At 46.9% G+C, this 217,862-nt stretch carries 187 protein-coding genes, 2 tRNA genes and 1 pseudogene; 58 read left to right on the plus strand and 132 right to left on the minus strand.

The window, feature by feature from the left end; all coding sequences use genetic code 11:
- Positions 1-309 precede the first annotated feature (309 nt).
- The 19 genes from MHN31_RS03460 to MHN31_RS03550 form a co-directional block, all read right to left on the minus strand.
- Positions 310-1,167: a tetratricopeptide repeat protein gene (locus MHN31_RS03460; protein WP_125562478.1), complete on the minus strand. Its 858-nt coding sequence runs from the start codon at positions 1,165-1,167 to the stop codon at positions 310-312.
- Positions 1,168-1,242: 75 nt separating this feature from the next.
- Entirely contained in the window at positions 1,243-3,183 is a 1,941-nt protein-coding gene (locus tag MHN31_RS03465) for a DNA topoisomerase III (RefSeq protein WP_239443455.1), read from the minus strand.
- A gap of 96 nt (positions 3,184-3,279) precedes the next feature.
- Positions 3,280-5,394 (minus strand): methyl-accepting chemotaxis protein, encoded by a 2,115-nt coding sequence (locus tag MHN31_RS03470; protein WP_194867702.1) that lies wholly within the window; start codon positions 5,392-5,394, stop codon positions 3,280-3,282.
- A gap of 272 nt (positions 5,395-5,666) precedes the next feature.
- The gene (locus MHN31_RS03475) at positions 5,667-5,996 is read right to left on the minus strand and encodes a Na+/H+ antiporter subunit G (RefSeq protein ID WP_125562472.1); all 330 of its coding nucleotides are present in this window, start codon (positions 5,994-5,996) and stop codon (positions 5,667-5,669) included.
- 9 nt (positions 5,997-6,005) lie between these two features.
- Positions 6,006-6,275 (minus strand): K+/H+ antiporter subunit F, encoded by a 270-nt coding sequence (locus MHN31_RS03480; RefSeq protein ID WP_010385043.1) that lies wholly within the window; start codon positions 6,273-6,275, stop codon positions 6,006-6,008.
- A complete protein-coding gene (locus tag MHN31_RS03485; RefSeq protein ID WP_049866593.1) occupies positions 6,269-6,805 on the minus strand; it encodes a Na+/H+ antiporter subunit E in 537 nt (178 codons plus the stop codon). The genes MHN31_RS03480 and MHN31_RS03485 overlap by 7 nt, the downstream gene beginning before the upstream one ends.
- Positions 6,806-8,317, minus strand: a complete 1,512-nt coding sequence (locus tag MHN31_RS03490; protein WP_125562470.1) for a monovalent cation/H+ antiporter subunit D — start codon at positions 8,315-8,317, stop codon at positions 6,806-6,808.
- On the minus strand, positions 8,314-8,688 hold the full coding sequence (locus MHN31_RS03495) for a Na+/H+ antiporter subunit C (protein WP_010385046.1): 375 nt from the start codon (positions 8,686-8,688) through the stop codon (positions 8,314-8,316). The genes MHN31_RS03490 and MHN31_RS03495 overlap by 4 nt, the downstream gene beginning before the upstream one ends.
- Positions 8,688-11,480, minus strand: a complete 2,793-nt coding sequence (locus tag MHN31_RS03500; RefSeq protein ID WP_125562468.1) for a monovalent cation/H+ antiporter subunit A — start codon at positions 11,478-11,480, stop codon at positions 8,688-8,690. The genes MHN31_RS03495 and MHN31_RS03500 overlap by 1 nt, the downstream gene beginning before the upstream one ends.
- 232 nt (positions 11,481-11,712) lie before the next feature.
- Positions 11,713-12,885 carry a hypothetical protein gene (locus tag MHN31_RS03505; protein WP_239443456.1) on the minus strand — a complete coding sequence of 391 codons (1,173 nt, stop codon included), beginning with the start codon at positions 12,883-12,885 and terminating at the stop codon, positions 11,713-11,715.
- Positions 12,886-12,889: 4 nt separating this feature from the next.
- A complete protein-coding gene (gene nlpI, locus MHN31_RS03510) occupies positions 12,890-13,792 on the minus strand; it encodes a lipoprotein NlpI (RefSeq protein ID WP_125562464.1) in 903 nt (300 codons plus the stop codon).
- A gap of 111 nt (positions 13,793-13,903) precedes the next feature.
- Positions 13,904-16,018, minus strand: coding sequence for a polyribonucleotide nucleotidyltransferase (gene pnp, locus MHN31_RS03515; RefSeq protein WP_194867700.1), 2,115 nt, complete (start codon positions 16,016-16,018; stop codon positions 13,904-13,906).
- A 272-nt stretch (positions 16,019-16,290) separates the two neighbouring features.
- Entirely contained in the window at positions 16,291-16,560 is a 270-nt protein-coding gene (gene rpsO, locus MHN31_RS03520) for a 30S ribosomal protein S15 (RefSeq protein ID WP_010385052.1), read from the minus strand.
- Between the two features lie 105 nt (positions 16,561-16,665).
- Positions 16,666-17,601: a tRNA pseudouridine(55) synthase TruB gene (truB, locus tag MHN31_RS03525; protein WP_239443457.1), complete on the minus strand. Its 936-nt coding sequence runs from the start codon at positions 17,599-17,601 to the stop codon at positions 16,666-16,668.
- The gene (gene rbfA / locus MHN31_RS03530) at positions 17,601-18,011 is read right to left on the minus strand and encodes a 30S ribosome-binding factor RbfA (protein ID WP_138539348.1); all 411 of its coding nucleotides are present in this window, start codon (positions 18,009-18,011) and stop codon (positions 17,601-17,603) included. Before rbfA ends, truB begins: the two co-directional genes overlap by 1 nt.
- Positions 18,012-18,126: 115 nt before the next feature.
- The gene (infB, locus tag MHN31_RS03535; protein WP_049865303.1) at positions 18,127-20,805 is read right to left on the minus strand and encodes a translation initiation factor IF-2; all 2,679 of its coding nucleotides are present in this window, start codon (positions 20,803-20,805) and stop codon (positions 18,127-18,129) included.
- Between the two features lie 29 nt (positions 20,806-20,834).
- Complete coding sequence (gene nusA, locus MHN31_RS03540; RefSeq protein ID WP_010385056.1) at positions 20,835-22,334, minus strand: transcription termination factor NusA; 1,500 nt, start codon at positions 22,332-22,334, stop codon at positions 20,835-20,837.
- Positions 22,335-22,376: 42 nt separating this feature from the next.
- A complete protein-coding gene (gene rimP, locus MHN31_RS03545) occupies positions 22,377-22,832 on the minus strand; it encodes a ribosome maturation factor RimP (RefSeq protein ID WP_010385057.1) in 456 nt (151 codons plus the stop codon).
- Positions 22,833-23,092: 260 nt separating this feature from the next.
- Positions 23,093-23,169 (minus strand) — tRNA-Met (locus MHN31_RS03550).
- Between the two features lie 336 nt (positions 23,170-23,505).
- Between MHN31_RS03550 and MHN31_RS03555 the strand changes: the two genes are divergently transcribed.
- From MHN31_RS03555 to MHN31_RS03565, 3 genes are all read left to right on the plus strand, one after another.
- Positions 23,506-24,285, plus strand: coding sequence for a delta-class carbonic anhydrase (locus MHN31_RS03555; RefSeq protein WP_194867698.1), 780 nt, complete (start codon positions 23,506-23,508; stop codon positions 24,283-24,285).
- A 273-nt stretch (positions 24,286-24,558) separates the two neighbouring features.
- The gene (locus MHN31_RS03560) at positions 24,559-25,035 is read left to right on the plus strand and encodes a globin (RefSeq protein WP_125562454.1); all 477 of its coding nucleotides are present in this window, start codon (positions 24,559-24,561) and stop codon (positions 25,033-25,035) included.
- A gap of 80 nt (positions 25,036-25,115) precedes the next feature.
- A complete protein-coding gene (locus MHN31_RS03565; RefSeq protein ID WP_125562452.1) occupies positions 25,116-25,619 on the plus strand; it encodes a hypothetical protein in 504 nt (167 codons plus the stop codon).
- A gap of 48 nt (positions 25,620-25,667) precedes the next feature.
- Here the strand turns inward: MHN31_RS03565 and MHN31_RS03570 are convergent, their stop codons facing one another.
- The gene (locus tag MHN31_RS03570) at positions 25,668-26,069 is read right to left on the minus strand and encodes a DUF3019 domain-containing protein (protein ID WP_125562450.1); all 402 of its coding nucleotides are present in this window, start codon (positions 26,067-26,069) and stop codon (positions 25,668-25,670) included.
- A complete protein-coding gene (locus MHN31_RS03575; RefSeq protein ID WP_125562448.1) occupies positions 26,059-26,901 on the minus strand; it encodes a MipA/OmpV family protein in 843 nt (280 codons plus the stop codon). Before MHN31_RS03575 ends, MHN31_RS03570 begins: the two co-directional genes overlap by 11 nt.
- Before the next feature lie 182 nt (positions 26,902-27,083).
- Between MHN31_RS03575 and MHN31_RS03580 the strand changes: the two genes are divergently transcribed.
- Genes MHN31_RS03580 through MHN31_RS03590 form a run of 3 tightly spaced genes read left to right on the plus strand, consistent with a single transcriptional unit; the run spans position 27,084 to position 29,820 of the window.
- Positions 27,084-28,094 carry a phospholipase gene (locus MHN31_RS03580; protein WP_194867697.1) on the plus strand — a complete coding sequence of 337 codons (1,011 nt, stop codon included), beginning with the start codon at positions 27,084-27,086 and terminating at the stop codon, positions 28,092-28,094.
- Entirely contained in the window at positions 28,094-29,284 is a 1,191-nt protein-coding gene (locus MHN31_RS03585; protein ID WP_239443458.1) for a peptidylprolyl isomerase, read from the plus strand. The genes MHN31_RS03580 and MHN31_RS03585 overlap by 1 nt, the downstream gene beginning before the upstream one ends.
- Positions 29,284-29,820: a hypothetical protein gene (locus tag MHN31_RS03590; protein WP_239443459.1), complete on the plus strand. Its 537-nt coding sequence runs from the start codon at positions 29,284-29,286 to the stop codon at positions 29,818-29,820. The genes MHN31_RS03585 and MHN31_RS03590 overlap by 1 nt, the downstream gene beginning before the upstream one ends.
- A gap of 19 nt (positions 29,821-29,839) precedes the next feature.
- On the opposite strand, the gene dapE is transcribed toward MHN31_RS03590, so the two are convergent.
- On the minus strand, positions 29,840-31,012 hold the full coding sequence (gene dapE, locus MHN31_RS03595; protein WP_239443460.1) for a succinyl-diaminopimelate desuccinylase: 1,173 nt from the start codon (positions 31,010-31,012) through the stop codon (positions 29,840-29,842).
- A 340-nt stretch (positions 31,013-31,352) separates the two neighbouring features.
- On the opposite strand from dapE, the gene MHN31_RS03600 reads away from it, so the two are divergent.
- From MHN31_RS03600 to MHN31_RS03610, 3 genes are all read left to right on the plus strand, one after another.
- Positions 31,353-32,117: a response regulator gene (locus tag MHN31_RS03600; protein ID WP_125562439.1), complete on the plus strand. Its 765-nt coding sequence runs from the start codon at positions 31,353-31,355 to the stop codon at positions 32,115-32,117.
- An 89-nt stretch (positions 32,118-32,206) separates the two neighbouring features.
- A complete protein-coding gene (locus MHN31_RS03605; protein WP_125562437.1) occupies positions 32,207-32,515 on the plus strand; it encodes a hypothetical protein in 309 nt (102 codons plus the stop codon).
- A 405-nt stretch (positions 32,516-32,920) separates the two neighbouring features.
- The gene (locus MHN31_RS03610) at positions 32,921-33,595 is read left to right on the plus strand and encodes an OmpW family outer membrane protein (protein ID WP_010385072.1); all 675 of its coding nucleotides are present in this window, start codon (positions 32,921-32,923) and stop codon (positions 33,593-33,595) included.
- 77 nt (positions 33,596-33,672) lie between these two features.
- Here MHN31_RS03610 and MHN31_RS03615 read toward each other — a convergent pair whose 3' ends face one another.
- On the minus strand, positions 33,673-34,212 hold the full coding sequence (locus tag MHN31_RS03615; RefSeq protein ID WP_138539356.1) for a thioesterase family protein: 540 nt from the start codon (positions 34,210-34,212) through the stop codon (positions 33,673-33,675).
- Between the two features lie 150 nt (positions 34,213-34,362).
- Between MHN31_RS03615 and MHN31_RS03620 the strand changes: the two genes are divergently transcribed.
- Positions 34,363-34,854, plus strand: coding sequence for a hypothetical protein (locus MHN31_RS03620; protein WP_194867693.1), 492 nt, complete (start codon positions 34,363-34,365; stop codon positions 34,852-34,854).
- Between the two features lie 63 nt (positions 34,855-34,917).
- Here the strand turns inward: MHN31_RS03620 and tyrR are convergent, their stop codons facing one another.
- Complete coding sequence (tyrR, locus tag MHN31_RS03625; RefSeq protein WP_010385077.1) at positions 34,918-36,474, minus strand: transcriptional regulator TyrR; 1,557 nt, start codon at positions 36,472-36,474, stop codon at positions 34,918-34,920.
- A gap of 262 nt (positions 36,475-36,736) precedes the next feature.
- On the opposite strand from tyrR, the gene MHN31_RS03630 reads away from it, so the two are divergent.
- The 14 genes from MHN31_RS03630 to MHN31_RS03695 all read left to right on the plus strand — a co-directional run bounded on the left by MHN31_RS03630 (position 36,737) and on the right by MHN31_RS03695 (position 64,134).
- Positions 36,737-38,950: a CapA family protein gene (locus tag MHN31_RS03630; protein WP_239443461.1), complete on the plus strand. Its 2,214-nt coding sequence runs from the start codon at positions 36,737-36,739 to the stop codon at positions 38,948-38,950.
- Positions 38,951-38,999: 49 nt separating this feature from the next.
- Entirely contained in the window at positions 39,000-40,946 is a 1,947-nt protein-coding gene (locus MHN31_RS03635) for a hypothetical protein (protein ID WP_239443462.1), read from the plus strand.
- Positions 40,946-44,059: a poly-gamma-glutamate biosynthesis protein PgsC/CapC gene (locus MHN31_RS03640; protein ID WP_239443463.1), complete on the plus strand. Its 3,114-nt coding sequence runs from the start codon at positions 40,946-40,948 to the stop codon at positions 44,057-44,059. The genes MHN31_RS03635 and MHN31_RS03640 overlap by 1 nt, the downstream gene beginning before the upstream one ends.
- Positions 44,046-46,343 (plus strand): hypothetical protein, encoded by a 2,298-nt coding sequence (locus MHN31_RS03645; RefSeq protein WP_194867689.1) that lies wholly within the window; start codon positions 44,046-44,048, stop codon positions 46,341-46,343. The genes MHN31_RS03640 and MHN31_RS03645 overlap by 14 nt, the downstream gene beginning before the upstream one ends.
- Entirely contained in the window at positions 46,333-47,091 is a 759-nt protein-coding gene (locus tag MHN31_RS03650; protein WP_125562423.1) for a hypothetical protein, read from the plus strand. The genes MHN31_RS03645 and MHN31_RS03650 overlap by 11 nt, the downstream gene beginning before the upstream one ends.
- Positions 47,079-51,407, plus strand: coding sequence for a hypothetical protein (locus tag MHN31_RS03655; RefSeq protein WP_239443464.1), 4,329 nt, complete (start codon positions 47,079-47,081; stop codon positions 51,405-51,407). The genes MHN31_RS03650 and MHN31_RS03655 overlap by 13 nt, the downstream gene beginning before the upstream one ends.
- Positions 51,397-55,506 (plus strand): poly-gamma-glutamate synthase PgsB, encoded by a 4,110-nt coding sequence (locus MHN31_RS03660; protein ID WP_239443465.1) that lies wholly within the window; start codon positions 51,397-51,399, stop codon positions 55,504-55,506. The genes MHN31_RS03655 and MHN31_RS03660 overlap by 11 nt, the downstream gene beginning before the upstream one ends.
- Before the next feature lie 388 nt (positions 55,507-55,894).
- Positions 55,895-57,103 (plus strand): DUF642 domain-containing protein, encoded by a 1,209-nt coding sequence (locus tag MHN31_RS03665; RefSeq protein WP_239443466.1) that lies wholly within the window; start codon positions 55,895-55,897, stop codon positions 57,101-57,103.
- 279 nt (positions 57,104-57,382) lie between these two features.
- The gene (locus MHN31_RS03670; RefSeq protein WP_138539366.1) at positions 57,383-58,819 is read left to right on the plus strand and encodes a peptide MFS transporter; all 1,437 of its coding nucleotides are present in this window, start codon (positions 57,383-57,385) and stop codon (positions 58,817-58,819) included.
- Positions 58,820-59,249: 430 nt separating this feature from the next.
- The gene (gene hppD / locus MHN31_RS03675; RefSeq protein ID WP_010385091.1) at positions 59,250-60,296 is read left to right on the plus strand and encodes a 4-hydroxyphenylpyruvate dioxygenase; all 1,047 of its coding nucleotides are present in this window, start codon (positions 59,250-59,252) and stop codon (positions 60,294-60,296) included.
- Between the two features lie 156 nt (positions 60,297-60,452).
- The gene (gene fahA / locus MHN31_RS03680) at positions 60,453-61,766 is read left to right on the plus strand and encodes a fumarylacetoacetase (protein WP_194867685.1); all 1,314 of its coding nucleotides are present in this window, start codon (positions 60,453-60,455) and stop codon (positions 61,764-61,766) included.
- 128 nt (positions 61,767-61,894) lie between these two features.
- Positions 61,895-63,001, plus strand: coding sequence for a M23 family metallopeptidase (locus MHN31_RS03685; protein ID WP_138539368.1), 1,107 nt, complete (start codon positions 61,895-61,897; stop codon positions 62,999-63,001).
- Positions 62,991-63,365, plus strand: a complete 375-nt coding sequence (locus MHN31_RS03690; RefSeq protein ID WP_138539369.1) for a polymer-forming cytoskeletal protein — start codon at positions 62,991-62,993, stop codon at positions 63,363-63,365. Before MHN31_RS03685 ends, MHN31_RS03690 begins: the two co-directional genes overlap by 11 nt.
- 160 nt (positions 63,366-63,525) lie before the next feature.
- Positions 63,526-64,134 (plus strand): outer membrane beta-barrel protein, encoded by a 609-nt coding sequence (locus MHN31_RS03695; RefSeq protein WP_239443467.1) that lies wholly within the window; start codon positions 63,526-63,528, stop codon positions 64,132-64,134.
- Between the two features lie 33 nt (positions 64,135-64,167).
- On the opposite strand, the gene MHN31_RS03700 is transcribed toward MHN31_RS03695, so the two are convergent.
- Complete coding sequence (locus tag MHN31_RS03700) at positions 64,168-64,635, minus strand: hotdog fold domain-containing protein (protein WP_138539371.1); 468 nt, start codon at positions 64,633-64,635, stop codon at positions 64,168-64,170.
- 179 nt (positions 64,636-64,814) lie between these two features.
- On the opposite strand from MHN31_RS03700, the gene MHN31_RS03705 reads away from it, so the two are divergent.
- From MHN31_RS03705 to MHN31_RS03715, 3 genes are read left to right on the plus strand one after another with little or no spacing between them, the layout of a single operon-like run.
- Positions 64,815-65,558 carry a hypothetical protein gene (locus MHN31_RS03705; RefSeq protein WP_239443468.1) on the plus strand — a complete coding sequence of 248 codons (744 nt, stop codon included), beginning with the start codon at positions 64,815-64,817 and terminating at the stop codon, positions 65,556-65,558.
- Between the two features lie 26 nt (positions 65,559-65,584).
- Positions 65,585-65,911, plus strand: a complete 327-nt coding sequence (locus MHN31_RS03710; RefSeq protein ID WP_239443469.1) for a hypothetical protein — start codon at positions 65,585-65,587, stop codon at positions 65,909-65,911.
- A 1-nt stretch (position 65,912) separates the two neighbouring features.
- Positions 65,913-68,450, plus strand: coding sequence for a hypothetical protein (locus MHN31_RS03715; protein WP_239443470.1), 2,538 nt, complete (start codon positions 65,913-65,915; stop codon positions 68,448-68,450).
- Positions 68,451-68,568: 118 nt separating this feature from the next.
- Here MHN31_RS03715 and MHN31_RS03720 read toward each other — a convergent pair whose 3' ends face one another.
- Together MHN31_RS03720 and MHN31_RS03725 are read right to left on the minus strand one after the other, a co-directional pair.
- A complete protein-coding gene (locus tag MHN31_RS03720) occupies positions 68,569-70,128 on the minus strand; it encodes a fibronectin type III domain-containing protein (RefSeq protein WP_125562396.1) in 1,560 nt (519 codons plus the stop codon).
- Between the two features lie 14 nt (positions 70,129-70,142).
- The gene (locus MHN31_RS03725; RefSeq protein ID WP_138539376.1) at positions 70,143-70,547 is read right to left on the minus strand and encodes a hypothetical protein; all 405 of its coding nucleotides are present in this window, start codon (positions 70,545-70,547) and stop codon (positions 70,143-70,145) included.
- A gap of 130 nt (positions 70,548-70,677) precedes the next feature.
- On the opposite strand from MHN31_RS03725, the gene MHN31_RS03730 reads away from it, so the two are divergent.
- Entirely contained in the window at positions 70,678-71,004 is a 327-nt protein-coding gene (locus MHN31_RS03730) for a hypothetical protein (RefSeq protein ID WP_239443471.1), read from the plus strand.
- A 12-nt stretch (positions 71,005-71,016) separates the two neighbouring features.
- Here MHN31_RS03730 and MHN31_RS03735 read toward each other — a convergent pair whose 3' ends face one another.
- The 7 genes from MHN31_RS03735 to MHN31_RS03765 all read right to left on the minus strand — a co-directional run bounded on the left by MHN31_RS03735 (position 71,017) and on the right by MHN31_RS03765 (position 81,890).
- Positions 71,017-71,814, minus strand: a complete 798-nt coding sequence (locus MHN31_RS03735; protein WP_239443472.1) for a hypothetical protein — start codon at positions 71,812-71,814, stop codon at positions 71,017-71,019.
- Between the two features lie 55 nt (positions 71,815-71,869).
- A complete protein-coding gene (locus tag MHN31_RS03740; protein ID WP_239443473.1) occupies positions 71,870-75,223 on the minus strand; it encodes a tandem-95 repeat protein in 3,354 nt (1,117 codons plus the stop codon).
- Between the two features lie 29 nt (positions 75,224-75,252).
- Positions 75,253-76,029, minus strand: coding sequence for a hypothetical protein (locus MHN31_RS03745; protein WP_239443474.1), 777 nt, complete (start codon positions 76,027-76,029; stop codon positions 75,253-75,255).
- A 55-nt stretch (positions 76,030-76,084) separates the two neighbouring features.
- Positions 76,085-76,852, minus strand: a complete 768-nt coding sequence (locus tag MHN31_RS03750) for a hypothetical protein (RefSeq protein WP_239443475.1) — start codon at positions 76,850-76,852, stop codon at positions 76,085-76,087.
- Between the two features lie 822 nt (positions 76,853-77,674).
- Entirely contained in the window at positions 77,675-78,541 is an 867-nt protein-coding gene (locus tag MHN31_RS03755) for a hypothetical protein (RefSeq protein WP_239443476.1), read from the minus strand.
- 144 nt (positions 78,542-78,685) lie between these two features.
- Positions 78,686-81,505, minus strand: a complete 2,820-nt coding sequence (locus MHN31_RS03760) for a hypothetical protein (protein ID WP_239443477.1) — start codon at positions 81,503-81,505, stop codon at positions 78,686-78,688.
- Between the two features lie 82 nt (positions 81,506-81,587).
- Positions 81,588-81,890, minus strand: coding sequence for a hypothetical protein (locus tag MHN31_RS03765; protein WP_239443478.1), 303 nt, complete (start codon positions 81,888-81,890; stop codon positions 81,588-81,590).
- Between the two features lie 156 nt (positions 81,891-82,046).
- Between MHN31_RS03765 and MHN31_RS03770 the strand changes: the two genes are divergently transcribed.
- The 3 genes from MHN31_RS03770 to MHN31_RS03780 all read left to right on the plus strand — a co-directional run bounded on the left by MHN31_RS03770 (position 82,047) and on the right by MHN31_RS03780 (position 87,104).
- Positions 82,047-82,838, plus strand: a complete 792-nt coding sequence (locus MHN31_RS03770) for a hypothetical protein (RefSeq protein WP_194867670.1) — start codon at positions 82,047-82,049, stop codon at positions 82,836-82,838.
- A gap of 707 nt (positions 82,839-83,545) precedes the next feature.
- Positions 83,546-85,558 (plus strand): methyl-accepting chemotaxis protein, encoded by a 2,013-nt coding sequence (locus MHN31_RS03775; protein ID WP_194867669.1) that lies wholly within the window; start codon positions 83,546-83,548, stop codon positions 85,556-85,558.
- A 208-nt stretch (positions 85,559-85,766) separates the two neighbouring features.
- Positions 85,767-87,104: a glycosyl hydrolase family 28-related protein gene (locus MHN31_RS03780; protein ID WP_171045137.1), complete on the plus strand. Its 1,338-nt coding sequence runs from the start codon at positions 85,767-85,769 to the stop codon at positions 87,102-87,104.
- 102 nt (positions 87,105-87,206) lie between these two features.
- Here the strand turns inward: MHN31_RS03780 and MHN31_RS03785 are convergent, their stop codons facing one another.
- From MHN31_RS03785 to imuA, 3 genes are read right to left on the minus strand one after another with little or no spacing between them, the layout of a single operon-like run.
- On the minus strand, positions 87,207-90,383 hold the full coding sequence (locus MHN31_RS03785) for an error-prone DNA polymerase (protein WP_275446732.1): 3,177 nt from the start codon (positions 90,381-90,383) through the stop codon (positions 87,207-87,209).
- Positions 90,383-91,855 (minus strand): DNA polymerase Y family protein, encoded by a 1,473-nt coding sequence (locus MHN31_RS03790; RefSeq protein ID WP_239443479.1) that lies wholly within the window; start codon positions 91,853-91,855, stop codon positions 90,383-90,385. Before MHN31_RS03790 ends, MHN31_RS03785 begins: the two co-directional genes overlap by 1 nt.
- 5 nt (positions 91,856-91,860) lie before the next feature.
- Entirely contained in the window at positions 91,861-92,556 is a 696-nt protein-coding gene (imuA, locus tag MHN31_RS03795; protein WP_239443480.1) for a translesion DNA synthesis-associated protein ImuA, read from the minus strand.
- 180 nt (positions 92,557-92,736) lie between these two features.
- On the opposite strand from imuA, the gene MHN31_RS03800 reads away from it, so the two are divergent.
- A complete protein-coding gene (locus MHN31_RS03800; RefSeq protein WP_239443481.1) occupies positions 92,737-93,450 on the plus strand; it encodes an SOS response-associated peptidase family protein in 714 nt (237 codons plus the stop codon).
- 52 nt (positions 93,451-93,502) lie between these two features.
- Here MHN31_RS03800 and MHN31_RS24345 read toward each other — a convergent pair whose 3' ends face one another.
- Positions 93,503-95,809: a methyl-accepting chemotaxis protein gene (locus tag MHN31_RS24345; protein ID WP_239443482.1), complete on the minus strand. Its 2,307-nt coding sequence runs from the start codon at positions 95,807-95,809 to the stop codon at positions 93,503-93,505.
- 1,425 nt (positions 95,810-97,234) lie between these two features.
- On the opposite strand from MHN31_RS24345, the gene MHN31_RS03810 reads away from it, so the two are divergent.
- Positions 97,235-98,947 carry an alkaline phosphatase D family protein gene (locus MHN31_RS03810; RefSeq protein ID WP_239443483.1) on the plus strand — a complete coding sequence of 571 codons (1,713 nt, stop codon included), beginning with the start codon at positions 97,235-97,237 and terminating at the stop codon, positions 98,945-98,947.
- Positions 98,948-98,999: 52 nt separating this feature from the next.
- Here the strand turns inward: MHN31_RS03810 and MHN31_RS03815 are convergent, their stop codons facing one another.
- The 5 genes from MHN31_RS03815 to hrpB all read right to left on the minus strand — a co-directional run bounded on the left by MHN31_RS03815 (position 99,000) and on the right by hrpB (position 104,654).
- On the minus strand, positions 99,000-99,341 hold the full coding sequence (locus MHN31_RS03815) for a hypothetical protein (RefSeq protein WP_125562357.1): 342 nt from the start codon (positions 99,339-99,341) through the stop codon (positions 99,000-99,002).
- Positions 99,342-99,343: 2 nt separating this feature from the next.
- Entirely contained in the window at positions 99,344-99,895 is a 552-nt protein-coding gene (locus MHN31_RS03820) for a hypothetical protein (RefSeq protein ID WP_125562355.1), read from the minus strand.
- A 26-nt stretch (positions 99,896-99,921) separates the two neighbouring features.
- Entirely contained in the window at positions 99,922-100,098 is a 177-nt protein-coding gene (locus tag MHN31_RS03825; protein WP_164517584.1) for a hypothetical protein, read from the minus strand.
- Positions 100,099-100,389: 291 nt separating this feature from the next.
- Positions 100,390-102,048, minus strand: coding sequence for a diguanylate cyclase (locus MHN31_RS24350; protein WP_239443484.1), 1,659 nt, complete (start codon positions 102,046-102,048; stop codon positions 100,390-100,392).
- Positions 102,049-102,209: 161 nt separating this feature from the next.
- Positions 102,210-104,654: an ATP-dependent helicase HrpB gene (gene hrpB / locus MHN31_RS03835; RefSeq protein ID WP_239443485.1), complete on the minus strand. Its 2,445-nt coding sequence runs from the start codon at positions 104,652-104,654 to the stop codon at positions 102,210-102,212.
- 291 nt (positions 104,655-104,945) lie between these two features.
- On the opposite strand from hrpB, the gene MHN31_RS03840 reads away from it, so the two are divergent.
- A complete protein-coding gene (locus tag MHN31_RS03840) occupies positions 104,946-105,506 on the plus strand; it encodes a metal-dependent hydrolase (RefSeq protein ID WP_194867661.1) in 561 nt (186 codons plus the stop codon).
- 182 nt (positions 105,507-105,688) lie between these two features.
- Here MHN31_RS03840 and MHN31_RS03845 read toward each other — a convergent pair whose 3' ends face one another.
- The 14 genes from MHN31_RS03845 to MHN31_RS03910 all read right to left on the minus strand — a co-directional run bounded on the left by MHN31_RS03845 (position 105,689) and on the right by MHN31_RS03910 (position 130,471).
- Positions 105,689-106,621 (minus strand): diguanylate cyclase, encoded by a 933-nt coding sequence (locus tag MHN31_RS03845; RefSeq protein WP_125562348.1) that lies wholly within the window; start codon positions 106,619-106,621, stop codon positions 105,689-105,691.
- 102 nt (positions 106,622-106,723) lie between these two features.
- Entirely contained in the window at positions 106,724-109,462 is a 2,739-nt protein-coding gene (locus tag MHN31_RS03850; protein WP_239443486.1) for a CHASE domain-containing protein, read from the minus strand.
- A gap of 67 nt (positions 109,463-109,529) precedes the next feature.
- Positions 109,530-113,012 (minus strand): hybrid sensor histidine kinase/response regulator, encoded by a 3,483-nt coding sequence (locus tag MHN31_RS03855; RefSeq protein WP_239443487.1) that lies wholly within the window; start codon positions 113,010-113,012, stop codon positions 109,530-109,532.
- A 210-nt stretch (positions 113,013-113,222) separates the two neighbouring features.
- The gene (locus tag MHN31_RS03860) at positions 113,223-115,346 is read right to left on the minus strand and encodes an EAL domain-containing protein (protein ID WP_239443488.1); all 2,124 of its coding nucleotides are present in this window, start codon (positions 115,344-115,346) and stop codon (positions 113,223-113,225) included.
- 118 nt (positions 115,347-115,464) lie between these two features.
- A complete protein-coding gene (locus MHN31_RS03865) occupies positions 115,465-117,303 on the minus strand; it encodes a GGDEF domain-containing protein (protein ID WP_239443489.1) in 1,839 nt (612 codons plus the stop codon).
- Positions 117,300-118,187, minus strand: coding sequence for a hypothetical protein (locus MHN31_RS03870; protein ID WP_049866203.1), 888 nt, complete (start codon positions 118,185-118,187; stop codon positions 117,300-117,302). The genes MHN31_RS03865 and MHN31_RS03870 overlap by 4 nt, the downstream gene beginning before the upstream one ends.
- 507 nt (positions 118,188-118,694) lie before the next feature.
- A complete protein-coding gene (locus MHN31_RS03875; RefSeq protein WP_239443490.1) occupies positions 118,695-119,711 on the minus strand; it encodes a M48 family metallopeptidase in 1,017 nt (338 codons plus the stop codon).
- Positions 119,711-120,784, minus strand: a complete 1,074-nt coding sequence (locus MHN31_RS03880) for a YjgN family protein (RefSeq protein WP_239443491.1) — start codon at positions 120,782-120,784, stop codon at positions 119,711-119,713. Before MHN31_RS03880 ends, MHN31_RS03875 begins: the two co-directional genes overlap by 1 nt.
- A 183-nt stretch (positions 120,785-120,967) precedes the next feature.
- Positions 120,968-121,138, minus strand: a complete 171-nt coding sequence (locus MHN31_RS03885; protein ID WP_164487836.1) for a hypothetical protein — start codon at positions 121,136-121,138, stop codon at positions 120,968-120,970.
- Between the two features lie 421 nt (positions 121,139-121,559).
- Entirely contained in the window at positions 121,560-124,190 is a 2,631-nt protein-coding gene (metH, locus tag MHN31_RS03890) for a methionine synthase (protein WP_239443492.1), read from the minus strand.
- Between the two features lie 11 nt (positions 124,191-124,201).
- The gene (locus MHN31_RS03895; protein WP_230090649.1) at positions 124,202-125,224 is read right to left on the minus strand and encodes a homocysteine S-methyltransferase family protein; all 1,023 of its coding nucleotides are present in this window, start codon (positions 125,222-125,224) and stop codon (positions 124,202-124,204) included.
- Positions 125,225-125,279: 55 nt separating this feature from the next.
- Positions 125,280-126,227: a homoserine O-succinyltransferase gene (gene metA / locus MHN31_RS03900; protein WP_239443493.1), complete on the minus strand. Its 948-nt coding sequence runs from the start codon at positions 126,225-126,227 to the stop codon at positions 125,280-125,282.
- Between the two features lie 111 nt (positions 126,228-126,338).
- The gene (locus tag MHN31_RS03905; RefSeq protein WP_239443494.1) at positions 126,339-129,530 is read right to left on the minus strand and encodes a PAS domain S-box protein; all 3,192 of its coding nucleotides are present in this window, start codon (positions 129,528-129,530) and stop codon (positions 126,339-126,341) included.
- On the minus strand, positions 129,527-130,471 hold the full coding sequence (locus MHN31_RS03910; RefSeq protein WP_239443495.1) for an ABC transporter substrate-binding protein: 945 nt from the start codon (positions 130,469-130,471) through the stop codon (positions 129,527-129,529). Before MHN31_RS03910 ends, MHN31_RS03905 begins: the two co-directional genes overlap by 4 nt.
- A gap of 140 nt (positions 130,472-130,611) precedes the next feature.
- Here MHN31_RS03910 and MHN31_RS03915 point away from each other — a divergent pair, with 140 nt between their 5' ends.
- Both MHN31_RS03915 and MHN31_RS03920 read left to right on the plus strand, forming a co-directional pair.
- Positions 130,612-131,703: a response regulator gene (locus MHN31_RS03915; RefSeq protein ID WP_239443496.1), complete on the plus strand. Its 1,092-nt coding sequence runs from the start codon at positions 130,612-130,614 to the stop codon at positions 131,701-131,703.
- Positions 131,704-131,826: 123 nt separating this feature from the next.
- Positions 131,827-132,177, plus strand: coding sequence for a hypothetical protein (locus MHN31_RS03920; RefSeq protein WP_125562324.1), 351 nt, complete (start codon positions 131,827-131,829; stop codon positions 132,175-132,177).
- Positions 132,178-132,328: 151 nt separating this feature from the next.
- Here the strand turns inward: MHN31_RS03920 and MHN31_RS03925 are convergent, their stop codons facing one another.
- The 41 genes from MHN31_RS03925 to MHN31_RS04120 form a co-directional block, all read right to left on the minus strand.
- A complete protein-coding gene (locus MHN31_RS03925; protein ID WP_239443497.1) occupies positions 132,329-133,339 on the minus strand; it encodes a contractile injection system protein, VgrG/Pvc8 family in 1,011 nt (336 codons plus the stop codon).
- Between the two features lie 2 nt (positions 133,340-133,341).
- Positions 133,342-133,554, minus strand: a complete 213-nt coding sequence (locus MHN31_RS03930; protein ID WP_010385140.1) for a tail protein X — start codon at positions 133,552-133,554, stop codon at positions 133,342-133,344.
- A 9-nt stretch (positions 133,555-133,563) separates the two neighbouring features.
- The gene (locus MHN31_RS03935; RefSeq protein WP_125562320.1) at positions 133,564-134,019 is read right to left on the minus strand and encodes a phage tail protein; all 456 of its coding nucleotides are present in this window, start codon (positions 134,017-134,019) and stop codon (positions 133,564-133,566) included.
- Positions 134,020-134,046: 27 nt separating this feature from the next.
- The gene (locus MHN31_RS03940; protein ID WP_239443498.1) at positions 134,047-137,718 is read right to left on the minus strand and encodes a hypothetical protein; all 3,672 of its coding nucleotides are present in this window, start codon (positions 137,716-137,718) and stop codon (positions 134,047-134,049) included.
- 158 nt (positions 137,719-137,876) lie between these two features.
- Positions 137,877-138,002 (minus strand): hypothetical protein, encoded by a 126-nt coding sequence (locus MHN31_RS24175; RefSeq protein WP_268253660.1) that lies wholly within the window; start codon positions 138,000-138,002, stop codon positions 137,877-137,879.
- A gap of 5 nt (positions 138,003-138,007) precedes the next feature.
- Entirely contained in the window at positions 138,008-138,265 is a 258-nt protein-coding gene (locus MHN31_RS03945) for a phage tail assembly protein (protein ID WP_010385143.1), read from the minus strand.
- A gap of 102 nt (positions 138,266-138,367) precedes the next feature.
- Positions 138,368-138,877: a phage major tail tube protein gene (locus tag MHN31_RS03950; RefSeq protein WP_010385144.1), complete on the minus strand. Its 510-nt coding sequence runs from the start codon at positions 138,875-138,877 to the stop codon at positions 138,368-138,370.
- On the minus strand, positions 138,877-140,037 hold the full coding sequence (locus MHN31_RS03955) for a phage tail sheath C-terminal domain-containing protein (RefSeq protein WP_125562316.1): 1,161 nt from the start codon (positions 140,035-140,037) through the stop codon (positions 138,877-138,879). The genes MHN31_RS03950 and MHN31_RS03955 overlap by 1 nt, the downstream gene beginning before the upstream one ends.
- A gap of 114 nt (positions 140,038-140,151) precedes the next feature.
- Positions 140,152-140,487 (minus strand): GPW/gp25 family protein, encoded by a 336-nt coding sequence (locus MHN31_RS03960; protein WP_125562314.1) that lies wholly within the window; start codon positions 140,485-140,487, stop codon positions 140,152-140,154.
- Positions 140,484-140,801, minus strand: a complete 318-nt coding sequence (locus MHN31_RS03965; protein WP_125562313.1) for a PAAR domain-containing protein — start codon at positions 140,799-140,801, stop codon at positions 140,484-140,486. Before MHN31_RS03965 ends, MHN31_RS03960 begins: the two co-directional genes overlap by 4 nt.
- Before the next feature lie 2 nt (positions 140,802-140,803).
- Positions 140,804-141,547: a phage baseplate assembly protein V gene (locus tag MHN31_RS03970; RefSeq protein WP_239443499.1), complete on the minus strand. Its 744-nt coding sequence runs from the start codon at positions 141,545-141,547 to the stop codon at positions 140,804-140,806.
- Positions 141,544-142,125, minus strand: coding sequence for a hypothetical protein (locus tag MHN31_RS03975; protein ID WP_239443500.1), 582 nt, complete (start codon positions 142,123-142,125; stop codon positions 141,544-141,546). The genes MHN31_RS03970 and MHN31_RS03975 overlap by 4 nt, the downstream gene beginning before the upstream one ends.
- Before the next feature lie 77 nt (positions 142,126-142,202).
- Positions 142,203-142,448, minus strand: coding sequence for a phage tail assembly chaperone (locus MHN31_RS03980; protein WP_010385151.1), 246 nt, complete (start codon positions 142,446-142,448; stop codon positions 142,203-142,205).
- Positions 142,449-142,450: 2 nt separating this feature from the next.
- Positions 142,451-143,284 (minus strand): hypothetical protein, encoded by an 834-nt coding sequence (locus MHN31_RS03985; RefSeq protein WP_239443501.1) that lies wholly within the window; start codon positions 143,282-143,284, stop codon positions 142,451-142,453.
- A gap of 33 nt (positions 143,285-143,317) precedes the next feature.
- A complete protein-coding gene (locus MHN31_RS03990; protein WP_138539418.1) occupies positions 143,318-143,875 on the minus strand; it encodes a phage tail protein in 558 nt (185 codons plus the stop codon).
- Positions 143,875-145,002 (minus strand): phage tail protein I, encoded by a 1,128-nt coding sequence (locus MHN31_RS03995; RefSeq protein WP_239443502.1) that lies wholly within the window; start codon positions 145,000-145,002, stop codon positions 143,875-143,877. Before MHN31_RS03995 ends, MHN31_RS03990 begins: the two co-directional genes overlap by 1 nt.
- Positions 144,995-145,876, minus strand: a complete 882-nt coding sequence (locus MHN31_RS04000; RefSeq protein ID WP_239443503.1) for a baseplate J/gp47 family protein — start codon at positions 145,874-145,876, stop codon at positions 144,995-144,997. Before MHN31_RS04000 ends, MHN31_RS03995 begins: the two co-directional genes overlap by 8 nt.
- A 597-nt stretch (positions 145,877-146,473) precedes the next feature.
- Positions 146,474-146,899: a hypothetical protein gene (locus MHN31_RS04005; RefSeq protein ID WP_239443504.1), complete on the minus strand. Its 426-nt coding sequence runs from the start codon at positions 146,897-146,899 to the stop codon at positions 146,474-146,476.
- A 9-nt stretch (positions 146,900-146,908) separates the two neighbouring features.
- Positions 146,909-148,378, minus strand: coding sequence for a hypothetical protein (locus tag MHN31_RS04010; RefSeq protein WP_239443505.1), 1,470 nt, complete (start codon positions 148,376-148,378; stop codon positions 146,909-146,911).
- A gap of 45 nt (positions 148,379-148,423) precedes the next feature.
- Entirely contained in the window at positions 148,424-148,642 is a 219-nt protein-coding gene (locus MHN31_RS04015; protein WP_010385159.1) for a hypothetical protein, read from the minus strand.
- A 9-nt stretch (positions 148,643-148,651) separates the two neighbouring features.
- Positions 148,652-149,839 (minus strand): hypothetical protein, encoded by a 1,188-nt coding sequence (locus MHN31_RS04020; protein WP_239443506.1) that lies wholly within the window; start codon positions 149,837-149,839, stop codon positions 148,652-148,654.
- Positions 149,839-151,815, minus strand: a complete 1,977-nt coding sequence (locus MHN31_RS04025; RefSeq protein ID WP_239443507.1) for a DUF4815 domain-containing protein — start codon at positions 151,813-151,815, stop codon at positions 149,839-149,841. The genes MHN31_RS04020 and MHN31_RS04025 overlap by 1 nt, the downstream gene beginning before the upstream one ends.
- A gap of 8 nt (positions 151,816-151,823) precedes the next feature.
- Positions 151,824-152,303: a hypothetical protein gene (locus tag MHN31_RS04030; protein WP_194867639.1), complete on the minus strand. Its 480-nt coding sequence runs from the start codon at positions 152,301-152,303 to the stop codon at positions 151,824-151,826.
- 20 nt (positions 152,304-152,323) lie between these two features.
- Positions 152,324-153,175, minus strand: a complete 852-nt coding sequence (locus tag MHN31_RS04035; protein WP_239443508.1) for a phage tail protein — start codon at positions 153,173-153,175, stop codon at positions 152,324-152,326.
- Positions 153,160-153,996, minus strand: a complete 837-nt coding sequence (locus tag MHN31_RS04040; RefSeq protein WP_125562284.1) for a baseplate J/gp47 family protein — start codon at positions 153,994-153,996, stop codon at positions 153,160-153,162. The genes MHN31_RS04035 and MHN31_RS04040 overlap by 16 nt, the downstream gene beginning before the upstream one ends.
- A 174-nt stretch (positions 153,997-154,170) precedes the next feature.
- Positions 154,171-154,464: a tail fiber assembly protein gene (locus tag MHN31_RS04045; protein ID WP_239443509.1), complete on the minus strand. Its 294-nt coding sequence runs from the start codon at positions 154,462-154,464 to the stop codon at positions 154,171-154,173.
- Positions 154,464-155,432 (minus strand): hypothetical protein, encoded by a 969-nt coding sequence (locus MHN31_RS04050; protein ID WP_239443510.1) that lies wholly within the window; start codon positions 155,430-155,432, stop codon positions 154,464-154,466. The genes MHN31_RS04045 and MHN31_RS04050 overlap by 1 nt, the downstream gene beginning before the upstream one ends.
- Positions 155,433-155,471: 39 nt before the next feature.
- Positions 155,472-156,386 carry a hypothetical protein gene (locus MHN31_RS04055; protein WP_239443511.1) on the minus strand — a complete coding sequence of 305 codons (915 nt, stop codon included), beginning with the start codon at positions 156,384-156,386 and terminating at the stop codon, positions 155,472-155,474.
- Positions 156,383-156,931, minus strand: a complete 549-nt coding sequence (locus MHN31_RS04060) for a phage tail protein (protein WP_125562276.1) — start codon at positions 156,929-156,931, stop codon at positions 156,383-156,385. The genes MHN31_RS04055 and MHN31_RS04060 overlap by 4 nt, the downstream gene beginning before the upstream one ends.
- 11 nt (positions 156,932-156,942) lie before the next feature.
- Complete coding sequence (locus tag MHN31_RS04065; protein ID WP_239443512.1) at positions 156,943-157,752, minus strand: phage tail protein I; 810 nt, start codon at positions 157,750-157,752, stop codon at positions 156,943-156,945.
- A complete protein-coding gene (locus MHN31_RS04070) occupies positions 157,745-158,734 on the minus strand; it encodes a baseplate J/gp47 family protein (RefSeq protein ID WP_194867634.1) in 990 nt (329 codons plus the stop codon). Before MHN31_RS04070 ends, MHN31_RS04065 begins: the two co-directional genes overlap by 8 nt.
- Positions 158,735-158,803: 69 nt before the next feature.
- On the minus strand, positions 158,804-159,256 hold the full coding sequence (locus tag MHN31_RS04075) for a hypothetical protein (protein ID WP_239443513.1): 453 nt from the start codon (positions 159,254-159,256) through the stop codon (positions 158,804-158,806).
- A gap of 9 nt (positions 159,257-159,265) precedes the next feature.
- Positions 159,266-160,078, minus strand: a complete 813-nt coding sequence (locus MHN31_RS04080; protein WP_239443514.1) for a hypothetical protein — start codon at positions 160,076-160,078, stop codon at positions 159,266-159,268.
- A 34-nt stretch (positions 160,079-160,112) separates the two neighbouring features.
- Positions 160,113-160,385 carry a hypothetical protein gene (locus MHN31_RS04085; RefSeq protein WP_125562266.1) on the minus strand — a complete coding sequence of 91 codons (273 nt, stop codon included), beginning with the start codon at positions 160,383-160,385 and terminating at the stop codon, positions 160,113-160,115.
- A gap of 33 nt (positions 160,386-160,418) precedes the next feature.
- On the minus strand, positions 160,419-160,976 hold the full coding sequence (locus MHN31_RS04090) for a phage tail protein (RefSeq protein WP_125562264.1): 558 nt from the start codon (positions 160,974-160,976) through the stop codon (positions 160,419-160,421).
- A gap of 14 nt (positions 160,977-160,990) precedes the next feature.
- On the minus strand, positions 160,991-161,905 hold the full coding sequence (locus MHN31_RS04095; RefSeq protein WP_239443515.1) for a phage tail protein I: 915 nt from the start codon (positions 161,903-161,905) through the stop codon (positions 160,991-160,993).
- A gap of 9 nt (positions 161,906-161,914) precedes the next feature.
- Entirely contained in the window at positions 161,915-162,736 is an 822-nt protein-coding gene (locus tag MHN31_RS04100) for a baseplate J/gp47 family protein (RefSeq protein WP_239443516.1), read from the minus strand.
- A gap of 129 nt (positions 162,737-162,865) precedes the next feature.
- The gene (locus MHN31_RS04105; protein WP_010385180.1) at positions 162,866-163,111 is read right to left on the minus strand and encodes a hypothetical protein; all 246 of its coding nucleotides are present in this window, start codon (positions 163,109-163,111) and stop codon (positions 162,866-162,868) included.
- A gap of 36 nt (positions 163,112-163,147) precedes the next feature.
- Positions 163,148-163,567 carry a glycoside hydrolase family protein gene (locus tag MHN31_RS04110; protein ID WP_239443517.1) on the minus strand — a complete coding sequence of 140 codons (420 nt, stop codon included), beginning with the start codon at positions 163,565-163,567 and terminating at the stop codon, positions 163,148-163,150.
- Positions 163,568-163,578: 11 nt separating this feature from the next.
- Positions 163,579-163,941: a hypothetical protein gene (locus MHN31_RS04115; protein ID WP_125562258.1), complete on the minus strand. Its 363-nt coding sequence runs from the start codon at positions 163,939-163,941 to the stop codon at positions 163,579-163,581.
- Positions 163,916-164,191, minus strand: a complete 276-nt coding sequence (locus MHN31_RS04120) for a helix-turn-helix transcriptional regulator (RefSeq protein ID WP_125562256.1) — start codon at positions 164,189-164,191, stop codon at positions 163,916-163,918. Before MHN31_RS04120 ends, MHN31_RS04115 begins: the two co-directional genes overlap by 26 nt.
- Before the next feature lie 546 nt (positions 164,192-164,737).
- Here MHN31_RS04120 and ettA point away from each other — a divergent pair.
- Entirely contained in the window at positions 164,738-166,402 is a 1,665-nt protein-coding gene (ettA, locus tag MHN31_RS04125; RefSeq protein WP_010385184.1) for an energy-dependent translational throttle protein EttA, read from the plus strand.
- 287 nt (positions 166,403-166,689) lie between these two features.
- Complete coding sequence (locus MHN31_RS04130; RefSeq protein WP_125562254.1) at positions 166,690-167,052, plus strand: PilZ domain-containing protein; 363 nt, start codon at positions 166,690-166,692, stop codon at positions 167,050-167,052.
- Between the two features lie 202 nt (positions 167,053-167,254).
- Here the strand turns inward: MHN31_RS04130 and MHN31_RS04135 are convergent, their stop codons facing one another.
- Complete coding sequence (locus MHN31_RS04135) at positions 167,255-167,446, minus strand: hypothetical protein (protein ID WP_125562252.1); 192 nt, start codon at positions 167,444-167,446, stop codon at positions 167,255-167,257.
- Positions 167,447-168,054: 608 nt separating this feature from the next.
- Between MHN31_RS04135 and MHN31_RS04140 the strand changes: the two genes are divergently transcribed.
- The 4 genes from MHN31_RS04140 to MHN31_RS04155 all read left to right on the plus strand — a co-directional run bounded on the left by MHN31_RS04140 (position 168,055) and on the right by MHN31_RS04155 (position 171,841).
- Positions 168,055-168,756, plus strand: coding sequence for a spondin domain-containing protein (locus MHN31_RS04140; protein WP_239443518.1), 702 nt, complete (start codon positions 168,055-168,057; stop codon positions 168,754-168,756).
- A 10-nt stretch (positions 168,757-168,766) separates the two neighbouring features.
- Complete coding sequence (locus MHN31_RS04145; protein WP_125562248.1) at positions 168,767-169,573, plus strand: spondin domain-containing protein; 807 nt, start codon at positions 168,767-168,769, stop codon at positions 169,571-169,573.
- A gap of 76 nt (positions 169,574-169,649) precedes the next feature.
- Entirely contained in the window at positions 169,650-170,378 is a 729-nt protein-coding gene (locus tag MHN31_RS04150) for a response regulator transcription factor (protein ID WP_125562246.1), read from the plus strand.
- Positions 170,375-171,841, plus strand: coding sequence for a HAMP domain-containing sensor histidine kinase (locus tag MHN31_RS04155; protein ID WP_194867632.1), 1,467 nt, complete (start codon positions 170,375-170,377; stop codon positions 171,839-171,841). The genes MHN31_RS04150 and MHN31_RS04155 overlap by 4 nt, the downstream gene beginning before the upstream one ends.
- On the opposite strand, the gene MHN31_RS04160 is transcribed toward MHN31_RS04155, so the two are convergent.
- Positions 171,842-172,387: a hypothetical protein gene (locus MHN31_RS04160; RefSeq protein WP_239443519.1), complete on the minus strand. Its 546-nt coding sequence runs from the start codon at positions 172,385-172,387 to the stop codon at positions 171,842-171,844.
- Positions 172,387-172,890 carry a sigma-70 family RNA polymerase sigma factor gene (locus MHN31_RS04165; protein ID WP_194867630.1) on the minus strand — a complete coding sequence of 168 codons (504 nt, stop codon included), beginning with the start codon at positions 172,888-172,890 and terminating at the stop codon, positions 172,387-172,389. The genes MHN31_RS04160 and MHN31_RS04165 overlap by 1 nt, the downstream gene beginning before the upstream one ends.
- Positions 172,891-173,121: 231 nt before the next feature.
- Here MHN31_RS04165 and MHN31_RS04170 point away from each other — a divergent pair, with 231 nt between their 5' ends.
- Positions 173,122-173,340, plus strand: a complete 219-nt coding sequence (locus MHN31_RS04170; RefSeq protein WP_125562238.1) for a hypothetical protein — start codon at positions 173,122-173,124, stop codon at positions 173,338-173,340.
- 179 nt (positions 173,341-173,519) lie between these two features.
- On the opposite strand, the gene MHN31_RS04175 is transcribed toward MHN31_RS04170, so the two are convergent.
- Positions 173,520-174,359, minus strand: coding sequence for an alpha/beta hydrolase-fold protein (locus tag MHN31_RS04175; protein WP_239443520.1), 840 nt, complete (start codon positions 174,357-174,359; stop codon positions 173,520-173,522).
- A gap of 485 nt (positions 174,360-174,844) precedes the next feature.
- Positions 174,845-175,786, minus strand: coding sequence for a hypothetical protein (locus MHN31_RS04180; protein ID WP_138539439.1), 942 nt, complete (start codon positions 175,784-175,786; stop codon positions 174,845-174,847).
- Between the two features lie 393 nt (positions 175,787-176,179).
- Between MHN31_RS04180 and MHN31_RS04185 the strand changes: the two genes are divergently transcribed.
- From MHN31_RS04185 to MHN31_RS04195, 3 genes are all read left to right on the plus strand, one after another.
- Positions 176,180-176,980, plus strand: a complete 801-nt coding sequence (locus tag MHN31_RS04185; RefSeq protein WP_239443521.1) for an ion transporter — start codon at positions 176,180-176,182, stop codon at positions 176,978-176,980.
- A 224-nt stretch (positions 176,981-177,204) separates the two neighbouring features.
- Positions 177,205-178,107, plus strand: coding sequence for a hypothetical protein (locus MHN31_RS04190; protein WP_239443522.1), 903 nt, complete (start codon positions 177,205-177,207; stop codon positions 178,105-178,107).
- 251 nt (positions 178,108-178,358) lie between these two features.
- Entirely contained in the window at positions 178,359-178,667 is a 309-nt protein-coding gene (locus tag MHN31_RS04195) for a hypothetical protein (protein WP_010385201.1), read from the plus strand.
- A gap of 165 nt (positions 178,668-178,832) precedes the next feature.
- On the opposite strand, the gene MHN31_RS04200 is transcribed toward MHN31_RS04195, so the two are convergent.
- A complete protein-coding gene (locus MHN31_RS04200) occupies positions 178,833-179,039 on the minus strand; it encodes a hypothetical protein (protein WP_239443523.1) in 207 nt (68 codons plus the stop codon).
- 125 nt (positions 179,040-179,164) lie between these two features.
- Between MHN31_RS04200 and MHN31_RS04205 the strand changes: the two genes are divergently transcribed.
- The 4 genes from MHN31_RS04205 (at position 179,165) to MHN31_RS04220 (ending at position 183,875) form a co-directional block, all read left to right on the plus strand.
- Positions 179,165-179,926 (plus strand): transporter substrate-binding domain-containing protein, encoded by a 762-nt coding sequence (locus MHN31_RS04205; protein ID WP_239443524.1) that lies wholly within the window; start codon positions 179,165-179,167, stop codon positions 179,924-179,926.
- A 240-nt stretch (positions 179,927-180,166) separates the two neighbouring features.
- Positions 180,167-182,461 (plus strand): amidohydrolase family protein, encoded by a 2,295-nt coding sequence (locus MHN31_RS04210; RefSeq protein WP_239443525.1) that lies wholly within the window; start codon positions 180,167-180,169, stop codon positions 182,459-182,461.
- A gap of 320 nt (positions 182,462-182,781) precedes the next feature.
- A complete protein-coding gene (locus MHN31_RS04215; protein WP_125562220.1) occupies positions 182,782-183,285 on the plus strand; it encodes an RNA methyltransferase in 504 nt (167 codons plus the stop codon).
- A gap of 275 nt (positions 183,286-183,560) precedes the next feature.
- The gene (locus MHN31_RS04220; protein WP_239443526.1) at positions 183,561-183,875 is read left to right on the plus strand and encodes a DUF6172 family protein; all 315 of its coding nucleotides are present in this window, start codon (positions 183,561-183,563) and stop codon (positions 183,873-183,875) included.
- Between the two features lie 185 nt (positions 183,876-184,060).
- Here the strand turns inward: MHN31_RS04220 and MHN31_RS04225 are convergent, their stop codons facing one another.
- Both MHN31_RS04225 and MHN31_RS04230 read right to left on the minus strand, forming a co-directional pair.
- Positions 184,061-185,608, minus strand: a complete 1,548-nt coding sequence (locus MHN31_RS04225) for a serine hydrolase domain-containing protein (RefSeq protein ID WP_239443527.1) — start codon at positions 185,606-185,608, stop codon at positions 184,061-184,063.
- A 302-nt stretch (positions 185,609-185,910) separates the two neighbouring features.
- Positions 185,911-186,213, minus strand: a complete 303-nt coding sequence (locus tag MHN31_RS04230; RefSeq protein ID WP_239443528.1) for a hypothetical protein — start codon at positions 186,211-186,213, stop codon at positions 185,911-185,913.
- Between the two features lie 215 nt (positions 186,214-186,428).
- On the opposite strand from MHN31_RS04230, the gene MHN31_RS04235 reads away from it, so the two are divergent.
- The 3 genes from MHN31_RS04235 to MHN31_RS04245 all read left to right on the plus strand — a co-directional run bounded on the left by MHN31_RS04235 (position 186,429) and on the right by MHN31_RS04245 (position 188,373).
- Positions 186,429-186,764: a DUF3703 domain-containing protein gene (locus MHN31_RS04235; protein ID WP_125562212.1), complete on the plus strand. Its 336-nt coding sequence runs from the start codon at positions 186,429-186,431 to the stop codon at positions 186,762-186,764.
- Between the two features lie 224 nt (positions 186,765-186,988).
- On the plus strand, positions 186,989-187,732 hold the full coding sequence (locus MHN31_RS24355; protein WP_239443529.1) for a helix-turn-helix domain-containing protein: 744 nt from the start codon (positions 186,989-186,991) through the stop codon (positions 187,730-187,732).
- A gap of 326 nt (positions 187,733-188,058) precedes the next feature.
- On the plus strand, positions 188,059-188,373 hold the full coding sequence (locus MHN31_RS04245) for a hypothetical protein (protein WP_239443549.1): 315 nt from the start codon (positions 188,059-188,061) through the stop codon (positions 188,371-188,373).
- Positions 188,374-188,520: 147 nt separating this feature from the next.
- Here the strand turns inward: MHN31_RS04245 and MHN31_RS04250 are convergent, their stop codons facing one another.
- The 13 genes from MHN31_RS04250 to MHN31_RS04310 form a co-directional block, all read right to left on the minus strand.
- A complete protein-coding gene (locus tag MHN31_RS04250; protein ID WP_138539451.1) occupies positions 188,521-189,222 on the minus strand; it encodes a hypothetical protein in 702 nt (233 codons plus the stop codon).
- Between the two features lie 51 nt (positions 189,223-189,273).
- Positions 189,274-189,888 carry a type II secretion system protein GspG gene (locus MHN31_RS04255; RefSeq protein ID WP_239443530.1) on the minus strand — a complete coding sequence of 205 codons (615 nt, stop codon included), beginning with the start codon at positions 189,886-189,888 and terminating at the stop codon, positions 189,274-189,276.
- Positions 189,889-190,085: 197 nt separating this feature from the next.
- Positions 190,086-190,161: transfer RNA gene (locus MHN31_RS04260), tRNA-OTHER, on the minus strand.
- A 10-nt stretch (positions 190,162-190,171) separates the two neighbouring features.
- Positions 190,172-191,497 (minus strand): hypothetical protein, encoded by a 1,326-nt coding sequence (locus MHN31_RS04265; protein WP_239443531.1) that lies wholly within the window; start codon positions 191,495-191,497, stop codon positions 190,172-190,174.
- A gap of 372 nt (positions 191,498-191,869) precedes the next feature.
- On the minus strand, positions 191,870-192,304 hold the full coding sequence (locus tag MHN31_RS04270) for a thioesterase family protein (RefSeq protein ID WP_125561929.1): 435 nt from the start codon (positions 192,302-192,304) through the stop codon (positions 191,870-191,872).
- A 205-nt stretch (positions 192,305-192,509) separates the two neighbouring features.
- Complete coding sequence (locus MHN31_RS04275) at positions 192,510-192,869, minus strand: hypothetical protein (RefSeq protein ID WP_138539454.1); 360 nt, start codon at positions 192,867-192,869, stop codon at positions 192,510-192,512.
- A 594-nt stretch (positions 192,870-193,463) separates the two neighbouring features.
- The gene (locus tag MHN31_RS04280) at positions 193,464-193,892 is read right to left on the minus strand and encodes a hydrogenase (protein ID WP_230090624.1); all 429 of its coding nucleotides are present in this window, start codon (positions 193,890-193,892) and stop codon (positions 193,464-193,466) included.
- A 168-nt stretch (positions 193,893-194,060) separates the two neighbouring features.
- Positions 194,061-194,654, minus strand: a complete 594-nt coding sequence (locus MHN31_RS04285; protein ID WP_239443532.1) for a Crp/Fnr family transcriptional regulator — start codon at positions 194,652-194,654, stop codon at positions 194,061-194,063.
- Positions 194,655-195,036: 382 nt separating this feature from the next.
- On the minus strand, positions 195,037-196,677 hold the full coding sequence (locus MHN31_RS04290; RefSeq protein WP_125561937.1) for a methyl-accepting chemotaxis protein: 1,641 nt from the start codon (positions 196,675-196,677) through the stop codon (positions 195,037-195,039).
- A gap of 552 nt (positions 196,678-197,229) precedes the next feature.
- Positions 197,230-197,736, minus strand: a complete 507-nt coding sequence (locus MHN31_RS04295) for a hypothetical protein (protein WP_239443533.1) — start codon at positions 197,734-197,736, stop codon at positions 197,230-197,232.
- 262 nt (positions 197,737-197,998) lie between these two features.
- Positions 197,999-198,487, minus strand: coding sequence for a hypothetical protein (locus MHN31_RS04300; protein WP_239443534.1), 489 nt, complete (start codon positions 198,485-198,487; stop codon positions 197,999-198,001).
- A gap of 105 nt (positions 198,488-198,592) precedes the next feature.
- Complete coding sequence (locus tag MHN31_RS04305; RefSeq protein ID WP_239443535.1) at positions 198,593-199,057, minus strand: VanZ family protein; 465 nt, start codon at positions 199,055-199,057, stop codon at positions 198,593-198,595.
- A gap of 200 nt (positions 199,058-199,257) precedes the next feature.
- Positions 199,258-200,229 carry a transposase gene (locus tag MHN31_RS04310; protein ID WP_239443536.1) on the minus strand — a complete coding sequence of 324 codons (972 nt, stop codon included), beginning with the start codon at positions 200,227-200,229 and terminating at the stop codon, positions 199,258-199,260.
- A gap of 432 nt (positions 200,230-200,661) precedes the next feature.
- Between MHN31_RS04310 and MHN31_RS04315 the strand changes: the two genes are divergently transcribed.
- The gene (locus tag MHN31_RS04315) at positions 200,662-202,293 is read left to right on the plus strand and encodes a hypothetical protein (RefSeq protein WP_239443537.1); all 1,632 of its coding nucleotides are present in this window, start codon (positions 200,662-200,664) and stop codon (positions 202,291-202,293) included.
- 392 nt (positions 202,294-202,685) lie between these two features.
- On the opposite strand, the gene MHN31_RS04320 is transcribed toward MHN31_RS04315, so the two are convergent.
- From MHN31_RS04320 to MHN31_RS04340, 5 genes are all read right to left on the minus strand, one after another.
- A complete protein-coding gene (locus MHN31_RS04320; protein WP_239443538.1) occupies positions 202,686-203,015 on the minus strand; it encodes a hypothetical protein in 330 nt (109 codons plus the stop codon).
- A 989-nt stretch (positions 203,016-204,004) separates the two neighbouring features.
- Positions 204,005-204,250 carry a hypothetical protein gene (locus tag MHN31_RS04325; RefSeq protein ID WP_125561950.1) on the minus strand — a complete coding sequence of 82 codons (246 nt, stop codon included), beginning with the start codon at positions 204,248-204,250 and terminating at the stop codon, positions 204,005-204,007.
- Positions 204,251-204,389: 139 nt separating this feature from the next.
- Positions 204,390-204,869 (minus strand): DUF1203 domain-containing protein, encoded by a 480-nt coding sequence (locus tag MHN31_RS04330; RefSeq protein ID WP_194867609.1) that lies wholly within the window; start codon positions 204,867-204,869, stop codon positions 204,390-204,392.
- Between the two features lie 136 nt (positions 204,870-205,005).
- Complete coding sequence (locus MHN31_RS04335) at positions 205,006-205,341, minus strand: hypothetical protein (protein WP_239443539.1); 336 nt, start codon at positions 205,339-205,341, stop codon at positions 205,006-205,008.
- Positions 205,342-205,453: 112 nt separating this feature from the next.
- Positions 205,454-205,813: a hypothetical protein gene (locus tag MHN31_RS04340; protein ID WP_239443540.1), complete on the minus strand. Its 360-nt coding sequence runs from the start codon at positions 205,811-205,813 to the stop codon at positions 205,454-205,456.
- A 295-nt stretch (positions 205,814-206,108) separates the two neighbouring features.
- Here MHN31_RS04340 and MHN31_RS04345 point away from each other — a divergent pair.
- Positions 206,109-206,474: pseudogene (locus MHN31_RS04345) on the plus strand (transposase); the annotation flags it as partial.
- 350 nt (positions 206,475-206,824) lie between these two features.
- On the opposite strand, the gene MHN31_RS04350 reads toward MHN31_RS04345, so the two are convergent.
- Complete coding sequence (locus MHN31_RS04350; protein ID WP_239443541.1) at positions 206,825-208,630, minus strand: RICIN domain-containing protein; 1,806 nt, start codon at positions 208,628-208,630, stop codon at positions 206,825-206,827.
- A gap of 493 nt (positions 208,631-209,123) precedes the next feature.
- On the opposite strand from MHN31_RS04350, the gene MHN31_RS04355 reads away from it, so the two are divergent.
- Positions 209,124-209,477 carry a transposase gene (locus MHN31_RS04355; protein ID WP_239443542.1) on the plus strand — a complete coding sequence of 118 codons (354 nt, stop codon included), beginning with the start codon at positions 209,124-209,126 and terminating at the stop codon, positions 209,475-209,477.
- Positions 209,478-209,509: 32 nt separating this feature from the next.
- Here the strand turns inward: MHN31_RS04355 and MHN31_RS04360 are convergent, their stop codons facing one another.
- The 3 genes from MHN31_RS04360 to MHN31_RS04370 all read right to left on the minus strand — a co-directional run bounded on the left by MHN31_RS04360 (position 209,510) and on the right by MHN31_RS04370 (position 212,678).
- Complete coding sequence (locus MHN31_RS04360; RefSeq protein ID WP_239443543.1) at positions 209,510-210,019, minus strand: hypothetical protein; 510 nt, start codon at positions 210,017-210,019, stop codon at positions 209,510-209,512.
- A gap of 352 nt (positions 210,020-210,371) precedes the next feature.
- Complete coding sequence (locus MHN31_RS24360) at positions 210,372-211,643, minus strand: tetratricopeptide repeat protein (RefSeq protein WP_239443544.1); 1,272 nt, start codon at positions 211,641-211,643, stop codon at positions 210,372-210,374.
- Between the two features lie 486 nt (positions 211,644-212,129).
- The gene (locus MHN31_RS04370; protein WP_239443545.1) at positions 212,130-212,678 is read right to left on the minus strand and encodes a hypothetical protein; all 549 of its coding nucleotides are present in this window, start codon (positions 212,676-212,678) and stop codon (positions 212,130-212,132) included.
- Positions 212,679-212,943: 265 nt separating this feature from the next.
- On the opposite strand from MHN31_RS04370, the gene MHN31_RS04375 reads away from it, so the two are divergent.
- The gene (locus MHN31_RS04375) at positions 212,944-213,192 is read left to right on the plus strand and encodes a phage integrase N-terminal SAM-like domain-containing protein (RefSeq protein WP_343224661.1); all 249 of its coding nucleotides are present in this window, start codon (positions 212,944-212,946) and stop codon (positions 213,190-213,192) included.
- 3 nt (positions 213,193-213,195) lie between these two features.
- Here MHN31_RS04375 and MHN31_RS24190 read toward each other — a convergent pair whose 3' ends face one another.
- The 4 genes from MHN31_RS24190 to gcvP form a co-directional block, all read right to left on the minus strand.
- Positions 213,196-213,318 (minus strand): hypothetical protein, encoded by a 123-nt coding sequence (locus tag MHN31_RS24190; protein ID WP_275446733.1) that lies wholly within the window; start codon positions 213,316-213,318, stop codon positions 213,196-213,198.
- Complete coding sequence (locus tag MHN31_RS04380) at positions 213,281-213,838, minus strand: hypothetical protein (protein ID WP_125561966.1); 558 nt, start codon at positions 213,836-213,838, stop codon at positions 213,281-213,283. The genes MHN31_RS24190 and MHN31_RS04380 overlap by 38 nt, the downstream gene beginning before the upstream one ends.
- Complete coding sequence (locus MHN31_RS04385) at positions 213,831-214,133, minus strand: helix-turn-helix transcriptional regulator (RefSeq protein ID WP_058797546.1); 303 nt, start codon at positions 214,131-214,133, stop codon at positions 213,831-213,833. Before MHN31_RS04385 ends, MHN31_RS04380 begins: the two co-directional genes overlap by 8 nt.
- Before the next feature lie 545 nt (positions 214,134-214,678).
- Positions 214,679-217,576, minus strand: coding sequence for an aminomethyl-transferring glycine dehydrogenase (gene gcvP, locus MHN31_RS04390; protein ID WP_239443547.1), 2,898 nt, complete (start codon positions 217,574-217,576; stop codon positions 214,679-214,681).
- A 14-nt stretch (positions 217,577-217,590) separates the two neighbouring features.
- Between gcvP and MHN31_RS24195 the strand changes: the two genes are divergently transcribed.
- Positions 217,591-217,725, plus strand: a complete 135-nt coding sequence (locus MHN31_RS24195) for a hypothetical protein (RefSeq protein WP_275446734.1) — start codon at positions 217,591-217,593, stop codon at positions 217,723-217,725.
- Positions 217,726-217,862 lie beyond the last annotated feature (137 nt).

Below are 217,862 nucleotides of genomic sequence, written 5' to 3' on the forward strand. Positions count from 1 at the left end.
TCTTAATTAAGCTTTCCGTTTGGCTTTCCCTTCACTTAACTCGTTGCTTTTCAGCGTTGTGCTCCGTGTCGGTGGATGCGCATTATAGGGAAATCGAAACCCGACGCAACCTTTTTTCGAAGGAAAGTGATAAAAACAACACTTTTGGTTAAATTACGTACTAAACACATCAAAACAGCTGGTTTTGTCATCAAATATTCACCCATTTGACACAAACCAATTGCTAGGGGATCTAAGTATTGTACATTTCAGATGAGACGCAAGAAAATATGGCGCTTTTTTTAGCGCCATTTTTAAAAGTAAGAATTATTAGTATAAAAGACTGTAAAGTTTACGTCGGTAGCGCATTGCTACCTCATCACCTTCTGGCAATGATGCAATAATGTCCAGGTAACCTTTTTTGGCTTCTCCAAAGTTCATGTCTTTTCTTAACACAGCAAACAAGCTTTCAAGCGCATCTGCACTCTTACCCGCATCGACCTGAGCCTGAGCTAACTGGCACAATAGAGACAGATCGCCCGGCGCAGATTCGACTTCAGCCAACAGTCGCCTAAGCTCAGGCGATTCCTGAGCTTCTTTTGCTTGCTCAAGTTTAGAACTTAAATTGGTAAAATACGCATCCCGAGCCTCCTCTGGTACAGATCCTAGTAGCGCCTCAGCCTCATCTACTTTCTTTATCTGAATACAGATGTCTGCAAATACCAACAAAACCCTTGGGTTTTCTTTTGCTACGCCATAAGCTTGCTTAGCCAAAGCAAATGCCTCGTTCAACTCGCCACTAGCCAGAGCTTGCTTAGCTTGATCAAGTAAAATCAATTCCGGAGAAGGCAAATGCTCAGAGAGAGCCTTAGAAATCTCTTCCTGTGTTTTAGCGCCGGGAAGAACATCGACAGGAGCTCCCCCTTTTAGAATTACCAATGTCGGCAACGCCTGAAGGCCGACTTGTTGCGCAAGTTGAGAAGCGAGCATTTGCTGCTGATCACAATCGACAGTCGCTACCACTAAGTTATTCGGATATTGCTGAGCAAGCGCATCAAGAATATCAGCTTGTGCAAGACAGTTGGGTTCTTGTGCACTGAAGAACGTCATTAATACGAGTTTTTCTGGGTCCCCGGATGCTAACACCTGTTGGATATTTTCCGGAGTAAGTGAAATTTTATTTTCCATGTTCAAACCAGCTATGATATTTGCTTATCTATATGGTGACATCCTCACAAATTGCAAGGCAAGCTTAAAACCTGATTACGCTGCCGATTTACGACGACTACTTTTCGTTGAGGTGCGTTTCTTCGATCTTTTTTTAGAAAATGAAGATTTCGACCCAGTTCTGCTACTTTTTAATCCAGTGAACAATGTGCTGTCGCTTACCCAAGCGCGCTCAATAAAACCTGTAATTTCTTTTTCAAGAGGGCTCATAAAAGTTTGGTAAGGCTGCTCTTTCATCGCAATTTTTGCCAATTGTGATTCCCACAGAGCCGTTCTGTCAGGCAAAGAAACATCTTCTGGTAACGTCTTTATCAGAGCCACTCCTAACTCTGTCGAACGGATACTCTTACCATTGCGTTGCAAAAAGCCTCTTTTGAACAATAAGTCGATGATCCCAGCTCGGGTTGCTTCCGTGCCCAGTCCATCGGTTTCTTTTAGCACTTTTTTGATCTCAGCATTGGCGACAAACCGGGCGATACCTGTCATCGCACTTAGCAAAGTTGCTTCTGTAAAATGACTGGGTGGTTGGGTGTGCTTCTCAACCACTTCTCCTTTAAAACAGTGTAATAACTCACCCAATTCTAATTGGGGTAAAACAACTGGTTTCTTTTCTTCTGCTTTGAATAACCGCTTAAAGCCTAGCTCTAAGATTTGTTCTGCTTTTGCTACAAATACACCGCCGGCAATTTCTAACTCTACTCTAGTCTCAGTATATCGGTAGGCTGGATAAAACTGCGCCAGATACTGGGTACTTATCAGCTGATAAACTTGCAGCTCATATTGACCTAACTGAGCCGTTTTTAATTTCTTTGCTGTTGGAATGATAGCGTGATGTGCCTCAACTTTAGCGTCGTTCCAACACTTACTTTTCAGGCTGAGATTGGCGTCGGCTACTTTCTCTTCTGTTAACCCCTGATTATTTAACGCAGCACCCAACACCTGTTGCGCTTCAGCAAAATGACCTGTCGGTAAATATCGATTATCAGAGCGAGGGTAAGTGATCAGTTTGTGCTTTTCATAAAGCGCCTGACAAACATCCAATACCTGTTTTGCTGACATACCAAATCGTTTATTCGCATCTATTTGTAATGCCGACAAGTTATAGGGCAAAGGAGGATTATGCTTTTTTGGCTTAGCTTCGATTTTCTTGACTTGCGCATCTTGAGCATGGATCCTCGCCGCCACATTCTCAGCCAAACCTTTCACCAGCACGCGGCCCTCTTCATCCATATATGGCTGGCAAGCTTCACTGGGTTTCCACTTCGCACTGAACTCACTTCCATCATCTTTTCGAACATGCGCCAGCACCTCAAAAAAAGGTTTAGAAACAAAGTTGTCGATTTCCATGTCGCGCCTGACAACCAACCCAAGGACAGGCGTTTGTACCCTACCGACCGAGAGCACGCCTTGAAATCCCGCTTTTTGTCCAACCAATGTATAAGCTCTTGTCAGGTTCATACCATACAGCCAATCTGCCCGGGCTCTTGCCAAAGCAGACACACTTAAAGGAACGAATTCGTGATTGGCACGCATCTGATTTAGCGCTTTTTTTACCGCCGAAGGGTTTAAGTCGCTGATTAGTAGCCGTTGAGTCGACTGTTTTTTACGCCCGGATAACTTCGCCTCCTGAAGTACCTCATCAACGAGTAACTGACCTTCTCTGTCTGGATCGCCCGCATGGACCAGGTTGTCGGCTTGTTTGACAAGCTTCTTCACAATACTCAGTTGTTTTTTGGTTTTGGGCTTTGCTTTGAACTGCCAAAGTTCCGGTATAATGGGTAAGTGCGCCATTTGCCATTTCTTATATTTCGGATCATAGTCTTCCGGCGCAGCTTGTTCTAACAAATGTCCAATACACCAAGTAACACAGTCTCCATTGGCTAACTCAATATAGCCTTCATGTTTCTTGTGTGGTTTAGGTAAAACATCTGCGATAGCTCTGCCCAGAGAGGGCTTTTCGGCAATATAAAGTTTCATTCTTCAAAACAACTGTATGTATTTACAGTCATGATAGTCAACTCTGGCAGCAATTGCCAGAGTTGACTCAAACGGACAAAGAGATTGAGGATGGGCCTAGGTTTTAAGTAAGTTCAACTGCTTGTGTTTTTGCTCCACGATGTAAGTCATTGCACTCGCAGCTTGCTCTACCTCATCCGCGAAACCAGATAACTCAGCCGCCGCATCAGATATACCCGTCGTGTTAGTGCTGATTTCCTCAGTCACCATGCTTTGCTCTTCTGCTGCCGTGGCGATTTGTGTTACTTCATTTGATATGCTGCTTAACTCACCTACTAAGCTACTCATAAGCTCAGCAGATTCTTGGCAGTATGAAACCGCTTGCTCACCCTGGCTAACCGTTTTTTCAATGATCTGCTCTGAACCAGTCACTTCACTTTGAAGATTGTCGATCAGCTTGCTGATGTCATCTGTTGACGCTTGTGTTTTCGAGGCCAGCGCCCTGACTTCATCAGCAACCACAGCAAAACCACGGCCTTGTTCTCCAGCTCTGGCCGCTTCTATCGCAGCATTCAGTGCCAATAAATTTGTTTGCTCTGCAATCGCTCGGATCACATCCAAAATTTTAGAGATGTCACCGCTGCGCTCGGACACTTTACCGAATGCATTTTTGGCATCTAAAACCTGCTCAGCAATTTCCTGCACAGTCTCAGTCGTTCTGACGATACTGCGCTCGCTACTCTGGACCGTTTCAACAGCATGATTTGTACTCAAAGCTGCTTTTTCTGATGCTCTGGCCACTTCTGTTGCCGTCGCACTTAACTCGTTGATGGCAGTAACGACACTGTCTATTTCAAGATGCTGATTCGATACCTTATTTTTAATATTAATCGCGGCTTCTGTGGTTTTATGTGATTGAGTATATGATTCCTCGGCTAACTCTTTGAGGTCAATAATCATGCTTCTTAGTTTTTCGGTGAAGCGATTAAAACCATGTGCAAGGGATATCAGTTCAGCATGGTGGCTTACCTCAAGCTTATGAGTTAAGTCACCCTCACTGGAAGCCAAACTTTCAACCCGTTCCTCAATATAAGTTAATGGTCCAACAATGGTATTAATCAAGACAAGCGCCAGACCCAAAGCAACTGCAGCAACCAATGTTCCTAACAACAACATCCAACGCCCTAATGAATTAGTCGACGCTTCAATCTGCTGTTCTATTTGGGTTACTGAGGCCAATGCAACATCCTTGGGCAATTCAATCACCAAAGACCAGGTTGTATTGGCAAGCTCAATTTCAATAGGGACTGCAATGGCAAGCATATCATCCATCTCACTAAACCCGCCGGTCTGATGTAATTTCAGCAGTTTATCTGCCACACCTGAGTTAATGGATTCTTTCAGGGGTCTGGCTAGTTTATCGTAATGACTAGCCCCCACTACCAAGCCTAAGTTACTGAGTAAAGTAACTTTCGCCTGGCCTTGGTAAAGAGATTCAGATAACTCGTCAACTAACTGCTGGAAAACAGGTAAATTCACATCCACGCCAACCAATCCCTGAAAACGCCCATTGATGTCTACCGGCACCGTTAATGACGTCATCAGCATTTTGTTACCAGGGGAAATTTCGTACAGGTAGGGTTCCATAATACAGGGGGCAACATTGTCACGTGCGCACAGATACCATTCGGCTTCCCTCAAACCAAACTCGTTACGTTTATCTAAGTACTTGTCGGCTGCTGACTCGATTTGGTGTTGAGTAATGCCACTTGAATCTCGCGTGAAGTATAACTCCAGGGTGCCGTCCCCCGGGGCTGAGTGGCTTGCGCCGGACGTGTGGGCCTGATCTTGTTGGTCATAGCCATTTGGCTCAAACTGAGCATACATAGAAGATACAAATTGATTTTGTTTTAATGCACCTGCTACCAGATGCTGAACTTGGGTGCGTTCAAGCGGGTCGCGGACAGAAGTTTCTTTCAATGCTCCAGCCAGAGTATATGGCACCCGATATGCCGAGTTTATAAATGCGGCAACCTGCTGAGCATAATATTGCCCCTGTGCAGTTAAGCCCGTTCTGATCTCTTGGTATGCCAGCTCTCGAAGCTGTGCGCTTTGTACTTTATTTTCTTTTTGCAGGTTCATCCACATGGTTGACACCAGCAAGGCAACAAGGGCTGTAACCAAAGTAATCACAAACAGGATGAGCTTTTTCTTGATGGACATATGCTGCATATAAAACACTCACAAACGGTTGTTTATTCGGGTAACTTTAGCAAAAGTTACGCTTTCTTGCGTATTCTAAAATGACAGCTTTAAGTAATTATGACTACACTATTCCGATATTTTTTTTACGTAGAATATGAATAGCGCATTCATTGCACACGCAACAGACACTATAACGATGTGACGGGAAAGGAACGATAGCTCAGAGATTTCAATTGAATGGATACTCGACGAGATGAGCCGCTGCTTGTGTACAACAGCGGCTCATATTAAAAGGAGGTTCAGTCTTCCTCGATATTGTCTTTACCACGAGTCGACTCAATACTGTCTAATCTATGGTGAATAGCTGATTTAATCAACATATAGCCACTGATAGGGGCGGTAATAAGCAAGAACATCGAGATCAGTATCTCTTTCACACTGACACCTTCGCCATAAAACCCATAGTAGGCCATGGCAGCAAATAGCAGACACGCCATACCTAGAGTGGTTGCTTTTGTTGGGCCATGCAAACGCATAAAGAAATCGGGCATTTTTACTAAACCGATCGATCCCACCAAAATCAGGCTGCCGCCTAACAATAATAGTATTGAAATAACCCATTCCATCATTCGGTGCTCCTATTCAATGATATCGCCGCGCAGCAAATATTTACAGACGGCCACAGTGCTAACAAAGCCAAGCAAGGCTATCAACAAAGCCGCCTCAAAATACAGCGACGTGCCCATATTCATTCCATAAAGCACTATCAAGGCAATGGTATTAATGTACATGGTATCCAAGGCAAGTATGCGATCTGGAATGGAAGGCCCAACAACCAGTCGCCACAAATTAAGTAACAAAGACACACCGATCATCGCAAAGACAATCAAAATCACCGTCTCTAACATGCAAAGATCTCCTTAATAGGTTTTTCATAACGCGTTTTAATCGTGTCGATCAACTCCGCCTCATCGTCCAGGTCAAGCACATGGATCAACAAATAACGTTGTTGTGGTTCAGCGTCTTCCGCCATATCTTCAGGCCAAGGATAGACCTCAGCACTCACAGTGCCTGGTGTAAGAGACACGGTGCTGGCTAAAATAGTAATCGGCATCGACTGTGCTAAGTCAATTGGCACTTTGACAAACCCGGGCTTCAGCTTTCGGGTTGGTCCCAGGATTTTAATGGCCACCTCGATATTTGCCATTAAGATGTCATACAAAACCAGCAACAAATATTGCAGTGCCTTGCCCGGTTTCAGTACCAAAGGCTGTTTGGTACGAAATGGAAAAGTAGCAAGCGGAATTGCGACAGCAAGAATAGCGCCTAAGATCAAATGTCCCGGTGCAACCGTATTATTGAGCAATAACCACACGATAAATAACATTAGGCTGCGGAACGGCGTTGGCAACCATCTATATTTTGCTTCCAAACGCATTTAGCGTACTCCTCCCAACACGTCTTGCAGTAGTCCTGTGAAATCATGTAACTCCTGAGCTGCCAGCAGTGCATATTCACTCAATGGGCCTGCAAAAATCACCATTAATGGTGTACACAATACCAGCAGCATCACAGCACAAACTTGTGCCGGATGTGCTCGCTCCTGTTCGCTATCACCTTTGCCTGTCTGATGCCAAAATACGGTGCTACCCGCTTTTGAAACCGATACCAAAATCGCGAGGCTTGCCACCAAATAAACTAACCAAAACCAGTTGCCATAAGGTGTGTCCAAGGTTGACCTCAGGATCCAGACCTTACCTACAAACCCGGATAAAGGCGGCATGCCGATCACGGCAACTGCAGCGACCAAAAATGCACCACCAAGCAATAGCGGCTGTGAAACCGGGCGACCAGCGGTGATCCTATCCGCTACCTTACCTCTTTGTCGGGCAATTAAGTCTGCTAACAGGAACAGTGCGGCACTGACCAAGGTCGAATGCACCAGATAATAAATCGCTGCCGCGCTACTTTGCACAGTTTGCACTGCGACCAATGCTACCAAAGTACCAACAGACACAACTACCAGGTTGGCGACCATTTTTCTTAAATCTTGGCTTGCCAATACCCCTATTGCCCCCATCACAATAGTGGCAATCGCCAGCCACCAAAGCCAGTTTTGCGCCATGTGGCTCAGTTCACCAGCTTCTTCGCCAAAAATCAGGGTGTACACACGCATCATAGAGTACACACCCACTTTGGTCATAATGGCAAACAATGCTGCCACCACAGGCATTGCCGTAGAATAGGTGTTAGGTAGCCACAAGTGAAGAGGAAGTAATGCACCTTTAAGCGCAAATACGACCAACAACAACAGTCCACCGATCTTGGCCAGATAGACATCATCACCTTGCAGCAACGTCACTTTTTGGGCCATATCCGCCATATTTAATGTGCCCAGAGTGCCGTACAAGATCCCAAGCGCGATCAGGAAAACCGAAGAGCCGACCAGGTTCAGGATCACATACTGTAAAGCGGCACGTGTATTGCGCTTATCACCACCGTGCATCAGCAAAGAGTATGACGCAATCAACAGGACTTCAAAGAAGACAAACAAGTTAAACGCATCTCCGGTCAAAAACGCACCATTGACGCCCAAAATCAGGAAATGCAGAAGCGGGTGGAAAAAACTGCCACGTTCATCGTCACCAGCGCAGCTATATAAGCCACACACCAGACCAAGGAAAGAGGTCAAAGTAACCAGTAATGCTGACAGCGGATCGGCAATCAGCACAATACCAAACGGCGCAGACCAGTTACCAATCGCATAGACTGAAGTGCCATGCTCGCGGGTCATCAGCAATAAAATTACCGAGGCCACAGTTGTGAGCGCCCCCATACCGACAGACACAATGCGCCGTGCTCGTAGGTTCTTGCCACAAGGCGGCATCAACATAAAGATAGCTGCCAGCATAGGTAATAGTACTGGCAAGGAAGTTAAATGCTGTATCATGCTTTACCCTGCTCCTTACGCTGGGAACCACTGTTGCGCGTAGCCGTATTCACTTCGATACCATTGACATGGTCATTGCCTAAGTCCGCACGACCCCTGATAGCCAGAATGACCACGAATGCAGTCATCGCAAATCCGATTACAATCGCAGTTAACACCAGTGCCTGAGGGAGAGGATCAGCATAACCGTCGCTATAACCCAACACTGCGGCTTTATTCATGGTCAATCGACCTGAGGCAAACAAAAACAAGTTTACCGCGTAAGACAACATAGTGAGACCCAGCACTACGGGAAAAGTCCGGGCACGTAAAATCAGGAACACTCCGCAGGCCACTAACAGGCCCACGCAAGATGAATACAATAGCTCCATTAAATATTTACCTCTTCTTTAGGTGCATTGGCTGTCAACTTACCCAGACTCGCCAGGATCATCAATGTCGCGCCAACAACCGTAATATATACACCCAAGTCAAATACCAATGCGCTGGCAAGCTCTATCTCTCCAATCACCGGTATATCAAAGTAATCAAACCAACTGGTCAGGAATGGACGGTCAAATGCCCAGCTGCCCAAGCCTGAAATCATCGCAATAGCAATACCTGACGCGATGATCTTCCGATAATTGAGCGTAAAGCGCTCCGAGATCCAATTAGACCCATGCGCGATGTACTGCAATATAAAGGCTATGGCAGTAACCAAGCCTGCAATGAAGCCACCACCAGGTAAATTATGACCGCGCAGGAAGATATAAACCGACACCATTAACGCCAGAGGTAGCAAACTCTGAGAAATAGATGCCAGCAAAATTGGGTAACGTTCGCGTGCCCATGGACGGCCTTCTGAATCACTGCCCGGCATAAACAGTGGCAGATTTATTAGCAACTTATAAATGCCCAACGCAGCAATACCCAATACGATAATCTCGCCTAAGGTATCAAAACCACGGAAGTCGACCAGGATAACATTGACCACGTTGGTACCACCACCACCGGTCTTCGCATTCGCGAGGAAGAAATCGGAAATCGAATTCAATGGCCGTGTAATCAAGGCATAACAAATACTGCCCACAATCACGCCAATCGCAGAGGCGATACCCAAATCGCGTAACACACGCACAGAGCTGCTTTCTTTGGGCGTTTTTTGCGGCAGGAAGAACAGCGCAAGCATCAGCAGAATGATAGTGACGACTTCGACCGTCAGCTGAGTCAGCGCCAGATCTGGTGCAGAGAAGCGTGTAAACGCAACGGCGACCATCAGGCCCACCACCGAAATCATCAACAAGGCAACCATACGAGTGCGATGCCAGATCACAGTACCTATTGCACCTATCATCAACAAACCAGCACCAATAGCATTGTGAACATCAATGGGGGTTGGTTTGTTTTCGCCAACCAACTGGCTCATTTCAAACAGCGGCCAACCGGCACTCAACAGCACCACCATTAACATCAACATCAAATAGCGCTGCAAGGAACCATTTTCTATTGCATCAATGCGGGCGCGGCTCCAGCCAACTACCTTGGACATGGTATGCTCAAAACCCTTTTTGGCATTAATAGGCGGTAACGATGCCTGGAATGCAAACAAGTAACGGCGCTGCGTATAAATTAGCAAGCCACCGCACACGGCTATTCCGCTCATCAACAGAGGTAGATTGAAACCATGCCAGATCGCAATCTTAAATTGCGGTGGCTCGCCACCTAATACCGCCGCAGACGCGACATTTAGGATATCGCTGACGATAAAGCCTGGGAACATGCCCACAATCAGACACAGCGCAACCAAAACCTCGATCGGCACACGCATGTAACGTGGCGCTTCATGAGGCTCTTTTGGTAAGTCAACGGGTTCGCCATTGAAGAACACGTCATGAATAAAACGAGCCGAGTATGCCACTGAAAAGGCACCCGCAATCGTTGCCAGGATTGGGATCAACCAAGACATTGAGCCAAGCAACTGCTGATGTAAAGTTTCAGCGAAGAACATTTCTTTTGACAAGAAGCCGTTCAATAAAGGAACCCCTGCCATTGCTGCCGCGGCAACCATTGCCAGGGTTGCTGTGTACGGCATAAATCGCCACATGCCATTGAGCTTACGCATATCTCGCGTGCCGGTTTCATGATCTATGATACCGGTTGCCATAAACAGTGAGGCTTTAAAGGTTGCATGGTTAATGATATGGAATATGGCGGCAACGGTGGCCAATTCAGTATCTAGGCCCAATAACAGCGTGATCAAACCTAAATGACTGATAGTCGAGAATGCCAGTAATCCCTTCAGATCATGCTTAAACAGCGCGATATAAGCACCGACCAGTAAAGTTGCAAGACCCGTGAGGCCAACCAGAATAAACCAGATTTCCGTACCTGCCAGCGCAGGGTAGAAACGAGCCAGCAGGAAAATACCTGCTTTCACCATAGTGGCCGAGTGTAAGTAAGAACTGACTGGCGTAGGTGCGGCCATCGCATGAGGCAACCAGAAGTGAAATGGGAACTGCGCAGATTTAGTGAATGCACCGAGTAATACCAAGATGAGCGCCAGTTCATATAAATCGTGCGCCTGGATAAGCTCGCGACTGGCTAAGATGATATCCAAGTCGTAGCTACCTACAATGTCACCCAGGAGTAATAAACCAGCCAACAGCGCCAATCCGCCACCACCAGTTATCGCGAGGGCCATTTTAGCCCCTTTTCGGGCTTCAGACTTGTGCCACCAATAACTTATCAACAAAAACGAGCTGATACTGGTCAATTCCCAAAACAGCCATAATTGCAGAACATTATTCGACATCACGATGCCCAGCATCGCCGTCATAAACAGCATTAAGTAAGCATAGAGCTTTGGCATAGAGTCGTTACTACTTAAATAGTAACGCGCATAGAAGATCACCAAAATGCCGATTCCCAGGATCAGGAATACGAACAATAAAGACAAACCATCCAAGCGGAATGAGAGTTCTAAGCCCAACAACGGGATCCACTCTATGGTGGTCCGCAGCTGTTCATTGGCAAACACGCCGGGTGCCATGTAGCAAGCCAGCGCAAGTGCCAATCCAGGCGCAAGTAAAGTTACCGCAGTCGATTGATTGCGGGATAGTTTACCTGTTAATGATGAGAGTAAACTGCCTAATAAGGATAGCAAGGGTATCCAAAGCAATGTCATAAAGAAAACCTTTTATCTTCAATAACCGTAAATAAACGGAACAGCGCGCAGTGTGTAGCTAGTGTTATGCATAGACTATCTGATTTATTTTGCGCACGTTTTTATCACACATAACGCTTACCAGTTATACTTGATTAGTATTTGAGTTGTCTAGACTTTCGCGCTCTATACGCTGCCATTTTAGCCAACATTTACAAACAATTCAGATTAAATTCATAAATAAACTGGGCTTTTAACCCTTGGCAGCTAATTTAACCTGAATAAACCGCTGAAAATCTGTGGGTTTATCGCGCTGTTGCTGAAATGCCAATAGCCAGAGCTCCTTGTATCGTTTGGACAACGCCAGACTCTGATATTGCATGTTAGACATAGCCTGCTGGGGCTTATAAGCAGATAGTAACCCGGCCTCACAACTCTGACTGGGATACCACCCCTTAGGTGGTGTATTACCAACGTATAAGTTAGGTGCTTTAAACCCAGGAGTTGCGCATAACCATTGTGCTTTTGCCTCATCAATCGCGTATTCATCCTCAAAGCCACTGAAGTGCATCAGTTCATGGACAAACACAGCATAATCGCTGTTCAAGTTTAATGTCATTACGCCACGGCTGACATTCGCATCGCCACGTTTTGTCATCAGGACAAGATGATCGGCAACAGACCAGTACGCGCTGCCGGGCAATCCAGCAAGGTCACAATAAGCAAATTTTTGTGCTTTCAGGTGACATTGTAGATCAGATCCCATATACACAGGATCTGCAAAACAATAGCTACCCGAATGAGGTAAAGGGGCACTAAGGTATTGCGCTTTCAACTGTTGCAGCTTTTTAAAGCCCAGCCAGGAATCACTCAACATGGCCACCCGACGTATGCACTTTGCATCATCCCAGTGAAGCTCATTCACAGTTCGGATAGTCAGTTGCTGCAAATCATCCGATGCCAGCTCACTGGCAGAAGCGCCCTGCATAACCCGTGACAGCGTATAATAAGGTCGAGGCAGCGCAAAATGAGAGGCCAACAGGTTTATCTCAGACACTGCATGCGCTGTTGTCAGGGACTCCAATAACCGTAGATGCGCTTGCGAGGTAGTGGCCTCCCAATGCGCTCTGGCCAGCAGGAGCGCTGTATCTAAGTCCCCCTGTTCGATCAGCCGAATTGCCCATTCAAACGCCGCCGCGGGCTCATCCAACTTGCGTAACGCCAGTACCGTGCCATCAGAGAGCTCAGGTAGCAGCAAGCCTGCTCGTCGAACATCAAGGAAAAAGCTCTGTGGGCTGCGCTTAAGCAAAGAAAGCTGTGCCTGACGCGCGTTGGGAGAGTTAAAGTGCCAGGGATTGAAGGCGCTGCCCGCTATGAGTGTGCTACAGACCAGTAACACTACATAGCGAAGCATCAAAGCAGGCATCAGATCAGCCTACATCCGCCCGGTTCATTTCATCGGCGATAATTTGCAGTTCAAGACGGGCGTATTTATGTTCTACAAATTCGTAGACATTAGTTGCAAGGGCCAGTTTAAAATATTCAATGGCTTTTCCCGTTTTACCCTCAGCCTGATAACGCTTAGCCAGATAAAAGTAGGCTTCACACAGGCGCTCTGCAAACTCCTGTTGCGACTTAACGCCATCTCCAACTTGCGCGAGAAAGGCCTGCTGAGACAGCTCATTCAAATAAAGCTGTACCAATTGTGTTGCCCATTCATCATTATTCAAGGCCTGGCTGTGCTGCTTCAGAGCTGCTTTTGCAGCAACCGGGTCGACTTTAGATTCTGCCAGATAAAGCCACATGAGCCGGTACGGATCTTGAGGAGAACGCGCCAGAAAAGCCTCAAAATCGTTTACTGCCAGTGCTGGACGTTCCCCGTAATATAAGGCTATACCCCTATTTAAATAGGCATATTCATGATCTGTATTAAGCTCAAGCACCGCATCAAACATCTCGTAGGCGGTGCCATACTCTTGTCGAAGTGTATGATGTATACCAAGAAAATTGTATACCTCTGCCAAATCTGGTTTGAGTTTGACTGCGCGATTAAAGTCGATACGTGCCAGCGTGGTTAATCCCAGGCTGTCATAAAGCATACCCCGGTTATAAAACAGCTGCGCCTGTTGGTCATTATCCAGCGTTTTGTTTTGTAACAACTCGCTGTATCTGGCGATGGCTATTTCATTGCGAAAATTAGCTGCCAATGGCACGGCAAAAGGCACCGTCACGTTGGGCATATCCGCCGCTTGCTGAGTTGACTGACACCCGAGTAAGCTCAGACATAGCAAAGGTAATAATAACAGTCTCAATCTATTTCCCCTTTTGGGCATGTTGCGAATTTCTGATCCGCTTGTCGCTATTACTGTCGAGCAAATATTAAAGCATAAAAAAAGGGGCCATTCAGCCCCTTTCATCGAAACTCATTGTTTCTTTGTCAGATATTACTCAGCAGCAGGTGCCGCATCTGACTCTAGTGCTTCTTTAATGCTCAGACGCACACGACCCTGACGGTCTACTTCTAGTACTTTTACTTTCACTTCCTGGCCAACAGACAGGTGATCAGCTACGTTGTTTACGCGCTCTTTGCTGATCTGTGAAATGTGTACCAGGCCATCTTTACCAGGCAGTACGTTTACGAATGCACCAAAGTCTACGATACGGTTTACTTTACCTGTGTAGATAGTACCTACTTCCAACTCAGCGGTAAGCGCTTCGATACGAGCAATCGCTTCTTTAGCACTGTTACCATTAGTTGCAGCAATCTTAATGGTACCATCGTCTTCGATTTCGATGGTTGTATCCGTTTCTTCAGTTAGCTGACGGATCACCGCGCCACCTTTACCGATTACATCAGCAATTTTCTTCGGTGGAATGTTCATAGTGTAGATACGTGGTGCGAACTCAGACAGGTCCTGAGATGGGCTGGCGATTGCCTGGTCCATCACGCTCAGGATATGCAGACGTGCTGCTTTTGCCTGACGCAGTGCGATCTGCATGATTTCTTTTGTGATACCTTCAATCTTGATATCCATCTGAAGTGCAGTTACACCCGCGCTGTTACCCGCTACTTTAAAGTCCATGTCACCCAGGTGGTCTTCGTCACCCAGGATGTCAGATAGAACAACAAAGTCTTCGCCTTCTTTAACCAAACCCATCGCGATACCCGCAACAGATGACTTGATTGGTACACCCGCATCCATCAGAGCCAGTGACGTACCACATACAGACGCCATTGAAGATGAACCGTTTGATTCAGTGATCTCAGAAACCACACGCACAGAGTACGGGAATTCTTCAAGCGTTGGCATAACCGCTTGTACACCGCGCTTAGCCAAGTTACCGTGACCAATCTCACGACGCTTAGGCGAACCGATGAAACCTGTCTCACCCACACAGAATGGAGGGAAGTTGTAGTGCAGCATGAAGTGATGCTTCTGCGTGCCAATCAGGTTGTCCATCATTTGTGAATCGCGTTCTGTACCTAAGGTAGCAGTAACCAAAGCCTGCGTTTCACCACGCGTGAAGATTGCAGAACCGTGTGTACGTGGTAATACGCCCGTCATCACGTCAAGCGCACGAACCATGTCTGGTTCACGACCATCAATACGCTTCTCACCAGCAATGATGCGGCCACGTACGATTTTCTTTTCAAGTGAGCTAAACAGCTTAGACACTTCCTGCTCGTCCAGCGCTTCGTCTTCAGCCAGCTCAGCGGTCAGCTTCTCGACAACTTCTGCTTTTGCTTCGCTTAGTGCGTCTTTACGTGCCACTTTATCAGTGATGCGGTAAGCGTCACCCACTTTTTGCTCAGCGATTGCTGCGATTTTGTCAGACAGCTCAACATTTTTCTCTGGTGCAGTCCAGTCCCAAGCCGGCTTGCCTGCTTCTGCAGCAAACTCGTTCACAGCCTGGATGATAGCCTGTGATTGCTCATGACCATACACAACCGCACCCAGCATTTCTTCTTCAGTCAGAATTTCAGCTTCTGACTCAACCATCAGTACGGCACCTTCGGTACCCGCAACTACCAGGTCAAGTTTACTTTGCTCAAGTTCAGTCACTGACGGGTTCAGTACGTACTGACCATCAGTGAAACCAACACGTACGGCGCCGATTGGACCATTGAACGGCACGCCAGAAATTGCTAGTGCCGCAGAAGTACCAATCATAGCAACCATGTCTGGTTGAATTTCAGGGTTTGAAGAAACCACTGTCGCGATAACTTGTACTTCGTTCACAAAGCCGTCAGGGAATAAAGGACGGATTGGACGGTCAATCAGACGCGCGATCAGTGTTTCATTGTCTGAAGGACGGCCTTCACGCTTCAGGAAGCCACCAGGGATACGGCCTGCCGCATACATTTTTTCCTGATAGTTAACTGTCAGAGGGAAAAAGTCCTGACCAGGTGCAGCTTCACGCTTACCTACAACCGTTACAAGTACAGAGGTGTCGCCAATGCTGGCCAAAACGGCACCATCAGCCTGACGCGCAATGGCACCAGTTTCTAGGGTTACTGTGTGTTGACCCAGTTGGAATTCTTTAATAATTGCTTGCACAAATATCTTCCTTACAAAAATAACATATAAGCGCCAACAACGACCAATTACAGTCTTAAGGGGACTAAAGAGACTAATAACCATTTGATAAAAAAGATTAAACCAAACAGAGCTAGATGATCCGCTTAAGCACTACAATTGGCTGCAGACTTGGCGCTGAACCCCCAGAATGGCGGCTCGGGCATAAGTATACTGAGTATATACCCACAAAAAAAGGGGCGATTTAGCCCCTTTTTTCTTATCGGATAAAAATCCGACAAATAATCAAGTTCTTAGCGACGTAGGCCAAGCTCTTTGATTAGTGCAGAGTAACGCTCTACGCTCTTACCTTTTAGGTAATCAAGCAGGTTACGACGCTGGCTTACTTTACGTAGCAGACCACGACGTGAGTGGAAGTCATGCTTGTGGTTAGCGAAGTGACCTTGTAGCTTGTTGATATCAGCAGTTAACAGTGCAACCTGAACTTCAGGAGAACCAGTGTCGCCTTCTGCGCGTGCGAATTTTGCTACGATTTCTGCTTTTTCTTGATTGCTTAGTGACATAATAAACTCCAATTGTTTAAGTAATGCTTCAGCCGATCACTAATTCAGCCAAAGCGACAAAGCGGGCGGCATTGTATCAGCAATTACCCCCGCTGACAAAAAATTTTATTGTGCGCTGGATAGCGCCCGCTTGGCCTTGAGGTGCCCGTGCTGATTGCGCTCACCAATCCCGACAAAACGACCATCAGCCACCACTTTCAACACCCCCTCTGGCAGCTCACCGACGACGACTGTCTGGCCATGACTAAATGCCACGCCTTGCTCTGCATTGATCTCAACCGCCGGTAAATCCACCAATGCCGTATCCATAGGGAGTAATAGGGCATCAATGTAAGTTGAAGGCGGCAGTTCTTCCGCTTTCGCCTGCTGGAGCTTTTCTTCCAACTCCTCAAGTGTGATCATTTTATCGCTGGGATAATGCCCCACTTCAGAGCGGTGTAACATAATGACATGCGCCCCACAGCCCAGCTTCTCGCCCAGATCATCGACTATGGTACGAATATAGGTGCCTTTAGAAACATGCACTGTCATCTGGATCTCTTGTGCCTGATCGTCATACTCATCTAACGTAATTGAATAAACATTGATCTTGCGGCACTTACGCGGTACTTCGATACCTTCTCGGGCATACTTGTACAGGGGCTGACCCTGATACTTAAGCGCGGAATACATCGACGGATACTGATCAGACTCCCCCAGGAAGCTGGCAACATCTTGCTCCAGCTGTGCTCGCGTGATCTGCACAGGGCGTGTTTCGACCACTTCACCATCAGAGTCAGAGGTCGTTGTGCGCTCGCCCAATTTGGCACGCACCACGTAAGTTTTATCAGTATCCAGCAGAAACTGCGTAAACTTAGTGGCTTCACCAAAACAGATTGGCAGCATACCCGTTGCCAGTGGGTCCAATGCACCCGTATGGCCGGCTTTTTGCGCAAAGTAAATGCCTTTGGCTTGTTGCAGCGCTTTATTCGAGGAGATCCCCTGAGGCTTGTTGAGCAGCACGATCCCGTCAATCGGACGGCCTTTACTACGACGTGCCATTAGGCTTCTCCGTCGTCGCTTTTGGTATCTGGCAGCTCTTCGTCACCACGCTTTTCATTGTCTTTGCGGATCACTTCATCAACCAGATTAGAGATACGCATCCCTTCCATCAGGGAGTTATCCAGAACAAAACGCAGTTCAGGCATGATCCGCGCGCGGATCCGTTTGCCAAGCAAAGAACGGATATAACCTGTGGCTTCATTCAGAATCGACAGGTTTTCTTTGGTTTTGTCGTCATCACCGCCAAGAACCGTAATAAACACCTTGGCGTAAGACAGATCGCGCGATACTTCTACAGCCGATACAGTGACCATGCCTAAACGCGGATCTTTAATTTCGCGCTGCAAAATCACGGCAATTTCTTTCTGGATCTGTTGTGCAACACGATCAGTACGAGAAAATTCTCTCATTTTCACCACTTCATTTTAATCATTAAAACGGGCAATGCATACAATCGCCCACTAGAGGAAACACAAACACAAATGGGGGCTTACGCCCCCATTTCAAGGTTGAACCCCGACTGACTTACAACGAACGTTGTACTTCAACGGTTTCGAATACCTCGATTTGGTCACCGACCTTAACGTCATTATAGTTCTTAACGCCGATACCACACTCCATGCCGTTACGAACTTCTGCCACGTCATCTTTAAAGCGGCGCAGTGATTCAAGTTCACCTTCGTAAATAACAACATTGTCACGCAGTACGCGGATAGGTGCGCTACGTTTAACCACACCTTCAGTAACCATACAACCCGCAACCGAACCAATCTTAGGCGACTTAAACACGTCACGTACTTCAGCCAGACCGATGATCTCTTGCTTGAACTCAGGTGCCAGCATACCTGACATTGCCTGCTTCACTTCTTCGATCAGATCGTAGATTACGCTGTAGTAACGCAGATCCAAGTTCTCAGCTTCAATCACTTTACGTGCAGATGCATCAGCACGTACGTTAAAGCCAACAATAATTGCGTTAGAAGCCGCTGCCAGGGTTGCGTCAGTTTCAGTGATACCACCTACGCCGCTACCAACGATCTTCACTTTAACTTCGTCTGTAGACAGTTTAACCAAAGAGTCAGAGATGGCTTCGATTGAACCCTGTACGTCTGCTTTCAGTACCACGTTCACTTCTGATACGTCGCCTTCAGTCATGTTGGTAAACATGTTTTCAAGCTTCGCTTTCTGCTGACGCGCCAGTTTCACATCACGGAATTTACCCTGACGGTACAATGCAACTTCACGTGCTTTACGCTCGTCTTTAACAACAGTTGCTTCGTCACCCGCAGCTGGTACACCCGACATACCCAGGATTTCAACCGGAATTGAAGGACCAGCAGTCGTGATGTCTTTTCCGTTTTCGTCTTTCATTGCACGAACACGGCCATATTCCAGACCACACAGTACGATATCACCCTGGTTAAGTTCACCTGACTGAACCAGTACAGTGGCAACCGGACCACGACCTTTATCAAGGCGAGATTCAATCACCACACCTGATGCCATGCCTTTATGTGCTGCTTTCAGCTCAAGCAGTTCAGACTGCATCAGGATAGCTTCCAGTAGGTCATCGATGCCCAGACCGGTTTTCGCAGAGATATGAACAAACTGCGTGTCACCGCCCCACTCTTCAGGAATAACGTCCAGCTGAGCCAGTTCGTTTTTAACGCGATCCGGGTCAATGCCTTCTTTATCCATCTTGTTTACAGCGATGATTAGAGGCACTTCAGCTGCTTTCGCGTGCTGTACCGCTTCTTTGGTTTGTGGCATTACACCATCGTCCGCCGCAACAACCAAAACAACAATATCTGTTGCTTTAGCACCACGTGCACGCATTGACGTGAACGCTGCGTGTCCTGGTGTATCCAGGAAAGTGATCATGCCGCCTTCAGTTTCAACGTGGTATGCACCAATGTGCTGGGTAATACCACCGGCCTCGCCTGCTGCAACCTTCGCTTTACGGATGTAATCCAGTGTTGAAGTTTTACCGTGGTCAACGTGACCCATAACGGTAACAACTGGTGCACGTTGCTCAAGCGCTTCACTTTCGTTACGCTCGCTCAGTACTTTTTCTTCCAGCTCGTTTTCTTTAACCAGAACAACTTTGTGGCCCATTTCTTCAGCCACAACCTGCGCGGTTTCCTGATCGATGACCTGGTTAATAGTAACCATTTCACCCATCTTCATCATGGTCTTAACGACTTCAACGCCTTTCACCGCCATGCGTGATGCCAGTTCTGCAACAGTGATGGTTTCACTGATACGAACTTCCTGCTTCACTTCACTTACCGGCTTCTTAAAACCATGCTGTAGTGAGGTAGGCGCCTTCAACTTGCCTTTTTTACCTTTACCACGCGCTGGCTGAGCCACTTTTTCAGCTGGCTTTTTCTTCTTCTTACGACGCGCACTTTTTTCTTCCTGTGCATCTGACTCGTCTTCTGCTTCACGCGCATAAGTCGACGTCGTAAGGTGGTGATCTGCAGAAGCTTCGCGACGTGCACGCTCTTCTTCTTCAGCTTTCCAGCGGGCTTCATTCTCTTCGGCTAAACGCTTTGCTTCTTCAGCTTTACGCTTGGCTTCTTCTTCTGCTTTCTGTAGGGCAGCTGCTTCTGCTTCTTTGCGCAGACGCTCTGCTTCTAGTTTCTCTTTCTCTTGTTGGGCGCTATCCACTTCTTCACTCTGCTGTTCTTTCGCTTGACGTTCAGCTTGCGCTGCACGTTTTGCCTCATCTTTAGCCTTGCGCTCAGCTTCCTCTTTTGCCTTACGCTCGGCTTCCTCTTGTGCCTTACGCTCGGCTTCTTCTTTGGCCTTTTGCTCAGCTTCTTGCTGAGCCTTCAACTCTGCTTCTTTGCGCGCAGCTTCCTCTGCAGCGAGTCTTTCCTGCTCTTTTTGCTGCTCGATTGCGCTCTTTTTAACGTAAGTGCGCTTTTTACGTACCTCGACCTGAACGGATTTTGCTTTGCCATGAGAGCCAGTCACACTTAACGTGCTCTTGCTCTTACGTTGCAAAGTCATACGCTCCGGTCCATCAGAACCGGTACCGCCATGCTGCTTACTTAAATGGTCCAGCAATTGTGCTTTCTCGTTTTCAGTAACATGGTCGCCAGTGGCTTTGGTGATCCCTGCATCTGCCAACTGCTGGAGTAATTTATCAACAGTTGTACCAATGTTTTCGGCTAGTTTCTCTATGCTCACTTCTGCCATATTATGCGTTACCTCCCGTTAATAAACTACTATTGCTCACTAAACCAGCAAATATTACGTGCGGCCATGATAAAGTCACCCGCTTGTTGCTCAGATAATTCAGTGATCTCGACTAATTCGTCAATGCCTTGCTCAGCCAGGTCTTCCAGTGTGATTACCCCTTTGCTGGCCATTACAAACGCCAGGTGGCGATCCAAACCTTCCAGATTTAATAAATCGTCAGCTGGTTCTGCCCCTTCAAGGCTTTCTTCGTCGCGTAACGCTTTGGTAGTCAACGCATCTTTTGCACGCTTACGCAGCTCTTCAACTGTGTCTTCGTCCAAACCATTAATTTCCAGGAACTCAGCTACAGGAACGTAGGCCACTTCTTCAAGTGTTGAGAATCCTTCGTTAATCAACAAGGTTGCGAAATCGTCGTCGATGTCCAATGCTTCAGTGAACAGATTAATCAGTTTGTCAGACTCTTCTGCGCTCTTGCGCTCCATGTCTTCAACTGTCATCACATTCAATTCCCAGCCAGTCAGCTGGCTGGCAAGACGTACGTTCTGACCGTTACGGCCAATCGCTTGTGCCAGGTTGTCAGCTTCTACTGCGATTTCCATCGTACGCGTATCTTCATCCATAACAATGGATGCCACTTCTGCAGGTGCCATGGCATTGATCACGAATTGAGCCGGATTGTCATCATACAATACGATATCAACACGTTCGCCACCTAACTCGGTAGATACAGCCTGAACACGCGCACCGCGCATGCCCACACACGCGCCGACAGGGTCGATGCGTTTGTCATTTGATTTTACCGCAATTTTAGCACGCGATCCCGGATCACGCGCAGCACCTTTGAGCTCGATCATCTCTTCGCCGATTTCTGGCACTTCGATACGGAATAGCTCCATAAGCATTTCAGGCTTGGAGCGTGTTACAAACAGCTGCGCGCCACGCGCTTCTGGTTTAACAGCATAAAGCAAACCACGGACACGGTCGCCCGGGCGGAAACTTTCACGCGGTAGCATATCTTCGCGGTAAATCACGGCTTCTGCGTTATTGCCCAGATCCAGTACCACAGTATCGCGCGATGCTTTTTTAACAACACCCGTTACCAGCTCACCTTCCTGATCTTTATATGCATCAACAATCAGTGCACGCTCAGCTTCACGCACTTTCTGAACGATGACTTGCTTTGCCATCTGTGTCGTGATGCGGTCGAACTGAATCGATTCGATCTGTTCTTCAACAAAATCACCCAGCTGAATGTCAGGCTCTTCAACCTGTGCTGCTTCAAAAGTGATTTCTGCGTACGGATTTTCCAGTGAGCCATCTTCTTGTGGGTTGACCACCATCCAACGACGGAAAGTGTCATACTCACCCGTTTTACGGTCAATAGATACGCGTACTTCGATCTCACCATCATGTTTCTTTTTGGTGGCCGTCGCTAGTGCGAACTCTAATGCTTCAAAAATCTTTTCTCTTGGGACTGCTTTTTCATTGGAAACAGCTTCTGCAACCAATAATATTTCTTTTGCCATAGTTATTGCCTCGCTTGCCCTTTTTTCCTTCGCACCTAACTTTTAAAATTTTGCGATCATGTTCGCGCGCTCGATGTTGCTGAGCATAAGGTGATGCTCCTGGCCATCGACGGTTAGCGTGATCATATCGCCATTAACTGCAACCAAGTCGCCTTTGAAATTACGGCGACCTTCTTGTGGAAGCTTAGTACGCAAACGTACTTCTTCGCCCACTGCCTGCTCATAATGAGCTTGTTTGAATAATGGTCTGTCTACACCAGGTGAAGACACTTCCAGGTTATATTCATTTGTAATGGGGTCCTCGACATCCAGAATGGCACTGACCTGACGACTCACATCTGCACAATTATCTACATTGATACCATTTTCATGATCGATGTAGATGCGCAGTGTCGAATGACGACCGGCTTGCATCACTTCCAGACCGAGCAACTCGAAGCCACAGGCTTCAACAGCCGGCTCTAACATAGTCGTTAATTCTTGCTCGAGTTTTGTCACAAATTACCTCCATACAAACAAAAAAAGGGCCTAAAAGCCCTAATGATTCAGCTGTTTGCTTCTGGGCTGGGCTGAGTTGCTTAGCTCCAGATACAACAACGCCCCGAACCAAGCGGGGCGTCACACCAAAAACAAACTGTGTGGCCAGTGGCCGAGCTTGGTTGCGGGCTGTATCAGCCTAAATTAAGCGAATGCTTAAACGCAAAACGCGCATTACAAGGAATGCGCGAACTGTAAGAAACGACAACATTTCTTAAGCTTGGTTGCGGGAGCCGGATTTGAACCGACGACCTTCGGGTTATGAGCCCGACGAGCTACCAGGCTGCTCCATCCCGCGTCAACGTGCAGCCAAGGCTGCATCAACTGGCGTGTATTATAGAGAGAGTTGTATTAATACGCAACCTTAGATAGGCCCTTTAACCAAAATGCCTAATGCTATGGCGCAAAAACATCTTGCACACCACAAGTCAATAAACACCGACCATTCCCACAGACAAGATCGAAAATAATTTACCATTACAATAAAAAGAATCGAGAATAACGAACAAAAACATCGATATTAACTTATAAAAAACCGCTCATTCACAATATTTTACCATTTAGCTTGTTCTTAAAAGTTAAACATCTATACTGGCGGCCCATCGAGTTAATATAAAATGATGGAGAACCAGTCATGAAAAAGGCATTTATAGGCGTCTCGATGACAGCGCTAACACTACTTTCCTTTAACACCCTCGCGAATAGCTGCGAAGGGTTTGGTCCGCAAACCCCACGCGATATCGACCAGTTGCATGGGGAGAACAAACGCGTATTTTCACTCGCCCCGCCTGCCAGTGAAATGAACTTATGTAATATCCACTTTCATAAAAACGCAGAGCATAAGGCAAAAGACTTTTCTGTTTTCGCCGGCAATGGTAAATATGGTGGCTACCAGTGTAACGCCACCAGCAGCCTGACAGAGGCTGAATTACGAGCACCAAAAGGCAAGGTCTGTAAAAACGTAAAACCAGGTGACACCATAGAAGTACATTGGGTACACAGTTCGTGTGACGTTGCGCCTGGTAAAGGCTTAGGCTCTTGTTTAAGTAATGAATGTGCCAACCCGGACCTGCGCGTTGAGACTCAGGTTTTCCTCGTCGTAAACGATGAAGATGCGCTAGATTTTAATGATTTAAGCTATGACGGTAACGTAGTCGATGGATATCATCAGGCGAAATATATCCCACAAACCACAGGCAAACCGGTAGAGTTCCTGGGCTCAACAACCGGGCCGAGCTACAACGATAAGCAATGTTCACCGCTTCAGGTCACCTGGAGTGTCAGACCTGCTTGTGCGAAAGTTGATATCAATAGCCTGGCACAGTGGTGTGAAGACAACGTATTCGAAGAAGATCACGCCCATGGTGTCAGACAACTAGTCACCGATCCGAAACTACTCGCACCGATTAAATAAATCAAAACAGGCTACCAGTCATGCAATCGTGCTCGACTGGTAGCTTTTCTGTCTCTTTGATAGTGCAATATTCAGGATAAAGTTTGCGCTACAGAATAATGTCTACCTATACTGATAAAGCTGGTGTACGGCTGATCACTTTTTCAGCGTGCCCCATAACAACTTTTACCCAAGTTACTGTAGAGCTTGATGACCTGTCTTGACGGGCCAAGTCGTTGGGTCTGCACAATTGCTTGAGCAAATGGACTCGCTCTAATCGTATGTGGAGCGATTATGAGTATTTCACCTTATCAGTACCAGCTATTAAACCAGTCTTTTACGACGCTGAAACCCAATTTTCATTGCTTCTGTGTCAGCTTTTATAACAAACTAAAACAGCATCGGGTTACAATGGCTTTGCCCGAGTCAGAGCGGCATATGCTGTCGCTTGAGTATCGGTTAAATGACTTTATGCAACAATGCCTAGTTCACTTACCCAGGCAACAAGAATTAACTCGCTTTTTGCGCCAACAAAGTATTTTGATAGCTGCACTTGCCCCCTCGGTAAACGACATCACGACCTTCTGCAATAGTTTACTGGAAGTTCTCAAACTCCATTTAGGCGCACAATTTACGCTGGCCGTGCGCAATGCATGGAAACGGGCACTCCACGTGTTTGCCAACATCATCAAATCAGAGCTCTTTGGCATTTCAAATGTCGTCGAGCTGGCACATTATCGCAATCAGGCCAGAGCTCGTTTACGTCCCTAGCATCAGGCTAAACAGCAATAATGACAACCGCCTGGTAAGGCAGTAAACTGAGGTCAATTGGATTGATTTTGGATACTTATATGAAGCGTTTTTTAATTTTCGGTATCGGCTTAGTTACACTGTCTGGCTGTGATTTTCTTGGTGACTCTAAGGCTAAGATCGAACAGCAATACCTGGCAAATAATCAGGAGTTGGAGCAGGTCATTGAAGATATCCGCGCACATGGTCTGGCAGCAATGAGCCAGTCAGCCGAAGCGGGGACGCTGGCAAGCTGTGTCGCTAAGCAACTGAATAGCGATCCTATGGGCGCCATGATTGAAGTTGAAGGCGCACTTCAGGACAGTGCCAACCTGGCCGATTTAATGGATACCATCACTGGCCTGGCCGATCAGGAGCTCTCTATGGAAAGTTTGCCAAGCTTACTGCAAGCTGGCGCAGACACCATGTCTTACCTGAAAACGCTGCTGGCAAACTATGAGCTGAGTGAATTACAACAACAAGTAGAAACGCTACTTGAGCAAGGTCAGAATAAAAGTGAGGATATAGGCACGCATCTAAGAAATTTAGTCGAACAGTGCCAATAAAACAGATAACTGCAGGCTAGCTTCGGCTAGCCTGCCACATTGCGAGGCTTAAAACAAACGCTGCCAGCGACGCTTCTTGTTGCGTACTTTATGAACCCAATTAACATTTATGGTGGTTACAGCCAATACGTCACGCTTGGTTTTAGAAATTAACTCGTAACTGACACTTTCCGCAGAGCCAAACGCCAGCATGTATTCAAAATGGCTCACATTAGCCCAACACTGCAAAATCTTCTTTGAGTTGCTGTCTCTAATGCAATAGTCACCGACTTGCGGTGCAGAGATTGAAAATGTCACATCAGTGTAGCAAGTTCTTCCTTTATGTAGCGCAACACACTTGTTTGGTGCGGCTTGTAATATCCCTTTCCTATCGTCTGGTGTCGCAGCTTGCGCGGTTGAAGCCATACACAGCACACCGATAGTCATAGCTGAAGCGAGTCTAAAATACATATTTCACTCCAGTAAACAGTACTCTGGCGTGATTCGATTCCAGCAGCGGGCTATCTTTAGCTTCACTGGAGCCAACCAAAAATGACATACCTGCACTAAACTCCCAGTCCTCAGCAATCGGATAACTTAGCTGAGCCTGAACAAAGGCTGATGCCCCACTTCCCGGCTCATAAGGTGTCAGGTAATCGTTCTGCTCAGCCTCTGTCACACCATAGAAGTAGTTATTGAAATTACTGGAGTAATAGTTTGCGCCAAAGTTGAGCCATAAATCCCAGTTACGCAGTTCGAAATTACGTGTCGCTTCAAGATGGAACACCCAGCCATTAGTATCGCCAAATACATCATAAACCAGTTCAGCCACGGCCAAATACTCACCCACAGAGCGATAATAGGCCATGCCAAGTGATTGATCAGGATCCCTGTCCCTGATCCCTTTCAACTCTTTAACGACCGGGTCTTTGGTGTCAAAGTACCCCGTCTCTGTGAAAGCCAGCTGATAGCTGCCATAGATGATATCCAGCCCCCACTCGTCTTTCTGAATCAACTGGTACCCAATGTCAGAGCCACCAAAAAAGTCTCCAGAGTAAGTAACCAGATAAAAGTTCTTATATTGTAGTTTTATGTCAGCTCGCAAGGTAGGTGGTGCCGGAGAGTTATCTGCGCCAACCAACTTAGGGAGTACCATATCAGCATAGAAAGCACCGATACTCAGTTGCCACTCTAGTCCATTGTCTTCAAGAAAATCTTCATCAGGCTCACCTGAATGGTCATCGGCAAAAGCCTGATGTGACAAGCAAAACAGCACAGCAGAAAGTAACTTTATAATTTTCATCGTTATTGTGGCTTTTATATGTGCCTAAATTCAGTCCCCATCATACCTGAGCTCTACCTGTACAACAAGACAGCGACAACAAGATTTTATTTAACCTAAAATTAATAAAAATGTAACCATAACACACTTTAATTGCCGTTGCTCGAATAGAGCTTACATTCTAACTATGGAATAACACTACAATGAGAAAACTATTATTACTCTCTGCCCTGACACTGACCGCCAATGGCGTGCAGGCATTTAGTCAGGAAACACACAAGCGCATCGTTATCGATGCAGTTAACTACATGGCGCAAAACCCTTCAACAACACAATTCGCTAAGCTTCAGGCCTACGCTCAATCACACGGTATGAGCGTGACTCAGCTTGCCGAAGTAATGGGACAAGCTGCCTATGATGTTGATGACTTTGAAGATACCTTCTTCTGTGGTGCCATTACCGGTGACTGTGTACAGGCACCTCTATGGGGCGCTGCAAAAAGTATTGTCAAATACACCAGTTACTGGCACTTCCAAAATCATACTCAAGGTGCTGATGTCCATGGTAACGATTTTGGTGGATATAATTATGACAAACTTACGGTTTGGGGCACTATCGACAATATGGCAGCCACCTGGCTAAAAGGCGATTACCTGGATGATGGCAAAGGCGGTGAAACGGGCTGGTTCAGTGCGGACGACAGCGAATATGACAGCTATGGAATCACCGAAAAGAACTATCGTATAGGCAGCCACTCATCCTATAGCATGTATGATGACTTTGAAGAAATGCCATTCCAGCCTATCGATAACCTTGGCCAGTACTGGTACCAAAGCTACCTGCAAAATGGTAATCCACAGATCCTAGGTTTTGTATTTCATACCACAGATCTGTTGCAACCCCATCATACCTGGACCACCTCTGACCTTAACCATGCAGGTTGGGAATCCTGGGTGAAAGACTACTATGACCAGGAAAACCTCAATAATCTGAGCTTAGTAAAACAAGCTATGGATAGCTTTTCTGCACCTGACGCGAACAATCAAGATATTCGGCCGCTACTTACGCAAGGCGGTGCTTATTCCTATTCGCAAGGTGGGATCGTGCTGAACTCAGAGGATCACTATGATCGAGTAACAACTGCACGCCAGGTTATCCCTCATGCAATTGCCATGGTCGTGCATATGCTGAACCATGCGATGGTAGCGCGTTAATGTATTACCTTGTATTACTTCTGGCAGGCTGTTTAAGTCTGCCATGTTGGGCATCACTGACTCAACTTACTAAACCTGAACTGGCTCTGATGCAGTCTCTGTATCAGCAGCAAGACCGTCCGCTTTCAAGCGCGAAGCTTAACAAGCACTTGCTCGAAAACCAGTTTCTTTTGGCAACCGCACGCCAGCTTAATCCCGAACTTCTGGTACGACAGTCCAGCGTTGGATTTGATAACGACTACCATATCCGCCGCCTGATGGTTACCTTGCTCACACACCAATTCCCGGCATTGAAATCTATTCCCAAAAAGCAGACAACAGTGTCATTTGATACAGCAGCGTTATCTGACCTACTCGGCACCTATCCAGCCGATGGTCACTATCAAACGGAGCAACTTACACACTGGGCAAATATCACCTTGCTTGACGTGCCCAGAGTCACGCTAAGCCAGCTCATTTCCAGCCAGTCTATGCAAAATCGCTTTCGTCTTCATCAAGGAGATACTGAGTTGCTCACCCGTCTGCTGAATGAGCGCGCCCATTATGCGGAGCTGACAGACGCTGCAGCACCTTTGCTGGCAACACAAGGGTTAACGCTTACGCGCCTGGAAACGCTGGCAAAGGGAGAGCTTTTGCGTCCACCTATGCTGGCGTTCATGGGGATCAAAGCACAGCTGCATGGAGAACGTAGCGCCTATCTAGAGCAGATCAGAGCCAATATATCTGCAACTGACATTCAGCGATATTACAAACGCCACCGCGATGACTTCAAATATCGGCATCAACTTTCAGCGCTGGCTGTACGCTTTGACAGTCAGGATGAGGCAAAACAATTTTATAAACAGGCGCAACGCAAAAGCCCATTAGCGGCTTTGAAGGCTGCCAAACGTCACAATGAATTTGCCACCGATGACGCTGCTGTTTTGACGGCTATAACCCGAGAACATACGCACCGTTGGCTTGCCCAATTGGCTTTTAGCAGTCAGCCTGGCAAGGTGACCACGCCGGTACGCACACCAACAGGGCGCTGGGCAGTTGTTTACACTGAGCAACCTCAATATGCCTACTACCCAGAAGACAGTGAAACCGTACGCTATCAGGCACTGGAGTCTCTCACCACAGAACATGCCATTGCCGCCTACCAAAATAAGTTTAAGCAATGGCAGCAACAACACGGAGTAAAACTTTAATGCGTCAGACACAGGCTGTTGCGCTTGTCTTGATCCTGGGGGGGCTGGGCTACGCATTTTGGGCTCTGTACTCACTGCCCCCTTTGCAGCTCAGTCACGAACAGGCAACCCCCCCTCCTTCGCAAACAAACCCTTTGGCCCCTGTCAAAAAGACCATAGATATTACATTGCCAGCTATCAGTGCCGAGCCTGCCCCTGTCAACATTGCCGCCGATAATGTGCCGCCTGTTTCTGCGTTGCCCGAGGTAAGTGATAACGAGCCCTATGTTCCGCCTATATCTCCCAGCTCCCCTACGCCAGCTTACCACGGTGATCTGGCCGATCATCAGGCTTATCTGGCACATCAATCTGCACAGGTTGTACAAATGAAGCAGGACTATATTGCCGCTGTTGATAAAAAGGTAGCGCGACTGGAGGCGTTACTCACAAAAGGAGTGAGACACCAGTTGCCACCTGAGCAATTGCAAGAAGCGCGTGATAAAATACGCGGATTAAGGGCAATGCAGGCACAATTGCGCCGTGAGTTGGCGCAATAGCAACGAACTGATTGTGTCTTTAAGCGACAAAGTAATCGTGCAAAATAGCCGTGTAGATCTCTTCAATGGCGTAGAGATCTGCCACCGACACATGTTCATTGACCTGGTGAATAGAATCATTCTTTACACCACATTCGATGACCTGCGTGTCAGTCGACGCAAAAAAGCGTCCATCAGATGTGCCACCCGCAGTACTCAGTGCCGGAAACTGACCGCGTACACGTAAAATAGCCTGCTCAACCACGTTGAGAAAACACGCTGACTCACGACTGCCCGTGTAATAGGATTCGCAAGGACGTTCCCATTGCACACTGACATTGTCATGCCAGGGGGCCAGTGCCTGCGCAACGACCTGATAAATCTCCTGACTCTTATAGGCATGGCTGTAACGCACATTGAATGTGATCTCACAGCTAGCCGGCACCAGGTTATCAACTATATCCGGCACCGTCAGGCCGGTTACCTGCAAACTGGTTTGCGAGCCACGCACATCTTTCCACCAGCTAATATTTGCCAGTTCATTTACCAACTCGCCAGCGATATGTGCCGCATTGATGGTCTGCTCCGGATAGGCTACATGTCCAGCCTTACCGCGGATCTGTACCCGCCCTGAGATAGCACCACGACGCCCATTCTTAATGGTATCGCCCACTTGCTGATGTGAGGTTGGCTCTCCAACGAGGCAAGCGTCCAGTACTATGCCTTTGTGTGCCAGATATTCAGCCATCACTTTTGAGCCATACTCTGCTTCTCCCTCTTCATCTGAGGTGATCAACCAAAATAGTGTGCCCCGACACTGCTGAGCCTGCTGGCACAAGCGCTCGGTTGCACTCAACATGGCTGCAACTCCCCCTTTCATGTCAGCAGCCCCACGTCCGTATATCACGTCCTCTATCACAGCCGCTGCAAATGGGTGCGCCACCCAGCCCTGAGGATTTGCAGGAACTACGTCAACATGCCCCGCAAAGGCCATCACAGGGCCCGGACCAAATTCACGCCAGGCAATCAAGTTACGTACTCCATTACAATCGAGGTGCTCACATTCAAAGCCCTGATGGTTCAAACGCTCTGCGAGGTAGTCAATTGTACCTGCATCATTAGGTGTCACTGATGGCGCATTGATCAGACGTCGCAAGGTTTGGACTGTATTGGGATTGGGTTTCGCTGAAGGCTTTATTGCGTGGGAAGACATAACATACATTTCCTGTATTTTGATCTTAAGCACCTTGAACAGATGTTCAGTCATTCACTGACGGGTCGCTGCGTACCCTATGGTGACTCGTTTAACTTCGATTACATCGCCTGAGCGTGACCAGTTCATGTCGTCTGTAAGGCAGTTTTGTGACAAAACGCATTGCTAAGCACTCAATAAAGCCCAATGAGCTCGCCATAAATTGGTCAATTTCGATAACGAGTTGTCAATTGCCCTGTGTGTGCTAGAACTAACTATGTGAGGGTTAGAATTGATAATCTAACCTTAGTTTAGCGAACTCCCCCTTTCGTTATGATTGCTGCGAGATAAGGAACTAGTGATGCAGGATGTCAGTTTTTTGGTCGTCGACGACTGCCAGCTGGTTAGAAATTTAGTGCGCTCCACCTTAGTCAACCGGCTCGGTGCCGAAAATGTTTACACCGCAGAAGATGGCAAAGAAGCGCTCGAATTACTCGATGCCCGGCATATCGATATCATTATTGCAGACTGGCAAATGCCCAACCTGGATGGTGAAGAGCTACTTAAGCGGGTCAGAAAGTCAAAGAAACACAGTAAAACCCCCTTCATTATGATGAGTTCACTGAGTGACAGAGAGCATGTTGTATGCGCTATCCAAAATGGGGTATCGCAATATATGATGAAGCCCTTTACTGCTGATAAACTCGAAGAAGCCGTTCATAAATCCTGGAACACCATCAGTCGGCGCGGAGCCATCCGATTATCCGGACTGCCAGAGCACAGCGTTCGGATCCGCACTGGCAGCCGAACCTTATCCGGCCATGTGAAAAACATCAGTCAATCCGGCATGTTATTACAATCGCCTTATAGTCGAGAAATGCACTTGTTTAGTACCTACGAGCTGGAGCTGGATGTCTTTGATCTGGATGGCGGTAACTTACTAATTGCGCCGTTATACGCGATGCCTGTGCGCATTGTTGCAGTGGAAGGGTTTGTCGACACAAAAATATGCCAACTGGCCTTACGTTTCAATCGTGACATGCTTAATGACGCCACCAAAAGCCACCTCAATGAACTATTAAAACACCTGGGGGGATGTGACACAGAACTGATCCAGGATAATTAAATAACAACTTGCCCTACCACCATTTACCTAATGGCAATGTTCGGATACAATAAAGGAACATTATTATAATTTCAAAGGAAGAATTTATTATGAAAAAAACTCTTATTGCGCTTGCCACATTTTTGTCCTCTAGCACATTCGCTGCCACAACGGCACCTACAGTACCAAAAAACCTACACATTTATAGCATGACTTCAGGTGCAACCTATGTAGATTTGGTAGCTACTGGTTGTTCTGGTTCTCGTTATCTGCTTGAAGGCAACCATCCAAAATATGATGCGATTTTCTCGTTACTCATGGCCGCTCAGCTGTCCGACAGAAAAGTACAAGTGATCTTTGATAAGTGTGTTAACAGTCCAAATAATCAAGGGCGTATTACTGGCGCATACCTGAAATAATCTTCAATCGTATCTGAAGGGGCATTTATTGCCCCCTCATGCAAACATCTACTCTTAAATTTCGCACCTTTCAATCACAAAGACAGTAGCTGTTCAACCACTCTTTCACTCTCTTTCAGTACAAACGGTTTAAAAAGCTTGGTCCAGATTTTAGAAATGTGCTTGTCATTCACCTCGATACCATAAAGTATTCAGATCAGACACAACACGCAAGTTCAGATTGAATGACTGTTTTTTGCACATAGCCTCCCGTTTTGGCTGGCAAAACTTAATCTAAATCAAATTTTCAATTTTTTCTGAAAATTCGCAATTTGAATATTGATCTAGAACAGCTTTTGAAAAGCCTCATCGCCCTATGATAGCTGCAACAAAAAGATTTACCTTGCACAGGTTCAGGAGATGAAAATGAAAAAACTTACTGCAGCTATCCTATCTACACTTATGTTAACTGCACCACTGGCTCAGGCTCAGTTCAGTGTGAATGTAGGTGCGATTAACGTTAATCCAAGTGACACAGGCTCAGCGCTCAACGAAATCAAAACAGCGGGTCTGGTAGCGGACTCAGATACACAATTGGGTATTACATTTGACTATCAGTACAATGACAATATTGTCTTTGAACTGATTGCAGCCACACCTTTTTCTCATACCGTTGAAGGTGAAGGTTATATTCCAGGCAATCCTAGTACACAATTAGGCGGCGTAGAAATTGCATCTGTGAAGCACTTACCACCAACATTATTGGCGCAATACCACTTCTTTGGTGCCAACGACAAGTTCCGCCCATTTATCGGTGCTGGTCTGAACTACACCGTATTCTTTGACGAAGAAGCCAGTGCTGCACTTAAAGGTGTATTGGGCACAGACGATGTTAAAGTAGATCTGGACAGCTCGTTTGGCGTAGCCCTGCAAGTTGGTTTCAACTACGACCTGAATGAAAAGTGGGGCCTACACGGTATGGTTTCTAAGATGGACATCAATACCGATGCAACCGTTTACGCAGATGGTAAGCAAGCACTAACTTCCGATGTTGAGCTTGACCCGATTGTTGCAATGTTTGGTGTGAAGTACAAGTTTTAACAGTTTAAGGTGCCCACAGTGTGTGGGCACTCCACAGAGTTACTTTCTCAATCCCCAGGGGCCACTACACTGGCCCTTTATGCTACCTTAGTGTTACGTGCTTTCTTTTGCTCCAGCATGGCTTTCCAGTGCACTATTTCTTCTGGTAAGACAGGTGTTTCACCGTCAAATCCAGCAACTTCCAGCATTTCTTCCACGCTTATCACGCCCTGGCGACTTTTAAATACGCCCCTGACATAAGCAATGGCGTGCAATCCCCGCTCCGAGTGAAACCTTTGCTCTATATAAAAATACTTGTGATCCCAACCGACTAACTTAGTAGATACCGTAAACTCTTGTAATGGCTTGATATCACGAATGTAAGTAATGGCTGTTGCATTTACAATCGGGAACCAGCGACGTTTCATTATGGCTGCAAACAATCCCACGCGTTCGGTCATCCAGGTACGCGCCAGATCCATCATGGCCAGATAACGGGAATTCGTCAGGTGTAAATTGATATCACAGTCACTGGGCAAAGCTCTGAAATTAATATCAATGACATCGAGCAAGGGTTGAGTCGCTTTATTCCGACGGATCCGCCAGAACAACCATAGTAGGCGAAAATACAAATTCATTTTGTTGGTCCAACCAGTTGACATAAAACCCGAGTCTAGCATAGCCGGGCTTCAGAACAAGTAAGAATTCCCCCCTCTTATGAGTGTACAACTTGCGAAAAAAGCATTTGTGCATTAACTTTTATGCAAGACTTATAAGAGTGTAACTTTATGAAATATATAACCAAGCTTGCGTATTTATTGATCTTTCTTAGTGCTGGCCATGCCTGGGCTGACTTTGATTTTCCCGGTACAGGGCAACTGACCTACCCTACCGGTATAGAGAAAGAATTCAGCTTTGGTTTCGGCTGGCAAAGTGGTGCACAAAAGTTTCGCATTGGTGATCGTAGCTATGATATGGCTCAGCTACCAGAATCGTATTCCATTGCTATCACATTGAGTAAAGACGATTCTAAAGTCTGGATCCAGGAGTTTAACCCGGGTTTTATTGAAGGGTTCAGCTGGCAGCTTGGTGATCATAAACTTGAGCTCGTCAAAAAGCAGTTTAAAAGTCCTGTGAAAGGAGACTATGTGCTGCGCCTGAATGACATAGATTACTTCCTGGTTCGCAACAACCTCAGCGTTACCATTAAGTTTACCGAACAAGGCATTGATAATATAAAATTGGACGGCGTAACCAAAAACATGGGGACTAAGCAATAAAAAGCATGCTGCTCTCAACACGCTAAATCCAACAAAAAATGGGGATGATAGTATCCCCACCTGCTATACCTTGACGGTTTTACGGTTAATCCCGTACTCCCTCAGCTTGTTTGCTACTGCGGTGTGGCTCAATCCAAGACGCTTTGCAAGCTGGCGCGAGCTGGGATAAGCCGGATATAACTTTCTTAATAAGGTCGCTTCAAACCGTTTAACCGCCTGTTCCAGCGTCCCTTCAAAATCAGACTCCAGATAACCCAAATCATGGGTAAAGGTTGGTAGCTGCAAGTGCTCAATGCGTAATTCGTTGTCGTCCAGCATAGAAACAGCCCGGTATATGGCGTTTTCAAGCTGTCTAACGTTCCCCGGCCAGGGGTATTGTTCGAGGAATTGCAAACATTCCTCATCCAGAGCCGGTGTCGCATGGCCACTTTGCTGCGCATACTTCTGAATAAAGTGCTCTGCAAGCGATTTGATATCAGCTTTACGATCTCGTAGCGGTGCAATCTCCAGTGTCAGCACATTGATGCGATAATAGAGATCTTCACGGAAACTGCCTTCCTGAACCATAGCGGGCAAGTCTTTTTGTGTCGCCGCAATGATACGCACGTTAACCTTAACTTCATTTTCATCGCCGACTTTGCGGAATGTACCATCTTGCAAGAAGCGTAGTAATTTGGTTTGCAACTGAGTTGACATTTCCCCGACTTCATCGAGGAACACAGTTCCCCCGTCTGCCTGCTCTAAAACGCCACGTTTCGGTGCACTATTTTCCTCATAACCGGCATAACCAAATAACTCAGATTCTGCGACATCATCAGGCAGTGAAGCACACGACAATGCAATGAAAGGTTTCAATGAACGATTAGAAGCATAATGGCAGGCCCGGGCCAGTAACTCTTTACCTGTACCGGTTTCGCCGGTAATTAATATCGGCGCTTCGAGTTGAGCCATTTTACGGGCTTCACGCACGACGCGGCGCATAGCGGTACTTTGGCTATGGATAGCCGCAAAGCTCTCCTGACCATAACGACGAAATGCACTGACCTGCTGGCCAAGCCGACTTTGTGACTTAATATTAATAACAGCGCCGGCGAGCACATCGCCCTCGGGGCCCTGCGGTACAGAAATAGGCAAGATATCGGCAATAAAGTCTTCCCCCCCGACCTCTACTCGCGTTGTCTGGCCAAGCACGTCTTTGCCTTCCAGCCAGCGAGTGAAGTTAAACCCTTTCAACAGGTTATTAATATTTGCGCCGATAATATCAGGTTCAGGTTGATTCAAATCACGACAAGCGGCATCGTTGCAATGACGCACCCACCCCTTTGCGTCAATGGAAATCACCCCATCGGGAAGCGCACTTAATAAGGTGTTAAGCTCATTATGCTCACGCTCAGAAGGCAGAAAAGCGGTTGTTCTGACATCCTCTACCCCATCTATCAGTCGAATCTCAGGCATGATTTTCTGAAACTGTTCAAATTCAATGGGGGGGAAACTCACATACATTCTGCAATTAACGGAATCAACTTCTATTCCTTTTAAGTCTACCCGGTACTTAACCAGGATATTCAAAATTTCCTGCGCAATACCGATCCGATCGGCACAGTGAATTTCTAAACGCATTTGTTCCTCAAAACGGTTTTCTACCTTTTGCCGGGATCATACTCTAAGAATAGACCCCAGACTAGCAAAACGTAAACAATTTTGGACAGAGATTTTGATTAGAACAACTATAATAAAAATAATCTCTTACTCCTATAAAGTAAGCAGTAAAATGCAGGCTTTAAAGGCCGTAATATTAATAGTTAACGATTGCAGTAAGGTTAACAATCAATTTATAATACTAAAGACCTAGTTATTAAGCCGTACAGGTTAAGGGGCCACCTTGAATATTTACAAATTACTTCCATTTGTTCCAGTCATATACCTGCTGAGCGCTTGTTCGGTGGAAGACCCGTACGAGACAGGCCCAACACAAGCACAACAACAAGAGCAACAAAAGCAACAGGAACAACAAGCGCAGCCTCGAGGTTTAAACCTCGCACTGCAGGGGGCGAACGACGCGGTGCTGGCGGATGTCACCGTACAACTCTCAGGTAAACAGTACCGCACTGACGAACAAGGCCAACTGACTCTGACTGAGCTTGATGCTGGGATGGTGACATTGACCCTGACTAAGTCAGGGTATGAGCGGACCGTCATTACCGTTGACAGCCGTGACTATCAAGAAACCCCATTAGCCGTGCGTTTAAAGCAGGTCAGTGCCACCAGCAGTGAGTTGATGTTTGGTGGGGACACTATGTTTGGTCGTCGCTATATGGATCCCTCTTTAACAACCATGGGCAATCTGGTACCCGACGTAGAAGACGCCATTATTCGTCCTTCCAATGCCGCAAGCAGTGCCATTGCCTTAACGCAATTCGTGAAACCCATTATGGCGAGTGCCGATTTTGCGTCCGTGAATCTCGAATCTCCAGTACTGGCGACACCAACGACTGTGCACCCAAGTAAAGAATTTGCTTTTTTCTCATTGCCCGAAACGCTGCAGGGACTAACAGAAATTGGCATCGACTATGTTGCGCTGGGTAATAACCACGTATTTGATTATCAGCAGCGAGGGCTGGAAGATACCATACAATTCGTCGAGGAGGCCGGGTTCAGCCACAGTGGTGCCGGTAATGATGCCACTGAAGCCTATGCCCCCCGTCTGGTGGACGTAGGAAGCACCACATTGGGCCTGGTTTCAGCCACCTCAATCACTGGAGATGACCACCTTATTACTTACATCGCCACCGCCAATAAAGGGGGCGCTGCTGATCTGACCGACAGTACAACGCTCAGAGCCGCCGTCGAGCAAGCGAGAGACAACAGTGATTATGCCATTGTCCAGTTGCATGGGGGGGATGAATATTCTTATGCTCCAACTCGCTACATTGATAACCGATTTGAGTTTGTCAGCCGTCGTGATCCAGATCTCATGATCGCGCACCACCCGCATGTTGCGCAGGGCTTTGCTCTTTATAATGGTGTGCCCACATTACTTGGGTTAGGGAATTTTGTCTTTGAACAAAACCGCCACGAAACCTTGCTGGGGGTCGCCGTTTCCGTTCGTATCGACCCTACTCAGACACCGAAAACACAATCAGCCAAAGCCTATCCTGTCTATCTGGAAGATTATCAACCCAAACTGGTCGGTGGGTTTTTAAGTGATTACCTGATCCGCCGACTGGCTGAGTTCTCAGGCTCAGAGGTCGCGATTGTTCCAGGCCCAGGTTTTGGCGATGTCTATTTTCAGAACGCACCCAGCCCGCAAGAGGTCGAAACCGTGACTTTGACGCTCTCTGCTGGCGACCACATTATTGATTTTCGGGAATATGCACCAAGCAGTGCCTTTGTCAGTAAAATTAGCAGTACAGGTGCGCCTCAGATGACACTGGGCCGAGATTTAATGTGGTTTGGGGACTTTGAAGACTGGGACAATGACAACGACACCAATGAAGTGACGCGCTGGGAACATGAGAGCGATGACATCACCCCTTGCCTGACGGGCGCGATGCGAGGTTTACAGGGCATGTGTCTGTCACGCACCCAGTTTAACAATCGTCCCCTGCGTATGCCTTTTAAACAAACGCTGCGAACTATGCCCATTACACCTGCAGAATCAACGCTTGAAGCCTACCATGACATGAGCTTGTTTGGGTATGCAAAAGGCGACAATGCTGGCGCTGTCAGTGCCGAACTGACCATAGTCACCGCTGAAGACAACCTGGAGTTTTCCAGCGAAGAAGTCAACCTGATTGGATCGGGAAGCTATGATTGGCAGACTTTTCGGCATGATATTACTCTGCCAGATGACAGCCAAACTTTGGGGCCGGAGCTGCTGCCTGCTCGTGCAGTCAAACTGGCATTCAAACACGCACCGCCGAAAGAAGGCGAAGCAACCCTGATGCTGGATCAACTTGCATTGATCTCCTGGCAAAAACCTCTTAGTCTCAACAATGGGTTATGGCAAGCAGAAGGTATGCATGGGATGGATTTTCTCATGCTACAAACGAGCAGTGACATCACGGTGACACTGCATTTTTCTGCTTACAACTAATTAGCCATACTAATTCGGGGGGCGTGTGTCGCTCAAACAACAAGTTTTTATGATCAAACGGCAAAAGCCATTTTGGTCGATTTTACTTCTATTTTTGGTGGTTTTGGTGATTGCCGTACACGGCTCTTTCGCACGCCTGAACGCCTATGTATATAGTCAGTTTAATCAACTGTTTGAGCAACAAAGCAGTGAGGTTGTGGTGATCGAATCGGCGCACTTACAACAGCAACAATCCGATCTGATCAGTCAATTGCTCAAACAGGATGTGGCCGCCATCGTGGTACTGTCTGATGTTGCTTCTAAGCAAAGCATGTCCTTTGCCAACGTGTACTTCCCCTTTGCCGATCCGCGTTATTGCCTGCCAGCCGTACAACCCTGGCTTGGTTACAACATGGTGCTCAGCGCACCGGCAGGGCAATGTCAGAATGTTTGGGAAAGCCTCTATGGGCCGCAGCATCTTAACACCGGTAAACTACTCAACTTTGCGCTTTCCCTCAGTGCCTTACCCAAATTTTCGAGTACCCGATTACTCGAAGGAGATGTGCTACCCAGTCAGCTGGAAGGCAAAGTCGTGTTAATCGCCCAGCAACAGTTAGGCTTCAGCGTACCGCTACGCGCGCCTAAATTACGTGGTGTCAGTAATCCGGTTTATCTGCATGCCTATGTCGCTGATAGCCTGGAGAAGGGGCAATTAGTCACCCGCTTGGCGCAATGGCAGTCTATTGCTTTACAGCTGAGCTTATTAGCCTTGCTACTCATTATTTATCAAAAAAATACGCTTACCCTGAGCATCATTATCGCGGTCAGTTTATCCGTTGTCGGCCTACTGAGCAGCTATGTGGTAATGTTATCGCTGCATTACCTGCTGCCTATTGGTCAACTATTGGTGATCAATGTGATGACTATGTTGTGGGTGTTCTTCTCGCGCAAATGGCTTGAGGAGAATGAGCTGTTAGAGCTTATTGCCAATGTCCATCAACGTATGATGGGGCGCTACCTGCCCCGCTCGTTCAGCACAGAGAGCACTCCCTGGGACGCCATAATTACACTCGTTAATCAACAGCTTGCCCTTAATCGTTCAATTTTTCTAGCACGTCTTGAGGGTGATCATCGACTCGAAGAGATCCGTGCCATTAACTGTCATATTGAAGACATTGTTGAACAGCGCCGGGATTACCAACGTCCTCCCTACTCTGATGCCATCAAAGCGTTTGGTGCGGTACAAACGGGTCGACCCTTTTTCAGTGGCCTTCAGGAGCTGGAGCGCCAGTTTGTTGTGCCTTTGATGTATGCGGGTGATGTCCGCGGCTTTTGGGCTATGACAGTGATACCCAACGAACAATTTGATGAAAAGGCCTTTGTTAAAAATGTCAATCGGTTTGCCAGCCAGATTGGCGAGCTATTGTTCCATTACAGAATGCTGCAAAACCAGCAACGGGCATCGCTGAGCCCATTAACCCGGGCACTAACGCTGACACTGGAGAAACCACTCAGCCAGAAAGTAAAATCAGCCATTGGCGAAATGGAACAAAAATTATCCACGCTCGAGCAAGTGTTCAATCAGATCCGAACCGCCGCGGTGTTGTTTAATTTGTTTGGCCAGGTGGTTCAAACTAACCAGCCGCTGGAACAACTGGCTAAAAAGCATCATCTGGCCCTGTTCGAGATGACAGCATTAGATCTGCTGGATAAAATCACTCCGATGTCAAAAGAAAAACTAAAAGGCAAATTGCGCTATTTGACCCTACAACAAGGCGAGCTATTTTTGCCCGCCACACTTGGTAACGATACCTATATTTTGAATATTCGCTCACTGTCAGCCAGCCAGGTAAGCAGTACCATAGGCGAACCTTTCTCTGTTGCGGGGATCTTGTTTGAGTTCATCGACATTACCACTTTATTGCAGCAGCTGGAGGATCCTCATGCGCTGTTAGACCAGCTCGCGTCTGCAACCCCAGACAGCGGTGAAGACACCAATGAGGAGCACATTCTGTAATGGAGTGGGTGTTACCTCTATTTCCGGATGGAAGCGGACTCGGCCAGTCTGTCATAACGACTGTTTGGGTGGGGATTGCCGTTGTATGCATGCTGAACTTGCGGTTTGGCTTTCCACTCACCGGTCTGGTAGTGCCCGGCTATCTGGTACCTCTGCTGATTGTCAGCCCTGTCTCAGCCATCGTTATCATCATTGAGGCCATTGTGGTTTACGTGCTCATGCGTCTCAGTGCCAAAGTGGTGATGGAACGACTGGGCTACGCTGAGATGTTTGGCCGGGACCGTTTCTTTGCCATTATTTTGATCAGTATTCTCGTTCGCGTGTTTATGGACACCTTGTTCTGGCCTCAGATAGGTCAGATACTGGCGTTATGGGACGTTACTTTTGATTACGCAGGACAGCTATACAGCCTGGGCCTAGTGATCATCGCCCTCACCGCTAACGTAATGTGGAATGGCGGCTTTCGTTATGGCATGCGCGTCACGCTGATCCAGCTTGCTATTACCTTTGTGTTAGTGCGTTTTGTGCTGATGCCGTTTACCAATTTCAGTATCGCTAATCTTGCCATTATGTATGAGGCGGTCGCCGCTTCGATTCTGGCTGCGCCCAAAGCCTATATCATTTTGGTGATCACCGCATTTCTGGCCTCCCGGGCTAACATTCGCTATGGCTGGGAGTTCAATGGCATTATGCTCCCGGCACTACTGGCACTGCAATTGATGCAACCCAGCAAGCTACTAACAACGCTCATTGAAACCACAGTGATTTTGTCACTCGGCGCGATATTGCTCAATTTTACCCGGCTCAAGCATGCTAATTTTGAAGGTGCTCGGCTACTATTGTTGTTTTTTAACATCGGCTTTGTATATAAACTGGTTTTAAATTACTTTGTGGTGGATTACTTCCCTACCCTCAAAGCCACTGATACATTTGCCTTTGGCTATATGCTATCAACCTTGCTGGCACTCAAAATTTTCCAGAAGAACGCCCTCGGCCTGGTACTGCGTGCGACCTTTCAGACCTCTATGGTCGGTGGCCTGCTGGCCTTCGGCATTGGTTTCGCTATCATGTTTGTGCCTTCTTTAGTTCAGGGCCCGGCACAACCCGTATCAGTAGATGAGGCCCAAAGTGCACCACTGAGTCACCATGTTAGTGAATACAAAAGTTATCTGTACACAGCACGGTATGATTTACTGAATCTCAGCCATTATCAGCAGGCGCAGCAATTGCAGCGCTTCCGGGGCGCCATTCGCTTATTGAATGAAAACCGCCAGGATCCGGATACCCAACGCCGTGCCGCACAGGTACTCGCAGAGTTGGGCTTTGTGCTTATTGATAATCCAGCCACTTTAGTGATTAAAGACGCCCAGGCAACGCATCCAAGGGGCTTGTTTGCCCTCGCCAAATCTCCGGTACGAGAACACATAGTAACTGTGCCATACCCCACCAGTGAGCGTTTAGCGGGCGATGCCGCAGGGCAACTCTTTGCCATTTTAGGCAGCAGTGCCCTGGCACTCGGCACCCGCGTAACACCGTCTGCTGCCAGCCAACAAACACGACCGCAAAGTGCCTATTACCAGGCCTTTATTGCAGCACTGAACACGGATCAGGTGTTGCAGCTGCGTGCCGTCAACCAGTATACACGGCCTCAGCTTCGGCTTACCCGGTTTAGCGAGCAAAGTCAGTTCTGGATCTACAATCAGCTGCCCGATTCACTGTCGCAACGTCAGCTCACCCGGTTATTAGGCTTTGACCGCAGTCAGTTTGGGCTGCTTAGTGAAGACAACCTGCCCTACCCAGGCTATCAGGGTGCCATGTTGGAGACCTTTTTCGATAACCTGAGTTATTCCACGCTGCTCTCGCACACCGCCAGGAGTAACGCAAATGCACCACAATATCCCGTAGAGCGGCTCAACCTGCCACTCGAAGACCTGGTCACCGAGTTCTCACAGCACATCAGTGCCAAAGGCAGTGGCCATTTTCGTATGCTAGAAGAAAATGAAGCAGCGTTATGGGAGTATGAAGTACTTGAGCCCCTCTTCAGGCTGTCCCATCAGTTGCGCTCTAGAACATTAGAGGACGATGATCTGAACCAACTGGAACAGCTAAACCGACTCGCCAATATGGTAGGCTATCGTCTGCAACTTATCATCAACAGTGTCCAGCGCCTGGTAGTCATCAGCCCATTGCCTGAAATTGGCTACTATCAGCAGGGTCAGGGGTTTTATGCCATTAACCTCAATACCACACAGCCGCTGACCATTCAGGTACCGAGGCCACTATTCGAGAGTAACACCCTGCAATTTGCCACGGATCTGTTTCAGGTCAGTGGTGCCAGGGCGCTGCTCATTGCCGGCGCTCACCCCTATGCCAGCGAAGAAGCGAACGTGATGTCTCCCACTAACACACGAACTTTATATAATGTGGTACATCAAAGCGCAGTACGACATAACCCCAGTATGTCTGTTTTAAGTTTGCAGGTACGCAGTCACAGCGCACCATCACAGATCCGCCCCAGCGCTATCGCCTATCAGTTCACTCAGCCGGATTTTCGTCATACTTCAACCATTAATGCCCTACATAAAGCCATGGCACGGCTTGGGATCAGTGTTGAGAAAGTAGCGGGTCAAATTGCTACTCGAGGACTGGAAATCGGCTCATCTCCGCAGTCGGGTTATCGCCTGTTTAGCCCGGGCAGTGAACTGGCAACTCTTTGGCTGGCCTCCGACTTTAAGCAACACTACGCCGTCTCGGAGCAGGCACTGCAGGAGAGATTACTCGCAGTATCCGCCCAACCCAAATTCTTACAAGTACGCCTCGCTGCGACCGGCCCGGGTGACTGGGTCAGCTTATCAGATGAGCAAAAACAGAGGCTTGATATAACCCTGGATCGCTATGCAAAAACCCAGCACTTGCCTTGGTTAAATGCGCTCTGCCAGAACTTGCCTCGATGCAATTTACAGGCTATCCGGCTTACCGACAATGGGCTGCTTGGGTTACAAGTACAACAAGCAGGTAAAACCGCTGCAGTATACCTTGCTCAGCGTAACCGGCTTATTACCCTGGAAGCGCTTGAGGAAATGATGCAAGGAGGCCCGAATGTATTGGATTAAACGCATCCTCCAGGTTCTGCTCATCATCCTTTTGCTGGCCGCGGGGTATCGGGTCGCACTGCATCTATATGTATGGTTGAATTCGGCAGAGCGAATAGCTGCACGCAGCGAAGAGGAAACCCGCTCTGTGGTGCACTGGCTGAGCCCAGATAGACCGCTTATTTATACATTCCCAACGTCACGAACTGTGGCTATTCGAGTACTGTCGAATGCCATTTTTGCCAGCCAAACCGTGCTTGATAAGCCTATCAATTATGCAATTGAATACCGGCTGCTGGACAGTCAGGATAACGAGCTGGAAATGCACACCTATCACCACGCATCCAAACTTGCGCTTGAAGAAGGTGAGCAACAGGTTAAGCAACTAATTGAAGACAGACAGGCACTGGCTGTCACCTCCGGTCAGTCGTTTTACGTCGACTGGCAACAACTGACGCGAGCCAGTAAAATTTCGCTGCGGCTCATTCCGGAAGAGCCCAGCCTGCGCGGCGTGGTGGTCCGTATCCATGGTAAAACGCCCACCAACGCGGATGATGTAACACGCACCTGGCTTAAGCTGCCCCAGCAATGGCGGGAGCGTATGACCAGTTATCATACACTGGGCGATAGCGGCTTACAGCCGCAGCAAATAGCCAATGCGGTATCGTACGACTGGCGCAAACTCGCACCACAGGGGATCCCGGGGATCGACTTTGACGCAGACATTCTCTATGAATCGCTGCCATACAACGTTATTACCTATGACTTTTCCGCGGAACAGTTTGATTTGGATGGATACTATACGCGACCCGGCCTCGCCGCCTCAATCCGCCTGTCTGAAGCCGGTGATGTGATTTTACAAACCCAGGGAGATATAAAAGACCTGCAATTGACATGGTATGATCTCACCCAGCAGCAGGCACCGCTGACACTGCAGCCAGTTAGCACCGATGACTCCACACGTTTCTTGCTGCCAGATATGCAACCGGGGCTATTGGTGATCCGCTCCCGTGTGGAGATGATCACCACGTGGCGCAATGAGCTGGAGCAGGTGATTGCGCCCTTACACAGCTATTACTACCACCTTAACGAAGCGAACCAGGCAGAATACACTGTGCAAGGTGGCAGCGATCTGCAACTCGATATGCGAGGTGCCCCAGGCAGCTCAGTGCAGCTCAGCGTGTATGATGCCGAGCAACAGCTACTGCGCTCAGAAACGTTAACCCTGACAGGGCTGAACAGTGGTTTTGACCGTTTGATCACCCCGGAAACCCGCCGCGAAGCCATTACGGACAGCGAAAAACGCTATCTGCGCCTGAGCCATCAGGCACACCGAGTAACAGTGAGTAGCGCAGATCCAGTGGCCGTGAAATTGCAAAGCAGACATAGTGCAATGCATCACCAAAATTATGTGTGTGCCACCTTATGTGACGCACCGCAAAATGGATTCACCGAAGTTGGCGCCTGGTTCAGCCAAAGTGCCGACAATGAGTTCCACTTTATTGAGCAGCAACTAATCCTCAAAGTGCGGTTATTCAGCGCGCCTCCCCCCGTAGAGGAGAAACAAAGCGGCTATCTATCACAAGCTCTGTTCGTCAGTTTACCGGTCTCCAACACTGCACTGGTTTACAGTCCGCCAAAGTACTTTGCACTGCCACAGCCGGCTGAACCATTTCAGTATAGACCACTCGTTGATCTGGCACAGCTGTATGACGCCCAACTCAGTATGCAGCAAACTGAGTTGGTAGCAGCGCCCGTGCCCAAAATCATCACTCTCAGTAATACCGGGATCCGCTACACCGAGCAGGAAATCGACCAGCTGGACAAGGCACCCGACTTATCTGACCCAGCTTTGCAACTATTTATCAATCAGGGAACGCCACGTGATTACTGGAAAGTACGGCTATTTCAGCTACAACCCGGGCAGACTTTAAGCCAAGATTACCGAGGCCGTGACAAGCCAATGGCGATTGTGATCAAGCCTTTCGTCAGAGGCACTCATCCTGTCGCACCACTCATTCTCAATACACAGCTGGACGGACAATTCAGCAAGGTGGTGACAGATGAGTACAGTATTGCTCGCAAACGCTATGCTCTGGCGCCTGATCTTGCGCAGTCAGCATTCTTATTGCACCCAAAAGATCCGGCCCTGACCGCCTACCCGTCAGTCACGCTTACAATCGGGACGGATATACAACAGCTCAATCAGCTAATCGTGTCAGCGGAGCAACCCCTGTGGTTTGCCTTACTGGAAGAATATGCAACTCCACCTCCTCAACCGCAATGGTGGCAACATGAATTTTAAACCGTACCTGTTTTTGTTTTTGATGCTCCTTACTGGCAAAGGTTTTGCCAGTGACGCTGCTGAGTTGCCCTCTCCCAGCTGGCAACAAGTGTACAACTGGTTTGCAAAGCCCATGACGCTACCTCCCTGGCAATTGCGCAGTCAGCCAGGTCTGATTATGCTGCAAGCCAGCTCCGCACAATTTGGCGGCGGCGATTTATATTACCGGCCCAAAGGCTCTGCCTGCATGCTATCTGTGCCGCATAAGTTTCATGACCAATTGACAGATAAAATAGGCAAAGCCGTGTTCGCTACACGATGTCAGGTGCTGGTGATCAACACAGAGCACCGCAAAGCGCCCAGCCCGGACTTATACAGCATGGACTATTCGCATCGTCCAAGTGGCTTGCACGCCGCAGCGGCACAGGCGTTTGCACGACGTTACCCAACCAGTCACCTGTACCAGCTACATGGTTTCAGCCAAAGCAAACGTCGCACGCCTCAGGCACGCCAGGCGGATTTCATTATCAGCCAGGGCAGACAAAGTACCGACGCTTTGTCACAATTGCAGATGTGTTTATCAAAACTGAGCGAGCATACTTATCAGTACCCACAGCAAGTGTCTGAATTAGGCGGTACACGCAATGTTATGCACCGCCTGGGATTACCGGCAGGCTACTTTATTCATATTGAGATCAGTCGCTCCATGCGCGAGCGACTGGTCGCACAGCCCGACATTATGGAACAGTTTACTTTATGCCTTATTTGATTGTATTGCTCCTGATAAGTTGTCTGTTGCCCGCTCAGGCCAAGCCTGCGGCGCTGCAAAGTGCACCCAGCTGGTACCAGCCGGACACACTACAATTGCAGCGCAGCGCAGCGACTGTCAATCTGGATGCCAGACAATCACGTTTGATTTTACTACCAGCCGGACACTGGTTGAGCCTTGAAAACCAGCCACGCGCTATTCAAGTGTGGCAGGGGCAATCTCCCTATGCCATGCAACGCGTTACCCAAGCCGACATGCGCTGCACACAACACCAGTGTCAATTGCCAGCCACTGCAACGACCCGCTTGCTGCGCTTTTATAACCCAACCGATGAAATACAAAGCGTCTCTGCCTGGCAAGGTCTATTTCACAGGCACAGAGACCCGTTTCGCATCCCCGTCAAACTAGCGCTTCCGGCAATGCAGCTTTATGAAGCACAAACGCATACTACGCACTATCGCTTAAATGATGGGCAGAGCATTCAATTATTTTTCACAGAAGCCACCAAACTCAGGCTCAACGCACGGCGCATCCTGCCCGATCCAGCTCAGCCCGGTGTACTCTCGGCCAGGCTGGATGGTGCGCTTATCAGTCAGCTATCGCTGAGTGACACCCCTGCCGATGAGTTTACGCCTCAGCTGCGCAAATACCATCTGACTCACGATGTGAAATTGCGCAATGATCAGGTCATTGGCCTGAGTAGCAGCGACTATATAGCGGTTGAGGCAGGTAACTACCTGCGTATTGAGGCTCAGGGTGACACTTTGCTGAATTTAGTCCGCATGGAACGAGGACTTTACGATACCGACGCGGCGCAAACCTGGCCGGAACCTTTGTTTAACCCTTACTGGACGGATAATTTACAGTGGCACCTCGAACAGGTCTACCAGCACCATGACATTTCATCGCTGCACTCGGCCGATGCAGCACTGGCCAGCGCGCTTGAGCGACAACGCCTGTCCGAGCTCCAGGATACACTGGGTACCGTGCGCTTTTTATTACCCAAAAAATCAGACAACGCCTTCACCAGCCATTTCAGTGAGCAAAGCGTTGTACATGCTTACCGCCCGGCTATAGATCGCTTGTTTGCCACCGAGCAGCGCCAGACTTTGCACTATCATGCGGTATCGGGCGCCGTGCAATTTGAATTACCTGAACAACCACGCTTGTCTGATACGCTTAGACTGTATACCCGCAGCACCAATGCCGCAGAGCTGACGCTGGTCATTGACAGTTATCGGCACACAATAAACCTGCTGCCGTCCAACCGCTTTACCATGATTTCATTACCTCTGCCTTTGGATGCCAGTCAGGTCAGTGTGACGATTAGTGACGATGCACAGGTAGACCTGGCAATCCGAGTCAGGGAGCTGCAAGCTTTGCCAAACAACGCCGTTTTATATCAGCGCCCAGGCTTGCTTGAAGACAAAAGTCCTGCTATTGCCTATCGTCTGGAGCAACAGCTACAACGCCTGGGTCATAGCTATCAGCAAGCCCAATCCCGGTTTGTGCTCGCTCACCCACAGCAGGCAGACACCACAACCAGCCTCAGTGCCAGCCACTGGCACTTTCGCCTGGGAGAGGCTGAAATGCTGGTCAGCCAGGACCCACAACAGGCGCTGCCTTTACTGAAAGCCCTGATCACCAGTCCCCATGAGGAGGTTGTGATCCGAGCCTGGCAGTTGCGCCTGAGCGCGTTTTGGGCATTGGGAGAACACAATACCGCCCAGCGCTATCTGGGCGCCCTGCTCGGTCATCCATACCCAGAACTGCAACGTTATGCAGCCCAGCAGCTATTGGCGCATTACCAAAAAGCCCAGGCCATTCAAAGCATTCTCGGATTATGCAGCCTGTGGCGCAACGCCTTACCAGAGTGCCGGGATGCACTTATCAGCAGTTTTGCCGAACTCAAGCAAGACCTTTATGCACTGTGGCTGGGCCACGACACACGCAACGACAATCACACGCTGCAACCTTTGAGTGCGCAACTTGGGTATACGCACCCAGTCAGTAACCCGCCCGTGCTTGATTATTCTCTGCGCCATCATGGCGTCAGCACCGTGCTCAGCGAGACCAGTAACACCACTGCCTACCCACTGGCGGATGAGTCAATTACTATCACAGCCCACCAACCCATGGTGATCAGAGTCAGCGCCCGGTCAAAAGCCATTGAGACAGAGCAAAGCCAGATGTCCTGGTTACATGCCCACCAGGCTAAGCTGCGTAAAATCATGCCGATATTTGACGACATACCTGCGACAACCGTATTGCACATTGATGAGGACGATCAACCTCGTCTTTCTATTGCCAGTACCGGCTACTTTGCGCTGAGTGCCGGCGAACAACTGACCCTAAGCAGCGAAAAGCTACTATTGCTTCAGTTCAGTGCTTTGCCTCCCTCACACAATATTACCAACGCTCTGGATCTGGCCGGGACACTGTGGCAGGAAGACTTTATATCCCTGCTATATCGAACACCACTGGGCAGCGCAAGCACGGTGGCCACACAGCGCGACCTGCTGCTTAATGCTCTGTTAAGACTTGAAACTCAATCGCTCAGCGAGCATGAATTCACGGCTTTATCAGCCAGGTTGATGCAGCACCCTCCAGCAGAGTCATTAGCTACACTGTATGGCCGTATTCAAAGCTTTGGCCACTGGGAGGCATTTAATAGCTACCAAAATTATGCAGGTACCCAGCTTATCGACTTATCAGCACTGTCAAAGCGCAGTGCCGCTGAGCAATTTAGCCGCCATACCAGCCGCGACGATGCGCTGCCTGGGCTGATCTTGCGCCCGAATCATAGCCTGGCGCTTAACCTGAGTGAATTGCAATCACTGCAAGTCAGACTGGTCTTTCATTTTGCCAATGCTGAATTACTGCAACAGCATCAGCGCCCACAGATCAGTATTGACCGTATTGCTGGCAACCTACTGTGGCGTCTCGATAACAATCGCAGTGAACTGGGGTTAACCCGCGCAGATCTGAGTGCACCGGGCCTGACATTGCGCTGGCTTAACCCTTTTGCCGCGCAATTACTCAGTGTTGAAGTCGAAGCCTATCAGCAGGGCCGCTGGCAGGCCATTGAACTGGCCGCCGAACAGCTCTTTTATTATGGTGACGAGGCCAATCCGATCACGGCAAAACTCAGTCAAGATGCGGTACTTAAACTGGAGTATGTGGAGCAGGGAGCACGACGCGAACAATCCGGATTTTACCCAGCCGGCTTACTCACCCTGGCCCCACAAACCGCGAGCCTGGCCAGATTCTATCGCTGGCAACTGGACCCCAATCGCCACAAGCTGGCCGTGGCTCCCCCCGTGCAGCCCTACAGGGTGACCCAGCCAGAGCTTGTATACACCAGGAATGAGAACACCTATCATAAAGCCATTATGCAGGCCGATGGGAATCTCACACACGTTGAGGGGGTGATGCAGTATAACCGTGATGGCATCTATCAAAGCAGTGAACCGCTTGGCTCAGAGCACACGCTGGATCTGGGTATTCGACTGCGTAACCGCTATAAACAGCACTGGTATCGACTGGAGAGCTTTTTTCGTTTGAACAATACCAGCGAACCGTCGTTCAGTATCAATGGTTTGTATGACTGGCTTGATGATGAAGACGACTGGTTTGCCAAAGCGCAGTGGTACAATCGCTGGCAGGAATCACCACTGAGTCGGGAAACCCACCTGACCAGTCAATGGACTGTCGCAATCGGCGAAATTTGGCGAGAGGATCAACACTGGCGTCACCAGTGGTGGTGGCAACCTTTTTATTACTACACCAGCATTGATAAAGAAGACTATCTGGCGGACGAAACCATCAGTAATGCCATGTTCAATTTTTATCGCTACAACCACAGCGATGGCTGGCGTGGTGGTTATCGCATCCGCCATCAGAGCAAAGTAGACAGCCAGCTCAGTGCCCAACTGACAACCACCTCCAATTCGGACTGGACATCACTGGACGTCGCTTCGTTAAGTGGAGTCTGGCAGCAGTATTATCAGGGCCATATTTTCTCTGCCGGGCTAAGCAGCAGCTATGTATTTGCCGATGACCACCGGCCAAATGCGACCTGGCAGTATCTGACGACATTGGGCTGGCAAACCTTGTTTGACTTCAGTGAACACACTGCTGGCTGGATCAGCCTGAACTGGACACAAGACTGGTTCCGAAATAACCACAGCATTCGTTTTGAAGTGACTTTGGGTAATTTACAACGCAGTGGCTTTGACCCGTTTGCACACGACGAAATCATTTTTGAATCACTGCAACTAACGCATTTCTTAGAGCAGGACCTGTATGGCCGATAACCGATTAAAAACCCAGCTTCAGGCTATCTTATTTGCCGATACAGAACAGTTCTGGCTCAATCTGCACCGCCATAAGTACCATCAGTTGCTCGAGGAGTTGGCAGGCTGGGAGCTATTACAAAACCAGCCAAAAGACGAACAACTGAACTACTGGCAGCTATTGCAAACCATTGCTTTTTTACGCCACAAAATTGAACGCCTGCATGAACAACTTCAGGGTCACGACGCTGATTACCAGTCGTTTGTAGAACGTCTTGGCAAAGCAGAGCTGGCCACGGAAAAACAACTGCATATCCTCAAGTATGCTGAAACACTGGGGGCCTCAACCACCCAGCTACAAAAAGATAAACAGGCATTCTCACGTTGGTTTGATGAGGGTGCCGTTATCGGCCGCTATCAAACCTTAGTCGCCGACTTAGAGCAGGATCTGAGGTTTCTTATCGCCAAGCTGGGTGCACTTACGATTCGCTATCTCAGGCTGTCGCTAGATAACCTGGATGAGGCCTGGAAAAAACTAGATCTACAACCTTTCTTCCTGAGGCTGATGGCCACCAGTAACAATGCACATGTGCGCCATGGGATGATCCGTGCGCTGGTCAATCAGGTTTCCGTGATCAATGAATGTAAAGCCAATCCGGATCTGGACAGCGAGCTGGTTGCTGAGCTCATAGAGTTACTTGATGCCGAGAATACGCCCTATCAGGCCGTTGTGGATATCCTGGAAATTCTGATCCACCAGCGTCCGACCTTTGTGCGTAGTTACATGTGGGCCTATGTGGAAGCCAGTCTCAGTGGCACTACATCAGCACAGAAGCACAGCGATCAGCTGTTTATTGTCGCTGCGATGCCCCGTATCCTCGCCAATAAATACCCCCTGGAGGAACGGGATATTCCCTTGCTTCGGGAGTTGGCGCAGCATCCGTTTGCCCGGGTACGGCAAGTATGTATTGAGCAACTGCGCAATCTGCCCGATACACTGGCCATGGAACTACTTGAAAAACGTTTTGCGGATGAAACGGTCGATGCGGTGCGTTTCACTCTGGTTAAACAGCTTACCGCTGCCCGTTTTTCTGCTAACAAGTATGCATTTGGGTTATGGTATACCCACCTCCTTGGTGAGGAATGTCTGGAAGTTAAGCGAATACTGTTGGAACAAAGCCCCAGACTTATGCTAAATGAAGCCGTTGAAGCAACACTGGACGATACCTCAAAAAATCAGGATGCGGTGTTGATGCAACGCTATATAGGTGTGTTGAATGAGGCGCTAGAGCGTGAACCTGACCTGGCCGTGCGACGCTATATTACACGAACCCGTGAGCAGTTATTCAGCTTCACCCAGCAAAGCCTGCATGCGCAACTCGCACAGCGTCTGGCTGAGCACGAGACCGTTTATTTGCCAGCAGATATCGACCAAGACACACTCGGCCGCGCACTCAGTATGCTGGCGCAGCATGAGCAAAGCTTTAACGCCTATCAGGACAAACAAGGCTGGCGGGTTGTAATTGGCTACAAACGTCGTCGCCGTTTTTGGCGTATATGGCATGAGTTTTTCACGCCAAGCACCGATAAACGTCAAAGCTTTAGTCATACCAGTGCCAAAATCCCGTCAGCACAATTGCATGTGCCCAGTTGCACCACCGCAGAGATCAGCGCAACAAACGTACCCGGCGAAGCGCTTTATCATCTCAAGGAGGCCAGTGCACGTCCCCATTTACCGCTACCTGACTACCTCTTATCAGTGCTGAGCCAGGACAATATCAAAGCCAGTAAGAAAAGTTACACCCCCGATGGCATTTTAATCGTGACACCACCCAAACATCTTTGGCAACGTGTTCGCGCCTATTGGCAATTGTCGATTCAGTACGCCGACATAGACGGCTTACGAAAAGGCAATACGCTTGAGCAGCAAAACTACCTGGCCCGAATACGTAAACTCGGCTTTGGCCTGGAGTTTAAGCCCTATGGCAGTGAACTGGATTGTACCTTTGAGGTTGAGTCTGGTATTGCCAACTTGTTCGCTCGCGCCGGCATACCAGGTGTGTTAGTCAATTTGGGTTATAGCTTTAAGGAATATTTGTATTCCATTTACCAAAATAGCATCGGACAGCTGGTGTTTTTTGTGTCGACATTTATCCTCTATTTCTGGATGAGACATGTTCGTCTGAATCGAAAAATCCGCACTAATCGCGCGAAGATCCCCGTTACCATAGGTGGCTGGGGTACACGAGGGAAATCTGGTACAGAACGGATCAAAGCAGCACTATTCAGTAGTCTGGCACTTCGCGTAGTCACCAAAACCACCGGTTGTGAAGCCATGATGATTTTCGCGCGCAGCTCCGGAGAGCAATATGAGCTCCCCCTGTTCCGGCCTTTTGACAAAGCCAGTATCTGGGAACAGAGCGATGTCCTGGCCTTTGCCCGCTCAGTGCGCGCTGATGTCTTTTTATGGGAGTGTATGGGCCTGACACCCAGATATGTGCGGATCCTGCGCCGCTGGATGCGAGACAACTTCACCACCATTACTAATACCTACCCGGATCACGAGGATATTCTGGGCCCGAGCGGCGTTGATGTGGCACAAGAAATGGCCGCCTTTATTGGCAGCCACACTCAGATTTTCACTGCTGAACAAACCATGGCCCCCATCCTCAACCGGGCAGCCGAACACAAGCAATCCACACTGATCCAGCTGCACTGGGGGGAAGGTTTTCAGATCACCCCGGATATTCGTGCTCTATACCCTTATGAAGAGCACCCGGACAATATCGCACTGGTATGTAAAATGGCCCAGTATATAGGGATAGACAAAGACTATGTCTACAAAGAAACCGCCGAACGTATTGTGCCAGATGTCGGAGTACTACAGCACTTTACCAAAGCCCCGGTGGACCATCTAACTCAATCGTTTGTCAACAGTATGTCAGCGAATGAGCGCCTCGCCACGCTGGAAAACTGGCGTCGCCTTGGTTTATTTGAGCTCAACGACAAACCCGAAACACAGACCATTGCCCTGCTCAATAACCGCAATGACCGGGTTGCACGCTCAAAGGTCTTTGCGCAACTGTTAATTGAAGATCTGAGTTTCGATCATGTTGTGGTGATTGGTAGTAACGTCGATGGCTTTGAGGCCTACCTGGATCAAGCGCTGAATACCCGCTTAAGCCGACTAATTGGCAATAACGACAAACAAGATTTGATGCGTCTGCTGACTCAGTGGAAGTATAATGCAAGTCCTGAGCATTATATCGACCAGCTGAACGCCCTGTTTGACACTCCCTGGCTCGAAACCGCTCACCTGTACGATGAAGATTTACTGGGTATTGCATTGACCGAGCATATTGACAATAAAGTACAGCAACGCATTATCCAGCTGCGAATACAAAACTGGCAACTGGCCCAGTCACTGTTGAGCCTGGAGGATTTAACGAGCCACCAGAAACAACTGGAACGTGTACTGTTCAGCATCCTGCATAGCAAGTTATTGCTGCTGGATAATCCCCATATCACCGCAGACGATCTGACCAACCGTATCGCTGGCCTGGGCCTGGCCGGCCAACATCAATTAATTGTGGGCATGCAAAACATCAAAGGCCCCGGGCTCAATTACGTCTATGCCTGGCAGCACTGGCATACGCTGCATGCCAGCTGTGAACGGCTGCTCGAACCTCAGATAAGCCATGCTCAGTTTCGCCGCGACCTGAATAAACTCACGCAACTCGATAAAGTCAATCGAATTGAGCGAGACTATTTCTCCAAAATGCTACAAACCCTCAGTAAACTGCCTCAGGCACAAAGCGAATTTGCCCAGGCCGAACTCAGCCATCTGGCCGAGCGGCTCACTCAGCAAAGTGCCAGTGATGATCAGGCTGCAGGCCCTGAAAGTTTATCTGGCTTCACCCGCTTTATACTGCAAGTCGTGGAGTCATTTCTGGATGCTGGCGCCGCCGTTAAGCGCAAGAAAACCGCGCAACAGGTATATGAGGACATCGCATCGCAACGGATCACCCCGGAGCGCGCCATTACGGTTTTGGCCGCATTAAACCGAGGTCAAAAACCTGGCTGGCTGACAGAACGCTGGCTTAACCGCGGCCAGGATTAGCATACCTCCACCTTCACCCATATAAATAAAAAGTGGGCACGCTCCTTGCTCCTTTCAATATTGAGCGTCTCACTTAATGGTTTGTTTTCGCATTTTGCTAATTTACCAAGCCAAATGGCCCTGATGGACATGCAAAACGCAAAAATGTGCAAAATGCGAAACGACAGTAGATCAGATGACATGTAAAAGTATTAGGAACACAGCGTGTAGAAACCAACCCTTTGGTACTACTTTTATATTCTAAAATTGAGGCATAAATAGGAACTAACAGTCATTTTTTGATTTGTAATTGACCAGAGCGTGTAAAAGTAAGAAAATGGGACTAGTTAAAATTGATTAGGGATAACATTTTATTTACACGAATAGAGTGAAGCCCTGGAGTATATCTATGAAATTATCAGTTATCGCGCTTGGCCTGAGTGCCGCCCTAATCAGTAGCTTTGCTACAAATGCCAGTGACAATCTGATCACTAACGGTTCTTTTGAGCAATCAAATACCATCAACGGCTCCTGGAGCCTGATGCGAACCCTACCTGGCTGGAATCGCAGCTCTGCAAAATTTGAAATTCAAACTAATCGCCTTGGCCTTATTCAGGCTCAGGATGGTGAACAATACCTGGAGCTGGACTCAACCCGTAACTACAGTGCATACCAAAGTGTTGCGACTGAAGCGGGCAAGCAGTATGTCGTGAGCTTCTACTACTCGCCGCGTGTTACCAATAATGCAGACACCAACAAAGCAACCGTTTACTGGGACGACCAGGTAATCGCGGAACTAAACGGTACACAACGCGGCTGGCAACATTACACCATCACAGTGACGGCTGACAGCGCTGAAAGTACACTGAAATTCGTGGGTGCAGGTAACTCAGATTCCTACGGCGCATTACTAGACAATGTGTCTGTTACCGCAGATTGTGTAACTGGTCTGTTTGGCATCAATAACTACGGCTCTGCACAAAACGGTTTCGTCTACCATTTTGACCTGGATGCAGGTCAGTACAGCACAGTATCGGGTGTCACACACACCGCCTCGAATGTCGCCAGTAAAGATGGCGTACTGTACTTCATGGAACAGACCAACAACAGCACTAAAGCGTCTACTCTGTGGGCACTGGACCTGAACGGTAATCAGCAGTACAGCGTAGCTGAGACTAAATCATGGCCTTTGTACCGCTCTGCGGTCACGCCTGACGGCATCTCTTTACGTAGCACCAGTAAGACTTATATGTACGACTTTGACATGACCAGCGGTGAAAAAACCGTGTTGGGTAAATTGTCTTACTCAGGTGACGATTTCAGCCATGGTGACATTGCTTACTCAGCAGACGGGAACGTGCTTTACGTCTTAACCGGCAAAGCGCTGTATACCCTTGACGAAGGTAACATGGAACTTACGAAGATTGGTGAACACGGCGTGAACTGGGCATCAGGCCTGGCAATCACAGACAGTGGCGAACTGTATGTATCTGGTCGTGAAGATAGCAGCAATGCACAAATCTGGCAGCTCAATCCAAATACCGCCGTTGCGACATTAGTGATGGAAGGTCCTGAGCACATCAATGACCTGACGTTTGTCGACAATTTCTGCCGATAACCGGCACATTTGTTCTATATGCGCAAAAACCAGCCAGACCGGCTGGTTTTTTTGTATACAAAAAGCGTCTAACCCAGCTGGTAAGGCTTCCCCATCGCCACCCCACTAGGTATACTGACGCGCTTTTAATGCATAGTTAGTCAACAATGCACTAACTTGTAAATCATTTGGGGACTGGCCACCCGTTCAAAGTATGCAGAGTAATACTGTCATCAGCAGTACCTACAGCATCGATAATATTAAGGCCAACACAACACATTTGATTGAAATGGGAATAATATGAATTCATTACCTAATCGCGGTGAGTTTCTGGGTCATCCAAAAGGCCTGTTCTTACTCTTCGGCACGGAAATGTGGGAGCGTTTTGGCTACTACGGTATGCGTGCAATTCTGGTTTTATACTTGGTTGCTCAAGTACAAAATGGTGGCTTCGGCTGGACCAATGCCGATGCACTAAGCCTCTATGGTACCTTTACCATGGCGGTATATTTGACACCATTAATTGGTGGCTGGCTGGCTGATAATGTCATGGGCCAACGTAAAGCTATCATCCTGGGTGGTATCTTGATGGCCGCAGGTCACTTCACCATGGGTATACCACACAGCCTGGTTGCCGGTATGGAAGAGCAAGTTTTCTATGTCGGTCTGGCATTGCTGTGTGCTGGTAATGGTCTGTTCAAACCAAACATTTCAACTATGGTTGGTGATTTGTACCAGGAAGGTGATAAACGCCGTGACGGTGCTTTCACTATCTTCTACATGGGTATCAACTTAGGTGGCGCGCTGGGTCCAATTATCGCTGGTTATGTTGCAGCACAGATCAACTGGCAAGCAGGTTTCATCGCTGCGGGTATCGGTATGGTGATCTCCGTTGTAATGCAACTACTCCTGAGCCAGAAATATTTGGGCGACATCGGTGTGGTGCCTGCTGCCAAGCTGTCTCAGCAGCAATCTAACAGCAACACCAAAGAGCCACTAACAAGCCAGGAAAAAGACCGCATCCGTGTTATTTTCACTATGAGTGTATTTAGTATTATCTTCTGGATGGGCTTCGAGCAGGCAGGTGGTCTGATGAACCTATTTGCCGCTGACTACACAGACCGTATGCTGATGGGCTTTGAAATTCCGGCTTCCTGGTTCCAGTCTCTGAACTCTATCTTCATTATTATTTTTGCACCCCTGGTGGCAATGATTTGGCTTAAACTCGACAAACGTGAGCCTAATTCGCCAGTCAAGTTCGCCATCGCTTTGGTATTCTTGGCGCTGGGCTTTTTGACCATGATGATGGCGCTTATCACTGAAGGCAGCGATCCTGGCAACTTACAGATCAGCATGATGTGGCTGGTACTTTTCTACCTGTTCCATACTTTGGGTGAACTATGCCTGTCACCAATTGGTTTATCTATGGTAAGTAAGCTTGCACCGCTACGTCTGGCATCACTATTAATGGGTTTATGGTTCCTGTGTACAGCGGTTGCAAACAAGATCGCTGGTTTCGTTGGTTCATTCATTGGTGAAGGCCAGGAAGCAATGAACAACGCCATGAGCATTTTCATCGGCCTGGGTGCGACTGCCTTGTTGTCTGCTCTGGCGATGTACCTGCTCAGTAATAAGCTGGTTGACTGGATGCATGGTGCTGAGGGAAGCACTGACGAGCCACACACTCAGGAGCATTATCTTGAGAAAGAATTAGAGATCTCGGGCGAAAGACAGTAATTTTCGTTCTGTGATTCGTGTAAAAAGCCGCACTAAATTTGTGCGGCTTTTCTGTTTTTGACTCTCTTTTGTAAACTTAACGATACACCTAGGCAAAATTTACCTCTCACAGAGACCGTCCCCTTAAAAGTTCCACCATAATATCGCTGTCAGCAATGAACTAAAAAGTACTTTTTTATCATATGGATAAGTTATTTCCTTTGAAATATACTGGAGCCAAGCAATCCAATTTACAGAACAAATCGAGACTTATAATCGAAAAAATTATCCTGTTCACTCAATCCGTATAACCCTGACAATTTGTACGACAGAATTTACATTTCGCCCTCTTGCTAATTCACCCACATAGCTTCCCCTTTTGGCCATTTTGATTAATCATCCACAGCACAAAACAAATAGCGATCCAGTGCTTTAAAGCGGGAGTATGACAATGAGTGAAGTAACAAATCCTCTAGGCCTAGTAGGCATTGAGTTTACCGAGTACGCAACACCAGATGCGGACTACATGGAAAAGATTTTTGCCGATTTTGGTTTTTCTAAACTGAAAAAGTTTAAAGACAAAGACATCCTATATTACAACCAGCATGACATTCACTTCCTGCTGAACAAAGAGCGCGGCGGTTTCTCTGCTGAGTTCGCTAAGAGCCACGGCCCAGCTATTTGCTCAATGGGCTGGCGTGTAGAAGACGCGCAAAAAGCGTTTGAAATCGCGGTAGAGCGTGGTGCAAAACCAGCGACCGATTCAACACACAAAGATCTGCCTTACCCTGCTATCTACGGCATCGGTGACAGCCTGATCTACTTCATCGACGTATTCGGTGACAAAGGCTCTATCTTTGAGCAAGACTTCGTTGAGCTGGAAGAGCAAGTCATCGTTGAAGACAAAGGCTTCCTGCGCATCGACCACCTGACTAACAACGTATACAAAGGCACCATGGAAACATGGGCAAACTTCTACAAAGACGTATTCGGCTTTACTGAAGTTCGTTACTTCGACATCAAAGGTCAGAAGACTGCTCTATTGTCATACGCACTGAAGTCTCCGTGTGGCACCTTCTCTATTCCAATTAACGAAGGTAAAGACGACAACAACAACCAGATCGACGAGTACCTGGATGAGTACAATGGCCCGGGCGTACAGCACCTGGCATTCCTGACCAATGACCTGGTTGCGTCACTGGACAAGCTTGACCAGACTAACATTGCAACATTAGATATTGTTGATCATTACTACGACACTATCTTTGACCGTGTACCTTGGGTTAAAGAAGACCGTGACAAGATCAAAGAGCACCAGATCCTGGTAGACAGCCAGAGCGAAGATTGCTACCTGCTTCAGATCTTCACTAAGAACCTGTTCGGCCCTATCTTTATCGAAATGATCCAGCGTGTAGACGACGGTGGTTTCGGTGAAGGTAACTTCCAGGCACTGTTCGAGTCTATCGAGCGTGATCAGGAACGCCGCGGCGTGATCTAATTCTCCTTTGAGAGTGGATAATTAAAAGCAGCTTGGGGCCATGCCTTCTGGCTGCTTTTGCCGTTTAATTTGTCTGAGACTCAGATGTTGCATTGAAAAACCAGAACGCTATCACCACATCTGAGAGCAGCCTCAAACTTGCAAAAAGGAAAGACCATGTCTTTTATCAACGAAACGCACGACATTAATCTTAAAAGCTGGGTTGCCAGCGCGAACCAGGCCGGTACCGACTTCCCAATTCAAAACCTGCCATTTGCTTCATTCCGCCGCAAAGACAGCGCTGAAGAGTTCCGTGGCGGTGTCGCCATTGGTGATCAGGTACTGGATCTGGCAGTGGTTGCTGGTGCAGGTATTTTCAGTGGCGAAGCACAGGATGCCGTTGAAGCAGCCAATGCACCTAAACTGAATGAGTTCATGGGTATGGGCCAGAACTACTGGTCTGCACTGCGCCTAGCATTGTCTCGTGCACTTCGTGAGGGCTCAGAGCATCAGGGCGCACTAGAGGCGGCCCTGGTTGCACAATCTGACGTTGAATATGCATTGCCTTGTCACATTGGCGACTACACTGATTTCTACACCTCAATCTACCACGCAACAGCGGTAGGTAGTTTGTTCCGTCCGGACAACCCTTTACTGCCTAACTACAAGTGGGTACCAATCGGTTACCACGGCCGTGCTTCTTCAATTGATGTGTCTGGTCAGAACTTCCCTCGTCCTAAAGGTCAGACAAAAGCACCTGATGCAGATACACCGTCTTTCGGTCCTTGTAAGCGTCTGGACTACGAACTGGAGCTGGGTATCTACCTGGGTAAAGGCAATGAACTGGGTGACTCTATTTCAATTGAAGATGCCGAAAGCCATGTATTTGGTTTCTGCCTGTTCAATGACTGGTCTGCTCGTGATCTTCAGGCTTGGGAATATCAGCCATTAGGTCCATTCCTGGCGAAAAACTTTGCATCAACTGTGTCACCCTGGATTGTTACTACAGAAGCCCTGGCGCCGTATCGCACCAACTGGCACCGTGATGAGCAAGATCCTCAGCCTCTGGACTATCTGGAGTCTGCACACAACCGTGAAGCTGGTGCGTTCGATATCCAAATGGACGTACTACTTGAAACAGCGAAAATGCGCGAAGCCAATGCTGCGCCTAGCAAGCTGTCAGAATCCAGCTTTAAGCACAGCTACTGGACAGTGGCGCAAATGGTGACTCACCACACAGTAAACGGCTGTAACTTCCTGCCAGGCGATATGCTGGGTTCAGGTACTCAGTCTGGTCCAGAGCACGAAGAAGCGGGTTCACTGTTAGAGCTATCACGTGGCGGTAAAGAGACCATCACCCTGGACAATGGCGAAGAGCGTAAGTTCCTGGAAGATGGTGACAAGGTCATTATGCGTGGCTGGTGTGAAGCCAACGGCTTTGCACGTATCGGTTTCGGTTCAGTCGAAGGCACTATCCTGCCAGCGAAATAATCGCAAGCGAAAAACTATTCCTATACAAAACAAAGGTGTGCTTAAGTACACCTTTTTTTTGTAAGTAAATACTGGCTTTTTGCATAAAAATTGTTAAAGTGAGTCGTTATTTTTAATTTTTACGTGTTATGTTTCGCTATATCAAACGCCTGATCACATCACTATTTCAACCTAAACAACTAATGCTGCGCCAGAACGGTCAGGTTAGTCTGATGGTTGTGCCCGGCTGGTTGCAATTTATCGCACTAGCGCTGGTTTGTAGTGCTCTTAGCTGGTTAGTTATCAGTACATCAGCGTTTTTTAAGCAGCAAGATACAGTCAATGCCTTACAATCTGAACTTAGAGCCAAAGCGCAAAGCTGGGAACAAGAAAAGCAACAACTGAGCGCAAAACTGGCGCAGCAGCACACTCAGCTGGCAACTTTAAACGAACAACACACAGTGCTCAGTGAAATTGTCAGTGCACTGCCCACCTCTATCACCGAACAAACAGACTCTCCGACTTCTTTACCAGATAGTACACCGCAGGCGGAAACACAGCCCGCGATCAGTGACCTCGGTGACAGTCATGAATTTGAGGAACAAAGCACAGAGCTGAATGATGCTCAGGCTGCATTACTTACCACCTTACAGGCCGTTATTTCGGCGCGTCACAATCAGTTGATGGCCGGGTTTAATGAAGCAGGCCTGACACTGTCAACCGAAAGCAACTCCGCTCAGGGTGGTCCATATCACCAGGTTGATGCAACGCTGCTAAATGACAGCTATACCCAGCTTATCGATGACTCGGTGCAACTCAATCAGCTGGAAAACTTACTACACTCCACGCCAAAAATGATGCCCGTCGCGCACGACAAGTATTATATTTCCAGCGCCTTTGGCTTTCGCAAAGACCCCATCACAGGCCGCCGTGCCTATCATAAAGGGGTGGATATGGCAGGCTGGCACAAAACTCAAATCATTGCTCCGGCTGATGGTGTGGTCAAAAAAGCTGGCAAAAATGGCGGTTATGGTAAGTTTATTGAGATTCAACATGCCAATGGCATAGTGACCCGCTATGGTCATTTGCACACCATCAAAGTGAAAAAAGGCCAAACGGTTAAGCAATCAGATGTAATTGCCCTGATGGGTAGCACAGGTCGTAGTACCAGTACACACTTGCATTATGAGGTGTTACAGGATAAAAAGCATATAAACCCTGTAAAACTGGCAAGAGTGCTCAAACGTGTTCAATAAAAAGAAAACTTCACTTCCTTTCTCGCTTATTTCTCCCGACACCGAAATCACAGGTAACATTCATTGCGATGGCGAAATCCAGATAGATGGTAAAGTCGTTGGCGATCTTAATGTCACCCAGCTCATTATTGGTGACTCAGGTATCGTCGAAGGTAACATTACTGCCAAGCAAGTGCAGGTGCGCGGTCAGGTACAAGGCGGTATACGTGCAGACAGTGTGACCCTGGAGCCCAGTGCCAGAGTCACGGGTGATATCGAACATGACACGCTGACAATTCAGGCCGGTGCGCATATTCAGGGTCAGCTGAATCATCGTGTTGAATCTTCTAACGTCACACCACTGGATAAAGCCAGCGAAGTGTGAGTATTAGAAAAATGTTTCCAGGTAACATTTAATAACACAAAAACATCGACTTAACCTTCCTTTATCGTATCCAATAGTGATACATTTCACGCATATGACAAAACAACGAGCTTTCACAGCTCGTTTTTTATTCCTCACTTAACGTTTAAAAGGATATATAGTGAACAAGCATATACTAGGCCTGCTACTGGCAACGGCATCTTTGAATTCTCAGGCTGCAGAGCTGAGCAAAAGCTACCTGGAAGTAGGTTATGGTGAGACCAGCCTGGATGGCGCACCGAATTCAGTTGATCCTCAGGGGTTTATCATTGCTGGTAGTTACGAATTTGCCAACGGTATCTTTATGGGACTCAAAATCGATCAGCATTCAGACAGTCTGGCATTCTTCGACAAGCTTTTAGATGACGACTATGACGTTGACGAAACGACATTTAATCTGGGCTACATTCTGCGTTCAACGGACAATGGACGCCTGGCAGTTGGCGCTCAGGTTGGTGAGTTTGAAGTATCTACTAATCGCTCTAACTCAGTTGTAGATACCCGCCGTATTTATGGTGAGTACGAGCATTCATTCGGCAAGCGCGTGGATGGATTTGCGCAGCTCGGGTATGAAATGATGGACTTTCCAAGCCCCATTGAAAACGAAAATGGCGTCTATTTAAATGCAGGTATTCGTTTTAGCTTCACTGACCATTCAAGTGTTATCCTTGAGTACACCAATGGTGTGGATTACACCCAATCAGAAGTGAAGTACCGCTACACTTTCTGATTAAAACAGGCCCGCTAATCGCGGGCCCATGTTTTACTTTTTCGCCGAAATATACATAGTGACATCGGCATGAAAAACCTTAACTCCTTCACTGTTAAATACCTCCACTGGAACGATTAGCTCCTCTTTATCCTGCCATTGGCGTGGTAGCGAAATCGTCGCTTCTGCACGCAGGTCTGTTTCGGCTTTTTTCAGGTATTGCACCGTCATCCCTTTAGGGATCCAGCGATGTGTTTTGTACGGAATGCTAGCATCAGTCACCACACCAGCACATAACTCTGCAAGGTTACACTGCGCAATCGCATGGACTGTCCCAATGTGATTGTGGACCGCCTTTCGGTTAGGCATCTGCGCCGTGATCCGTCCTTCACTGAGGTGAGTAATCTTAGGCTTGATGGTGCCAAAATAAGGCGCTCGTTTGCAGACCGCTTTGCTGAATAGCCAGTTGCCAAAGGGCAACCATTTAAACTTCTTGTAGGTTTTTAATAAGGGTGTTGCCATAACGCTTAACCTGTTGAATAAAATAACACCTAACCCTAACACATCTGACCAGTTTAACCAATGATGAAAAAAGTTATAAAGCAACCACTTATTCCTGAGGTGGATATGATTAGTTCCCAAATGTGTTACGATTGCGCCGATTAATAGACTTATATAATGACAAATCAAAGGACAAATAGATGAACAAGCTCGCTTTACTATGCGCACTGTGCTCACCGTTAACAATTGCCGGACCAATTACTCAAATTGAGATAGAAAACAACATCGTTTTATTCTCAACCAGCTCCATGGCACCCAGCACAGTTGCATGTGTAGCAGAGAACAAGAACCAGTTACGCTCAGTCAGTCTGGACAGTCACTCAGGCCGTGCCATGTATTCTTTGCTTATTACTGCTGTAGCAAAACAACAAGCTGTGGCTGTCACGTCGGCTCAGGACTGTGCGGATCTGGCTGGGGTAGAGCGAGTACAAAGTCTTCGTCTGGCGCCCAATACTAACGCCGGTAACTCAAATGCCCGCTCAATTGGGTTGTACGCGAGCGACGGCATTACTCGCATTGGCACATTGGTGGATACCGCGCACTATAAAAATAGTGCCTACGATAGCGGTCAGTATCGTTGGACTTACATCGATGATGAAGGTGGCGTCGACTATAAAACCTTAAATATCAGCTATAACAACGCAGAGATCCAACACGAATATAGCGGTTGCCGAGGCAGACAAGGGTTGTCTACACATGGTGAGCCTGTTTATCACCATGGTAAGTACATTATGGGTGATAAAAATGCACCTTTTACCAGCTCAGCGGATAGAAACGCCCAAAACTACAGCTGCTTCAATCGCCAAAACCAAACCAGTTACGAGATCATTGAAACTGAACACCCAATCTGCGGCGCAGGATTATGTCTGGTCAAAGAAGACTGAAATGTCATTCTGATAAGGATAACACAATGAAAATCTTACGACTTTGCCCAGCGTTGCTGATATTGGCTTGTGGCTCAGTGATGGCAAAGACCAACATTCTAAACATAGAAGTCCAGGCAACTCGGGTGCTAGTAACCCTGAGTGCCACATCAAGCCAAACGGGTTGTCAGGTTAATCTAAGCGACAATGCCCAGCTTTGGTGGCTTGACCCAACGAGTGCCAGCGATCATGCACTTTATACCCTACTCCTCTCTGCCTACACCAGCAACAAAGAAGTAGAAGTCGATGGGTCGCAAACCTGCCAGAGTTACCCGGCTGCAAGGCGGCTGAGCAAGGTAAGGTTAAGGAATTAAAATGTCAATATACAGACTGCTTACTTTGCTGATACTATTTGGCGGCGCGATGATTTTACCCACACAGGTGAAATCCGAAGGCTGGCTGCCACTGCAAACCAGTGAACTTATTTCGCAACACCCAGCAAAAACACTTGCCGGTACAATGAGCTGGTTATCTACACCTGCGCATATTACAACACATCGACAACTCACTCTGTCATGGCAACCATTTGTAGAAGCCACTTACCATGAGCTTTGGCATAATGGCATCGCTCGACAAGTCCGTGAGAATAGCCTCGACCTGTACTTTACAGAGCCGGGCAAACATCAGCTTAAAGTCAGAGCCTGCGACGGTGTGCAGTGTAGCCAGTTCTCCGAGACTCTCACTCTTGATGTAGTGCGCCGCTTTGACTTTGACTTTGGTACTAACAATGACGTACTGACAGCAAACCAATCTGGGCAAATCTGGATAGCCCCCCTGACTGATGCGCCAACAGATTCCGTTATGGCCAGTTTAGATGGTCAAACCTGGCACCCTCTTACGCTGGTAAACGGACAATATGTCTTTTCTATTGAAGCCAAACCCGCTGGTGCGTATACACTTCACCTTAAAGTAAACCAAGAACGTATCGAGCCTGTCGACTTCAGGGTATATGCTCAGCCGTTACACGCACCGCAGGGCATAGCTATCGGGCTACCTGACACACTAGATTTCCATCAGCAACAGGCTATTGAAGTCGACACCCAGCAAACGCTCGTGTTGCACTGGCAAGCCTCCGAGGAAGTTGCACCGCCACTTGCGGGCTATTATAAATTGTTTATCAATGGCAACCGCGATGGCACCATATATCGTTCTCTTACCCATTTGAACCGTAAATATGGTGAGGGTGCCTTTCATACTGAACTACATCACCTTGGCACAGGCGCTCATCAGATAACGATTCAAGGGTGTAACAAGCTGGCTGGTACAGAGTATTGCGGACCCCATAGCCAAACTGTGTATGCCTTTGTCGGTGTGCCGCCTACCCCGTATGTCAGACCAGTTAAAGTAGTGGATGATTTCCATGTCTCCGCAGACGTGCTCGAGCCTCGCCCCACCGACATATTGAATGTTCAGACCGGTGAGGAAGTGCTCTTTCACTGGCAACCTTCAGACGAGGTCGTTGCTGCACCAAATGGTTACTACTTGCTTGAGCTCAATGATCAATGGCTTGGCTCCATTTATGGTGTCGTACCTTTTCTGCGTCGCCAGTATAATGACGGTAACTTCCACGTCAGAGCGAAGATAACCCAAACAGGATTACTCAATGCCACTGTGCGGGCGTGTAACCGAGTTGCGCCTGGTATGGACCGCAGCCTAAGCTGCGGCCCCAAGAGCTCTATTGCGAGAATTCTCTCAGTGCCAGCCAAGCCTGATTACCAGTTAAAGTTCAGTCATGTGAATAATGGAGTGATCACAAGGGAGCATCCATTGACACTGGAAGCCAGCACATTGGGTAGCCCATATATTGACTCCCTGAAAGTCAAAGTTAATCAGGAAGAATGGCGCACCGTGCCAGGCAGTCAACATTATCATTATGACTTTGGCATCCTCGACCCCGGCACTTATCACATTACAGTTAAAGTGAATGATTACTTCACCGAAACATTTAACATCGAAGTGGTCAATTCAATTAACACGGTTCGGGTTGGGCAACTGAGTGTAAACAAAACGAATATAGGATATGGCGATGAGGTTTTGATCAGTTGGCAAAAACCAGCCCAGTTTAATGAGCCAGTGCTTTATCGCATTGCTATAGAAAAACCCAGTGCAAAGGCTGGTGAACCCACAGAGCGTTTTATCTGGCAAAATGGTGTGACCGAAACCAGTATTCGCCGTGGACCGATATTCAGAAGAGGCACAACTTTCGTCGAAGTTTCTCCCTGTTTAAGTAACGGAGAATGTGGAATTCCAAGCCGAGTACACTATCGATTGCAAGGCAACACACTGCCAACGCCGAACTTTACTCTCCTATCTGATGAGGTAGCACGCTTTTCTGCGCCACAATTTAACTGGCACATGCCTGATAACTTCTCTGAAGATGTCTCTGCTACCTTCTTTTTGCGCTCATCGGGCAGTGCAACACTTAGCCAGTACGTTGAGGGTACCCCTTTAACACAAACTGGTGAGTACTATTTCTATATTGAGATCTGTGACAACAAACACCCGGAGATCTGCAATGATAAACAACTTACCGAGCTTGCGGTTAATGTTGTCAAGGCAACGCTTGAAGTCACGCGCACAGACGAGATTTTAACCTGGCGCAAACTACAAAACGCCCAGAGTTATCAGTTGCAAAATACCCTGTGCATCAAAGATTGTCTGCGTGCTGGCAACTACCAATGGCAAACTGACGCTGAGTTAGGTGCCGATACAACTACATATCAACTGGTTAATAGCCAAAATCGTGCATACAGGATGCGTGCTTGTTTCTTTGCTGGGCAGTGTAGTAACTGGGTCTATATCGCTCCAACGCTAATCAAGTTGAAAGCGCCTGAACTGAGGGTAAATAACTAGAACCTATTAAAAAACGAGGCCAAGCTTAAGTTTGGCCTCGTTTTTTAGTTATTGCCAGTTAAACCTAACTGTCCTTAATCAAACAATATGGCGCCGCTAAACTAGCACCACTTAACCCTTAATTTCTGACAGGACTAACAAATTTAGGGGCTCCCAGCTTCTGTACTTGTACAGGCACCAGATAGGGCCATGCACTTCCCTGGCTGCTACAAATGAACTCAATCCCTTCATTGCGTGCTTTAACCGCAACAAATTCACCTGCACCGCGTCCAACAAAAAGTAACTCTTCATATCGACACTCCGTGCCTTGTGGGATCTGCCAGCGGATATCAGCAGCCTGGCCAATGTGAACGACCGATGGGAAGAAGAAATATTGCTCTGAATTATCCTCTCCCTTCAGTAGATCAGCCTGCAAATCAATACTCTGTGTCGAACCTATGGTTTTTAGCTGTAAAGTTGGTCGCTGAGAACGCGGATCCAAGTGACAAGTCACCAGCATATTACTCTGCTGCTTTTTCGCGTTATTAAATTGCTGATGATCTGAGTTACTTAGCTGCCACTGATCGCGGCTATTCTTGCTCACAAACCAATATGCCGCTGAGTTATGTGACTGACTGGCATACGGAATGAGCACTTTACCTGGCAGAATTTTACTACTGGTATAGGCCAATTGACGGCGCAGATAGTAGCCATCATTCGTAGCAAAAACATTCAGTCCTTTGGTACTGTCCAGACAAGCCTGTGAACTAAAACGGGAGATCTGATTGGTCGCCTGAGACACTTCATAACAGCTTGTCTTATCACACGCCCTTACCCGAAATTTGATCTTTCCTTCAGGAACTGGCTGCATCAAATAGCTCGGTTCTGTGCTATTGGCAAGCACCACCCAGTTTGAATAGTTGAGGCTAAAATCAATTTGATAATACACATCCTGTGTATCAGTGCCCACACTTTGCCAGCTTAGTTGCACGCCCTGTGCGCCCTTATCTACTGCACTCAAATTTTCTGGTGCAGGCAGCCCACCGACCTCATTGGAAGCAGGTGAAAACCGACTACAGGTAAGCCCATCAGTACATGCTTTTACCTTATATCGGGTCGTTGCCACTTTTGCCTGCTGAAGCTGGATCCTCGGCTGCACAGTGGCACTCACCATCTGGTATTCCTCACCATTTAAGCTCTCATATACCCGATATTGTGTTGCTGGTGCACTACTTCTTGGTTGCCAGGCTACGTTGACCTCTTCTCCTTGCTTAGTGGCCACTACGCTTTGCGGACCGGCCTCTGGGATTGCGACTTTGAGCGGCGCAGATTTTACGTAGCCAGTACAGGCACCTGACGCACATGCCTGTACCCTGAAGTAATAAACCCCATTGGTGTAACCACCCAGCTCTATATCCTGCTCAGTGCCCTCATAGACAGTTTGCCAGCTAACGCCGCCATTATTACTTTGCTGTAATACAAAGCGCTCAGCCTGAGCATCTATCTGCCAGCCAAGCCGGACCGTGTCGCTTTGACTGACAGGCGGTAGCCAGAGACTGCCACTCTGATATGGCGGGTCATCATTCAGCACGTACTCCACCAGGCTGGGCATCTGCAAACTCACAGCCAGCACAGGCCCTGAGGCCAGAATCAGACCGGCACAAGACATCATTGACCGGTATTTAAAATACCTAGACATAACAGCAGCCTCTGTTACTTAGTATCGTAGAAACCAGGAACATCACTTTGCAACTGTAGGAACGACAATTCCCTGGCAGAAGCAATTGCCCTGTCTGCCAACACCATATAACGGACCGGTAGGTTGTTTGCACGTGCCATAAAAGCAACCGACAGCATGGCATCAAATACTTCAGGGTTTTCGCGGGCTTTGAGGTAGACATATCGCCCCGATCCCATACCGCAAGTCATCAAATTACCACTGGCATCTTTAAAGCTGATCAGCAAAGTTTTGCTTAACCCGGGTATATCAACCCGAGTGCCCTCGATAGCAATGGTATCAACATAGGCACCATTACACTCCTGTGTGGTACTTGCATGACCCGTGAAAGCAACCCCGAGTAACGCCATCAAGCCAAAACGCATGAGCCCTTTTTTCATTATAATAATCCTATAAATTTAAATACCAGCGATACATCGCCGATTAACTATTATTCTCTTTTTGTCCCTCAAACCGTAGACGACCATACCTAAAACCCGTTAGGATCAGAAAAACAGTTTGAGGTGCCCTATGAAAAATCTTTTTTTATTACCACTGGCATTCGCCAGCACATTTAGTTTTGCTAACAGCCAGGCTTATTTAATCACCGAATTTCAGGTAATTAATAACCTGGTCACATTTAAGACTCAGCCACAAAAAGCAACCAACACGCCTTCTTGTGTTGATGCAAATAACAAAGATAGTTGGGCCATTTCACTAAATGACCATGGCAGTAATAACTTATACAGCCTGTTGCTTGGTGCTTTTGACAGCCAAACACCAGTTTATTTAACCAGTACCGAGCAATGTATAGCTGAAAGTGGCATTGAGAAACTGGCTGCAGTGTCAATTAACTAATATAATCGTGCGTTATTTAATAACGCACTGTTTATCTCCACACATCGGGTGCGTTGTTTCTGACAATTTAGTGTAACTAGCATCCTTTTCATAAGACACGCCATTCTCAACACAGCTGCCATCCTCAAGATGTGCATACACTTTATTACCACCATATATATTAAGCCGATTGCTCGTCTCCCAGGATGGGGAAGCGAGCAAAAACGCATTTAATATTGTTGAGTAGGTAGGGCCCTGGTTATGGCTGTCACTCCAGGTACCTGAAAGCCCATAGGGCTGCCCCTGGCATTGTGCATCCAGATAATACACAGGCGAGTTAGAGTTTCTCCGGGTAAATTGTGCAAACCAATTGTTGGCTTTGTCATGATAAGTCACATAACCATTCTCCACAGTGATGACATCTCCAACTTTGGTCACCCCATCTCCTTTATAAAGCCCCACTGTGCTGCTACCAGCAGGCTGCGCATCATTGAAAGACACGTTGAGTCCGGCAACTTGCTCAATACCCGCCAGAACATCACAGTTGTTGGCCGACTGTGCGACAACCAGCTGAGATTTAGACACCGCCGTCAGCAACAGGCTATACAGTGCACGCCCCTGAATAGAAGTAATATCCAGAGACCAAAGTTGACGTGTATCGCCATTGATACAGGCAGGTAAAGTATGGGTTTTCTCAGCATTCAGGGTAAATGTTGCTGTGGTACCCTGTACATTCAGTGACGTTACTTTCGCCGGGGCCTGAGCCAAAGTGGTTGCACTTGTCAGCGACAGTGCCACGCTCAGTAAAGTAGTCAGTTTTTTCTTCGTCATCGTTATTCAAACCTTTGTTAGTAAAGGCCGCGATTCAGCACCGCAGCCTGTTCGGTCAATTCGCTCTGTAAAGTTTAGGCGCCTTGAGCTTCTCAGCTTTGTCTCTGACAATCGTCCAGGACGTACAGGAGCCATCATTGAAGCACGCTTTAACACGATATGCGGTCCCTTTCGGCTCTGTCACTGCAAGACTCAGTTCACCATTGGTCAGCGTCTCCACAGGCTTCCAGGTTGCTGATGTCACATCACATCTAAGGCCACAGAGTGCGCTTTCAATCACAACCTGTTTTACGCCCGTTAACTTCGACCACCTCAGGTGCGTGCCAGTATGTTCAACAGTAAAGCGCTGATTAATTACTTCTACCCTGTGCTCGGTCTCCCAGCGTTCGCTACACACATTCACACCCGCAACCAGACCACATGCCTGCGCGAAGAAGCGGTAAATACCTGGCTGCGCAAAACGATACCTGTAAGTGCCCGGTTGATTTCTTTCACGACTACTCAACGCAATCATCTCAAGTGCATTTGGAGGTAAAACAAACAAGGTTGTGATAAAGCTCTGACTCGGCTCACTGACAAAGTGCCAGTCGATGCTTTCAGCTTTATCCAGGAATGTAAGCGTCTCAGATGATACCTTGAGCGCGGGCGTATCTGCGGGTATTTCAGGTGTTGTATAAACCCCTGTCGGTGATGACCAGTCAGAGCAGACCGCATTGCCCACTTCTCCAACACAAGAACGAATTTTATAAGCGCGCATGCCCCCATCCAGGTTGTGCCAGGTGAGTTGATTATTACCCGCCTCATTACCACCCGGTGCAGTAAAGCGTCCGGGTACCGTCCAGTCATCGCTGTTGTACTTAATGGAAATATCGTAATAACTGGTGCCCGGCACAGGACCCCACTCGAGCGTGGTCGTGCTGCCCTCCCCACTCACTTTGTGGATCCAGACTGGAATATTCACCGTGTTTGACTCGGCTGACCACTGTGTGCAGTTGGTCAGATTGTGGTCACAGCCACGTACCCGATAGCGCCGCTTACCAGACTCCAGATTAGGCCAGGATATGTTGTTCCTATCGCTGACGAAACGCCCCGGCACAGTCCATGCGTTATCATTGTATTTAATTTGCACATCAAACTGGGCCGAAGGTGCACTGTGCCAGTTTACTTCGATTTCATTCTTGCGAAGCAAAGAGGCAACCGGCGTGGTAACCAAAGTTCTGGATGGCAAAGACCAGTCAGAAAACTCCGAACACCCGGCATCATTGCACGCTTTAACCTGATACTGGGAATACGCGTTTTCATCATCTGCAGACTCAAACTGGTTACTCGTAACCCGGTGCTCAGTGACTGATACTTCAGTGCTGTAGCTTGCTTTACTGACGATATAGTAAGACGCACCATCTACCTCAGCCCAGTTCACCGTGACTTGACTGCCGTTACTTTGCGCAACCGGCTTGTTGGGCACTGCAGGCTTTGCAGCACGGATCACAACCGTGCCCTGATTCGATTGCAGACCTTGCTCGTCTGTTACCCAAAACGCAAAAGTGTCACCATAAAATGAGGTGCCCGGAACGTAACGGAACACACCATGCGGTTTGCCCGGTACTCTGACCAACTGGCCATAATTGGTTTGATTGTTTGCACTGCCTGTCGCGGTCACAAACTGATAGCTAAACCTGTCTAACAAACCTGGGGTTTTATTCGCCTCAGGGTCAACCATCAGCTGGGTTCTGAAATCAATCTCGCCGTCTGGTAAGCCGTTGATACTGATATCCAGGTCGGATACCTGCGGAGCTTCGTTGACGGCTTGCAGCGGCACCGCCACTCTGTGTTTGTTAGATGTGGTCGCGCCGTCGGTGACTTGCACCATCACGTTCAGTATCGGTTCTTCATACAAGAGATCTATGGTGATCTGGCCCGTTGCCTGATCAACCGAATAAAAGCCCGGCATATCGAGCACTTCCAGGGTCAGTTCGCTGTTGCGGCTATGTGACCCTTTGTAACGAATATATAGGTCATGCACAGACAGGCTAAATGGGGTGTCCTCTCTCACCGTCGCAATATCAAGGTGACGGATAATCACAGGTGCCCCTTTGTCATTTTTAATATCAATGGCAATGTCACCACGACCCGACACCGCACCTTGTTCATCATAAACAAAGAAAAACACGTAATCGCGACCGACAAAGTTGGCAGGCGGTGTGTATTCATATAAATCACTGCGAGCGCCGGGCACCTGAACAAAACGACCACCGGCGTTAGTCCAGCCGCCATGGTCTTCTCTGCGGGCATTTTTAGAGAAAATAAATGTGTATTGCTCAAGTCTTGGGTCATCTCTGCCCAGCGGCCAATAATTAAAGTCCGGGTCGTGCATCATGCCGCGCATATACAAGGCAAACTTCTCGTCTTTAACCGACTCCCAGATTATTTGTCCGGCTTCGGGATGGTCATTGACTTCATTCACCACGATTTTAAGTTGGTACTCTTGTGAGCGGTGCTTACCATCAAATAGCGCAACGGGAACACTTAGCTCCCCGTTAAAGTGCTGTGCCGGTGTGAGTGTAAATCCATCTAACGTATAGTGCTGCCCACCAGCTACTTCAAAAGTTATATCTGTTGCAAGTGAATCGGCATCAAGATAGTTAATCTGATTGATATCAAGCACAAAGCTGGTGTCTTCGTCCATTGTCAGCGGCTTTTGCCCGGTGATCACCGGTGCCGTTTTGTTTTCTTTTAATACAGTCACCAGAACTTTAGCGCTGGCTGAGGCGTTAGCGGCATCCTGAATGGTGTAGTTGATCACGTCGCTACCATCATATTCCGTATAGGGCCGATATTCGATAGCTCCGTTTTTGACCTGCACAGTGCCATACTGTGCGGTTACCTGAGTAATAGTTAACACATTGCCATCAATGTCACTGTCATTCTCTAATACATTAATAACGGCTTGAGTATTGGCTATCAGGGTCACTGCATCGTCGTTGGCCACGGGCGCATCATTCACCGAGTTTACCGTGATTTTTGCCAGGCCCCTCACCGGATTCGAGCGACCATCGTAAAGCAGGTAGGTAATTTCATCCAGCCCGGAAAAGTTGGCCGGTGGCTCATACTTTACCTGACCGTCTGGCATCAGGGTCACCTGGCCATACTTTGCTGAGACAGACACTATCCTGAGCGGGTCTTGATCCGGGTCAAGATCATTACTGAGTAAATCCAGCACCGAGCCCTGATCTTCATCGAGTGTAATATGGTCTTCGGTGATCACAGGAAGTGTATTGGCCTGCGCATTATCTCGCAGATTTTTGAGCATAAATTGCATATGTGTGGGAAAGTCCAGTCCCGCGGACAACACAGGCGTTGCCAACAGACACATACTAATAATGAATATGCTGAGCGCTATTCTGATCACGTTCATCCCTAATAAGCCTTATATTCTTGTTATTTAATCCAGCAAGGAGCTTTACCACACAAGGGGTGCTCTGTTTTTTCGAGCTTGATGGCACGACTTTCCTGATTCGCTGTGTAGTTCTGTTTTACGCAACCCTGCTGCTCACCCATATAGTGATATACAGGCGCATTACCATACTCCCAAAGACGATGTTCTTTTATTGACGAATCAGCAAAGGTAAAATAGGCATCAAAATACTCATAAAAGGCCAAAACCGGGCGACCATAATTTATTTTAAAAAATTCGCCTTTACATTCTGCATCCAGAAAAATTAAATCATGGATAGATGATGTAATTGAGGGAGCATAGTGTTTAATACTTTGAGTGCCTTCCAGCGGGAGATACGTGTAGCCTCCACGGTCCGAGTATGAGACTACTTTTGCGACTTTAGTAATCCCATCTCCTTTGTATAACCAGGCTCCTGTTGAATCACCTTGTCGATCATCCTTACTCAACGTCAGGCCCTGCACCTGCTCCACATCGGCGACCGACTCACATCGCTGTGCCGATTGCACCGAAACCAGCTTATCTTTCGACACTGCCGTTACCAATAAGCTGTAAAGCGCCTGTCCTTGTAGCGAACTCAGGCTAACCGCCCATTTATTCTGGTTCTCTGCCGTCACGCAACCAGGCACTGTGTGTGTTTTGGGTGTCTCCAATGTGAATATCGCCACATCGCCAGTTACATTGAGCTGAGAGATCTGAGAAGCCGCCATAGCCGTGCTGCTAAGCAGGCAAAATGACGCAGTTACAACTAGTTTTTTCATTGTTATTCCGTGTATTAGAGTGCTGTTTCGTTTCTATGGCTGCGTTGCTAAGCCGCTACCGAATAACACAGGCATGCTTACCACACAGTGGATGTTCAGCATCCAAAAGCTTGGTATAACGCGCGTCATACTGATTGGCCGTATTTTGAGTTTTCTGGCACCTTTTGCCTTCCTCTGCATATGCAACATACTGATAGACAGGGACGTTGCCATTTGAACTCAATAGGTTTTCGGATTTAGAGTCTGATTTAATGTAAAACCGATTTTTGGGCAGTAATAGGTGTGGACTGGGGCTTGGTGCATGATAGATGTAACCTTGTCCAGCGCATTGTGCATCAGTATATAACACAATATTCAGTGTTGATGGCCCATAGTGCTGTATCCAAGTGACGCCTTCTGATGGCACATATTGTATGCCGTTTGACGTATTGGTAACCGCTCCCAGCTTAGTCACTCCATCCCCTTTGTATAGAGAAACCCCAACGCCGCCCTGAGCAGGGTTAGCTTTTAGTGATAATGAACCCGCCTGTTCGATATCAGCAATCACTTCGCAACGATTAGCCGGGGTGACATTCACCAAGTGTTCTTTCGATACCGCTGTAACCAGCAGGCTGTACATCGCCTGACCTTGCAGGGAGTTTAAGTTTATCGCCCATTTTTGTAGGTTATCGGCGCTCACACAGGCAGGAATGGCGTGTGATTTAGGCTGCTCAAGCGTAAAAGTGACAGCATCACCCAAGACATCCAGTTGTTTAACCGCAGAGGCAGCACAAACCGCCCCCGGTGCTATCGCCGTCAAAACAGCGAGTAATTTGAGGTTCATTGTATAGTCCTTTTTCCAGGAGAATGAGCTGATTGAGCTTGTTCGTTTAATCGAACTTTTTATTTGGGCAGATTGTACCTTAATTGGGATTTAAGGCAATTAATGAGTGTTGTTTCCTAACTCATTGAACTAATTTGGCATTGTGTGATCAGGTATCAAAAGCATACTCGAAAGAAAAAGCGCATCACTTCTCTAGGCTGGTGGTTGAATCCCGTCTGACTCTGCTGGCTTTATTTCGCTTATATTTTCGGCTGTACAGGGCTTAAAGTTTTCAATAATGAAGCTTGACTTAGATACGCCGACTTATACCAATTTGCTTAATCAAGTGCTCTATTGTAAGGCGAGAAAATAAGGTCAATAACAAGGCTAGAATCTTGCTATTTAGTCGTTCTAAATAAGAAGTTTTTAACGCCGCTCGCGTTATCTTTGCGCCTTCAAATTGAACAGGTATTAAATTGATATGATAGCTGTTTGTGCAAGCGTGGCACGGAGCAGACTGTCTGCAATAGAGCAAACTCTTGCGCATCTGAAGGTATTGATATCGTGATTAATAATACAGTCTGAACGATATTTGTAAACGGCCAGTGGCATGAAAGAACATATGGTGCGAATAAACACCAAACATAGCAAAAATTACATCTGACCGTTTACTCAAATCGCACAACTCACAGGAGCTTTTTTAAAACGTAGGCATTAACCATTTCTAGCAGTGATTGGCAGACCGTCTACGAATAACCATATTTACACAATATAATTATTACCACTCAATAAACGGTCCACCTCGACTACACGCTCTCCTTGCTAGTTAAAATACGACCTGGATTAGTAGTCCTGATACACATCTATAACTTCTTGATATTTCCCAGGCAAGCAAGAAGGTACTTTAACAAATATTCGGCGCTTGCCGGCCTGAGCTGCTTTTAACAGATTATACTTAACCGCCCCATCCGACTTACCATAATCTACATACCAATACATGCCATTATCGGTAGTCTTACAGCTGTCTCCAGCCAGGCGAAACAGTACTTTATAGCCATTTATAAAGAGACGATTCACCTCATAAGAGAGTGTTTGTGCATTAGGGTCGTAAAGTAAGTTGTTACTCCACTCGCTGCAAACAGTGTCGCTAAAACACGCCCTGACTCTATATAACGCAGCCATTTTTTGTGCAGAAACATCATAACGGGCTGCATTACTGGACAATGATACCGCTTGCCATGTGAGCTGTTCGGTGTCAGTACACCCCGAAGCACAAGGTGTTGTTTCTAGCTGGTAAAACCGACTGGTAGGCAATTCAGTCCAGCTAAGTACACTGCCCTGTGCATTCAGAGACAGTTTAAACACTCCGGATTGAGTTGAATCAATGATCAGAGGATCACTAAACTCTGCGACATCATTCCCACAATGTATCGTATTGCTGCTATCTGAGATACATCCGCTAACTCGATAAATATAAAGACCATGGCTGTTTTTTCTAATTACTGACTTTTGCGCTGCAATCGGCTCACTATGGACACTTTGCCAGGCTCCATCACGACTCCCTTCTTCAAGTAAATAGTGAGTGGCTCCCTCAACGCTGCTCCATTGCAGCGTAAAAGACACCTCTTGTTGCTCTGCTGCACAAATACCAAAACTAAGTAGTGAACTCAAAGCGAGCCAGTTATAGTTCGTGGCAAACGACTTGCTCATGAAGCCTCCTTAAACAATCTACTACACTTTACAGCGCAAATTACGTATTTCATTTCAGATCCATTTTTCATTATTAGTTGTCAGTAGTACATCATACGATGCAAAAGCACTTATTCATTAAGTCAGTTATCAAACTGCTTGCACTTACTGTTTGTGCACTTCTAAAACAGGCGGCGATAATTTAAACACCTGTAACGCAAGCTGCTGCCATTGTACCAAAGTCAACGCCTGCCAATACCAGCCTTGTGGCCCTTTCACCCGCTTATAATATGCAATCGCACCTACGCCCACAGCTTGCTCAGCCTGATATAAGTTGCCCAGTGAATCACGGTACATAACAGGCGCAGGGTTTGGGTTAAAAGCTAAACGCGTAAAGTTGCCACACTTTTCATTACGGCCACAGGCAGCAATTCGGTAAACGACTTTATCTAGTTCAGGTACTTTTGGAGTTGCACCCAATTGTACGGTACAAGCGAGCCAACCAAACGCGACCTTCCTCAGCTGACAAGGCACTGTTTGCCAGACACCCAGGCGAGTTTGCTGCTCCATAAGATAGGAAGAAGCCCCAGAGACTATTTTCCAGCTGAGCTCAAAGTGATTTTTCTCAGTGAGCGCTTTGACTGAAAAGTCCGTCGGAGCCGGATACTCCAAGGGCCCAATCTGGGTGCACACCTTATCGGTAAAGCCACTGACACTGCCATCCTGATAGACAGCTCGGGCTTTATAACAATATTCCCGGCCAGCTTCTAAGTTGTTTCGGGTCGTGGTCATTAACTGATGCATATCACGCCGTGCAGTATCCGCCGTCACGGTCAGGATCACATTCTGTAACTCCCCCAGTAATTCATATTTTGCAACACCACTGTGTTGTGTTTCACACCAATTCACACTGAGTGGCTCACCAGACTCAATCTGCTGGGGCACTGAAATACAGGCCGGCGTTTTGTGTGGTAAATAGACCGGATTTAAAAACGCAGCGGTGGAAATATTACGCAGGTAAGCACGCATATGGTTACCACACACGCGTTCACTGTTACACGCTGATACACGCATCGCTAAATGACCGAGACGGTTATAGTGATGCAAATGATATGGCCCAAGTTGCTGCATTACTCGCGTTTGCTCACCATAATAGACAGGCTGCCAGCGAATTTTGCCATCATCGGTGCGCGTTTGCAGTTCAAGCAGATAGGCACTGGCCATCGGCTTTGCTTCCCAGCTGACATTAAAGTCATAGCGAGAAACGTGATTTATCTGGAAGTTGTCCACTTCATCAAATACCGTCTCGCCAACGGCAACACATTGGGTCGGGGTATAAGCCCCCGCTTCTCCGGTGGTGAACCAAGCGCGCACCTTGTAACAGTAGTTTCTCCCATGAGGCAGCGCCGGGCGACGAAAAGCATAGTAGCCATCAGGACCTTGTTCGAAAGCCCCCTTGATCAGCGTACTTTGTAATTCGCCCTGTACTTCGTAGTGGACCACTTCACCACTGCGGGGCGCTGCCCATTTGATCTCAAACGCGGCCCCCGGATTTACCCGCTCAGGCACAACCAACACAGAGGGTGTCATACTTGAGTTTGAGCCCAATGAAAAACGCAGCTCAGTGCCGACCTGACTTGTCTGACCGCAAAACCCGGAATCCAGACATGCCTGAATTTCAAATCGGTAGTCTCCGGCCAAATAAATTTCCTGAGTAAAGCTGGTGTCGGTGATCCCGGTATAACGAGACTGCCAGTAAGCACCTTTACGCGACATGGTCACCGTGTAGGTGTCAGCGCCAGGCACGTCGGTCCAACTTAGTTTTACCGTGTTCTGATCAAGCGCTTGAGCTGTCGCTGACTCGGGCAGCCCTTTTACCATATGGGCTACCGGCACAGTATAAGACAGTGCCTTGGGTGGTGAACATTGAGCGAGCTTATCACACGCTGATAAACGATAATTTTGTGCGCCAGCAAGCTCAAAAGTATCCAGGGTATGAACCTGAGTTTTGTCGGTATTTTTATCATCTCCGACTAGTTGCCAGGATTTAAGGTAGGTACGTTTTTCTGTGGGCGCTGTCGGTGTTGCTTGGACCATTCGCGCGCTGCGTGCAAAGCGTGTCGCTGAGTCCGCTGGTATCATTGCAGGCTCAGTTACTTGTGACCCAGATTCTGATGTAACCAGAGTTAACGATTCCCGCTCAAGGCGATAGTAGTCGGCGCGCTCAACATCTGGCCAGCTCAGTTTATAGATGCCCTGCGCCTGGGCTTGCGCAACAAAGTGTTCCGGCGCTCGCATCGCTCTCATGTCAACTTCGGTACATGCTGGCGCAGAAACCCGTGCAGCTTGTGTTGCGCTGTGAGTCACCAGTCGATAGCAATAACGCCCTGCAGCCAACACGGTTTCATCGTAATGTCCTTGTGCAAAACCCACTCTATGTACCCAGTTTGCTATGTCTTTAAATTCATTGTCACTTTTGCTGCGCTGCAAGGTATAACGCTTGGCATCAGCAACTTGAGTATAAGAAACACGAAAAGCGGTATTACCCGGTACATACTGTGGCAGATAAAGAAAGCTATTATTGTGTACATCTAATACCGTACTGAGTTCATTACCATAGTCACGGCACAGCAATTCGCTTTCGCACCCGGTTACTTTAAATTCCACCGCCCCCGACAACGAGGCATCAATCGCGAACTGAGTATCTGTGGTGAGTTTCTCTGTCCAGGCCCCACCAGAGGTTTTGTATGCCACTTTATACATCGTCTGACCAGCCTGGGGATGCCAGGTTAACACCCGTTCACCATTTTCTAAGTGCTTAAGCGTCAGCAGGTAATCATCCCACTCCTGACGAGCATTTGGTGTTCGTGCGGGCACTTCAGGGCGGCTATCGAGCAAGTCATAGCTCGATAGCGAAAGTAATGATGCATAAACCGGCATGTGACAAAGCACTGCCATCAGTAATAAAACGGGTGAGAGTTTCATAATGTCCCTGATATTAGTTTATATGCCGTACATACGGCTATTTCCTTCATGCTGACTCAAACATTGCCGCTGAGTCGTCTGGTTATTGTTTGGGTTTTAATAGTGTGATGGCTGCAGGGCGCGCGACCCCAGATGCGGCTGCACAGTCCCCTGCGGGAGTGACGGCCAGCTGAACATTACCGGATTGAGCTGCCAATATAGCCCGATACAAAGAAGGACCTTCCGCAGAACTCAAAGAGAACGCCCAATGAAATGGCGCCCCCGTGTTAGCACAACCGACTGAGGCGATATCAGGCAGAAGAGCCTGAAAATACACCACATCATTTACGATTTTTACTTCACCTAAATAAGCACGAGATGCTGAGTTTATAGGCTCTGCAAACACTTTCCCGAGACATATCAGGCTAATTATCATAAACAAGCAGATTTTAATGGGCATGAATATTTGTGTTTTTATTTTAGTTAGTACCTATTTTCGCTTTTCGGTCTCTGAAAAGCAATGTAAAATCCCCAAAAATAAAACAGATACGGAACTTCTCACATGTTTAACTCTGCTTTTCAAGCACGTGTATTTACCTTTGCCATACTGTGTGCCAGTCCAATGTGTTATGCCAGTAGCCAAATAGACTCAATGGCGATTCAGGGTGATATCGTACAGTTAGAACTAGTCAACCCAGCGCAGTCAAGAACACCAGCGGCCTGTGTTGCAAGTGAATACCAACAACACTGGACTTTATCGTTGAATACAGCCAGTGGTAAAGCCAGCTATGCTTTGCTGGTTAATGCCTTTGAGCAACAAAAACCAGTAACTATTCAGGGCGCTGGCGATTGCCAGGATAGCCCTGGTATTGAGCGTATTCACTCCATTCGTGTACAACAAAAATACAGTGATGATTCGGTGTTATATTTGTACAAAGGTGACGGCGTTACTAAGCTAGGCCGTATCTTAAAGTTAGAAGAAGGCGGACAATGGGAAGACCTGGCTGTTATGATCATGCCTGATGAATTTAGCCAGAATGTAAAAACCGTATACCCTCGTAGAGCATTTCATAAACAGGATTTTGTCTACTATTACCGCATACATGGCTGCACCGGACCCAAAAGAATAAATGCAGTTCAGGACAGAGTTTATTTCAATGAAAACATTAATGATGGGCGCTTTTTTACTGTCCAATTAGGCCAGAGAACGGCCAATGAATCCATCCTTAGGACTGAAACCGGACAGTGCACAAACATTCATGACAGAAACTATATTCAGTATGCATATGAATATGAAATACAACCCGCAACCACGCCGCTATGTGGTCCTGCGCCCTGTCAAATCAAGCCTTAAAGTCATGTTGATAAGTAACTGCCTCATTTAGGTAGTTACTCCGGCATTTAATATTAGACAGGCACTACACCTACCACCCTGTTTTAAGGGTGTCGCTCTGACATAACTTTATACGACCGATAGCACTATAATACTGTCTGCTGAAAAGTATCGCAGAATGAAGGTTCAGTGAAAGCAGTGTTATGGGATGCTCGATAGAATACAGCCAATAATGTCAATTTAGCTATGCCAAAAAGTCAGAGCGTGAAAAGGCAGCCTCTGTTACAAAAAGAAGACTAACGATAAAGCAAAGCTCAAATATGAGATATTTAATAAGCTATATTAAATATCTCATAAGGCACTCGTTTATATTCACAACATATTGGTTTAAATCAATAAAACTGCAATAAAAACGCTATCTATATAGCAATAGGCCAAGTCTATTTCTATAGTGTTTTTTTAATTGTTGCGTAAATATAAAACCAAGTTACTGTCCAACACATTGCGCTCTCGAAAAGTTACATTCAGAAACAGCAAAGTTCCTCTTCTTTTTTGGAACGTTTCAAGAATATACGGCTCATTTATCGATAGTCGTCATGACAGTGCTAAATTTTACGCTACACCAAAGATAAAAGTTGCCACTTTTTGCAATTTACGACTTTAATTATGAACGATAACACAATGAAAAGTAAGCCACGGATGACGCCTCTTTCAAACTTGGTGATCCTATGAAACTCAGTAATAAACTCTACTCAGCCTTTGGTGTTCTTATAGTACTAATGGTCATGTCCAGTACGCTCGTGTGGTTTAAGGTAGCAACTGAAACAGCCCGTGCGCAGGAAGTGATAGGCGACGATCTGCCAGGTATGATCCTCTACAGCCGGTTACTGGATACCGAGCATCAGCTCAAAAGTGCAGCGCTCGAATATATGAATGGCGATACCAGTAAAAAATCCGTTTTTAATGACGTATTCGCGAAATATAAAGAAGTACACACAGAGTTGTATCGTTACGAGTCTGCTAAGCAAGCAGATCGGGAAAAAATGGCCCATATCCTCAAAAGCATTACGACCTACCATCAGCGCGTGAATCAAGATGTTTTTGGCCGCTATGACCCTGATGCATACCAACGCGTTAAAGCACGTGTTGATCGCCTGGAATCCTCCACCGGAGAGCAGTTAGAAACTCTGTTAGATAAATTGAAAGAACAAGAGTTTAATGACGCATTGCAATCAACCGATTTGCAGGAGTCGCTCAATGATGACCTCCCTGGCGTTCGGTACTATCTGGAGCTGGTTGACGAAGCCGGTGATATGATAGCGGCGGTCATTTCTCATACGACTGGTAATACAAATGCAGAAGCAGACTTTAACGACGATGCAGCCAGCTTTGAAGAATACCTAAACCTCCTAATCCCACTGGAACAAAAACCTAACGAGCTGCAGGACATCGCTACCATCAAGCGTTTATATAAAGCCATTCGGGATGAAGCAACAACGGTGTTCAGTAGTTATGATCCCACTGCATTTAAGCAGGCCACCGCAACACTCAGCGAATTGGACAAAAAGCACATTCAGGATATCGCAAAAATCCTCGATGTGTCTGCACGAGAGGAAATCGACGATGCAACCGGGGCATTGGAGCTGTTAGTTGAAGGCCTCACGTCAACGTCGATTGTCATCATTGTGATCACACTGATCGCCGCTATTTTGGGCATGGTCATTGCCTATCTGATCAGTAATTCAATTGTCTCCAGATTGAACCAGGTACTGGGCGTGGCAGAGCGGATCAGTGCCGGTGATATCTCCGACAGAGACATTGACCACAAAGGGCAGGACGAAATTGACGGGCTCGCTGAAGCCACCAATAAAATGGCCCGCTCTTTGAACGAACTGCTTCACTCTATTGCACAAGTCGTCGATGATGTTCGTACCTCCAGTCAGGATATTGCTGAGGCCAACGATCAAATCGCGTCTCGCAGCCGCTCTTCGGCAGATCAGTCAACTCAGGTTGCTACCGCCATTGAAGAGATGAGCGCCACCGTCTCTGAAGTTGCATCGCAAAGTCAGGTTGCTGCAAGCCACGCAGATCAGGCTCGTACTTTAGCATCTGGTGGTGGAGATACCGTCGGACAAACCGTCAGCAAGATAAAAACCGCCTCACAAAACGTACAGAAAACCGCAGAAAATGTGACTCACCTGGGTGAACTGAGTAGTCAAATTGGTAATGTAATTGGTGTCATTGGCAGCATTGCAGAGCAGACTAACTTGCTTGCATTAAACGCAGCCATTGAGGCAGCCCGTGCAGGTGAGCAGGGGCGCGGCTTTGCGGTAGTCGCCGACGAAGTCAGAACACTCGCAGAGCGGACCTCAAAAGCAACAGAAGAAGTCGTATCAACCGTACAGTCTATTCAGTCTCAGACAGAGCATGCTGTCAGTTCAATGCAAAACAGTGTGTCTCAGGTTGATCAAAGTGTGTCTATGGCCGAGGCTGCAGGAACCCAGCTGGATGATATTGTGCAGGGTGCATCAGAAATTGCCGCTATGATCCAGGCTATTGCCACAGCTACTGAGGAGCAGTCTGTGGTTGCCAGCGAAATGGCCAAAGACATTTCAAATATAGAGCAATCCAGCCAAAGTTCTTTGCAAGATACCCAGGTTGCCGCCCTATCCGCACAGGAACTCAATAAACAAGCAGAGCAACTGGCTCAGTTAGTGCGTAAGTTCAGGCTGAGAAGTTAGCACTGTTCATGCAATATGAAGCTTATCATGACAGGTGTACACCTTGTGCACCTGTCATTTTCTATATTTGCTGATTTCTCAAGTCCACACTCAATAAATGCATGTTTTTAAAATAAAACAGTGCACTTTCCTGCTCTTTTCATTAGTATCCTTAATGGGTAATAACCCAGCTCTTATCGGATCTTTTCATCTAATTATAAGGATAATTATGAACTACAAAGTTTCTTTGATCGGTCTTGTGCTGATCTCCTCCTCCGCGGCCGCACTGGACGCAGACACGATTTCAATTACTGACCCACGTTTTGGTGCCATTGCCAACGATAACCGTGATGACGCTGCACAAATTCAGGCAGCAATAGATTACGCAGTACAGAATAATAAAAGCATCTACATCCCTGCTGGTACTTTTAATGTTTCCAGCACACTGGACGTAACGCGTGTAAAGGGCTCGCACAACTCACGAGTTAAGTTGTATGGTGAGAAACGTAATCTCTCTCGACTGACTACCAATGCCAATATCAGCCTGCTGAAAGTAGCACACAATGTAGAAGTACATGATCTGGCTCTGGTGCAGACGGCAAGCTTTAAGCAAGGCACTGCAATTGATATCCCTTTTGCATCTTATCGTTCAAATTTTTCTAAACTGGATATTTCCGGGTTTGATAATGGTATTTACGGTAAATGGGTGATCTGGAGCCGCTTTGAAGACCTGTTTATTGCCAACGTCAATTACGGCATTCATTTACATGGCAATGGTAGTGATCCGGCGTACTGGAATATTGAACCAAACGGCTGGTTTAACAATGTCAACGTATTCGACAACGTGTATGTTGAAGGCTCACACACGGGTATCAAACTTGCCGCTATGGGCAGTAATATCACAAACTCTACCGTTCAGAACTCCCAGGTTGGTGTCGAGATCTATGGCCCAGCTGAACACAAAACCTGGAACAACCAGATCGATAATTTTTATGCTGAAGGCGTGAAAACCGTATTCAAGGTCAAAAATTCAAGAACATTGGATATTAACGGCGTGTTTGCTCAAGGGGGCCCAAGCAATGCGCGAGCATATGCCGTCATTGATGCTGATAACGGCGGTGTGATCACAGTCAACGGCATGACTGGCCAAGACTGGTGGAGTCATAATGTAGTGCTAAAAAACACCAAAGTGAAAGGCCATGTTCCAGCTATTGGTGGGACGGCAAGCGCAGACTCAGGTTCAACCTATTTGCCGGGTAAACTTACAGCCAGCATCAGCTTACCTGCAAATAGTAGCTGGGTTGCATTACCACCTTACATGGCGATTGCAGGCAACAGCGCTTATAAAGTGATGATCTCAGGTATTCGAGATGGTTATGAGCCGGTGCTGGAAGAGTACGCTATTTTCAATTGGAATGGCGCAAGTAAATACGCCAAAGTACATCACACCTCGGGAGTTGGCCGTATCAAATTCAAAGTCGATGGTGGCAAAATTTACGCTAAACTGGATTACAATGGCGGCGGAGGGTTGTCTAGCGGTAAGGTAACGTTAGAGCGCATCCATTAATTAATGGTATAGGCTGCCTGTGGGCAGATCCTATCAAATAACCAAAGGTAACTTGCAGGTTACCTTTGGCTTTTAGCTCCAATTCTGCACAGCATGATGCACTCAATGAAAATCGCGCGATTTGCTGTGTAACGTGCCCAGTACCTCGCTGCGGTCAATCAGTCTGCCGGCAATGACATGAATAACCTCGCCTTCTTTTTCAACAATTCCTTTTACTTCCAGTAATTTGGCACTGAGATACGCCTGCTTTTGAGCTCGTGCAGTACCAGCCCAGACCACCACATTAATATTCCCTGTATCATCTTCCAGCGTAAAGAAAGTCACGCCACCAGCGGTGCCGGGTGCCTGTTTTCCTGTGACCACCCCAACTACTGTTACCAAGGATTTATGACGGCAGGCACTGAGCTCTGTCATGCGAGTAAAGCGCCCCAGTTTTCCGGCATTATCCAGCAGAGTCACCGGATGTGCTCCCAGGGTAAGCCCCAATGCAGCATAGTCTTCCACCAGATCATCCATGTCATCCGGCTGAAAAGCACACGATGACACCTCAGCCACTGAAGACTCGGCAAATAAGGGGAGCGTCTGCTCCTGATCCATCAATGCCCAACGCGCGGCATAACGGTCGCCCTGTAACACGTTAAGTGCATTGGCAGATGCCAGACTCTCCAATGCATTACCAGGCAACCCAAGGCGCTGTAACGCTTGCATATCAGCAAAGCCATTGTCAGGACGACCAGCCAGCAGTTGCTCTGCACTGTTACGCTGTAACCCTTTAACCAGGCGCAGGCCAAGCCGGATCGCAAACCTGTTGTGCTGCTGGAAAATATAGTGGTCATACTCGGAGGCATTCACGCACACAGGCAGCACCTCAACCTGATGACGTCTGGCATCCTGAATGAGCTGAGAAGCACTGTAAAACCCCATTGGCAAACTGTTCAGCAACGCTGTATAGAACATGGCTGGATAGTAGTACTTCAGCCAGGCTGATGCATAAGCCAGCACAGCAAATGAAGCAGAGTGACTTTCCGGAAATCCGTACTCGCCAAAGCCGCAGATCTGCTCAAAAATACGCTCTGCAAAACTGACTTCATAACCCCGCTGTTGCATACCGCTGATCAGCTTCTCTTTAAACTGCATCAGTTCGCCGCTTTTTTTCCACGAAGCCATGGCCCGACGCAACTGATCAGCCTCCCCACCAGAAAACCCGGCTGCCACCATCGCCAGTTTAATCACCTGCTCCTGAAAGATAGGCACTCCCATGGTACGCGATAACACAGCTTTCACAGACTCCGAAGGGTAAGTGATAGCTTCTTCACCGTTACGACGCTTCAAAAAAGGGTGCACCATGTCGCCCTGGATAGGCCCAGGCCTGACAATAGCTATCTGGATCACCAAGTCGTAATAACACAGGGGCTTCAACCGGGGTAACATACTCATTTGTGCTCGGGACTCTATCTGAAATACACCTACGGTATCTGCACGCTGGAGCATTTTGTATACCTGAGGGTCATCGCCCATACGGGTTAACTCAGCCAGATCCAGCTCTCTTGAGGTATGCTGTGCAATGAGCGAAAACGTTTTACGAATGGCACTCAACATCCCCAGCGCCAGCACATCGACCTTAAGCAGTTTGAGGCTTTCCAGGTCATCCTTATCCCATTGGATAACCGTGCGCTCCGCCATGGCCGCATTTTCAATGGGGACCAGATCATGCAAAGGGCCAGCTGAGATCACAAAGCCCCCAACATGCTGTGAAAGATGGCGGGGAAAGCCCATGATTTCTTCGACCAGTGAAATAAATTGTTGCCCTTTGAGCGACTCTGGCTGCAAGCCCAGCTCAGTTAACTGGGTCTGCCAGTTTTGCCCCCGATCACGGCGATTGACATTGCGAATAAAGTAATCAAGCTGAGTTGCTTCAATCCCCAAAGCTTTACCTACATCTCTGACTGCACTTTTAAAACGATAACTGATCACCGTTGCAGCCAGCGCAGCACGTTTACGGCCATACTTGCGATAAATATACTGGATCACTTCTTCGCGGCGTTCATGTTCAAAGTCAACGTCTATGTCTGGTGGCTCATTACGTTCTTTACTGATAAAACGTTCGAACAACACCGACACCTGACGGGGGTCAACCGCGGTGATCTCCAGACAATAACACACCACAGAGTTGGCCGCCGAACCCCGCCCCTGATACAAAATCCCTTTGCTACGCGCAAAGCACACCAGATCATGAATGGTGAGGAAAAAATAGGGGTAGTCTAGCTCCTCAATCAGTGCCAGCTCTTTGTCTATCGTCTGAGCAATTTCATCAGGGATACCTTGCGCAAAGCGCCGCCGCTGACCGACCTCGACCAACTCACGTAAATGCTGCATAGCCGTTTTGCCTTCAGGAACCAGCTCTGCAGGATACTGATAACGCAACGATTCCAAATCAAAGGTACACCGCTTTGCAATCCGCAACGACTCAGCCAGCCAGGACGCCTTAAACAACTTACTCAGCTTTCCCCGGCTACGCAGCGCCCGCTCAGCATTCGCAAGCAATGCACCTTTAACTTGCTCAATCGGCTGATTCAGCCGGATCGCTGTCAGTGTATGCTGCAACCTGAGTCGCTCACTGTGGTGCATTAATACTCCGCCACACGCCGTGACAGGCAATTGATAACGTTCAGCCAGCGTTTCACAATGATGAATAAAACGCTGTTCCTGATTGACCAAATGTCGCTGTATGCCTAACCAGCTGCGACCTTCATGATGGCGTGCCAGCCAGGCCCCCCACTGCTCATCCTGCTCATTGCCTGCTGGAAGCCAAATAAGCAGACAATGACGCAACGACAATAAATCCCACTCGGCTAATCGATAATGGCCTTTTTCAGCGCGTCGACGGGCATTGGTGATAACCCGACACAACTCACTGTATGCTGCCTTATCCGGGCACAATAACACCAGGTCCAGCGTTTCAAAACGCATCAGGCTGCCTACTATCAGTTGTAAATCTAGTTGCTGATTTTTAATCAGTGTATGAGCTCTGACAACGCCTGCCAGCGAACACTCATCGGTGATGGCCAGCGCAGTATAGGCAAGGAAATCCGCCTGCCTCACCAATTCTTCCGGACGGGATGCCCCCTGCATAAAAGAGAAGTTAGTTTGACAAAACAGTTCTGCATAGCCTGGCTGCTTAGTCCCTCCTGGTGGCTCCCCTGTACACTGACGATCTGATTGTTCATTCTCTGCACGCGTAGCAGGCAGTGTGAACATGGGAGATTTATGCGCGGCCATCAGCTGAAAACTCCGTGGCAAAACCACCGCTGCTGGCGATCTCTGAATACCCACAACCAACGCCCTTGCTCATCCTGAGCAACAAAATAATCACGCTCGACCCCATGTGCATCCCACCAGCCGGTACAGATCCGCTCAGGCCCAAGATGGACAGTCACTTTATGCTGCAAAGGCTGCGTACTCGGCAATAAAAAGACGGGCCGAAGGTAATCAGTAGCAGAGAGCCTGCCAGACTTCTCCAACAAAGGCGTCCCCGGTGCACTCAATGGCGTACAATAGCCGCTTGCCAGCTCAGGGCGTAGATCATCGCACACAGCCAGCCCCTGTACTGCCTGTTCTCCTAACTTAGCCTGTAATAACGCAACCAACCCGGCTGGTGTCATGGTGCCGCGCCGCTCAGTAAATAAGTCAGGCATCAGCTCATCAGGCTGACTCATCTCGGTCACTTTCAATCCTATCGCCTGTACCGGGCCATTGAGTGTCACATTGCTCAACTTGAGATCACATAAAATCAGCCAGAGATCAGCGCGATCTGTGCCTTCTGCGCGACCTATCTCCAGTACCTGCGGTTCAGCATCGCGCTGATACAGGGTCAGTGTTAATTGTCTGGCATGGCGGTTACGTAAGCGTAAGAACTGCTCCTGTTGTACCAAAAGCTTAAGTAACGGCTTGTTTAACCAATCAAGGTTTTCTATGTCATATAGCAGGGGCAAATGGCGTTCAAATTCTGGCTCCGGTTGATAAAAAGTCACAGGGTGAGGCACTTTTCCTCGCAACCTCGACACATACTGCACCAACTCGCAATCAAAACGTTTACCCAGCTCGACTAGAGGCAAAGCAAACAAGTCGGCCACGGTTTTAAACCCTACCCGCCGTAACCGTTCAAGCTGCTTTGATGGCAGTGATAAAGCCATCAGAGGTAGATTATGCAAAGCACTTTCAAGCATTGCTGAGTCCTCACTCACTAACGCACCATGATGCTGTGCCAACAGCCTGGCAGCTTCAGGGGAGTAACCGCAAGCATACCGGTAAGTGAATGACTGAGTATCGAGGTGTGAGCGCAGCGTAGCCAGATAGTGAGATAAATCGCGATACATAGCCAACATACCACTGACTTTTAACAAAAGCCCCTGAGGTGCAAATAAGGCGATATCGGCAGTGATCAAATACAGCCACTGGGCAATTTCACGCATAGTCCGGCTTTCATCCGCTTCATCATACGGGTGCACAAGCAGATCGCGACTGCGGGCTGCCGCGCCGGCCAGCCCCATACCTTCTGAAATCCCCAGCTGCATAGCAGCCTGATCTAGTTGCATCACAGTGTTATCTCGCCCCCCTACCACAATGCAAGGCCGGGATGATGCTGCGAATACCTCAGCGGACTGTTGAGCATCCGGTGTTTGCGCCTGAGCTGCAATTTTCAGCTTATCGAGCTGAATAGTAGGAAAATGTAAATACAACCACAAAGTCATGGTGACTATCCGCCAGTACGATACTGCCGCACTGTATCCGGAATTTCTTTGCGCTGGGTATGGAAGTGCTCGGTCAGTTCAGGCCAGTGCGATGACATATCCAATGCAAACTGGGACTGAGCCCAGCCACCTCGGCGCTTTTTAATAGTGATATTCAGGCCACTCGCATGCGGACTAAGACCCAGGCTTAAAGACACCGGCAACGTCCCCTGGCAATGGTGTTCATGACGCAGTAAATACAGGCACGCTTCACCCGTGCTAGCCGCCAGTTGCAAACGTTTTACCTGGTGTACCTGTAACTCGCCATGCCATAGCAATACACTGTTGCAGGCACCGCTTTTCAAACATTGTTCAGCGGCCCACAACGCTTCTTGTGGAGATCCGGGTGTGATCTCCAGGAGTTTACTGGTATCCATTCCGGTACTCTGTAATGCATCGGCATTCAATCGTGCAGGGGGTGTAATGACCGCAGTCAGGCCGTCTTGCTGTATCAGACTGGGTAATAACAACCTGAGTTCACCAATCCCCAGCTCTGTATGTAAATCAACCACACCAACTTTGGGAAAACCGCCCTGTAGGTGTTTATCTAATTCAGCAAACCCCGTCGCAGTGACAGCCTGCTGCTGCTGTTGGCGCTTTGCAAGCCCTGCCCCCTGCCATACCAGATCCTGACGTTCTAATAGTTCGATTAAATTACTCATAACACACCTAAAACTGTATATATATACAGTATAATTACTGTTGAGCAAAGTGCAAGCATGCTGTGAGCGACGCGTACCAGACAGGCGCGTTAAGGTATCCGAAAAGCATAAAACACTTAATCCAGATCAAGCAGTTACATTCAAAGTCAGCTAAAGTAATTAAGACAACAGGAGCATAGTATGTGTGGACGATTAAATATCACCGATGATCCTTTTGTGATCGAGGTATTAGCAGGGTTAGGTATTGCAAACCCCAAAGAGACAATGCACTTTGGCCGTTTTAAAAAGGCAACTGACAGCATCAGTATTGTGCATGAAGAAAACGGCCAGCGACAGCTCAGCAACGCAACCTGGTGGCTATTACTGGATCCACAGCCCGGGCAAGGCTTTAAGCCATCTAAATACACCTCATTCAATAGCCGCTATGACAAACTGCATGTCAAAGGCAGTGCTGCCTATCAGCCGTTTCACTACAGTCGTTGTATTATCGTGGTAAAAGGCTTTGGCGAAACCCAGTTTGCACAGGGTAAACCACAACATTATTACGATTTTATCGCCGCAGACGGGGCGTTATGTTTAGGCGGATTATATAAAGTGTGGTACCACCCGGACAGCGGGCAAAAGCACTACTCCTGCTCAGTCATCACCTTGCCAGCACATCCTAAGCTGCGCTGCTATCATGATAAAGCCAGCCCTCTGATCCTGCCACCCGACCCTGCTGAACTCAATGCCTGGCTGGACAGCACAATACATGATGGTGGCCGCTTTACGCATTTGCTGATCCCTCATTTATATCAACGTCTGGCTGCCATTCAGATAGATAAACCCAGTCAATACCGGCCTGTGGGTGAAACCTCCTATATCGCCAAAGATCCTCCCCGTAATAAAAGGTGAGCTGATACGGTATTTTGCACCCGCTCACTGCACTCTGGCTGATGTGAAAAAATCACACCTGATAACGCGCCAGAATGTCGTCTAATTGTACGGCTAACTTCGCCAAATGTTGTGATCGGTCGTCAATATCCTGGCTACGTTCCAAATTACCATTGGCTTCTTCACTGATGGCACTGATGGCTTGACTGATCTGTGCAACCACCGCCGACTGCTCCTCCGCCGCAGTCGCCACCTGTGTATTCATAGCCACAATCTGCTCAATCGCATCAGACACATCGATCAGGGACCCCTTTGCCCGTTCAGATGTCTGAGCATTATCAACAGAGCACTCACGACTTTGTTGCACTGACTGACGTGCTTCACCAACCCCACTTTGCAGCGCTTTGATCATCTGTTCAATTTCTTCTGTCGCCTGCTGAGTACGCTGAGCCAGGCCACGAACTTCATCTGCGACCACCGCAAACCCGCGTCCTGATTCACCGGCTCGCGCCGCCTCAATAGCTGCATTCAATGCCAGTAAGTTGGTTTGTTCAGCAATGGCCTGGATCACATCCAGCACACTGCCTATCTGTTCACTCTGAGACGACAACCCATTCATCACTTCACCGACTTTATCCATCTCCTCGGCCAACTGTTCCGAGACATCAGCACAGTGCTCCACCAGCTGATTAGTCTGAGAAGTCAGTGTACTTACCTGCTGGGTCTGCTCCGAGGTATTCAGCGCACTGCTTGCCACCTCCTGAACTGTGTGCTGCATTTGCTGCCCGGCAGTCGCCGATTGCTCACAATCCTGAGACTGCTTATTCACCCCGTCAATCAGTCCCGCGACCCGCTCTGACAGCGCCGTCGACATTTCTTTGAGCGTATGAGCACTGTGCAATAAGTCTGCAAAATTTTGCTGCAACCGCTCAACCAGGCTATTGACCGAACGGCTTAAATCGCGGATCTCATCATCACCCTCATCGGGCGCACGCAACCTGAAATCGTTATTATCTGCGATACCACGGATCGCATTACTGGCAGCAATAACAGGCCGTGTAACCCGGTTAGCAACAAAGAAACCCACCACACTGGCTATGATTGCCGCCACAGACACAAATAATACTGAGGATCGAAGCACGGAATACTTTAGCTCAGAAATCATGGCAAACGCTTCGCTTTCATCAATTTCGCTCACGATCGCCCAGTGTAGCCCGTCGATTTCTAACGGCGCGTAAGCCGATGCCACCGAAACAGCCCGGTAGTCAGAGAAAATGGCAAAGCCGCTCTGACCTGACAGCGCAGCCCGGGTGCCCGGAGAGTCAATTCGCAATGTGCCTATGGTGGTATGTTGCTGTTCAATGTTATCCACCATGTCTTTGTTGACATCAAATGATCTGAGCTGAGCAATAAAGCCACCCGGATCTTCCACAAAAAATCGACTGTTATTTAGCAATATTTTATTTTGATTGACCAAGTAGAGCTCGCCACTGTCACCCAGCCCTTGCTCATGCCATTGCCCATTTAATGTCAACATACGGTTAATTTCATCCACAGGCAGTTGAAATATCAAAGTACCCAGTAAAGTGCCGTCATCAGCCAGAATTGCAGAACTGATAAACCCTGCTGCGGCATTGTAAGAGGGCATATAGGGGCTAAAGTCAATAAAGTGTCCTTCACGTACATGCTGGGTACGGGCTGCTTCATAGGCACGTGCTAAACCAGACTCGCGAAATGGACCGTTGGTCAGTGATGTTGCGAAGTCGAGCTCCTTAAATACGGAATACACCACATCACCCTGAGGATTGGTAATAAACACATCGTAGAAGCCAAAACGTGCCTGAAACTCGCGCAGTGCTTTGTGATAACGGCGGTGTACGGCACTATAGGTGCTGTTATCCCCTGCATCCAGCAGTTGATCTTTGCTCCCTAACGGATTGGGATTAGCCGCAATATAGTGACTTTGTAGCCCACGTGCAGTGGGACTCAGTCGCGTAAAAAGACTATTCGCGCTGAGGCTGTCACCAGGATTTTTTTGTCTATATTGGTCAAGAAACTGAGTTTCATAGAAGCGGCTCAGAGACAATTCAGCCTCCTGGGCGCGGGGATAACTCGCAAATGCAGCAGAAAAAGCCCGACTGGCGTCAACCACCATAGTAGATCCCGCCAGTGTTACCACCTGATCCGAGATAGTTTTAAAGTAACGTTCAACCTGAGCTTGCATCGCGTTACGACGTGAAACCAGGTTATTTTCGATTTCCTTCGTCACGGCGGCTTTTCCTTCCTGGTAGGCCAAAACACCGATAACAAAACAGGTAATAAGTAAGGGGACAACAGCTAGCAGAACAGCAACGATACTAAGACGGTTTTTTAATTGCACGTGAACTCCTACAGTACAAAGCAAACCTATTCCGGGCAGGGGGGATAGGCCAATGCAAACCACAGCCACTGCGACTTAACCCCGTTGAAAATCAGCAATTTGGTACGTCAGCAGCAGCAAATACACCATGTCAAACTACAATAGCGCAACACTATGGAGATGTGACTTCCACAAGCACGCCACCTTAGACATGAATTTAGTTATTAAAATTAATTAGATGCAGGATCAACCTACACCTTTTAATACTTTGATACTAGTAATTAATAATTAGTTTTTGATGTCAATCAGGTATGACCAATTAAGGCGTGCTGAAGTGATGATTCCAATGTTTGGCAAGGTACTTCTCAGCACCTATTCATGCTGAAGTCCCAGCCCCCCGCGAGCTTCATCATTTCCTTCGCATTGAAACTCATAGTGACATAGAAACTTTTTAATTTTTTCTTTCACTTTTAGTTTCATAACTAATTTCCTTTTAATTAAATAAAGCGCCCCTCTAAGCATAAATGAACATTAACTTACTCTATAAATTTCGTTCCCTTACTAAAATAGGATTGCAGATAACCAAATGAGCCACCAGAACTATCAAAGTGAGCCAAGTATTTAAGACTCAGAAAATGACCACTTAGAATGTAAAACCTTATCTAAGTTAACAACCGTCCTCATAACATCCTGTCTGGGTATACCAGCCACCACCTACAACAATCACGACGTGTGTCTTTGAGCGGCAGTTGCTCTTCTTTGCTCAGTTTTTAAGTTTTATCTCTTTAGTGATAACGTCATTTTAATTATTTAATAAAATCAAATTAAGAAAACCAAAAAGGACAAAAAATACCCATTGAAAATTTTAAAAAACCTATTAAATAATATTGAACATTCGGATTAACTCAACAATAAAGTAAAACTACAAAATGACATCACTCAGCCATTAAAAGTAACTACTCACTTCTCAATCAATCTAATATTTTATAATAAGTTATTGCCTTCAGACCTCATTGCCAATCATTTAAGATTGTCATGAAGGGCCTCAAGTCATTCAAAGGTAGCAATGAAGAAATTCATAAAAACAAAAAAGACACAATAAAAACCAAGCTATATACAAAACACACCTTTTAGACACAAAAAATGGGCGACTCCACACCTCCTCGCTCTTTCACTTTAAGCACTAATTCACTCAACACCTCCAGTAAACAAAAATTCTCAACAATAAAATCAAAAGCGCCAATCAACTTTATTTTGACATAAAGTTGAAAACATTATTTCACATCTTGTCTCTAAAATTGCGCCTTCCTCAATAGGACGAGGCTTCCCGTGCACCAAAACTATGCAAATTGCAAAGAACATCTGGGTTGAATTAACAAAGGAAATACACACAGAACTTGCAAGCGCAACTTGTTTACTTCGCTTGCGTTAATACCAGGTAAAATAATGAAGACAATACGCTTACTGCTCAGCATCAGCAGTGTATTTGGCAGTTTCCATGCACTGAGCGCCCCAGAGGTGCATTACGACCAGTGTCAGAACACATTTAGCTATATGGGTGCCAGTTATCAGGGCACAACGGATAAAAATAACTCAGGTAGTCAGTGGTGTTACCTTAAGCAAGCCACTGATGGCTCCAGCTGGGGCAATGTCCGGATTGAAACCATCCCCGTATTTACTACAGTCTCCGGGAAAAGCTGTAAGACCCCCTCCAACTATCAGGGCGAGCAGTTTTACGGCTGCTCTACACGTAATCACAGTGCCCCCTGGTGTTATGTTGACGAGCAGGGAAGCTGGGAAGAGTGCGCGACACAAACGCCTGATCCCCTGATGAGTCACACGCATCCGCAACCAGAGAAGCGCCTGGATCGTGTCGCGCTGGGTTCTTGCTTTAAAACAAAAGGCGACATGCCTGCTGCTCTGGCACGCCTGATAGGACATAAGCCTGACTTATTTTTCTGGCTAGGTGACAATATTTACGCAGACACCGAAGACATGAGTACAATGCGCCAAAAATATGATGATAAGAAGCGTAATTCAGACTATCAAAAGTTTCTTGCTGCTGAAATACCGGTTATGGCAACCTGGGATGATCACGACTTTGGCCGTAACAATGATGGTAAACACTATCCTAAACGTGCCGAGAGCCAACTGGAATATTTACGCCATTTTGATGCCAAGGCGGACGATCCCAGGCTCAATGGTCAGGCAGGTATCTATGAAGCGAAAATGCTGGGACAAAAAGGAGAGCAAACGCATGTGATCACGCTAGATGCGCGTTACTTTCGCTCACCCACCTTTTCCAGCTATGGAGCCTGTGAAGGTGACGCAACGACCATCTTGGGTGAACAACAGTGGCAATGGCTGGAAAAAGAGCTTAGCAAGCCATCCGAAATTAAGTTAATTGCCAGTGGGATACAGGTCCTGCCACCTTTGTATCAGGGTCGCAGTCGGAATAGCTATTGTGCCTATGGAGATGGTAAAAAGTTCGAACAGGCATTAAGCAACCTACAGGAATCCGACATGTCGGGTACAAGTTACGAATCCTGGGCTGAAGTGCCTCTGGAGCGCGAACGCCTGCTTAGGTTAGTACAAAAGTCGATCAATGCGGGTAATGCAAAAGCAGTGATCTTCTTATCTGGCGACCAACACTGGGGTGAATTATTACAAAAAGAGATCCCTGCCAGCAGTGAATATGGAAATATGGCCAGAGTTTATGAGGTCACTGCTTCCGGATTTGGACAAAACTGGCCATATCACATCGAAAACCCGTTACGTTTACCTGTCTATGCCGATACCAAAGGAGACGGTAACTACAACAAACAGTGCAAATTCCCTGCTAAATATGCCGCGGTAACCTATCAAGGGTGTATTACCCGGGATCATGACAAACCCTGGTGTTACACCGAAGTCGATGAGAGCGGCAATGGCGTTAAAGGTGAATGGGGTAATTGTGCTGCCAGTGGCGCAACCATACCGACAGGTCAGGTTGGCGTTGTCAGCAAAAACATCGCAGATCTCACCACCAGCAACCGCCACTTAATCAATAAGTCGGGTAGTAACTATGGCATGCTGGATATAGACTGGCAAAAACGGACCATTAAAATGTCGATAGAAACGGCTGAAGAAGAAGCCGTATCAACCATCATTACATTTTAGGCGAACGAAAGAATGCGCTGATCTGCTGCTGTAGGTCAGCGCCTTAATGCGCTTACTTGACCACCTTCAGCCCTTGTCTAGCTGTTCTTGAAGGCTCGGGTATCGGTTGATCCTTCGCGTAGGCTTTAAATGCACGCGCTCTATCGTGAGCACTGCGCACAGCGTCACATTGCGCAATAATATCTTCTTCATCCAGCGCCTCACCCAAATCCATCACAATCCTGTATGCGGATTCATATAGCTCTTGTTTAGTGTCTTCTTCAGCACGAAAACGCGTAAAAAAGTCCTGCACTTTTTGCTCTGGCCCATGTAATTGAGCGCCCTGAATACAAGCGCCTATAATAATACCAAGCATCAAAAAAATAGCCAAAGAGGTAAGAACGAGTAGCAACATGTTTAAGCCTCCTGCCGGATCCGGGTTTCCATAAATTTATAAAACGGATACTTGGCGACAATCAGCCACTCACACAGATTAGCAATCACAGTTGCAGGACCGTATATAGAGTACAACAGATCATTCCCCAGATACCCTCTCAAGACCAGCTGTGCTGCGTTTAATAACATCAGGAATAAGGTAATATACAGGCTATACCGAGCCACTCTGACGAAATGACACCCTCTGATAACATGAAGTAAATACAAAGTGGCAGCATAAGCAGCGGTTGTGCACACTATCACAAAGTAATACAGCTTGATCACCAACTGATTACCCGCCTCTATGTCCAACATATACGTAGCTAAACTACCACTGATGGCATGAAAAACCAGTACGGCAAGCGCAGTTAAAAAACATGAATGCATTTTATGATCGGCAGGTGTTTTTAAACTCGACTTCCCACCAAAAAACAAGCTAAAGCTATATTTCCTGAGCGAAAAGAGTACAAAAAGCACAACAATCAGTTCAAGAAAGCGTATTCCCCACCCCGCCACGATATAAAATTCATTCATGCTCAATCCTTTATGTAAAAACTCTACTAGCAACAATAAGGAGCAGAGTGAAAGGGGCGTGTAGGTTGGGCACCATCAGATCCCCCGCCACCGCCAACGACTTCAGCTAGCTGTTCCTGTGATAAATTAAGATTGGTTAACTGCTTAAGCTTTTTTGATTTCACACCTAAGCGATGACCATTTCGATTGATAGAAGCTTTCATGGGCTTTTCCTTACGTTTCTTTTTAAGATAGAACAGTCTTAGCCACGTGCTACAATCATGTTAAACAAGCAAAACCAAACTTGCAAACCTAAATTAACACAATTGTAACCAAGATACATTTTGGCCAGACTATATTGACAAATACGTCCAAAACTAAGTTACCATGAAAATATTAATATTAAAGGTACTGCTTTGAAATATCATGCGACAAAATGCAATTTCAAGCTGAAATGACAACTATGAAGATATGTGCTCATGGTGACTAGTTAAACCATGAGTGTAAAATGCAGGCTAAGTATGATGCTGCTCCTGGTAAACACATACTCGATTTCGCCCCGTACGTTTTGCATCATACAATGCGTCATCCGCTTGTTTTAACATCACTTTACCACTGCGCACCCCGGGTTGATAAAATGCCACACCAAAACTTGCTGAAATAGTGAACCGTGTATCTTTGGCAGTGAAATTCAACTCCGTCAGATCACAACGCAGACGCTCTAAATAAATGGCCACTTGATCCTGTTCACATTCAGGGATCAAAATACAAAACTCTTCACCCCCAATACGGGCAACCATATCGGAACTACGACTGGACACCAGTAAGAACCGCGCAACCTCCTTGAGTACTTCATCACCGATATCGTGACCCCACTGATCATTAATTTGCTTAAAATGATCAATGTCGAGCAGCACCAGTGCAAACAAACACCCATAACGAGATGACCGATCCAACTCCTGCTCAAAGCGTAATGTAAAAAAGCGCCGGTTGAACAAGCCCGTCAAAGGATCCTGGTTCGCTGTTTTTTCCAACAAAGCATTGGCCTTCGTTAGCTCAGCGGTGCGCTCATCAATTCTATCTTGCAGATTTTCATTCAGAGACTTAAGTGAATGCATCATATAACTAAAGTGAGCGGTCAGCTCTCGGACTTCCTGCCAGCCATGCGTCACTCTTGGTGGGTCGCTCAATTCACCATCATGAGTGACTTTCTCAATATGAGATTTTAGGTTCTCAATAGGCTGAGAAATATAAGTCGACAGGCCAACCCCGACAATTACGGCCAAAAAGACAATACCCAACTGAGCGGCATAGATAACGGAGCGATTGGCATACACCATGGCATTCACTTCACTTTCATCTATTTTGGCTACCAACCCCCAGTCTAACTGCTCGATGTAGCGGGTTGACGCCAACACAGGAACATCACGATAATCAGGCGCCTCTTCAAGAACCAGTTCGTTGCCTGACAGAGCTTGAATAATGGGCACTGTGCCTTGGGTAAAGGGTACTGTACGTGTGAATGCAGCCTTGGGGTCATATTTCAAAGGCGTCGCAAATAAGGCATCACCATTGCTGTTGTGCATTGCAATCAGCCATTCGCCTGTCTGACCCAGTCCCGTGCGATCTCTCACCAGTTGGTTCAGAAATTGAGTGGAAAAGTCCACTTTCACATAACCGGTTAATCGTCCGTCTAACAATAACGGGGCAACCCGACTTAGTTGCACCACACCTCGATGCTGCTCAAGACGAACAGGGCGATCTTCAAATTGGGCTGAGACCAGATTATCGAGCCGTTCAAACCCATTGGTCGCGGTCACGAACTGACCCCGTTGATCAAACACCCCTATACTTTTGAGATAGGATCTATCTAAGGCTGCATCATTAATGATCCGGGTAATTTGCACAAGTGCCAGATCACTGCGAGTATCATTCCATTGTGCCAGCGACCGACGTAACTGCGTTCTGCTGGCTATTTGCGCCACATTGTCATTTGCGCGCTCTACCCCCGCCAGTATCCGTAGCTTAGCGATTTGCGAAATCGCACTCAGGTGGGACTTGACCTGCTCACGATACTGCACACCCGTGTAACTGTTGAGAGAATACAGTCCGATAAACAAAGGGAATGCCGTCACTAAAATGAAGGTGGCAATGAGCAAGTGTTTTAACTTCACATGCACCCGAAACACAGTCTGATTAGACTTTTTAGACTAGCACACATCAATAAAATTGCGAATAAAGCAACATTTTAACGAAAACCTTAGTTAACCCATTATCCGGCACACAGGTAGCAACAAGCTTAATCAAAAGTTCGTAACACTAATCAGAATTAAGTCTACATACGACTCTTTACCCGATTGGTAGCCTGAGCAGTTGCGGGATCATCCGGCCAGAAGTGTTTTGGATAGCGTCCTTTCATTTCTTTTTGTACTTCACGATAGCTGGATTGCCAGAAGTGGGCTAAGTCCTGAGTCAGTTGCAACGGCCGCTGAGCGGGTGAGAGCAACTCCATCAGCACAGGTAAACGCCCTTCACATAACACAGGGCTGTGACTCATACCGTATACTTCCTGCATCCTTACCGCCAGACGTGCGGGTCCATCAAGCTGATACTGAATACGTATATTTGATCCACTAGGCACCGTAATACGCTGAGGTAGTAACGCATTAAGACGCTGCTGCTGAGACCATTCCAGTGTACTTAACAAAGCAGCATGAAGATCGAGTTTTTTCAACTGAGGTAATTGCTTAATATTATCTAAATAGGGACCAAGCCAAGACTCAAGATGCTTCAGCAAACTCTGTTCATCCAGAGCCCGAAACTCCTCCGGGTAGAGCCGCTGAGCCAGCGTCATTCGGGTTAGCAAATCTTCACAATCTGCATAGGCATTAAAAATCAGCAACCCCTGCTGACGCACCAGAGTTAGCCAGGCTTGAGTGCGTAATGCTGTGTCGACCGGCCCCGTTGCGGGTTTTGCAAGATAAACCCAGTGACCGAGACAAATGCGGTGTTCATGGATAAACTGCCCTGACTTTTGCTCAAACTCACACACATCCTGCTCAGTAAACAAATAGGGCAACGCAGTGTATAACTGTTTAGGTTCAAATGCCGTTGCACTGAAGATTTGCTGCCCTTTGTGGCCGCCGAGATCGGCAATCGCCAGATAATTGGCATCCAGCCAGTATTCTTTGTGTGCATTCACCCCGGCACCATTGGCTAATACCCAGCCCTGCCCGCGACGTTTTGCAAGCCGATCGGGAAACGCGAGCGCAATCACGACTGGCAGATGCTCAACCGCCAGCTCCCCTTGTGCTTGCTGCAGTTGTGCCCGACGCAACCAATATGACAGCTGCTGACGAAAAGCACCATGTGGTTTTAGCGCTTGCTGTTGCAATGCGATACTCAACTCAGCAGACACTGACACCCGGCTTTCCAGCAACGCGATAAAATAACAGCCCAGGCGAGTTATTCCCGGGTAATCGGCTTCAAGCGCTTTTGACTTTAATAACATATGCCCGTATCTGGGGTCTGCGCCCAATGACTGAACCTGTTTGCCCAGCACAGTGACGCGGTCACGGTCATCAATTAACTCCAGGCTGCGCAACAAAGCTTGTGCTTTAGACAGCTGAGCCTCTGTCGGCGCATCCAGCAAGGCCAGTTCAGTTACCTCACTGCCCCACACCTTAGCTTCCAACATCAGACCACTCAGGTCACTACACAAAATATCCGCCCGGTCATGGGCATCGCGACGCTCAAACAAGGCCTTACTGCCCAAACGGTATACTACCCCAGCCTCAATACGGCCTGCACGCCCGGCACGTTGCACCGCTGAACTACGTGAAATGGACTGTGTCACCAACTCACTGACACCTGTGCGCAAGTTATAGTGAGCAGCCCGGCGCTTGCCGCTGTCTACAACGATGCGGATCCCTTCTATGGTCAGGGAAGTCTCGGCAACATTTGTCGTCAGCACCACTTTGCGCATGCCCGCTGGTGCTGGCTCAATGGCAGCCTGCTGAGCTTGTTTGTCCTGATCACCTGACAGTGTGGCTAACATCAGTTCCGGCTGAGCATTAAAGATATCCCGCAACGCGTCTGAAACATAACGAATTTCTTTTTGTCCGGGTAAGAACACTAAGATGCTGCCAGTCTGATCTTTTAGGGCCTGACGTACCATTGCCGGGATGTGTTCCAGCCAACGGCTTTCATCTTTTAACGGCACATAAATTTCATCAATGGGAAAGCTGCGCCCATCAGAGCGCACCAGAGGACATGCCAGAAATTGTTGATACCGTTCACTGTCCAGCGTCGCCGACATCACCAGCACGTGCAGGTCATCGCGCAACGCCATCTGCGACTCGAGCGCAAACGCCAGCGCGGTATCTGCCGCCAAAGAACGCTCATGAAATTCATCAAAAATGAGCAAATCAACGCCATCCAGTTCAGGGTCAGCCTGCAGCAAACGCGTTAATGTACCTTCAGTGACAATTTCAAGCTGAGTGCGAGCTGAGACTTTGACCTCCTGACGGATCCGCAACCCCACACGCTCACCCACAGACTCCCCCAGCTGTGCGGCAAGAAAGCCCGCAATATTACGTGCTGCAAGACGCCTGGGTTCTAGCATAATGATACGCTTAAAATGCCCATCCAACATGAGCTGTAACGGCAGCCAGGTGGACTTACCAGCACCAGGAGGGGCCTGTAACAAAACACGGGGCTGCGTAGTTAATTGCGAGACTAGTTCATTGTAGACGGCCTGAATGGGTAGCGCTGAGCTCATTTTTACTGCTGTATTAAGTCCAATATAAGGCTAGTCTATACTAATCCCACAAATTAAGTGACTCATTCTGACTAGCTCGTCTCTCATTCTCCAACTGCCCCGCATCTTATCTGGCCCCCATTATCCAATTTGTTTTGGTCGTGTTTTCACAGTAAATGGACGACTTTACCTCATATAAATGGACAACCAGCAAAGCTTGATGGGATCATCCAGAAAGGGGACGCACCGCTTCACTCAATTTGAACGGTCGAAAAAACAAAACCAGACAAACATATTAATCAAAGGGGCCCTATGACACCCAGTGCACACCTGATGATGAGCTGGCTATGTGGTGCCAGCACACTGACTACAAAACGTGAACGTATACTCATTACTGTCGCGGGCTTAACCCCAGATCTTGACGGTGCCGGATTGCTCATTGACTGGCTCTCAGGGACAACCCGATACTATCAACAATGGCATCATATCTATGCCCACAACCTGTTGTTTGCGATAGGTATTGCAACCTGTGCTGGATTACTGGCACGTACCCGGCGAGGGTGCGTTTGGCTGATGTCGTTTATCGCCATCCATTTGCATTTATTCACTGACTTAATTGGTTCCAAAGGGCCGGATGGCTATCAATGGCCCATCCAGTACTTTTACCCATTCAACAACACCGGATTTACCTGGCAAGGACAGTGGGCACTGAATGCCTGGCAAAACCAGCTAATATGGTTGCTGCTCTTACTGGTTTGCATTGGCTATATAAAACGTAAAAACATCTCTTTCTTTGAGCTCTTCGGCGATAAATTGGACAGTGCAGCACGTGCACTGTGTACCAGATTATTGTCAAGATACACCAGACAGTAAGGCACTAGCCCGGCGGAAATAATACCAATTTGCTTAATTAAGTGTTCTATTTTGAGGCGAGAAAATATAGTCGATAACAAGGCAAAAATTTTGCTATTTAGTTGTTCTAAATGATAAATTTTTAACGCTGTTAGCGTCCTATTTACTCCTTCAAATGGACCAGGTATTAAGTGAAATTGGTATTAGTAAGAGGGAACAGCCATACTGGCTTGATACTGATTTCGCCCAGATTCTTTGGCATTGTACAAAGCAGCATCAGCTTGCTCAATCAGCTTGGCCGGCGTAGTGGCTTTTGCACTGCCCGTGCAGGACAAGCCAACACTCACAGTAACAAAATTATGGGGCGATGTTGGATGAGCAATGGCGAGCTTTGCCACACTTTGCACAACCTTAGAGGCAAATTCCTGCGCGCTATGTACTGAAGTATCGGGCAACAACACCGCGATTTCTTCACCACCATAACGACACACCAGATCGACCGGGCGCTGAGTACACAGCGACACTTGTCGGGTCACGTCTTTCAACGCTCTGTCCCCTTCGAGGTGCCCCTGACTGTCATTGAATTTTTTAAAGTAGTCGATATCAATAAGCAGTAATGCCAGTGGCACTCGCCGACGCAGGCTATCCTTTAACAGGCGATCAATTTCAATATCGAAAAAACGGCGGTTATATAATTCTGTCAGGCCATCGACGAAGGATTGATTGGTAAGAATATCCGCCTGTACTTTGTACTTCAGATGGGTGGAGATCCGTTTAACCAGCGTACTGGCAACTAGGGGCTTTTCGATGAAATCGACGGCGCCTGCATCCCAGCACTTTTCCTGTACTTGGGGTTCCTGGCTTGCTGTAATGAAAATCACTGGAATGTCAGCCAAGTCAGGTTGTGATTTAAGTTCTTTGCAAGCCTGTAGTCCAGACATCCCCTCCAGGTTGATGTCCATGATGATCAAGTCGGGTTTAATTTTGTGGCATACTTTTAAGGCAGTTTCTGCACTTTCAAAACTCACCGTGCGGCACACAGGCTTTAATATCGCACTCACCAACTTACGGATCACTTTTGCATCATCCACCACTAATACCGTACAACTCTCGATACTGTGCACAATTTCAAACATCGAATTCCATCCCGTTTACCCAGGGTTCTGCCACTCTACACCCACACTAAGACAGGTCGGACTGCCTGAGTTAATTAACGAGGGTACTACTATCATAGCTCATTATAGGGATTTCAGCCGACCCAACATTCTATTAGGTTTCGGTGCATACGCTGAAATCACCTGCCAAAGCACTTTTTGTTCAATTGGTTTTGCAATATAGCCATCAAAACCTGCATGCTGATACTTTTGCCTGTCTTCGGTTAACACATTAGCAGTCAGGGCTATCACTGGCAATGCCGGGTGTTGCTGTTTTATGAGTTTACATGCCTCGACCCCATCCATCACAGGCATCTGGATATCCATTAACACAAACTCCGGGCACTGTTGCGCTACCTGCTCGACAGCCTCTTGACCGTTCCATACCATAGTGATGTCTGCATTACATTTATTGAGCAACGCGCGAACCACCAATTGGTTAATTTCATTGTCTTCTGCGACTAACACCCGCACACCCGTTAGATCTGGGAGTACGATCCCATCCTCGGACAACTCGGCCTGCGACTGTGCGCTTTTCTCAAGTGGCAGGTACACCGTAAAAACACTGCCCACGTTTTCCATACTTTGCACCTCAATGGTGCCCCCCATCAGTTCAACCAGAGAATGCGTAATGGATAGCCCCAGCCCGCTTCCCCCGAACTTGCGAGTCGTGGACTTGTCGGCCTGCTCAAAACGCTGAAACAATCGGCCTAATGCTTCTTTACCGATACCCACGCCTGTATCGCGCACACTAAACACCACACCGGGTTCGCCCTGTACCTCCTCGATTTCAAGGTCCACTCCCCCTTTTTGAGTAAATTTAATCGCATTAGAGATTAAGTTGAGGAGTATTTGTCGAACCCTGACGGCATCCCCTTCCCAGCAGGCATGACCAGAATGCTCAACAACACTCAGATAAATCCCTTTCTGAGCGGCCACAGCCTGCAAGTCTGCCTGAATATGGCTAATTAATTCCGTCAAATTGAATGGCCGAACCTCCAATGAGAGTTTTCCTGCCTCAATCTTAGAAAAGTCCAGAATATCATTGATGATGGTGATTAATGCCTTGGCCGAATAAGTGGCTTTATCCAGATACTCCCTGGCTCTGCCTGATAGTGTCTCTTCACTCAATAGCTGTAAAGTGCCGTACAAGCCATTCATGGGCGTGCGTATCTCATGGCTCATATTGGCCAAAAATTCTGATTTGGCCCGCGTTGCATGCTCGGCCACTTGCTTCGCTTCCGCCAGTGCCTGTTCATGCTCCAACTGTTCAGTCAGGTCGTAAGCAACCCCCAAAAAGCCAACCAACTTACCATGGTTGTCCTGAAGGCGCGACACACTCAGACGCACCGGCGTCAATTGCATACTCTTTTTGACATAAGTCCAGTTGTTTACATCATTTTTGCCAAGACGTGCTTTTGCGACAAAAGCTTCAAAGCCGGGCTCAACAGAATAACCCAGTTCTGCTGTTAATTGTTCTGCGCGCTGTGCCACTTCCAGCTCCAGATGAAACACATCGGGTGTGCATTTACCTATCATCTCTTGCGCTTTGTAACCCAATAGCTTCTCCGCCGCAGGATTAAAAACCGTGATCACTCCCTGAACATCGGTTGCTATCACTGAGTAGGTCGCACTGGCTAAAATACTGCGCTGCAATACCCCCACTTGTTCTATTTCAGCTGTTCGGGCAAGTACTTTTTGTTCCAGCACCGCATTGGCCTCTGACAGGGCTTTTTCCCGTGTTTCAGATAAATCCAGCTGATGTGCTTTAGACTGGTGCACACGTAATATCAGCAGCTGCACGCAAAACACCACCAGCATTAATGCCAGTGTGATCATCACCGCTTCTCGCACCGCTCTGTATTGACTCGATAACCCCAGTGCCTCGATATAATTCGTGGTGGGGCTGAGTTCCAGCCGCCAGGTCCTGCCATACAGCTGACTAACACTGTGAACGCGATACTGACTCAGTTCTGCTTGTAGCTCTCCGTGACTAAAAAACAAAGTGCTATTCTGACGGTCGACATCCCTGACATTGAGGACCAGGTTACGCTTAATTCCTTTCAGCGAGTCCAGCACTTCATCAATGAGGATCGGGCTGTAACTCCAGCCTGCAAGTTGAGCCATACGCTCCGTGGAATTTTTAGGGATATCGTTTTGTGTATACACTGGCATAAGTATCAAAAAACCATGCTGCGCTTTTTGATTTGCCTGTACTAAGGTGATTGGCGCAGTTAATGTAACTGCAGCGCGTCTGGCGGCTTCAGTCGCCGCAACCCGACGCATAGCTTCTGAGCCAATGTCCAGGCCTACTGCCTGCTTGTTACGCGATTCAGGCTCAATAAACTGGATCACATACAGGCTCTGTTCATGTGGTGTTATTTGTTTAATGCTAAACTGCTTATCAGGCCTTTGTTGTCGGGTGCTCTGAACAAACTCCGCTTTGCTTTCAGTGGGAACAAAGCGAATAAACCCAAACCCTCGCGCCCCCGGAAACTCTCGTTCGTGATAGCGACTGCTTGTGTAGCGCTGCATACGATCGTAAGTAAAGTTCTGCGCCCCCACTGTCTGAATGGCCCCGCGCATTCCCGCCAGTCCATAACGATACAAGGCCATTCGCTCTTCCATCGCCTGAGTAAGACGGGTCAGATCATCTGCCATAGCACCTTTTATTCGAGCATCAATACGTTGCAAATGGGATTGGTGACTATACCAACCACCCAGGGCACCCAGCACAATGACAAGCAACAAAGGCCAAATAAGCTGCCAAAGAGGTCTGTTTTCTCTTAGAGCCCCATCTGGGTGTTTTATCACATCACTCATCTTAGTCTGGTCCGCCGTCTGGTTATTTGCATTTGCAGATAACTCCCTGCTATTGAATCATTGCGTATTAACTCTCGTTACTTCTCTTCGGTACGGCCGACGTTTCAAACACCTCATTCTGGAGCGCTTGTTCAAGCGCCTCAAATTGGACAGAAATGCACTCCACCAAAGCACCATAATCGGTACCGTCTTCCTGATCCGCCTTCTCTTCCAGCTTAGCCAGTAACTGGGTTAGCCTTTGAGCACCGATATCACCGCTTTGTCCTCGCAACGCATGGCTGACCTGCTTCACCTGAGCATGGGCAAGCTCATCACAGTGTTCTTTCAGTGCTAATAACTTCTCTGACGCAGCGTCATAAAACAACCTGCAGATTTGCTGATATAACTCAATGTCACCCTGCAATCGTTCGATGGTGCCACTTACATCAAGTACTTGACCCGCTAAATCAGACACCAACTCCGCCTGATTTGATACACTCTGGCCCTCAGTCTCTTCTGAAGTATGGCTGTCGGGCAAACTGTGCATTTGCCGTTCATCCGGTTTTTGATATGACATAAACTTAGACAATACATCAAACAGTAGCTTAGGCTGTATGGGCTTAGTCACATAGTCATCCATGCCTGCCGCCAGACAGCGCTCTCGCTCCCCCGACATCGCATTTGCTGTCATTGCAATCACCGGAATATGGCGAAAAGACTCGCCTCCTTTCCCTTCTCTAATTAGACGCGTTGCCTGATACCCATCCATTGTTGGCATATTACAATCCATCAAAACGGCGAATACCGGCTGGTTGTTTTTTTCAAAATTAAGCAAGGCACTCAAGGCTTCATGGCCAGATTGGTATGTCACCACATCTGCATCGATACCATGCAGGATCCCCCGGGCAACTTCTCGGTTAATTTGGTTATCATCAACAATCATCACTGTCACACCGCTGAAATCATAGTGCGCATGATGTTGTATGTTGGGGACATGCACCTGATGCTGATTTTTAAGCATTTTTTCTATCGCATTCTGATCAAATACAGACAGAAAATGACCCAACCGAATAGGTTTAACCAGTTTCGCCAGACACCCACGAGCGATATTTTGTTGGGTAAATTCACTGTACAGAACGATAGTGCGAAAATATGCCTTGGTATCAGTCAGGTTTTCAATATGCGGATGATTATGATCCACAACCAGATACTCACCGTTACGTTCCACCAAGGTACCGCCATACTTAGTAATGACATGTGAAAGGAAACTACGCTCCCGCCCATCTGCCACATGCAGCTCAAACCGATATCCGTCCAAGAGGTTGTTGTGAGGTTTAGCCTTTGCCGTATCCAAAGCAAACGGTAAGGTAAATGAAAATTTGCTACCAATGTTCTTTTGCGACTCAAAGCCAATTTGCCCACCCATCAATTCACAGAGGTTTTTACAAATTGACAAGCCAAGTCCTGTGCCACCAAACTCAGCGCTGATACCGCTGTCTTCCTGGGTAAAGGCAGAGAAAATCTTATGGTGGTTATTTTTATCAATCCCCACACCGGTATCTTCTACGGCCACCGTCAAATATATCTTGCCTGCATCTTCTGTCGTCTCTGCCCGCACGCAAACACAGCCTTTGCTGGTAAATTTAATGGCGTTGCTCACCAGGTTAAAAATGACCTGTTTGATTCGGCCAGCATCTCCCACCAGTTCAATAAAATCAATATCTGCAACATCGACCACTAAAGTGAGCTGCTTTTCATAGGCTTTTAAAGAAATGGATGTCACAACATGCTCCACCACTGAAATAGGGTTAAGCGGCTCTTGCTCAAGCTCTAGTTTGCCCGCTTCGATTTTAGACAAATCTAGAATGTCGTTGATAAGAGAAGCCAGCGTTGAAGAACTGGTTTCTGTCATTTCCAGATAAGATAATTGATTCTTGGTCAGCGGCTCTCGGCGGATCAGGTTGAGTGTACCCAGAATACCATTAAGCGGGGTGCGCATTTCATGGCTGATGGTAGAGATAAAGGCGCTTTTAACCGCAGACGCTTTGACCGCTTTGGCTTTTTCGGCCTCCAACTCCCCGGTGCGCTCTTTAACCTGCCGCTCCAAGCTTTCATTTGCACTTTTTACCTGCTGTTCACTGAGCTTTTCTTTTGTTGTGTCACGACCGAACAAAGTAACCCCGACCAGCTGGTTATCAGGACCTCGCACCGGCGAAACTTTGAAATTCACATGCCGAACTTCATCCTGTACGGTGTAACGCTCGTACCAGTCGGTATCCTTAGGTGCCCCCTCACTCTTAAAATAACACACAGCGCCCTGCAAACGGTCCATGGGCAGCTCAATCAGATCGGTAATGTTGTGCTGTCGCTCACTGGCCGCAAGACTGGGAAATATCAACAAAGACGCACTGTTATATGTCTGTACGTTAAGCTGTGTGTCAAAGCTGATAATGGGCTCGTCAGCGCCATCAATAATCGATTCATAGACGGCTTTATCTTCCTGGTAGCGCTCACGATTACGATAGAAAACAACAATGCCCCCCATGAACAGCAGTAGCACTAAGGTCACGACGGCTAACAACATATAACTCGACAAGCGTCGTTCATTTAATAATGCCGAGGACTGTTGCGGAAGCGCAATTGCGGTGATAAACATCTCATGCCCCGGGCCCTGGTAGCCACTATTTAATTCCTGCTGTATCGCGACCTGAAGGGTATCTGTGCCGTGCTTATATACCCCATCAACACGACCCTTGGCAGTACTATGTAGTTTGAAGTCATCGTCAAACATCCGTGGTCTTGCCAGATCCCGGGTATAATGAAAAACCGTGTCAGGGCCGTAGATATAATGCCCCTGGTGGTCAGTCAGATAATACTCGCCTGTGTCACTGTCCAGTAAGTCGATGAGCTGCTTCGCACTGGAATTGAGTACCAACAAACCAAACAGGTCGTTGTCGGCATCGAACAGAGGCATGGCAATACGCAAAACCGGGGTGAATGGTCGTTGCACTTTGTTATTTTCAAAATTCAGGGAGATACGCGATGCAAAGTGCATTTCTTCTGACAAGCCCAGGGTTTCCTGCACGTAATCTTTATGCGATTTGTCCTGCAACTTGGCTTCGGGGATCCGCTCTACTTTGCCCCGGCGCCGATCAACCCGGACAAACTCACGACCGTCCGGCATGATAATACGCAACTGCAATAACTCAGCATTATTATGGATCAGAGACCTAAAAATGGTCGCAATGCGAGATTTCCACAAATCAATGGGTTGGTTATCCTGTGGATCGACCCCGTTATTTTTCAGTGCACGGGCAATGCCCGGAAAAGGTGGGGTATCTTTTAGAAAGTGCAAATAGCTTAAATCTGCCCGGTAACGCCGCTCGAATTGCTCTGCGATATGTGCTGCACTCTGCCTGAGCTGGTTTTCTACTTCAAACTGCACTTCTCCTTGCAACTTGCGTTCGAAGAAAATCAAAGCCAACACTATCATCAACAACAAACATACGCTGAAGGCGCCCGCAACCCAGCGCGTTTGCTTATTTTTTTTAACAGACAGAATCCCTATCATATATGACCTTTTAACCCAGCAGACGAGTTTTTGGCGGCTCTCAAGTGCAAGACCGCAACCACCCCACCAAAATGGTATGCATATGCAAACTATAGCCTATGCAACCGGCATTACAGGGCCACAGTCATTTTTTTTCAAGAAAAGCTGAAAAGCCCTGACACTCCACAATATTTCCACTCACAGATAGACCGCCAACATACACTCTACTCCCTAAGCTTGATCTTTGCCGAGGGAATGCGCCAGTGCATACTTAAATGCGCTCTGGCTATCCATGGGCCTAGCATAGAAATAGCCCTGTGCCACGTCACATTTCAGTGATTTGAGCTCACTGACCTGGGTGTCTGTCTCCACGCCCTCGGCCACCAGCTTAAGGCCAAGGGAGCGCGCTAATAATACGATGGTCTGTACAATGCCAAAGTGGTGCTCCCCTGATCCCATGTCTTGTATGAATGACTTATCGATTTTAAGTACATCCAGGGGGAAAACTTTTAAATAGGATAAGCTGGAATAACCCGTTCCAAAATCATCAATGGCAATCGTAACCCCCATGTCAGCCAGCTCAGCAAGTTTGCATTGCACTTGTTCAAAACTCTCAACCAGCGCACTTTCTGTCACTTCCAGCTCTAACTGCCGGCTCGGTAACTTGTGCTTCTCCAGGCATCTTGCAACCTGATCGACAAACAGAGCATGCTTCAGTTGTTGAGATGACACATTGACACTGACTTTAAGCGTCACCCCCTGGTCCAGCAAGCGACGCCCGAATGCACAACTTTTTTGCAAAACCTGTTCACCCAATTCGTCGATTAGACCCAACTCTTCGGCCAGCGAAATAAACTCCTGGGGTGCAACCAGTGCGCCTGATTTTTCTTTGAGCCGCACAAGGGCTTCAAAACCACACACGCGACCGGAGTCAATGGCAATCTGAGGCTGAAAAAACACCGTTAACGCATCTGCATCCAGCGTTTCACGCAACAACAACTCCAGCTCATGGCGTTTCATTAACTCGGCTTCAAGCTCCTGAGAAAAAAAGCACACCGTATTTCGGCCCTGGTTTTTAGCCCGATACATGGCAACATCAGCATGGCGCATCAGCACTTCTTCTTCGTGGGTATCCAACAATGACATACTCACCCCTATGCTGACTGAGATCTGATACTCCTTTTGTTCAAGCAGAAATGGCTCTTTAAAACTGGCAATCAGGTTGTTTGCAACAACCGACACATAACTGGCAGAACGAACCTCTTCCAAAAGTAAAACGAACTCATCACCGCCCACCCGTGCCAGTGACGCATTGGGGTCAATCACCGACTCCAGTCGCTTCGCTACCTTCTTAATCAATTCATCGCCCAGATGGTGACCCAACGCATCATTGATATACTTAAAGTGATCTATATCTATCAATAAGACAGCTATGTGCATATTCGATGTCCGGGCACTGGCTATTGCATGTTGTAACCTGTCGTGGAGGAGTACCCGATTTGGCAGGCCAGTCAACTGGTCATTGTTGGTTAAGAAGTTCATTTGTACCGCCATGGCAACCGACTCGCTCACATCATGAAACACCATCACCGCCCCCAATACCGAGCCATCTTCGCCACGAATGGGTGAAGCAGTATCTTCGACCCGATAAATCTGGCCATCTTTGCTGTGTAGTTGGCAGTTCAAGGCCATTGCCACATTGCGCTTTTCGGTTAACGCTCTTCTGGCAGGGTTGATTGACTCGCTCTGTGTGGTTGCATCACGTAAGTCCATCACCGCTTCTATCGGTGAGCCCAAAGCATAGCTTGCCGCAATACCAGTTAAGCGTTCTGCCACCGGATTCATATAACTTACATAGCCTGCTTTATCTGTGGCGATAACGGCATCACCTATCGAGTTGAGCGTCACCTGAAAGAGCTCTTTCTCCCGTAGTAATAACTCTGTGGTACTTTCCAGTGCATCCTGATAAGCCACGATCGCCAGCTGGTTATAAACCCGCATACGACAGGTTTTCAAGTCAATCGGTTTCGAAATATAGTCAGCACCGCCTTCAGTCAGAGATTGGAATTCTGTATCGGGGTCGCGACTTGCAGTAATAAAAACAACTGTGTAGTGGGCTGTTTGAGGGTCACTTTTCAGTGTGCGGCAAATGTCCACGCCATTATATTCACCCATGTCGATATCAAGCAAAATCACATGGGGCTGTATCTCTTTGATAAGCACCAAAGCATAGCTGGCTTCAGAGGTTGAAAACACCTCACCTAAATCACCAACGGCTTTTTTGATGATCAGTATGCTACTGGGGTCATCATCGACGATCAGTATTCTCGCATTGTCGGGCAAGTTCGGTCTCACGTGCAAACCTTCCACATTTCCTTAATCTAATCAGCATAGACCAAGCAGGCGTGTTTTAAACCGAACAAGCTTAATTATTTAAATACTTTATCATTAGAAAAATATAAAAACACCACCACTAGCCCGCAAGCTGCGTACTGGTGACGGTAAACGTTTCCATATTTTGCTGCAGTTGCTCAAAGGTCATAGCCAGTGGCTGAGCGGGTAATTTCAGTCCTACCCAGGCATTACGCCCGCCATTCTTTGCACGATACAGGCAATTGTCAGCCAGTTCCAGCACCTGCTCCCAGCTCGCTAGCTGCGCATCAGCCAGACGCAGGGGGTAAGCTGCAAAACCAATCGAGCAAGTACAGCTCAGCGGCTGATCATCGTGACTAAACACATACTGCGCCACTGCATTGTGGAGCCTTTCAACCACCTGCTGTGCTGTTGTCATGTCAGTCTGAGGCATTACCAGCAAAAACTCTTCGCCGCCCCAACGCACCAACTCATCCTGCGCTCTGAGCTGGCTCGTGACCACCTCGGCAAATTGCTGCAACACCACATCACCAGTGGCATGACCATAACTGTCATTGATCTGTTTAAAGTGATCGATGTCTATCAGGCAAAAAATCGTGCTCTGCGACACATCCCGGGATTGCGCGAGTAATTTGTCTGCCGCGCTAAAAAAGTAATGCCGGTTGTGCAAACCCGTCAGGCTGTCTGAATAACTGAGCGCTTGTAGGCGACGATTTCGCTCATCGAGCTCAGCAGTTCTTTGCTTCACTTGCTCTTCCAGTAAAGACAAATAACGCTTGTTCTGCCAACGCCAATATAAGAAACCCAACAATGCCAACGCCAGAATAAGCAACAATGCGCCACGCTGCTGCGCCAGGCGCGTATTTTCCAAAATTTGCTGGTGACGGAAAATCTCTTGTGCCTGTATCGCATTGTCTTTTTCCAACAAACTCAACTGCTGTTTTTGTGTTGCCAGCGCGTACTGCGACTCCAGTTGCAACAACTTATTGTTGCGCTTTTGAAAGTTAAGTGCATCTTTGCTCAGGGCATAGCGCTTCAGATATAAATGCGCCTGCTGGTAGTCGCCCAGCTGGACGTAGGCATTAGACAACACAAACTGCAAATCAGCCTGCTCTTCTAAAAATCGGGTTGTAAAGGTTTCCATTAACGCAGGCATTGCCGTACCGAGTGTTTTTTGAAACTCTCCGGCCTGCAACCAGGCCATGGATTGCAGCAAGTTAAAGCGGATCCGCATACGCTGATTACGAATGAGAATGTTACTTTGAGCAACCTGATTAAGGATAGGTTGTGCCTGTTGATAACGGCCCAGTTTTAGTAATGCCCAGGCCCTGACCAGCAGCAGTTTATCCAGGAGTTCCGGCGTGCCAGTTACCACCAGATCTTCCGTATGCAGGGCCGCAACGGCCTGATGATAGCTCCCCAGCAAGACATACAGATAGCCTTGCCATAGTCTGTGCGCCAATAATAATCGGTGAGCCACATAAGGCGCTGCCTGAGCTTTATTACTCATCTGTTCTATCAGCTGATGCACATCATCCAATGAACGTTGCGCATAGTTATAGCGCTCAAGGTCCATTTCCAACCTGGCAATAGCTAATCGGCTTTGCGCCATCAGCGCCAGATCCTGACGCTCTACAGCCAGCTGTAATGCATCATTATGCAACACCAGGCTTTGCTGATAGTCGCCGTATTGCTGGCGGATCTGCCCCTCCAGTAATAAGGTTTGAGCGACAATTTCCAGCGCATCAATCGCCTGTGCGTCGCGCCGCAACTTTCTTAATTCAGGGAGCAGCGACAGGTCGAAATCACTTTTGAGTGTTTCGTTCAACCCGGCCAGGGATTTTTCCAGCTGCTCGGGCGAAGCGAGCTCAGTCGCCGTCACAGACACACTGAACAACAGAGATAACAGCCAGCTTAGAGGCGCACAGAGCCGGATCATGGTCTGGACTCCTGCGGCAGCATAGCACGATTAATAACAGCCCAATCTTGTACTTTACGATTAATAAAACCAGACTCTGTCAGCGCTTTGCGGATCACCCCCCGACGCCGGAGCTCTTTCAAGCCCCGGTTCAGCGCGGCAAAAATCTGGGCTCCTTCGGGGTGACGTTTGCTGACGATGAAGTGACGTGAATCAGGCAACACCATTTTTACCCCTTCTATGGGTACGTAGTCTCGGCCTTCAAACACCAATTGCAAAGATTCGCTGACACTGAAATTGACCAGCATGCCATCGACGATGTCAGTTTCCACCATGTTCAGCATGCTTTCCCAGGGACCGATGAAGCTCACCAGATTCATGTTGCTATTTGTCAGGGCGTGCCAGTCTACCCGCCAGCGAGGGTTGGCCACCAGCGTCAGTTGCTCCAGTCCATCTTGGGTGGTCTGATGCAGTGCCTGATTGCGCTTTGCCACATATATACCGGCTTCATACTCACCAAACTTCACGACTGGATCACTGACATACACAGAGCCACGATAATTAATGACATCTTCATGCCAAACGGTACGTGCCAAAATCAGGCTCTCCCCCGCAACCATGTCGGTGAATTCAAGAATATTGACTGAAGGCTTAGGATTAAAAACCACCTCACGGGTTTCCCCGCCAAGAAACAGCGCTTGTTGCAATAATACCATTTCGATGATCTCGATATGAGATCCCTGGGTGGTTGGGCGAAAATCAGTGACATCAAGCACCGAGCGCCCCTGTAGAAAAGCTTGATAACGCTGAGAAAAATTCTCACTGCTAATGATATCAACAACCAAAGGGTTGTGAGCTTTGGCACATTGCGACACAACGAGCAATAACAACACCAAAAACTTCATTTGCCTCCCCAGCACACAAATCACGCACAGTGTGCCTTAGTATACAGGAAGGCACGAACATAAGTTAACCTAGCCATAACAAAAAATAAGTACAATGAAGTAAAAATCGCTCACATAGCGCAATTATTGAAACAATAATAAAGAGTTACAGGAGATAAAAAAACGTCACTTAAAAGTCTGGGGTTGTGGTGCAACAAGAAACTCAAATCAATACCGGGCCAGAAAAATAATACCAATTTGCTTAATTAAGTGATCTATTTTGAAGCGAGAAAATAGGGTCGATAACAAGGCAAAAATTTGTGAACCTATGTCTAAGGTATAAGGTTCTAAATGAGAGATTTTTAACGCTGTTTGCGTCCTATTTGCTCCTTCAAATAGACCAGGTATTAAGTGAAATTGGTATGAAAGGCCTCATTGAGGCCTTTAGAGATATAGTAATAAACACACGTTTTGCGGGTAAATCAATGTCACTCAGTCCCCTTTACCAGAAGCCCATATCTAACCGGGCTATCGGGGTGTAGTGTGGTTTCTGGCATGTTCTATACGTTCTTGCAGGCTTGGGTGAGTAGACAGGTACTTTAACCAGCTTTGCGATTGCGCTTCATCAAGCGGTACCAGTGACTCCAGAGCCTGTGCAAAGTCTTCGCCACTGTAGCCAAGACGCTCAAGTTGCATCAAGGCATAGTTGTCGGCTTCCCACTCCATATTTTGTGAGAACTGCAGATCCATCAAAGCACTGCCCGACCCAAGCACCACCTCAGCAACTATGTCCATATCCCCCAACAGCATCGCAATCGCAATACTGGCAACGGCGGCCTGAGATGCCAGGCGCACGCTATGCATGCGCTCTACATGACCAATTTCGTGCAATAAAATCGCTCTGAGCGCGTCAGGGTGGTCGGCCAGACGTCGTGCCAGCTCATCGGTTACCACGACCTGACCATGGGGCAAAGCAAAGGCATTGGCGCCAAAATGATCCGAACGATACACATCAATACGATATCTTTCTGCGGACAGGCCAAGCTGAGAGACAGTGTCGTGCCATAAAGTAAAAACGGCTTGCTGCTCTTGTGCTGAAAGTTCACTGGGCGATAACATAGTGCGCTCAATGAGCACCATGGATTGTTGACCCATTTGTTCAACAACCACATCAGGCATGGCCTTTACCGCAGTCACTGCAATGCCGGGGACCAACTTAAACAACAAAGCATAGAGCAGCACAGGTGTGGCGAAAAGCGCGCATAGGATCAGCACCAAATTACTTTCCAGCCGCGCCAGCAATCCGCTCTTGCGTTGCTGAAATGGCCAGCGATATGCAACGTCATGGGGCACAAAGCGTGCGCCATCAGCAAAGTTCAATTCGCTGGCCTGCCCAGGCAGATGAGCAGCTACATTAAGCGCCGTTTGCATGCTTTCACACACACATTCATCATCAACATAAATAGCAATGCGCTCACCACTCAGTCGGGCGTAGCTCTGCTGCACCCGACTGCTGTTTGGCAGATAAAAATATCCCTTAATCATCAGGTCAACGAAATATCAACGTCAAACACATTCGCGGCTTCCTCAGCAAAAGAGGAATCAGCCTGCTGCGCATTATCCAACACCTGATCTGCACCAGGCAATAACATAACCTGAGTTGCTCCGGCCAGAGCTTTGACTTTACGTACTTTCGCCCAGGGGAAGGCCAGGCCGGCAGTCAGCACAATCGCAGCTGCGTTAGTTGCCAGAATAAGCGCATAGCGCTGAGGCGCTAAATTCGATTCGAATTCAGCCACGTCTTCTATTTGTGCGTTGTTCAGAATATGATTGCGGATCTGCGCCTGGTAGACGCCTTGTAATGCAGAAATCACAAACAAATACAGAGGCACAATCAGAAACACGCCAAAATTGACCGTGCCCAGTTCATCAGGGTTAATGTTGATACCACCTACCAGACTGAATGCAAGACCCAGCAACATCATCACAAGGATGCCCAGTAATATCACCAATAATGCAGCTACATAGTATTCTTTGCCCTCTAACTGTACTTGTACTGGCTTATCGCCGTATCGAATATTGCTGTGAATATACGCATCAATGCGCTTGAGCACCCAGGGCATCAAAAGATACAAGGTAAAAATACTGACAAATGGTAGCACCACAAAGTTCACCATCGCCTCGCCCAAATTGCCTTTGAAGGCAAAGCGAATATTGCGGTAACGGGTCATGCGCATGCTGAATTTAAGCCCCTGATTGATCATCCAGGGCACCAGAAATACCAGTGCAAATGCCATCATCGCGCCCACAAGTGGAAAATAGCCAGACACCACACTGTAGATAACAAACAGGCCAACAGCGAGCAAACGGCCTTTTAGGATCTGAATCGGCGTAGCCAGATAATCAAAGCGATGTCCGTCCAGTACGGTATGACCGTAAAAGTATTGCTTAGTACGCACCGTTGCCCAGGCCGAATAAATACCCAATGTCAGCAACGTCAGTAGGATATTGACAATCCAAATACCAAAATACTCTTTGGCATTACCGGTAAATTGCAATTGAGATGGAGCGGTTTGACTGCCAGGTTCGGCAGCGGAAGGAGTAGAAGTCGAATCCATTGTTGGCTTCCTTTTTCGTTATTATAATGTTTTCACACGATTGATGCATTCACGGCAATGTCCCCGTGAAAACTACGAAAAAATACACCACAACGCGCATCAGCGCAATGTATAAAAAGCAAAACGCCGACGTAACTTATCAGTCACCTCGGCGTTCGGTATTGATTGGTGCTGCGGTATTACTTAGCAGACACGAGTCAACCAATTGATAAAGTGACGCGCTTCGCTGCCACTTGAAAATTGCGTTTGTTTGCGGCCTGAGCCATCAGCAAAAACGACTTTTGATTTGTTGACCGAAATTGAGCGAATTGGTTGCTCAACACGGATCTCTGTTCCGTTGTATGTATAAGACATAATAAAACTCACTTTTATAATGCGCAGCCTGTCGGCTATCGCTTTAAACAATAAACGAGCTTTATGACAGTTTGATACCATACCTGAAAAAATCTGCGATCAATTTTTCGACACTTTGGAGTCAACGAACCGACGCGCGCTTAAAAGGAAATGGTACTGGCGATCTTAATAGCTGCATTCACAACGACCCCGGTGGGGTAACTGCAGTGGTATATCGCCTGACTATAATAAGCTCTACTTCTTAATTTTTAATGCGGGCTTACTGGATCAAGGCAAGAGGGCATTACTTCTATGACGCTTTAAATAAGAGGTTATTTAAAGCAAGAGATTAATAATAACGAAATAATAAACAAATGCAAGAAAAATGGTTGTTTTTTTGGCTAAAAGTAAGGACCTATCGGCCCTTACTTTTTATTGTCCACTATTGTGGCTCGTATCCTAAGTTAGGTGACAACCAGCGTTCGGCTTCAGCCAACGTCATATTGCTGCGTTTGGCATAGTCTTCAACCTGATCTTGCTGGATAGCCGCTACCGCAAAATACTTAGAGTCTGGGTGAGAGAAATACCAGCCAGATACCGCAGCACCAGGCCACATGGCATATGAGCTGGTCAGTTTCATACCGATACGGTTTTCCACATCCAGTAATTGCCATATCTTGTCTTTCTCGGTGTGCTCTGGGCAAGCAGGATAGCCAGGCGCAGGTCGGATCCCCTGATAATTCTCACGGATCAGCTGCTCATTACTGAGGTTTTCATCACCGGCAAAACCCCAATACTGCTTACGAACCTGTTCATGCAAGTACTCTGCAAAAGCCTCAGCCAGGCGGTCTGCAACCGCCTTTACCATGATCTTATTGTAATCATCCTGCTGCTGTTCGAATACATCCGCCAGATCATCTTCTTCCAGACCCCCCGTAACGGCAAACGCCCCAAAATAGTCCGGCGTGCCTTTTGGTGCAACATAATCAGCCAGACAGTAGTTAGGAAAATCAGTTTTCTCGGTTTGCTGACGTAGCTGACAAGATCTTAGAAGGACTTCCTCACGACTTTCGTCACGATAAATTTCTATGTCATCCCCTACCCGGTTGGCCGGGAACAGACCAATCACACCCAGTGGTTGCAAGCTGCCTTTGGCGGTTAACTCATCTAGCATGGCGTTTGCATCGGCAAAGAGTTTCTTCGCTTCTTCACCCACGACTTCATCTTCCAGAATACGCGGATATTTGCCCGCCAGTGTCCAGGTCATGAAAAACGGCGTCCAGTCTATGTATTCACGTAAAGTGGCAATACTGACATCTTTAAACTCGGTAATACCCAGCTTCTTAGGCACAGGCGGGGTGTAATTGTCCCAGTCAAGCTTAACGGCGTTGTCACGTGCACGCGCCAGCGTCACCGGCTTAGAACGAGGTTTTTTACGCGCCTGTTGTTCACGTACCTTGACGTATTCACTGGCGGTTTTTTCCAAAAATACCGGCTTTTGTGTTGCACTAAGCAGGCTGGAAACCACACCCACCGCACGGCTGGCATTATTCACATAAACGACGCCTTTATCATACTGCGGCTCAATCTTCACCGCAGTGTGGGCCTTTGACGTGGTTGCACCGCCAATAAGCAATGGGATCTCAAAACCACGACGCGTCATCTCTTTCGCCACGTGCACCATTTCGTCCAGCGAAGGCGTGATCAAACCCGACAAACCTATAGCATCGGCATTTTCATCAATGGCCGTTTGCAGGATTTTTTCTGCCGGCACCATCACGCCTAAATCTACAACTTCGTAGTTATTACACTGCAGCACCACGCCGACGATGTTTTTACCGATATCATGAACATCGCCCTTGACCGTGGCCATGATGATCTTACCGTTGCTCTCGCCGGCTTGCTTCTCAGCCTCAATATAAGGGTCCAGATAGGCCACAGCTCGCTTCATAACACGTGCAGACTTCACCACCTGAGGCAGGAACATTTTACCGGCACCAAATAAATCACCGACCACATTCATGCCGTCCATCAAAGGACCTTCAATCACTTCAATCGGTTTGTCGAACGTCTGGCGACACGCCTCGGTGTCCTCTTCGATATACTCAGTGATGCCTTTTACCAATGCGTGTTCAAGACGCTTGGCCACCGGCCAGCTGCGCCACTCCAGGTCTTCAGCTTTCTCAGCCTGAGCCATTCCCGAGTAATTAGGCGCTATCTCTACCAAACGCTCACCCGCTCCGGGGTCCGTATTGAGGACCACGTCTTCAACGGCTTTGCGCAGTTCATCCGGAATATCATCGTATACCGTCAGCTGACCTGCATTCACTATCCCCATATCCATACCGGCCTGAATGGCATGGTACAGAAATACCGAGTGAATGGCCTCACGCACCGGGTTATTGCCCCGAAACGAGAAAGACACGTTCGACACCCCGCCCGACACTTTACAGTGCGGCAGGTTCTGCTTGATACGTCGCGTGCCTTCAATAAACTCGACCGCATAATTGTCGTGCTCCTCAATACCGGTCGCAACAGCAAAGATATTGGGGTCAAAAATAATGTCTTCAGGCGGGAAGCCCAATTCATCCACCAAAATGCGATAAGAGCGCTCACAGATCTCAAACTTGCGGTCAGCCGTTTCGGCTTGGCCCGTTTCGTCAAATGCCATGACCACCACTGCCGCGCCAAAGCGCTTAATGATTTTCGCCTGGCGCTCAAACGGCTCACGACCCTCTTTCAGCGAGATGGAGTTAACAATGGCCTTACCCTGAATACACTTCAGGCCCGCTTCAATCACTTCCCATTTGGATGAGTCAACCATGATTGGCACACGAGAAATATCCGGCTCTGAGGCAATCAGGTTCAAAAACTTAACCATGGCGGCCTTAGAGTCCAGCATCGCTTCATCCATATTGATGTCGATCACCTGGGCCCCGTTCTCAACCTGGCTGCGCGCCACATCCAGTGCTGTTTCGTAATCTTCTTCCAGGATCAAACGCTTAAAACGCGCCGAGCCGGTAACATTGGTTCTTTCACCAACGTTGGTAAAAATGGCTGTAGATTGCGTCATATCAGTACTTCCTAATTAAGATTACAGGCTTCAAGGCCCGCCAAGCGCATTCTGACTTCAAGTTCAGGTAAGGTACGCGGAGCGACCTGCTTGAGTCCATTTACAAAAGCGCTAATATGTTCAGGCGTGGTACCACAGCAGCCACCGACGATATTGATAAAGCCCTCTTTACCCCAGTCGATGATTTCCTTTGCCATGTCATCGGCTTCGAGATCATACTCACCAAATTCATTTGGCAAGCCCGCGTTAGGGTGCACGGACGTATAGGTTTCGCATACCCGCGACAATTCTTCGACATAAGCACGTAGCAGGTCGGGGCCCAGCGCACAGTTCAAACCAATAGAGATAGGTTTGATATGACGAATAGAGTTGTAAAACGCTTCGGTTGTCTGGCCCGACAAAGTGCGTCCTGACGCATCCGTGATAGTCCCGGAGATCATCACCGGCAAAGTGATACCGGTTCGCTCAAACGCTTCTTCCACCCCGTACGCTGCCGCTTTGGCGTTAAGCGTGTCGAAGATGGTTTCAATCAGGATCAGGTCCGCGCCGCCTTCAATCAAGGCTTCCGTAGATTCAATATACGCTTCCACCAGCTGATCAAACGACACATTCCGATAACCCGGATCGTTCACATCAGGTGAAATAGAGCAGGTTTTTGAAGTCGGCCCCAAAACACCGGCCACATAACGCGGCTTACCAGGGTCTTTAGCAGTGAACTCATCACATACTGCGCGTGCAAGCCGGGCCGATTCGACGTTGATCTCACGGCTCAGGCTGGCCATGTCATAGTCTTCCATCGAAATGGTGGTGGCATTAAAAGTATTCGTTTCAATAATGTCCGCACCCGCTTCAAGATATTCGCGGTGGATCTGACGGATCACCTCAGGTTGAGTCAGGCTGAGCAGGTCATTGTTACCTTTGATCAATACATGCCAGTCTTTAAAGCGCTCGCCCCGATAGTCCTCTTCCTCAAACTTATGTTTTTGGATCATGGTGCCCATGGCCCCATCGAGGATCAAAATACGCTGTTGCATGGCCGTTTTTAGCGCCTCAGCAATGGCTGCGCCGTCGGCCGCAGTGGTGATATGTTTATTCGGCATAATTGTTAGTCCTAACATCCTGGCTAACCAGATTAATATCGTACGGAGTAGTCTGGTAAACATAGTAGTTTAACCAGTTGGAGAATAACAAAAAAGCATGGCTTTGCCATGTCTTGGATGGCTTTGCAGACGCGTCATCTTTTGGAAAGTAGTTCTCCGGCTTAGGCGCATCTGGGCCTTTTTCGCAATCGCGGAAATACTCTTTACTGAGGGTATCGGCATCATATTCAGGGTGTCCAGTAATATAAACCTGGCTACCCGACACATTTTTAATTAAATAAGCGCCAACTCGCTCGGACCCCGCCAGCGTCACCAGCTCCTCACACGCATCAATTTGACTAGCCTCAATATGACCATAGCGTGAGTGGGGTACCAAAAATTCATCGTCAAACCCGCGCGTCAAAGCACCATGTTCAAAGTAACACTGATGACGAAACACCCCACATAGTTTGTTTTTTTTCAACTCACGTTTCAGGCCGTGATGGTGGAACAAACCAGCATGCGCTGCCCAGCAGGAGAACAGGGTCGACGTAACATGATGCTCGGCCCAGTCGAAGAATGCCTGTAACTCTTCCCAATAGGTCACGTCTTCGTACTCAAGGTGCGCAAGTGGCGCACCTGTGACAATCAACGCATCATAGTTTTCTTTTCTTACATCTGAGAAGTATCGATAAAACATATTGAGGTGTTGCTCAGAGTTTTCTGAACTACGGTGGGTATCCAGGCGCAACAGATCAACATTAACCTGAAGCGGCGAATTCGCCAACAGGCGAATAAACTGTACTTCAGTTTCTACTTTATTTGGCATCAGATTGAGTATGGCCAGCCGCATTGGCCGGATCTCCTGCGTGCTGGCGCGACTTTGCGGCATCACAAAAACATTCTCATGGCGTAAATGGCTGATGGCAGGTAAATCGTCGGTTACTGTGATTGGCATGGTATTCCCCTCAGTGACTGGATCTCCGTAACGCGATCCACTTTCCAGCGACATTATGAAGCAATGGGAATAAATTTCAACTTCTAGATGTTTAGCCGTCTAAAATCAAACTCACACACCAGGCTCTGCCAATGCGGCTTTTAGCATCTGGCAAGAACGTGCCAAAACGGCATCCAGCGCCTCAAGCAAACTCGCCTGCTGCGATGTTTGTTGCGTAATTGACTGCTCCAGCTGCGCCGCAAGCTCAGCACAGCGCAACAACCCAAGGTATCCAGCTTGTCCTTTCAATGTGTGTGCCATTCTGGCAGCCGCTTCAATATCTTTCTCCTGCAAGCTTTGTTCAAGGCGCGTGCAAAACGTGCTTTGTGCCACAATAAACTTATCGGACATTTTACGATAAAAGTCTCTGTTGCCATTAACATGCTTAAGACCCTGCGCCATATCAAGCAAATCACTCTCTGCACTTTCATGTGATGCCATTGGCTCGGTTACGGTCGAGTAAGGCTTCACAGGCTCCATAACAACGAGCCCCTCAGGCATACTTAGCTGGGATTGACGACAAAGCCATTGGTAAATCTTTTGATAAGCCAGCTCAACATTAATTGGTTTGGCGATGTGATCGTCCATGCCACACGCTTTAATCTCTTGCAGATCATGGTGCATCACATTCGCCGTCAGGGCAATAATTGGCACCTGGCGATAAGTCGGTATTTTTCTAATCTCCCGGGTCGCGGTGTATCCATCCATCACGGGCATCTGACAGTCCATTAGAATCAAATCAACATCCGCTTCACGTACCCGCTCCAACGCTTCCTCTCCGTGTTCCGCCGTGAACACCTGCATACCCACATCAGTTAGTATCTCCTGTGCGATTTCCCGATTAATATCATTATCTTCCACCAATAACACAGTTGCCCTTTCAAGTACTGCTGATACTGCCCCAGGCTCAATTTTGGCACCGATTTGTACGCCCGGTTCTGTTGCAGTCTCACCAAGTGGAAATGTAATCTCGACAAAGAAACGTGCACCTTCTCCTTCGCTACTCTCACACCAAACCCTGCCCCCCATGAGTTTCACCAGGTTTTTACTGATCGCCAGACCCAGGCCAGTCCCTCCATATTGTCGGGTGGTCGAAGCGTCAGCCTGAGTAAACGGGGCAAACAAAGTTTGCAGCTGACTCGGTGAAATACCTATGCCGGTATCAGACACGCAGAATAGAATCTGAGCATTGGATTTTGTCACCGCTTTTGCAGTCAATTGCAGGGTGATACGGCCAAAATGGGGGGTGAATTTGATTGCGTTACTGAGCAAATTTAGCAATACCTGACTGAGCCTGAGCGCATCCCCCATAAGGACTTTAGGCAGTTGAGGGTCTTGCTTTACCTCAAAGCTCAGTTGTTTCTCGTCAACCCGGGCCGCAATCAAACCACAGACATGTTCAATCAAAGTCTGCAAACCAAACGGAACAGACTCCACACTCAGTTTACCTGCCTCAATCTTAGAAATGTCCAAAATGTCATTCAGAAGTACCAGCAAGTTATCTGCTGCATAACGTATTTTTTTCAGATAGTTATGCATTTTGGGAGGCGCATCCATTTTGAGTGCCAGATGCGTTAATCCAGTTATCGCATGCATAGGGGTGCGAATTTCATGAGACATGTTGGCGAGAAACTCCGACTTCGCACGGGTCGCACTTTGAGCGGCCTGCATCGCTTCCAGGAGCCTTTGCTCTGCCTCTTTACGTTCCGTAATATCACGTATAATGGCAGTGAAATAATTAGCCTCTCCCACCTTAGTTTCGGCAACAGCCAAGTCGATGGGAAAGCACCGGCCACTTTTATTGCGTGCCGTCACTTCACGCTTATTATCGATGACTTTTTTTACGCCGGTATCAAAGTAATTTTGCATATACTGATCATGGCTACTTCGATAAGGCTCAGGCATCAACATTCGCAGATTTTTACCCAATACTTCATCAGGCGCATAGCCAAACATCTCCACCGCCGCCGGGCTAAACTCCTGTACTTCTCCTTGCATATTAATCACTATAATGGCATCCGCAGCTGTATCTATGATGGCCCGCGTCATCGCCTGATTTTCTATCAGCGACAACTCTTTGTGCATCTGCTCCGATATGTCCTGAACAATACCGACCATTTTGTAGTGTCCGGTATTACTGTCTTCACATCGCTCAGCGACGAGTCGAATGAAACGGCATGCGTCGTCACTTTGCAGCTCATAATTAAAGTCATGGTGCTGTTGCTGCTTATCAAAAATAGCCTGTAACGCAGGCTCAGATACAACATCTGCGTGGCCAAACAATGTACTTAACGTCACAGGCTGTGCGGGTGACGCTCCAACGATATCGTAGGCTTCCTGAGATAAATGTACCAAACCACTTTCCAATTCGAGCTCCCAGCGACCGAGACGAGCCATTTTTTGTGCCTGCTCATAATTCAGGTTGGCACTTTGCAATTCCGCAGTGCGTAACTTGACCCTGGATTCAAGCTCGCACTTATTTTTGTCCAATTGTGCAATGTGCTCACTAATCGCACTGGAAGCCCAGTTAAATGTCTCTGTCAGCGTTGCAATTTCTTTAAACCCATAACGTACGCTCTGATGTGTATAAGTGCCATCTGCAAGTAAAGTCGCCTGTCTGGCCAGTTCCCCCAATGGCGCAATAACGCCTTTCCTTAACAGAACCATCACCATTAGGATCAACCCACCACAGCCGGCCCACATCAAAGCCAGATTCAGGCGAATATTGCGCCACAGCATTTGCTCACTCAATGCCAGATTATAATCTAAGTAAATCAACCCACGACGGGTAGAACGAATCTCAGTATCAGAGGGCAAGGCAAAGCTTTGCAACGCTTCAAGTGTGCTATGGTCCGCCGAGAACACCATTGACGGCATGTTGTTAGTCAGCGCGATTTTAAACGCCTGATTGGTGTGGTGACTGGCCACGTCTTGTAACGATTTGCCTATATCAGCAAACTGGTTGCTGAATAATATTTTCCCCGCCTCATCAGCCACCGCAATGTTTGCAACTTCCGGAACCGTGCCGATAATAGATAAATCATGCCGAATTTCCTCAGCTTTATCCGAACTCAGGTTCACTTCGACATGACGTTTCAATGTCAGTAGCAGGTAATTAGCATGTGATTTGTGGCTTGATTGAGCTGCATCCCGACTCCCCATATAAATAACCATAGTGCTCAGGCTCAGTACTGCGAAGCAAAGCACTAATATCCCCACAGGCACCCAAAATGCCAGGGACGTTGGCACACCCGGGCGTCTCATTGAGTCACAAACCTCGCGTCAACCAAATCATCGACATCGTTAATTTGTGCAATCATATTATGCTCGAGTAAAACAGCTAGCAGCTGGTCAGCAGTAACTTGCAAGGGAGGGAGTGTGCCTGTCCCCACCAACAAGTCACGATTGGTAGGCATATCGGCCAATGCTATCCCATCAAGTGCTGCCAATAGTTCATTTGGCTGTAATCCAAGCCTGGGAGACATCAATTGCGCAGCTGTTTCAGGATTACTTTTTATAAAAGCGAGGGCTGAAAACTGAGCAGAAATAAGTGTTTGTAGGGCATCAAAGTGATGAGAGAGCTGTGCGGTCCGAACCACTAGCACATCAACAATTTTGCCTGGAATTTGCGCACTATCAAAAATAATATGATGCGCCTGGTTGACCAACTGAGTTGTGACCGGCTCAAATGTCACGACGGCATCGACCTCATGTGACTGAAAGGCCCGAAAGTGCTGGTTCACAGGTAAGTGCACCGCTTCAATGTCAGCCATTGTCAAATGCGCAGCATCCAGTGCTTCATGCAGCATCAGCGCACCTACGGCCGTTTGCTCGTAAGCGATACGCTTTCCTTTGAGTTGTGCTAATTCAGCAATCGGTGCTCTGGCAACGACCGCATCAGCCCCATTTGAGACATCCATAATCAATACGATTTTGAGCGCAATACCCTCAGACACCAGAAGCAGTGCTTCATCCAGCGTCAGTGCAGCTACTTCAATACGGCCATGCCGAAACGCATCCATGGTGTCAGTGGCAGACAGTAACTCTACCAACTCAATGTTATCTGCCAGCAGGCCCTTTTGCTTGGCCAAATAGAGGGTCTCATAGCCCGGCCACAAATTGAACCCTACCCTAAGCTGGGTACGCGGTGCATCAGAACACCCGACAATCAGTGCAAATGTGAGTACTAATAACAAAAATTTCACTTCGTGCCCCGTCCATTAGGTCATTGGTAAAGTTTCTTTTTGTATTCTAGTCTTGATTTGAGAACTTGGGGGCTGACGAGAAAAATAGCAGTGTAATTAAGCTGTCAGCCAGCGCGAAGTAAACTAAACAGGTGAACTGAATGGAGACCATACTGATCGTTGATGATGACGAGTTTGTTGTTGAATACCACACACATATGCTGTCATCATACTATCATACAGAGGTTGCAAAGGACGGCGAAACCGCACTTAAACTGGTCGATTCATGTCCGCCTGATCTGATTTTAATGGACATTCAGATGCCCCGTATGAACGGCTATGAGGCTGCCTATAAAATCAGACTTGCTGGTCACACTATGCCCATTTTGTTTTTTTCTAATCTGAATTCATTGGAAGAGCGCTTAAAGGCCTATGATGCGGGCGGTAACGACTTTATTGCCAAACCAGTAGATGAGCAGGAGCTACTCAAGAAAATCTCTGTGCTGCTAAAGGCACACAAAGCCCATCAGGGCAATGCAGAGGAAGTCGCGGTTAAAGCACTGTCGGATTTATCGTCGCTCGGTTATGTAATGGGGTTTTATCGGGATAGTTTTCAATGTGGTGATTTGCCTCATCTCGCTCAGGCCGTTTTCAAGCTCACCCGAGGGTTTGGCCTGAAGTGCTCGTTGATTATTCGCGATCAAAAAACCAACCCCTGCTTTTTTGACGACGGGGTAACCAAGAATATCGATGCCGCATTGTTGGAATCATTGCAAGGCGCTGGCAGGATCATGGCCTTTGGCAAGCACAGGGCGGCATTTAACTGGCGTCATGCCTCTTTACTGGTTAAAAACATGCCAGTGCATGCCGACAAAGTGGGCACTATGCGGGATTATCTCGCTTACGTAATGGATGGTGTGGAGCAATGCGTCAACAAAGTGTTATTGGAGCAGCAGTTGCGCCAAACCATTGTCCAATTTAAAACGCAAAATACAGACATTAAAACGGGCATTGTCACTCTGATTGACGATCTTGAAGTGCAGCTCGATACCTTATTTTCCAGCATGAGTATCGACAATGAGTTGTCAGAGGAAGCCGAGCAACAGCTCATTACCCTTATACAAGCGGCTCGATCCTCTGCAGGCACCAAATTAGAGTCCGGTAAAGAGATTGAGCAACAACTGGCAAGCCTCATCGATATCCTAAATGAGCAACCTACCGGTACAAACACCACTGACATCGAGTTGTTTTAACCCCTCCGACTGTCAACGTCAACTCAAACGCGTTAACCTAATTATCAAAAACAAAAGCTTGGTTTTATTTACCTTTTATATATACAATATTGGATAACTCAATAATAAGCATAAGGAAACAAAGTGAAAAAACTCATTTTAGGCTGCGCAATGTTAATCGCAGGGCAGGCACAGGCGGCCTGGTTGACTGCTGGTGGAAGCATAGATACGATTGTGGTTTATGCAAATACCAATACCATTTTGGTCACGCTACAAGCTGGTACAAGCAACTTAAATAACAAATGCACAACTAAATCCCCTACGCTGGCTATCAGCTCCGGGTTGACCGAAGAAAGACGTAACCGCATGTACTCTATGCTGCTGGCCAAAAAAGCGAGCGGCCAGGCAGTGAGCCTGACTTATGACTCTACAGCGGCATGTGAACCTTGGGATTCAAACAGCTCAGCTTATTCACGCATCCTTCGTATGTATTAAGTGATATGCGAATTGCTCAGATGGCCCGATAAATACGTTGTCTTTGTCGAGCCAGATGGCAGGACATCATTTGGCGCATAACAGCGCCAAATGATGTATTGAAAGGAAAAAGGAAAGGACTTATTCACATCAGGCAGATGCAAAGGCGGGATTAACTGGGTTGCTCAGCTGTAACTTGGGTCATAAAGCCCTGTGACGTCAGCTGATGAGTGACTTCTTTGATAAACCACTCACCTTCAAGATGATCGACCGTTTTATCAACCGAAATTAATGCCCCGGCAACTATGTCTGGGTTGCCTGGTACCGTCAGCTTTACGGCGCCATGAGCACGTTGAAGGCGTGTCAGTTGACTATTTGCTGCCGCCTGGGCGCTGGCTTCATCCGGATACAGGTAAGGTAATGTGATCACAGGTGCCCCACCCCCTGCCTGAACTGCGATCCGCAGTGCCTGCTCCGGATCATGATAGTAGCTCTGAACCGCCCCCACTAAATGACAATGATTGCTGACCCGGGACCAATGTATGATGTGGTTTTTCCCCAAAGTCGCTGATGTCACGGTTTGTCCGGACAAAGACCGTCCAGTCCCTTTTGCAACGAAAAGCAGTTTATCTGCAGCCACTTTCATTACTGCGTCATAACGCAGGGCAAGGCGAGTAAGCAACTGCATGTCACTTTCACTTTGCTCCAAATGAGGCAAACTAATACTCTGCAACGTGTCATCCACACCACTTTGCAAGCCATACTCAGAAGCGATTTGCTCAACCAGCTCGCCCAGTGTGACCGGTGTTTCATTACCCTGCTCAGGCCAGGAGCGAAATCGTGGCGACTTAAAGTCAGCATCCCACATAATGCTGTTGCCATATAAAGTGAGTGCCCGCGCAGGACCGCTGAGTTCGTAAGCGCCCACATCAAACTTTCCTACCGGCGTCAGTGCGGCATGGTTGTCAGGCGTGCCATCTTTATAGCCCAATGCGATTTCAAGTATGTTACCGGGCTCGGGCAGTTGAATTGGCAACTCCTCCAGGTTGTCGAAGCGCACAACACATACATCACTGAGCAGCCCGGTTCGCTGTGTGACACTAACTTCAACAATCCGATCTTTAAGGCTTTGAGTGACTTCATTGCCGTTTGCTTTGATAGAAAAATAGGGTTGTTGCTTCATAGTTAATCCCAAATATTAATCACATGCTTGGTCTTAGGCTTGGGCAACTCTGGCAGGAAAATTTCGATGCCAGCCGGGTAGATAGCACCTAGCCCGGCTAACCCGGTGTTTGCACCGAGCACCTTTTCCACGGTTCCTGAGCTCTGCCCGTAATGTCGGTAACAGATCAAATCCAGACAATCACCGTCGCGTGTTACATAATTGACCCCTTTCATAACGTCTCCTTATTCGGGTTCCTTCAATGCTGCCTGATAACGACTTAATCGCATTGAAAACTGGATCTCTCTGGGAATACCATCGTTAAAGAACAAGGTTCGAGTCTCACTGATACTACTGATCACCCATTTGCCCAGTACGCGACCAACACTGGGGTTGGTCTTGCCACTCTCTTCTACATAACCCAGAGTCAGAGGCTGCCCTTTGGCCGCCTCTTCACGCATGTAATCGAGCTGTTTTAGCCCGTTTTCGACAATTTGCGGAAAGATGGTGCCTTCCAGATCCAGCGTTTGCTCGCCAACCCCAATAAACTGCATCAAAGGGCTGTTTTTATTAGTTGGAGCATCAAGTGATTTCCAGCGATATTGCGTGTCGTATTTCAATTTATTGAATGCTGCTGTACTGACTGAAAACTTATAGTTGCCCAGCTGCATCATGTGTCTGGCATGATTGGTATTGCTCATTGTTCACCTGAATTATGAAATGTGGGCTCAAGCCACCTGATTAAAATAACGCGCATTCAAGTCCCGAATGGCCTGTTGTTGTTGCTGTTCAAGGATCTGCTTAACCTGAATAGCGATGTCCTGAGCCTGCTCACCACCGCGTGCGTTGACTGTGATATTGGCGTTGACCGTTACCTGCGCCGCCTGGTGAGCTTTGACACCATTTTCAGACCCAGACGTTGTGTGCGGTGCTGCAGGACCTTGTGAACCTGACAGAGCCTCTGGCGTGTTTACCAGATTAGCCTTATCTGCTGCCCCTTCACCGGACTCATCCGCTTTCTCTTCGCTAAACCAACTACCGATTTGCGTGCCGACTACCGCATTAGTGATAAACCCAGCCAGTGGCGCAGCCATCTTCAACCAGGGATTACGGCTTTTCTCCATCAAACCACTCACCGCTTTCGCGGAAAACATACCTCCGAGCGTGCCGCCAATCACCTGTGCTTTTTGCGAGCCACTCAAAGTATCATCATTGGCAGCCTGCCAGACGGTGTGATAGTTCAGCGCATCGCCGACAAAGTTGCCAACTCTGGCCACTGTATGCGCACGGCTTTTGTTATTCCCGCTGAGTTCAGCAAACGCAGACGCCGTGCCCGCGGCTAAATTAAACGGATTGATAAACTGGTTTTTGATAAAGCCTTCGGCAACATTCAGCAAACTACTTCCATCGCCACCTGGAGACACAGTGCCGGACTTGCCAGCCTCCTGCGCTGCAAGATGGGGTGTCCCAACAGTGCTGTTGATTTCTGGTGTTGTCTGGGGTTTGACAGGTTCATCATCAGCAAACCAGCCTCCCAGCTTTTCGCCCAGCCAGCCACCAACAGACTCACCGCCCATCGCCCCCAATGCGCCGCCGACCAGGCCACCTATGGCAGTGCCAATACCTGGGATCACGGAGCCAATTGCAGCCCCAGCGGCTGCGCCAGCCCAGGCACCACCGGCCCCCCCTACTGCACTGCCAACCTGTTGCGTTTTTTGCTCTGCACTCAGGCTGTCATCCGACAACGTAGTTGCAACGTCCACGGCGCCCATCACCGCACTCAAAGGGGCAGCCAGCTTACCGAGCATTTTGGCCCCGGGCAGACGACTGAATAATCCGCCTTTTTTCCCTGCGAACTGCCCCAGTTTGCCGGCCGTTGCGTCATTTGCCGCAGCCTGAACCGGTATCGATTTAGATGTCGCGTTAGGGAGCTGCCTGCCAGCATCGAGCGAGCGAATAGCGTTGCCCTGTGCTGCGGGCTTGCGTTTATGCTGACTGGCTGCATTTTTCTCCGGTTCGGAGTCTGCCTGGCCCTTGCGTTGCCCTTTGTTACGCCCTCGCTTACCACCAGGTTTGCCCTTTAACTTGCCCTTGTTTTTGCGCTTACGTGGCTGTTTTTTCTCTTCTTCAGGCTCATCCTCTAATTGCCCGTCGAGTTCATCAAAGACACTGGCCCCCTCTGCGTCGCCATCAGTATCGCCAAATAAACCCGAGCCACTTAAAAACTCAGATGCGGCATCACCCAAAGAGGATAAATCACCGCTCATCAGTCCTTTAAAGTCCAGCTTGCTGAGCGCGCCTTGATGTTGCGCCAACAAAGATGCTGCGCCGTCCATACCAAACGCATTCAGCAGATCCGGTGCTGCCAAGACCAGCGAAGACAGGTCGCCATCCAGCACGCCTTTCACATCCAGTTTCTGGAACACCCCGGCATGCTGTTGCAGCAATGAAGCCGCATCATCCATACCAAAAGCACTCAGCAGCTGAGGGCCGGCTTCGGTCAGAGACGACAAATCGCCGCTCAAAAGCCCGTCCACATCGAATTTTTGTAGTGCAGGTAAAGCCGACTCAAGTAAGGCGCCGGCATCTCCCAAGTCCAGTGCTTTGAGCAGATCCGGCGCGGCATTCATCAAGCTGGAGACATCGCCCTGCACAATGCTTTTTAAATCAAGCTGAGCCAAACCTGGAATTGCAGTTTGCAACTTGTCTGCGGCATCATCCAACTCAAAGGCGCGTAATACCTCAGGCGCAGTGTCCAGCAAACTGCTCAGGTCGCCTTCCATAATCGCCGACGCATTGAGTTTGTTAAGCACCGGCATGGCCTTTTGCATCGCAGCCGACGCCCCTGGCATGTCCAGTGCTTCAAACACAGCCGGAGCAACCTCACCCAGTGAAGCCAGATCGCCACGCATGACTCCCTGAATATCCAGTTTTTGCACTATGCCAGCATGTTGTTGTAACACAGCCGCAGCATCTTCCATGCCCAGCGCATTTAGCAACTCAGGTCCGGCTTCGGCCAGTGAAGTCAGATCACCACTAAGCAACCCATCAACATCAAACTTTTGCAAAGCTGGCAGCGCCGCGGCCATAGCTGTGCCAGCGTCACCCAGCTCCAGCGCGTTTAGTAACTGGGGAGCAACTTTCATCAGACTGGAAACATCGCCCTGAGCAATGCCTTTGAGGTCAAGTTGTGTCAGGCTTGGAATAGCTGCCTGCAATTTGTCTGCGGCCCCTTCCAGCTCAAACGCGCGCAGTACCTCTGGCGCGGCATCCAGTAAACTGCTGAGATCGCCTTCAATGATTGCAGGCGCATTGAGTTTACTAAGCACAGGCAGGGCTTTTTCCATCGCCATAGAAGCGCCAGGCATGTTCAGTGCCTGAAATAGCTGTGGAGCAGCCTGGATCAGTGAGTCCAGCTCTCCCGAAGCCAGCGCTGGCATATCCAGTTGCTGAAGTGCCGGTAACGCTTGTGCGACACCGGCCGACAGGCCGTCCAGACCCAAGGCACTAAGCATCTGAGGGGCCTGCGATGCTAACGCTTGTACGTCACCGCGCAGCACACCTGACAAATCTAACTGTGCCAATGCAGGCAATTCTGCTGCCAAGGCCTGCTGCAGCTGAGGCAAATCCACTGCCTCAATCAGCGCTGGCAATGCTGTCTTCAGACCATCCAGGTCGCCTTCAAGCAACGCTTTAAGATCCTGACTTTGAAGTGCAGGTAATGCGGACTGAAACGCGGCGACTGTCGGACTCAGGTCTAAAGAGCGGCTCACCTGGGGCATCAAACTGCTCAGACGGCTCAAATCAGCGTTCACTGCCTGAGACAGTGCAGTCACACTGGACACATCCGATGCCTGCTCAGGGGCAGCAACCTCACCACCTGCGCTATGCGAGCCACCCAATTCAATCGGATCCTGACTTTGTTCAGACGCACTCGCCGCAACAAAGCCAGGTGCCGTAACTGTTGAAATCTGGCTTACTCCGCCAGGCTGAGGTACATACTCATTCTGAGTTGTAAGGCGAGCAATTACAGCGCCAAGGTTATCTATAGACGTCAGCAAAGCGTCTGACACCTCAGCAGAAGCCGGGTTGTCAACACTCAGGTTAACCGTTCCTTCGGCTGGCGCAGGCTGACCCGACGACCCCTGTTGTGCCAGCGCAGATTGCAGGCGTTTTTGCAAATCGCTGCTTTGAGGCGCGAGTAGTGCCAGCGCCTGAAGCTGCGCCAGTAATTGTCCAACAGAGGCTGCACTGGCATCACTTTGTACTTGCAAAGCGTGCAGCGTCCGACCCAGTTTCGCCAGTCGCTGGTCCACGCCATTGCTCTGCGCCAGGCGATGTTTAACTTTATTTTTGGCTCCGCCAGGAGCACGAAGATGTTCGACAGTTCCTTGTTTCATAGATTTACCTGAAAGAGTTAAGAGGTGATACCAGGGAGTGAAGGGAGATGTTGTGTGGCATTGCTCAGCAGCCTTAAAAAAGCCACTGAGCAATGCCCGAATATTGAGTGCCAAACATGCGCAAAGGCGCATGCCTGCAAATGTTGACCCGCAACGGATCAGGACACAGCGGTTGCCTCTTTATAGTCAACCGCAGCATTGAACCAGTCGATTAATTCATCTTCGGTCAATGCGTTGAGCTCGGCCAGGCCCCAGCCGGTATACTTGGCTAAGGCGATAACCATGGCTCTTAAGCGCCTGGGCGGGATACGAGAAAAGCCTGTAAGGTTTCTCTGAGCTTCACAAAGTCGCTCCAGTCAAGCTCTTCGATGATATCCGGCGAGACTTCGCACAAATTGGAGAAGTAACGAATTTCACTTTCCGATTCGCTGATATCTGCCTTATCCACCATTAACCGGTCACGTACTTTTGGTCGTCTCATTGTCAGTTCGGCATACTCATGCCCATCAACCGTAATTGGAAATGCCAGGGTAATGATTTCTTTCATGCTTTTGCTCCTATTATTATTTACTCAGCGCATAGGCGGGTGGCCCTTACCGGTCGCTAAACTGGCAAAGTGTACCCGCTAACATCAAGACAAGAACGTGAATTAAGCGCCAATCGCTGCGCGTAACAACGCCATCTGATCTGTGCCATTGATTTTGCGTACATCGTTGTACAAATCAATTTCGTAGATCACTTCGTTGTTGATCTCCAGCTTGTACTTCTGCACGGTGTATTGCAGCGTCAACTTAGCTTCTTCGCCGTCTTTCCAGTTACCCATGTCCACTTCTTTGAAGAAGCCTTCTAAAGTCACAACCACAGGCTGTGGCGGCTGACCTTGCGCCTGAATCGCACCACGCGCTGTCAAAGGTGTGGTTGCGCCACTCCAGTCGCCCAGCAGCTTCATCATGTCAGCGTTGTATTCAAGTAACGTAATGTTGCCTTCCAGTTTCTCAAGCTGACCTACGTCCAGCTCAATAGGCGCCTGAAAGCCTGATGTGACTTCACGGGTTTTGACTGTGACTTTTGGCAGCTGAATTTCGTCCGCAATGCCCAGGTAGCCTTTGCCATCAACGAACAGTTTGAATTTTTTAAGGATTTTAGGAGACATTGCCATTATACGATTTCCTCTAGGTAGTTGTTTGTCAGAATGCTCTTGAAGGTGATGTGCTCAGCCGGTGTTGGCGGCGTAAAGTCAAAGCTGAAGTAAACCTTGCCAGCCTGGAGGTTTTCCGGCGAATTCAGCTCTTCGTCTGCCCAAATCTCACCGCCCAAAATCGCACCTTGCGCCTTCAGACTGTCCAGATAAGACTGCACACTTTGTTTTACGTCTTCGATGTAAGTTTTGGTGATGTTGCGGTCAACCGCCCACATGTGTGCACGCAGCAGTGAATCGTTGATCATATCCGCAGTACGTACGACTGACAGGAAAGTCCATTTCGGGTCACCAGAACAAGTGCGGTTACCCCATAATTTGAAACCATTCTGACGAATAATCGTCGCAACATGGTTTTCATTCAGATGATTTGCGCGAGCTTGTCGGTCACCCAGCTGGAAGTCCACTGGACGAGCAGTGCCTACAATGCCATTCATTGCCGTGTTGCTCGGGCTCCACCAGAAGCCACGGTCGTTATCCGACTTGGCAATCATACCCGCAACACGGGCACTGGCTGGCTCAACTTTTTCAACACCGTCTTTGAATACGCGGACATGCGGGTCGACCAGGAAGACACGACGTGAGCTCTGATCACCTCGATACTCAATGGCTTTGGCATCTGTGGTATTCGGACCGTCAGCGATGATCACTGCACGCAGTCGCTCTGCCACACCCACCAATTTGCTAACAACAGGGTTCGCACCACCATCGCGCTGATGCGTATAACCCGGTGCAACCAGAATTCGTGGTGCAACGCCCAGTACAGACTCAGCACCCAGGAATGCAAACACCCCTTTGTATTTGCCATCATCCGTTGAACTGTCTGTCATCGCAGCCATCACAGCAGCTTCATCTGCACCTTCAACACGGATCACAACCACAGCGGCACCCGCCTGGTCAAAAATCCCGTTCAGTGCGTCAGGCAGCGTACCCTGGGTTCCGAGCTTTTCAGCCTCACTGCGCTTACCCGCAATCAATACCGGTGTATTGGCAGGAAATGCGTCTGTATCAGCATCAGGTGCAGTACCGATAACACCAATTACCGAGCTTTTTACAGTTTTAATAGGGCGCGTACCAGATTGCGCCTCGATGACTTCTACACCGTGTAGAAATTCAGACATAGATATCTCCTTTAAAGGTATGTCAATTAGCTAATAAAAAAGCCACAGACGTGAGGCAATGAATTGGCCCCACAGTACTGTGGCTTAAGTTGAAATAGATTAAAAAAACAGAAGTTAGATTTGGATCCCTTCGATGGTTACCGGTTCACCATTGATGAGGTATAACCCTTCAATAGCGATTGATAATTTGCCGTCTCCGACCGGGTGCACCGCCACCCCTTCAAGTGAGAACCTGGGCTCCCATTGCTCAAGTGCGTTGGATATAGCAATCGTAATGTCGCCTACCAGAGAATGTGAAAATGGTCGGTCAATTAATTCAAATAAGCCGCAGCCATAATCACGACGCATCACCCGGCTTCCCTTGGGCGTCGTTACTATGTCTTGAATACTTTGCTTTAAATGTTCAACGCCACTGAGTGGCTTGCCCGTCTGGGCATTCATCCCTATCATGCGGCACCTCCTTTGTTGCCCACAATGAATTGCGCAAACCCATCTTCAATCTTTGCGTTACAACTGCTGACATCACCCACTCGGGCAACTGCTTTGCGCCCAATGGTAAAGCCCGGCGCCCCTTTTGTTACCGTCTGCCCCGCATGAGGCGGCAGCTTGCTGTCTTTGCTGTGTAAGTGCACGGACAATACGTCACCAACACACAACACCGCTTCTCCACCGACCTTAAAGGTGTTTTGTGCTGCAGCCACCGTGGCCGGGTTGTAATCATCGTGCAAATTGGTTTGGGCTTTATTTAATGAAATGGCTGGCATGGTTACTCCTGCGCTTTGATCATTGCACCATTGAGCAACAGATTGCCCGTCGCCGCGATGGCAATATCCTGCTCCGATGAGCTGATATTGACCTGCTTGCCCGCTAAATTCAGTGTTTCTTCTGCCGTTACGTGAATGTTTTTTACTGCACTGACAGAAGCGTCATTGCCCACTGTGAGGTTGGCATCATTAACGACATTGATTGAGGCGTTGTTGCCCACTTCTACCGTGGCATTGAAGCCACACTCGATACGAAGATCTCTTTCACTGTGTACCGTAATTTTTGCGGTTTCTTCACCGTCAGTATCCGGTACATAAAGATGATAAGTGTGATTTTGAGTGTCATATTCAACCAGCGCGCCATCCTGATAGCGGGTGCGGTGCACATGTTCACGACTGCTTGCCGCTGCATAGCTTTCCCCTTCACCCGCACCTAATACATGATCTGGCTTATGATGATCTGCGGCCGCACTATAAACACTGCCCAAAATCACGCCCTGAGCGGTGTCACCACAAGGCGCAAGGACGATAACCTGCTCGCCGACCTCGGGGGTACGCCAGGTCATGTTGTGTGCCGCCATATCGGTCAGCCAGGGCAGCTTAGCTGTGATCCAGTCACCGATTTTGACCTTCACACGAGCTGCCTCGTAGTCAACTTCATGTACTGTACCAAGCGTGATCAGCTTACTTAAACGATGCTGTAAGTCAGATAAGGCTAATTCTGATTGAGCGGGGTCCGGAATCATAATATCTCCCCTGCGGGCGTTTGGGTGCTGTAGACCAATTTATGCTCATGACCGTGTTGCCCCAAATACACGTCGGTGATTGGCACGCCTGGCGATTCGCTCTGCTCAACCTGATAGTAAAATGACCAGTTCAACTGCAACTGAGCTTTCACGTCCTCACTTTGCTGACTAAAGGCAAAGGTCGTTTTATCGGCAATAAAGTGTTGCCAATGGGTGGGCACGTCGTCCGCCATCATTGCGGCTTCGCCTGTACTGATTACCTCATCCAGCCGTTCCAGCAGCCTGGCTTTATCGCCATCCATCAACTCAATATCAAGCTGCACACTCAGCACCCGCCTGTCCAGCGGGTTTGGGCTGAGGTTTTTGTTGTATGCCGGTCCATAGCTGACACCGATTTCGGTGCCTTTACTTTGCAGCTCGCTGGCCTGTCGTTCCAGTTTAGGCGTTAATGTCAGTTGGGCTTGCTGGGTCAGGTCCGGGGCAACCTGGCTCGGGATTAAATAATCCACCTGAGCCACAGCCGCCAGGGACGTCGTCAGACGCTCAAGCACCTGGGTGATTAAGGTAGTTCGTTGCATAGACTTGCTCTTAGATTAAAAAGACTCGAAGACGATCAGTGAGTCAGGGCGGGCGACGTGCCCGAAGTCGGATGGTATTACAGCTCAGGCTTGACCGGCCAAGCGACGTCGTTTGGCGAGTCAAATGTTTGCGGTAAATTCCTCAATGCCTGACGGTAGTGCTTCAGCTCATCAGGTACCGCACCTTCCGTTTCCTGATATTTAAGTACCAGCCAGTCTGTTGAACGCAGATAGGCATCGCGCATTGCTCTGATTGAGTGCCACTCACTCTCATCTGCAAGTTGCTGAACAGGCATTTGCGCTTCATTTTCTGTTATGTCCATGTTTATTGCTCCCATGTTGGTTGGTTTTGACTGATGCGCACTGCACTAGGGCGACCACGCTCCGACGTATACTCAGTACTGACGCCAATAGCTCGGGATGCGCCGCAGTGGTATCTCGGGTCAATTTTAAGGGTTAACCTCGCGATTCCCGAGTCACCCCCCTGACCAATTGCCCTGAAATTCACGGGGACTGAAGACCCTTTCAGGTCCGGACCCAAAGGAATTTCTTTCGCCGGGTTGTCCGGCTCTGAAATAAACAGGCTGAGATGGTTATTGTGAACAATACTTTTTGCTTCCATCACCGCAGAAACACAATCCGAAAATGACGTGCCGGTAAATACCAAGTGTTCAGTGTAACTCGTTGCAAACATCCCCCGGTGGGTCATAATAACTTCGCATTTAAAGTAGTCCCCACCTGCGCCGAAACCACCGCCATTTTGTGCATCAAATTCAAGTAAGTTGATGTAATAAGGTTCTTGTGGTGCGGCGCAATGCGGAAATTCAGCATCTGGCCCATCTCTGTCTGCGGTATACCCACCATTACCGAGATTAGTCGCAAAGAAGTAACGCTTTATTTTGCCTTGCTTATGAACTTCTAAGCCATTAACCAGTTCAGTATGGCCACTTTTCCAGCTATTAAACTCAGACTGGGCCTGAGCCATTTCCGCATTAAGCGACGCTTCAGCGTTTGTTACACGCGTATCAACCTGCGCTAACTTCGCATTCAGTGTCGTTGTGATTTCACCTGCTTTATCGGCCACAGTCTGACACAATGCGTTAGCACGCCCTGCGACCTCTGTTAGCTGCTGCGAGATTGGTTTAGTTTCAGTTGTCATATAGTCTCCTTTGAACTTTGTAAGTCACTTTCATCAGGCATGTTCCAGGGCCGTCAGGCGCCATTCTTGTTCAATCTGGCGATGCATGGTATCGATCTGGGCCAAAGTTAATTCGGCCAGCTCGTTATCGAGGATCAGGTTGAGGTTATCGACACCGAGTTTGACCTCAACACTGTCTGAGGGCAGCTGTGTCAGACTCAAAGTTAGCCACTGCAACACTTTAACGTCCGGCGTGCGATACCCCAGCGTAGTGTTAGGTTTAGAATACACACCCAGTAAAATCAGTTTAGGCTGACCGTTTGCCAGCTTTTCGCCGGAATCCAGAAATACGCCAATTTCGCCAATTGCGTACTCCAGGGGCGCCTCGAATTTGGCGGCCACTTTCAGGCTACTGCTTTCACCGTCGGTGTAGTCCGAATCGGCAATTTCCACCAGCTCTTTTTGAGAGCGCAGCGTAGTTTGATTTTTAGATGGGGTATAGCTTGCGTCCCCAAAGGCCATATGGCTTATCTGCCCTTTAAAACCTCTGGCGCGTGCAGACAATAAGGCATCCAGCCCCGCCTGAGTAAATTGCAAGGTTAATGCTGACATTAAGTCACTCCTTGTAAATGAAAAGATTGAATATTCAGAGCTTGAATCCCTGACAACAGCGCCAACTCGCCAGCCACCAGTTCAGGTGTAATACCCAAACTTTCAGCGACAATATCAGCACGGTTCAATGAATGAAGCAGAGCACAAGATGTGATCCCGCCCTCAGTTCGGTCTGGCGTAAGGCCTTCACCTTGTAAACGCCAGCGCTGGCAGTTAAGCATGTGTCCTGCCGCTGAGGTTGCCACCGAGCCCTGTGTCGGATCTGGCGTGATACCCAGGCCCGCCGCTTCATGATCAATCAGATTGAGCGGTGCTTGCACAGTCCCAAAAGGTGCTACAGACTCGCTCAGTGAAATACCCAGCTGTAAATCGACATGGATGGCACCGCGCTTGACCGCGTTAATCACCCGGCGGACTTTTTTCAACATCTGGGGTGTCAGCAGTCCTTGCTGATGGTCGTCCAAATTCTGATTCACTAATGCCCACACTTTAATCGTACCGGGCGGCATGGCCTCTTCTGAGGGGATGTCCGCTCCTTCGGACTGCCACCATTCCCTGATCTCAGTAGCAATGTTTAAACTGTCGAGTGCTTTTTGCAGCGCATAGGGTGTGCCTTTATATTGGTGAACTGTAAACGCATCGCGGATCACCTGGCGCTTGAGTGCTTCTGACCAGGCTTCGTCCCACTCATCCACAGACATAGACCAAGCCAGCCAGGGCAATAACGGCGTGGGACAGAGCATCGGATCCCATAATGCACGCAGCAGCAAACGGATATCCTGTAAAATACAAGCATCCTGCACACTGCGACGCAGCGCCTGTTCATCCGGAGCATCATCCAGATTGGGGATGTTAAGTGCCTGGCCAAGTTCAGTGAGCTTAGTCACCGGGCAAAGGGTGCTGTCCCAAACCACAGTGAGCAGCTGATTAATATCCGCACCAAAAAAAGCACTGCTGGTCATCGCATCGAGCTGCCACTTCGTTGCAAGTCGCTGCCGCTCAGCCTGGGTCCTGTTACTGATATCCAGTGTATCAAGCAGTAATGATCTTACTTTGCCTGGTTTTGTCATCTGTCGGGCAAGAGCCCGGCTTAGTGCTGATGCGCTACCTGGTAATAATTCATTCATCTTTCACCGCCACAGTCACTTGTGCGTGTTCACACCAAGCCGACTGCACATCCGTGACGGATACATTGCTTGCAGGAGACAGCAAATGAACCTCATCGACGCCCTCGCGATGCAGCGCGGCAAACAATCCGGCCCGGGTTACTTTTTTCCCAAGCGCCTGACGGCTCACCAGATAATCTTGCAATGCGGCCTCGGCAGCCTGACGGATTGCGTTAGCAGACGGCCCTGGTAACACCACCAGCTCCGCCTTAACGGTAAAAGGCACAATTTCAGCGGCACGAACGGTGACCCTATCGCCCAGGGGTCTCACTTGTGACCCCCCCTGGTGCTCCCATCCCTGGGCAGCAAAGTGTTTACCTACTTTTTCAAGCAATGCCTGAGGCGGCGTGCCATCTCCTTCAGTACTGAGAATGGTCAGGGCAATGTCACAGGGTGCCGGACTGGACACGGTGACATCACGAATGCGCGTATCAAGTGACAAAGCATGAAAGGTATAAGCCGAGGCACTACCTGCGGTATTCAAGCCATCAAAAGCCAATTGAATACGCTGACGAAACCGGCTATCTTCCTCTGCGTCGCCTCGCAACAGGTTATAACGCGAGGCGATGGCATCCAGGTCTGCACCAGTGGCCGTTGCCAGCATCACGCCCCGAACCGCATCATTTGCCTGTTGAGTGTGCAAGACTTGCTGATAAGCCAGCGTTTGCAACAAGGCAGTCAACGGGTCACTTTCAAGCGCCAACGCATCGGCATAGTGAGGATGAGCGGTTAAAAAACGCTGTTTGATTTCCTTAAACTCTTGTTCGAAATCCACATCCTGTAGCAGCTCAGGTAAAGGCACCCGGGACAGGTCTGGTGTCGCAAATTGGCTCATCTCATCCTCTGTCTTACAAAATTAAGTTATAAAAAAACCCGACTTGGCACTGCATAAGGCAGTACCGCATCGGGTTTATCACGGGAAGTACGATTTGTTCTTTCGTTAGCTTTCTCAAGCTTAGGTGTATCTTACTGATTTTATGGGAGTAAAAACGGTCAACTTTGACCGGTTTAAAATCGACTCAGTAAACCCTCCAGATTCAGACATAAAAAAACCACCGCTCATCATTCTGAGCCGGTGGTTTTTAACTTGTGGAATCTTGCTGTTCTCTGACAACTTACTGTATCTCTTGACTTAGCTTTCTCAAGCTTAGGTGTATCTTACTGATTTTAAGGGAGTAAAAACGGTCAACTTTGACCGGTTTAAACTCGACACAGTAAATCCGCCAGGTTCGGACATAAAAAAACCACCGCTCATCATTCTGAGCCGGTGGTTTTTAACTTGCGGAATCTTGCTGTTCTCTGACAGCGTACTGTATCTCTTGACTTAGCTTTCTCAAGCTTAGGTATATCTTACTGATTTAAAGGGAAGAAAACCGGTCAATTCTGACCGGATTAGACTTTTTCCTATCTTTTTTATGCAAACAACCTGGTATTACACCTCAGCTTTAAAAGTGAATGCATCCAGCGCGTCGATGGATGCCAGATCTGCCACCTGTAACTCCGCCTCATTACTTCTCTGACGCAGCGCTTCACGCTTTTCCAATTCTGCCTTATAGGCCGCATTTGCCTCTGTTCTTTCAACCTCTGAGCCACCCAGCTGCGCGAGCTGCACTCGCTCATGCGCTTTGGTGACACGCCACAGCTGCGCCTCAAGGCAATCATACACAGCACGTTTAATCTCATCGATCAACATAGCCTTACGTGAAGCAATGGCATCTTCACTCAGGTGCGGCGGCACGTAACCAGCAATAAAGGCGGCTGCAGACTCATCATTCCAGGCTTCGCCGGTCTGTGGATGCACCAGCCAGTAGTTTCCCTCGATTTTCATGCCTTTATCGGCAAAGTATTCGCAACTCATGTTCTCTCCTTAAAATGCGCGACAGGTACGGCCGAGGCCGTGATAATTGTGGGTGAAGTGCTCATTAATCACCCCGGTGTGACTATATGGATTGATACACATAATGGCATTGGCCATTATGCCACCATGATACCCCGCCGTATCTGGTTCTGAGCGATAAGAGTACATACCCAATAACTCACCTGACATACTCTCAAGTGCCACGGTAGCCTCTCCGGTGCCAGTTGCATTCCCTGAAGTTGTAGCCGCCCGAGAGCTATTCATAAAGAAATAGTTTACGGGTTCTAATTTTAGTTCAGGTGTAAAGCGATAATGCGCGCAGTAGCGACTCCCTCCCATTTTCACTGTATTGTTAAATACACCGAAATACCCATAATAATCCCAAGGTTGACTCAGCTGTGCTTCCTGGCCTGTTAAGCGTCTGATACCATAAGGGTAATTCAGGTAATGATGTATCATTTTAACCGTAGTAAAATCACCGTTGTCCACATATGCCTGTAGTTCTGACTCGTTCGCAATAGCTGTCGTAGTGATAACGTTTCCATCACGATATTTTTCAATCAGTAAAGACGTGTTTTCGTCGACCATAAGCAGGCAATGCTTCTGATTGTCGTACAATACTGCTACATCAGCGTAGCTATGACTGGTGATGGAAGGAACACCATATTGGTCCGTCGCATTCAGGTTTTTTTTAGGCTTACTCATTGACGTAAAGCCTTGCGAACGAACGTAGACCCCCCCATAGTTTGCCACTCCAGTAGCCTGAGAGTCCTGAGTACTATAGACAATGTCATACTCAATATCCGCCGGATTGTCTTTACTGCCCAGTGGTAAATAAGCGCTGGCACCATAAAGATAAGTCGTACTCGTCGGGTTTTGTGCAAACGAATTTGAGTGTACAAAGCTGCTATGTGTAATGCTTCTGCCACTTCCATCAGCGAATAGCTTTAAGTACTCCAGCCGGCTTTGCTCATAGCTGTTGTTATAAGTGAAGCAGGGTCTGACTAGAAACGTTTCGCCACTGTGGTCATAGACTGCAAATACCGAAGTGGTACGCGCATAGTTGCCTGAAGTGTGATTTGTTTCTATGGAATTAATCCCAAACAAGGGTCGTATCTGATTGGTAAAAGCCCGTCCCTGCAATGCTTCAACCCGAGCCAGGCTCGGCGCCATTGCATCCAGCTGATCCAGTTTAGCCGCTTTGCCTTCAAGCGCGGTGCCATTGTCATTGAGTGTCTGTGCTGCCTGTTGCAGGCTGGTCTGGCTGACCTGAGCAACCTGTTGCAGTGCTGTGGTGGCCTCATCAATATGCGATTCTGCCACGGCCACAACAGCCTGTTCCAGTTTTTCGTTATCGGCCAGTTTGGTGATTGCATTACTGACCAGCGCCTGTTCTTCGGCACTAAGCGGTTGTTCGCCTTGCATGTCGGCGACCAGTTTGTCGACCATGACCTGCACGGCAGTTTGTATACTTGCCATAAATTCCTCGTTGAATGATTTAGAAAGTAAATGAAGGGGCCTGCACTACAGCGCAAGCAGGGGTTCACCTAATAGCTGGTTCAGGCGGCTGCGACGCAGCTTTTCCTGCACCGCAAGATACTGTTGCTGTTGAATGTGCTGTTGCTGAAATAACTGCGTGTCTACTGCCGTCAGGGCATTAGCCAGCCGCACTACATCTTGTTGCAGCAAATTGTCCGGATGCGGCAGAGGCAGTGAAAAATGCGGGGTAAGTGGATTATGCATACCGCCTCCTTAGATAGAAAATGCCCGTAAAGCGCGCACTCGAGGACGCTCCGTATGGCTGCCAGAAAGCAATAATTTTACCCGGGCACTGCGCTCGGTCAGGCTATCCAGCTGGTAATGACACAACTGCCAGCCTTCATCCGCGGCCTGTGTCGATTTCAGCGGCACTTCAAGCCAGCTGTCGCCCTGCTCAATCAGTACCGTGACTTTCGCAACCCCTGGTAGCTGGGCTTCAAAACTCACTTTAAGACTGCCATCCACTTCACAAGGGATCGCCCGGGTCACGTAATCAGCCTGCTCCGCCACGGTGCCCAGTGCAACCTGGACGCTTTCAAACAATACCGGAGACTGGGTCTCGGTGCCGGTCAGCCTGGCACTGACATTAATTATTTCTGTGGCTTTGTTAGCTAGCCGGACGGACTGCAACTCCTGTAAGCTGAACGTGCCCGTGCTTTCGCCTGAAAACTCAAGTTGTAGTTGGGTGTCACTCCCGGGGCGCTCTGCAACAGCCAGAGCAAGCAAGTCTGTGTGGCCATCCAGCGCCACCTCGCCCAAAGCCACCTGACTTTCTGTTTGCGTAAAGCGCGCCGCTTTAAGACGAAACGCCAGATCGCGGTTCTGATGCGGTGTCCAGGTTGACGCATTACTTGAAGACAGCAACACACCGACCTGGTAAGGCTGGCTGGTTACCCATCCACTGTCACTGTCAAACTTGCCCAGTTCAGCAATCGCCACTTCATGCTCATCACCATCCGTGAGCACCACTATCGCGTATTCTTCGCCGGCATTAAGCGACACCGGAGTAAACTCAAATAAGGTCGGTTCACCCCCAAGTTTAATGTCACCTTGCTCTAATGTCGCCTCTGCCAGCACCGTCTGGTTGGGGATCCCCAGTTCGGTTTCGCGGATCTGTACGCGGACCGCTTCCTTTCCTGTCTTTTTAAACCACAGCTCAACGGCGGCTATAAAGCGGCGCTCAGGTAAGGTAAAGGTTTGCGCCAATGGGTCATAACGCACCGTCACTATTGAATTGATACGTCGTACGGTTTCGCTGCGAATGGTGGCATTGCCGGTATAACGCGCCTGCCCCATCGAGTCTTTTTCACCTATGAAACGCACATCTTTGCTGCCCACCGGCACATTGCCTGGGATCAAAAATCGGCCACGTATCTGGCCGTTGCTGTCTGCCTTGATCATTAAACCTCCTGAGCCTGGACACTGATCCCGTCAAAGGTCACCCGCTCCAGGGTTTCCTGCGGACCAAATCCGGAAATAGTAAAGTTCACCCAACGTGAACGCATGAATTGAGCCTGACGCGTGGTGCGGCTCAGTACCTGAGTGCTGGTGCGTGTGCGCGTTAACCTGCGCAGTCCCCGGCCAATATCAAAACGTCGGGTGACGGGGCTGGTCCAGCTACGGCTTGTCTGGGTCCAGTGGTCGACACTGGGTGTCAAACGCACCGTGGCTGGAATAGGTTCCACCGCCTGATAGGGATTGACCTTCATGCTGCCAGTTTGTTTGGTTTGCGCCAGCACGTCTTCAAGTTCATAAGGCAAGGTCAGTACATTGCCGCTCGGCAAAGGCAGTTCAACAATATCGGCGCTCAGGGGTAAAATAAGCTCACCATCGACAATCGCTGCCGTTTGTTCAATGCCGGCATCACGCATATCATCATCAATGAAAGGATCAACAAATACGCCGAACTTACTGGCAGACTCCTCACTGTTGGCGTCATTGCGCAAACGCTCAATTGCCAGCAACTGATATAAATCACTGATCTGAGACTGCATTTGTTCCAGCTCTGACATAGAGACCGCCCTGACTGCAAGGTTTTCGATCTCCGGCGCCTGATCGGTAAACCAGCTCTGACTCACCTGCGCCAGTGGCAGATGATTGGCCGGCACTTTTGGCGCAACGGGCAGCTGATGCGCCGGTTGTCCTTTAATGCGTTTGAGCTGGCCAAAGCGGTCCAGCACCACAAGATCAATACGCGGCCGATACCACTGATAATCCACTGTGATCAGGGCATTCTCAACCAGCTCTCCCTGTGGCTGCTGCTTTTGCAGGGTAAAACCAAACTCATCATGTTCAATTGCCACCTGAGTACGAAAGCGGTATCGCACCTCAAACTGGCTGCCTGGGGCGGGTTCTTCACCACTGAGCTGCCAGCTGATGTGATTCCGTAAGAAGAGGAAGTCAACGCCAGCAACAAAGGTCGTCTCTCCCTGCGTGACACTCAGGATCTCCAGTACTGACTCATCCGGAAGCAGATCCTCTCCACCTGCCAGTTGAGCCCGAGTCAATATCGCGCTTTTTTCAATGCTGACATTCACTTCTTCTACGGCTTTCACCGGGAAGAAGTCCAGGTCAACCCGCATACTGCGCGCGCCATCGTCAGATGCCGGTACACTGATAAATGCCTTTGGCTCTTCTCTGACCGTGCCAATATCCGGGTCCCAGTCAAAGGCAGTGCTGCGCGCGGTATCAAAGGCGACTTCATAACCCTGAATATGCGCTTTACCCTCTTGCAGGCTAAAGACCTGCTGATCGGCTTCACGGTCACGATAACTCAGCGCCATGCCTTCCACGACATAACTGCCGCCGTTGGCTTCGCGGTCATAACGGGCCAGTGCCTGAGTCACCGCATCCAGCTGAGGCGGTGCTTGTTTGATGATCAGCACACCATCTTCAATGCGGTGTACGGGGTAAAACGCATCTTCTTCGGCCAACGCGTCCTCTCGCAGTCCCCACTGACAATGCTGCTGTAATCGGGCGGCGCCTGGTTCATCATAGTTAAGGGCATTGACGGCCGGATCTCTGAGCGATGGATCTTCAATTTCCGTTACAACACTGTGAGTTAGCCAGACACCTATATCAACACCACCTTGCAGCGCAATAGTAAATGTGGCTGCGGGTATCTCTCTGATATGACCGTCCAGATAAACCTGGGCCGCGCTCAGCTGAACCTCTCCGGATACGGCGTCTATCACGACATCGTCGCCAGACACCAAATCGCCATCTTTGAGCAAGACATCGGCAATTCCTTTCACCTGATCCCGTACCTGAGATTGTAAATCGTTCAGCTCCCGGCTTTGCAAACCACGCCCAGAACGAAACAGCAGCCGCTCATAGCCATTGGCTTTATCATAATTGTGATAATAATCCTGTAGCATGGGCTCTCCTAAAAACTCATCACAAATTCAAAACTTTCCCGGACGCCTGGCTCTCTGACCAAAGGCGCCCGGTGATCCAACAACAACAAAGTCCCCGTTGATGCGATTTGCTCCGGCGGTACATAGACCTGCCCCGCTGCCACATCAGCTGTGAACGTCGTGCCTGAAAAGATCCCCAGTTCGCGAACAGTCTCGCCCTGTGCATCTTCAAAATCGAAAACGAATTGGCAATAAACATGACGCGTAGGTTCAGCACTGTGGCGATAACGCGCCCCCTGAACATCGATGTCGCCTTGCTCATCCGGCTCACAAAAACCCTGAAATTTAACTTTGCGATACCCTAAGGGATCAGCCAGTTGCGTGGCACTGATGGGTTCGGATGGTGGCGTCTGCCAGTTGCCATCACCGCGGCCCCAGGCCAGATAAAGAGAGGTTTGGGCTACGCTGCGCGCAAGCAGAGTCCGCCCGTTAAAGGTGAAAATAGACAATGTAACTCCTTGTTGAGTGGTTAGGTAAGTGAGTAATGGCACTGATCAAGCTGAGGTGTCTGACTGTCAGACCAGCTCACTGTTGACCAGCTTGCTTGCCAGAGTCCGGGTTGGGTTTGGATATGACTGACAATGGCACGTTGATGCGAAATACCAGCCTTAAGGTGACTTACAGGCGGTACACTGAGCACCAGCGTGCCCAGACGGTGATTGTGGACATGACCCCACAGCTGGCCTCGCTTGCGCAACACTTTACTCCCGCCCTGCGCAGACAGTTCCGTTCGTTCGCTGTGAGTACGCTGGCGAGACAACCTCACTTGCTTGCCATCTTTCAAGGTATAATGAAAGCCTGATTGCTCACTGAGCAGATCGCCAAACTGACCTGATGACAGCGCCAGCTCGCGAATATCGAGCTGATAAGTGATCCGAACCAGCTCGCTGCGGGCCGGTGCACTTAGCTCACTCAGTTGTGCCAGCCGATTGAGTTGCCACTCACCTGGTACACTATCAAGGTGCAATTGATAACGATAAAAGTGCCGAAGTGATCCCGATTCTTCAATGTGTAATAAGGGCACCCCAAGCCAACCAACCGCCATCGCCAGACTCGCTCGCGTACCTCGGATCCGCTGCCAGCTCAGCCCCTGCAAGAGCACTTGATCCAGGTTATCCAGATAAGGTTCCAGAGGATCCAAACCATATTCCCAGACCAGCCAGGGCAACAAATTGGGATTGGGATGAGACTTAAAGCCTCTGAGCAACGAAATACTTGCTTCCAGTGTTTGTGTAAGCTGCCCGTGCTGATCTAACGCCCGTTGTAATGGGGTGTGATTGGGTGGTACCAAAGGTGTATTAGCGGTTAAGTTTTCAGACATAGACTTACCTGCTTCAGCTGAACATATTGATTTGCCGCCACTTCGACCAAAGAAGCTGGAGTATGGATTTCAACATGCTTAACGCCCGCAACATGCAACTGGGCACTGAGCCAGCTGGGTGTCATTACCGTGCCGAGCGCCAGCTCTGTCTGCCACGCAGCACGCAGCTTCGCTTCCAGCTGCTCAAACACCCGTAAAGGCGTATTTGAGTTGAGATAAATATCAGCGTGGACATCCACCTCAATGGCCTCTGCCAGCTCTACGTCCACTGTATCGGTCAGTACTTTGACTTCATCACTGAGTACATAGCTGCGTACTTGCTGCAATGCCGCTGTCGGATCCTGATCCGCATGAAATAGCACCGCCACGCGAACCTTACCGGACTCGGGACTATCTACTTCCACGTCACGGATCGCACTGGGCGCGGCGGTCAATGCTGCGTTGCGATAGTGGTCTTTACTGCCCGCCGTACTTGATGCCAGAGTCTTTTGCCGGATCCGTTGACGGAACCCGCTATCGGCTTCATTGGCTGCCCTCAGGACACCGTAAAACAGCCCAAGCTGGTCCAGATCAGCATCCTGCGCTGTTGCCAGCAAGTTAGACTGTACGGCTTCATTTATGCGCTGTCGTAACAATAATTCGCGGTAACTTTCGACCTGCAAGCATACCGATAACGGATCGCTTTGCAGGGCCAATGCGTCTGCATACTGCGGCGCAAGGGCTTTAAACCGCGCCACCCGCGCCTGATAAATGTCTTCAAATTCAATAGATTCTAAAATATCGGGCGCAGGGAGCGCCGTAAAATCGAAAAGGTCGGTCATAGTACAACCTGTTTTAAGTGAACATAAGTGTGAAGCGAAGATGCGCTGGGCTGTAGTAATCATCAGCCAAAAACCGTAAGGCTGCTGACACACTTACAATAACCCGCACATTGCCCCAAGGAATGGCAAGAAATCCAGTTTCCTGAGTCAGATTAGGTAAACCAACAATTTATCTTAGGGTAGCTCTGGCCAGGTAACTTGCTCGGGATCCGTTAATCCATTCGGTAAGTCACGGAGTGCTTGACGATATTCAGCCCATACTTGCTGCTGCTCTGGCGCGATCGGTGCGTCCGGGATCTGCGTCCAGTCACACTCCTGAAGTAGCATGTTGCGTCGTTTTCTTAGTTCATCCAGTAACTGGGTCCGACAGGCATCATCCACAATACTTTCCGGTACACCCGCTTCCAGCAATTCCGCTTTTGTTGAGTTAATATATTCGATTCCCTGATACTTAATATTTGCCAGCATTAGACTGCTCCCCAAAATTGTAAACTCGTATTCGTCTGTGGTGTTAATCTCTCACTGACATCCATTCCGGATTTCACCGAATCGCTAAAGCCCCATACGGCGATAAAATCAAGCACTTTACCGTCAGAGACATCAACATCTACATTCAAAGGTTCCTGCGTGCACTTCCTCTTAATCACCGATAGGTACTTTCCGATGAACGACCAGGAATGCCAGCCAATCCATCCGCAATTATGGGCCGTAAACCACTGTGGATTTGCCACTTGCTTTAAGTGACAACCCTGAAACAAGATTGAGGCAGTGCCCAATCCAATCCCCTCTGGGTGGACGATACAGTCGTACGTCTCAAATTGCGTGTCCCGGAAATATAAATCAACGGTGCCACTGTGTTCGTTGTACCCCTGTAGAGTAACCATACCGTGGCGGTAAGGAGCAGACTTTTTACCAATTTCAGCAACCTGTCTGAGTGTGATATTCTTCGTCGCCAGATTCACCCCATTTGTGATCCTGATTGGATTAATAAAGTCACACAACTCACCGGCCGCACTATATTGTCGAAAGGCCTTAAACTCGATAATTGAAGTTTCTTTATTTCGTCCTGAAATTAACAAGTTACGACCAGGAGGGACATACAATTCCGTTTTCCAAGTGCAGATGGTGTTTTCAGGAATGATAATCTCAACACTCTGGTGCCCTGCTTCAAACTGTTCCCTGACTTGCTCGGCAACATCGACGTCACTGAGGGCATCTACTTTAGTGTAAATATTATATGCTGAACTCAAATAGCGACTGTTCGCTTCTTTCATAAAGCCCTGAAAAGACGTACGGGCTTCTGCTACTTCTTTGTCTATTACTGACGACTTAGCAATAACCTGACCGGTCAGTGCATTATTGGCTTCAGTCAGTTTGGCAATTTCCTCGTTTAATGAAACGAGACGTCCTTCCAACGTTTCTGTATTGGTTGACACAATTCAATTCCTTATAGTTAAAATGTACGGCGGGTATGCTTAAGGCTGAGATGGCTTGTTATGTACCAGCCACGAATTGTCAGGACTGGTTTGGGTTATCAGATAGCAACCCGGAGCCAGTTCGGTATCCGGAGGAGTGAACTGTTCGGCGTATACCTCTACATTTCGATAAAATGCCAGAATGCCACCACCAGTCGGCGAGATATCTGCTCTAAACTGTGGCATATATGTGAAGCTTCTTTCACCATTTACCATGCTGACATCTGCCGCAAAAGTAACATTTTGCATGGCAACCGTACCAACCCCGGCGAAGCGACTGTAGTTAACGGCAACAAAGTGCGGAAACAGTGCGCCTTCTCCCCCGTAAAGTACAATCACAGGGTAAAAATCATTGCTGCTCGAAAGTGAGTAATTCGCTCTGCCAATGTTCTCAAACAAGCGATTGTGCTCTAACGTAATATGCTTTTCAAAGTCACCATCAAACTGCAGCGCAATTCGGGTATTAATACCCCGCGTATTAAATGCCACTGCACCTGTACAGTGTAATTTCAGACCGTAATGGAGCCAATCCGTTTGTGTGTATGCTTCAAATTGAACATTACAGTCTGGTAGGATAACACCACTGAAATAATGCGTTTTTTCGTTAGCCGCCAATTTTATGCGTGCCGAGCAGCCGGCTGTTAAACGGCGGCATGCCTCAGTCAACGTTTGTAACGGTTGTTCCGGCGTTTTACCATCATGGTTATCGCTACCGATATTGGAGTCAGCATTTACATACAGTTCGGTTTCCAAGTGCGACTTGATGGCATTAATTGCGGTATCTGGCACTGAATTCAGGGCAGTATCAATGAGACCCAGCTGACTATTAACTTCATTCGTTAATAACTGAGCGCCGGCGACAAGGTTGGCATTTTCATCAATTAGCTCTGCAATTTTCTGACTCAGCGTCGTCATAATGCTTTCCTCATTTGAATTAACTGCTCATTAAAAGCTATTTGTCGTAAATTTGATTGGATCTGAGCACTGGCCATTTTTGTCTGAGCCAGTGCCATGGTGAGAAACTCTTCACCGTAGAACAGATTGAGGTCACCCGATGCGTGGATATCAATGCTATCTCCAGGCACAGCATTCAAGATCAGATCAAACCCCTGAACAATTTGTGCCAAGGGAGTCTGGTAGAACAATGCATTTTCGGGGTGAGACCACACCGCAAACAATGTTCTATTTTGATCATTAAGAAAAAACCCCACTTCACGCACGGCATATTGCGCTGTATCCTTGAAAGTCCCAGTCACGTTGTAATGACCTGCACCGACGACCTTACCACCACTCACATCGACTCTATTTCGCTCGTTTTTAAGCTGAATTTGGTCACGATGAGCGATATATCCTTGATCTCCCACTGCTATCTGCGCAATTTCAATCTTGATCCCCTGATCATGTGCGCTAACAGCGGCATTTAACCCCTGCTGTGTTATGACAGGTGTATACGTATTCATATAATGTCCTTTTAAATAAGAGTCATTTTTACACTTTGAATTGATAGCGTATTAGCCTTTGATGCTACTTCTGACTCACCTTCAAACCGCATATAGCTCTGTTGTTCAAAGTTGCCGGTTCCAATACAGGACCCCATAGAACGCGCTGCCAGCACTATGCTATGCTCATCAAACTCAGCCCCCTCATCGTTCAGCTGGTTTGTACTGTCTGATATTGAAGGTTTGTCTGTTCCAGCTATCGCGAATAACTCAGTCCTGAACGTAAAAGCAGGACTTGCTTGCATGTTGAGCTGGCTCATGGAGTGCGAGGCTGCCATATTGCTCAGCGAACACTCAGCAGATTGCGCAACCCCAACGCGAAACTGGATTTGACTACGACATGGTTTAGTCGCAGCCACTGTTTGCCACAGCTGTGCCTGAAGTTTTGGCGTCAGTAATGTGTCCCCTTGCGGGTCCAGATTGTCATGGGCCAGTGCCAGTAACTCAGCACTATGTGGTGCACCACCGGTTTGCCACCATTCCTGCAATTCAACACTGGCATTCAGGCTACGCAGCGACTGCTTAACTGCACCCGCGGTGCCTTTAATTCTGTGATTAGGCACACTGTCGGCAATCACCTGACGCTGAATATGCTCAGGCCAGAGATTATCCCAACTATCCACGCTTAACCCATCTGCCAGCCAGGGCAAAAAGTGCACCGGACAGTGCCATGGGTCCCAAAGTTGCGAGAGTGATACAGGCACCTGGGTGATGCGACTTGCTGCGTTATCCAATGCCCGCTCAAGCTTACTTGCCTGATTGGGTAGCAGTGACTCAGACATGCTCGCCTCCGATGTCAACTTCAATTGCGGTGCAATAAGCTGCTTCATCCTGATCCACCGTGATGTCCCACTGTGGTTCGAGTAACTCAACCCGCTGTACGCCTTCACGATGCAATACCGCATACAGAGCAGATAAAGAAATATCATGACCGAGTTTGCGGTGCTCATTGAGCCAATCTGAGGTGGTTTTTATGGCCAGCTGCTTAATGGCATCGCTATCCATCCCTGGATATAAATACAAGCGAGCATTGATGGTAAAACTGCGGATAGAAGCGGGTATCACCCTGACTCTGTCCGTCAGTGGACGGATCTCATCTTGGTTGAGATACGTCTGGACTGTATTCAATAAAGCGTCCGATGCCAGGCCCGAGCCCTCATCACTGAGAATGGTCACTGCCACATCACCCGGCATCGGCTCGCTTAATCCCGCATTTGATGTACAGGTCAGCACGAATGCGCTTGTCGCGCTGTCGTCAGTCACTGAAGCACGCTCGAATTCAGGTGCGGATACATACACATCCCGTACCTTCGGTGAGGCTTTCATAGCATGAAACACATAAGCGCCCGCGGGTCCCGCAGTACTGAATCCTTCCAGTGCCAGGCGAATGCGTTCACGATAACGCTCATCACTTTCATACTCCGCTGGCACTGAAGGAACCGCTTTGGCATTGCCTGGTGAGGTTACAGCACGTTCAACGCCAAAACGTGCCCCCAAATAATCCAGCTCAGTGCTGCTGGCTTTGGCCAGTAATACAGCTTCAGCCGCCTCATTTATACGCTGCCGCAACAGCATTTCCCGATAGGCAAAGGCCTCTATGAGCTTAATGGCGGGATCACTGGCATAATCCAGCACTGCCCCGTCATAGCGTTGGGAAAAATCCGCCACAATCGCGGTTTTTATCTCATCAAAACTCAGCTGCTCTATCAGCTTGGGCGTAGGTAAACGGGCCATATCTATGGCACTAAAATTGGTCAGAGACATAGCAGCTCCTGATATTACAAGTTTGGAAATTAAGGCGGGCAGCGAAAAAATGTAGCGAGCGGGCAAGGGTTACAGCAGGTTGTTAACGCCATTGGCGCGTTCAATGATCTCCTGCTTTACAGTGTCCAACCCTTTGCTCTGATATGGAAAAGTCAGCTCACCCGTTGCCACTTTCCCTTCAATATCACCAATGCTGGCTTTCAGAGAGGTCACAGACGCTTTCACGTCTTCCAGGCTATTGGCTTCAGACAGTTTGTTGACGAACCCACTGAGTTCGTTGAGTAATAAGTGTGTCGTGTCCGACGTTGTACCAAGCAAGGACTGGCTGTCTGCTACTTGCTTTTCTACGTCACTACGAACCTGAATACGATTTATCATTTGTTGTTCTGTATCACTCAGCTCAACAGAGAATTCACAGTCACTCCCATAAAACTCAGCAACATACTGCTCAACAATACTGAGCGGTCTAGTCGGGTCTATGTACTGCTCTACAACTTGATTGTTTACTTTTAATTTGGCCATTTTACTCTCCTATGAAAACGTGGATGTCGGATGGTAATCGTAAGCAGACTGGTCTTTATGTCCAACATGAGGGAACTGTCCCCAGCCGGAGTCAAGTGGTACTTTGCCTGTTACAACTGCGGGAAGTGCAACCTGGACCACGACAGTTTCAGAACTATCCAGTTCCATGCCATGCGCAATTGGCACACAGTGCGAGTATTTGTTCCGACCGTCAAGAGCAACTTCTCCTCCACAAATTTTTGCCGGTTCATTGGCTCTGAGCCCTTGGCACCAAGAACCTGTGGGTACTATCCCTCGAATGTGTTTAACCACTGCGGCTACCGTCATGTGCGTGGGACGACGAAAATATTGGTACATTAAGTGGGCATAAGTCTTAGATATTTGGCCATCAATTGTAACCTCACGATAGGGGTAGTATTCCAGCTCCCAGATATTGAAATTACCCGCAAAGTACTTTTCATCAGAATCTAAAGCACGCAAAAACTCACGTGCTAGCACACTGCGAGAATCCACTTCCTGATTTGTTTCTACCGTTTCAAGGAGTGTCGCTTTTTTCAAATTACCCGTGTCCCAAAGTTTCGGAACATTTCCATTATCATCTGGCACCAGAGCCTGATTTCTGGTTACTCGAAAATGTGACTGTGTATTCAAATACTGGCTTAAGGCAGTGTCTACCTTTGCCAGATGCTGATCCGTTTTGCTCTGTGAAGCACTAATAGCCGCATTGAGCGCGCTATCAATACTCTGAATTTTGTTGTCTACCGTGCTGGTCAGGGCTTCTGAGGCTTCAACCAGGCTGGCAATATCGTGTTCTAATGCCATATATTTCTCCGTTTAAATTTGAGTTAAAAAGTGTCTAAATTGAAGTTCTTGGAAACTGCGCTTTAATGGCGTTACGTGCGCCCAGCCAGCGCTCACGGGCCTTGCCAGCCTGCGGGCTGTGTTCACCATACTCAGCGCATGCCGCCAAAAACTGAAATGCGAGGCCGTCACTGTGCTGTTGATAGGCCTGCACCCGGGCAGCATCAACGTGCGCCTGATGTTGCAGTGCTTTGGCTTGTTTGAGTAATTTTATGGCCTCTTCGGCCAGCTGTTGTGCCCGCTCAGGAGCCGTGCTGTATTGCGTCATCGTAGTGCCTCCTTGTGTATTCTGTTCTGGTGCCTAAAGCACGCCGTTGTCCATCAGTGCAAACTTGAGTTTCAGATGTCGATGCATATTGCCGATTTGTGCCTTGCCCATTTTGGCCAGCTCAGGGGCCACCAAAATATTGAACTCAACCCCCTGATCGATCACTGTGATTGAGTCTGATGGCACGCCTGTCAGGGTCAGGTCAAACGCCAGTAGCAACTCAACGTCATTGGATTTATAAGCGATTGACTCGGTTGGGGAAGAATACACGGCGAACAACACATGCTGTATTTGTCCATCGACTTCTTCTTCGGTGTAAAAACCGATTTCATTGACGAAAAAACCCTCTCCCGCTATCGGCTCAGCATCACGCACCGTGAGGTGTAGCTGTTTGCCATCGGCGAGTGTTTTGGCACTGGCCAGATCCAGTTTGTATTTCTCGTCCTGCAGACGAGTGATCCCTTCATGGGGCTGATAACTACCGCTGCCCAGACCCACTTTACTGATTTTGGCTTTAAAACCACCTTGTTGCGCTCTGAACAGCGCCGACAAGCCCGCCGAAGTGATCACGGGCTGAAGTAAAATACTCATTGTTAGAAACTCCTTTATGCAGGTGCGCCAAGCGTGCCGTAGCAACGCACGGCACTCACCCGACGGCGACTGATATGCATCACCGGGGCGGCGCAACTGACACTGTTAATAAATTCATCGGGAATACGCTGATCCGACAGTCCTCTGAAACGAACAACCTGCACAGGTCGGCGTGTCATACAAAATGCCTGGCGTAAACCGCACTGAGAGATCCGGTGACGCAGTTTATCCACTCCTGCACGGTGTCTGAGTACCTGATAACGCTTATCGGATAGAGACGCAGCCACAGACACACTCGCCTGGCTGTCACGCTGTTTGGCTTTGTCGCCAATACAGGGCTCAACCGCACCATATAAGCGCTTATGCGTGATCGGATGGACAATTGCCCCCGCCGCCGCAGCGCTCGCCATTTTCATCCCCACCAGGAAATCAAAGTGCGCCTTTTGTGGCTTAGTCTGGTTGGTCACCCGATGGATAGCATCGTAAAGGCTTTGATCCAGCTTGACGGCCCGACTGGTATAAGGCAGCGCATTAGCCCACGCAATAAAAACGAAGGTATGTGGTTCTTTGCTTAAGTAAGGCGCCAGATAAACATCATCGGTATCTTCAAACCACTCAAAAAACTCCAGCTCCAGACCCAGCGAAGAGAGCGCTCGTTTCACTGAGCCGACGGTTCCCTTGTGCTTGTGGATCGGAACTGAGCGAGCGATTAACGCCCGTTTGGTTTCGCTCGGCCAGTTTTCATCCCATTCATCCACCGACAGGGCCCATGCCAGCCAGGGCAGCAGAGACTCCGGGCACGTTTGCGGATCCCAGAGCTTGGCCACATGCTCAGGTGTGACACCCCGCTCTGCATAGTGTGTGCCTGCACTCAGGCTGCGTTCTAATTCAGAGGCACCTGGCGGCAGTAAATCAGTACTGACTGTCACAACGACCTCCTAGAAAAAACTCAAATGCAGCGACAAACTCACTGCCTGCGTATCTTCGGGCGTTATGTCATCCGAAGGTGACAATAATTTAATTTTGCGCACCCCGCCCTGATGTAACAGATCGATAATTGCAGAGTGCGGGATCTCTTTACCCAACCGGGTATGCGCCTGATTAAATGCATCCAGTGCAGTATCAATCGCCAGTCTGACCTGCGACTCATTCACACCCGGATTAAGATAAACGTGGGCTTCAACAGGCACGCTGGTTGGCCTGGTGGCCGATACCTGCACCTGATCCGTCAATGGCCGAACATCCTCATGATTCAGATGGTCTGACACTGCACTTTGTACCGCTGCCAGATCAGCACCTATGTCGGTCAGTACTGTTACTTCAACCACGCTGGGTGTGCTCGATGTAACATGAACATCCCGTACCCGAGCGTCTGCGAGCAAAGACTGAAACTGATAAGCACCTGTCGTACCGGCCATACTGTGGCTTTCTAAAGAAAGCGGAATACGCGCCCGATAACGCTCATCATCTTCTGCATCAGCCCGTGCAACACCAAACAAGCCACCGAGGTGATCAAGATTACTGCCTGAGGCGAAGGCCAGCATCACCGCTTGTGCAGCGTCGTTCACCCTTTGTCTCAGAAGCAATTCCCGGTAGGCAGCAACCTCCAGCACTTTGATGACAGGATCAGATGCCAAAAAGCTGTGTTCAGGCAAACGGTCCGATATCGCCTCAACTAACTCAGCGCGGATCTCTTCGTAGTTCAATGTTTCTATCACCGCTGGTGGTGCCAGGCGTGACAGATCTATCGCGGTATTCATAGGTCAATTCCTCAGGCAAAAACTGTCCGGCCCGAACAGCCTTGCTCAGGTAAGTCAGTTTCAGTCAATGTGTAGAAATGTGGTGACGGTACTTCACGATACGCGTGTCGGTATCGACCGCCCCGCTGGCTAACCGTTGTTTCGTTTAGCACTCAACAATGCGTCGAGCTTTTTATCGATAGAGTCAAGACGCTTTTCAATGCGCTTCTGGTCCTCTTTGCGGATTTGCTTGAGATGTGCAAGCTCCTGCGAATTCGTGGTGATCCGCTTGTCCAGATCATTGAGATATAAAATGCCTGACACCAACAGTGCAATGGTGGTCAGGATATGAGCCAGATTCAGCTCCTTTTTCATTTGCCATTGGTCGGCTTGCATGGTTTGGCCACCTCCTCATTCATAGTTTCCCCCAATTTAAGATTGCCACTGCCCACTGAGCATTTGCTGCGCCAGCTCCTCTGCGCGCTCAGGAACTTGTCTGGCCCAGCGACTATCCAGCATTTCCAGTGCTGCTCGCTCAAAGTCGCCATGTTGTACTGCATCAAGCATGTTACTGAAACCCAGCAACCCTCGCACACCGAGGTTGAAGGCCATATTTGTCAGCACTGCCTGACGAGCTTCATTGCAATGAGAGATATCAACACGACGCCGCACACCAGCCTGAGCATTGGCCACATCCTGTGCCAATAACTGCTCCGCTTCTTCCTCAGCTATACCATTTTGTTCCAAATTTCTGCCATACCCTATCGTGAGTTTGCCAGCCGTGCAGTAATAAGGAAAACGACGGAATCCCTCATGTTTTTTTATCTGCTCAACCGTATTCATAATTGTCATTGTGTTCCTCCTTATGGCTGACACAAGCTCTGAAGCAGACTACGCTCAGCTTTAACGAGCCAAAACTCTAACGAGCGTTTTGAGTCAAAACCCAGCGTTTTTGCAACCTGTGCAATGTCTCCTTCAACCAGATACTTACCGCGCAGTGCACGGATACATTCAGGCCTAAGTTGTGCAATCTGCTGTGTCAATGTCTCTATTTCTTCAGGCACGCTCATCATATCGCTGCTCACATAACGGGCACTGGAATCACCTACTCGCTCGGTCACGGCCTGACGGCTAAACCCTTTGCCCAGTTCTTTTGCACGCCAGAAACGACCCCAGCGTTTTAAAGCGGCGCGTAACTGCTTAATGGTTGGTTGTGTCATCATCATTGATCTTTCCTATTACTTCTAAAATATCGAGTGCATAAACATCCTCGACCAGACCGACAACGTCGTTCCACCTAGGGCTGTATTCTTTGTTTTCCCAGCGTCTCAGCGTGCGCTCTTCGACGCCATAATGTGCTGCTGACTCAGCCTGCGTATAACCTCTTAAGAGACGGGCAAATCTCAGGATATCTGCCCCCATCGGGGTTCTTTTTTGCTGCGTTAACCGCGGCTTTGCATACATATATTGCTTCATCGTTTTCCTTATACTGTGAAGTCATTCATCAAACAAAACAGCGTCCCTTAAATGGCTAACAAATTGCAGCACTCGTATGTGCCAGGCCGCGAAGGTAAGCGGTTGTAGACAATGGTGGCCACTGTTTATTTCTCTGGTCATTGAATTAAACTGGTGCGTATGTGAACCTGGCTTACTGGTCACAAGCCCCATGTAACATCCGCTGTTCTGAATGTGCTGGCGCAGGGAATGAAGGAAAAGTGCGCTGATGCCAAAACTGCATCACATGTTTACAACTCCATGTCGTAGCTTTATCAAGCTTAGGGCTATAATACCGTTTTCATTGGCCCGAAACAGGTCAAAAATGCCCTAACAATTATAAAGTTAAAATTTATCCCTGAATCTTGTAAAAGCTAACTAGCGACTCGCGATAAAAGCAAACCAGATTAACAATTGTAAAATTTGAAAGGGTTTTCTTCACAAATTGGCCAGTGTGTCAGACAAACATTGCCCCCGTGCACGGCATTCACTAAAATAACCACATCTAAATAAAGAGAAGCAAAATTCATGGCTCAATATATCTATACAATGTCGCGGGTGAGCAAAGTCGTACCACCCAAACGCACAATCTTAAAAGATATTTCTCTGTGCTTTTTTCCAGGTGCCAAAATTGGTGTGCTTGGTCTAAATGGTGCAGGTAAATCAACCCTGCTACGTATCATGGCCGGGGTAGATACCGAGTTTGAAGGGGAAGCACGTCCGCAGCCAGGCACAAAAATTGGCTACCTGCCTCAGGAGCCGGTGCTGGATGAAAGCAAAACGGTGCGCGAAACCATTGAAGAAGCAGTGGGCGAAGTAAAGCGTGCACTGAGCCGTCTCGACGAAGTATACGCAGAGTATGCAATGGAAGACGCCGACTTCGACGCCCTTGCTAAAGAGCAAGGTGAGCTGGAAGCCATTATCCAGGCACACGACGGTCACAATCTGGACAACGCGCTGGAACGTGCCGCAGATGCACTACGCTTACCTGAGTGGGATGCTAAAATTGAGCACCTGTCAGGGGGTGAACGTCGCCGGGTTGCAATCTGTCGCCTGTTACTTGAAAAACCAGACATGCTGTTACTGGACGAACCAACCAACCACCTGGATGCTGAGTCAGTGGCCTGGTTAGAGCGTTTCTTACATGACTACGAAGGCACTGTCGTTGCCATTACCCACGACCGTTACTTCCTTGATAATGTGGCGGGCTGGATCCTGGAACTAGACCGTGGCCATGGTATTCCGTGGGAAGGTAATTACTCTTCGTGGCTGGAGCAAAAAGATGCCCGCCTGAAACAGGAAGAGAAATCTGAAAAAGCACGCCAGAAGTCTATTGAGAAAGAACTTGAGTGGGTACGTTCAAACCCGAAAGGCCGTCAGGCTAAATCTAAAGCTCGTATGGCACAGTTCAGCGAACTTCAGCAGTCTGATTACCAAAAACGTAACGAGACCAATGAACTGTTCATCCCACCAGGGCCTCGCCTGGGTGATCAGGTAATTGAAGTCAATAACCTGACCAAGAGCTTTGGTGATCGCGTCCTAATTGACAACTTAAGCTTCTCAGTGCCTAAAGGTGCTATCGTCGGTATTATCGGTGCCAACGGTGCGGGTAAATCAACCCTGTTCAGAATGCTCAGTGGTCAACACCAACCGGACAGCGGCGACATTGTACTGGGCGAAACCGTAGAGCTGGCGACCGTTGAGCAGTTCCGCGACGACATGGATGGCAACAACACCGTATTCCAGGAAGTATCTGATGGCCAGGACATCCTGAAAATTGGTAACTTTGAAGTGCCCAGCCGTGCGTATGTTGGCCGCTTTAACTTCAAAGGCAATGACCAGCAGAAATTTGTGAAAGAGTTGTCTGGTGGTGAGCGCAACCGTTTGCACCTGGCCAAACTGCTCAAGGCCGGTGGTAACGTGATCCTGCTGGATGAGCCTACCAATGACCTGGACGTGGAAACCCTGCGTGCACTGGAAAACGCGATTCTGGAATTCCCGGGCTGTGTCATGTGTATCTCGCACGACCGCTGGTTCCTTGACCGTATCGCAACCCATATTCTGGATTACCGTGACGAAGGTCAGGTGAACTTCTTCGATGGCAACTACACAGAATATGAAGAATGGCTGAAAAAGACCTACGGTGCCGAGGCCGCAGAGCCTAAGCGCATCAAGTACAAAAAAATTGGTTAATCGCCAATAATGCCAGATATGAGCCCTGACTTTCAGGGCTTTTTTATACCTACTCAGAACGAGAATTTGTACCAATCTACATAACTAATGCGTACTATTTCAAGGCGAGAAAAGTATCGTTAACCAGGTAAAGATTTTGCGGTTTAGGCACCTAGATAAGAAACTTTTAACGCCGCTAGTGCCAAATTTTCGCCTGCAAATCGAACAAGTTGTAAGTGGTATTGGTATTAGTGGAGACTGGGGCAAAAACTAGCTAAGCTATAGATAAACAAGCTAAGAGAATACTGATGAAAGAACGTAGACGATTTTCACGCGTACTGTTTTCTAACCCGGCGGTGTTGATGACGGCCAGCGGCGATTACAAGTGCGAAGTCATCGACCTGTCACTCAATGGCGCTTTAGTGACTTTACCTGTTGGGTATGTGCCCCTTAGAGATGAGCCGGCCAGCCTGCGCTTTGCCCTGCCGCAAAGTGACATACAGATAGCCATGGAAGTACAGGTCCGTCATATTGAGGAATGTCACCTCGGTGTACACTGTAATCAGATCGACCTCGACAGCGTCACGCATCTCAAGCGTCTGATTGAACTCAACCTGGGGGATGATGACGTACTTCACCGCGATCTGGAACAGCTACTGCTACACGACTAAGCACTGCATTAGCTGAGTTTTCTATCTGACTCGCTTGTCGCAGCCAGAAGTAATGGGCTCCCTACTGATAGCACTTTACTATTCGGATACGAATTAAAGTGTGCAGACTAGCATTTATTTCCACCGCCCCAGCCAGGCTAAAGACAGAAAAGGGTGACTAACAGCCCTTTTCTGCAGTGTTTCATTTAAACCTCTGACCGTCTTAGTTTGGCCAGGTGTTACAACGACGCTCGGTAATACAGTCTGCATCCCAGGTCATACAGTAGTATGGTTGATCTGACCAGCATGCATAGTAAGACCCAGCTCCACCAGCAACCTTAGGTGTCTGACCTTCAAGTTTTTTTTGTTCAAAAGTTAAACGCTTCAACTGTTTTTTGTTGAGGTTAAGCTTCATAACTGTTTCCTTGTAGTTCGTTTAGGTAATGACAGTTGAGCATAACATGAGCGACCCGGGTTAATATTTTACTTTTATTTCACTCTGGACTTATTTTTACGTTGCTTTTGAAACAAAAAACGGGGATATCTAAGTTCCTGAGACTACACAAACAACCAATGAAAGCTCTATCAAATGAAAATGTACGCTTACCTGCAAAAATGACATCAAAACTGCGGGCAGTGCAGCAAAACTTACGACTACCGGTCACATGGCAACACTAATCAAACAGGAATGCACCAGACTCGCTAAATTAAACTCATCAGGCGGGCTTTTCAGAACATATCGCCTTTATACACTCCTACCCACGTTAGCTGACACTTTTATATAGCAGTATTACTGCATTGGATTCGCTCTGCTTCACCACACTTAACTTCATGGTTATTAATAACAAATAGAGAATTGTCTACAAATAGCGGATTCATGGATGTTGCACTTTATCAATAAGGATTATGCTCTCAGACAAAAACGTCACCATATTGTGATGGTTTTGTGATAATTGCGGGAGTGATTCTCAATAATTTACCTGCATGCTTGTTAGGGTCAAATCCAAACAACAAGAGTAAATTATGAAAACACGCATCATCCCCCTCATCACAGGTATTTTATTAGCATCCGGTACAGCCAGCGCTGCATCACTCGACGTGAAGATCACCAACCTGACACAGGGGATCTATTTCACCCCGTTATTAGTGAGCGCACACACCAGCGATGCCATGCTGTTCAATGCTGGCGAAGCCGCATCTGAAGCACTCACAGCCATGGCAGAAGGTGGATCACTGGCCGGTTTAAGCGAAATATTGACAGGCATCAACGCCAACACAATGGAAAATCCAGCCGCAGGACTACTCGCACCGGTCACTTCAACCATGACCAGCCTGGAAACCGATGAAGGCAATGACCGCTTGTCAATTGTCGCGATGATGCTGCCAACCAATGATGGATTTGTTGGCCTGAACAGTTGGCCGATCCCCACTACACCTGGTACTTATCATATCTATCTGAATGCCTATGATGCAGGTACCGAAGCAAATAATGAACTGATTGTAGATGGCTCAGGTGCACCAGGCACGCCAGGTATTCCCGCCTCTCCGGGCGTTGACCCAGGTACTCAGGGCAGTGGTGTTACGGATATGGAAGAAAATGCGTTTGTACATATTCACCGCGGCAATCTGGGCGATGATGACACAACCGGTGGAAAAAGTGACCTACATAACACAGTACACCGCTGGTTGAACCCCGTTGCCAAAGTTACCGTAACCGTTAAGTAAGGGGCCCGCCATGAAATTATTTAGACTCACCCTGCCTGCGGCCTGCTTAGTACTGGCTGCCTGTGGCAGCGATAACGACGATAACATGCCCGTTACTATGCCCGATGATGATATGAACATGGTCGATGACCCGGCTCCCGCAGATCCCGATCCTGCTGACCCTGATCCAACGGACCCGACTGACCCAACTGATCCGACAGATCCAACAGACCCCACGCCAACCACAGTGGAGTTAATGATCACTGCAACTAACCTTACTTACGCTCAGCCGCTTTCTCCCATTGCCGTTGCGCTGCATCAGGAAGGACAATTCTGGCAACTGGGCGAACCGGCAATCGATGCACTGGAAGTATTAGCAGAAGGCGGGGATAGCAGCGGCCTGCTGGCACTCGACGTCGTGCAAAGCCAGACCTCTGCAACCGCGCCCCTACCACCTGGGCAAAAAACCGAGTTGACGCTGACCCATGACTCCCTGGATGGACAAAAGTTGTCTTTGATTTCCATGATGGTGAATACAAATGATGGCTTTACCGGTCTTAATGCTTTGGATGTGTCTGCAATGACAGTAGGTCAAGTGATGACATACACGACACATGCCTATGACGCGGGCACAGAGGCCAATACGGAAGCCCAGGGCACCATACCTGGCCCAGCCGATGGTGGTACAGGGTTTAGTGCCGAAAGAGAAGCGTTAAACAAGGTGGCCATGCACCCAGGTGTGGTTGGTATGGATGACGGGCTGACAACGTCGGTGTTAACAAGCAGCCATAAATTCGACAACCCGCTAATGACGGTTACCATTACCAGAACCAAGTAGTCTCCCAGCCGCTCCGTGACCGTTGCGGTCACGGAGCACTGACAACCGGCAGCAAACACCGGTGTGGAGACCTGCTATGCAGCAAAAAGTGCTTATCGTTGAAGACGATGCTGATATTGCCGATCTATTACGCGTTCACCTGAACGAGCTAGATCTCGGCGTTGATCACCTTGCCAGTGGAGATCTGGTTATGCCACAACTGACCAATCAACATTATGCCATCGTGATACTCGATATCATGCTACCTGAAGTGGACGGTCTGACACTGTGCCGGGAAATCAAAACTCGCTACCCTAAAACTAGCGTGATCATGATGACCTCCAAAAGCAGTGAAATGGACCGGATCATTGGTCTTGAAATGGGCGCAGATGACTACATTTGCAAGCCATTTAGCTACCGGGAGTTTCAGGCCCGAGTCAAGGCCCAGCTCAGGCACATCAAGCTGCTGCAAGAACCACAGCAACAACCTAGCTCAAGCACAACCAACCCGGTGGTCATTGGCCAGCTGCATATTGATCCCCACTATCATGAGCTAACCCTCAAGCAAATGCCTGTCGACCTCACCGCGACTGAATTTGATTTAGTGCTGTTTTTTGCCCGCCATCCCAACCAGGTGTTTTCCCGGGCCCAACTACTTGAATCAGTCTGGGGCTATGATCATCTGGGATATGAGCACACCGTTAATTCTCATATCAATCGTATTCGCAACAAATTTGAGCAAATAACTGAGCACGCCATCATAGAAACGGTGTGGGGTGTAGGCTATAAACTCAATGCCAAACCGCTACAGCAGGAAATGCAATGACCCTTTCACTTTATCACCGTCTGGCGTTGACTATTACGGCCGTCTTTATGCTGATCGTGTCTGTCTTTGTATGGTGGACACAGAACCTGTCCTCCGTTTCCCGTGCGCAGGCAGAACAACAGCTGCACATTGGACTGGCTGAGCATCTGGCGCAGGATAACCCCTTGTTGCAACAGGGTGTATACGACTATAAAGCACTGGAAAACCTGTTTCATACTTTAATGGTACTGGGCCCGGCATTTGAATTTTACTTTGTCGACCCAAGCGGCAAACTACTGACCTACTCGGCAAAACCTGGTGAGGTAAAACGTGAGTCAATTGACCTGGGCCCGCTAGTGCAGCTGATCAAATCACCTGCTAAGCTCCCGGTTTATGGGGATGACCCCCGTTCGCTTGACGGCAGTAAAATCTTTTCTGTGGCACCTGTGTACAACGAGCAGAAATTGCAGGGGTATCTGTATGTCATTATAGGCTCGTCAATTTATGATTCGATTGTGGCGCAACTCAATAGTTCAGATCAGCTGGTGAAACAGGCTGTGTGGTTAGGGGTTTTTCTGCTGCTATTGTTTCTCACGCTGCTACTGCTGTTCCGTTTTATGACCAAACCGCTGAAGCGGCTGAATCAATATATTCATACCGTTGAACACCATAAATTTGATATCAAACAAGCCCCCCTGCTCAGTTGGCAGCAGCAGGATAACGAAATCCACCAGCTCGGCAATGGCATTAACACCATGCTGCAAACCATCAATCAACAGATGTCGCAACTGACCGCAGTGGATGAACAACGCCGCCAGTTGCTTGCCCACCTGTCACACGACCTGCGCACACCGCTGGCCTCTTTGCAGGGGTACCTGGAGCTGGTGGAGCGAGGTGCTGCCTCATCAGGTGAAATGCAACGCTATATGAGTATTGCATTAAAGAACTGTACGCAGCTTAAAAACCTGATTGATCAAATATTTGAACTGGCACACCTGGAATCCGGCCACACTCAGGTGCACTTTGAAGTATTTAACATGGGTGAACTGATATATGATGTGCTGGCCAAATTTGCCCTCAAGGCACAACAGGCGGACATCACGTTGTGCGTCACCCCCACCGAGTGTGACTTTGTGGTCTACTCAGACATCGCCAAACTGGAAAGGATAATGAGTAACCTGATTGAAAACGCGCTGCGCCATACGCCGGCTGGTGGCACCATCTCCATTGCAGTGACCGCCAAAGACGGTGGCTATGACATCGCTATTCAGGATACCGGCGTGGGGATCAGCCCCAAAGAGCTGCCCTATATCTTTGAAGCACGCTACCAGGCTAGCAACAGCAAAGGCTGTAAAAAAACCCATGCAGGTCTGGGACTGGCGATCACAGCTAGGTTATTACGGCTTTTGAAGTCGGAGATTAAGGTCAACAGCCAACTTGGTGAAGGCAGTGAGTTTGTGTTTCAGGTCCGTGGCACTGAGTGATTACTCACTCAGTGTTTTTAGTACCTGTTCCGCTTGGCGTTTTTTAAACGTAAACACGCCTGTCACCATAAGCAATGCTGTCAGTCCAATCACCCCCTTAACCATCTCCACGCTTCCTACAAGATACGGAGTCAGGGCATAGAGTAGTAGAACCAGAACAAACAGTAGCGTGGCCTTAATGCTGAGATCCCAACGAAAAATCTCCTCCCTGAGCAGCTGTTGATGCACTTTGAGTCCCGCTGATAGCTGTTGAGTTTTTATTATACCTAAACTGGCTGCACGGCTTTTATTGACCATAATGTACATACTCCCACCCCAGAAGCAGCCAAAGCCCAGCCACAGTTGCGTCACCAGAGGGACGGATTCAAGTATTGCACGCACAAACCAGACGCTCACCAACAGCAATATCAGTGTCTCAATGACAATACTAAACCAAAGCCTGAAACGCTGCTTTTTGTGACGCTGAATACACCTTTCCAATGCCAGTGATGACGTTGGCGTCGACTGCCACAACTGTGCTAAATCCGAAAAGTCATGATTATCCATCAGCTATTCTCCTTCAATTGTTCAGCGAGTTGTGCTTTAGCACGATGCAGTCGGATCCCGACATTGGCCTCACTGATCCCCAACACATCACTGATTTGAGCCGTATCAACCCCTTCAAGTTTGAGCAGCATCACCTGCCTGAGACTCAATGGCAGTCGATGTATAGCTCTGGTCAGCTGCTGTTGCTGTTGGTATTTTTGTATGTTTGACTCAGGTGAATCCGTACTGAGCGTATGCGCTTCGCTCAGTTCATCTTCTTTTTGTCTGCTGTGCTTACGAATGTGGTCGACCGCAACATTGTGGATCACCCGGTACACGTAGGTATTTAACTGACACTTGCCGTCAAAATGTCCAAGGGCGCGCCATAGCGCAAAGGCCATATCCTGCGTAAGCTCTTCACACAGGGAAGGCCGGTTTTCGTAGCCCCTTGCTGCGCGATTGATCTGCGGCCAGTAAGTTTCGACGATGGCCGATCTGTCCAGCTCCCTGCCCCGCTCATTCAATCTCAGTTACCCCACTTTTATGATTGTGCCCGCATTAGTCGGCTGGGATCCGCATCTATTACAACATTTTTTTGTTTATTTTTAATTCTCACAATGCACCTAACTCTTCGCTACAGAAGCCAGCAATTAGCTATCAGGCACTTAAAAATTATTAAAAAATTTTGTAAGACCGGAGCCGGTACATCGACTAAGGCTTATAAATCTTCATCCAACATAACTGTGGAGCACCCAATGCAAACAATTACTACAAACCACCTTCAACTCACTGCCGTTGTTTGGCTGGTGGCCTTACTCTGCTTGATCAATATGGGGCTGATCCTGGCCTTTACTCCGTTTGTGATTTTCAAAATCAGTGCAACTTTTTTAGCTGTTGGCGTCACAGAGCTAGCTATGGTGATGACCAGACGTTCAATAAAATCAAAACGTCTGGCAGACTATTTTTCGGTATGAGTAAGTTTATTTTTGCCTTAGTTCGCGGAGCGTTACTGCCTATTGAATAAGGCCGTAAACTGATAACGCTAAGCCTATGCTTTTTAGACAGCAAACACATCTGCTAAGAGACGTGTTATATTTCACCTGTTGTAATGATGAAAAACGGATTGCACACAATCTCTTCGACTGGCTTAGCATCAATTTTGATACAAAGCCGTCAACACTTCATCCATCGAGTGCGCCACCACTGGAATATGATCTTGTTTATATTCAAGGTAAGTCAGATCCAGCTGTGCAAAGTTAGCACGTTCCAGTAACGCATCAAACTGTCGTACATAAAGTACATTGCCGATACTGCCATTGGCACCAACCAGAATAGTTCGGCTTTTTAAGGCCTGGCTCTGCGCCCTGCGATCATCAATGAGCTGTGAGGTAGTTTCCGGATGTGCCCAGAAACTCCCATCAAACGACACGTGGCGGTGGAAAAAAGGCTGCTGAGGATCATCCATCAATAAGACAAGACCAACAAACAAACCTGTATTGGAGTGTCCCATGATCGTCCTATCCGATTGATTCACCGGATACCGGGCTTCAATACTCGGTGCCAGCTCTTTATTAATAAAATCAAAGTAATCTCTGGCCAATGGCCACTGTGAATAATCTTCTCGATGTTTGTAATTATCATCGGCGTAATTTTCCACACCGACTACAATCACTTCCATCTTGTTATCATCCAGACTATCCGCAATGGTGTCAAAACGCCATTCAGCGTCCAGCGCATAGATCACCGGGTACGTTTTATTGGCAACCCGGTTTTGTGGCAGATAAATCTTCAGGGGATACGACACACCCGTGTAACTGGAAGCAATCGCATCCAACTGTACCCGCTCACCAGGCACAAAAGACTGAACCACCTGATCAGACAGGCCCTGCTGTGCTGTGCCTGTGTCCGAGCTATCAGCACCTCCGCAGGCGCTCAGGAAAAGCGCCAAAATACAGAATACGATATTTATATTGACTTTAAATAGTGTGTACATCGAGCAAGAACATCCTGTTAATAATTCAAACACCTTCTATCACATTTAGCATTACCAGCTATTGGAATAATACATACAAGCACTCTGAGTTATAAGGCAGATGCTCTTAGATATAGTTGTCATGTACCAATTAGATTGTCATTACTTGTTGACCTATAAAAAAGTACTGGGGTTTGATTGACTAGTTCCGATTATGCTTCAGGTATTTATAGCAATACGCCATTTAATTAAGTGAATAGTTTTAGCTACTTAAACACTAAAGTGTGGTCGGGTATTACAGTTTTTTTGTATTGTTTTGTTTCGAGCCTAAATAAGTGAAATTACTATCATGAATTATTGTCGAAATTTGCTCTATTGCTTGCTTTGAAATGGTTACGTTATTTTCATTTTTTAAAATCAAGGCAACTGACCTTGCTTTGAGCTTGGCGCTCCTGATCTTTCTTTCTCTGGTTGAAACAACATTTTTAGCCAATTTGCATTGCATTTCAAATTGCCCCCTGTTTTGCGAACTTTTCATCATGTAGCTTTTCAGATAACCGAGCACACATAATTTCAAATACAGGATGATCCACCAAAGCATTCAGCTTAGCTACAAGATCATGACCCTTAACATCGATACAAACACTGTACCACGGAAGATCTTCACCTTCTACAGACTTAGTCATTAGACAGTATGAAGCATAGTCATCATAGAGGCCCATTTCTAAGCTATTCTGTTTGGTTTTAAAGTGGTTTGCTTTATGTTTGGAATAAAGTATAGGCTTTTTTTCTTGCATTGACTTGGTAATTATATTTATTTTTGTAATGTCTATATCTCCAGGGGGGGAGTCTTCTCGTGTTGTTTTAATCGTTTTCATCACTAAATTGTCTTCATCTAACTCTCTGATCGTGAAACGGCTAAACTCTGTCTCTAAAAAAGTATCATTAAATAAAAATAGTACATATATTAACATCTCTTCACCATCCAGATCATCAACAACGTCTTCTCCACTACTTAGCAAGGAATAAAGGTCATCAACAAAACCTGGTGTTTTCTTATTTATAACTGAAATAATATCACTCAGATGGTGTGGTTCAGATCTCAGTAGGTCTTTAAACTCAGTGTTACTAAGCAGCAAAAAGTCTAGGAAATCTCGAGAGGTAACAGGATATCTTTTTATAGCACTTTTATATGAAGATAGATAAACAACAGCTAAACCTAGTGCTAACGTGACGATAAAAGAGAGGTAGAGCACCGATAAATCAATTTGCTTAGGCTCACCTATTGTTAGCTTTGATACTAACGGAAAAACAAAGTGGATTAGAAGAGGAAGCGTTAAAAATAAAGAGCACCTAAGTAGCTCCCTAATATTCTTGATAGCAAAAAGTACAACGTTTAAGAGTGCCATTGCACCAAAAATGACACCTAGTGTGAAACTAATTATCAACCGAACACTCCCCAAAAACAAACCTTTTGATTTATAGTTACACCATAACCCAAAGTTGTAAACGCTAAATTTACAAAAAAACAATTAAGGATAAGAATTCCGTCTAGAAGGTCGATTGATGTCTCCTTAGTTGCTAAACATCGAAAATATGCAAATATCCTATCGCGTTGTTACCCAACTATTTACGTTGATCCCCCCCACAGAGCGTGTTCTCTAGTTGTCCACCATATTTATCTATTCTAATCTTTTGGAATAAAGATTTGAGTAATTATCAACTCCCTGAACAACTTGATATGCGGTACTCTTTCCGCCCATTTACTGCTTTATAAACCTTGAAAAAGTCACATTTTCCCGACATGATAACTGGCCTGGATAATTACCTAAAAAAGAGCCATGACAACCTCTACTTCCTTTATGTCGAAACTGACGTCGCTCGTCGAAGCGCAGTGGTTTCAGAACTTCCTGGTTGCCGTCATTTTATTTAATGCGGTCACCCTGGGGCTGGAGACCACGCAGTTTGGTAAAGACAATGCAACCATTTTGCATAAAATTGATTTTGTGATCCTGCTGATATTTACCATTGAGCTGATACTCAAGCTGGTGGTTTATCGCCTTAAATTCTTCAAGTCGGGCTGGAACTGGTTTGATTTAATTATTGTTGCTGTTTCCTGGGTTCCCTCCAGTGGGCCGCTCTCCGTACTGCGTGCGTTTCGGATCCTGCGGGTGTTACGACTGTTCTCCATTGTACCGCAAATGCGCCGGGTTATTGGTGCACTGGGCCACTCTCTGCCGGGTATGGCCTCGGTCATTGGGGTGCTGGGTATTGTATTTTACGTCTCAGCGGTTCTGACAACCAAACTATTTGGTCAGCATCCGGATCCTAATATGCAAGAGTGGTTTGGTAGTATCGGTGCTTCTGCCTATACCCTGTTCCAGGTGATGACATTAGAAAGCTGGTCTATGGGCATTGTACGCCCGACTATGGAACTGTTCCCGCAATCCTGGTTGTTTTTCGTACCTTTTATCATTATTACCAGCTTCGCGGTACTGAACCTCTTTATTGGTATCATAGTCGATGCCATGCAGGTAATGCATGAAGAAGAAGGCAAACCCGACCAGGTCATGGCCACACGTGAGGATATCGCGCGCGTTGAGGCCAAACTGGATGCGCTGCTAAAACGACAAAAAGACTAGCTCTGCCAGAAGCTTGCCGCTTACCCCTAAGCGGCAAGTCCTTGCCATAAAGCCCTTATCACAACAGCTGTGCTGTTACTCTCCCCAAGTCATAACGTACAACACGTGCCCTCTCGGTATGTTTTTGAGTCTGGTACGTAGCTTGCTTATAAAAGCTCAGTAGATAGGCCCACGAATACGGGAATATTCGTTGCCAATTAATCCATTGACCAAAGGAGCTGAACATGCAAGTGACATCGACCCCTAATCACACGCACAACACCTATCAGAAAACTTCAAATAACACCCAGGAAACGGGCTATACACCGGTGTCTCAGCCACAAACAAATCAAATAGACGTGCCCCAAACTGGCTTTGACTTAACGGGTAAGGTTAACCTGATATACCTCTTAAAACCCGAAGACATTAACGAGTTTAAAGGTGAGATGCCTGACCTCAACAATTTTTTCAGCGGCTTTAAGAATCAGGACGACCTGGCGCAGCAATATCACCACAAAGGTCAGCAACAAGACATTGAGCGCATCGTATTTATTGATGGCAAAGCCGTTGTGTCCGAAGGCTATGACGGCACTGTATACGGCCATGGTCCGGTGGCTGAGATATTCAAAGAAACGCGCAACGACCCACAAAAACGACAGCAACGCATTGCAGAACAATTTCCTGATGCCCACATTGAGGTCTACCCCAAAGGTGAAGGCCCAACCAATGCCGAAGTGTTTGAATTACGCTACGGCGAGTCCTATCAGGACTATGTAGACGAACAGGTACGCAATTACAGCGATCAGTATCTGACCAACCAGATTGCTGCCGAAGAAAACTACCGCAGAAAACTGATGTTTGAACAAACGCCGCAAACCAGTGTGTTCAGCGTTGATGGCCAGGTTGTAGCAAGCAGAGATGACAAAGGCTTTGTCGACGTTGGCCTGCCCCTGCTAGACGTAGCAGATGCGCGAGGCATAGAAAGAGAAGCGCTTAAAGAGCTGTTCAGGTATTCTCCTGAGCGTTCACCTGAAGACTATCAAGCGCTATTAAATCAAGTGTTTGGTGACGGTGTTGAGTTGAGTAACTATAACACAACAGACGCCCCCACCAGAGCAGAAGTGCGTAAACTGGCTGAGGCTGGTTAAGCACCTCAAACATTTACCGGTGATTAATCACACAGGTATCGGACATTTATCGCACAACGTTCATACTGATTGTTGTGCTTCTTCAGATAAGAACATTCAGTTCATCATCAATACCATGTTGGGCGGTGATCAATCCCGGACAGCAAACATCCGGGAACTATCAGCCTGACACACTTCTCACTTCCTTTACCGATAGCCTGTTAGGTATAATTCACGGTTATCGCCATACAGGCTTTAAATTTGGAAACCTCATGAAAAAGCTCTCTAAAGTTCAGCAAAAACAACAGGCACTGGTGCTCACGGTAGCCGACGCAATCGAAGAACAAGCACGCGCAGAAATCCCTGGCATGGTGCAATGCTGGTTTGATGTGGAATACCACCTCTTTCCTGGCTCCCTGCTTCTGTGTTTTCAATTTGAAGATCAAGCCACACTGGATGCCGCCAAGCCTGATTTACTCAAATGGCAAAAGCGCTTGAGCGCCGCAATGCTGAAAAAAGGGGTGATCCTGAAAGATATGCGCAAACACCTCACTTTTACGCTGGAAGGCCCAGAGGATTGAGGTATGAAAGGCGCAGTTTACTTTCTATAGGTTACCGCTTAGAGCTCGATGTACGGTATTGAGCGGTGAATGAGACGTTCAGCAGATCTGCATTGGCTTAAGTAAAACCGCCAAATATCAGGAACTGCATTAAAAAGGCAAGCCGAGCTTGCCTTTAAATATCACTTAACAAATTGTTGAATTACAACAACCAGTTTGATTAGTTGGGTTGTAAGTTCTGCAAAATGGCGTTTCTGTCAGGCAATCAAACGTACAGCGATAAGTTTTAAAACCACCACCAGCAACAGCTGGTGTTGCCTGAGTTGGCAATTTTTGGCTGTCTGCACTTAGCATTTTAATGTTTTTCTTACTTAATGCTAGCTTCATCTTCATTTTCTAATTTCCTTTTGTTAAATAAAAACCCAGAATACAAACAATTTATTGCAGTTTCAATACACAATGCATCAGCTATAAAAATGACCTAAACTTGCTTAATGGTGGCCTTTAGGATCCTGCTGATGCGACTTCCTATCATCTTGTTTTGCACACTAAGCGCATTTTTAAATATTGCGCATACCAAACCACTGCTGATTAACAGCCCTGACTGGCGCCCCTACTTCACCTATGATGACACTGCCACAGGCTATGCCAAAGAGCTCCTCAGGTATCTGCTGGAAGACAATGGCTACACCTATCGTTTTGTCCCCTTACCCATCAAACGCGGCAACCAATATATTAAAACGGGCAAACTCGATGTCTCGATACTCTCTTATCGGCCTGAACGCGCCCAGTTTGTCAGCTATGCTGACTTTCCTTTGTTTACTGTCTCCTTGCGATTTATCTCGAGGCCTGAGCACGCCAATATCAGCCATGTAGACGACATTTCGCCGCTCAGGTTTGAGTTTGTGCGGGGTGTGTCATACACCCAAGAGATCAGAGAAAAAGCCAATGCACTTGAAAGAGATGTGTACACCTCAGTGACGCTGGAACATGCCCTGAAAAAAATCATGGCCAACAGAAGTGATATTACCGCTGCCTCAACCCATACGCTGATCTCAGAGCTAAAAGCACTGGGCTATCCGAAAGCACTCTCAATCGGTGCGTATGTGGTTCAGGAAAAAGCGTATTATATTACTGTATCCAAACGCTCAGAAGCCATCACTGACCCCAGTGTTTTTTTCAACAAGATGCAAACCTCACTCAACAAAGCCAGACAAACAGGTGTGATTGAACAGTTATCTACTGAGTATCAGCTGAATTTAGATGGCTTAAGCCACTAAACTTGCCACCGGTATACCAGCCTCTCCTATCGTGGCGAGTGTTACTACAGATATACATAATCCAGATCCTCACTTCCCTGCTAGATTTGCTGTGATAAAAATGCTGACCCCTTACATACGCTGCTCATGTAACAAAATGTAATGTTCTTTCCACCTACCGACAGACAAAATGGATGACTACACAATCAGGTGCTGTCCAGCATCAAGGTTTAAAGAACCGTAAAACAAGGAAATCACAGTATGAAACTAACACTACCTTCAATAACTCAACCGCTGCTAAGGCACCTCAAAAGTGCACTGCTAGTCACTTGTACTGCTTCACTTTTAACAGCGTGCATGAGTAATGGCACCTCAGACCAAATCGAACCGTCAGGCTCTGACAGCTATATCATCCATAATGGAAAGATAGTCACTATGGCCTATGAATCAGCAACACAAGAGCCATACCCTGAAGCCATATGGATAGAAGACGGCATTATTAAGGCCATCGGTAACCTCAACACACTCGAACAACAGGCGGGAAAAGACACACGTAAACTGGATTTAGCGGGCAAGACACTAATGCCTGGGTTTATTGAACCTCATACTCATCTGGCATTTGTGATTGGCCTTTCTGTCATGACCGACTTATCACCGTGTCTACCAGAGCCTTACAAAACCACCTACTACAAGGATGACAATGACAATTTTCAGTGCCCGACCTCATTGCAAGAGACCTATGACACACTCAATGACAGCAAAAAACGTATAAGTGGTGAACCCCAACCCAAACTTCCGGTCTGGGTGTGGGGAAATGGCATCGACCCATCTCGGCTGGGCAACAGTGATAAAAATATCGAAGACATTCGTCAATTTATCAATAACCCAGCGATTGAACTAAATAAAAATGTAAACAATGCGGGTGCGGAACAACCCATTAATTCATTTAAGCCAGAACAGCAATCCCCCATAATGCTATTAGACCAGTCTGGACATGTGGCCTATGTTAATCTGAGAGCGTTTGTAGCAGCGGGTTTATGTCACTCAGTAACAGAGTGCAGTAAAGAAAAGAACACCATATCTGTTAATGACTTCTGCCCAGAAGACACTGGTCGCTTTTGCTATAACGCACAGAAAACCGGTGGTTTTGAAGTCTATAACACGCCAGACAATAGCCAGCTCAATGGCACCTTTACTGGTCGAGTGTTAGAGTCTCCTAATTTTGTCCCATTCCTGCAAGCTATCTCTCTAAGTATAGGTGCTGAACCTGGCAGCCCGTTCGTCTACCTCTCTGAGGACGAAGGAATGACCATAGCGCCAGGTTTTATACACAGAATAGCTCAAACCGGTGTCACCACATTGGTCAATGCCGGTGCCTTTCAGTCATCAGAAGCGCTATTTTTCAAAAAACTGGCTAAGAAAAACCAGGACACTCCAAACATGCGCTATCGTACGCTTGTCGCCACAGACATTGCGGACTCAACAGGTGAAGATCGAAGCCCACTCGAAGTTGCTAATTCACTGTACACCGACACCTGGGATAACAATACCGATGGCCTGTACGGTGCCTACGGCGTTAAAATTTGGGCCGATGGCTCGACTCAGGGCTGTAGTGCATACCTTAAAGACGATTATTCCAAAAATGGGATTTGTGATGGTGAAGCCGGTGATAGCGGCAAAAACTATGAGTATGATAGCTTCGTTGAAGAGCTAAAAAATTACTGGGGGGAAAACTGGCTCATTCAGGTTCATGCCAATGGAGATGCAGCTATAGAACAAGCATTGACTGCATTCAAGGAGCTGCAAACAGCACAATGCCAAAGAGAGAGTGGCAACAACACTTTTCCAATCACGTTGCATCATGCCACCGTTGGCGGAAATCCGGCTGCAAACGAGTCGGCTGTTGACCTGATTGTACAAGCACGTAATGAAGCCATACCCTGTATAAATTCTCATGATGCTGAACTGAAACAGCATTTGAACATTACCGTCAGCCATACGCCTGCCCACGTTGCTTACTGGGGCGGCGCATTCCAATCAATCCTGGATGGCAAAGGTCACGAGGGAGAATCGGACTCGACAGGTCGTGCAACTATGCTTGACCCAGCGAAATTTGAGCACAGTTATGATGTTCCATTTTCATTACACAGTGACATGCCCGTCTCACCCGTTAACCCACTGTGGTATGTCGAGCAAATGGTCAATCGCGATACCTGGTTTTATCCTCGCCTGGCAACGGCTCAAAAAGAGCCGATGCCTTACAACCCTGTTGCCGGACAGCAAAATATCGATGTCTATCAGGCTTTACGAGGTGTAACCATAGTACCTGCACAGCAAAACCTGCTCGATGAGAAAATAGGCACGTTAGAGGTTAATAAAGTGGCTGATCTAGTGATCTTGGACCGTAATCCACTCGCAGAAGACGTCGATCAGATCCATACCATCAAACCCTGCTATACCTTTGTGAATGGTCATAGTAATCCAGTATATGAAAGCCTGGAACAAACAGTAAATGAAAGCCAGGACCAAACAGTATGTAAAATAGATAACCTTTAAACTCGGCCTATAAATTGCGTTGTATCTCTATTTAATAAGGTTACTAAGCGGTTTTCGAACGCACTCATCAACCCGTTCGGAGCCGCTTTTATAAGCGTAGATAAATGTAATCTCACCAATGCGCATTTGTAAGCAGCATTGCTACCCACAAAAAAAGCCCGGATTGCGTGATAATATCTCTGTGCTGAGCCCGTGCTAGGCTTTTGGCTGGCACAAAATCATCCACATGATACAATCGCCTGCCAGATATTTTGGTAGCTAAGCTGCCTGTGTTAAGCGTTCCTGGTAGCCTCGCTGCCGTATATTGAGAGTGAAAGAGTATGAGTGAGTCGTTTGCCGCGATTGGATTAGTTAATCCGAAATCGCCTACTAACGTAGGTGGCGTATTAAGAGCTGCGGGTTGCTATCAAGCACAAGCCGTTTATTTTAATGGTAATCGCTACGCAAAGGCTGCTAAGTACCATACTGACACAAAAAACATCGCCGATAATATCCCCATTCAACAGGTTGATGATCTTACCAGCCTGAAAGTACCTGGCCGCTCGCTCGTGTGTATTGAGCTGGTGGAAGGTGCAACACCATTGCCACAATTTACGCATCCCGATAATGCAATTTACGTTTTTGGCCCCGAAGATGGCAGCCTGCCACAAGACATTGTGGATGCTGCCGATGCCGTTGTGTATGTACCAACAACCGGTTGCATGAATCTGGCTGCAACGGTTAACGTGCTGCTGTATGACCGCATGGCAAAACGCACCACCGGGTTTGATGCAGGCCAAATCCTGACCAGTCGGGATACCAATAATCGTTTGGTGGTTGGATAAGCACGCGGTTGGAGAATACTGGCGAACACCAGACTGGTTACCCCGGCTTTGGGCACTTAAATGGATAATCAGGGCGCGCAGTCTGCTGACAGCATTTCGCTTTGAGTACGCATTATCTAAGACAAGCCTTCACCCCTCGCCAGTTCGCTGAATATAGCGTAAAATGGTCTATTACATGTCTGTATTTATCCACTCGTCTTTGACGCTAAATGAATACACTTTATCTACTCAGGCAAGCTTTTTGCTGATTGAGTATCTCTTGCTTGAAGGCAACTATGAAAAAAACATTTGAACTAACTCACCCGAAAATCAAACTTGCACGACGCGTTGACGCCGTCAAACATGAGCTTAAAAAATACCTTAAGCGTGAACGCAACAAAACGTTACCAGCAGGCGCTGACTACTGGGATTTTGACTGTCAATTTGGTAACACCGAAGCAGAAGCTGAGCCAGTACACGTATCACAGCTCAATAAGCTGATCGACGAAACTCAGGAAGAAAACCTCACCTCTTTCTATGTGGAAATCCTGGCAAAGCCAGCCGTCAGACAAGCGCGTAATGTGTCCGACGATGAATCAGGGGACTATTAAAGCCCTCGCTGTCTTGCAGGGCCTGGCTCAGCAAGACAGTTCAGAATTAAGCCCTAGGCAATAAAAAGCCGAAAATGTAACTCATAACATACCAAGCCGTTCACTGACATTTATCAGCAATGCCAACAACAGAGACTCCGCCAGTCAGTATTGCGCAGCGCGCCAAATGTTTCGTGAACTTTACATCATGGAAGGGCTTCTGCTTCTACTCTGCATTTGTCAGTCACCTTTTCTCTGAACTCTTCATCATTAAGTGCTCTTTGCGTGTTGCCATTGAGAACATTCTCACATTGTTCAGAACGGTGTTGCTCACCATAAAAGATAACGTTTCGAATCTCTTGTGCTATACAATCTGTCTCATAGCCAGTTTGATTATAATTACTAAATACCATTACAGCCTGTTTCCGGTCCAGCAACCTTGAAAAGCTAGTCACCCAAGAATAAGGGTAGCTACCTGAATAGCTTAAAAATTTCTCATGCTTGTTTAATTCTTTCATTTTACCCGGTAATTCAAAAGTCTCCGGACAGTATATTTTCCTTCTGTCATATTTAGGGACATAATTAACAAACCAGCCGTAGCCAAAATACTCACACTGAAACGCATGGTCAGCTGTGTGATCTTCAGATTCATCGCTAACTTTTTGGTAAGGCGTAAACGCATTTGCTTTTTGCTGTTCATCAAGAATTAAATCGCCATACAAACTCAGATCCCAGGTATGCATATCTTTAACAGTGGAATACATATTTCCTGCAGAGTAGAGCACCATTGGATTGCTATACGGGTTTTCGAAGATATTTTGATAAGGTTCGGGCCCGCCAGTGTCTGGCAAACGGCCTGTTGTGCAAGGTAAAAACTGGTTATCTTTATAAATATAGCCTGTCGTCATTTTTTCATAGATACCAATTGCATTAAATGTTCCGCTATCGTCCATTTCTAGCGTGCTTAGTATCCTCTGCTCCAGGATATTACCAAAATAATATTCAGGGGAAATGTAACCTTGCTTATTCGCTTTGAGCTGCTCGATAATATTACCAATAAGATAATAATTGCAGTTGCTGTACTCAAACAGCGTGCCAGGTACAAACTTAGTGGCTCCACCTTGCTGTTCACACGTGCAAAAACGATTACTGAACGCTTCAGGCCCGTTCAAATTCAGGCTAACTTCCCCCAAATAAGGCCGCCACCCCCAGTCCAGATATACTTTTGGGTTACCGCTATAGTCAACAATGCCAGACGACATAGTCAACAAATTGTGAAGCGTCACATCTTTACATGCATTATTAGGAAACCAAGGTAGATAATCACCAATGGTCGTTGTTTCAAGCACTTCCTGAGACAGCATTTGTTGCAGTAAAGCCGCTGCAAACTCTTTGGTATTTGAGCCAATACGATATTTGGAGTCAGAGGTATTCAGACCAACTTGATACTTTGCATCAGAGGTGACTTCATCGAGGTGATAGTGCTGCGCAAACTGTTTAAATTGTGTATAGCTTTGGATGTCTCTTGGCCCACAATTGGCTTCATACACAACCTCCTCACCTGAGGTGATATATACACTGCCAAAAAACAGCATTTCATCACAGTAATCGGCCAGTATTTGTTTAAACAAATCCACTTTTTTCGGCCCAATTGTGTTGTCATGGGCGACGCTTTCTTTAAAACATGCACTCAAAAGCACACAGGAGCAGCATAACAAAAAGACCTTTAATTGCTGGTGATAGAGCTGGTTCATTTTATTTCCTTAAAAATGTTTAGAAAATTTGCCAACCTCTAACTACTAACAAAGCTTATTCTGTCACTTCAAATTGCATACATGCCATGCAACATGCAGCCGCTTTTACAAACGATTTATGACGACCCGTTTGGGTAGGCATGTGTGCAGGAGCCACTGCGAACACCCACTCCAATTGTTATAAGCTATGCCCAAAACAGAAATCTATGGCGTAGGACCTCTGGTGAATGCTTTCTGCCGGACGCTTCTCCCCCTCGATACTGTGCTGCGAAATAGTCAATACACAGTGCGAACTGAGCAAACTAACGTGTTAATAGCGAAGTCAGACTCGACATAGCCGCAGCTACGGCTTTTTGAACTACCGCTTTTGCACAAATTTCTAATGAGATAAGTTCAGCTTCCAAAATTTTCTGCTCTCTTAGCAACTCAACCTCCATTTCTTCACTACCGATCTCATTGTTCAAATGCGCTTGTACAATAGCTTGAATTGATTCCCTTTGAGCTTCTAATGCCTTTTCCAATGGCTCCAAAAGTGGCTTTGCTTCCTCACCAACCACTTTCAATGTTGTTTCTAACATGTGTTTATAAAGTTCACTTGTGTTCATCTGATTTCCCGTTAATTACGCTTTTTTATTTGTTCACAGCCCTAGCCTAATCAGAATCAAAAGTACGGGCTATTACACACGGATTACAGATGCAACCTTGCCCCTGAACCAGAACAACTTTGCAGCCAGTTTATTCAATTCATCCAAATCCTCAGCGTTTAGAATGATCCTGAGAGCAGGTAATTTATCAACCATAACCAACAAGGTACTTAGCCATGAAATCAGAACTGAAACTAGCGTTTCAAAAGGAAATGGCCGCGGCTAAAGAGCAGTATGACAACACCCAATACAGTAAGAGCTTTTATCACTTAGAAAGAGCACACATATTAGGGCAATCCTTTATTATTCCTCATACGCAGTCGCACTGGTGGATGCTCAAATTAGGCTTCAAAAGATATAACGCCAGGGAGGTACTAGGGCAAATAGCCCGGATCTTTGCTTCTGTTATCTTCTCCAGAATTTGGGTGCCAAAAGGAAATACCGGCGGAACCAATGTGAGCCCCATAAAACCTATGCCAATTCCAGCCGATCTGGCTGAATACTTGAAATAGTTCTACCTGAGCACCTAACGCGCGTAGCACAAAATACAGCATCGATAAAAGCACCATACGATTCAATTTGGGAAGGCGCAGGACTGGCCAAGCGAATATGATACTGTGTCAGGCAAGTGACCAGCCATTTGCCTAAAAATTACGATACACTTGATGTGTAATGCAGGGACATTGCCAGCCCCTCCAGCGCCCAAGAAACGCAAAAAAAACCGGAGACGATTGGTGTGATAACCTCCAATGTATGGATAGACACAGGCCTTGTGCTCATTTACGGCTCACAGCTAGATGCCAACTATCACCAGCATGTTGCTATACAGATAGTATGGCCATGTTGTGACTCATCCTCTGAATTGAATGGAGAGACGCTCCGGGGCCTGGTCGTGATCGCGTCTAAACACAGTCATTGTCTTAAAATGTCCAAAGGATGGATCTTATTAGTAGAGCCACACAGCCTGTTAGGAGAACAATTAGAAGCAAAGTTACAAGGTCAGTCTATGGTTTCCTTTGAACTTAACGCTGACTGCAAGGCATATCCCCCCTTAGACAAGGAAAGCGCTTATCAGCTTATTGCGCCAATATTCCGAGTAATGTCAATTGACCAGACTTTACTAAACTGTAATCAGAGCTCAGTCACTGATGAACGTATCCAGAGGTTACTTGAAAACCTGGATGCCTGTTTTGTGGCCGACTGTATTAAGCCGCAGCAATGGCGTGCAGCAAGCGTCGCACAAACCCTAAATCTTTCAGAAAGTCGATTTCTGCACATCTTCAAAGATCAGGTTGGTATTGCGTGGCGCCCTTTTCTGTTGTGGCGAAGATTGATTTGTGCGCTACAGACACTCCTAAAAGGAATGTCCGCAACCGAGGCGGCATACGTGGCTGGGTTTTCTGACAGTGCACATCTTAGTCGTACTTTTCGCTCTACATTTGGAATGAGCATCATGCAAGCAAAAAAGCTCGCTAAATAACCCAGCAAGTTTATGCTATTTTCCGTCGACAGCGTCGGTTAGAAAAAGCTCGCTTCACCGCTAAGCCATTATTTGGTAACTACACTACAAGTGCCCCCACCTCACGAACCTAAAACAGAGAACAATAACGCAGGGTGTTCTGTATTTACTCCCTGCGTTCTCTGGCAAAAAATTGACACCAACTCGTGCCATCAACCAATAAAGTCACCAGATAGTGATTTTAACCCTCTATTTTCAAGGCATTGAAAAGCGACATCAGCATACTGCTCAGCCTGGTTCGAAAAATGCATAAATGGGTCAAAGTCAATCCAGAGAATGTCACCAACATGAATAAAAGCACCAATACAGTTTATGTGTTAAGTGGATATGCGAAATGTTCAATCTCTCACACAGGGAAGTACAAACTCGGCAATAAACACTCCATTGGCCTCTTAACAACCGATGAAAACTATCAGGACAATATGCATCAGCTTAAGACCTTTATTAAGGACTTAGGGTGGGAATCCATTATGTTTTGTATGGTGGAAGAAGTTGACGACATTAACACCTTATCGAATGACGTTTTAATATCCAGTTTTCATCGTGCTCAGAAAAATGGTCAATCACTCGTGGTTAATGATCACCCTATTACAGTGCATTAAGGTTACGAATTAGAGAGTAGCTAGCCCGCAGAGTCTTAGTGAGATTAGCCTTGATCAGGAGTTTGCCAAAACAAACTCCTGTGATGCTAAGTACTAAGACAAATGTCATACCGTTCTGGCGGCTTTACGCTTGGCGCGTTGTAAACGCTATATTCTTGGCACACCATTTAAAAATGAAGTCACTTCACTGGCGACATTTCCCAGTGCGGCGGCAACAGCCTCGAGCTCGGCCCGTTTCATCGTTTCACGAAAATTCGTATCCGTTGATGCCTTTGAAGCTATGAAATCTTCCGTACTGACAATTGACTTAACGATTACTCCGGAGCGTATATCCAGTAATATGGACTCGACCGAGCAGTAAGATTTCGAATTGTTGGGATCAATGAATTTGTATTTCTGGTATGAATAACAAGAACTTGTATAAGCCAACAGTAAATCTGCCTGAAACCTGGCTGCAGCTTCCCTTAACGTCGAGACCGATCTTTTTTCTGAAACCAGCATGGCTGGTAAAAAAGAGGCATCATAAACCCTATCAGAAGAACGCAACTTAGTGATCAGTGACTTCACCAGTGAGTCATTTAGTACAGTAAAGTCATTAGAATAAGCACGCCAATATTTATCTTGACTGAGCTTAAGCACTGCGATTCTATTTTTCTCGGGCAACCTAACCTGATAATTGAGTAGTTCCTGGATCCTGTCGTTGTTATTACCTAAAACTGGATCACCCACTAGACTATTTTGAGAGTTCGATGCCTGTTCCTGATAATAACTTGACGGGCGCTCAACCGATCCGACAGTTGAACAGGCCTGCAATAATACACAAAAAAAGACGCCATATATTTTTTTCATTGTATTCCTTTCCTAACCTTCATTTAATTAATGGGCTGCGCTTCTCTATCATTAAAGTGCACTTGGTAAAATCACACTCAGGAGCAACACAAACACCAAGTAAAATAGCACACCTAAGTGATAACCAAATAGGGAGCTATTGATTGAATTCCCTTTTCTGTAAGATAGGTATACACCAGCAATGTATGGCGGCAAACCAGCCCCAATGCCAATGGTCAGGAGAAGAAAAACAGCCTCCAGAGTGTCATTTTGTTCGGTTAACTCGCACTGGAGGTCATCCCAGTTTCCGCATCCCCTGTTTATGCCTGTTCCACCAGAAAGCCCATCCGCTCCGTTTGTCCATATATCGAATCCTTCCGAATTGTTTTCTCCAGGCATAAGATATAAATAGTCTCTCCCCCAAGGGTCTTCTGGCAACCCATTAAGGAGCTTTACTTTTTTACAGGGGCAATCTTTACTTACAAATATTTCCCGGTTTAATACGCTTAAACCTTGTTCATTGGTAGGATATCTGCCAAATTCCTGGTGATAATACTCAACGGCTTTAGCCAGCTGTTTAATGTCCAGAGACGCTTTCTCTTCCGGCGATAGATCTCTAGTCGAACTATGAATAAAGCCAGAAATTAGAGTCATAGTGATTAATGCCATAACTTTAATTTTTTGCATTACTGCTCCCCTGCTCCCATTACTTGCGCTGGATACCCAGCCGCCAGACAATGCTAACCAGAAACCCAATCTCACAAGTTGTAAACCTAACAACATGAATCTATCCTGACGATAAATTCACTCGACTAAATGTCTTTGATTAATTTTTAGTGAAATGGGTTGTGAAGCAGGATGCTCAACAGGCTTTGTGTGAAATTTGGCTCCGAGGGCAGGGCTCGAACCTACGTCCACCCGGAAAAAGAGCCGGGCGCTCTACCACTGAGCTACCTCGGAGACTGTCAGATTAGTCTTTTACAGGTTTTCCTGAAAAAACACCAGTCTTCTTTAATACTTTTGCCAGACCCGGGTTTGAGACTGTAACACCATGAACAAGTTCCGGCGTTAATCTAAACTTGGCGACTTGAATATCAGGTGGTGGTGCAGTCCAACCTTTATGCACCGGATCAACGCCATAGCGACGACACACACGCTCCACGAAGTGCCTGCTACATTCAGCCTCTCCAGATAGAACCTCCCAGGGCAACGGCACTTCATTCCAGATTTTGGTATCCACTTCAAGTGTCCCTTCTTCATGGTGGTGCCATGCAACAACATCCGCAGCCATCAATCTCAGTACTTTTCCAGGGCATAAGACATCAATAATATCTTGCATACCCAAATCAAAAAGAAATCTGAACCAGGCATCGCGCACTTTATTCCATGCACCTGCGGTGTTGTTCCATGTCGTTGAGTCATTTCCGCGTTTTACGATCATTGTCTTTCTGGAAATGTCAGATTTGCCCCAAAGCTCCTTCAAAAATTCCGCTAATTCACACAGCACTGAATACCAGGTACCCAGCATCTTTCCTTTCTGTTCGTCGGTTAACTTACTAAGCACAAATGGCGCGGGATAAACATGGCTTATTGCCCACCAATTTGTAGAGTTGGCTCGCATACAATCCTGAAATAGCTGATGTGCTATTTCATCGTAAGGTCTTTGCTGTTTATCGGTTGTAAATTCACTTCTTAAATTGCATCTGGCCACGTAGTAAGCGATAAACGCAGCCGTCAAAGCGTCATCGAAAAAGTGGTGTTCATCAATTGTAAAGGCCAGTCCAGATTTGCTTATCAGCGTAAACTCTCTTTTTTTAAGCTCCCTGGCAAGGCGAGCTCTTTTCGCTTGAAGTCTGCGCAAATATCTGAATTTTTTATTGTACTGTCGTTTAGATATATCCAGATTTGCCGCTTTTCTTTCAAGCTTATTTAGCCTGTCATGTTTAAAGTCTAACTTGGATGGCTCTCCCCCTAATAAAGGGCAAGCTTGTTCAATCAGTGTATCTGCATGCTGCGGAAGTGCTCCATTATCAGGTTCAAACACCACGGACGGAAATAGCTCTTTACCTTTATTCAATTGCTTTTCACATCCTATGGGATTGAAGAACTCATCGGACATTGACGAGTAACCAAATTGATTATTTGACAATGCGCCCTCAGCGGCCAGCTTAAGCTTACTCATCGTTTCTTGAGTTAATTGCAGTTCGGGCAATTCTAGTATCACCTGCGCTATATCTTCAGGCCTCTTCCGGCTATTGAGCGATGTAAAGAGCGTTTTATATTGCTTGCTATACATAATCTTATCTACATTGTTAACGGCATGCGCCTTCAGGAATTTTTTGATTATTACGCTTCGTTTTAAGGGCTATATTACTCAACCAATAAACGAACCAGACAACACTTTTATCCTAAGAATAGTAAATTGATCATACATCATTTGCCATCAAAAAGCGGTGACGAGGGAATACGAGAACAGTCAGAATCATTAACAAAGTTTGGACAAGGCAGCTGCCAATTACAGCGGGCGCTGCCCGCTCACCATTTCAAAGCACCAACAAACCCGTAGCTAAAAGAGCGGCTCATAAATAAGCCCCAAGTGAAAACGTTAACCGGATCCAGTGAGCAGAATTGAACAAAAATAGGCTTAGCCAACAACAACCCGGTTCTGTTACTCACCTTCCATCTCGTACTGCTTAAGTATCGACAACATATTCTCTGGTATTGGAGATTTTTGCCCTGTTTTCATATTAAACATCACCACATTCGCATACCCTGTTGTGCATATCGCCTGCTGTGACTCACTAAACGCTTCATAGCGCATGGTGAAACGATCTTCTTTAATGTCGGTAATATACGAACCAATATAGAGGGTATCCGGAAAAGTAACTGGTCGTTTGTATTGGGCATAAGTATCGCGCAATACAGGACTATGGGTGGGTTCTGATAAGATAGAAAGTAGTCCTGTTTGCTTTAAAAAATCGATCCGTGCGGTTTCAAAATAACGAAAGTACGACACGTTGTTCACATGCCCCAGCGCATCCATTTCACCCCATACAACGTTGATCTTGGTCTTAATTGCAAACTTCTCGAAAAATTCCTGCATGATGTTGCCTCTCATTATGATTAATGACTTTGAGAGTAACAACTCATCGTACCAGCAACAAGCACTATTCGACACACCAACCGCAAGCAGATAAGAGTGGCGGAGTCAGAGCTTCTCCGGAGGTTCTAAGCTCTGACTCCGCCAGCGTTGAAGGCTCATACTATCAGGTGTCTGTATGGCTCATCATGTATGACTTGCTATATCCTCACTTTATGATCCACATATTATTTACGATCGGCACGTCTTGTGTTCCCCCCCAAAAAGAAGTGGTACGGCAACCAGAACCATGAAAACCAACTTTTTTACCGGATGCAAATGCTGCTAATGCGCTAGACACCATTATATTTTTTCCAGGAAGATCGTGAGGGATATAAACTCTAAATGTTGACGTACATTCATCCAGATTGTCTACAGCACCCGATATATACAAGCTGACAGCCCCATTTTCATGAGTAAAAAATCGTGTAATCTCTACACCACTAGAGTTTAAATGAGTAATATATTTACCAAATGCACTTGTACTAGCCAGCATACAAGTAAACAGTACGAGTAGTTTCTTTTTCATATTTCCTTAATCCAATTGAGCAACATATACCGACACATAAGGCTGAACGCTGCTACCGAAGCCCGAAGGCTGTGTGTTTGCAAGTGCAACTTTTTTGGCAACAATCACGACTCAGAATGATGCATCCGGTTATTTTTTGTTTAATAAACTGGGACTGTATCACGAGATGACTAGACAGGTACATTTAAATATCCTAGTAAGCTACGTCGCTGTAGCTCTTAACTAACTACTTGTATCGACAGCAAGCATCCAACATTTTTGATACTCAGAAAATGCATAGAAATAGTATGCTTTTGAACAAAAGAATGGACACATTGAGCAGGGAAACCAAATGAACTAATTGCAAAGACCTAATTACACTGGGTGTCTGCACAAAGAAAGAGATCTTTGAATCAACTGTTCGATTGGGTGTCTTTGATTTATTTGGCTGTCATGAATGCAAGTCAGTTTTCAACAATGCATATCTCAATATGGAGAGAAGACACTAATTTGCTCATAGGCCAGGTGCATATTACAGACCTGACCCCCATCACAAACTAATGTGAATATCGCCCAATGTTAGAATGGGTGTCTTGAAAAAGTCCTGCAAAAACTCTACCCCAGTATTGGCAGTAGTCCAAAAACCAGTACCGTACACCCGATTAATGAAAGGAGTGATCCAATACGTACCGTCATCATAACAACGAGTTCAGCTGTAATATTAGCTGTGAATCCAGCACCCGCGATCGGAAGCACTTGACTTGCACCTGTTACTGACGCAATGGTTATTCCCAGCCAGATAAGCATGAACCCAAATACGGAGCCATAGGCTGCAAGCAATTCCAAAAATAAAGACAGCTCCACGAGTGACCAGATAACACCAAAAAGGGCCACTGCCATACCACATTGAACAGCCGTCAAGTGACCAGAAAGCGCCATCCGGGAATTTTTTACAGCAGGTATCAATGCACCTTGTATTAAACCAATGAGAAAAAAGGCAATTCCAATAAATATAAGTTGTGCACCTGTTTGTGTAAGCTCCATCACCTCACTCCTTGCATATATTCAGCGGCAGTATTAACAGTGCGGCATACACACCTGGCAATGTAAAGCGAAGTACTTTGTTCAGGTTGTTTTTTACATCTTTGAAAGGTATTCATTGTTAGTCTCCAGTAAAAAGCACATGGTAAACAACGAAATACGTGAATTCATTCACCTAGATTCATTTTTTAATTTGCTCAAAGTCTGGGGAGCAATCCCCAGGTAAGAGGCGATATGATATGACTTAACTTGATTAAATATAAAAGGATACTCTTCAAGTAAGCGCGCGTACCTTTGGGCAGCAGTCTCTGACATGAGAGAAAGTACACGTTTGTATGTGGCAGAATAATAGGTGTTATGTATCCATATTCTGGTTAAAAGCTCCCACTTTTTCTCTTGTGATATGAACTTATCAAGCTTATTCAGAGACGTTACGTAAAAGACCGAATCTTCAAGGGTTTCAAAGTTCAGCATTGAGCCTGTGTTTTCGTAGAAGCTAACACTATCGTCCATAAAGTGATTCAAACCATGTTTACTTTTCCCGCGAAAATAGAGTTGCCAGGTGTGCTCCTTGCCATTCATATCAATCAAATATGATCTGGCTAAACCGCTTTTTATAAACCATATTTCACTAAACACATTACCTGCATGGTGAACCGTCGTTCCTTTTTTAACACTTTTGATATCAAACATTCCGCAAGCATTCTCCCATTCGTCATCAGTGACAGGAATATACTGCTCAATCATTTTTCTAAAATATTTCATAAAGCTACAGTTGTCGGTTTTTGAAATTACGCCGTGGCCTTAAGGTTCTCCGATACTTAATGAAAATCAATTTGATAAAAAATCACGGTATAGCCTGAGCGAATTCATTCTCGTCAAAAGAAAAAATAGCCACATTATGCGTTATTTCACAATCCTACACGAAGTGCTCAGAAAAAACTGCCCCGATATTGATACTAAGCACTTTGAAACATTCAGATTTCCAGTGCTCCCTCTCACTAGCAGTACAGAACCAGGCAAAGATGTCAGGCTCAGAAGAAGTTATTTTATAACAGTGAAGTGGATGCGTCGGATATATTGCGAATATGTGCTGTTAAATGGCATGCTGGGAGACCTGGCCTATGAGACTCGACTGGTTCCATCGTTAAAACAAACTCACGTCACCTTTATTGGTTGACAGCCGCTCAACCAATGACTGCAAATCGACAGAAGCTTTGTTCACTGCGACAGAGACCTCATCGCTTTGTGCCATTTTTTCCAGCGTTTCAGAAATCACCAGCATTTGCGCAACGTCTTCAACAATACTTTGCGAAATATCTTGTTGGTGCACCGCATTATCATCTACTGAATGGGTCACCGTGATCAGGCTATCAAATGAAGTCGAGGTTTGACCCAACACACTGCTCACCTGTGCAACCGATTGCGCGGTTTGCGTTGTTTTAGATAGACCTGATTGTATCGAGGCCACCGCTTGTTTAGAACTTAGTAAAGTGCCGTCGATAATGTCTTTTATTTCAAGTGTTGAATTTTGGGTTCGTGTTGCAAGGCTTCTCACCTCATCGGCAACCACCGCGAACCCTCGCCCTTGTTCACCAGCCCTAGCGGCTTCTATTGCGGCATTGAGCGCCAATAAGTTGGTTTGCTCTGCAATATTTTGAATAACCTGTAACACATTAACAATTTCAGAAGACCGGCTTTCTAACTGCTCAATATTACCTGCAATTGCTTGCATTTCACCAACCAACTCGCCCATATCTTTATCAGCTAAGTCCAAAGAAGCTGCACATTGTGCTGTCGCTTCGCTTGTTGATTTAAAAGAATCGAACGCTTGTTTTGAGTCCATTTTATTCTGCTCGGCGATGGTGGATAAGCGTGCAGTAGCCTGGTTTAAACTATCGACTATTTTGCTTTGCGATACTGAGCTATGACCAATTTCGTCGGAAATTTCTGATAGTTTAGCAAAAGCAGTACTCACTTCATGGTTGACTAAATTAATGAGCCCAACACTGTCAGATAACTTTTCTTGCATATATCGCGCACTCTGAACCAACTCTCCTATCTCATCACTTGATGAATGCGAAATGTTCTTTGTGTAATCCCCTTCCGCAATCGCTTTTAATACTTCATTGAGATCGCCAATCGGCCTGACAATTATTTTTTGAATATATAGCAGAACAAACGCAACCCCAATAATTGCGGTCAACATACTGATCAAACTTACTGTAAAACTAGTGCGTGATGAAAAATCTTTTAAACTTTCAAAATTATCATCCACACTTTCATCTATTTTCAGAACAAGCTCTACCAGCGATTCGCTCAAAGCCCTGTCTATGCCTTTAACATGTTGATCAGCCTTTTCTATATTTAAATCAGAAGACAGAAAAATATCATAGCCAGCTTTGTATTTTCCTGTCGCATCACTATAGTCTTTTAATATTTTAGAGATAAGTGTTTTAACCGCCATAGAGTGCTGTTTTGACTGCCCAATGTTCTCGAGTACCCTTTTCACTTCATTTTCTGAGTTCAAAAAACGCTGCCAATATTTATTTCGCTCTTGGACTGATTTAGAGCGGATCAGTACATTTTTCCATTCTTGCACTTGTGTTTTAAACAGCGATAGCGCCAACCGCCCCTGGTTGGCCGCATGTATATTCTTATCTTTAAGCTCAACAAATTGAGATTCAAGCGTATGCAAAGTAAACAACATTGCAAGTACGACAATAGCAAACATAGCTAACATTGCAGACATTGGTGTTAACAGCTTAACTTTTAAGGAGCTTTTCATGGACTACCCCACAACACACTGATACTCAGTTAGTAAGGATAGAACAATTTTCAAACTCTTTATTTCTCTATTCAAAAATAGCTTTGTCTAGAGAGGACAGTGCTTCATACATTTCTAAAGTGAAACTGCCAGCTGTTCGCATTTGCAACTAGGGGTGGGTATCTCTTCACTTACTTATGCATCTCTTATGTACTGCAACTATCTTATGCACTGTAAATTTCGGGAAAGAAAAGGCTCTGATTAAATCATAAATTGCAGAAATGGCACTCGCTGAACGCTTTTACCGTGCAATGAGTCTCACACGATGTACAGAGAACGTTAAGTACAGACACATATTGTTAACCAGCAGAGCCTGCATTTGGGATCTGTCCAACTCAATGGGCTGGATGAAAAATCATATCGATCACTCAATGACTTTTTGCTTTGCAACCAGGCTAGCTCTGTCGCTTTTAAGTGATAAGTGAACCCCGACACTTCAAGAGACTTATGTTATGAAACAAGGGTTAAGCCACTAGAAACCTTTAAATACTAATTAATTGGTGTTTTATAAGGCTATTTGACAGCACTTAAACAATCAAAATACACTTTACTATCTTGATAAGTTGGTGGGTAAAGTTCTGCTTGTTCCATCACACTATTCATAACACCGATAATCGCCCACTCGATATTCTTTAGCTGACTTGATTTGACCTCATAATAACCAACAGAGCCACACTCTTTGAAGGCTCTTTTTAAAATAGGTTTACCTTGATTGGGAAGCGTAAACTCATGAAGGGCTTTTCCCTTAAAGCGAATATTGTCTTGATAACATGTCATATATGTATCAACACCGCACCGCTCTTTTGCCACTTCCAAGTCAAAATACTCCATAACAATACAAGTATTTGGCATTGGAACCATCTGAGGGCAGCGCCTTTTTATTATTTCGCAATCTGTGCCTAACTTTTCACAGGTCTTGGCTGCCAAGCTTTTCAACATTAAGTCAGCAGATTCTCTTTTGCCAGCAGAAGAAGCTGAACTGAAAATTATCAAAGAAAAAATAAAAATACAGCGGATCATTAAGTTATCTCAAAACTCTGAAAGAAAGCCAACACCTAAATATAAGGCACAAATTAACAGGTTAATATTTAGGTAATTCGGAATGGTTACGTTGGTATACCCTACTTAAATCTGTGCACCGGAAGTCTATATTGTTTTAGCCGAAGTGTCTCTTCAATTTTCTGCCACTTGTGCAATCCGAGTATAAAAAATTGACCCGGCCAGAGTTTGTCATTGAGTTGACATTGAAGCAAGGTGTGTTTGATTGGAAGCCTGTGATTTGCTAATTCTTTATCACATGCCACTGTCCAAAAAGGTGTTCAACACATTGGGTGTTTGGCAAGCACACATCTTTGGGGTTTACTGTACCAAAAGCATAAATGCCTTCGCCTGTTCCGTTTTCATCTTTGTATGAAAACGCTTTCCTAATTAGCCAGGCCCCCTGGTAGTATTGAAGCCAGAGTGATTGTAAACCGGTTTCTTTATATGGCCCAATAATTTTACTCAAATCTGGCTTAACCACTTTTTTATATTTGGGTTCGCCAGCTTCCCAGGCCATTGAGCTTTCATCACGCTGATGGGATTTGTCATGCCATTGGATAGAAACATACCCGGCGTCCTCTGTGGCACGCATAGCTTCAACAAATTGATCAGAATAAGTAAAAACAAAAGTAAAATGCTTAATTTTACTTTCTGGCCAATAATACATTGACTTTATTAATAATATGAAAATTACTGAGAGCAGACTTATGTACAAAAGCAGTGTCTTCATACATCCAATACCTTAAAAAAACAGCCGAGTTTAGAAACGTTCATCTCCTCACCTACGCTAAAGCCTATGTGTTATACTTGGAAATGAAAAAATGGTGCTAGATATCTATAAAAATTTTTCTTTTAAGAAAATTGACCTAGAAAAAGAAGCTAATAAAACACCCACCAATAGTCCTAAACCATTAGCGCCTAAATCGAGCCATTCTCCATAGCGATTAACATATGGCTGAACTAACTCAATAACTCCACTATAAACTAAAAAACCTGTTATAAACAGCGACCACCTTTCAGGTCTCGCTAACGCAACTGGAAATGCCAAAGCACCATAAGCAATAAAATGATGAGTTTTGTCTGTACCAGGAACCGCAGGAAGACTATCTACTGGATATAAAGACAAACCTGTAATTAGCAAAGCTATTAAGGCTGTGAATGAAAGCCAATGAAGTTGAACTAAGTTTAATAAAGGTTTCAAGATATACTCCGAATCAACAATAGCCCCAAACCAGCTTATCCTGATGTGTTTTTTGATTAAAAAACACTCTGCGATGCCCATGGCTTGGATCATAGCCATATATTACAGCCCATTCGAGCTTGATACCATGGTATGTTCTAAATTGACGATACTAGACGATTGAATTCCATACTTATTAGCCAGTAGCAATGAGTGTCATAAATTTAAACTCGCCCCACGGAAAAATAGCCAGAGCCCGGCTGTACAAAAGCGCACCAAACCTGAATTTAGAGAATTCAAACTAATACTGAAAAAAAGCATTAACCCAGTAACCGCTCACACTGTGTCAGATTGGCTCGACGCCTTTTATGAAGATGCTCACAGTAATTTGTCATCGCTTGCTCTCGCCCTACCGCGCCATGAAAGACCTTCGTGAACTGCGTAGTTAGTTTGAGCCAGTTATCCGGCTCTATTTGTAACCTCGCCAACAGTGGCTGACTATCGCAGATATAACCTCGCTTATCTGCACGCATGCATCGGCCTGTTAACTCAACCAGCTGAATGTAATAGCTCAGCTCAAACGGCAGCCCTTTGGGCATGTACTTTCTTGGATTACCTGCAAAACGCAATAGGCTTTTGGGTTGCTTTCCTTGCTGTGCATGCTCAATACGCTGTTTAACGCTGGTGTAGTCTGACGTTTCCAGTGTCTCTGCCATTTTGGCTCTGACTGGGTTCAGGTCAACGTAAGCCAGGCACGCTGCCAATACCGCTTCATCCAGCAAAGCCTGCGACTTGAATCGCCCTTCCCAAAATCGACCTGTACAACCATCTTCTTTGTTGGCCCTGCGGGCAATGTCTTCATTAAGCACCCGCATAAACCAGCTGATGCTTGCAAGCCGGAGTCTGAATTCAGCAATATCAGCTGCCAACATACTGTACTCGGATGCACTCAGCTGATCTCCATTTATGAATTTGTGCGTCAGCCAGTTGCCTTTAAACAGTTTATGCCAGCGAAGAACGATTGCTCTGTCTGATATCCTTTGCGCTTTTTTATCATCAACATACAATACAATATGCGTGTGATTACTCATAACCGCGTAGCCACATACATCGATGCAAAACACCTTAGCAAGGGTCAGCAATTTTTCCTCAACCCAATCTCGCCGATGTTCATATGACTTGCCCGTGAGACGGTCTTTACCGCATAGAAATGCCCGGCGAACACACCGGGATATGCAGTGGTAATATTTAGTATCTGATAGGCTAACCTGCCTTTTTCTTGCCGTTGGCATAATCTAGCATCCTCAGTCCATTGAGCATGTTCTAAAGATAGACAACGTATCATCTGCATACCAAGTTTTTGAAGGGATCCATATAGCGCTTAGCATATCCATCTGGAAGACTCGATCCTGTGACTATCCTAAACTGTGCGCTCCAATAGTAGGATCGCTACGTTTTATCTTTTAATGAGGATGTCATCGTGACTTTTTTGAAATTTAATTGTAAATAAAAAGTGTGACAATGTAGCTTTTTGTAACCTTCTAGACCTCTCCAAAAACTAGGACAAGCATGACGCCAACTCATGCTCTTGATCAAGGTACAAGACTGACTTAAACTAGGTACTTTATAACTTCCAGTTTCAAAACTGTTGAATTTTTATAAATATCAGATGAAATTCAATTTTTATTGGCTTATCTAAACAATCATAAACAAAAGGACATTTTGTGTTTTACAAATTAAAACTTGCTTTATTAAGCATGGCAGCTTTTTTAGCTAGTGCGGATGCATTCGCACTATTTAATAGCTCAAAAACCAGCTTACCTCAATCTTGCTATAATATTAACTATGCTCTAAACGCAAATGGCTGTATTTTGTCCTCTACCAGATCCTATGCTGGTAAACGAGGCTCAATGCAACTAAAACTGTATACCAATGACTCTGGTGCTCAAGCTTATGATCAACCAATAATTGTAGTAGCACCTTATCCTGGCGCACTGCTTGCAGTTAACAATAACTCAGACGCTATTTACCAAGATCTAGACCTAGTATTTAGAAATGCTTTTATGGGTGCTAGTCCGTCAGAAATTAAAGCAAGATATCCAAACTCTGATATTTTTCTTTTTGCCTATGAATATGAGCAAGGTAAAAGGTTTGGCTCAGGTGACCATATACAGCTCAATGCCTTCACGGTGCTTCAAGGTATTGAAATGATAAACGAAGCCAATCAAACCAATAACCATAAACCAAGCATTTCAGTACTTGGTACAAGCTTGGGTGGTGTAGTATCTAAATATGCCATCGGTTATGCGCACAAATATGGTATCGAAACCAACATTAGAACATGGGTTACCATAGATTCCCCACTTAAGGGAGCAAACATACCACTGGCTTATCAAAGATTACCTTTATTTATTGACTCAATGCTCGATGATTTCGGTAGTATTGGTGTAATTAGCCTATCGACTTTTGATTTTCTCACTTCAGCTCTAGATTATACACCACTTTTCTTCCTTGAGTTGTCTGAACTAACTAGCGAAGCCAAGCGAGCAATACGTGATATACGTTCGATGGTGCAAGTATCATACGAAAATATACATTCCACCTCATCTAAGCAACTATTGATAAACCATATTGTTGATAAAAATGGTAGCTATCGCTCAACTCTATTAAGAGAGTTAGACTCGATGCCCCTCCCTAACGATATACGCAAAGTTGTATTTACTAATGCATCTCTTGTAAACAGCTATAATACACCTTCAAACTGGAATGCATCAAAATTTATTGTTGCACCACATTCGGGGAATCCCGGCGAATTAGAAGCTGCTGATTTTACTTTTAAGGAAAACACACCTAATGGCAATCGAAACGAGAGTCTATTCAAGTCTTATACACGTGTAGATCGACCTTTCGGCAACGATAAGCATGTAAAAGAGGATACAAAATTGAATGAGTTTCCTTATTATCAGTATGTAAACAGTGCTCCAGGCACTAATATTGGCCTTACCCGAAGTATGTTGAATACGATAAATAACAATATATTAGAGGCGACGCCTTCCCATCCTGCCTATGCTAGATGCCATAATTGTCAAGAGCCGAATTTTATTCCTACTTTTAGTGCTCTAGACATTGATCCGGCCGTGTATGGGACTGACCTAAACAGGCTTAAAGGAGCAAGCCATTCTGAAACACTTCAAAAGCTTGAGGCGGCTTCTCCGTTCGACAGAATTCATCATGTAAATAGCCGTACACACGATTACGAATTTAATGCTTCTGACATGTCTAAGCTAGATTCAGAGTTACAAGGCAGGCACGATTTAGCCTACCTAATACCAGTGATTAGCAACCTATTAAATTAAGGTTAAAATAAAAGAGCCCATCAATTGGGCTCTTTTACTCTAAAAACCATAAACGTAAAATCAAAAAAATCAAAGACACCCATTCCAAATTGAAATTCCCTAAGGGGGCAGATTCAACTTGGATATCCGCGCTATCTCCGACACCAAAGCCGACCTTACGTAATGCTTCACTTCTTATTCCGAAGCCGCCAAAAAAGCCAAAGACATCAATTCAACATGTGACTACCCTCAGAAAAAATTTACAAATCTTGGTGGGTGTCTTTTATGTGATTTTGGTATTTTAGGAATGTTACTCTATGTCAGTTAGCAATCCATTTCAAAGCGCGCCTTAATAAGGCCTTAGATCTGTGATTTAAATTAGCTGACATAGAATATTGAACGGCCCCTGTACGTTACTTTGAGTTTAGAGACCTAAAGTTAGACACACCAGGGTAAATCGAACATTCATGATATCCACTTACAGTGACAGTTTTACCGGCTGCGTATGCTGCCATAATTAGACTCATATAGGCTTTACCTGTTGAAGTAGATATATCCACAACATAATCAAAATGTTCGTTAGTATGACATGATGCCTTGTATTTAATTGTTCCATTCACTTTAAAAAACAGCTTATCGCCATAAACAGGACCAGTTAAAATAGAGGTGATTTTTCCTGTTTCATTAGATGCAGCAAAAGATGCTCCACTGAAGATCAAGCACGCAGCGAGTAAATATTTCATAAGCAACTCCAAAATAGATATTATTATCTCGTCTATTATACTGATTAAAAGATAAAATGGGTACAACTTATAGTAAAACAGCTCGGCAGGATACCCGGAATTTCTAGCCTGGATTCATATTTTTTCACTATAGTTCGATCCACAATATATTAAGCAATAAATTGAAAAACTGGTTCCCACTCAACTTAAGTGTTGATTTAAGAAAATTCAAAGATACGCATTCCAAGCAAAAAAGATACAGATATCGGTGGATGCCTCCCAAATTTGTGTTGAAGATATATATTCATGATCAAATTTTTGGCTAAGGGGCCTTTCACCAATAGGGTCGGTTTTCCCTCTACAACAAATAGTAAATGTGTCATCAATTTGCACTATCGCAAAGATTTGAGACTTAAAATTACTAAAGTGGAATATATGAAGAATCTAATCACCTATGGTGATGCCCTAACGCTGCAAATAAACAACAAAAAATAGTTGGCTAAAATTTGTGAGGCACGAACAAAGCCAACTGTTTTTTGTCCAGCATTTTTGATTTTCCTTGTTAGGCAACCAATTATGTAAACTTAAACAGTGCCACTATTGCTAACACATATATTGTATTAGCTTTCCATACACTGTTCTTTTTTGTGAACTTTAACACTGAGAGGCCAGCGAAAATGGAGGTAAGTATGATGAGAACAGCCTTAAAACTATACGCAACATATGCTTGATGTGTCTTATATTTCATTCCGCCATTTGACACCATTGCTTCAGAACCGAATCTGTATTCTTCAATCATTCTCGGCTGTTCTATTATTCCAAGCATATAGTATTCCCAACCAACAACTAAGAACATCAACAGTAGATAGCTAAAAAGCACCACAAATAAAATCTTGCTGAACACTCTCATGGTTACCTAACGTCTTAATAAACAGTGAAAAATATCAGGCTAAACCAAGAGAAGAATGAGCGCAAGCCTGCTATTTTGTATCTATCGTTTAATTAACTTGTTAGGTATCGCTAGCGAAAATTTCTATTCTTATTTTTTGCCACTCTTCCCACACATTTTCTGAATCAATATCCGCATAGCCTCTACTCTCCGCAGTTGCTACAGCAACATCTTCTGGAACCAGAACATATGTGGAAGAATCCTTTATCTTTAGAACCTCCGTTTCTGTCAACTCAGCTTCTTTTAACTCTTCTGCACGAATGAGGAGAGCAACTAAAGGCGGGATGTAATTTTTAACTTCTTTCATTAAATGCTTCCATCTTAAAACTATTCATAAAGATATCTAGCGCCTTGAAAATTGGCAACATTTGCTGGGTTGGTTTATGCACGCGAAGCGCAATACATATAGCGACCCAGCAATTTTTTCCTATTAATCAGATCATTAGCTATACAGCACGCTCAACTCTGAAACTGTAACAACCATAAGCAGCATATCTTGCAATTACAAAGCTAACCTTTTCATTAGTTAAAAACTCTTCAAGGTCTGACTCTGCTTGCTCAGGTGATGTCAATTTTGCGTCTAATATACGCTCGTTTTCACAGTATGCTTTTAGCACAAATGTATGACCTAAATAATCGGTTTCAGATCCATTTGGCAATGGCAGTTTATTACTATCAAATTCTCCCCTCTGTGAGTTTGCCAACACGAAAATTGGACCATATTCTTTATACGGGCCTGTTTTTGTGAATGGACAATAACTGGCCAATATTAATTCTTCACCAACCTTTGCTCCACGAAGTACATCTCGACATGGCTCACCACCTTTTGCTTCCATGATTTCTACAGGTTGATTTTGATCGTCTATACCTAAATTTCTAACTTTATCTAAGAAATCCGATCTTACAGGTACCACTTTATACTTCATTTTATCCCTTAAATAGCTAACGTTTTGCTAAGGGGCATTTGACGGTTGACTAAACTTGCACGACGCGCAAAGCCAACTGTTAATTGCCCCAGTGAGTTTACGAACGAATTTGAACAACTTGCTATGTGAACATTGCTTAAAAAAATACATTCTTGATAAAAACAAAAACAATGATGGCACTTAAAACTGTCAGGTATATTTTGAGCTTGGTTTTAAATTTACTCGCAACAGTTTGTTTTGGGTTTAGTGAGCGATTTTTCCTATTTAATGCGATTCTTAAAAAGGGAGCCAACTTCTTTCTGACCATTTTTTCATATGCTTTTGCTTCTCTTAACATCTCTTCTTCTGACTTCGGACCTTCATTAACGCTTAACTTTGGTGCGAACTTCGAAACGTCAGATTGTGCTTTATAATATTCCAACTTCTCTTCTTGAGTTAAAAAAGAAATCGTTTCTTCATCTAGTAAATCCATTCAACATGTCCAATTCACATAACACCTTAATAAACGACGAAAAGTAGCAGGCAAAACCAAGCGAAGAATGAGCGCAAACCTGCAATTTTACGTCCATTTTTTCGTTAACTTGTTAAGCGCCCTGCTTCCAAACCAGTATACATAAAAGGCTAAGACCAAAGACAAAACTCATGAATGAGATGATAAATAGTCCTTGGCCAAAGTATTTAGCCCATATTTTAGGGTTGTCATGACTTGCCACATAGGCAACGAAATGCATTTTACAGAATACAGTAAATAAAATAGAGCTTGTAAAAAGGGCCAGTGAGTAGGCTATTACCTGAGAGCTAAATATAGATGACAAATCCTTTATTATTGAAATACACACAAGAATAGCAGCAGTATTTAGTGTGGCCTGAAGCTTGAGGTAATCCATGAAAAAGCTTCTTGCTTCTTTAGTTAGATCGCCATTTTTAAGATAAATATGATTCATAGCTTCCCTGTACTGAACAATTTATTCTACCCCAACACGTCGAAACAGAAACCGACAAAACAGGCTGTATTACATAACCTCATGGTCCCATGGAATAAACTCGAAGTAAACAATCTGTTGTAACAACCAAGAAATCGAACACACCCATTCAAAGTTGCCACCTCCCCCCCCTGAAATGGGTCCAGATATCGGTGGGTGTCTCTCATGGCTCTCTGGTTAATTTATAAATGCTATGTAGAGAAATGATTTCCGCTAAAAAAGGTACAAACAATGGTGGGTGTCTTCCAAAATTGCCACCAGTATCAAAAAACGCATTGAACACGCACTGCATGGCAAACAACCCAAAAGCCTTCTGCGCTTTGCTGGTAACCCAAGGCAAAACATGCCCAAAGGATTGCCCTTTGAGCTTGAATATTACGTTGAACTGGTTGAGCTAACAGGCCGATGCATTCGTGCAGATAAGCGAGATCACATCTGCGATGCCCAACCTATCCTCGCCAGATTACAAATAGAGCCCGAAAACTGGCTAAAACTCACCACTCGATTTACCAAAATGTTCCAAGGCGCAGTCGGCAGGCAGCAAGCCGTGACTGAATACTGTGAGCACCTGCAAAAAAAGCGGCGCCCTAATCTGGCTAATTGTGAACGCTTGCTAGGGTAAAAAGACTCATACCTGACTTCGAATTAGTACTGTAGCTAAAGACTTAACTGCGCTGCTTGGCTTGGAACTGGCTGAGCTGTACTAGCCCTGACTCTCCAAAACCAACATATTGTAATTCTTCACTTCAATTTAGAACATAACAGCTTTTTTGGTTGGCTGTTTTAAGTCGCTGTCTGTGTAATTAGTTTAAAGTGGCTGTCCGTGTAATTACTACTCAAAGTGTCATTTTCCTCCACATAACGGGGACAGATATCGGTAGGTGTCTCGCAAAACTCGGGGGTCTCGCAAAACTCGATTAAGAAATCTGCTGGAAAGCGCATCGCATCACTTCCCAGCAGAGAGTATGTTTATTATTTTGAAACAACTACATGATTGTGTTGAGTTAACACGGGACAATCCCACAAGTGTGTTCTTGTGAAGTTATGTGGCTGTGGAGAATCGACACAACGAGATGGTTGCAATACAGTTTTTAATTGGCCATTGATATATTCAAACTGTTGTGTCGGGCTGGTGTTACAGTCCCAAATCATCAGTTTTTCGCCATTGCTCGTCGCTGAGTTTCTATAATCAAGGCACTTGTTATAGTTCATTTTACTTCTCACTTTACCATCGGTAGTGAATAGCCATTTCTGGTTTGCACCAGTGTGACAATCGTACAGTATGATGTCTTGACCATTGCTTGGATGGTACCCATTAATATCTAAACACTTATCGAATATTTTCAACTCTACGTATTTTTCAATGCCCAGGTAGTTGTCATTCCAAGTATGTGGATCTGCGGCTTCAAGCCATCTTACCGTATTTTTCATATTACCTTTACCAGCACTATTCCAAGAGAATAAATAGTCTGAGTCATTAGGTAAACATAGATAGTTGTCTTGCCATGTATGCGGGTCTGCCAACTCGATGATCTGCGTACAGCGCATGCCATCGATTGGGCCAGCAAAAGACCATTTCATGCCAATGTCTTCTGATGAGCAGAAGTAGTTGTCTTGCCAGGTATGTGGATCTGCGGGTTCGACTGTTTGTACGCAGTACATGCCATCCACTATACCAGATGACTTAAATGTAAATGACACACCACCAAGCGCTGTGTGTTGGTCCATGGCATAGACACCGGTCAGCGCACTAATAGACAAACCTTGTTGATTACAATCTACTCCGTTCGCTTGTAATCTACCGTTTTGACATTCTTTGAATACAACTTGTCTTGATGTGCTTCCTGCTTGCAAGCTAACAGGATTTGCACTGACGCCGACAGCGGTCATTTTATGTTGGTTTCGCAAAGCTTGTACATCAACCAGAGCAAGGAAGTCACTGCTATTCAACGATGCAAATGCAAGGCTGACTTTCATCTTCTTAACCGTACTTGATAGGCTTACACTATTTCCTGATACCTGCAATGGCGGATTCTTATGGTAGCCAACAGAAAATTTTAGTTGGTTATTCGGCGTTGCTGGGTTCACAGCCTGAACAAAAAAGCTCATGATTGGTTCGTGGCGGTTAGAATGATGGCCATACTTAATACGCTCCAGTTCATGAACGTCAACAGCCACCCCTACTCCTAAATTACCTTTATTGACCATAAACATCAAAGACTGTGCACCGTCATATGTTTTGACCTGATCTACGACGAGCTTTAACGTATCGTAGTCAATGTCTTTTATCAGGCTGTACACAATGTTTTTTGCAAGCTCTACGTTGTTTTCATTGACGCCATCGACCAATGCTTCTAATTGACCATGGTAGTGTGCGTTGGTCACAGCAACAGTCGCAAAGTGTTCAAGTGCAGCAAGCTTTTCTTGTTGGTCAGCGACAAATGTTCCCATGTTGTCTAAAGTGGCCATTTGCTGAGCGAGTGATATGGCTTTATCAGTAATAGCTGTGGAGTCAACACCAACCAAGTTAGTTGCATCATTCACAACGTTTGCACCATGCCTAAGTGTGTCAATTGCAACATTTGTCACTGGGCTAGTAACATGCCTAACCACTTGTGCTACCTGTGTAACGGCACCGCCAACGGTTCCAATCGGATCTGTAAAGAAGTCACCTATACTACCCCAGCCAAAAGCATTTACTTGGCTAGTCATGGCCATAGAGCCTGTCACCACGGAGGCGACCATTGCTGAATTTACGATCCCTTTTCGTGAACCCATAATTTACTCCAAATTTCTATTGTTTAATTACACGACGCTAAAAAGCATTAATACTGGCCTTTAATTCGTTTCGTAAATTACATCAATAAACTAAGCTCATCTATTACACTGTATTACAAGTGTGAATTATGTGTCATTTTTGTGACTATTGATTTTTAGGAAGGACAATAGAAAAGTGCTCGATTATCACCCTACTTTTTGGGCGAGATTACAGCTCTTGGGTGCTGGATACTTTTATCTTGCTGGTAAATTTTTAAATGCTATGTAGAGAAATGATTTCTGATGTGATCTCCGCTAAAAAAGGTACGGACAATGGTGGATGTCTTCCAAAATTGTTGCCTACGACGTTATGCCAAACACTTCATTGAAGCGTACCCACATACATAAAAATTAAAGACACCCATTCGAAGTTGCGACTTCCCTCCACAGAAAAGTTACAGATATCGGTGGGTGTCTTCCAAAACTGTCCAAAACTTGGTACAGATATCGATGGGTGTCTTCCAAAATTGCCATTGAGACCTGTCTGACTTTGCGGGCTGTATTTCGCTCGTCTCTTCGAGCTGCGCAGGGTTTTGTTTCTTCGCTGATATCAATGATGAAGCTTGATTTGGATACGCCAACTTATAGTTGTTTGTGCAAGCGTAGTGCTGAGCTGGCAGTTCGTTGCAGGCTAAAAATTAAAGACATATATGGACGCTCCAGCTATGTCTTCCAAACTTTTCCTCAGTTGCTCAGTCAGGTAGTTAGTAAAAATCAAAGGCACGCATTCGAAGTTTCGACTTCCCTCCACAGAAAAAGTACAGATATCGATGGGTGTCTTCCAAACTTTTCTTTTTTGCAATTTTAGATGGTTGTTCTTGTTAAATCCGTAAAACCACCCTAAAGCTCCTGTTTTAGGTGACTCCGCTTTTTTTCGAACCGTACTTTACCGTGGTGATTCCTAATTGCCTTATATATGAACCCATCTTCTATATTTGCAGTCACTGTTATTACTGTTCTTTTTGTAACCTCTTCTTTAAAATTTGATTCATCAAACTCATCTCTTGACCAGCCATTACGAATACTTGTCATTTGAATCATTCCTAGTTTTAATCCAGAATACTTGTTCTTTTCCACACCTAATGTACTAGCTAAATCAGATAAAACATTTCTTAATATGGCTTCTTTATCTTTATCATTTGAAGCTTTAAAACCAATCATTTTTTCATTGACATCACCCACAAAAAAATTCATTTTTATTATGTTTTCATCAAAATTATATTTAAGTGTAGTCAAGCATGGTGTTTCATGGTCTTTTGTCTTGGAGTTCCCAAACCAACCTCTATAACACTTTGACTGTTCTTCTATTTTAAAAAGAAACAAATCAAAAACTGAAGCCGGCGCTGTCATGGCTGAGCTATAAACTTGCTTGGCTCTGCATAAGATTGGTTAGAAAGAAAAACAAACACAAATAAAAAAGCTGCTTTTTTAAACACCCCCATAAAAACTCCTTTACGAATTACTATTTATCCCATTCCATTCATAGGAATATAAACCGACAAAAACAAACGCACTATATATACTTATATTCACACGCAACAAATGATAAGTAAACAATAAGTCACAACTAAAAACACAGTTATATGAGGTTTAGGCATATCAATAATCATAGACACCCATACCAAGGGGACCCTGCCTCCTACACAAATGGAACAAATTCGGTGGGTGTCTCTCAAAACTTCCGTGTCTCCAAAAAATTCCTTTATATTTCTAATTCACCATAACTTATAGTTAATTCATTTATACTATCTTGTAAATCTAACCTTTTATAAATAGCCATAGCTTTATCAAAGAAACATTTTCCTGTTTGAAAATCACCCTTACTTTTATTTGCTAATGCCAAATTAGCAAAAATATGCCCTCTAAGCTTTGGGTATTGTTTGTTTTCCTTATACAACCCCTGTTGGAAGTACTCAATAGCTGAGTCAAAACCCCCTTCATCAAAATAAATTAAGCCTAAATTTATTAGATTGCAAACCTCACCTCTGACATCACAAATCTTAACCGACAAATCAAGCGACTTAATTATATACTTCTTAGCTTCTTTGTTGTTATTCAATTGACGATATATATTAGAAAGATTACCCCAATGCCTCATAATTTCCACTTTCTCATCTAATATATCTGCGATTTCAACAGCAATTTCAAGGTGATTTTTAGCTTTCATTAGGTGAGCATCATCCTCATCCTTAAACCATAAATGCCGCAAGCGAATTGACATATTAGTTAATATGTTCGATTTTATTCTTTTATATTCATTTTTTTCAGCTTTATTATCACAACACTCAATTAAATCATCGATTAATTTAATTGCTCTTTCCAAGTACACCCCAGATTCATCTAAGTTCTCTAAGTTTGTATAACAACTACCAATACTATTCAGGTGCTTTATTGTTCCGACATTATTATTATTTAAGGTGGATAATTCTAAAGCTGACTTTAGTGATTCAAGAGACTTATCCCACTCTGCTGAATTTTTATACAGAACACCTAAGTTACCTAGAAGAGATTCTTTTTGAGGAGATGTCAAGTTTGATTCTAATAAAGTACTTTTTAATATTAACTCAGCCTCATCAAGCTTTCCAATATGCATAAGTCTTAATGCATATGCGTTCTTTGCCGCATTGTTATTAGGATTTAGCTCAATCGATTTTTTATAAAAACTCCCTGACTTTTCTGGAGCAAGAATTAAATATAAATTAGCAAAATCGAGAAAATCTTGTGAAATACTATTTGTTGCTTCATCAACCAATGAATCTAACTTTTCTTTTGCATCACCCATCCTACCATCATTAATTAGATTAATAATTTCCTTTTTAACCGTATCATTAGAATTAGATAATCGATGAAACAACTCCTCCATTTGACCCTTAATGATATTACCAACATCATCTGTATCAAAATTAAAGTTAACATCTCGCCCTGCTAGAATATTTAGGGAAAAATCACCGGAAATTTGTTTTTGATATATCACTTTTTTATCTTCCCTACATTAACATCTCTCCCTCCTTGAATATTTACAGAATTCCCGCCACCAGATTGAGATTGTGTATGTTCTTTTTTTATTCGCTTATAACCGTACAATATACCAACAATTCCAACTACCCCCCAAAATATGTAGCAGCATCTGTTCCAATATTTTGATTAAGCCATTCAATCATTTTATCTTTCCATAGTTTAACATGTAAATATAACTCAGCGCTCAGCGGCATATTTGGAGCGCAGCGTAAAATTTTTCCGACAGCAGCGCTTTGTTATGTCTTTAGTTCGAGCGGATTTTCTCTTAGCGCTATAGTGATAAATTTAATATATTCAGCAACATCTCCGGTTAGACTGATGCCATTTTTACTACGGTCTGCCAACTCTCCCAGCAACACCGTAAAAAAATCAAAGACACCCATTTCAGTTGGAACTTCCTCCACAAATAGTACAGATATCGGTGGGTGCCTCCTAAATTTCGTTAGACGCTAATACTTCCATAAAATTTTGATATAGCTGCATGAACATCTTTTTTAATTTGGTTTAATTCAGTACGGAATTCTTTGAATTCATCATGGGAAAGTACGGTTTTTCCAAAAATTACTTTCTCTCGTAACGAGTTATGAGGTGTATTGGTTTTTTTAATTGCCTCAACAATGTTTTCAGCTCCCAGAATTCTAAACCTACTGATTGCGTAGCTTTTAGATCCCCATGACTCAACCAAGGCTGCATCTTTCTCTTTTATCGAGTCCCAACGCTTTTTGGATATATCTGTGTACTCTTTTCCTTCATTTTCCATATGACGAGAAATCCCTCCAACTTTTGTAAGAAGTCCCATCCAGGCATCAAAAAATTCATCCATTTTTTCAGCACAGCTTTCTAGGGTTTTATATTTATGCTCTAAAAGGTATTTGTCTTTTTCATTTTTATGGTTTTTAGAAGTAACCGCATATGTCGTGATCCCAGTGATAATTCCACCAAGTCCAATTTTAACTGCAGTATCAATTACATCTATAACTTCAGTTGGCATCTATGTTCCTTTTGCGCCTAACAATTTATTCTACCCCAAAATGTCGGAACATAAACCGACAAAACGGGCCGTATTACATACCCTCATAGTCCCACGGAACAAACCCCAAGTAAACAATCGGTTGCAACCTGCAAAAACACACTTGTGTAAAAATCAGACAAAACAGCACGTAATAATGTTATTGGACAACAGCCAAAAAACTGTACATACACCCAGTACCAACCTACCAAATGGAACGTTTACGAAATCCCCTTTTCTACTCATACTGCAAGAGCAGATGTACCTACGACGTTATGCCAAACGTACCATTGAAGCATACCTAAAATGGACTGCTGCATTTATTCGCTTTAACAATATGCGACACCCGACAGCTACAGGTTATGGCGATATAGAGCTAACTCAAAAACACCCGCAGAACAAACCTATGGGAAAACTTGCCAATTTCATTGGACAGTTAAGCATGAATGCCAGCCAACAAACCTGGTTGGCATTCAAGTACAAGACTGATTATTAACGCTTAACCACCGTTTTCCTCAGGCTTTAACGGTTGCTGATAACTGCGGCGATCAGGAATAGGAGACCCTGTGCCACCACCATGTCCACTAACAGCTCTTTGCTGCTGCTCCGTCAGTTGTTTCATATCTTTCCTTTCTAAATCGATTTGCGATTGTCAGAACTAATATACCCTCAGCAATATGCACAAACGATTGCACCGGGCTATATAAGTTGTTTCTTATTGGATAGCTATCAATTACATAGTGCGTATACAGTGTAACTTCAATATACGTAACCAAGTTGATGAGTAAAGATATAAAATGAACGAACAGAAATGCACCTTCCTGCTTGCTCACATAATAGTGCTTATTTACTTGCCTAAAGAAGGCTGAACGACTCTGTAATCTTTCGGCCAACAAGCGTCTGCCAACAACAGGAAAGATAAACAAAACACACATAAGCATTGACCAGATGTAATAGGGATTTCCCCATCCAAGTGCAATTTCATATGTCATATTGTCGAGCACTTCCAACACAACAAGCACAATCATCAGGTAACGAACATTAATATTTTTCCATCCGATACACAGTGCAATCAAAAATAACGGCAATAGCATGTTTTCAATGAGATCATAAAATAACTTGAAGTTTTCATAACTAAACATCTGATGCATCCTTCTTGTTGGTGTTATCCTCAGCCGATTGGGAGTCCAGAATTTCCTTCGTTTTTTGCTCAGGGCAAACGCCACAAACAAAGCAAATATACATAAATGCTAAAAAAGGAATATGTGTTTTACCTGTTTCCCAATTGGAGATCGTGGCTTGGTCAACTGGTGGCATTAATTTTTTCCCTAATGCGCTTTGACTCAGTCCAGCATCTATCCGCATTGACTTAATCGACTTCGCAGCTTCTTTTAACAAGGCAGCAAAGAGGCCCGCTCGCCGTATTCTGACTTTCATAGCTATCCTTTCAAATGTTGACCAATACGCAGCTAAATTAACAAATGTTAACCAAAAGATTATCACTGAAGTAACCTATCAGCAAGCGTAACCAGTCAAGCAAATAAATCTAACTAACTAATAATAAAAGCCTTTATTTCAACAAACCTCACATTCATGAATTTATTAATAACCAACATACTAACAATGCGAAGTTACATTGCAACCGTATAATGTAAATAGGTCAAGAATGGTTCAGCTTCAATGCTTGAAGAGCAAACTAACTGATTGAAAAGATTAGACAAGCTCAAGCAAAAGACTTGCTACATACTCGGCACATAGCTGTAAGTGTTCTCACATTACCTTGTTTAAGGCACAGATTTTTTATTTATTAATTTGCAACAGTACTGTATTTACCCCACAAGGGCATTGGATATGACACAACATAAAGTTCTGCCATTTTTTTAACTTATTGCCTGATAACAAACACAAAAAAACCGCTCGTCCTAAAACGAGCGGTTTTTATCATTTGCCAGCCCTGCAATTGCAAGGCTTACGAACCAATCTTACTCAGCATAAGTCTCTACAGCTGGGCAAGAACAAATAAGGTTACGGTCGCCGTATACGTCGTCGATACGGGTTACCGTTGGCCAGAACTTGTCTTTTGCTACTGATGCGACCGGAAAGGCTGCGTAGAAGCGGTCGTAGGCGCGATCCCACTCGTTGCCCAGTACGTCTGCCTGGGTGTGTGGTGCGAACACAAGTGGGTTGTTTTCTACAGACCATTCGCCGTTTTCTACTTTAGCGATTTCAGCGCGGATAGAGATCATGGCTTCGATGAAGCGGTCGATTTCTACCTTAGACTCAGACTCCGTTGGCTCGATCATCAGCGTGCCAGCAACCGGGAATGACATAGTCGGTGCGTGGAAACCATAGTCCATCAGACGCTTAGCCACGTCCATTTCAGTGATGCCTGAGCTTTCTTTAAGCGGACGCAGGTCGATAATACATTCGTGGGCAACACGGTCGTTGCGGCCACGGTAGAGTACCGGGTAGTGCTTGCTTAGCTTCTCTGTCAGGTAGTTCGCGTTCACGATGGCCATTTCAGTGGCCTGCTTCAGACCTTCGCTGCCCATCATGGCAATGTACGCCCAAGAGATTGGCAGGATAGCTGCTGAGCCGTAAGGTGCCGCAGAAACTGCGCCGTTACCTTCGTTGGTGCCAGCTACTTTGATCACGCTGTGGTTAGGCATGAATGGTGCCAGGTGTGATTTAACACCGATAGGACCAACACCCGGGCCACCACCACCGTGCGGGATACAGAATGTTTTGTGCAGGTTCAAGTGCGATACGTCAGAACCGATTGAACCCGGGCTGGTTACGCCAACCTGTGCATTCATGTTCGCGCCGTCCATATAAACCTGGCCGCCGTGCTGGTGAACGATTTCACACACTTCGCGGATAGCTTCTTCGTATACACCGTGGGTAGACGGGTAAGTAACCATGATACAAGACAGGTTCTCAGAGACGTCTTGGGCTTTCGCACGCAGGTCGTCCAGGTCGATGTTGCCGTCGCTGTCACAGCCAACCACAACCACTTTCATGCTGGCCATTTGCGCCGACGCCGGGTTAGTACCGTGTGCAGAGCTTGGGATCAGACACACGTTACGGTGACCTTCGCCACGTGACTCGTGGTATTTACGAATAGCGATCAGACCCGCGTATTCACCCTGAGCACCTGAGTTAGGTTGCAGTGACACTGCATCGTAACCTGTGATGTTAACCAGCCAGTCGTGCAGCTCAGTCATCATTACCTGATAACCCTGTGCCTGCTCTAGCGGGCAGAATGGGTGTAGTTCAGCGAACTCAGGCCAGGTGACCGGGATCATCTCAGCGGTCGCATTCAGCTTCATGGTACAAGAACCCAGAGAGATCATAGAGTGGTTCAGTGCCAAATCTTTGTTCTCAAGACGCTTGATGTAACGCAGCATCTCAGTTTCGCTGTGATAGCTGTTGAAGTTGTCGTGTGTCAGTACTTCGTCATCACGTACCAGGCTCGCCGGAATACCTGTAATGCCATTTGCAGCAACTTCGCTGTCCAGTGCAGCTACATCTAAGTCATGGCCTTCGCCCAGGATGATGTCGAACAGTTCAGCGATGTCAGCACGAGTGGTGGTTTCGTTCAGTGCAATTGAGTACTCGCCAGCGTGGTTGATGGCAAAGTTCACTTCGTTTGCAACGGCGCGCGCGACTACCGCGTCTTTGTCTGCGTCGTTAGCAACCACTGTGATGGTGTCAAACCAGGTGTCGTGCTTCAGTGCTACGCCTTTGGCTTTCAGGCCAGTTGCCAGAATGCTGGCGAAACGGTTAATGCGCTCAGCAATGGTTTTCAGGCCCTGAGGACCGTGGTACACCGCATAGAACGCAGCCATGTTGGCCAGCAGTACCTGCGCTGTACAAATGTTTGAGTTGGCTTTTTCGCGGCGGATGTGCTGCTCACGTGTTTGCATTGCCATACGCAGTGCATCGTTACCTAAACGGTCTTTTGATACACCAATAATACGACCTGGCAGTGAACGCTTGTATGCATCGCGTGTTGCGAAGAACGCAGCGTGTGGACCACCGTAGCCCATAGGAACACCAAAGCGCTGTGCAGAACCCAGTACCACGTCTGCGCCCAGTTTACCTGGTGCTTTCAGTAGCATTAAGCTCATGATGTCAGCCGCCACACAGGCAATCGCTTTTTTGCTTTGTACTTGTGCGATGATGTCCGTGATGTCAACCACTTCACCTGACGTAGTTGGATACTGGAACAGGGCACCGAAGATCTCGTGATTTGCCGCATCGCTTGCAGGGCCAACGATCACTTCAAAACCAAACTGCTCGGCACGGGTTGTGACTACGTCGATGGTTTGTGTGTGTACGTCTTCAGCAATGAAGAACAGGTTCGCTTTTTTCGCTTTAGAAACACGCTTAGCCAGCGCCATGGCTTCGGCTGCTGCGGTTGATTCGTCAAGCAATGACGCACTGGCCAGGTCAAGGCCGGTGATGTCCATGGTCATAGTCTGGAAGTTAAGCAAAGACTCAAGGCGGCCTTGTGCAATCTCTGGCTGATATGGCGTATACGCAGTATACCAACCTGGGTTTTCCAGTACGTTACGCAAGATAACGTTTGGCACGTGTGTCGGGTGGTAACCCTGACCGATGTATGATTTGAAGACCTTGTTTTTGCTTGCTACAGATTTCAGGTAGCTCAGCGTTTCTACTTCGGTACGGCTTTCACCAATTTGCAGGCCTTGCTCTAACAAAATTGAGCTAGGTACTGTCTGACCGATCAGCTCTTCAACACTCGATACTCCAAGCGCAGCAAGCATGTCACTCACCTGAGCCGGGCTCGGGCCAATGTGGCGACGAATAAAGTCTTGCTTTTGCTCTAGTTGTTCAAGAGATTTGGCGTTTGACATGTGTCCAGATTCCTATGATCCAAGTAAAAATGGGGGTGTCACTGTTGTTCGACGACCTGCACCTTGATGCACAGTGCGACGAAAATACCTTGGTAACAGTCACAGAGTTTAACGGTGTTGCCACGCCTTATACCAATTTGCTTAATTAAGTGTTCTATTTTGAGGCGAGAAAATATGTTCGATAACCAGGCAAAAATTTTGCTATTTAGTTGTTCTAAATGAGAAATTTTTAACACAGTTAGCGTCATATTTGCTCCGTCAAATTGAACAGGTATTAAGTGAAATT

This window comes from Pseudoalteromonas sp. McH1-42, from assembly GCF_022347845.1.
GTDB classification, from domain to species: Bacteria; Pseudomonadota; Gammaproteobacteria; order Enterobacterales; family Alteromonadaceae; genus Pseudoalteromonas; species Pseudoalteromonas rubra_D.

Bases quoted from the DNA above. Each gene is read 5' to 3' on its own strand.
- MHN31_RS03460 (WP_125562478.1), bottom strand. From the start codon at position 1,167: ATGGAAAATAAAATTTCACTTACTCCGGAAAATATCCAACAGGTGTTA.
- MHN31_RS03465 (WP_239443455.1), bottom strand. From the start codon at position 3,183: ATGAAACTTTATATTGCCGAAAAGCCCTCTCTGGGCAGAGCTATCGCA.
- MHN31_RS03470 (WP_194867702.1), bottom strand. From the start codon at position 5,394: ATGCAGCATATGTCCATCAAGAAAAAGCTCATCCTGTTTGTGATTACT.
- MHN31_RS03475 (WP_125562472.1), bottom strand. From the start codon at position 5,996: ATGATGGAATGGGTTATTTCAATACTATTATTGTTAGGCGGCAGCCTG.
- MHN31_RS03480 (WP_010385043.1), bottom strand. From the start codon at position 6,275: ATGTTAGAGACGGTGATTTTGATTGTCTTTGCGATGATCGGTGTGTCT.
- MHN31_RS03485 (WP_049866593.1), bottom strand. From the start codon at position 6,805: ATGCGTTTGGAAGCAAAATATAGATGGTTGCCAACGCCGTTCCGCAGC.
- MHN31_RS03490 (WP_125562470.1), bottom strand. From the start codon at position 8,317: ATGATACAGCATTTAACTTCCTTGCCAGTACTATTACCTATGCTGGCA.
- MHN31_RS03495 (WP_010385046.1), bottom strand. From the start codon at position 8,688: ATGGAGCTATTGTATTCATCTTGCGTGGGCCTGTTAGTGGCCTGCGGA.
- MHN31_RS03500 (WP_125562468.1), bottom strand. From the start codon at position 11,480: ATGACATTGCTTTGGATACCCTTGCTATCCTTATTAGGCAGTTTACTC.
- MHN31_RS03505 (WP_239443456.1), bottom strand. From the start codon at position 12,885: ATGCCTGCTTTGATGCTTCGCTATGTAGTGTTACTGGTCTGTAGCACA.
- nlpI (WP_125562464.1), bottom strand. From the start codon at position 13,792: ATGCCCAAAAGGGGAAATAGATTGAGACTGTTATTATTACCTTTGCTA.
- rpsO (WP_010385052.1), bottom strand. From the start codon at position 16,560: ATGTCACTAAGCAATCAAGAAAAAGCAGAAATCGTAGCAAAATTCGCA.
- truB (WP_239443457.1), bottom strand. From the start codon at position 17,601: ATGGCACGTCGTAGTAAAGGCCGTCCGATTGACGGGATCGTGCTGCTC.
- rbfA (WP_138539348.1), bottom strand. From the start codon at position 18,011: ATGAGAGAATTTTCTCGTACTGATCGTGTTGCACAACAGATCCAGAAA.
- infB (WP_049865303.1), bottom strand. From the start codon at position 20,805: ATGGCAGAAGTGAGCATAGAGAAACTAGCCGAAAACATTGGTACAACT.
- nusA (WP_010385056.1), bottom strand. From the start codon at position 22,334: ATGGCAAAAGAAATATTATTGGTTGCAGAAGCTGTTTCCAATGAAAAA.
- MHN31_RS03555 (WP_194867698.1), top strand. From the start codon at position 23,506: ATGAAAAAGGCATTTATAGGCGTCTCGATGACAGCGCTAACACTACTT.
- MHN31_RS03560 (WP_125562454.1), top strand. From the start codon at position 24,559: ATGAGTATTTCACCTTATCAGTACCAGCTATTAAACCAGTCTTTTACG.
- MHN31_RS03565 (WP_125562452.1), top strand. From the start codon at position 25,116: ATGAAGCGTTTTTTAATTTTCGGTATCGGCTTAGTTACACTGTCTGGC.
- MHN31_RS03570 (WP_125562450.1), bottom strand. From the start codon at position 26,069: ATGTATTTTAGACTCGCTTCAGCTATGACTATCGGTGTGCTGTGTATG.
- MHN31_RS03575 (WP_125562448.1), bottom strand. From the start codon at position 26,901: ATGAAAATTATAAAGTTACTTTCTGCTGTGCTGTTTTGCTTGTCACAT.
- MHN31_RS03580 (WP_194867697.1), top strand. From the start codon at position 27,084: ATGAGAAAACTATTATTACTCTCTGCCCTGACACTGACCGCCAATGGC.
- MHN31_RS03585 (WP_239443458.1), top strand. From the start codon at position 28,094: ATGTATTACCTTGTATTACTTCTGGCAGGCTGTTTAAGTCTGCCATGT.
- MHN31_RS03590 (WP_239443459.1), top strand. From the start codon at position 29,284: ATGCGTCAGACACAGGCTGTTGCGCTTGTCTTGATCCTGGGGGGGCTG.
- dapE (WP_239443460.1), bottom strand. From the start codon at position 31,012: ATGTCTTCCCACGCAATAAAGCCTTCAGCGAAACCCAATCCCAATACA.
- MHN31_RS03600 (WP_125562439.1), top strand. From the start codon at position 31,353: ATGCAGGATGTCAGTTTTTTGGTCGTCGACGACTGCCAGCTGGTTAGA.
- MHN31_RS03605 (WP_125562437.1), top strand. From the start codon at position 32,207: ATGAAAAAAACTCTTATTGCGCTTGCCACATTTTTGTCCTCTAGCACA.
- MHN31_RS03610 (WP_010385072.1), top strand. From the start codon at position 32,921: ATGAAAAAACTTACTGCAGCTATCCTATCTACACTTATGTTAACTGCA.
- MHN31_RS03615 (WP_138539356.1), bottom strand. From the start codon at position 34,212: ATGAATTTGTATTTTCGCCTACTATGGTTGTTCTGGCGGATCCGTCGG.
- MHN31_RS03620 (WP_194867693.1), top strand. From the start codon at position 34,363: ATGAAATATATAACCAAGCTTGCGTATTTATTGATCTTTCTTAGTGCT.
- tyrR (WP_010385077.1), bottom strand. From the start codon at position 36,474: ATGCGTTTAGAAATTCACTGTGCCGATCGGATCGGTATTGCGCAGGAA.
- MHN31_RS03635 (WP_239443462.1), top strand. From the start codon at position 39,000: ATGATCAAACGGCAAAAGCCATTTTGGTCGATTTTACTTCTATTTTTG.
- MHN31_RS03640 (WP_239443463.1), top strand. From the start codon at position 40,946: ATGGAGTGGGTGTTACCTCTATTTCCGGATGGAAGCGGACTCGGCCAG.
- MHN31_RS03645 (WP_194867689.1), top strand. From the start codon at position 44,046: ATGTATTGGATTAAACGCATCCTCCAGGTTCTGCTCATCATCCTTTTG.
- MHN31_RS03650 (WP_125562423.1), top strand. From the start codon at position 46,333: ATGAATTTTAAACCGTACCTGTTTTTGTTTTTGATGCTCCTTACTGGC.
- MHN31_RS03655 (WP_239443464.1), top strand. From the start codon at position 47,079: ATGCCTTATTTGATTGTATTGCTCCTGATAAGTTGTCTGTTGCCCGCT.
- MHN31_RS03660 (WP_239443465.1), top strand. From the start codon at position 51,397: ATGGCCGATAACCGATTAAAAACCCAGCTTCAGGCTATCTTATTTGCC.
- MHN31_RS03665 (WP_239443466.1), top strand. From the start codon at position 55,895: ATGAAATTATCAGTTATCGCGCTTGGCCTGAGTGCCGCCCTAATCAGT.
- MHN31_RS03670 (WP_138539366.1), top strand. From the start codon at position 57,383: ATGAATTCATTACCTAATCGCGGTGAGTTTCTGGGTCATCCAAAAGGC.
- hppD (WP_010385091.1), top strand. From the start codon at position 59,250: ATGAGTGAAGTAACAAATCCTCTAGGCCTAGTAGGCATTGAGTTTACC.
- fahA (WP_194867685.1), top strand. From the start codon at position 60,453: ATGTCTTTTATCAACGAAACGCACGACATTAATCTTAAAAGCTGGGTT.
- MHN31_RS03685 (WP_138539368.1), top strand. From the start codon at position 61,895: ATGTTTCGCTATATCAAACGCCTGATCACATCACTATTTCAACCTAAA.
- MHN31_RS03700 (WP_138539371.1), bottom strand. From the start codon at position 64,635: ATGGCAACACCCTTATTAAAAACCTACAAGAAGTTTAAATGGTTGCCC.
- MHN31_RS03705 (WP_239443468.1), top strand. From the start codon at position 64,815: ATGAACAAGCTCGCTTTACTATGCGCACTGTGCTCACCGTTAACAATT.
- MHN31_RS03710 (WP_239443469.1), top strand. From the start codon at position 65,585: ATGAAAATCTTACGACTTTGCCCAGCGTTGCTGATATTGGCTTGTGGC.
- MHN31_RS03715 (WP_239443470.1), top strand. From the start codon at position 65,913: ATGTCAATATACAGACTGCTTACTTTGCTGATACTATTTGGCGGCGCG.
- MHN31_RS03720 (WP_125562396.1), bottom strand. From the start codon at position 70,128: ATGTCTAGGTATTTTAAATACCGGTCAATGATGTCTTGTGCCGGTCTG.
- MHN31_RS03725 (WP_138539376.1), bottom strand. From the start codon at position 70,547: ATGAAAAAAGGGCTCATGCGTTTTGGCTTGATGGCGTTACTCGGGGTT.
- MHN31_RS03730 (WP_239443471.1), top strand. From the start codon at position 70,678: ATGAAAAATCTTTTTTTATTACCACTGGCATTCGCCAGCACATTTAGT.
- MHN31_RS03735 (WP_239443472.1), bottom strand. From the start codon at position 71,814: ATGACGAAGAAAAAACTGACTACTTTACTGAGCGTGGCACTGTCGCTG.
- MHN31_RS03745 (WP_239443474.1), bottom strand. From the start codon at position 76,029: ATGAAAAAACTAGTTGTAACTGCGTCATTTTGCCTGCTTAGCAGCACG.
- MHN31_RS03750 (WP_239443475.1), bottom strand. From the start codon at position 76,852: ATGAACCTCAAATTACTCGCTGTTTTGACGGCGATAGCACCGGGGGCG.
- MHN31_RS03755 (WP_239443476.1), bottom strand. From the start codon at position 78,541: ATGAGCAAGTCGTTTGCCACGAACTATAACTGGCTCGCTTTGAGTTCA.
- MHN31_RS03760 (WP_239443477.1), bottom strand. From the start codon at position 81,505: ATGAAACTCTCACCCGTTTTATTACTGATGGCAGTGCTTTGTCACATG.
- MHN31_RS03770 (WP_194867670.1), top strand. From the start codon at position 82,047: ATGTTTAACTCTGCTTTTCAAGCACGTGTATTTACCTTTGCCATACTG.
- MHN31_RS03775 (WP_194867669.1), top strand. From the start codon at position 83,546: ATGAAACTCAGTAATAAACTCTACTCAGCCTTTGGTGTTCTTATAGTA.
- MHN31_RS03780 (WP_171045137.1), top strand. From the start codon at position 85,767: ATGAACTACAAAGTTTCTTTGATCGGTCTTGTGCTGATCTCCTCCTCC.
- MHN31_RS03785 (WP_275446732.1), bottom strand. From the start codon at position 90,383: ATGGCCGCGCATAAATCTCCCATGTTCACACTGCCTGCTACGCGTGCA.
- MHN31_RS03790 (WP_239443479.1), bottom strand. From the start codon at position 91,855: ATGACTTTGTGGTTGTATTTACATTTTCCTACTATTCAGCTCGATAAG.
- imuA (WP_239443480.1), bottom strand. From the start codon at position 92,556: ATGAGTAATTTAATCGAACTATTAGAACGTCAGGATCTGGTATGGCAG.
- MHN31_RS03800 (WP_239443481.1), top strand. From the start codon at position 92,737: ATGTGTGGACGATTAAATATCACCGATGATCCTTTTGTGATCGAGGTA.
- MHN31_RS03810 (WP_239443483.1), top strand. From the start codon at position 97,235: ATGAAGACAATACGCTTACTGCTCAGCATCAGCAGTGTATTTGGCAGT.
- MHN31_RS03815 (WP_125562357.1), bottom strand. From the start codon at position 99,341: ATGTTGCTACTCGTTCTTACCTCTTTGGCTATTTTTTTGATGCTTGGT.
- MHN31_RS03820 (WP_125562355.1), bottom strand. From the start codon at position 99,895: ATGAATGAATTTTATATCGTGGCGGGGTGGGGAATACGCTTTCTTGAA.
- MHN31_RS03825 (WP_164517584.1), bottom strand. From the start codon at position 100,098: ATGAAAGCTTCTATCAATCGAAATGGTCATCGCTTAGGTGTGAAATCA.
- hrpB (WP_239443485.1), bottom strand. From the start codon at position 104,654: ATGAGCTCAGCGCTACCCATTCAGGCCGTCTACAATGAACTAGTCTCG.
- MHN31_RS03840 (WP_194867661.1), top strand. From the start codon at position 104,946: ATGACACCCAGTGCACACCTGATGATGAGCTGGCTATGTGGTGCCAGC.
- MHN31_RS03845 (WP_125562348.1), bottom strand. From the start codon at position 106,621: ATGTTTGAAATTGTGCACAGTATCGAGAGTTGTACGGTATTAGTGGTG.
- MHN31_RS03850 (WP_239443486.1), bottom strand. From the start codon at position 109,462: ATGAGTGATGTGATAAAACACCCAGATGGGGCTCTAAGAGAAAACAGA.
- MHN31_RS03855 (WP_239443487.1), bottom strand. From the start codon at position 113,012: ATGATAGGGATTCTGTCTGTTAAAAAAAATAAGCAAACGCGCTGGGTT.
- MHN31_RS03865 (WP_239443489.1), bottom strand. From the start codon at position 117,303: ATGATCCGGCTCTGTGCGCCTCTAAGCTGGCTGTTATCTCTGTTGTTC.
- MHN31_RS03870 (WP_049866203.1), bottom strand. From the start codon at position 118,187: ATGAAGTTTTTGGTGTTGTTATTGCTCGTTGTGTCGCAATGTGCCAAA.
- MHN31_RS03875 (WP_239443490.1), bottom strand. From the start codon at position 119,711: ATGATTAAGGGATATTTTTATCTGCCAAACAGCAGTCGGGTGCAGCAG.
- MHN31_RS03880 (WP_239443491.1), bottom strand. From the start codon at position 120,784: ATGGATTCGACTTCTACTCCTTCCGCTGCCGAACCTGGCAGTCAAACC.
- MHN31_RS03885 (WP_164487836.1), bottom strand. From the start codon at position 121,138: ATGTCTTATACATACAACGGAACAGAGATCCGTGTTGAGCAACCAATT.
- metH (WP_239443492.1), bottom strand. From the start codon at position 124,190: ATGACGCAATCTACAGCCATTTTTACCAACGTTGGTGAAAGAACCAAT.
- MHN31_RS03895 (WP_230090649.1), bottom strand. From the start codon at position 125,224: ATGCAACAGCGTATTTTGATCCTCGATGGGGCCATGGGCACCATGATC.
- metA (WP_239443493.1), bottom strand. From the start codon at position 126,227: ATGCCAATCACAGTAACCGACGATTTACCTGCCATCAGCCATTTACGC.
- MHN31_RS03905 (WP_239443494.1), bottom strand. From the start codon at position 129,530: ATGAGACGCCCGGGTGTGCCAACGTCCCTGGCATTTTGGGTGCCTGTG.
- MHN31_RS03915 (WP_239443496.1), top strand. From the start codon at position 130,612: ATGGAGACCATACTGATCGTTGATGATGACGAGTTTGTTGTTGAATAC.
- MHN31_RS03925 (WP_239443497.1), bottom strand. From the start codon at position 133,339: ATGAAGCAACAACCCTATTTTTCTATCAAAGCAAACGGCAATGAAGTC.
- MHN31_RS03930 (WP_010385140.1), bottom strand. From the start codon at position 133,554: ATGAAAGGGGTCAATTATGTAACACGCGACGGTGATTGTCTGGATTTG.
- MHN31_RS03935 (WP_125562320.1), bottom strand. From the start codon at position 134,019: ATGAGCAATACCAATCATGCCAGACACATGATGCAGCTGGGCAACTAT.
- MHN31_RS03940 (WP_239443498.1), bottom strand. From the start codon at position 137,718: ATGAAACAAGGAACTGTCGAACATCTTCGTGCTCCTGGCGGAGCCAAA.
- MHN31_RS24175 (WP_268253660.1), bottom strand. From the start codon at position 138,002: ATGGTTATCGCCTTAGCCAAGTATACCGGCTGGGGCCTGGCCGAGCTC.
- MHN31_RS03945 (WP_010385143.1), bottom strand. From the start codon at position 138,265: ATGAAAGAAATCATTACCCTGGCATTTCCAATTACGGTTGATGGGCAT.
- MHN31_RS03950 (WP_010385144.1), bottom strand. From the start codon at position 138,877: ATGGCAATGTCTCCTAAAATCCTTAAAAAATTCAAACTGTTCGTTGAT.
- MHN31_RS03955 (WP_125562316.1), bottom strand. From the start codon at position 140,037: ATGTCTGAATTTCTACACGGTGTAGAAGTCATCGAGGCGCAATCTGGT.
- MHN31_RS03960 (WP_125562314.1), bottom strand. From the start codon at position 140,487: ATGATAGGGATGAATGCCCAGACGGGCAAGCCACTCAGTGGCGTTGAA.
- MHN31_RS03965 (WP_125562313.1), bottom strand. From the start codon at position 140,801: ATGCCAGCCATTTCATTAAATAAAGCCCAAACCAATTTGCACGATGAT.
- MHN31_RS03970 (WP_239443499.1), bottom strand. From the start codon at position 141,547: ATGATTCCGGACCCCGCTCAATCAGAATTAGCCTTATCTGACTTACAG.
- MHN31_RS03975 (WP_239443500.1), bottom strand. From the start codon at position 142,125: ATGCAACGAACTACCTTAATCACCCAGGTGCTTGAGCGTCTGACGACG.
- MHN31_RS03980 (WP_010385151.1), bottom strand. From the start codon at position 142,448: ATGGACATAACAGAAAATGAAGCGCAAATGCCTGTTCAGCAACTTGCA.
- MHN31_RS03985 (WP_239443501.1), bottom strand. From the start codon at position 143,284: ATGACAACTGAAACTAAACCAATCTCGCAGCAGCTAACAGAGGTCGCA.
- MHN31_RS03990 (WP_138539418.1), bottom strand. From the start codon at position 143,875: ATGTCAGCATTAACCTTGCAATTTACTCAGGCGGGGCTGGATGCCTTA.
- MHN31_RS03995 (WP_239443502.1), bottom strand. From the start codon at position 145,002: ATGAATGAATTATTACCAGGTAGCGCATCAGCACTAAGCCGGGCTCTT.
- MHN31_RS04000 (WP_239443503.1), bottom strand. From the start codon at position 145,876: ATGAGCCAATTTGCGACACCAGACCTGTCCCGGGTGCCTTTACCTGAG.
- MHN31_RS04005 (WP_239443504.1), bottom strand. From the start codon at position 146,899: ATGAGTTGCGAATACTTTGCCGATAAAGGCATGAAAATCGAGGGAAAC.
- MHN31_RS04010 (WP_239443505.1), bottom strand. From the start codon at position 148,378: ATGGCAAGTATACAAACTGCCGTGCAGGTCATGGTCGACAAACTGGTC.
- MHN31_RS04015 (WP_010385159.1), bottom strand. From the start codon at position 148,642: ATGCATAATCCACTTACCCCGCATTTTTCACTGCCTCTGCCGCATCCG.
- MHN31_RS04020 (WP_239443506.1), bottom strand. From the start codon at position 149,839: ATGATCAAGGCAGACAGCAACGGCCAGATACGTGGCCGATTTTTGATC.
- MHN31_RS04025 (WP_239443507.1), bottom strand. From the start codon at position 151,815: ATGCTACAGGATTATTATCACAATTATGATAAAGCCAATGGCTATGAG.
- MHN31_RS04035 (WP_239443508.1), bottom strand. From the start codon at position 153,175: ATGTCTGAAAACTTAACCGCTAATACACCTTTGGTACCACCCAATCAC.
- MHN31_RS04040 (WP_125562284.1), bottom strand. From the start codon at position 153,996: ATGACCGACCTTTTCGATTTTACGGCGCTCCCTGCGCCCGATATTTTA.
- MHN31_RS04045 (WP_239443509.1), bottom strand. From the start codon at position 154,464: ATGCTGGCAAATATTAAGTATCAGGGAATCGAATATATTAACTCAACA.
- MHN31_RS04055 (WP_239443511.1), bottom strand. From the start codon at position 156,386: ATGACGACGCTGAGTCAGAAAATTGCAGAGCTAATTGATGAAAATGCC.
- MHN31_RS04060 (WP_125562276.1), bottom strand. From the start codon at position 156,931: ATGAATACGTATACACCTGTCATAACACAGCAGGGGTTAAATGCCGCT.
- MHN31_RS04065 (WP_239443512.1), bottom strand. From the start codon at position 157,752: ATGTCTGAGTCACTGCTACCCAATCAGGCAAGTAAGCTTGAGCGGGCA.
- MHN31_RS04070 (WP_194867634.1), bottom strand. From the start codon at position 158,734: ATGTCTCTGACCAATTTTAGTGCCATAGATATGGCCCGTTTACCTACG.
- MHN31_RS04075 (WP_239443513.1), bottom strand. From the start codon at position 159,256: ATGGCCAAATTAAAAGTAAACAATCAAGTTGTAGAGCAGTACATAGAC.
- MHN31_RS04080 (WP_239443514.1), bottom strand. From the start codon at position 160,078: ATGGCATTAGAACACGATATTGCCAGCCTGGTTGAAGCCTCAGAAGCC.
- MHN31_RS04085 (WP_125562266.1), bottom strand. From the start codon at position 160,385: ATGACGCAATACAGCACGGCTCCTGAGCGGGCACAACAGCTGGCCGAA.
- MHN31_RS04090 (WP_125562264.1), bottom strand. From the start codon at position 160,976: ATGAGTATTTTACTTCAGCCCGTGATCACTTCGGCGGGCTTGTCGGCG.
- MHN31_RS04100 (WP_239443516.1), bottom strand. From the start codon at position 162,736: ATGAATACCGCGATAGATCTGTCACGCCTGGCACCACCAGCGGTGATA.
- MHN31_RS04105 (WP_010385180.1), bottom strand. From the start codon at position 163,111: ATGCAAGCCGACCAATGGCAAATGAAAAAGGAGCTGAATCTGGCTCAT.
- MHN31_RS04110 (WP_239443517.1), bottom strand. From the start codon at position 163,567: ATGACAATTATGAATACGGTTGAGCAGATAAAAAAACATGAGGGATTC.
- MHN31_RS04115 (WP_125562258.1), bottom strand. From the start codon at position 163,941: ATGATGATGACACAACCAACCATTAAGCAGTTACGCGCCGCTTTAAAA.
- MHN31_RS04120 (WP_125562256.1), bottom strand. From the start codon at position 164,191: ATGAAGCAATATATGTATGCAAAGCCGCGGTTAACGCAGCAAAAAAGA.
- ettA (WP_010385184.1), top strand. From the start codon at position 164,738: ATGGCTCAATATATCTATACAATGTCGCGGGTGAGCAAAGTCGTACCA.
- MHN31_RS04130 (WP_125562254.1), top strand. From the start codon at position 166,690: ATGAAAGAACGTAGACGATTTTCACGCGTACTGTTTTCTAACCCGGCG.
- MHN31_RS04135 (WP_125562252.1), bottom strand. From the start codon at position 167,446: ATGAAGCTTAACCTCAACAAAAAACAGTTGAAGCGTTTAACTTTTGAA.
- MHN31_RS04140 (WP_239443518.1), top strand. From the start codon at position 168,055: ATGAAAACACGCATCATCCCCCTCATCACAGGTATTTTATTAGCATCC.
- MHN31_RS04145 (WP_125562248.1), top strand. From the start codon at position 168,767: ATGAAATTATTTAGACTCACCCTGCCTGCGGCCTGCTTAGTACTGGCT.
- MHN31_RS04150 (WP_125562246.1), top strand. From the start codon at position 169,650: ATGCAGCAAAAAGTGCTTATCGTTGAAGACGATGCTGATATTGCCGAT.
- MHN31_RS04155 (WP_194867632.1), top strand. From the start codon at position 170,375: ATGACCCTTTCACTTTATCACCGTCTGGCGTTGACTATTACGGCCGTC.
- MHN31_RS04160 (WP_239443519.1), bottom strand. From the start codon at position 172,387: ATGGATAATCATGACTTTTCGGATTTAGCACAGTTGTGGCAGTCGACG.
- MHN31_RS04170 (WP_125562238.1), top strand. From the start codon at position 173,122: ATGCAAACAATTACTACAAACCACCTTCAACTCACTGCCGTTGTTTGG.
- MHN31_RS04175 (WP_239443520.1), bottom strand. From the start codon at position 174,359: ATGTACACACTATTTAAAGTCAATATAAATATCGTATTCTGTATTTTG.
- MHN31_RS04185 (WP_239443521.1), top strand. From the start codon at position 176,180: ATGACAACCTCTACTTCCTTTATGTCGAAACTGACGTCGCTCGTCGAA.
- MHN31_RS04190 (WP_239443522.1), top strand. From the start codon at position 177,205: ATGCAAGTGACATCGACCCCTAATCACACGCACAACACCTATCAGAAA.
- MHN31_RS04195 (WP_010385201.1), top strand. From the start codon at position 178,359: ATGAAAAAGCTCTCTAAAGTTCAGCAAAAACAACAGGCACTGGTGCTC.
- MHN31_RS04200 (WP_239443523.1), bottom strand. From the start codon at position 179,039: ATGAAGATGAAGCTAGCATTAAGTAAGAAAAACATTAAAATGCTAAGT.
- MHN31_RS04205 (WP_239443524.1), top strand. From the start codon at position 179,165: ATGCGACTTCCTATCATCTTGTTTTGCACACTAAGCGCATTTTTAAAT.
- MHN31_RS04210 (WP_239443525.1), top strand. From the start codon at position 180,167: ATGAAACTAACACTACCTTCAATAACTCAACCGCTGCTAAGGCACCTC.
- MHN31_RS04215 (WP_125562220.1), top strand. From the start codon at position 182,782: ATGAGTGAGTCGTTTGCCGCGATTGGATTAGTTAATCCGAAATCGCCT.
- MHN31_RS04220 (WP_239443526.1), top strand. From the start codon at position 183,561: ATGAAAAAAACATTTGAACTAACTCACCCGAAAATCAAACTTGCACGA.
- MHN31_RS04225 (WP_239443527.1), bottom strand. From the start codon at position 185,608: ATGAACCAGCTCTATCACCAGCAATTAAAGGTCTTTTTGTTATGCTGC.
- MHN31_RS04230 (WP_239443528.1), bottom strand. From the start codon at position 186,213: ATGAACACAAGTGAACTTTATAAACACATGTTAGAAACAACATTGAAA.
- MHN31_RS04235 (WP_125562212.1), top strand. From the start codon at position 186,429: ATGAAATCAGAACTGAAACTAGCGTTTCAAAAGGAAATGGCCGCGGCT.
- MHN31_RS04245 (WP_239443549.1), top strand. From the start codon at position 188,059: ATGAATAAAAGCACCAATACAGTTTATGTGTTAAGTGGATATGCGAAA.
- MHN31_RS04250 (WP_138539451.1), bottom strand. From the start codon at position 189,222: ATGAAAAAAATATATGGCGTCTTTTTTTGTGTATTATTGCAGGCCTGT.
- MHN31_RS04255 (WP_239443530.1), bottom strand. From the start codon at position 189,888: ATGCAAAAAATTAAAGTTATGGCATTAATCACTATGACTCTAATTTCT.
- MHN31_RS04265 (WP_239443531.1), bottom strand. From the start codon at position 191,497: ATGTATAGCAAGCAATATAAAACGCTCTTTACATCGCTCAATAGCCGG.
- MHN31_RS04270 (WP_125561929.1), bottom strand. From the start codon at position 192,304: ATGCAGGAATTTTTCGAGAAGTTTGCAATTAAGACCAAGATCAACGTT.
- MHN31_RS04275 (WP_138539454.1), bottom strand. From the start codon at position 192,869: ATGAAAAAGAAACTACTCGTACTGTTTACTTGTATGCTGGCTAGTACA.
- MHN31_RS04280 (WP_230090624.1), bottom strand. From the start codon at position 193,892: ATGGAGCTTACACAAACAGGTGCACAACTTATATTTATTGGAATTGCC.
- MHN31_RS04285 (WP_239443532.1), bottom strand. From the start codon at position 194,654: ATGAAATATTTTAGAAAAATGATTGAGCAGTATATTCCTGTCACTGAT.
- MHN31_RS04290 (WP_125561937.1), bottom strand. From the start codon at position 196,677: ATGAAAAGCTCCTTAAAAGTTAAGCTGTTAACACCAATGTCTGCAATG.
- MHN31_RS04295 (WP_239443533.1), bottom strand. From the start codon at position 197,736: ATGATCCGCTGTATTTTTATTTTTTCTTTGATAATTTTCAGTTCAGCT.
- MHN31_RS04300 (WP_239443534.1), bottom strand. From the start codon at position 198,487: ATGAAGACACTGCTTTTGTACATAAGTCTGCTCTCAGTAATTTTCATA.
- MHN31_RS04305 (WP_239443535.1), bottom strand. From the start codon at position 199,057: ATGGCTATGATCCAAGCCATGGGCATCGCAGAGTGTTTTTTAATCAAA.
- MHN31_RS04310 (WP_239443536.1), bottom strand. From the start codon at position 200,229: ATGCCAACGGCAAGAAAAAGGCAGGTTAGCCTATCAGATACTAAATAT.
- MHN31_RS04320 (WP_239443538.1), bottom strand. From the start codon at position 203,015: ATGAAATATTTACTCGCTGCGTGCTTGATCTTCAGTGGAGCATCTTTT.
- MHN31_RS04325 (WP_125561950.1), bottom strand. From the start codon at position 204,250: ATGAAAGAAGTTAAAAATTACATCCCGCCTTTAGTTGCTCTCCTCATT.
- MHN31_RS04330 (WP_194867609.1), bottom strand. From the start codon at position 204,869: ATGAAGTATAAAGTGGTACCTGTAAGATCGGATTTCTTAGATAAAGTT.
- MHN31_RS04335 (WP_239443539.1), bottom strand. From the start codon at position 205,341: ATGGATTTACTAGATGAAGAAACGATTTCTTTTTTAACTCAAGAAGAG.
- MHN31_RS04340 (WP_239443540.1), bottom strand. From the start codon at position 205,813: ATGAATCATATTTATCTTAAAAATGGCGATCTAACTAAAGAAGCAAGA.
- MHN31_RS04350 (WP_239443541.1), bottom strand. From the start codon at position 208,630: ATGGGTTCACGAAAAGGGATCGTAAATTCAGCAATGGTCGCCTCCGTG.
- MHN31_RS04360 (WP_239443543.1), bottom strand. From the start codon at position 210,019: ATGACAGCGCCGGCTTCAGTTTTTGATTTGTTTCTTTTTAAAATAGAA.
- MHN31_RS04370 (WP_239443545.1), bottom strand. From the start codon at position 212,678: ATGCCAACTGAAGTTATAGATGTAATTGATACTGCAGTTAAAATTGGA.
- MHN31_RS24190 (WP_275446733.1), bottom strand. From the start codon at position 213,318: ATGAAACAACTGACGGAGCAGCAGCAAAGAGCTGTTAGTGGACATGGT.
- MHN31_RS04380 (WP_125561966.1), bottom strand. From the start codon at position 213,838: ATGTTTAGTTATGAAAACTTCAAGTTATTTTATGATCTCATTGAAAAC.
- MHN31_RS04385 (WP_058797546.1), bottom strand. From the start codon at position 214,133: ATGAAAGTCAGAATACGGCGAGCGGGCCTCTTTGCTGCCTTGTTAAAA.
- gcvP (WP_239443547.1), bottom strand. From the start codon at position 217,576: ATGTCAAACGCCAAATCTCTTGAACAACTAGAGCAAAAGCAAGACTTT.
- MHN31_RS24195 (WP_275446734.1), top strand. From the start codon at position 217,591: ATGATCCAAGTAAAAATGGGGGTGTCACTGTTGTTCGACGACCTGCAC.